The organism is Rothia sp. 18CD1-1 (assembly GCF_055285355.1).
Map to the genome: position 1 here is coordinate 236,856 of NZ_JBUZLI010000003.1, position 230,686 is coordinate 467,541.

The 230,686-nt window shown below is 58.9% G+C and carries 206 protein-coding genes, 5 tRNA genes and 1 riboswitch (2 of these 212 only partly in view); of the genes, 52 read left to right on the plus strand and 159 right to left on the minus strand.

The genetic code is table 11. The annotated features are described in order from the left end of the window. The 4 genes from ACS1BR_RS03190 to ACS1BR_RS03205 form a co-directional block, all read right to left on the minus strand. Window positions 1-3,235, minus strand: partial view of a DEAD/DEAH box helicase gene (locus ACS1BR_RS03190; protein ID WP_463560033.1) — the 5' portion only. 620 nt of this gene lie to the left of the window's left edge; 3,235 of the gene's 3,855 nt are visible here — the first part of the coding sequence; the start codon lies at window positions 3,233-3,235; its stop codon lies off the left edge, out of view. Between the two features lie 87 nt (window positions 3,236-3,322). Next, entirely contained in the window at window positions 3,323-3,775 is a 453-nt protein-coding gene (locus ACS1BR_RS03195) for a hypothetical protein (RefSeq protein ID WP_463560034.1), read from the minus strand. Beyond that, complete coding sequence (locus tag ACS1BR_RS03200; protein WP_463560035.1) at window positions 3,776-4,537, minus strand: MurR/RpiR family transcriptional regulator; 762 nt, start codon at window positions 4,535-4,537, stop codon at window positions 3,776-3,778. A gap of 94 nt (window positions 4,538-4,631) precedes the next feature. Beyond that, on the minus strand, window positions 4,632-6,548 hold the full coding sequence (locus ACS1BR_RS03205) for an alpha-glucoside-specific PTS transporter subunit IIBC (protein WP_463560036.1): 1,917 nt from the start codon (window positions 6,546-6,548) through the stop codon (window positions 4,632-4,634). 298 nt (window positions 6,549-6,846) lie between these two features. On the opposite strand from ACS1BR_RS03205, the gene ACS1BR_RS03210 reads away from it, so the two are divergent. From ACS1BR_RS03210 to ACS1BR_RS03225, 4 genes are all read left to right on the plus strand, one after another. Further along, window positions 6,847-7,695 (plus strand): endonuclease/exonuclease/phosphatase family protein, encoded by an 849-nt coding sequence (locus ACS1BR_RS03210; protein ID WP_463560037.1) that lies wholly within the window; start codon window positions 6,847-6,849, stop codon window positions 7,693-7,695. 10 nt (window positions 7,696-7,705) lie between these two features. Next, window positions 7,706-9,445 carry an alpha-glucosidase gene (locus tag ACS1BR_RS03215; protein ID WP_463560038.1) on the plus strand — a complete coding sequence of 580 codons (1,740 nt, stop codon included), beginning with the start codon at window positions 7,706-7,708 and terminating at the stop codon, window positions 9,443-9,445. A gap of 55 nt (window positions 9,446-9,500) precedes the next feature. Beyond that, entirely contained in the window at window positions 9,501-11,222 is a 1,722-nt protein-coding gene (locus tag ACS1BR_RS03220; protein WP_463560039.1) for a glycoside hydrolase family 13 protein, read from the plus strand. Window positions 11,223-11,303: 81 nt separating this feature from the next. Further along, entirely contained in the window at window positions 11,304-11,720 is a 417-nt protein-coding gene (locus ACS1BR_RS03225; protein WP_463560040.1) for a VOC family protein, read from the plus strand. A gap of 77 nt (window positions 11,721-11,797) precedes the next feature. On the opposite strand, the gene guaA is transcribed toward ACS1BR_RS03225, so the two are convergent. From guaA to groES, 9 genes are all read right to left on the minus strand, one after another. After that, window positions 11,798-13,390, minus strand: coding sequence for a glutamine-hydrolyzing GMP synthase (gene guaA, locus ACS1BR_RS03230; protein WP_463560041.1), 1,593 nt, complete (start codon window positions 13,388-13,390; stop codon window positions 11,798-11,800). Window positions 13,391-13,505: 115 nt separating this feature from the next. Beyond that, window positions 13,506-14,102: a DUF3817 domain-containing protein gene (locus ACS1BR_RS03235; protein ID WP_463560042.1), complete on the minus strand. Its 597-nt coding sequence runs from the start codon at window positions 14,100-14,102 to the stop codon at window positions 13,506-13,508. Between the two features lie 6 nt (window positions 14,103-14,108). Continuing rightward, complete coding sequence (locus ACS1BR_RS03240; RefSeq protein ID WP_463560043.1) at window positions 14,109-15,062, minus strand: SURF1 family protein; 954 nt, start codon at window positions 15,060-15,062, stop codon at window positions 14,109-14,111. 75 nt (window positions 15,063-15,137) lie between these two features. Beyond that, a complete protein-coding gene (locus ACS1BR_RS03245; protein WP_463560044.1) occupies window positions 15,138-16,265 on the minus strand; it encodes a GuaB3 family IMP dehydrogenase-related protein in 1,128 nt (375 codons plus the stop codon). A 50-nt stretch (window positions 16,266-16,315) separates the two neighbouring features. Then, the gene (guaB, locus tag ACS1BR_RS03250; RefSeq protein WP_463560045.1) at window positions 16,316-17,833 is read right to left on the minus strand and encodes an IMP dehydrogenase; all 1,518 of its coding nucleotides are present in this window, start codon (window positions 17,831-17,833) and stop codon (window positions 16,316-16,318) included. 177 nt (window positions 17,834-18,010) lie between these two features. After that, window positions 18,011-20,140: an acyltransferase family protein gene (locus tag ACS1BR_RS03255; protein ID WP_463560046.1), complete on the minus strand. Its 2,130-nt coding sequence runs from the start codon at window positions 20,138-20,140 to the stop codon at window positions 18,011-18,013. Continuing rightward, the gene (locus tag ACS1BR_RS03260) at window positions 20,137-22,359 is read right to left on the minus strand and encodes an acyltransferase family protein (protein ID WP_463560047.1); all 2,223 of its coding nucleotides are present in this window, start codon (window positions 22,357-22,359) and stop codon (window positions 20,137-20,139) included. Before ACS1BR_RS03260 ends, ACS1BR_RS03255 begins: the two co-directional genes overlap by 4 nt. Window positions 22,360-22,621: 262 nt before the next feature. After that, the gene (groL, locus tag ACS1BR_RS03265) at window positions 22,622-24,211 is read right to left on the minus strand and encodes a chaperonin GroEL (RefSeq protein WP_463560048.1); all 1,590 of its coding nucleotides are present in this window, start codon (window positions 24,209-24,211) and stop codon (window positions 22,622-22,624) included. 39 nt (window positions 24,212-24,250) lie between these two features. Then, a complete protein-coding gene (groES, locus tag ACS1BR_RS03270; RefSeq protein ID WP_463560049.1) occupies window positions 24,251-24,541 on the minus strand; it encodes a co-chaperone GroES in 291 nt (96 codons plus the stop codon). Window positions 24,542-24,744: 203 nt separating this feature from the next. Here groES and ACS1BR_RS03275 point away from each other — a divergent pair, with 203 nt between their 5' ends. Both ACS1BR_RS03275 and ACS1BR_RS03280 read left to right on the plus strand, forming a co-directional pair. Continuing rightward, the gene (locus ACS1BR_RS03275) at window positions 24,745-26,100 is read left to right on the plus strand and encodes a class I SAM-dependent methyltransferase (RefSeq protein WP_463560050.1); all 1,356 of its coding nucleotides are present in this window, start codon (window positions 24,745-24,747) and stop codon (window positions 26,098-26,100) included. Further along, window positions 26,097-27,263: a glutamate--cysteine ligase gene (locus ACS1BR_RS03280; protein WP_463560051.1), complete on the plus strand. Its 1,167-nt coding sequence runs from the start codon at window positions 26,097-26,099 to the stop codon at window positions 27,261-27,263. The genes ACS1BR_RS03275 and ACS1BR_RS03280 overlap by 4 nt, the downstream gene beginning before the upstream one ends. Here ACS1BR_RS03280 and ACS1BR_RS03285 read toward each other — a convergent pair. The 6 genes from ACS1BR_RS03285 to alr form a co-directional block, all read right to left on the minus strand. Further along, window positions 27,260-28,291, minus strand: coding sequence for a glycosyltransferase family protein (locus ACS1BR_RS03285; RefSeq protein WP_463560052.1), 1,032 nt, complete (start codon window positions 28,289-28,291; stop codon window positions 27,260-27,262). The two genes, ACS1BR_RS03280 and ACS1BR_RS03285, sit on opposite strands and share 4 nt — an antisense overlap. A gap of 102 nt (window positions 28,292-28,393) precedes the next feature. After that, window positions 28,394-29,476: a tRNA (adenosine(37)-N6)-threonylcarbamoyltransferase complex transferase subunit TsaD gene (gene tsaD, locus ACS1BR_RS03290; protein ID WP_463560053.1), complete on the minus strand. Its 1,083-nt coding sequence runs from the start codon at window positions 29,474-29,476 to the stop codon at window positions 28,394-28,396. Further along, a complete protein-coding gene (gene rimI, locus ACS1BR_RS03295) occupies window positions 29,473-29,964 on the minus strand; it encodes a ribosomal protein S18-alanine N-acetyltransferase (RefSeq protein WP_463560054.1) in 492 nt (163 codons plus the stop codon). The genes tsaD and rimI overlap by 4 nt, the downstream gene beginning before the upstream one ends. Further along, on the minus strand, window positions 29,954-30,646 hold the full coding sequence (gene tsaB, locus ACS1BR_RS03300) for a tRNA (adenosine(37)-N6)-threonylcarbamoyltransferase complex dimerization subunit type 1 TsaB (protein WP_463560055.1): 693 nt from the start codon (window positions 30,644-30,646) through the stop codon (window positions 29,954-29,956). Before tsaB ends, rimI begins: the two co-directional genes overlap by 11 nt. Before the next feature lie 21 nt (window positions 30,647-30,667). After that, window positions 30,668-31,234, minus strand: coding sequence for a tRNA (adenosine(37)-N6)-threonylcarbamoyltransferase complex ATPase subunit type 1 TsaE (gene tsaE, locus ACS1BR_RS03305; RefSeq protein WP_463560056.1), 567 nt, complete (start codon window positions 31,232-31,234; stop codon window positions 30,668-30,670). Next, window positions 31,231-32,454, minus strand: coding sequence for an alanine racemase (alr, locus tag ACS1BR_RS03310; RefSeq protein WP_463560057.1), 1,224 nt, complete (start codon window positions 32,452-32,454; stop codon window positions 31,231-31,233). Before alr ends, tsaE begins: the two co-directional genes overlap by 4 nt. Before the next feature lie 138 nt (window positions 32,455-32,592). Here alr and ACS1BR_RS03315 point away from each other — a divergent pair, with 138 nt between their 5' ends. The 3 genes from ACS1BR_RS03315 to ACS1BR_RS03325 all read left to right on the plus strand — a co-directional run bounded on the left by ACS1BR_RS03315 (window position 32,593) and on the right by ACS1BR_RS03325 (window position 36,301). Beyond that, complete coding sequence (locus ACS1BR_RS03315; protein WP_463560058.1) at window positions 32,593-33,813, plus strand: glycosyltransferase; 1,221 nt, start codon at window positions 32,593-32,595, stop codon at window positions 33,811-33,813. 49 nt (window positions 33,814-33,862) lie between these two features. Then, window positions 33,863-34,624, plus strand: a complete 762-nt coding sequence (locus ACS1BR_RS03320; RefSeq protein WP_463560320.1) for a phosphatase — start codon at window positions 33,863-33,865, stop codon at window positions 34,622-34,624. A 201-nt stretch (window positions 34,625-34,825) separates the two neighbouring features. Beyond that, window positions 34,826-36,301: a sugar transferase gene (locus tag ACS1BR_RS03325; protein WP_463560059.1), complete on the plus strand. Its 1,476-nt coding sequence runs from the start codon at window positions 34,826-34,828 to the stop codon at window positions 36,299-36,301. On the opposite strand, the gene ACS1BR_RS03330 is transcribed toward ACS1BR_RS03325, so the two are convergent. The 3 genes from ACS1BR_RS03330 to glmS form a co-directional block, all read right to left on the minus strand. Beyond that, window positions 36,298-37,893, minus strand: coding sequence for a bifunctional ADP-dependent NAD(P)H-hydrate dehydratase/NAD(P)H-hydrate epimerase (locus tag ACS1BR_RS03330; RefSeq protein WP_463560060.1), 1,596 nt, complete (start codon window positions 37,891-37,893; stop codon window positions 36,298-36,300). The genes ACS1BR_RS03325 and ACS1BR_RS03330 overlap by 4 nt on opposite strands. Beyond that, window positions 37,877-38,284 carry a holo-ACP synthase gene (locus tag ACS1BR_RS03335; RefSeq protein WP_463560061.1) on the minus strand — a complete coding sequence of 136 codons (408 nt, stop codon included), beginning with the start codon at window positions 38,282-38,284 and terminating at the stop codon, window positions 37,877-37,879. The genes ACS1BR_RS03330 and ACS1BR_RS03335 overlap by 17 nt, the downstream gene beginning before the upstream one ends. A gap of 120 nt (window positions 38,285-38,404) precedes the next feature. Beyond that, window positions 38,405-40,288 (minus strand): glutamine--fructose-6-phosphate transaminase (isomerizing), encoded by a 1,884-nt coding sequence (gene glmS / locus ACS1BR_RS03340; protein WP_463560062.1) that lies wholly within the window; start codon window positions 40,286-40,288, stop codon window positions 38,405-38,407. Window positions 40,289-40,435: 147 nt separating this feature from the next. Between glmS and coaA the strand changes: the two genes are divergently transcribed. Together coaA and mscL are read left to right on the plus strand one after the other, a co-directional pair. Then, window positions 40,436-41,389 (plus strand): type I pantothenate kinase, encoded by a 954-nt coding sequence (coaA, locus tag ACS1BR_RS03345; RefSeq protein WP_463560063.1) that lies wholly within the window; start codon window positions 40,436-40,438, stop codon window positions 41,387-41,389. Between the two features lie 202 nt (window positions 41,390-41,591). Then, the gene (gene mscL / locus ACS1BR_RS03350; RefSeq protein ID WP_463560064.1) at window positions 41,592-41,972 is read left to right on the plus strand and encodes a large conductance mechanosensitive channel protein MscL; all 381 of its coding nucleotides are present in this window, start codon (window positions 41,592-41,594) and stop codon (window positions 41,970-41,972) included. Between the two features lie 109 nt (window positions 41,973-42,081). On the opposite strand, the gene glmM is transcribed toward mscL, so the two are convergent. From glmM to ACS1BR_RS03495, 29 genes are all read right to left on the minus strand, one after another. Continuing rightward, on the minus strand, window positions 42,082-43,440 hold the full coding sequence (gene glmM / locus ACS1BR_RS03355; protein WP_463560065.1) for a phosphoglucosamine mutase: 1,359 nt from the start codon (window positions 43,438-43,440) through the stop codon (window positions 42,082-42,084). 25 nt (window positions 43,441-43,465) lie between these two features. Then, on the minus strand, window positions 43,466-44,524 hold the full coding sequence (ppk2, locus tag ACS1BR_RS03360; protein ID WP_463560066.1) for a polyphosphate kinase 2: 1,059 nt from the start codon (window positions 44,522-44,524) through the stop codon (window positions 43,466-43,468). Window positions 44,525-44,709: 185 nt separating this feature from the next. Continuing rightward, window positions 44,710-45,207 (minus strand): 30S ribosomal protein S9, encoded by a 498-nt coding sequence (rpsI, locus tag ACS1BR_RS03365; RefSeq protein ID WP_463560067.1) that lies wholly within the window; start codon window positions 45,205-45,207, stop codon window positions 44,710-44,712. A gap of 32 nt (window positions 45,208-45,239) precedes the next feature. Next, window positions 45,240-45,683, minus strand: coding sequence for a 50S ribosomal protein L13 (rplM, locus tag ACS1BR_RS03370; protein ID WP_463560068.1), 444 nt, complete (start codon window positions 45,681-45,683; stop codon window positions 45,240-45,242). A 281-nt stretch (window positions 45,684-45,964) separates the two neighbouring features. After that, window positions 45,965-46,882: a tRNA pseudouridine(38-40) synthase TruA gene (gene truA / locus ACS1BR_RS03375; RefSeq protein ID WP_463560069.1), complete on the minus strand. Its 918-nt coding sequence runs from the start codon at window positions 46,880-46,882 to the stop codon at window positions 45,965-45,967. A gap of 155 nt (window positions 46,883-47,037) precedes the next feature. Continuing rightward, window positions 47,038-47,700 (minus strand): 50S ribosomal protein L17, sunset domain variant, encoded by a 663-nt coding sequence (gene rplQ / locus ACS1BR_RS03380; RefSeq protein WP_463560070.1) that lies wholly within the window; start codon window positions 47,698-47,700, stop codon window positions 47,038-47,040. Window positions 47,701-47,804: 104 nt separating this feature from the next. Beyond that, a complete protein-coding gene (locus ACS1BR_RS03385; protein ID WP_463560071.1) occupies window positions 47,805-48,800 on the minus strand; it encodes a DNA-directed RNA polymerase subunit alpha in 996 nt (331 codons plus the stop codon). Window positions 48,801-48,941: 141 nt separating this feature from the next. Beyond that, window positions 48,942-49,346 (minus strand): 30S ribosomal protein S11, encoded by a 405-nt coding sequence (rpsK, locus tag ACS1BR_RS03390; protein WP_463560072.1) that lies wholly within the window; start codon window positions 49,344-49,346, stop codon window positions 48,942-48,944. A 72-nt stretch (window positions 49,347-49,418) separates the two neighbouring features. Beyond that, the gene (gene rpsM, locus ACS1BR_RS03395) at window positions 49,419-49,787 is read right to left on the minus strand and encodes a 30S ribosomal protein S13 (RefSeq protein ID WP_463560073.1); all 369 of its coding nucleotides are present in this window, start codon (window positions 49,785-49,787) and stop codon (window positions 49,419-49,421) included. A gap of 185 nt (window positions 49,788-49,972) precedes the next feature. Further along, window positions 49,973-50,086: a 50S ribosomal protein L36 gene (gene rpmJ / locus ACS1BR_RS03400; RefSeq protein ID WP_463560074.1), complete on the minus strand. Its 114-nt coding sequence runs from the start codon at window positions 50,084-50,086 to the stop codon at window positions 49,973-49,975. Window positions 50,087-50,223: 137 nt separating this feature from the next. Continuing rightward, window positions 50,224-50,445, minus strand: a complete 222-nt coding sequence (infA, locus tag ACS1BR_RS03405; protein ID WP_188359063.1) for a translation initiation factor IF-1 — start codon at window positions 50,443-50,445, stop codon at window positions 50,224-50,226. A 460-nt stretch (window positions 50,446-50,905) separates the two neighbouring features. After that, complete coding sequence (gene rlmN, locus ACS1BR_RS03410) at window positions 50,906-52,072, minus strand: dual-specificity RNA methyltransferase RlmN (protein ID WP_463560075.1); 1,167 nt, start codon at window positions 52,070-52,072, stop codon at window positions 50,906-50,908. 44 nt (window positions 52,073-52,116) lie between these two features. Then, on the minus strand, window positions 52,117-52,959 hold the full coding sequence (gene map / locus ACS1BR_RS03415) for a type I methionyl aminopeptidase (RefSeq protein WP_463560076.1): 843 nt from the start codon (window positions 52,957-52,959) through the stop codon (window positions 52,117-52,119). Window positions 52,960-53,053: 94 nt separating this feature from the next. After that, window positions 53,054-53,617: an adenylate kinase gene (locus ACS1BR_RS03420; RefSeq protein WP_463560077.1), complete on the minus strand. Its 564-nt coding sequence runs from the start codon at window positions 53,615-53,617 to the stop codon at window positions 53,054-53,056. After that, window positions 53,614-54,924, minus strand: a complete 1,311-nt coding sequence (gene secY / locus ACS1BR_RS03425; RefSeq protein ID WP_463560078.1) for a preprotein translocase subunit SecY — start codon at window positions 54,922-54,924, stop codon at window positions 53,614-53,616. Before secY ends, ACS1BR_RS03420 begins: the two co-directional genes overlap by 4 nt. A 233-nt stretch (window positions 54,925-55,157) precedes the next feature. Beyond that, entirely contained in the window at window positions 55,158-55,613 is a 456-nt protein-coding gene (rplO, locus tag ACS1BR_RS03430) for a 50S ribosomal protein L15 (RefSeq protein WP_463560079.1), read from the minus strand. A 2-nt stretch (window positions 55,614-55,615) separates the two neighbouring features. Next, window positions 55,616-55,825 carry a 50S ribosomal protein L30 gene (rpmD, locus tag ACS1BR_RS03435; RefSeq protein ID WP_463560080.1) on the minus strand — a complete coding sequence of 70 codons (210 nt, stop codon included), beginning with the start codon at window positions 55,823-55,825 and terminating at the stop codon, window positions 55,616-55,618. Continuing rightward, a complete protein-coding gene (gene rpsE, locus ACS1BR_RS03440) occupies window positions 55,825-56,511 on the minus strand; it encodes a 30S ribosomal protein S5 (RefSeq protein WP_463560081.1) in 687 nt (228 codons plus the stop codon). The genes rpmD and rpsE overlap by 1 nt, the downstream gene beginning before the upstream one ends. Further along, entirely contained in the window at window positions 56,511-56,870 is a 360-nt protein-coding gene (gene rplR, locus ACS1BR_RS03445; RefSeq protein WP_463560082.1) for a 50S ribosomal protein L18, read from the minus strand. The genes rpsE and rplR overlap by 1 nt, the downstream gene beginning before the upstream one ends. 2 nt (window positions 56,871-56,872) lie before the next feature. Beyond that, the gene (gene rplF / locus ACS1BR_RS03450; protein ID WP_463560083.1) at window positions 56,873-57,409 is read right to left on the minus strand and encodes a 50S ribosomal protein L6; all 537 of its coding nucleotides are present in this window, start codon (window positions 57,407-57,409) and stop codon (window positions 56,873-56,875) included. Window positions 57,410-57,434: 25 nt separating this feature from the next. Then, on the minus strand, window positions 57,435-57,833 hold the full coding sequence (gene rpsH, locus ACS1BR_RS03455; protein WP_463560084.1) for a 30S ribosomal protein S8: 399 nt from the start codon (window positions 57,831-57,833) through the stop codon (window positions 57,435-57,437). A gap of 73 nt (window positions 57,834-57,906) precedes the next feature. Beyond that, window positions 57,907-58,467 (minus strand): 50S ribosomal protein L5, encoded by a 561-nt coding sequence (gene rplE, locus ACS1BR_RS03460; protein ID WP_463560085.1) that lies wholly within the window; start codon window positions 58,465-58,467, stop codon window positions 57,907-57,909. Then, the gene (rplX, locus tag ACS1BR_RS03465; RefSeq protein ID WP_463560086.1) at window positions 58,467-58,805 is read right to left on the minus strand and encodes a 50S ribosomal protein L24; all 339 of its coding nucleotides are present in this window, start codon (window positions 58,803-58,805) and stop codon (window positions 58,467-58,469) included. The genes rplE and rplX overlap by 1 nt, the downstream gene beginning before the upstream one ends. A 3-nt stretch (window positions 58,806-58,808) precedes the next feature. After that, window positions 58,809-59,180, minus strand: coding sequence for a 50S ribosomal protein L14 (gene rplN / locus ACS1BR_RS03470; protein ID WP_463560087.1), 372 nt, complete (start codon window positions 59,178-59,180; stop codon window positions 58,809-58,811). A gap of 257 nt (window positions 59,181-59,437) precedes the next feature. Then, window positions 59,438-66,547 carry an amino acid adenylation domain-containing protein gene (locus ACS1BR_RS03475; RefSeq protein ID WP_463560088.1) on the minus strand — a complete coding sequence of 2,370 codons (7,110 nt, stop codon included), beginning with the start codon at window positions 66,545-66,547 and terminating at the stop codon, window positions 59,438-59,440. Window positions 66,548-66,663: 116 nt separating this feature from the next. Next, window positions 66,664-67,686 carry a Fe2+-enterobactin ABC transporter substrate-binding protein gene (fepB, locus tag ACS1BR_RS03480; RefSeq protein ID WP_463560089.1) on the minus strand — a complete coding sequence of 341 codons (1,023 nt, stop codon included), beginning with the start codon at window positions 67,684-67,686 and terminating at the stop codon, window positions 66,664-66,666. A 38-nt stretch (window positions 67,687-67,724) separates the two neighbouring features. Next, window positions 67,725-68,531: an ABC transporter ATP-binding protein gene (locus ACS1BR_RS03485; RefSeq protein ID WP_463560090.1), complete on the minus strand. Its 807-nt coding sequence runs from the start codon at window positions 68,529-68,531 to the stop codon at window positions 67,725-67,727. After that, complete coding sequence (locus ACS1BR_RS03490) at window positions 68,528-69,589, minus strand: FecCD family ABC transporter permease (protein ID WP_463560091.1); 1,062 nt, start codon at window positions 69,587-69,589, stop codon at window positions 68,528-68,530. The genes ACS1BR_RS03485 and ACS1BR_RS03490 overlap by 4 nt, the downstream gene beginning before the upstream one ends. Next, on the minus strand, window positions 69,586-70,614 hold the full coding sequence (locus ACS1BR_RS03495; protein ID WP_463560092.1) for a FecCD family ABC transporter permease: 1,029 nt from the start codon (window positions 70,612-70,614) through the stop codon (window positions 69,586-69,588). The genes ACS1BR_RS03490 and ACS1BR_RS03495 overlap by 4 nt, the downstream gene beginning before the upstream one ends. 135 nt (window positions 70,615-70,749) lie before the next feature. Here ACS1BR_RS03495 and ACS1BR_RS03500 point away from each other — a divergent pair, with 135 nt between their 5' ends. Then, the gene (locus tag ACS1BR_RS03500) at window positions 70,750-71,982 is read left to right on the plus strand and encodes an alpha/beta hydrolase (protein WP_463560093.1); all 1,233 of its coding nucleotides are present in this window, start codon (window positions 70,750-70,752) and stop codon (window positions 71,980-71,982) included. Here ACS1BR_RS03500 and ACS1BR_RS03505 read toward each other — a convergent pair. The 13 genes from ACS1BR_RS03505 to rpsJ form a co-directional block, all read right to left on the minus strand. Next, window positions 71,979-72,221, minus strand: coding sequence for a phosphopantetheine-binding protein (locus ACS1BR_RS03505; RefSeq protein ID WP_463560094.1), 243 nt, complete (start codon window positions 72,219-72,221; stop codon window positions 71,979-71,981). The two genes, ACS1BR_RS03500 and ACS1BR_RS03505, sit on opposite strands and share 4 nt — an antisense overlap. Further along, on the minus strand, window positions 72,214-73,926 hold the full coding sequence (locus ACS1BR_RS03510; RefSeq protein WP_463560095.1) for a (2,3-dihydroxybenzoyl)adenylate synthase: 1,713 nt from the start codon (window positions 73,924-73,926) through the stop codon (window positions 72,214-72,216). The genes ACS1BR_RS03505 and ACS1BR_RS03510 overlap by 8 nt, the downstream gene beginning before the upstream one ends. A gap of 245 nt (window positions 73,927-74,171) precedes the next feature. Then, entirely contained in the window at window positions 74,172-74,444 is a 273-nt protein-coding gene (gene rpsQ / locus ACS1BR_RS03515) for a 30S ribosomal protein S17 (RefSeq protein WP_463560096.1), read from the minus strand. Further along, window positions 74,441-74,683, minus strand: coding sequence for a 50S ribosomal protein L29 (rpmC, locus tag ACS1BR_RS03520; RefSeq protein ID WP_463560097.1), 243 nt, complete (start codon window positions 74,681-74,683; stop codon window positions 74,441-74,443). Before rpmC ends, rpsQ begins: the two co-directional genes overlap by 4 nt. A 5-nt stretch (window positions 74,684-74,688) precedes the next feature. Next, entirely contained in the window at window positions 74,689-75,105 is a 417-nt protein-coding gene (gene rplP / locus ACS1BR_RS03525) for a 50S ribosomal protein L16 (RefSeq protein ID WP_463560098.1), read from the minus strand. Continuing rightward, window positions 75,106-75,906, minus strand: coding sequence for a 30S ribosomal protein S3 (rpsC, locus tag ACS1BR_RS03530; RefSeq protein ID WP_463560099.1), 801 nt, complete (start codon window positions 75,904-75,906; stop codon window positions 75,106-75,108). Further along, window positions 75,907-76,272, minus strand: a complete 366-nt coding sequence (gene rplV / locus ACS1BR_RS03535; RefSeq protein WP_463560100.1) for a 50S ribosomal protein L22 — start codon at window positions 76,270-76,272, stop codon at window positions 75,907-75,909. It lies immediately after the preceding gene. A 66-nt stretch (window positions 76,273-76,338) separates the two neighbouring features. Further along, window positions 76,339-76,620: a 30S ribosomal protein S19 gene (gene rpsS / locus ACS1BR_RS03540; RefSeq protein WP_463560101.1), complete on the minus strand. Its 282-nt coding sequence runs from the start codon at window positions 76,618-76,620 to the stop codon at window positions 76,339-76,341. 12 nt (window positions 76,621-76,632) lie between these two features. Continuing rightward, window positions 76,633-77,472, minus strand: a complete 840-nt coding sequence (rplB, locus tag ACS1BR_RS03545) for a 50S ribosomal protein L2 (RefSeq protein ID WP_463560102.1) — start codon at window positions 77,470-77,472, stop codon at window positions 76,633-76,635. 38 nt (window positions 77,473-77,510) lie between these two features. Further along, window positions 77,511-77,816, minus strand: coding sequence for a 50S ribosomal protein L23 (gene rplW, locus ACS1BR_RS03550; protein WP_463560103.1), 306 nt, complete (start codon window positions 77,814-77,816; stop codon window positions 77,511-77,513). Further along, window positions 77,813-78,439, minus strand: coding sequence for a 50S ribosomal protein L4 (gene rplD, locus ACS1BR_RS03555; RefSeq protein WP_463560104.1), 627 nt, complete (start codon window positions 78,437-78,439; stop codon window positions 77,813-77,815). Before rplD ends, rplW begins: the two co-directional genes overlap by 4 nt. Before the next feature lie 6 nt (window positions 78,440-78,445). After that, window positions 78,446-79,102, minus strand: a complete 657-nt coding sequence (rplC, locus tag ACS1BR_RS03560) for a 50S ribosomal protein L3 (protein WP_463560105.1) — start codon at window positions 79,100-79,102, stop codon at window positions 78,446-78,448. 14 nt (window positions 79,103-79,116) lie between these two features. Further along, entirely contained in the window at window positions 79,117-79,425 is a 309-nt protein-coding gene (rpsJ, locus tag ACS1BR_RS03565; RefSeq protein WP_068169589.1) for a 30S ribosomal protein S10, read from the minus strand. 578 nt (window positions 79,426-80,003) lie between these two features. Here rpsJ and ACS1BR_RS03570 point away from each other — a divergent pair. Further along, a complete protein-coding gene (locus ACS1BR_RS03570; RefSeq protein WP_463560106.1) occupies window positions 80,004-83,273 on the plus strand; it encodes a hypothetical protein in 3,270 nt (1,089 codons plus the stop codon). A 267-nt stretch (window positions 83,274-83,540) separates the two neighbouring features. Here ACS1BR_RS03570 and tuf read toward each other — a convergent pair whose 3' ends face one another. The 26 genes from tuf to modA all read right to left on the minus strand — a co-directional run bounded on the left by tuf (window position 83,541) and on the right by modA (window position 122,207). Continuing rightward, window positions 83,541-84,731: an elongation factor Tu gene (tuf, locus tag ACS1BR_RS03575; RefSeq protein ID WP_463560107.1), complete on the minus strand. Its 1,191-nt coding sequence runs from the start codon at window positions 84,729-84,731 to the stop codon at window positions 83,541-83,543. Window positions 84,732-84,915: 184 nt separating this feature from the next. Further along, a complete protein-coding gene (gene fusA / locus ACS1BR_RS03580; RefSeq protein ID WP_463560108.1) occupies window positions 84,916-87,030 on the minus strand; it encodes an elongation factor G in 2,115 nt (704 codons plus the stop codon). Between the two features lie 73 nt (window positions 87,031-87,103). Continuing rightward, entirely contained in the window at window positions 87,104-87,574 is a 471-nt protein-coding gene (rpsG, locus tag ACS1BR_RS03585; protein ID WP_463560109.1) for a 30S ribosomal protein S7, read from the minus strand. Next, entirely contained in the window at window positions 87,574-87,948 is a 375-nt protein-coding gene (rpsL, locus tag ACS1BR_RS03590) for a 30S ribosomal protein S12 (RefSeq protein ID WP_005504939.1), read from the minus strand. Before rpsL ends, rpsG begins: the two co-directional genes overlap by 1 nt. Before the next feature lie 497 nt (window positions 87,949-88,445). After that, entirely contained in the window at window positions 88,446-92,345 is a 3,900-nt protein-coding gene (locus ACS1BR_RS03595; RefSeq protein ID WP_463560110.1) for a DNA-directed RNA polymerase subunit beta', read from the minus strand. A gap of 61 nt (window positions 92,346-92,406) precedes the next feature. After that, window positions 92,407-95,919, minus strand: coding sequence for a DNA-directed RNA polymerase subunit beta (gene rpoB / locus ACS1BR_RS03600; RefSeq protein WP_463560322.1), 3,513 nt, complete (start codon window positions 95,917-95,919; stop codon window positions 92,407-92,409). A 401-nt stretch (window positions 95,920-96,320) separates the two neighbouring features. Next, window positions 96,321-97,127 (minus strand): hypothetical protein, encoded by an 807-nt coding sequence (locus ACS1BR_RS03605; protein ID WP_463560111.1) that lies wholly within the window; start codon window positions 97,125-97,127, stop codon window positions 96,321-96,323. Next, complete coding sequence (locus ACS1BR_RS03610; protein ID WP_463560112.1) at window positions 97,124-97,996, minus strand: ABC transporter ATP-binding protein; 873 nt, start codon at window positions 97,994-97,996, stop codon at window positions 97,124-97,126. Before ACS1BR_RS03610 ends, ACS1BR_RS03605 begins: the two co-directional genes overlap by 4 nt. 78 nt (window positions 97,997-98,074) lie before the next feature. Beyond that, window positions 98,075-99,550 (minus strand): L-serine ammonia-lyase, encoded by a 1,476-nt coding sequence (locus ACS1BR_RS03615; protein ID WP_463560113.1) that lies wholly within the window; start codon window positions 99,548-99,550, stop codon window positions 98,075-98,077. Between the two features lie 109 nt (window positions 99,551-99,659). Continuing rightward, window positions 99,660-100,778, minus strand: coding sequence for a glycine cleavage system aminomethyltransferase GcvT (gcvT, locus tag ACS1BR_RS03620; RefSeq protein WP_463560114.1), 1,119 nt, complete (start codon window positions 100,776-100,778; stop codon window positions 99,660-99,662). A 17-nt stretch (window positions 100,779-100,795) separates the two neighbouring features. Next, the gene (gcvP, locus tag ACS1BR_RS03625; protein WP_463560115.1) at window positions 100,796-103,639 is read right to left on the minus strand and encodes an aminomethyl-transferring glycine dehydrogenase; all 2,844 of its coding nucleotides are present in this window, start codon (window positions 103,637-103,639) and stop codon (window positions 100,796-100,798) included. A 161-nt stretch (window positions 103,640-103,800) separates the two neighbouring features. Next, window positions 103,801-103,908: riboswitch (glycine riboswitch) on the minus strand. A gap of 95 nt (window positions 103,909-104,003) precedes the next feature. After that, complete coding sequence (locus tag ACS1BR_RS03630) at window positions 104,004-105,212, minus strand: MFS transporter (RefSeq protein WP_463560116.1); 1,209 nt, start codon at window positions 105,210-105,212, stop codon at window positions 104,004-104,006. 39 nt (window positions 105,213-105,251) lie between these two features. Beyond that, entirely contained in the window at window positions 105,252-106,022 is a 771-nt protein-coding gene (narI, locus tag ACS1BR_RS03635; protein WP_463560117.1) for a respiratory nitrate reductase subunit gamma, read from the minus strand. Further along, on the minus strand, window positions 106,019-106,762 hold the full coding sequence (gene narJ / locus ACS1BR_RS03640) for a nitrate reductase molybdenum cofactor assembly chaperone (protein ID WP_463560118.1): 744 nt from the start codon (window positions 106,760-106,762) through the stop codon (window positions 106,019-106,021). Before narJ ends, narI begins: the two co-directional genes overlap by 4 nt. Beyond that, on the minus strand, window positions 106,762-108,399 hold the full coding sequence (gene narH, locus ACS1BR_RS03645; protein ID WP_463560119.1) for a nitrate reductase subunit beta: 1,638 nt from the start codon (window positions 108,397-108,399) through the stop codon (window positions 106,762-106,764). The genes narJ and narH overlap by 1 nt, the downstream gene beginning before the upstream one ends. Then, entirely contained in the window at window positions 108,399-112,154 is a 3,756-nt protein-coding gene (locus ACS1BR_RS03650; RefSeq protein WP_463560120.1) for a nitrate reductase subunit alpha, read from the minus strand. The genes narH and ACS1BR_RS03650 overlap by 1 nt, the downstream gene beginning before the upstream one ends. A gap of 84 nt (window positions 112,155-112,238) precedes the next feature. After that, the gene (locus ACS1BR_RS03655; RefSeq protein ID WP_463560121.1) at window positions 112,239-113,441 is read right to left on the minus strand and encodes a ThiF family adenylyltransferase; all 1,203 of its coding nucleotides are present in this window, start codon (window positions 113,439-113,441) and stop codon (window positions 112,239-112,241) included. Between the two features lie 43 nt (window positions 113,442-113,484). Further along, a complete protein-coding gene (locus ACS1BR_RS03660) occupies window positions 113,485-115,491 on the minus strand; it encodes an ABC transporter ATP-binding protein/permease (protein WP_463560122.1) in 2,007 nt (668 codons plus the stop codon). After that, window positions 115,488-116,600: an efflux RND transporter periplasmic adaptor subunit gene (locus ACS1BR_RS03665; protein WP_463560123.1), complete on the minus strand. Its 1,113-nt coding sequence runs from the start codon at window positions 116,598-116,600 to the stop codon at window positions 115,488-115,490. The genes ACS1BR_RS03660 and ACS1BR_RS03665 overlap by 4 nt, the downstream gene beginning before the upstream one ends. Continuing rightward, complete coding sequence (locus tag ACS1BR_RS03670) at window positions 116,569-117,414, minus strand: hypothetical protein (RefSeq protein WP_463560124.1); 846 nt, start codon at window positions 117,412-117,414, stop codon at window positions 116,569-116,571. The genes ACS1BR_RS03665 and ACS1BR_RS03670 overlap by 32 nt, the downstream gene beginning before the upstream one ends. A gap of 273 nt (window positions 117,415-117,687) precedes the next feature. After that, a complete protein-coding gene (locus tag ACS1BR_RS03675) occupies window positions 117,688-118,158 on the minus strand; it encodes a molybdenum cofactor biosynthesis protein MoaE (RefSeq protein ID WP_463560125.1) in 471 nt (156 codons plus the stop codon). Then, complete coding sequence (locus tag ACS1BR_RS03680) at window positions 118,148-118,654, minus strand: MogA/MoaB family molybdenum cofactor biosynthesis protein (protein ID WP_463560126.1); 507 nt, start codon at window positions 118,652-118,654, stop codon at window positions 118,148-118,150. Before ACS1BR_RS03680 ends, ACS1BR_RS03675 begins: the two co-directional genes overlap by 11 nt. 52 nt (window positions 118,655-118,706) lie before the next feature. Further along, entirely contained in the window at window positions 118,707-119,195 is a 489-nt protein-coding gene (gene moaC / locus ACS1BR_RS03685; RefSeq protein WP_463560127.1) for a cyclic pyranopterin monophosphate synthase MoaC, read from the minus strand. Between the two features lie 31 nt (window positions 119,196-119,226). Continuing rightward, on the minus strand, window positions 119,227-120,546 hold the full coding sequence (locus ACS1BR_RS03690) for a molybdopterin molybdotransferase MoeA (RefSeq protein WP_463560128.1): 1,320 nt from the start codon (window positions 120,544-120,546) through the stop codon (window positions 119,227-119,229). Further along, window positions 120,543-121,376 carry an ABC transporter permease gene (locus ACS1BR_RS03695; protein WP_463560129.1) on the minus strand — a complete coding sequence of 278 codons (834 nt, stop codon included), beginning with the start codon at window positions 121,374-121,376 and terminating at the stop codon, window positions 120,543-120,545. Before ACS1BR_RS03695 ends, ACS1BR_RS03690 begins: the two co-directional genes overlap by 4 nt. A gap of 24 nt (window positions 121,377-121,400) precedes the next feature. Beyond that, entirely contained in the window at window positions 121,401-122,207 is an 807-nt protein-coding gene (modA, locus tag ACS1BR_RS03700; protein WP_463560130.1) for a molybdate ABC transporter substrate-binding protein, read from the minus strand. A gap of 109 nt (window positions 122,208-122,316) precedes the next feature. Between modA and moaA the strand changes: the two genes are divergently transcribed. The 5 genes from moaA (at window position 122,317) to ACS1BR_RS03725 (ending at window position 126,694) form a co-directional block, all read left to right on the plus strand. Continuing rightward, window positions 122,317-123,453, plus strand: coding sequence for a GTP 3',8-cyclase MoaA (gene moaA / locus ACS1BR_RS03705; RefSeq protein ID WP_463560131.1), 1,137 nt, complete (start codon window positions 122,317-122,319; stop codon window positions 123,451-123,453). A 6-nt stretch (window positions 123,454-123,459) separates the two neighbouring features. After that, complete coding sequence (locus ACS1BR_RS03710; RefSeq protein WP_463560132.1) at window positions 123,460-123,735, plus strand: MoaD/ThiS family protein; 276 nt, start codon at window positions 123,460-123,462, stop codon at window positions 123,733-123,735. Between the two features lie 3 nt (window positions 123,736-123,738). Then, entirely contained in the window at window positions 123,739-124,320 is a 582-nt protein-coding gene (gene mobA / locus ACS1BR_RS03715) for a molybdenum cofactor guanylyltransferase (protein WP_463560133.1), read from the plus strand. A gap of 80 nt (window positions 124,321-124,400) precedes the next feature. Further along, window positions 124,401-125,606, plus strand: a complete 1,206-nt coding sequence (locus ACS1BR_RS03720) for a molybdopterin molybdotransferase MoeA (RefSeq protein ID WP_463560134.1) — start codon at window positions 124,401-124,403, stop codon at window positions 125,604-125,606. Between the two features lie 89 nt (window positions 125,607-125,695). Then, entirely contained in the window at window positions 125,696-126,694 is a 999-nt protein-coding gene (locus tag ACS1BR_RS03725; RefSeq protein ID WP_463560135.1) for a LacI family DNA-binding transcriptional regulator, read from the plus strand. Window positions 126,695-126,779: 85 nt separating this feature from the next. Here ACS1BR_RS03725 and ACS1BR_RS03730 read toward each other — a convergent pair whose 3' ends face one another. From ACS1BR_RS03730 to ACS1BR_RS03780, 11 genes are all read right to left on the minus strand, one after another. Next, complete coding sequence (locus ACS1BR_RS03730; protein WP_463560136.1) at window positions 126,780-128,801, minus strand: glucose PTS transporter subunit IIA; 2,022 nt, start codon at window positions 128,799-128,801, stop codon at window positions 126,780-126,782. 133 nt (window positions 128,802-128,934) lie between these two features. Further along, the gene (locus ACS1BR_RS03735) at window positions 128,935-130,485 is read right to left on the minus strand and encodes a glycoside hydrolase family 32 protein (RefSeq protein ID WP_463560137.1); all 1,551 of its coding nucleotides are present in this window, start codon (window positions 130,483-130,485) and stop codon (window positions 128,935-128,937) included. Window positions 130,486-130,536: 51 nt separating this feature from the next. Beyond that, a complete protein-coding gene (locus tag ACS1BR_RS03740) occupies window positions 130,537-132,042 on the minus strand; it encodes a glycoside hydrolase family 32 protein (protein ID WP_463560138.1) in 1,506 nt (501 codons plus the stop codon). A 144-nt stretch (window positions 132,043-132,186) separates the two neighbouring features. Then, window positions 132,187-132,564 carry a 50S ribosomal protein L7/L12 gene (gene rplL, locus ACS1BR_RS03745; protein WP_463560139.1) on the minus strand — a complete coding sequence of 126 codons (378 nt, stop codon included), beginning with the start codon at window positions 132,562-132,564 and terminating at the stop codon, window positions 132,187-132,189. A 103-nt stretch (window positions 132,565-132,667) separates the two neighbouring features. Then, window positions 132,668-133,186: a 50S ribosomal protein L10 gene (gene rplJ, locus ACS1BR_RS03750; protein WP_463560140.1), complete on the minus strand. Its 519-nt coding sequence runs from the start codon at window positions 133,184-133,186 to the stop codon at window positions 132,668-132,670. A gap of 413 nt (window positions 133,187-133,599) precedes the next feature. Continuing rightward, window positions 133,600-134,622 (minus strand): ABC transporter ATP-binding protein, encoded by a 1,023-nt coding sequence (locus ACS1BR_RS03755; RefSeq protein ID WP_463560141.1) that lies wholly within the window; start codon window positions 134,620-134,622, stop codon window positions 133,600-133,602. Between the two features lie 114 nt (window positions 134,623-134,736). Next, window positions 134,737-135,432 carry a 50S ribosomal protein L1 gene (gene rplA / locus ACS1BR_RS03760; protein WP_463560142.1) on the minus strand — a complete coding sequence of 232 codons (696 nt, stop codon included), beginning with the start codon at window positions 135,430-135,432 and terminating at the stop codon, window positions 134,737-134,739. 123 nt (window positions 135,433-135,555) lie between these two features. Continuing rightward, the gene (gene rplK / locus ACS1BR_RS03765; RefSeq protein ID WP_463560143.1) at window positions 135,556-135,987 is read right to left on the minus strand and encodes a 50S ribosomal protein L11; all 432 of its coding nucleotides are present in this window, start codon (window positions 135,985-135,987) and stop codon (window positions 135,556-135,558) included. A gap of 327 nt (window positions 135,988-136,314) precedes the next feature. Beyond that, entirely contained in the window at window positions 136,315-137,073 is a 759-nt protein-coding gene (gene nusG, locus ACS1BR_RS03770; protein WP_463560144.1) for a transcription termination/antitermination protein NusG, read from the minus strand. A gap of 81 nt (window positions 137,074-137,154) precedes the next feature. Beyond that, window positions 137,155-137,430, minus strand: coding sequence for a preprotein translocase subunit SecE (gene secE, locus ACS1BR_RS03775; protein ID WP_463560145.1), 276 nt, complete (start codon window positions 137,428-137,430; stop codon window positions 137,155-137,157). Between the two features lie 83 nt (window positions 137,431-137,513). After that, window positions 137,514-137,586, minus strand: a tRNA-Trp gene (locus ACS1BR_RS03780). 270 nt (window positions 137,587-137,856) lie between these two features. On the opposite strand from ACS1BR_RS03780, the gene ACS1BR_RS03785 reads away from it, so the two are divergent. The 3 genes from ACS1BR_RS03785 to ACS1BR_RS03795 all read left to right on the plus strand — a co-directional run bounded on the left by ACS1BR_RS03785 (window position 137,857) and on the right by ACS1BR_RS03795 (window position 141,030). Next, window positions 137,857-139,062 carry a pyridoxal phosphate-dependent aminotransferase gene (locus ACS1BR_RS03785; protein WP_463560146.1) on the plus strand — a complete coding sequence of 402 codons (1,206 nt, stop codon included), beginning with the start codon at window positions 137,857-137,859 and terminating at the stop codon, window positions 139,060-139,062. 269 nt (window positions 139,063-139,331) lie between these two features. Beyond that, a complete protein-coding gene (locus tag ACS1BR_RS03790) occupies window positions 139,332-140,363 on the plus strand; it encodes a 6-phosphofructokinase (protein ID WP_463560147.1) in 1,032 nt (343 codons plus the stop codon). A 106-nt stretch (window positions 140,364-140,469) separates the two neighbouring features. Beyond that, on the plus strand, window positions 140,470-141,030 hold the full coding sequence (locus tag ACS1BR_RS03795) for a hypothetical protein (protein ID WP_463560148.1): 561 nt from the start codon (window positions 140,470-140,472) through the stop codon (window positions 141,028-141,030). Window positions 141,031-141,086: 56 nt separating this feature from the next. On the opposite strand, the gene ygfZ is transcribed toward ACS1BR_RS03795, so the two are convergent. The 3 genes from ygfZ to ACS1BR_RS03810 all read right to left on the minus strand — a co-directional run bounded on the left by ygfZ (window position 141,087) and on the right by ACS1BR_RS03810 (window position 143,921). Beyond that, window positions 141,087-142,226, minus strand: a complete 1,140-nt coding sequence (gene ygfZ, locus ACS1BR_RS03800; RefSeq protein ID WP_463560149.1) for a CAF17-like 4Fe-4S cluster assembly/insertion protein YgfZ — start codon at window positions 142,224-142,226, stop codon at window positions 141,087-141,089. A gap of 3 nt (window positions 142,227-142,229) precedes the next feature. After that, a complete protein-coding gene (locus ACS1BR_RS03805) occupies window positions 142,230-142,925 on the minus strand; it encodes a nitrobindin family protein (RefSeq protein ID WP_463560150.1) in 696 nt (231 codons plus the stop codon). A gap of 249 nt (window positions 142,926-143,174) precedes the next feature. Beyond that, a complete protein-coding gene (locus ACS1BR_RS03810; RefSeq protein WP_463560151.1) occupies window positions 143,175-143,921 on the minus strand; it encodes a hypothetical protein in 747 nt (248 codons plus the stop codon). 198 nt (window positions 143,922-144,119) lie between these two features. Between ACS1BR_RS03810 and ACS1BR_RS03815 the strand changes: the two genes are divergently transcribed. The 8 genes from ACS1BR_RS03815 to ACS1BR_RS03850 all read left to right on the plus strand — a co-directional run bounded on the left by ACS1BR_RS03815 (window position 144,120) and on the right by ACS1BR_RS03850 (window position 152,393). Then, window positions 144,120-144,791 carry a winged helix-turn-helix transcriptional regulator gene (locus ACS1BR_RS03815; RefSeq protein ID WP_463560152.1) on the plus strand — a complete coding sequence of 224 codons (672 nt, stop codon included), beginning with the start codon at window positions 144,120-144,122 and terminating at the stop codon, window positions 144,789-144,791. 115 nt (window positions 144,792-144,906) lie between these two features. Beyond that, window positions 144,907-145,935: a mycothiol synthase gene (mshD, locus tag ACS1BR_RS03820; protein WP_463560153.1), complete on the plus strand. Its 1,029-nt coding sequence runs from the start codon at window positions 144,907-144,909 to the stop codon at window positions 145,933-145,935. 31 nt (window positions 145,936-145,966) lie between these two features. Next, window positions 145,967-148,195, plus strand: coding sequence for an RNA degradosome polyphosphate kinase (locus tag ACS1BR_RS03825; protein ID WP_463560154.1), 2,229 nt, complete (start codon window positions 145,967-145,969; stop codon window positions 148,193-148,195). 94 nt (window positions 148,196-148,289) lie between these two features. Next, entirely contained in the window at window positions 148,290-149,285 is a 996-nt protein-coding gene (locus ACS1BR_RS03830) for an NUDIX hydrolase (RefSeq protein ID WP_463560155.1), read from the plus strand. 89 nt (window positions 149,286-149,374) lie between these two features. After that, complete coding sequence (locus ACS1BR_RS03835; RefSeq protein ID WP_463560156.1) at window positions 149,375-150,202, plus strand: thymidylate synthase; 828 nt, start codon at window positions 149,375-149,377, stop codon at window positions 150,200-150,202. A gap of 8 nt (window positions 150,203-150,210) precedes the next feature. Continuing rightward, entirely contained in the window at window positions 150,211-150,792 is a 582-nt protein-coding gene (locus ACS1BR_RS03840; protein WP_463560157.1) for a dihydrofolate reductase, read from the plus strand. An 18-nt stretch (window positions 150,793-150,810) separates the two neighbouring features. After that, a complete protein-coding gene (gene asd, locus ACS1BR_RS03845; RefSeq protein ID WP_463560158.1) occupies window positions 150,811-151,944 on the plus strand; it encodes an aspartate-semialdehyde dehydrogenase in 1,134 nt (377 codons plus the stop codon). Between the two features lie 20 nt (window positions 151,945-151,964). Next, complete coding sequence (locus ACS1BR_RS03850; RefSeq protein WP_463560159.1) at window positions 151,965-152,393, plus strand: GntR family transcriptional regulator; 429 nt, start codon at window positions 151,965-151,967, stop codon at window positions 152,391-152,393. On the opposite strand, the gene ACS1BR_RS03855 is transcribed toward ACS1BR_RS03850, so the two are convergent. The 9 genes from ACS1BR_RS03855 to ACS1BR_RS03895 form a co-directional block, all read right to left on the minus strand. Next, window positions 152,390-152,797 carry a TIGR02611 family protein gene (locus ACS1BR_RS03855; protein WP_463560160.1) on the minus strand — a complete coding sequence of 136 codons (408 nt, stop codon included), beginning with the start codon at window positions 152,795-152,797 and terminating at the stop codon, window positions 152,390-152,392. The genes ACS1BR_RS03850 and ACS1BR_RS03855 overlap by 4 nt on opposite strands. An 8-nt stretch (window positions 152,798-152,805) precedes the next feature. Further along, window positions 152,806-153,897: a UDP-N-acetylmuramate dehydrogenase gene (locus ACS1BR_RS03860; protein WP_463560161.1), complete on the minus strand. Its 1,092-nt coding sequence runs from the start codon at window positions 153,895-153,897 to the stop codon at window positions 152,806-152,808. Window positions 153,898-153,916: 19 nt separating this feature from the next. Continuing rightward, complete coding sequence (locus tag ACS1BR_RS03865) at window positions 153,917-154,384, minus strand: MaoC family dehydratase (RefSeq protein ID WP_463560162.1); 468 nt, start codon at window positions 154,382-154,384, stop codon at window positions 153,917-153,919. A 4-nt stretch (window positions 154,385-154,388) separates the two neighbouring features. Then, window positions 154,389-154,847, minus strand: a complete 459-nt coding sequence (locus tag ACS1BR_RS03870) for an FAS1-like dehydratase domain-containing protein (RefSeq protein ID WP_463560163.1) — start codon at window positions 154,845-154,847, stop codon at window positions 154,389-154,391. A gap of 77 nt (window positions 154,848-154,924) precedes the next feature. Beyond that, window positions 154,925-154,996: transfer RNA gene (locus ACS1BR_RS03875), tRNA-Thr, on the minus strand. Between the two features lies 1 nt (window position 154,997). Next, window positions 154,998-155,071, minus strand: a tRNA-Met gene (locus ACS1BR_RS03880). A 28-nt stretch (window positions 155,072-155,099) separates the two neighbouring features. Beyond that, a tRNA-Thr gene (locus ACS1BR_RS03885) sits at window positions 155,100-155,171 on the minus strand. 107 nt (window positions 155,172-155,278) lie between these two features. Beyond that, window positions 155,279-157,177 carry a DEAD/DEAH box helicase gene (locus ACS1BR_RS03890; protein WP_463560164.1) on the minus strand — a complete coding sequence of 633 codons (1,899 nt, stop codon included), beginning with the start codon at window positions 157,175-157,177 and terminating at the stop codon, window positions 155,279-155,281. Between the two features lie 357 nt (window positions 157,178-157,534). Then, window positions 157,535-159,124 (minus strand): DUF2079 domain-containing protein, encoded by a 1,590-nt coding sequence (locus tag ACS1BR_RS03895; RefSeq protein WP_463560165.1) that lies wholly within the window; start codon window positions 159,122-159,124, stop codon window positions 157,535-157,537. Window positions 159,125-159,233: 109 nt separating this feature from the next. Between ACS1BR_RS03895 and ACS1BR_RS03900 the strand changes: the two genes are divergently transcribed. Then, window positions 159,234-160,226: a DNA-3-methyladenine glycosylase family protein gene (locus ACS1BR_RS03900; RefSeq protein WP_463560166.1), complete on the plus strand. Its 993-nt coding sequence runs from the start codon at window positions 159,234-159,236 to the stop codon at window positions 160,224-160,226. Between the two features lie 53 nt (window positions 160,227-160,279). Here the strand turns inward: ACS1BR_RS03900 and trxA are convergent, their stop codons facing one another. The 3 genes from trxA to ACS1BR_RS03915 form a co-directional block, all read right to left on the minus strand. Next, window positions 160,280-160,663 (minus strand): thioredoxin, encoded by a 384-nt coding sequence (gene trxA / locus ACS1BR_RS03905; protein ID WP_463560167.1) that lies wholly within the window; start codon window positions 160,661-160,663, stop codon window positions 160,280-160,282. A gap of 141 nt (window positions 160,664-160,804) precedes the next feature. Further along, window positions 160,805-160,886 (minus strand) — tRNA-Tyr (locus ACS1BR_RS03910). Between the two features lie 131 nt (window positions 160,887-161,017). Next, window positions 161,018-161,263 carry a hypothetical protein gene (locus ACS1BR_RS03915; protein WP_463560168.1) on the minus strand — a complete coding sequence of 82 codons (246 nt, stop codon included), beginning with the start codon at window positions 161,261-161,263 and terminating at the stop codon, window positions 161,018-161,020. Window positions 161,264-161,487: 224 nt separating this feature from the next. Here ACS1BR_RS03915 and ACS1BR_RS03920 point away from each other — a divergent pair, with 224 nt between their 5' ends. Further along, window positions 161,488-161,979 (plus strand): YajQ family cyclic di-GMP-binding protein, encoded by a 492-nt coding sequence (locus ACS1BR_RS03920; RefSeq protein WP_463560169.1) that lies wholly within the window; start codon window positions 161,488-161,490, stop codon window positions 161,977-161,979. Window positions 161,980-162,030: 51 nt separating this feature from the next. On the opposite strand, the gene htpX is transcribed toward ACS1BR_RS03920, so the two are convergent. The 14 genes from htpX to ACS1BR_RS03990 all read right to left on the minus strand — a co-directional run bounded on the left by htpX (window position 162,031) and on the right by ACS1BR_RS03990 (window position 176,541). Continuing rightward, complete coding sequence (gene htpX / locus ACS1BR_RS03925) at window positions 162,031-162,918, minus strand: zinc metalloprotease HtpX (RefSeq protein ID WP_463560170.1); 888 nt, start codon at window positions 162,916-162,918, stop codon at window positions 162,031-162,033. Window positions 162,919-163,805: 887 nt separating this feature from the next. Beyond that, window positions 163,806-164,624, minus strand: a complete 819-nt coding sequence (locus tag ACS1BR_RS03930; RefSeq protein ID WP_463560171.1) for a 7-carboxy-7-deazaguanine synthase QueE — start codon at window positions 164,622-164,624, stop codon at window positions 163,806-163,808. Then, window positions 164,570-164,977, minus strand: coding sequence for a 6-carboxytetrahydropterin synthase (locus ACS1BR_RS03935; protein WP_463560172.1), 408 nt, complete (start codon window positions 164,975-164,977; stop codon window positions 164,570-164,572). The genes ACS1BR_RS03930 and ACS1BR_RS03935 overlap by 55 nt, the downstream gene beginning before the upstream one ends. A 2-nt stretch (window positions 164,978-164,979) precedes the next feature. After that, window positions 164,980-165,657 (minus strand): 7-cyano-7-deazaguanine synthase QueC, encoded by a 678-nt coding sequence (gene queC, locus ACS1BR_RS03940; RefSeq protein WP_463560174.1) that lies wholly within the window; start codon window positions 165,655-165,657, stop codon window positions 164,980-164,982. A gap of 54 nt (window positions 165,658-165,711) precedes the next feature. Next, window positions 165,712-166,926: an MFS transporter gene (locus ACS1BR_RS03945; protein WP_463560175.1), complete on the minus strand. Its 1,215-nt coding sequence runs from the start codon at window positions 166,924-166,926 to the stop codon at window positions 165,712-165,714. Then, entirely contained in the window at window positions 166,923-167,804 is an 882-nt protein-coding gene (locus tag ACS1BR_RS03950; RefSeq protein ID WP_463560176.1) for a bis-aminopropyl spermidine synthase family protein, read from the minus strand. The genes ACS1BR_RS03945 and ACS1BR_RS03950 overlap by 4 nt, the downstream gene beginning before the upstream one ends. Continuing rightward, window positions 167,801-168,985: a M16 family metallopeptidase gene (locus ACS1BR_RS03955; RefSeq protein WP_463560178.1), complete on the minus strand. Its 1,185-nt coding sequence runs from the start codon at window positions 168,983-168,985 to the stop codon at window positions 167,801-167,803. Before ACS1BR_RS03955 ends, ACS1BR_RS03950 begins: the two co-directional genes overlap by 4 nt. A gap of 26 nt (window positions 168,986-169,011) precedes the next feature. After that, window positions 169,012-169,611 (minus strand): PIG-L deacetylase family protein, encoded by a 600-nt coding sequence (locus tag ACS1BR_RS03960; protein WP_463560179.1) that lies wholly within the window; start codon window positions 169,609-169,611, stop codon window positions 169,012-169,014. After that, on the minus strand, window positions 169,608-170,399 hold the full coding sequence (locus ACS1BR_RS03965) for a class I SAM-dependent DNA methyltransferase (RefSeq protein WP_463560180.1): 792 nt from the start codon (window positions 170,397-170,399) through the stop codon (window positions 169,608-169,610). Before ACS1BR_RS03965 ends, ACS1BR_RS03960 begins: the two co-directional genes overlap by 4 nt. Further along, window positions 170,399-171,193, minus strand: coding sequence for a glycosyltransferase family 2 protein (locus ACS1BR_RS03970; RefSeq protein ID WP_463560182.1), 795 nt, complete (start codon window positions 171,191-171,193; stop codon window positions 170,399-170,401). The genes ACS1BR_RS03965 and ACS1BR_RS03970 overlap by 1 nt, the downstream gene beginning before the upstream one ends. A 7-nt stretch (window positions 171,194-171,200) precedes the next feature. Further along, window positions 171,201-172,277: an adenosylmethionine decarboxylase gene (gene speD, locus ACS1BR_RS03975; protein WP_463560184.1), complete on the minus strand. Its 1,077-nt coding sequence runs from the start codon at window positions 172,275-172,277 to the stop codon at window positions 171,201-171,203. Continuing rightward, complete coding sequence (locus ACS1BR_RS03980) at window positions 172,264-173,895, minus strand: carbamoyltransferase C-terminal domain-containing protein (RefSeq protein WP_463560186.1); 1,632 nt, start codon at window positions 173,893-173,895, stop codon at window positions 172,264-172,266. Before ACS1BR_RS03980 ends, speD begins: the two co-directional genes overlap by 14 nt. Before the next feature lie 74 nt (window positions 173,896-173,969). Then, entirely contained in the window at window positions 173,970-174,095 is a 126-nt protein-coding gene (locus tag ACS1BR_RS03985; RefSeq protein ID WP_463560189.1) for a hypothetical protein, read from the minus strand. 535 nt (window positions 174,096-174,630) lie between these two features. Continuing rightward, window positions 174,631-176,541 carry an RNA polymerase sigma factor gene (locus ACS1BR_RS03990; RefSeq protein ID WP_463560192.1) on the minus strand — a complete coding sequence of 637 codons (1,911 nt, stop codon included), beginning with the start codon at window positions 176,539-176,541 and terminating at the stop codon, window positions 174,631-174,633. 778 nt (window positions 176,542-177,319) lie between these two features. Between ACS1BR_RS03990 and ACS1BR_RS03995 the strand changes: the two genes are divergently transcribed. Both ACS1BR_RS03995 and ACS1BR_RS04000 read left to right on the plus strand, forming a co-directional pair. Beyond that, window positions 177,320-177,835 carry a Fur family transcriptional regulator gene (locus ACS1BR_RS03995; RefSeq protein WP_463560194.1) on the plus strand — a complete coding sequence of 172 codons (516 nt, stop codon included), beginning with the start codon at window positions 177,320-177,322 and terminating at the stop codon, window positions 177,833-177,835. A 79-nt stretch (window positions 177,836-177,914) separates the two neighbouring features. Beyond that, the gene (locus ACS1BR_RS04000; protein ID WP_463560196.1) at window positions 177,915-179,402 is read left to right on the plus strand and encodes a catalase; all 1,488 of its coding nucleotides are present in this window, start codon (window positions 177,915-177,917) and stop codon (window positions 179,400-179,402) included. On the opposite strand, the gene ACS1BR_RS04005 is transcribed toward ACS1BR_RS04000, so the two are convergent. Beyond that, window positions 179,399-180,718: an SseB family protein gene (locus ACS1BR_RS04005; protein ID WP_463560198.1), complete on the minus strand. Its 1,320-nt coding sequence runs from the start codon at window positions 180,716-180,718 to the stop codon at window positions 179,399-179,401. The two genes, ACS1BR_RS04000 and ACS1BR_RS04005, sit on opposite strands and share 4 nt — an antisense overlap. A gap of 207 nt (window positions 180,719-180,925) precedes the next feature. On the opposite strand from ACS1BR_RS04005, the gene ACS1BR_RS04010 reads away from it, so the two are divergent. Next, window positions 180,926-182,161 carry a DUF6882 domain-containing protein gene (locus tag ACS1BR_RS04010; RefSeq protein WP_463560200.1) on the plus strand — a complete coding sequence of 412 codons (1,236 nt, stop codon included), beginning with the start codon at window positions 180,926-180,928 and terminating at the stop codon, window positions 182,159-182,161. Between the two features lie 89 nt (window positions 182,162-182,250). Next, entirely contained in the window at window positions 182,251-183,225 is a 975-nt protein-coding gene (gene rarD / locus ACS1BR_RS04015; RefSeq protein ID WP_463560202.1) for an EamA family transporter RarD, read from the plus strand. Between the two features lie 6 nt (window positions 183,226-183,231). On the opposite strand, the gene ACS1BR_RS04020 is transcribed toward rarD, so the two are convergent. The 4 genes from ACS1BR_RS04020 to ACS1BR_RS04035 form a co-directional block, all read right to left on the minus strand. Then, window positions 183,232-183,378 (minus strand): methionine/alanine import family NSS transporter small subunit, encoded by a 147-nt coding sequence (locus tag ACS1BR_RS04020; RefSeq protein ID WP_463560203.1) that lies wholly within the window; start codon window positions 183,376-183,378, stop codon window positions 183,232-183,234. Between the two features lie 2 nt (window positions 183,379-183,380). Beyond that, complete coding sequence (locus tag ACS1BR_RS04025) at window positions 183,381-184,991, minus strand: sodium-dependent transporter (RefSeq protein ID WP_463560205.1); 1,611 nt, start codon at window positions 184,989-184,991, stop codon at window positions 183,381-183,383. Between the two features lie 157 nt (window positions 184,992-185,148). Then, window positions 185,149-186,210, minus strand: coding sequence for a polyprenyl synthetase family protein (locus tag ACS1BR_RS04030; protein WP_463560324.1), 1,062 nt, complete (start codon window positions 186,208-186,210; stop codon window positions 185,149-185,151). Window positions 186,211-186,249: 39 nt separating this feature from the next. Then, window positions 186,250-186,963 (minus strand): demethylmenaquinone methyltransferase, encoded by a 714-nt coding sequence (locus ACS1BR_RS04035; protein WP_463560207.1) that lies wholly within the window; start codon window positions 186,961-186,963, stop codon window positions 186,250-186,252. Between the two features lie 173 nt (window positions 186,964-187,136). Here ACS1BR_RS04035 and ACS1BR_RS04040 point away from each other — a divergent pair, with 173 nt between their 5' ends. The 3 genes from ACS1BR_RS04040 to ACS1BR_RS04050 are packed head-to-tail and all read left to right on the plus strand — an operon-like array spanning window position 187,137 to window position 189,586. Further along, on the plus strand, window positions 187,137-187,955 hold the full coding sequence (locus ACS1BR_RS04040; protein WP_463560209.1) for an ABC transporter substrate-binding protein: 819 nt from the start codon (window positions 187,137-187,139) through the stop codon (window positions 187,953-187,955). A 32-nt stretch (window positions 187,956-187,987) separates the two neighbouring features. Then, the gene (locus tag ACS1BR_RS04045) at window positions 187,988-188,782 is read left to right on the plus strand and encodes an amino acid ABC transporter permease (protein WP_463560211.1); all 795 of its coding nucleotides are present in this window, start codon (window positions 187,988-187,990) and stop codon (window positions 188,780-188,782) included. A gap of 27 nt (window positions 188,783-188,809) precedes the next feature. Next, complete coding sequence (locus ACS1BR_RS04050; RefSeq protein ID WP_463560214.1) at window positions 188,810-189,586, plus strand: amino acid ABC transporter ATP-binding protein; 777 nt, start codon at window positions 188,810-188,812, stop codon at window positions 189,584-189,586. 94 nt (window positions 189,587-189,680) lie between these two features. Here ACS1BR_RS04050 and ACS1BR_RS04055 read toward each other — a convergent pair whose 3' ends face one another. The 4 genes from ACS1BR_RS04055 to ACS1BR_RS04070 form a co-directional block, all read right to left on the minus strand. Beyond that, a complete protein-coding gene (locus ACS1BR_RS04055; protein ID WP_463560216.1) occupies window positions 189,681-190,058 on the minus strand; it encodes a cupin domain-containing protein in 378 nt (125 codons plus the stop codon). Between the two features lie 90 nt (window positions 190,059-190,148). Then, on the minus strand, window positions 190,149-191,828 hold the full coding sequence (menD, locus tag ACS1BR_RS04060) for a 2-succinyl-5-enolpyruvyl-6-hydroxy-3-cyclohexene-1-carboxylic-acid synthase (protein ID WP_463560218.1): 1,680 nt from the start codon (window positions 191,826-191,828) through the stop codon (window positions 190,149-190,151). A gap of 145 nt (window positions 191,829-191,973) precedes the next feature. Further along, window positions 191,974-192,138 (minus strand): hypothetical protein, encoded by a 165-nt coding sequence (locus ACS1BR_RS04065; RefSeq protein ID WP_463560222.1) that lies wholly within the window; start codon window positions 192,136-192,138, stop codon window positions 191,974-191,976. Between the two features lie 147 nt (window positions 192,139-192,285). Further along, on the minus strand, window positions 192,286-193,320 hold the full coding sequence (locus ACS1BR_RS04070; RefSeq protein WP_463560224.1) for an o-succinylbenzoate synthase: 1,035 nt from the start codon (window positions 193,318-193,320) through the stop codon (window positions 192,286-192,288). A 173-nt stretch (window positions 193,321-193,493) separates the two neighbouring features. Between ACS1BR_RS04070 and ACS1BR_RS04075 the strand changes: the two genes are divergently transcribed. Continuing rightward, window positions 193,494-194,744 carry a phosphatase PAP2 family protein gene (locus ACS1BR_RS04075; protein ID WP_463560227.1) on the plus strand — a complete coding sequence of 417 codons (1,251 nt, stop codon included), beginning with the start codon at window positions 193,494-193,496 and terminating at the stop codon, window positions 194,742-194,744. A 6-nt stretch (window positions 194,745-194,750) separates the two neighbouring features. On the opposite strand, the gene ACS1BR_RS04080 is transcribed toward ACS1BR_RS04075, so the two are convergent. After that, window positions 194,751-195,662 carry an MBL fold metallo-hydrolase gene (locus ACS1BR_RS04080; protein ID WP_463560229.1) on the minus strand — a complete coding sequence of 304 codons (912 nt, stop codon included), beginning with the start codon at window positions 195,660-195,662 and terminating at the stop codon, window positions 194,751-194,753. Window positions 195,663-195,792: 130 nt separating this feature from the next. Between ACS1BR_RS04080 and gluQRS the strand changes: the two genes are divergently transcribed. The 8 genes from gluQRS (at window position 195,793) to ACS1BR_RS04120 (ending at window position 205,709) form a co-directional block, all read left to right on the plus strand. Beyond that, window positions 195,793-196,764, plus strand: coding sequence for a tRNA glutamyl-Q(34) synthetase GluQRS (gene gluQRS, locus ACS1BR_RS04085; protein WP_463560231.1), 972 nt, complete (start codon window positions 195,793-195,795; stop codon window positions 196,762-196,764). 158 nt (window positions 196,765-196,922) lie between these two features. Continuing rightward, window positions 196,923-198,422, plus strand: a complete 1,500-nt coding sequence (gene putP, locus ACS1BR_RS04090; protein WP_463560326.1) for a sodium/proline symporter PutP — start codon at window positions 196,923-196,925, stop codon at window positions 198,420-198,422. A 10-nt stretch (window positions 198,423-198,432) separates the two neighbouring features. Next, window positions 198,433-199,386, plus strand: a complete 954-nt coding sequence (locus ACS1BR_RS04095) for a 1,4-dihydroxy-2-naphthoyl-CoA synthase (protein ID WP_463560233.1) — start codon at window positions 198,433-198,435, stop codon at window positions 199,384-199,386. A 195-nt stretch (window positions 199,387-199,581) separates the two neighbouring features. Beyond that, window positions 199,582-201,072 (plus strand): MFS transporter, encoded by a 1,491-nt coding sequence (locus ACS1BR_RS04100; protein ID WP_463560236.1) that lies wholly within the window; start codon window positions 199,582-199,584, stop codon window positions 201,070-201,072. A gap of 289 nt (window positions 201,073-201,361) precedes the next feature. Then, complete coding sequence (deoD, locus tag ACS1BR_RS04105; RefSeq protein WP_463560238.1) at window positions 201,362-202,087, plus strand: purine-nucleoside phosphorylase; 726 nt, start codon at window positions 201,362-201,364, stop codon at window positions 202,085-202,087. A gap of 3 nt (window positions 202,088-202,090) precedes the next feature. Further along, window positions 202,091-203,434 carry an MFS transporter gene (locus ACS1BR_RS04110; protein WP_463560240.1) on the plus strand — a complete coding sequence of 448 codons (1,344 nt, stop codon included), beginning with the start codon at window positions 202,091-202,093 and terminating at the stop codon, window positions 203,432-203,434. 123 nt (window positions 203,435-203,557) lie between these two features. Then, on the plus strand, window positions 203,558-204,787 hold the full coding sequence (locus ACS1BR_RS04115; protein ID WP_463560242.1) for an AMP-binding protein: 1,230 nt from the start codon (window positions 203,558-203,560) through the stop codon (window positions 204,785-204,787). 46 nt (window positions 204,788-204,833) lie between these two features. After that, the gene (locus ACS1BR_RS04120; protein WP_463560245.1) at window positions 204,834-205,709 is read left to right on the plus strand and encodes a 1,4-dihydroxy-2-naphthoate polyprenyltransferase; all 876 of its coding nucleotides are present in this window, start codon (window positions 204,834-204,836) and stop codon (window positions 205,707-205,709) included. Window positions 205,710-205,723: 14 nt separating this feature from the next. On the opposite strand, the gene ACS1BR_RS04125 is transcribed toward ACS1BR_RS04120, so the two are convergent. Beyond that, entirely contained in the window at window positions 205,724-206,011 is a 288-nt protein-coding gene (locus ACS1BR_RS04125) for a DUF4229 domain-containing protein (protein WP_463560248.1), read from the minus strand. 113 nt (window positions 206,012-206,124) lie between these two features. Between ACS1BR_RS04125 and ACS1BR_RS04130 the strand changes: the two genes are divergently transcribed. Further along, window positions 206,125-206,559: a PLD nuclease N-terminal domain-containing protein gene (locus ACS1BR_RS04130; RefSeq protein ID WP_463560250.1), complete on the plus strand. Its 435-nt coding sequence runs from the start codon at window positions 206,125-206,127 to the stop codon at window positions 206,557-206,559. Here ACS1BR_RS04130 and ccsB read toward each other — a convergent pair. From ccsB to ACS1BR_RS04180, 10 genes are all read right to left on the minus strand, one after another. Further along, window positions 206,556-207,653, minus strand: a complete 1,098-nt coding sequence (gene ccsB, locus ACS1BR_RS04135) for a c-type cytochrome biogenesis protein CcsB (RefSeq protein ID WP_463560252.1) — start codon at window positions 207,651-207,653, stop codon at window positions 206,556-206,558. The genes ACS1BR_RS04130 and ccsB overlap by 4 nt on opposite strands. Further along, window positions 207,643-209,274, minus strand: coding sequence for a cytochrome c biogenesis protein ResB (resB, locus tag ACS1BR_RS04140; protein WP_463560254.1), 1,632 nt, complete (start codon window positions 209,272-209,274; stop codon window positions 207,643-207,645). The genes ccsB and resB overlap by 11 nt, the downstream gene beginning before the upstream one ends. Window positions 209,275-209,284: 10 nt before the next feature. Then, window positions 209,285-210,031, minus strand: a complete 747-nt coding sequence (locus ACS1BR_RS04145; protein WP_463560255.1) for a cytochrome c biogenesis CcdA family protein — start codon at window positions 210,029-210,031, stop codon at window positions 209,285-209,287. Then, window positions 210,024-210,647, minus strand: a complete 624-nt coding sequence (locus tag ACS1BR_RS04150) for a TlpA family protein disulfide reductase (RefSeq protein ID WP_463560257.1) — start codon at window positions 210,645-210,647, stop codon at window positions 210,024-210,026. Before ACS1BR_RS04150 ends, ACS1BR_RS04145 begins: the two co-directional genes overlap by 8 nt. A 48-nt stretch (window positions 210,648-210,695) precedes the next feature. Next, window positions 210,696-211,379, minus strand: a complete 684-nt coding sequence (locus ACS1BR_RS04155) for a histidine phosphatase family protein (protein ID WP_463560259.1) — start codon at window positions 211,377-211,379, stop codon at window positions 210,696-210,698. A 113-nt stretch (window positions 211,380-211,492) separates the two neighbouring features. Next, window positions 211,493-211,762 carry a glutaredoxin family protein gene (locus tag ACS1BR_RS04160; protein ID WP_463560261.1) on the minus strand — a complete coding sequence of 90 codons (270 nt, stop codon included), beginning with the start codon at window positions 211,760-211,762 and terminating at the stop codon, window positions 211,493-211,495. Between the two features lie 83 nt (window positions 211,763-211,845). Next, window positions 211,846-211,944, minus strand: a complete 99-nt coding sequence (locus ACS1BR_RS04165) for a 30S ribosomal protein bS22 (protein ID WP_005504750.1) — start codon at window positions 211,942-211,944, stop codon at window positions 211,846-211,848. Window positions 211,945-212,174: 230 nt separating this feature from the next. Then, the gene (locus tag ACS1BR_RS04170) at window positions 212,175-213,926 is read right to left on the minus strand and encodes a FadR/GntR family transcriptional regulator (protein ID WP_463560272.1); all 1,752 of its coding nucleotides are present in this window, start codon (window positions 213,924-213,926) and stop codon (window positions 212,175-212,177) included. 52 nt (window positions 213,927-213,978) lie between these two features. Then, on the minus strand, window positions 213,979-214,416 hold the full coding sequence (locus tag ACS1BR_RS04175) for an ArsR/SmtB family transcription factor (RefSeq protein ID WP_463560274.1): 438 nt from the start codon (window positions 214,414-214,416) through the stop codon (window positions 213,979-213,981). A gap of 136 nt (window positions 214,417-214,552) precedes the next feature. Further along, a complete protein-coding gene (locus ACS1BR_RS04180) occupies window positions 214,553-215,704 on the minus strand; it encodes an acetoin utilization protein AcuC (protein WP_463560328.1) in 1,152 nt (383 codons plus the stop codon). 201 nt (window positions 215,705-215,905) lie between these two features. Between ACS1BR_RS04180 and ACS1BR_RS04185 the strand changes: the two genes are divergently transcribed. After that, window positions 215,906-217,324, plus strand: a complete 1,419-nt coding sequence (locus ACS1BR_RS04185) for a TrkH family potassium uptake protein (RefSeq protein ID WP_463560276.1) — start codon at window positions 215,906-215,908, stop codon at window positions 217,322-217,324. A gap of 28 nt (window positions 217,325-217,352) precedes the next feature. Continuing rightward, window positions 217,353-217,988 carry a potassium channel family protein gene (locus ACS1BR_RS04190; RefSeq protein ID WP_463560330.1) on the plus strand — a complete coding sequence of 212 codons (636 nt, stop codon included), beginning with the start codon at window positions 217,353-217,355 and terminating at the stop codon, window positions 217,986-217,988. A 317-nt stretch (window positions 217,989-218,305) separates the two neighbouring features. On the opposite strand, the gene proC is transcribed toward ACS1BR_RS04190, so the two are convergent. The 5 genes from proC to ACS1BR_RS04215 all read right to left on the minus strand — a co-directional run bounded on the left by proC (window position 218,306) and on the right by ACS1BR_RS04215 (window position 225,248). Further along, a complete protein-coding gene (proC, locus tag ACS1BR_RS04195; RefSeq protein WP_463560278.1) occupies window positions 218,306-219,154 on the minus strand; it encodes a pyrroline-5-carboxylate reductase in 849 nt (282 codons plus the stop codon). Between the two features lie 68 nt (window positions 219,155-219,222). Then, window positions 219,223-220,026 (minus strand): sugar phosphate isomerase/epimerase family protein, encoded by an 804-nt coding sequence (locus ACS1BR_RS04200; protein ID WP_463560280.1) that lies wholly within the window; start codon window positions 220,024-220,026, stop codon window positions 219,223-219,225. A 113-nt stretch (window positions 220,027-220,139) separates the two neighbouring features. After that, complete coding sequence (topA, locus tag ACS1BR_RS04205; protein WP_463560282.1) at window positions 220,140-222,932, minus strand: type I DNA topoisomerase; 2,793 nt, start codon at window positions 222,930-222,932, stop codon at window positions 220,140-220,142. A gap of 212 nt (window positions 222,933-223,144) precedes the next feature. Beyond that, the gene (locus ACS1BR_RS04210; RefSeq protein WP_463560285.1) at window positions 223,145-223,564 is read right to left on the minus strand and encodes a pyridoxamine 5'-phosphate oxidase family protein; all 420 of its coding nucleotides are present in this window, start codon (window positions 223,562-223,564) and stop codon (window positions 223,145-223,147) included. Between the two features lie 10 nt (window positions 223,565-223,574). Further along, window positions 223,575-225,248: a DUF7059 domain-containing protein gene (locus ACS1BR_RS04215; RefSeq protein ID WP_463560332.1), complete on the minus strand. Its 1,674-nt coding sequence runs from the start codon at window positions 225,246-225,248 to the stop codon at window positions 223,575-223,577. 220 nt (window positions 225,249-225,468) lie between these two features. Here ACS1BR_RS04215 and ACS1BR_RS04220 point away from each other — a divergent pair, with 220 nt between their 5' ends. Then, window positions 225,469-226,347: a DUF3800 domain-containing protein gene (locus ACS1BR_RS04220; protein WP_463560287.1), complete on the plus strand. Its 879-nt coding sequence runs from the start codon at window positions 225,469-225,471 to the stop codon at window positions 226,345-226,347. Between the two features lie 105 nt (window positions 226,348-226,452). Here the strand turns inward: ACS1BR_RS04220 and ACS1BR_RS04225 are convergent, their stop codons facing one another. The 3 genes from ACS1BR_RS04225 to trhO all read right to left on the minus strand — a co-directional run bounded on the left by ACS1BR_RS04225 (window position 226,453) and on the right by trhO (window position 229,083). After that, window positions 226,453-227,463 carry an LLM class flavin-dependent oxidoreductase gene (locus ACS1BR_RS04225; RefSeq protein ID WP_463560289.1) on the minus strand — a complete coding sequence of 337 codons (1,011 nt, stop codon included), beginning with the start codon at window positions 227,461-227,463 and terminating at the stop codon, window positions 226,453-226,455. Between the two features lie 222 nt (window positions 227,464-227,685). After that, window positions 227,686-228,168, minus strand: a complete 483-nt coding sequence (locus tag ACS1BR_RS04230; RefSeq protein ID WP_463560292.1) for a GyrI-like domain-containing protein — start codon at window positions 228,166-228,168, stop codon at window positions 227,686-227,688. A 36-nt stretch (window positions 228,169-228,204) separates the two neighbouring features. Then, a complete protein-coding gene (trhO, locus tag ACS1BR_RS04235; RefSeq protein WP_463560294.1) occupies window positions 228,205-229,083 on the minus strand; it encodes an oxygen-dependent tRNA uridine(34) hydroxylase TrhO in 879 nt (292 codons plus the stop codon). 141 nt (window positions 229,084-229,224) lie between these two features. Here trhO and ACS1BR_RS04240 point away from each other — a divergent pair, with 141 nt between their 5' ends. Continuing rightward, window positions 229,225-230,686, plus strand: the 5' portion of a protein-coding gene (locus ACS1BR_RS04240) for a DEAD/DEAH box helicase (RefSeq protein WP_463560334.1). 896 nt of this gene lie beyond the right edge of the window; 1,462 of the gene's 2,358 nt are visible here — the first part of the coding sequence; its start codon is at window positions 229,225-229,227; its stop codon lies off the right edge, out of view.

Sequence of the window (230,686 nt, forward strand, 5' to 3'; positions counted from 1 at the left end):
TACTCTTCCCGGCTCCCAACGAAAAAATCACCGTATCGCGTTCCAGCCCACCGGCACGTGAAAGATCAACCACCGTGAACGGTTCTGGTCGGTCAGATCTAAAGAAATCCGCTAGCTGGCGGTACTGCGGCAGCAGCGCACCGATCTCATCGGCAATACGACGCGCATGCCGCTGGCTCGCCGTCACCACCGCCAGGGACTGATGAGGATTCTTATAGGCGTGTTCGAGAACCCTCTGGGCAACCCGGGTAACCTCAACACCGGGTGAATCGAGGTTGGCGTTATCGCTGACCCTGCCGACGGTATCAACGTACTCCACAATAAAGGAGGGGATATCTGCGGCGATCTCCTCAGCCCAGGGGTGGTGCCTGAGCTGCTGACGGTAGAAATTCTTATTGAGGTAGCTCAAAATGACCGGGTCTATCGCGCGATCGATGATCCGGGAGAGAAAGCGGGTTGGCAGAATCTTGGCCAGGGCACTGTGGGTGCTCTCGATACGCTGAACCGTTTCCTGCGGGGCCGCCGTGGCAAGAGCCGATACCGCAAAGGGGGCGGGAAACCCGCTATGGGGATCACCCAGTGCCACCACCTGGTCCGCCCTGGTGATGGCGGGTAGGTTAGCGGCCAGCGGGGTTGACTCCGAGTCCAGCAGGATCACGGTATCAAAGCGGGTTGAGGGGGCCAGGTGGCGGGTCAGGGCAAAGGGGCTGGATACCCACAGGGGGTAGAGGGTGGTTGCCATGCGCGGAGCCCGGTCAAGAAGCTGGTCACAGCGGAAACTATGGCCGCGCAACTGACTTTTGAGATAGGCCGCTTCCTCAGGGTACTGCTCTATACGGCGTCGCCACGTATCCGCCACCGAGGCCATCAACCGCGCCGGCGCAGAGTCCATGTGAGCGCTATCGAGCCTGCGGAAACGGGCTTCGCAGTTCCTGAGGGTATCGCCATCGAGAAGATCAACCTCATCAGATTCAAGCATCATCTCAAGAACACTCTGCCACCAGGCAAGCTCAAGCTCCGCCCCAACCTCTTCTGCGGATACACGGCGGGAAAGCATGTCGGCCATAAATTCGCCAAGACCTAGCCGGCGCATATCTTCTTCGATCCGGTCACGCTCGGGGAGGGTCTCAAGCTGGCGCCTATCATCACGCAGGGCGTACAGGCGCTGAAGCACCTGCCTGAAATCAGCCCCCATAAAGTCGTTGCCATCTGCGCTATCTTCGAGCACCAGGGCCAGGCCGTCGCACTCCTGAATCAGATCGTGAAGCTGCCCGCTGAGAAAGTCAAGGTTCTCGGGAATGTGGGGCCGGTGGGACCGGTAGGACCAGTCCAGCCACTCATCACGCTCTGCCTGAACCACCAGCAGATTTTGGTGGAGATCACCCAGGTGCACACCGGGCAGAATATACTCTTTAGCGGCCTTGCGCAGGCGCGAACGCCGAATACTGCTCATCTCCACCCCGTGCTCGCGCCGCCAACTGCCGCTGGCCGTTGCCGCAATCAGGTCATCCACCGGACGGTCATATATCCCCTCCCTGAACTTGGTGAGGGTGCCGCGCATTCTCTCCAGAAGGTTGAGCTGAGCCCTCCAGTCAGTGAGGTTGCGCCCCAAACGCATACCCAGCTGCTCGGCTACCGTCTGCAGGGACGCATGCATCTGCTCAAAACGGTCGATCAGCGAGACCACCAACCGATATGCGGCCTCAGCCTCTTCACCGTTCACGAGCCTGGCGCCGCGCCAGGGCGAAAATTCGGTGGCCGGGGAGAAAGCCCCCAACTGCGCCAGCTGTCTAAGCTGGGCCGCCACCCGGACACGGTCGGTCAGAGAATCTGCCACCGACGGGGAAAGCCGCACCTCCGTTGCCGGTGCCGGGTTTCCGGCAGTGAGCGCGGCAAGGTTCTCTAATGCATCATAGATTGAGCACCCCCAGCGGGACTCGGCGTGCTTTAGCGACGACGTGTGAGCGGCAAGCTGCCTTCTCACCTCCACCAACTCGCGGTAGACAGGGCGCAGGTTGGGTTCACCCGCGCCCTCATTGCGCACAATGGCCCCGATAAACTTCTCCCGCATCTCTTCCGCTGAGTGATCCTCCAGGAGGGAAAAAGTTATCCCGGTAAGCTGCTTGTCGGCGAGCAACCGGTTAAAGTCCGCCAGGGTGGAGCTCTTCTCCCCCACCACCAGCACCGACTTCCCCCGGTTGATCAGCGAGGAGGCGATGTTGGTGGCGGTACGTAGCGGACAGGTACCGCTCGCTGCGGTGACCACCAGCGAATGGCCAGCTTCAGCCAGGTCGATCACCTCCTGCGCCGCCGAGTCTGCATCAAAGATGAGCACCTCGTCCTCCGGTGCCCGCTCGTCCACGGGCACGGCGCTGTTTTCGACGTGAGCATCGGGAAATACCGGTTCATTCTCCGGGTCTGCCATGCGGGCAAGACGGCGCACCAGTGGAGTATACGATTCTTCCGGTAGGCTGGCGGGGCTCTCTTTAAGGTCGGCAAAGGTGGATATAAAATATTTTGCCTCCACCACCATGCCGGGTATCTTCCCCGCGGTCACCCGCAGACGGTCAATCACCGGTTCGGGGTCAAGTTTTGCCATGGACCGGGTCAGCGATGCCACATCCAGGCTGCCGAGATCTATATCGAATTCCCGGTGAATCTGACGCACCATGGCCGGGTTCAGCTTGGCATCGCCCACCAACCGAACCTCATAGTCTTTACCTCCGGGGTGGGGCAGGATAGTCACCGGAGCCAAAAGGATGGGGGCGATAAACCGTTTCTCGGCGGCACTCCCGGCAGCCGGTTGTCGGACATCGCGAGAAAGCCAGGAGGCGGTACCGGCCGCGAAATACCCGGCGCTGAGCCCGTGCTGGTTCTCCAGCTCCACAATTTTGTTACGCAGCGCACGGGCCGCCCTCATACCAGCCTCATTTTTTGCGCGGTCGTTGAGGATCGTTGACAGGCGGGTTTTACGGCCCATGAGCAGCTGAGCAAGACCGGAGGGGTTTGAGTCGGTGATATCGATATGAACATAATCGATCGGGTTGAAGTCCAGGAGCGCGTCCGGGCCGGTATAGTAGTCCATCTGCCGGTTCCACAGTTCCAGCCCGCGCTGGATTACCCGGGACGAATCCCCCGCATACTCTGCCGTGGGTAGTTCTGACCCAGCGTCACCGGTGTCCTCAGGCTGCACGGGCACATACCGGGGGGTCTGAGCCCCGTCAATATCGTTCACAAGATGCTCTTTCACGGTAGACGATTGATATGATTCAATGGCGGCCGACTTCACAGTCCATCATACGAAAACCCCGCGCAACTCACTCTAGAACACAAGATTAATCACGATCAGCACCTCAAACAGTGTGAGTACACCGATCAGCACCATGGCCCCGACCACCGGCACCCTGCCCGCCGGGGCAAAAGGTTCCCGGGGCGCAAGCCAGAGTGAGCGTGCCAAAAAATAGGAGAGCAGGGCACCGACAATATTAGCCACCAGTAGCTGCTGCACCGTAGAGTAGACGGCAAATATTTTCTCGCTGTACTCGTTTTCGGTGTGAACCCGCCTCAGGGTCGGGGCAAGGATCAGCGTCATGCAGGCATTGAGAAAACCTATAGCGACCGTTCCGTTATTCAGCAGCTGACGAAACTCTAAACCGCTGTACTGGACAGTGAGAAAGGCGTAGGCAAAAAACAGTACCGGGATGATGAGCCAGTACCCGAAAAGGAATTTTCGCAGTTTACCGGAGTCACCTAAAAATACTAGAAGAGCGTTCACTTATACGGCCTCATTTTCCAGGAAATCTATGTACTTGCGCACCAGGTAGTCGAGTAGCACATTCAATGCCACGAAAGAATGGTAGGGGTTCTTTTGCCCCGGCAGTCGGGTGGGGGTCGACTCGTAGTAAAGGGCATCTTCAGCGGTAGCTGCCATAAAATTTATGCCCGTAGCGGTGATGGCTATCATAGGAACCCTGCGCAGTGCCAGAACTTTAACGGTCTCAATCACCGAGCTGGTGTTACCTGAGAGCGACACCACAATCACCAGGTCATCGGGGCTCATCACCGACGAGGACCCCGCAAATTCGCTACGCGCCGGGATCACGTGGACAAATTTTCCGCAGGCCAACAGCGATTTAGCGAACTCCTGAACCGCGTTGCGCTGCGCGTAACCCGTACCAAAACAGTAGACGGTGCGGGCCCCGTGTATTTTGCGCAGGATAGCCGTTAGGTCTGTGCGGCTAAGACTCTCCAGTGTTTTACGAATATCTTCAACCCCCGACTGCACAAAATCCGGGTTGACGGGTTCGCGTTCGGCCAGAGAGGTCTTAACAAAATATTTGAGCTCGGCAAACCCGGTGAATCCCAGTTTTTTGGTGAGGCGGATAATACTCGATGTTGAGGTGAAGCTCCTGTGGGCCAGAGAACTAATCGTTGACTCAGCAACAAAATCTTCATGCTCCAGCATGAAAGCCAGAATTTCCCTTTCGGTTTCACTAAACCGGTGCTGATTCGCGTTAACGAGTGACTGTAAATCCACCAGGGCTCCCGACAAAGACTCTTGAGTACTGTACCGATACTACAGTGTCTTTGAACGGGAGCCCGGATGGTGACGATTGCGCCGGTGTGTTCACCTACCTGTTCTGAACCATTGCCTCAAAACGGTCGCGCACCTGGGGCACGTCCATACCCACAATCACCTGTAGCGCCTTGCCTTTCTTGACCAGGCCCAGGGCCCCGGCCGACTTGAAGTCGGACTCCGCCGCTACCAGCTCGGGATCATTGACCGAGACCCGCAGGCGGGTGGCGCAGTTGTTCACGTCGGTAATATTCCCGGCTCCCCCGAGCAGGGACAGGAAGTCTGTCGCCCGCTGGGTGTAGGGGTCATCGGGGCTGGGTTCTTGTTGCCGAGCAGCATCCTGGTTGAACTCGTTCGCATTGACCATCGCCTCAAAACGGTCGCGCACCTGGGGCACGTCCATACCCACAATCACCTGTAGCGCCTTGCCTTTCTTGACCAGGCCCAGCCCGCCGGCCGACTTGAAGTCGTCCTCGTTAGCCACCAGTTCAGGGTCGCTGACCGAGACCCGCAGGCGGGTGGCGCAGTTGTTCACATCGGTAATATTCTCAGGCCCGCCCAAAAGCGAGAGGAATGCCTCCGCCCGCTGGGTGTAGGGGTCGGTTGCCGTGGCGGTTGCGGCCGCTGCCGGCTGACCCCCCTTCAGGGTGCCCTGCTTCTTTGCTTCCCGATACTCTGCCTTGCTGTAGAGCTTGGTCTCCCCACCGTCATCTTCGCGGCCAGGAGTCTTGAAATTAAACCTCAGAATCAGCCAGCGGAAAACCACAAAATAGATTCCGGTAAAGCAGAGGCCGATCAGGATCTGAATCAGGTAGGTGTTGTGGTGGTTGCCCCAGAGCGGGATCCAGTTCTGGAAAAGGAAGTCGATAAGACCCCCGCCCATGTTACCTCGCAGCCCGAAGAAGTACATGGTTGCGGCCATGGTTGCGGCCAGCGCAGCGTGTACGGCAAACAGCGGCGGTGCCAGGAAGAGGAAGGTGAACTCCAGCGGCTCAGTGATACCGATCAGAATAGCCGTGAGACAGACCGGGATGAGCAGAGACAGGGTTTCTTTCTTCTTCTCCGGACGGGCGGTGGTGTAGAAGGCCGCGGCGATACCGATCGGCGCAAAAACCTTGGAGTTACCGTGCAGAGCGAAACCGCCACCGGGGAAGAGCTCGGACAGCGGCTGAGTGGATTCGGCCATACGGGGCAGGCTCGCAACCCAGTCTTTGGTAATGCCGTTGGGGGTGACCGCGGGACCAAAGACAAAGGGGGTATAGATAAAGTGGTGCAGGCCGGTGGGAATCAGAATCCGCTCTAAGAAGGTGTAAACCCACACGCCGAGCACACCGGAGGCGGTGAAGAATCCCTGCATCCCGGAGATACCCATCTGGGCATAGGGCCAGAGCCAGCTGAAGAGCAGCGCAACCGGCATCATGAGGAAGAAGCAGAGCCCGTATACAAACTGGGTCCCCTGAAAGATACCGAGGAAGTCGGGCAGCTTCTTCTCAAAGTAACGGTTGTGGACCCACACCACGATTGCCGAGATGATGATTGCGCCAAAGATACCGGTGTCCAGGGTTTTGATACCGGCAATCATCTTGAGACCGGTACCGGCAGCCGATTCGGAGATGTCCTGTGAGAAATCAACGTTGAAGGCCGAACCCCAAATTTCAAGGATTTTACCCACAAAGTAGAGGAAGGTCAGATAAACCATACCGGCTTCAAGAACTGCACGGGCCTGGGCTTTCTTAGCCAGGGCGATGGGCAAGCCCAACACAAAGAGCAGCTCCATCTGGTTAAAAACGGTCCATGCGCCCGCCTCCCACACTGCCCAGAAGTTTGACCAGCCGGTGCCTTCGGCAGCTATATCACCCAGAAGCTCCTGGTTTTGGGCGATCACCGCAATACCCACGGCTAAACCCGCGAAAGCAAAGATGAGGACGGGGGCGAGCATCGCCGAACCGAACCTCTGGATCTTCTCCATCATGGGAAAAATCCTTTCACCTAAAATATCGAATGTGAGTGTTCACGTAACTCACATAATAGGCTCTATTTCGCCGAAAACACAGGAGGGAGGGGAATATGCCGGTTTCTGGTAAGAGTTTCGCCGCAACGGTAATGCGTATCAGGTCTTGGCAAAGTTTCCGCACCCCGAGGGTAGGCGCGAACCGTTGGGGAGCATCGGAGAATTTATAGGATTGGGATCAGTGGCAGGGTTGTGCCCCAGCCGCTGTCATAGTTACCGCATCCTACGACTAGCTTCAGATGTATAGAAAGAACGTTTCTTGAAATTTCTCACGCTCAACACACACAGCTGGCTTGAGGCACACCAGCTACACAAAATAAAAATTCTGGCTGATTTTATAGTGAGCGAGGGTGTCGATGTGGTTGCCCTCCAGGAGGTCAACCAGAACATCGATTCCGCCCAGATCACCCCTTCGGATTCCTTTCTACCCGCGGGCAGCCCGCCGCTACGGGAAACAAATTTTGGGGTTTTACTGGTCAACATGCTGGAGACTGCCGGCGCCGGCTACCGGTGGAGTTGGTTGGCCTCCCACAAGGGGTGGGGGATCTACGACGAGGGCGTGGGGATCCTGACCAGGCTACCTATCCGGCAGGTTCAGGCACTGGAAACCAGCCGGGACATCTACACCTACAACGACGTTTTTCGCCGCTGCGCCCTAGCCGCAGAACTTGAGTACCGGCCCGGCAAAACCCTCTGGTGCGCCAGCACCCATATGAACTGGTGGCTGATGGAGGGTAGCTACCTGTTTGAGCACGACTTCGATTCGCTCGATAGGCAGATTCGGGCCTTGGCCGGTCCGGCACCCGTTTTTCTCCTGGGCGATTTTAACAACGATGCGGCCGTGAACGGTGAGGGCTACAGCCAGGTTCTGCGACTGGGCTGGCACGACTCTTTTGTGGCCGCCCACCGCAAAGAGGGCGAACACACGGTACACAAGAGTATCTCAGGCTGGAAAAATGTTACCGAGAAAATGCGTCTGGACTATGTGCTGACCTCTGTCCCCCTTAATTTTTTGTCGTACCGGGTGGTTTTTCCCGATAACAGCGAGCAGGCTATCTCTGACCACTCGGGTGTGCTCGTCGAATGTGACCCTTCCCTACTACCCTAGGAGACTCACCGTGTCCGTATCAGAGATTCAGGCTTTTCAGAAGCCGGTGGTTTACCAGATTTATCCGCGTTCTTTTCAGGATTCTAACGGGGACGGTATCGGCGATCTGCCCGGTATCATCTCGCGGCTCGACTATCTTCAGGCGCTGGGGGTTGATTTTATTTGGCTCAGCCCCATCTACGTTTCGCCCAACGACGATAACGGCTACGACATTAGCGACTACCGTGCCATTAGCCCCGACTACGGCACCCTGGAGGATTTTGACCGGCTTCTAGCCGCGGCTCAGGAGCGCGGCATCAAGGTCATGATGGATCTGGTGGTCAACCACACCTCCGACGAGCACAGCTGGTTCGCCCAGTCTCAGACCTCACGCGATAACCCCTACCGCGACTACTACATATGGAAGGATCCGGCCGGTTTCGATGATGACGGCACTCCCTTACCGCCCAACAACTGGGTGTCGGCTTTTTCCGCGTCGGCCTGGCAGTGGCACGAGCAGACCGGCCAGTTTTATCTGCACATGTTCTCGCCCAAGCAGCCAGACCTCAACTGGGAGAACCCCGCAGTGCGCCGCGAGGTCTATGACATTATGCGGTTCTGGCTGGACCGCGGTGTTGCCGGTTTCCGTATGGACGTGATCAACCTTATTTCTAAAGATGGCTCCTACGCCGATGATCCGGCCGTGGCTGCCGGCTCCCGCGAGCCCTCCCTGGCCATGGTGGCAAACGGCCCCCGCGTCCACGAGTTTTTACGGGAGATGAACCGTGAGGTGCTTGCCCACTACGATGTGCTGACCGTGGGTGAGACCCCCTGCGTGAGCACCGGTGACGCGCTGCTTTACGCGGGGTTTGACCGCGGTGAGCTACAGATGATTTTCCAGTTTGAGCACATGGACGTTGATGCCAGCACCGAAGGTCTGGGCAAGTGGAGTGATACTCCCTTTAAGCTGACCGATCTTAAACGGGTGCTGACCACCTGGCAGCAAAACCTGGATTCGCGGGCCTGGAACTCTCTGTACTGGAATAACCACGACCAGCCGCGAGCGGTCTCACGGTTTGGAAATGATAGCCCAGCCTGGCGCAAGCTCTCGGCCAAGATGCTGGGGGTGGCCCTTCACTTTATGCAGGGAACCCCCTACATCTACCAGGGTGAAGAGCTGGGCATGACCAACGTTTACTTTGACACGGTGGATCAGTATAACGACCTTGAGATTCACGACGTATGGGCAAAATACGTCGAGACGGGCCGGGTAGAGCCGCAGAAAATGCTCAGCTATATTTCTGCTTCGGGTCGGGACAATGCCCGCACACCCATGCAGTGGTCCGCCGAGGAGAACGCGGGATTCACCACGGGCACCCCCTGGCTGGCGGTGAATCCGCGATACCGCGAAATCAATGCCGAACAAGCTCTTGCCGATGAGGATTCGGTGTTCTATTTCTACCGGGAGCTTCTGCGCCTGCGCCGGGAGAACCCGGTGATGGTGAGCGGTCGTTTTGAGCCCATCGAGGCCGGTGACCCGGAGGCGGTATTTTCTTACCTGCGGCGAGGGGTCGGTGCCGAGTCCGGGCAGAACCTCACGGTGCTGTGTAATTTTAGTACTACCGCCCAGATCCTTGACCCGGTGGCACTCTCAGCCGCCGGAAGCGGACATCGACAGCTACTGATCTCAAACTACCCCGACGACGAGGGCGATATTCTGCGCCCCTACGAGGCCAAGGTTTACAGGGTGGAAACGGCCACCGGGGCCTGACCCTTTTTCGCGCAAAGACAGACAGCGGCCAGTATTTTTTGGAAAGGAAACAAACATGATGGCTTCACATGCCGGCAAACGGTGGTGGAAGGAGAGCGTGGTTTATCAGGTGTGGCCACGCTCTTTCCAGGATTCTAACGGGGACGGTATCGGGGATATACCGGGACTCATCTCCCGTCTGCCCTATCTCGAACAATTGGGTATCGATGTCATCTGGCTCTCACCCGTCTACGCTTCACCCAACGATGACATGGGCTATGACATCAGCGACTACCGCGCTATTATGCGGGAATTTGGTACCATGGACGATTTTGATCGCCTGCTTGAAGCCGCCCACAGCCGGGGTATTAAGATTCTGATGGACCTGGTGGTCAACCACACCTCCGACGAGCACGACTGGTTTGTCCGGTCCCGGACCTCACGCGATAACCCCTACCGGGATTTTTATATCTGGCGGGATTCTTCGGGGACAGATAGCGAGGGTAACCCGCTGCCGCCCAACAACTGGGGCTCCGAATTTGGTGGCCCGGCCTGGGAGTACGATGCGGGAACCGACCAGTGGTACCTGCACTCTTTCTCCCGCAAGCAGCCCGATCTCAACTGGGAAAACCCTCAGGTGCGACAGGCTGTCGCCGATCTGGTGACCTGGTGGTTGGACAAGGGGATTGACGGTTTCAGGCTCGATGCGATCAACATTATTTCCAAGCCTCAGGGGCTACCCGATGACCCCTCCGTCGACCCCGACAAGCACAGTTCGTCGCTGCCCTTCATCATTAAAAACGGTACCCGGGTGCACGAGTGGATGCACGAGCTCAACCGTGTTGCTTTCAGCAAATACGACTGCATGACCGTGGGTGAGATGAGCGCGACCGGGCCCGAAGAGGCGGTCAAGTTCGCCGGTTTTGAGACAGACGAGCTCAACATGATTTTCCATTTTGAGCACATGGGTGTCGATTCCGATGAAAGTACCGGTATGGGCAAGTGGTCTTTCAAGAGGTACCGGCTCACCGATCTGAAGAGGATTCTTAACACCTGGCAGACCGAACTGGCCGGAAAGGCATGGGGGTCCCTCTACTGGAATAACCATGACCAGCCGCGGCTCATCTCCCGCTTTGGAGACGATTCCGAGCGGTACCGCGAGCTGTCGGGCAAGATGCTCGCCACCACCCTGCACTGTATGCAGGGAACCCCCTACATCTACCAGGGTGAAGAGCTGGGCATGACCAATGTTAAGTTTGACTCTATCGACGACTACCGGGATCTCGACTCCATTAATTTTTACGAGGATATGGTGGTCAAACGCGGGGTGCTCACCCCCGAGGCGGGTATGGAACTGGTCCATCAGGTGGGCCGTGACAACGCGCGTACCCCGCTCCAGTGGGACTCCAGCGACCATGCCGGTTTCTCTACCTCAACCCCCTGGATCGGTGTTAACGCCAACTACCGGCAAATCAATGCGGTTGATGCCCTGAACCGGGAAGACTCCCTCTTCTACCACTATCGGCGACTGATCGACCTCCGCCACGGTGCACTCAAAGACCTCATGGTCTACGCAGATTTTGTGCCGCTCGATCCCGACGATGAGGAAGTCTACGCCTACGAGCGCCACGGCCGGGGAGGCGAGAAGCTGCTGGTGGTCAACAACTTCACCCCCAACGAACTCACCCGATCCTATACCCTGCTCGATCAGGGTGAGCTGGTGCTGTCCAACTACGGCGACGACCAGGGCCAGAAGCTACGCGCCTACGAATCGAAGGTGTACCGTATAAGAAGCTAGCGCGCCCAAGCGGTCCGCCGTTGACGCCGCGAACCGCCGTATCCCGATCAGCTAGCCCGATCCAAGAAAGGTAGCACCACCGTGACTATCCAGTTCAGCCCCTACTTCACTTTCAATGCGACAGCCCGATCAGCCATGGAGTTCTACTCCACGGTCTTTGGTGGAGAACTCACCATGACCACCTTCAAGGAGGCCGACGCCTCGCCCTCCCCCGAGATGGACCAGCTCATTATGCACGCCCAGCTGACCGGCGAACATTTTAACCTCTACGCCTCCGACGGTGCAGCGCTTGCCCCCACGGATGCGGAGGTCAAACCCAATATTGAAGGGGCGATCATGGGTACGGCTGATCAGCTTGACCTGGCCCGCACCTGGTTTGAAAAACTCAAGGTGGGGGCCAGCAAGGTATACGATCTTCAGCAGGCTCCCTGGGGTGCCACCTTCGGATCCCTCACCGACCGGTACGGTATCTGCTGGATGTTTAACTTTGAAGGCTAAAGAGGGATCACCCCTCTAAAAACCGGGGCCGCCCGCTGCATTGTTCGATGCAGCGGGCGGCCCCGTACAGCTGAGGTTTACTCCCACTCGATCGTTCCCGGTGGTTTGGAGGTAACGTCAAGCACCACCCGGTTGATCTCGGGTACCTCGTTGGTTATCCGGTTGGATATTGTTGAGAGCACATCATAGGGGACCCTGGACCAGTCAGCGGTCATGGCGTCCTCAGAGGAGACCGGGCGCAGCACCACCGGATGCCCGTAGGTGCGGCCATCGCCCTGCACCCCCACCGAGCGCACATCGGCAAGAAGCACCACGGGGCACTGCCAAATCGAGTCGTCAAGTCCGGCCGCGGTCAGCTCCGCACGGGCGATAGCGTCCGCTTTCCTCAGCACGTCAAGGCGCTGCCGGGTCACCTCGCCGATCACCCGAATACCCAGACCGGGGCCGGGGAAGGGCTGGCGGGCCACAATCTTTTCGGGGACACCGAGTTCCCGGCCGATGGCGCGCACCTCATCTTTAAAGAGGGTGCGCAGGGGCTCCACCAGCTCAAAAGTCATATCCTCGGGTAGGCCGCCCACATTGTGGTGGGACTTAATATTGGCTGTCCCCTCTCCACCACCGGACTCCACCACGTCGGGGTAGAGGGTCCCCTGCACCAGGAAGCGAATATCGTCACCCGACTCGTTGGCCTCCTCCACCAGCCGCCGCTGAGCCACCTCAAAGGAGCGAATAAACTCGCGGCCGATAGCCTTGCGCTTGGTTTCGGGGTCGCTGACCCCGGCCAGAGCAGAAAGAAAACGCTCCGACTCGTCGATGGTGACCACGCGGATCCCCATGGTCGAAGCGTAGTCCTGCTCCACCTGCTCCCGCTCGCCCTGACGTAGCAGGCCGTGGTCGATAAAGAAGCAGGTCAGCTGGTCACCCACCGCGCGGTGTACCAGGGCCGCGGCCACCGACGAATCCACGCCGCCGGAAAGGGCGCACACCACGCGGTCACCCCCCACTTGCTGACGGATCTTAGCCACCTGCTCCTCAATAATATTGCCGGTTGACCAGTTCTTCTCCAATCCGGCGATATTGAACAGAAAATTCTCCAGAGCCAGCTGCCCATAGTCGCTGTGTTTAACTTCGGGGTGCCACTGCACCCCGCCCAACCTACGCCCCTCATCGACCATGGCGGCAACATCGGCACCGGGCGTGGAGGCCAACACCTCAAAACCTGCCGGGGCAGCCGACACCGAATCACCGTGGGACATCCACACCTTTTGGCTCCTGGGGCTACCGGTGAGAAAAGACAAATTGTCGGCACCGACGGTGGCCGTGGTCGCCCCGTATTCGCGGCGGCCGGTCTGCGCCACCCGGCCACCCAGCGTCTGGGCCATCACCTGAAAACCGTAACAGATCCCAAAAACCGGCACACCGGCCTCAAACAGGTCAATATCTCCCTGAGGGGCGCCCTCGGCATACACCGACGAGGGTCCTCCCGAGAGCACAATCGCCGCGGGGTTTTTAGCCAGAATCCGCTCGGCGGACATAGTATGCGGAACAATCTCGGAATAAACTCCGGCATCGCGCACGCGGCGAGCAATGAGCTGCGCGTACTGTGCACCGTAGTCAACCACCAGCACCGGCCCCTGGCCGGACTCGGTCGATTCTGTGAAAGTGGTCACCTGTCACCTTTGTCTCGATCGGGTTTCCCCACCGGCAGGTGAAGAAAATATCTGCCACCCATTCTAAAACACTTTGAGACCGGCGACGATGCGGGCACACCCGCCCGGGCCACCGCTAGTAGCGTTTGGTTGCCTGCGGGTTGGCTTCCAGTAGGCTCAGGGTCTCGGCGTGGATCTTCTTCTCCACCACGAAAGAGAGGAAGGGCACCACTCCACCCAGCGCCATCACCACCATCTGGGGTAGCGCCCAGCGCATAAGCAGCCAGAGCCTAAAACACGAGAGCAGATACACCACGTAGAACCAGCCGTGCACAATCAGAATCCAGGTGGAGATATTCACCCCACCGGTCAGGTTCCCGGTCTCCCGGTTGAGCCAGCCCAGGGCCACCGTCTCGCCGGTGTGCGCGTCGGTTGCCCCGGCCATCAGATCGTACCCAAAAATATAGCGGGTCACCATCTCGATCACCAGAAGCAACAAAAAAGTACCCGAGATCCAGGCACAGTATTTGTAGAAGGTCAGCGCACCGCGAATCTGCGACTCGGTGCCACCAAATTTTTTCCGCACGGTAAAACCACCGCTGCCACCGCTACGGCCGTGCTCGGCCAGGGTCACCTTTTTACCGTCGGTACGCTCCACCGGACGCACCCGAGGCTGCCCACCGGCCGGCTCTGTCCCCCCGTGTTTACCCTTCGTCGGGTCACTGCTCGACATATACCCTCACTTTCTTGTCCCGGCAGCTGTACCGGTACCGATATCGTCAAAAAAATAGTAGCGGCGGTCCTGAGGATCCCAATAGTAGTAGCGACCGGTTTCGGGATCCAACCAGTACTCCCCCTCGTACTCAAAATACTGGGCCGGATCATCCTCTTTCTCGTAGGAATCCCGCAGCATACGCCACCACAGGTAGAGGGCAAAGGCAGCAAACACCAGCCACTCCAGAGCATAGAAGATATTGAGCCAGTTCACCTGTTCGTCGGTCACCTGTTCCGCCCGCACCGGGAGCAGGCTGGAACTCTGCCCCATGATCTCGGCCCCCTCGGGTAGCCTTCCCTCAGCGGTCAGCTCTACCCTATCTCCGGCCACCTCGGCGTCTGCGGCCACAATAGCCGCGTACAGGGGTGCATCCCACAGGTTGGTCAGCTGGGCTGCGGCAGCAGAACCGATCACGCGGCTGCCGGCACCGTCACCTGCGGCAAGGTCCTTGGAATAGTAGGGGGCATCATTAGCAACCAGCCGCCCCACCACGGTCACCTGCCCCTCCGGCTCCGGCGGCAGGACGGTCTCATTCGTCCAGGCCCGCGCCACCGCCACCGCCACCGGCTGACTCCGGGCGTCAACCGTCACCTCGTCGGCCCCATCGGGAACAAACCGACTCACCACCCAGAAACCGTCACGGCCGTCCTTGAGCTTATCCGCCACCAGGTAGGAGGAGCCGGGTATATAGCGGCCGGTCACCCGCACCATGCTGTCTGCTTCCTCGGTGGTCAGCGGCTCGTGCACAGAGACCAGACCCCGCAGCGGCTGCACCACCTCCTTAGCCGGATCGGCCCGCACCTGGCCCAGCACGGAGGCGTTCAGCTGCCAGCGGCTCAGCGCCACAAACCCGCTCACCAGGGCAAGAACCACCAGAAGAAACGCAACCCACCGGGGCGTGAACGCTAGCTTCAACACGGTTTCTCCCCCACCTCACACATACGCGGCGACCTCCACGACCACAAATTCCGGCGGCCGGGCACACCCGGCCAGCTACCGGCGAAAATCCGAGAGCACAAGCTCGCTACGCTGAAAAGATTTGAGATCGGTGAACCCGCAGGTGGCCATCGATCGGCGGATAGCACCCACAATATTTGAGGTGCCATCAACATGGTGGGAGGGCCCGTAGAGCACCTCCTGCAGGGAACCTACCGTGCCAAGATCGGTGCGGATACCGCGGGGAAAATTCTCCGAATGAGCCTCATTCCCCCAATAGAGACCCCGCCCCGGAGCCTCACTGGCCCGCGCCAGCGGGGCACCCACCATCAGAGCATCGGCACCCAGCGCCAGAGCCTTCACCAGGTCACCCGAGCGCCCCAGCTCACCGTCAGCAATCACCTGCACATAACGCCCCCCGGACTCATCCAGATAACGCGAGCGCGCCTGTGCCACGTCGGCAAGAGCTGTCGCCATCGCCGCCCGTATCCCCAGTCCGCGCCGGTTGGTGGTGGAAGAGCCCCCGCCAAAACCCACCAGTACACCGGCGGCCCCGGTACGCATCAGATGCAGGGCCGGCGTATAGCCGGCGACACCGCCCACGATCACCGGCACGTCAAGCTCGTAGATAAACTTTTTCAAATCCAGCGGCTCCTGCCGCGACGAGACATGCTCGGCAGAGACAGTGGTCCCACGGATCACGAAGAGATCGACACCGGCACCCACCACCGTCTCATAGAACTGCCGGGTGTTCTGCGGGGTGAGGGAGCCCGCGGTGATCACACCCGAGTCACGGATCTCACCGAGTCTGGCCCGAATCAGCTCGGCCCGGATCGGTTGGGAATATATTTCCTGCATCCGACGGGTTGCCGCTACCGGGTCATCAAGGGTGAGGGAGGTGATTTCGTCCAGGTAGGGCTGGGGGTCTTCGTAGCGTGTCCACAGCCCCTCAAGGTTAAGCACGCCCAGCCCCCCCAGCCGGCCCAGGGCAATAGCTGTAGCGGGGCTCATGACCGAGTCCATGGGGGCGGCAATGATCGGGGTCTCAAAGGTGAAAGCATCGATCTGCCAGCTGGTATCGACATCCGCACGATCACGGGTTCGGCGCGAGGGCACCAGGGCCACGTCGTCGAGCGAGTAGGTACGGCGGGCCTTCTTTGACAGGCCAATTTCAATATCGGACACGGTTTTCCTTTCACGGGCTCCGCCCTGCTGTGCGGTGACGCGGGGGCTTTTTAGCGGCGGTAGTTCGGTGCCTCAACGGTCATCATAATATCGTGGGGGTGGGATTCTTTGAGACCTGCCGGGGTGATACGCACAAACCTCCCCTTGTTTTTCAGCTCGTCGACGGTGGACGCCCCCACGTAGAACATGGTCTGGCGTAGCCCACCCTCCAGCTGGTGCAGAACCGAACCCAGCGGACCGCGGTAGGGAACCTGACCCTCGATACCCTCGGGAATGAGCTTGTCTTCACCTTTGACGTCGGCCTGGAAGTAGCGGTCTTTGGAGTAGGACTTGTGGCGGCCGCGGGAGACCATAGCGCCCAGCGAGCCCATCCCCCGGTAGGTTTTAAACTGTTTACCGTCCACAAAAATGAGGTCACCGGGAGATTCTGCCGTACCCGCCAGCATGGACCCCAGCATGACCGTATCGGCACCGGCCACCAGCGCCTTGCCAATCTCACCCGAGTGCTGCATACCGCCGTCGGCAATCACCGGGACCCCCGCCGGGATAGCGGCCTTAGCTGACTCGTTGACCGCGGTAATCTGAGGTACACCGACACCAGCAATGATGCGGGTGGTGCAAATAGAACCGGGGCCAACGCCCACCTTCACGCCGTCAGCACCGGCATCGATAATGGCCTGCGCCCCCCGACGTGTTGCGGCCTGTCCGCCAATGACATCAACCGCGTCCGCGGCGGGGTCCTTCTTGAGGCGGGCAATCATATCGAGCACACCCTGCGAGTGCCCGTTGGCGGTGTCAATGAAGAGCGCGTCAACACCGGCCTCCACCAGGGTCATGGCCCGTTCGTAGCCGTCGCCAAAAAAGCCTACGGCCGCCCCCACGCGCAGCCGCCCCTCGTCGTCTTTGGTGGCGGCGGGGTACTGCTCGGTTTTGATAAAGTCTTTGACGGTGATCAGGCCGGTCAGCTTACCCTGCCGGTCCACCAGCGGCAGCTTCTCAATTTTGTTATCGGCTAGCAGCCTAAAGGCATCGTCCTTGTCCATGCCCTCCCGGCCGGTGATCAGCGGCAGGGGGGTCATAATCTCGCGCACCGTCCGGCGGGAATAATCTACCTCGGGCAGGTAGCGAATATCACGGTTGGTAATCATACCGATCAACACGCCGTCCTCATCGACCACCGGGAGCCCGGATACCCTAAAGTGCCCGCACACCCGGTCCATCTCTTCAATAGTGGCCTCGGGCCCGATAGTCGCCGGGTTAGTGATCATGCCTGACTCCGACCGCTTGACCCTGTCAACGTGGCTGGCCTGATCCTCGATCGAAAGGTTGCGGTGAAGCACACCCATCCCGCCCAGTCGCGCCATCGCAATCGCTAGCTCGGATTCCGTCACGGTGTCCATAGCCGCCGAAATAATGGGGGTGTTGAGCCTGATCCGGCGTGAAAGACGGGTCGAGGTATCGGCATCGGCCGGATTCACATCGGTGTTCCCGGGCAGCAGGAGCACATCGTCGTAGGTGAGGCCGGTAAAGCCAAAAGGGTCATCCAAGAGAGCGGTGGGAGTAGTCATTATCCAAAGAGACCTTTCGATGGGGTGGAGCATAGCCGAGGCGGGGCCGCACGCGGGCAAGTATTTTCAGTATCAATACTAAACCCGAGACAGGGCCGCACGCGTACCCGGAGCCGTTATCTATATCTTGCGTATACCCTCAAAACACCTCAGCTGACACCGGTATTCCCTCCCCAGCTAGCCGGCCACCGGCCGGGTCTCATCCGCCGCCAGAGATTGGCGGGTAACTGAGTCCTCTGCCCTACCTATTGCCTCAAGTACCCGGGGCGCAAAAAAATCATAGGTGGTCTCAACATAGGTCGCCGTAATGTGATCGTAGTCCTGATAAACATACACGTTGCCGATAGCCACCGGGCAGGCATTATCCGGGCACACCACATCGGACATATTCACCGCCCCAAAACCGGGATAGGAACCCTCCATCTGCTGCTGCGGGTCAGCAAAAACATCCTGCCCCGGGGCCATAACGCAGCTGTCGTCATTCCCACCGCGGTCCAGACAGTCCTTGTGCATCACCGCCATCCGCGGGGTATCACGGATACCTATCACGGTTCGGCCCTCAGCGGTCAGCTGCCCCACCCTGTCCTGGATACCGGCCAGCAGACTATCCGGGGAGTCTTCGGCAGAGAGACTCCCGGTCACAAACACCAGATCCGGATCCAGCGTCTGCACTAAATCCTGCATGGAGTCGGCTGCCCGCACACACCGGTCGTAGAACTCGTCTTCCCTCACGTCCTCGCTACCGTAGAAGCATCCCCCCACGGTCATCATCACCAGATCCCAGCCCTGCTGGTAGGCCAGCTGCCGCAGAACGGGAGCCCACATCTGCATATGGCTGTTGCCCACCGCCACCACTCGTCTGCTGGGAGAGTCGTTGGCAACCGTGTGAAAACAGTTGGCTCTCTGCGACTCGTCAAGATCCCAGCCGGGGTTGGTGCTCACGCATGAGGGGCCCCGGTCCGCCCAGTCGTCGCCGGTGGCCCGCACCGGGATAGTGGTGGCCTCCTCACTGCCCCGGTAGACAAACCCGTATTCCAGGGTTTTAGCGCCCTCGTTGTTAAGCCCGCGGTTGAGCATGGCCTGCTCCACCGTGTGGTTGATATCCTTCTTCCAGGCTCCCAGCGGCACCAGCCCGATCACCATACAGCTCATCACCACGCCCAGGGCCGGTAGCGGATTCTGCTGGGGCCATCTCCAGCCGCGCAGGGGTGTCTCAACATAGACGGTAATCATCTTGGCCAGCAGAATCGACAGGGCCAGCAGTACCAGCCCCGCACCAAACCCTGCCTTCTCCTGCTGAACCCAGTGCAGATAGAAAACCAGAATCGGCCAGTGCACCAGGTAGAGGGCATAGGAAATCTCCCCCAGCGCCAGCAGGGGCTTCAACGTCAAGAGTTTTTCTGGCCCGTACCTGGTCCCGGTATCACCGGCGAGGATCACCATGGTAGCGGCCAGCACGGGCCACAGCGCATGGTAGCCGGGGAATTTGCCCTCAACATCGAGCACAAACCCGCACGAGACGATCAGGGCTATCCCCGTCCACCCCATCACCGCCCGTATCGGTGCGGGCAGCTTCAGCTTCGATACCACCAGCGCCGCAATAGTGCCGGCGGCAAACTCCCACAGGCGCGCCCAGGTGTTGAAATAGGCTGTCTGCTGGCTCGCCTCGGTCACCTGAACCGAATACCGCAAAGACACCGTAAAGACCGCACCAAAGAGCACTATCAGCGTGGGCCGGGCCGGCAGCCGCAGCGACTTTACCAGTACCCAGCCCAGCAGAAACAGCAGCGGCCAGATGATATAGATCTGCCCCTGCACGGACAGCGACCAGAAATGCCTCAGTGGCGAGGCGACCGAGCTGTCTTGGGCGTAGTAGTCAACCGCGTGCATGATAGACCACCAGTTCTCCCGGTAGAGCATCACAGACTTGGCCTCATCGATCAGGGTCAGCCAGCGTTCCTGGGGAAGAACAAAAAATATACCCAGCAGGACACCCACCACGGTCAGGGACGCCAGCGGAAGGATCCTGGTAAACACGTGGATCCAGTAGGTCACCACGGTGGTGGGGCCGGCGAAAGCACCCGACTCTATCTTCCGGGCAAAAGAGCCGGACATCAGAAAAGCAGAAATCAGTAGAAAAACATCGACACCGCCGGAAACCCTGCCAAACCAGAAATGGTAGGCGGCCACCAGAAGCACCGCCAGCGCACGCAAGCCCTGAATCTCCGGGCGGAACCTCCGCCGCCCAGCGGTAGATTCCCCGGAGGAGGCTACGATCTCACGATCCCGCACCGCTGCTACACTCATAGCTCCGCGGGTTCCTCGTAAAACTCCTGGGCACCATCCCCGCTACCGCCGTCGGCGGGGGCTGGCTCACCCTCTCCTACTTCGGGCTCTACCGGTAGAACTTCCAACGGCTCCTCCCAGACGTCCCACCCCTGATCATCGAGCTGGGCGGCGGCAGACTCCAGCAGGGTTGCCCCGTAGGCTTTCGACACGTGGTTATCGTCCATATACACGTAGATGTTACCGATAATCGGCAGGCACCGGCCGTCCGGGCAGAGCTGGCCGGTAAAGTCAAGGCCGTAGACCATGGGGTGGGAATCGATCAGCGGCCCGGCCGGGTTATCGGCGGCAAGTTTCTCGTCAACGGGCCGACCGCAGGAGTCGGGGTCACCGACAGCAAGCTGGGCGCAGTCATAGATGTTATAGCCCCAGCGGGGGTTGTCCCGCAGACCGATCACCCGGATACCGGCCTCGGTAAAGACACTGATCTTCTCCTCAACGCCGGGCACAAGAATCTCTTGGTTGGTCTCCGGGTCTGTCTGGGTCACCATGAGAGCCAGGTAGGTGGGATTCTGGGCGAGCACCTCTTCGACGATACCCCGGTTATAATCCTGGCAGGTCTCCGTGGGGTTAGACTCAGCCTCCAGCGGAAAACGGCAGCCACCGGTGTGAAGGTCCATCAGGTTCATGCCCCGTTCCCGTGCAAGACCCCGATACCAGGCAACCGACTGGCCCGCGTGCGACCCGCCGACCACCATCAACAGCGGAGAGTCCGGGCCCGCGTTCATTTCTAGCCCGCAGCTGTCGGCGTACATCTGATCAGCCACCGGAAGAGCGGTGCAGCTCCCCGGCATCAAACCGTCGAACTGCGAGTAGGGGTCGCTGGCGGGGATCGGCGGGTAGGAGTAGCGTTCTCCACCGCCGGTGAGCGAGTAGGCGCCGGGGAAATCGGGGGTCCCCGCACCGGTTTCAGCTAAAATAGCCAGTTGCTCATCGCGGTGCTGCACCCGGTTCTTACTCACCATAAGCGGTACACCCACCAGGATCAGGCAGGAGGCAATCACCACTGCCGGCTTCCACACGAGCCTGGGCTTTACCCGCGTCTTATCCCAGGGGGTAGCGGTTACTTTCTCAGCCGCCGGTTTCACCCTGCGCAGGGGCTGCTCGATAAAGCGGTGAATGGCCCAGGCCAGCACCATGGAGACAAGAATCAGCCCGGTACCGGTCAGAAAATCCGGGTGTTCCTGCCGGCTTCTCGCCGAGTAGATCACGAACACCGGCCAGTGCACCAGGTAGAGGGCATAGGAGATCTCGCCCAGCGCCAGCAGGGGCTTTGACGACAGGACACGGTCAACACCGTAGCGGGAACCTGTTTGGCCCGCTAGAATCACCAGGGCCCCGGAGACCAGCGGCCACAGGGCAAGGTACCCCGGGAAAGCTCTCTCCACCGGCAGCACAAAACCGCACGAGATCAACCCGACCACGCCCAGCCAGCCCATGGCCACCCGCGCACGGTCGGGGACCTTCCACTTGAGGGTGAGGAGGGCCAGCAGTGTACCGGCGGCAAACTCCCACAGCCGGGTACGCGTATCAAAGTAGGCAAAACCCTGGTTGGTGTAGGTCTCAATCACCGAAAAAGTCAGTGACGCCACAAAGATACTTCCAAAAATGAGGGCCGCCGAGGCCAGAAGGTTCAGCCGGAGCCGGCGGGCAAGGTAGGCGACCAGCACAAACAGCAGCGGCCAGAGAATAAAAATCTGCCCCTGCATGGACAGCGACCAAAAATGCTGCAGCGGAGTTTTTCCCGCGGCATCCTGGGCATAGTAGTCAACCGAGTTAAAGGCAAGCCGCCAGTTGAGATAGTAGAAGAGGGTGGCGATACCGTCCTGAATAATACTCAACAGCCGCGACGGCGGCAAAAAGACGAGGGAGGCCACCACGGTCCCCGCGGTCACCGTGGCCGCGGCCGGCAGCAGACGCTGAAAAACGTGCAACCAGTACGTCACCGGGGCAAGCGGCTTACCCTCGTTGATTTTGCGCATACTTGAGAGCGACAGTAGAAAAGCCGAAATGAACAGGAAAACATCGACGCCGCCGGAGACCCTGCCAAACCAAATATGGTAGGTGACCACCAAAAACAGGGCCAGGGCGCGAAGACCCTGGATCTCGGGCCTGAACCCTCGGGTCTCCACAAAAGAATGATCGAGAAGCCTGGGCTTCCGGTGAGTAGTCTGATGCATAAACTATCCTGTGTGTTTTCTCTACGCACGCGGTGCACTGTCACCAGCAGATACACAGGCACCAAGTGCAGAACGTTACCCGATAAACCTGGGAACCCCTCCACCTATCACGGGGTTTCTGCACCTCTGTGAGCAAGCACAACACAGTTTAGCCCACAAATTTCTGCGCCGGTTCCCCAACAGTGCCGACACAAACCGCCCGCCTCCAGCGTCTGCCGGGGCGGGCGGTCCGTTACCGATGGGTAGAGGGTCTCAGATCCCTCTAGTCTTCATCCTCGGTCTCCTCGGGTTTGTCGACCACCAGGGTCTCGGTGGTCAGCACCAGGGCCGCAATTGAGGCTGCGTTTTCCAGCGCAGACCGGGTTACCTTGACCGGGTCGATCACCCCGTCGGCGATAAGATCGCCGTACTGGGCGGTCTTGGCATTGAAGCCCGACCCCGCGGGTAGCTGTGCCACGCGGCCAACCACCACATAGCCGTCCTGACCCGCGTTCTCGGCAATCCAGCGAAGCGGCTGCACCAGGGCACGGCGTACGATCTCAACACCGGTCTGGGCGTCCCCGCCCTCAAGCTCCACGCTATCCAGGGCTGCCAGAGCATGCACCAGGGCGGTACCGCCACCGGCAACAATGCCCTCCTCCAGGGCGGCGCGGGTCGAAGACACCGCGTCCTCAAGACGGTGCTTGCGTTCCTTGGCCTCAACCTCGGTGGCCGCACCCACCCTGATTACGCCGACCCCGCCGGCCAGCTTGGCGAGACGCTCCTTGAGCTTCTCACGATCCCATTCAGAATCAACCTGCTCAATCTCAGCCCGCAACCTGCTGACCCGCTCAGCGACATCTGCCGCCGAACCGCCACCGTCAACAATGGTGGTGTTATTCTTGGTCACGGTCACGCGCCGGGCACTACCCAGCTGGTCAAGGGTCACGCTGTCAAGGCTGATCCCCAGCTCACCGGTAATCACGGTGCCGGCGGTCAAAATAGCCAGATCCTGCATAATCGCCTTACGACGGTCACCAAAACCGGGCGCCTTCAGCGCAACGACGTCCAGGTTGCCGCGCAACTTGTTGACAACGAGCGTGGAGAGGGCCTCACCGTCAACATCTTCGGCGATAATGGTCAGCGGCTTCTTGGCCTGCACAACCTTCTCAAGCAGCGGCATAATCTCGGCCACGGTCGAGATCTTGCCCTGGTAGAGCAGGATTGCGCTGTCAGCAAGCACCGCCTCCGCCCTCTCGCTATCGGTTACAAACGAGGGGGAAAGGTAGCCCTTGTCGAACTGCATACCCTCGGTGATCTCCAACTCGATCTCCGTGGTGGAGCCATCCTCAATGGTAATTACGCCGTCTTGGCCGACCTTGTCAAAGGCCTCGGCCAGTAGCTCGCCCATCTCGGGAGACTGGGCCGAAATCGCCGCCACGTGAGCTACCTCGCCGCCGGCAACCGCGCGGGCGTTCTCCAGCAGTCTGGCCGATACCGCGCGGACGGCGGTCTCAATACCGCGCTTGACCTCCCCCGGTGCCGCACCGGAAGCCACGTTGCGCAAACCCTCGGCAACCAGCGCCTGGGCCAACACCGTGGCGGTGGTGGTCCCGTCGCCGGCAACATCGTTTGTTTTGGTTGCGACTTCCTTAGCCAGCTGGGCGCCAAGGTTCTCAAAAGGATCTTCAAGCTCAACTTCGCGGGCGATGGACACGCCGTCGTTGGTGATGATCGGCGCACCCCACTGCTTGTCAAGAACCACATTGCGGCCGCGCGGGCCCAGGGTTACTTTAACAGCGTCCGCGAGTTTGTCGACACCTGCCTGAAGGTGCTTACGAGCGTCGTCGTTGAATTCAAGCTGTTTTGCCAAGAATTCATCAACTCCTTCTTAGTTGGTGCAAAAATTTACTTAGGAGACGACGGCCAGGACATCCCGGGCCGAGAGAATAAGGTACTCCTGCCCACCAAAGGTTATTTCGGTACCCCCGTATTTGGAGAAGATCACGGTGTCGCCCTCAGCGACATCGACGGGGATGCGCTTGCCCGAATCATCGGTGCGGCCGGGGCCCACGGCGATCACGGTGGCTTCCTGGGGCTTTTCTTTAGCGGTATCGGGGATAATGAGGCCCGAGGCGGTTGCCTGCTCAGCCTCAACAATCTGCACAACAACGCGGTCTTCAAGCGGCTTAATGGATGACATGTTTTCTCCCTTAAGGGTCAGTCTTTTATTCTGTTGACTGCGCCCGGTTAGGGGTTTGACTGTCGTCGCGGTGCCAGCAAACCCCAAAAAAATTAGCACTGCGCGCAGCCAAGTGCTAACACAAAACTTTAGATCTGTGACTTGCGGCTGGTCAAGAGAACATGCGCGTTTCGCGGTGAGCGCACCGGTTATGATGGTCAGCAATGTTTTCTTTTACTGTCCCACCCGATTTTTATCCCGTCCCCGCTCGCGCACTCACCGATCGGCAGCGGGAGGCAATCGACCGTTTTACCCCTTTCTCTGCCGACTCTGCCCTTGCAGCGGTCAGCACACTGCGCGCCGAAGGCTTCAACCCCGCAGATTCTGCCGCCGTACTCGACCAGGCCAAGCTGCGTACCCGTGCCGGGGCAAAATTTGGTGACGCCGCAGAAGACATGCTTTTTACCGAAGCCGGCTACGAGCAGGCTAGCCGCAGCTCAGTAGCCGACCTGCACGCGCGGCGCGTGAAAGAAGCCGGTATAGATGCGGTGGCTGACCTCGGCTGCGGAATCGGTGCCGACTCCCGAGCCTTTGCACAGGCGGGGCTTTCGGTCACGGCGGTGGAACGCGACCGAGACACCGCCTCCATAGCCGCCTATAATCTGCGCAATTTCACCGGGGCACGGGTCTTCTGCGGAGACTTACGGGCCTTCAAAAGCACCGACAGCGACCGGATAGCACTGTGGCTTGACCCCGCCCGGCGCCGGGTACGGGGCGGCACAACCGAGTCGCGCTTTTTCGACCCCGAGTCGTTTTCACCGCCCCTCTCCCACATCCGCAAGCTGGCATCGACCGGCATAGCGCTGGGCGTGAAAATGTCGCCGGGACTACCGCACGAGATGATCCCCGACAACTGTGAGGCACAGTGGGTGTCCCAGAACGGCACCCTGCTTGAGACGGTACTCTGGTTTAACGCGCTGGCGCGGAAAGGGGTGCGCCGAAGCGCCACAGTACTGGAGAAGGGAACCTTCCGGGCCCGCGTGGCCGCCCACCTCACAAGCGAGCGCACCGTATCAGAACCGGCCCCCGTGGGCCAGCTCAAAGAATACATATATGAGCCCGACAGTGCGCTGGTGCGTTCGCACCTGATCCCCGAGCTTGCCACCGACCTGGGTGCCCATCTGCTCGACGAACGCATTGCCTATCTCACCGCCGAGAAACCGATCTTGAGCCCCGCTGCCAGTTGCTTTCGGGTGCTTGAGACCATGCCCCTGAACACCGGGGTTCTCAAAAACTGGGTGCGCACACACCGTATAGGTGCCCTCACCATCAAAAAACGGGGTGTCGATATTGTTCCCGAGCAGCTGCGCAAAACCCTGCTGGCCGGGGCCGGGAGAAAACGCTCCGAGTCAGCTACCCTGATCCTCACCCGGGTAGGAAGCGGGTCCGCCTCGTATCGTCTTGCCCTGCACGTTGAACCGCTCACGGGTCGGGGCGGTACAGGCAGCTCGCACCGGGGCTGTCACAGCCGCGCCGGGGAGCATTGCGGGGCGCAAGCTAATACTATGGGAAAACCATGACCAACATCCAGAGAGCTATTGTGCCTTTTGCAGATTCGGCCCGGTCAACCCTCGGCCTGGAATGGGAGCTTGCCCTGGTGGACAGGGACACCGGGGAACTCACCTCACGGGCCCCGGAGGTTCTTGAGCGGGCCGCACAGCGGACCCCAGGGCTCTTTGACCTCACCGAAGGTGCGCATATCACCGGCGAGTTTCTCGACAACACGGTGGAGCTGGTCAGCGGTGTCTGCGCCACGGTCGCCGAGGCGGTGGCTCAGCTCCAGCGGGCCGCCGACCAGCTGCGGGCCACCACCGATAGCATGGGGATCGACTTCTTCTCTGCCGGCACCCACCCCTTCTCGCACTGGCAAAACCAGCCGGTAGCCGCCAAAGAGCGCTACCGGAAGATGCTTGACCGCACCCGCTACTGGGGCCGGCAAATGGTTATCTACGGTGTGCACGTGCACACCGGCATAGATTCCCGTGCCAAGGCTCTACCGGTGGTAGCCGGCCTCACCAACCTCTACCCCCACCTGCTGGCTCTCTCCGCCTCCTCACCGTTCTGGGAGGGCCACGATACCGGCTATGCCTCCCAGCGGGCCCTGATGTTCCAGCAGCTGCCTACCGCGGGGCTTCCCTTCACCTTTGACACGTGGGAAGAATACGAAGACTATCTACGGGATATGATCACCACCGGGGTGATCGACGATCCCAGCGAAAATCGCTGGGATATTCGCCCGGTGCACCATTTTGGCACGGTTGAAATGCGTGTGTGCGACGGTCTGCCCTCCCTGGGTGATGTCGCCGGAATCGCCGCCCTCACCCAGTGCCTGGTCGAGTCAATCAGCCGCGACCTCGATGCCGGTCAAACGGTTGAGCCGCTCAAACCCTGGCACGCCCGGGAGAATAAGTGGCGGGCCGCCCGCTACGGCTTAGAGGCCACCATTATTTGCGACAACAGCAACAATGAGCTGCCGGTGAGCGAAGATATTGCGCGCCTGGTGGCGGACCTTGAACCCGTTGCCGCAGACCTGGGCTGCCTGGACGAGCTTGCCGGTATCTGGCGTATTCTGCGCGAGGGCGGGAGCTACCGAAAGCAGCGGGAAACCGCTGCCGCCTCCGGCGGTGATCTGCGGGCGGTGGTGCGCTACCTGGTGGAGGAGGCTCAGCGGCCCGCACCCTAGCGGGGTTCGGCCAGCAGGGTCTCCAGCTCAGCCATCACCTGCCGCCACATCGCGGTATAGGTGTATTTCTCTCTCACCGTCTCCGCCGCGGCCCGGCCCAGTTCTGCACGTAGGTGCGGATCTGACACCGCGCTGTCAATCACGCTGCGTAGCTGCCGGTGGTCGTGCACGGCCGGCATGAGCGCCGTACGGTCAGAAAAATATTCTTTCATGGGTTCGGTCCCCGTCACGACCAGGGCCGCCCCCGTTGCCGCCGCCTCAAGGGCAACGGTCTGCCCCGTAGGGTAGGCGAGCTCGTGGGTGGGTATCACCACGGTCTGGGCACGGTGGAGCAGCCTCTTGTACTCCCCGTAGTCCACGGTACCCAGCCGGGTCACCGAATCGGGTACCCGCATACCCTCAATATTCGAGTCTCGGCAGACTAAAAGAAGCTCGGTGTCGATCCCCCGCATAGCGGCAAGCAGGGTGGCATAGTCACGGCCGCGGTCGGACCCCACGGCAAGAAGAGGAATATCTTTCTCGGCCTGGGCAACAAAACTAAATTGTTGAGACGCAAACCCAAAGGGGATAGACCTCACCTGACCGGCGGGAAAACCGTAGCTCTCCAGCTCGGCCACCTGGTTGCGGCTCAGCACAAAGATGCGGTCGACACCCCGGTAGCGGCGCACGGTCCGCTGCCGCTGCTGGCGGCTCATCGACCGCATCTCGTCGGTGAGCCAGCAGGCGATAGTCACCAGCGGTTTTCTGCGGTAGCCGGGCACCCGGCACCGCTTGAGGAGGGCTGGAAACAGTGCCTGATTCTCTAAAAAGGTCAGGATCAGGTCCGACCTGCGGGCAAGCGGCACCGATCGGATCGCTCGATCCAGCGGAAAACCGAGCCGGTGCTCGGCGACATCGCGAAGTTTTCTGTGCAGCCTTCCCGAGGCTACCGGAGCCTCAACCAGGTGAGATTTTTCGGTTTCCAGCAGGTCAACACCGTAGGGGCCATCGTGTGCGCTCCCGCCGCACAGCACCGTAATCTGTATCATGAGCCGGTATCCTCCCGGTGGACAGTGGTTCTTGGCTGCCGATAGTACACGGCTTCCGCAGGGATCAGTCTAGCAGGGCCCTTCTCCCTCGAAAAAGAGATCCTAGCCCAGCGAAACCGCGGTGACCGGCAGAGACGAATCCGCCTCAAAGCCCAACCCCGAGGGGTGGCGTCCCTCGGCCACCAGGCGGGCACCCAGCGCGGCCACCATGGCCCCGTTATCGGTGCACAGCGACAGCGGGGGAACCACCAGCTCAATACCGTGTTCAGCACAGCGCTGCTCGGTGAGCTGGCGCAGGCGGGAGTTCGCCGCCACTCCCCCACCCAGTAGCAGCGTGGTGAAACCGTATTCGGTGGCGGCTAGAACAGCCTTTTTACTCACGATATCGGCCACAGACTCCTGGAACGATGCGGCAATATCGGCAACCGGAACCCGTTCACCGCGTGCCTCAAACCCCTCCACCGTGCGCGCCACCGCGGTTTTCAGACCCGAAAAACTGAAATCGTAGCGGTGCGGACCCGGCTCCTGCGCTGTTCCCATGAATTTTTGGGCCGACATACCGCGAGGAAAACGAAAAGCCGCCGGGTCACCCGCCGAGGCGGCAGCATCGATCGCCGGCCCACCGGGATACCCCAGGTCCAACAGCCGCGCCACCTTGTCGTATGCCTCACCTGCGGCGTCATCGAGGGTAGCACCGAGCAACTCCACATCCGAGACGATATCGCGTACAGCCAGAATCTCGGTGTGACCTCCGGAGACCAGCAGGGCACCCAGACCGGGCATGTTACCGGTCGAGGCTATACCACCCCCACCCAGCAGGCCCACCCCCACGTGAGCCACCAGGTGGTTAACACCGTAGAGGGGTTTTCCGGTGGCAAGAGCCAGCGCCTTAGCGCTCGAGACACCCACCATGAGGGCACCGGCCAGGCCGGGGCCGGCGGTCACGGCAATGGCATCAAGGTCGTCAAGCTTAACCCGCGCCTGCTCCAGTGCCGCGGTGAGAGCCGGCAGCATCGCATCGAGGTGGGCGCGCGAGGCGATCTCGGGAATCACCCCGCCAAAACGAGCGTGCTCGTGCATAGACGAAGACACCGTGTTGGTCAACAGATGGCTACCGCGCACGATTCCGATACCCGTCTCATCGCACGACGATTCGATACCCAGCACCAGAGGTTCTTGGGTCACTCTTTTTCTCCCTGCCCTTTCAGTATTTTTTGCATGACGAGCGCATCTGTACCATCGCGGTAGTAGCGCTCCCTGGTATGAATATGCGTGTAACCGTTGAGTCGGTAAAGGTTCTGTGCCCGCGGGTTATCAGCGCGCACCTCAAGCAGGATACGCGACGCCCCGTCCCCGGCTGCCTGCCGATGGAGCAGGTTCAGAAGGGCCCGTCCCAGCCCCTGCCCCCGGTAGGTGGGGAGCACGGCGATCGTCTGAATATCTGCGGTATCGGCCGCGATCATCAACCCGGCGTAGCCCACAATTTTTCCGCCCCGGACAGCCACCAGGTAGGTGCGGGTGGGGTGGGTGATCTCTGCCAGAAACATATCCGCGCACCAGGCATCAAGGGGGAAAAGCTGCCGCTCAATCTCGTGCACCTGCGGAATATCGTCGGGGGTCATCTTCCGCACCGCGACACCCCGCGGAAGTTTTTCTGCGGGGTTAGCGGACATCGTGCCCCGCTTTCTTACGCGCTGCCGGCACCTTGGCATCGGATTCACGCAGGTAGAGGGGGGCGGTGTCCGTGGAGAGTTTTTCGATACCGATCCGGGCGGCTGCCGCCAGCAGCGAGTCCGCCCGCGGCACCGCGTCTTCAAAGCCATCGACAGCCTGGAGGGTGTCGCCGTAGATTCCCCCGCCCCGTCCAAAAACCGGTAGTGCCGGTAGCCCGGTAGCGGGCCCCACGGCGGGGCCGGAACAGAGCTCATACCCGGTAGCGGTGAGGGAGAACTGTGCCCAGTATATTTCTCTTCTTCGGGCATCGGTGGCCACTATAAAACGCCTGTAGCCGCAACAGAGAGCTCTCTGGGCAGCGTCCTCGGCAATGGCGTAGAGACTCATGAGCCCGTAGACCGGTAGTGCTCGGGCGAACCCCAGGGCGCGAGCTGTGGCGATTCCCGCCCTCAGACCGGTGAACGGTCCGGGACCGGTACCCACCAGCAGGGCTGAAAGCTCTTCCCAGCCAACCTCCGCCTCTGCCAGCAGGCGCTCGGCATAGGGAGCCAGCACCTCGGCGTGGGAGCGGGTATCATCGCTGGAGCGGACGGCAAGAATTTTTGCCGGCCCCGCGGACTGAGACACCCGGCCCAGGGCTACGGATGCGGTAGCGGACGAGTCAATTGCAAGTATCAGCACGCTACCAGTCTAGTGTCTGCGTCAAATGAGGGCAGCAAGCTCTTCTCCAGCCTGCCCCTCCCAGCGCGGCCCGTAGGCCCTGATCGTCAGCTGCCGCGGCTGAGATTCCTCGTCGGTTTCATCGTCCGGGTCACTACCACCCCGGAGGTGGTCACCGTGCGGCGCGGCACTGCCCCCTCTCGATCGGGCCAGCTCAATCTCCAGCCGGGAGTCGCTGAGGTGCTCCGCTTTACCTCGGCCCCACTCGATCACCGTCACCGATCGATCCATGGAGGATTCCAGGTCAATGTCGTCAAGTTCCTCTGCCGAATCCAACCGGTAGGCGTCTACGTGCACCAGGTCTGGCCCACCGGGCCGGGGGCCGTCGGGCAGGTTGGGGTGCACGCGGGATATCACGAAGGTGGGAGAGATAATGCCGGCGCGCACACCCAACCCCTCCCCCAGGCTACGGGTAAAGGTGGTTTTACCGGCACCCAGTTCGCCGGTGAGAATGAGGAGGTCCCCGGCGGCGAGCTGGGCGGCCAGTCCCAGTGCCAGTCTGCGCGTATCGGCGGTATCGCGCAGGGTTGTCCGCAGTGCCCGGGTCATCGGTTCCCTCCCCGGCTGCCGGCACCTGCACCATAGATACGGTCAACCCTCTCCGATATTCCGCTCACTATCTCATAGTTGATGGTGTCCGCGGCTTCTGCCCACTCGGTGACCTCCGGGTCCTCGCCCGCACCAAAAAGCACCGCCGGAGCCCCCAGGTAGCCCAGTGCCGGATCTGCCAACCCGGGTGCTCCCAGGTCTATCACCATCTGGTCCATGGCTATACGCCCCACCTCCCGGTAGGTTTTTGCCTCTGCCCCGGCCGGGTAGACACGCACGGGTCCGCCCGTGGCCGCCCTGGGGATACCGTCGGCGTAGCCTACCGGCACCAGAGCTAGCGTGGTGGGGGCTTCGGTGATGTAGCTGAGGCCGTAGGAGACTCCCTGACCCGCCGACACCTCTTTGACACCGCTAATGAAGGTTTGCAAAGTCATAGCCGGTTTTAGTCCCAGCTGACGGGGACTCACCCCGGGAAAAGGCGAGAGGCCGTAGATTCCCAGCCCCACGCGCACACCGTTGCAGAGGACGGATACCGGATCCTGCGTATCCGCCGCCAGGGTCGCCGCAGTGTTGGCCAGGTGGATCAAATCGGGGGTCAGGCCCACCCGGCGGGCGGCCTCGACAGCGTGAATAAACCTGTCACGCTGCATTTCCGTTTCGCCGCGTTCGGGCTGGTCGGCGACGGCCAGATGGGAGAGTATACCGCGTACCCGCACCAGCCCCCGGCGTTCGAGGTCGCGGGCACGCTCGATGAGCAGGGGCCAGTCAGACTCGGTGCAGCCGTTGCGCCCCAGCCCGGTGTCGATTTTGAGGTGGAGGACCGCCTGTCTGCCCGTCTGTGTGGCTGCGGCGGCAATTCTCTCCAGTTCCCAGCCCGAGACCCCCAGTTCCACCCGGTGGTCGAGGGCTGCGGCAAAGTCGGTATTCACCGTGTGTGCCCAGGCCAGAAGCGGGGCATCTATGCCCGCCCGTCGCAGGGCGAGGGCCTCACGGACATGCGCCAGGCCCAACATGTCGGCACCTGCTGCGCATGCCTGTCGGGCAACCGGCACCGCACCGTGGCCGTAGGCGTTTGCTTTGACCACCGCGATCAGTTTCCGCCGCCCCACCAGCTGGCGGATACGACCAACGTTGTGGCGCACCGCCGAAAGGTCAACCACCGCCATGCGCTCGGGTGCGCCCGGAGCGAGAGAGGGCAGGTAGGAGGGTTGAGCAACCATGCATAAAATCCTTGGAGTCGACAACAGCTTTTTTACCGTTTAGTATCTCACGAGTGGCCGGTCTCTCGCCGCGGTATCCGCCGGGAAGAGATTGCCGGTGCGCGGCACAGGCTCAAAGCTCTTGCTAGAGTAGTCACAGTGAGCGAACGATCTCCCCTTCACCTGCACATTATCTCCATGCACACCTCCCCGCTAGCCCAGCCCGGTAGCGGTGATGCCGGGGGCATGAACGTGTATATTGACCGTTCGCTACGGGCCATGCTAGCCAGATACCGGCATATCTCCTGTGAGATTTTCACGCTCGCTACCGCACCGGCGCCCCGGCTAACCCGCCAGATTTCACGCCGGGCACTGATCCACCGGGTCTATCTACCGCAGGCAGCGGGGGCGAACAAAGAGGAGCTAGCGCGCTTTGTCCCCGATTTTGCCACCGCTCTCGCCGGGCAGGCACACCGGGCGCCGGACCTGATCCATTCCCACTACTGGCTCTCGGGTCTGGCCGCCCTGAATTTTATCGAGACCACCGGTAAAAATATTCCGCTGGTGCACACCATGCACACCACCGCAGCCGTCAAGGATGCTCGCGCGGAGAGCGGTGAACCTCGCGAGCCGGCTACCCGCTACAGCGGTGAACAAAAAATTGTGGACTCAGCCTCAGCCCTAACGGTTAACACCGCCGACGAGGGCAAACAGATGGTAGATTTCTATGCTGCGGATCCGCAACGTATTCGCGTCATCGCCCCGGGCGTAGACACCGGAATTTTTGCCCCCCACCGCCGGCGGGGACCCCAAAACCGGGGTTCTGACCGTCGGGCGCGCATCGTTTTTGCCGGCCGCCCCCAGCCCCTGAAGGGTCCCCATATTCTGGTGGAGGCGCTGGCTCTGCTCGCCGACGAACTCGAGGTGGAACTCGAGATTATTGGCAGGTCTGATAGCGGTTACGAGCACCGGCTGCTGCGCCGGGCCCAAGAGCTCGGTCTGGAGAAGCGGGTGCATCTGCGTGCGCCGCTTCCACCGCGGCAGCTAGCGGATCGTTTTCGCCGCGCCGATATTGTTGCCTGCCCCTCCTCGTCTGAGACCTTTGGTCTGGTCGCCCTAGAAGCCCAGGCATGCGCCACCCCGGTGCTTGCCAGCAGAGCAGACGGCCTGGTGAGCGCCGTGGACGACGGCGTGTCGGGACTACTGGTGCAGTCACGCACCCCTCGGGCCTGGGCCGAAGCGATCGACTATCTGGTGCGGCGCCCGCAGCTGAGGCAGCGGCTAGGGTCACAGGCGCGAAAGCGGGCGCTCACCATGCGATGGTCCGACACCGCCGAGAGGCTGGTGGATCTTTACCAGGAACTCACCGACGGGCCATAGTCCCGCCAGTTTTCTACAAGGAGTAACCGTGAAACTCTCCCCTTTGACGATGACCGATAGCCAATTTATCGACTACCTCAACAGGTCCCGCATCTGCGGGCAGGTTGCAACACCGCGCGAGAACAATCTTGCCCACATGCACGGTTTTATTGCCGGTGACGAGCACCTGGAGTTTGGGGTTAAACTTACCCGGCAGTGGACTTTTGACGACGTCTTTGCGCTTATGGCGCGCCGGGTGGGCACCAGCGCAGACCCCGATTTCCTGGAGGGGCAAGACACCATTAGCGCCGAAAAATGTCTTGAGGAGCTCTACCGCTATGCCCGTCTGCTGGGTGAGGCCGTGGCCGATCGGGCTTCCATCCTTTTTGCCACCGGCCACCCTGCCGGGCTTTTTCCCGTCTACGCTGAACTGGCTTCGCTAGCCCGGGCTGCGGGGGCTCGCCCCGTCGCAATCCGGGAGGGAGACAGTTTTCGCGGCGGCGATATTCGCCAGATCATGGACGTGGTAATGTGGCAGCAGTACGGCAGTCTTCAGCACACCCACTTCCCGGACCCCATGGAACTCACGCTGTCCCAGCTTGAAGACGAGACGGTGACACCGGACCTGGTGGTGGCCGATCACGGGTGGGCGGGTTTTGCCGCCTCCCGCGGGATTGCGACACTGGGTATTGCCGACTGCAATGATCCCGGGCTGTTCGTATCGGCAGAACAGGGGGATATTCTTGTTGCCGTGCCCATGGACGACAACGTCCTCCCCCACCTGTACAAGCCGGTTATAGAGTTTATTGCGACCCATGCCGGTCTCCTCTAGAACTACCCATAATTTGGGGGACAAACCGTTCTGATCCCGCTATTAAAAATATTTTTGAGCAGATCCTCAACCTTTTCCGTGTGCCCTCTGGATATACGTCTGACAATGTATAATAATGGCCTACGAGCAGACCTCGCACCCTAGTTTCGCACCTAGGAGGTTTGCCATCATTTTAGGGGATACATAAGGGGATTACTCTCGATGGAAAATAAAGCTATCATCGAAAGGCGCTGGGCTGAATCACGGAATACTCGGACGTGGCAACCCAAAATTATCGCCGCACTCAATATTGGTGACCTGCTCGCTATTGCTATCACCATCATTATTTCGCACCTCTTGAGCTTCGGTTTTCGGAACACCGAGGTGGTCAGCCGCTACGAGAGAGGGATCAACTATATCGCTACCGGTTTTGTGATTGGGGCGCTCTGGTACATCGTGCTGGGGCTATCTAGCTCCCGCAACATCCGCTACCTGGGCCAGGGGAATGATGAATACCGGCTGGTGATCAAATCAACCTTCTACTTTTTTTGCGCTATCGCTATTTTTTCTTACCTGACCAAGGTGGATTTTGCGCGCACCTATATTCTTTTTGCTTTTCCTCTGGGCCTGCTGCTGCTGGTGATGGAGCGCTGGATGCTCCGGCAGATTCTGGTTCGCTGGCGGCAGCGGGGCAGGGCGCTGACCCGCGTGATGGTGATTTCCGATACCGAATCGGGTGCCCACCTTTACGGCACCCTTCGTGCCGCCCAGCTGTCGGGGCTGAGTCCGGTTGCTTTCTACCTTCCGGGGTTTGCCGCCGGGACCGCGGTGGCAGACCTTGATATTCCGGTGCTGGGGTACAGTACCGACTCGCAGAAAATTGTTGAGGTCTGCCGCGCAAACAATATCCACGCCGTAGCGGTTTCGTCCGGGCACCGGCTCACGCCCAAGCAGTTGCGAAATCTGGGCTGGGATCTTGCTGCCGCCCATATTAAACTAATTCTGGCTCCGGCGATGACCGATATTGCCGGTCCCCGTATCCGTACGCAGCCGCTCAACGGTGTGCCGCTGATTCACGTGTCCACCCCCCGCATGGAGGGTGCTTCGGCCTTCATTAAACGCAGTGTTGACCTGCTGGCCTCGGGGCTGGGGCTTATCCTGCTGTCGCCGCTTTTTCTGCTGGTGGCCGGTATTGTCAAGCTGGATGGCGGCCCGGTTTTCTTTCTGCAGGAGCGGGTGGGTTACCGCGGTTCACCTTTCCACATGGTGAAGTTCAGGTCCATGGTGCCCGATGCCGAGGAGAGGAAGAAAGATCTGCTGGATCAGAACGAGGGTAACGGGATTCTCTTCAAGATGGCCGATGACCCCCGTATCACCCGGATCGGCAGGTTTATTCGGAAGTACTCTATTGATGAGCTTCCCCAGCTGTGGAATGTTTTTATCGGCGACATGTCTCTGGTTGGTCCTCGCCCGCCGCTGGCCACCGAGGTGGCCCAGTATGAGGAAGATGCATACCGGCGGCTGCTGGTGAAACCGGGGATCACCGGACTGTGGCAGGTATCGGGCCGCTCCGATCTCTCCTGGGAGGAGTCGATCCGCCTGGATCTGTACTACGTTGAAAACTGGTCTGTCATCGGCGATATGGTGATTCTTTTCCGGACCGCCCGCGCGGTTTTCGCCAAGGACGGCGCCTACTAGTTCGACCCGGTATCGGCCCGGCCGGCAAGAAAACCGGCCAGTGCTGCCGGTAGCTGGGCCGTTACCAGGCTGGGCGGTACCGGACCCGGCATACCGTTGTTGACCGCGAGCGCGGCCAGCTGGTGGACGCGGGTGGCACACGCTGCGGTGTAGGCAAAGACCTCTGCCCCCAGGGTTTTCGGGGGGCGGGGGTTTTTCTGGGCGCCGATAACCTGAGCCAGGAGGGCACCGAGGATACCTGTGAGGGTGTCGCCGCTGCCTGCGGTAGCCAGCCAGGGTGTTTCTGCGCGTGTGCTCAGCAGGTGTTCTCCCGAGCCGATGAGCGTGGTTGCTCCTTTGAGGAGCACGGTGGCCCCGGTGATTCGGGTGGCCGCTTGCACCCAGGTGAGCGGGTTTTTTTCGATGTCGCTGCGGTTTGGTGGGTTTGTTGTTCTACTGCCGGTGCGCCACAGGGGCGGGTTGAGTTCGGCAATTTTGGTGAAGAACTGGGCCAGTTCGCCAGCGTGCGGGGTCAGGATTTTGTGCGCCCCCAGGATTCTGCCCTCGGCGACGAGGCCCGCGGCAAGAGGTAGTGCCGCTGCGTCGATCACAGCGGCTTCCTCGGCGGTGATGGCGTGCAGGAGGTCGCTCTCTCGGGCTGGGCCGGTGGCCCCCGACCCGGCCGCCCATGCCTGTACGCGGATATTGAGTGGCTGCGGTGAGCAGACCGTTTCCGGTGATGCCAGCTGCACCGTGTCGGTCAGCGGTTTGGGTCCAATGAACCGGACCATGCCGCACCCGCAGTTAACCGCCGCCGCCGTGCTCAGCAGTGCCGCGCCGGGGTAGTCGCTGCTGCCGGTGATGACCCCCAGTACTCCCCTGGTGTATTTGTGGTCGCGGAATCCCGGCCGGGGCAGGATTCTGGCAAGTTCGCTGTCGGTCGGCCGGATGATGGCCGGCCGGTGGTGGTCAAGGTCCTGTTCGATCCCCAGGGGTGCGGTGATAACCGTGCCGCACAGGTGTTCGGCCGGGGAAAGGTGCGGGGTTTTTTCGGCGATAAAGGTCACGGTCGCATCGGCGGGTAAAACGGGGTCAAAAATCTCTGCCGTGCTGCCGTCGATACCGGAGGGGATGTCGCAGGCCAAAACCGCAGGAAACTGCCCGGCTGCCCCCTCTTTGAGGCTGCCCAGCGTGTCCACGGTCTCTTTCGCTGCCCCGCGCAGGGGCCCCCGTGCACCGGTGCCCAGAATGCCGTCAATAATCAGGCTGTGGGTCAGGGGGCTGGGCAGGGCATCGACGGTGTGGCCGCCGGCACCGATGAAGGCCCGCATCGCCGGCTCGTGTACTCTCCGGGAGAGGGTCAGTGCCTCAACCGTGACCCCGTGCTCGGCCAGGTGGGCCCCGGCCAAAAGGGTGTCCGCGCCGTTGTTGCCGGGGCCCACCAGCAGCAGTACCGGCCCACGCCGATCCGCCGCTAGCATCGACCGTGCCTGCCGAAACAGCCGGTAGGCCGCCCGCGCCATGAGGCCGCCATCGTAGTCGGGGGCGGATAGGTAGGGGGCCTCCAGTTCCCGAATTGTCTGCGCCGTGTAGGCCCTACGCATCCCGGTCATCCTGTCTTCCGGTGAGTGAGCGGGCAGGTTCAGCGTCGTCGATGTGCTCGGCGATCACGCTGGCGATAGCGACGGGGGCGTCGTGGCTCATGCTCAGATGCCAGCGGTTGATACCCAGCCCGGCAGCCACCTCCGCCACTGTCCCCCGGCACACAATACGGGGGGCGCCCCCGTCGGTCTTTTCCACCCAGCAGTGCTGCCAGACCATGCCCGCCGGTGCCCGCAGAGCCTTGGCTACGGCTTCTTTAGCGGCGAACCGGGCGGCCAGCGAGCGCACGGGAAGGTTGCGTTCCTGCTCAACGAACAGGCGGTGCACCAGCGCCGGGGTCCGCTCGATGGTGCGGGCAAAACGTTCAATGTTGACCACGTCAATTCCGGTCCCGATAATCATGCCGGCCTTTCATCTCTTATCTTCGGTGCCCAGACTATCAAATACGGGTGCGGGGCGTACCTGTTGGTACACCCCGCACCCGTCAGTGCTCGATTCTGCGTCTATCCTCGCAAAAACGGTCTACTCGACGGTCACAGATTTGGCCAGATTACGCGGCTGATCGACGTCGTAGCCTTTAGCGCCGGCCAGCGCGCAGGCGAAGATCTGCAGGGGCACGGTGGCTAGAAGCGGCTGGAGCAGGGTGGGGCACTGCGGCACGTAGATCACGCTGTCTGCGTAGGGTACTACCGCCTCGTCGCCCTCCTCGGCGATCACAATGGTCACCGCCCCCCGGGCCCTGATCTCCTGGATATTCGAGACCACCTTGGCGTGGAGGGAGTCCCGGCCGCGAGGTGAGGGGACCACCACAAAAACGGGTAGCCCCTCTTCGATCAGCGCGATGGGCCCGTGTTTGAGCTCGCCGGCGGCAAAGCCTTCGGCGTGGATGTAAGCGATCTCCTTGAGCTTGAGCGCGCCCTCCATGGCCACGGGGAAACCCACGTGGCGGCCCAAAAAGAGCACCGATTCCTGATCTGCCATGGATACGCCCAGGGACTTCACCTGTTCTTCACCGTCGATCACCCTCTGGATTTTCTCGGGCATGGCCTCAAGTTCGCTGAGGATCTCGCGTACCTCGTCCCGGAACTTGTTGCCGCGCAGCTGGGCCAGGTAAAGGCCCAGCACATAGGCCGCGGTGATCTGCGCCAGGAAGGCCTTGGTGGAGGCCACAGCAATCTCGGGGCCGGCGTGGGTGTAGAGTACCGCGTCCGACTCCCGCGGAATGGTGGAGCCGTTGGTGTTGCAGATAGCCACCACCTTAGCGCCCTGTTCCCGGGCGTGACGGATAGCCATGAGGGTGTCCATGGTCTCCCCGGACTGCGAGATGGCTACCACCAGGGTTTTTTCGTTAACGATGGGGTCACGGTAGCGGAATTCGTGGGCCAGCTCCACCTCGGTGGGGATCCGGCACCAGTGCTCGATAGCGTAGCGGGCGACCTGACCGGCGTAGGCTGCGGTGCCGCAGGCCACCACAATGATCTTGTCGATGGAGCGCAGCACAGACTCTTCGATTTTGAGCTCGTCCAGGGTCAGGGCACCGTGTTGGTCCATTCTACCCATGAGGGTTTCGCGCACGGCGGCGGGCTGGTCGTGAATTTCCTTGTCCATGAAGGAGTCAAAACCGCCTTTTTCCGCTGCGGCGGCGTCCCATTCGATGGTGTAGGGTTTGCCCTCTGCCGGGTTACCGTCAAAGTCGATAATGGAATAGTCGTTGGCCGTGATGGTTACGATCTGGTCCTGGCCCATCTCGACGGCCTTCTTGGTGTAGTCGATAAAGCCCGAGACATCGGAGCCCAGGAAGTTTTCGTTGTCGCCCAGGCCGATCACCAGCGGCGAGTTCCGCCGGGTGGCTACCACACGGTCGGGGGCGTCGCAGTGGATAGCGAGAATGGTGAAGGCGCCCTCCAGGCGGTTTGAGGCTAGGCGAACGGCTTCGGTGAGGTCTTTGGTGTCCAGCTTGTTATAGATACTGGCGATGAGTGCACCGGCTACCTCGGTGTCGGTTTCCGAGGCGAACTCAACTCCCTCTGCGGCAAGTTCTGCTCGTAGCTCCGCAAAATTCTCAATGATACCGTTGTGCACCACGGCAAGGTTGCCGCCGTCAACGATATGGGGGTGGGCGTTGGTGTCGGTGGGCCCGCCGTGGGTTGCCCAGCGGGTGTGTCCGATACCGGTGGTTGCCTCCGGTACAGGGTGATCTTCGACCTCGGTTTCAAGGTTTTTGAGTTTGCCCGCTTTTTTGCGGTATTCGATCCCCGAGTCTCCCACCAGCGCGACTCCCGCAGAGTCGTAGCCGCGGTATTCGAGGCGACGAAGCCCCTCAATCATCACATCGTATGCGGTGTGATTTATTTTAGTTCCGTCCGGGGCCTGTCCCAGACCTACATGTCCTACAATTCCACACATACGCTCTATACTACCCGACGCCCTCCCTCCTTTCGGGTGTGTTTTCTCCCTCCCCAGCGCAGGCTGCCGGGCCGCGGATAGCGCCGCACTGTTTCTACCCGGATTTCAAATTAGGCGCCTTCTGGGTCTCTGCCTAGAATAAGAGGAATGAGCACCGCTTTGCTATCCAAGTTTTCCCCCTTTGTGGAGCTTGACCGAAACACCTGGTCCCGGCTGGCCTCCACCATAGATGTTCCCCTGAGCGAGTCGGAGATTGCCGCCCTGAGGGGCCTGGGTGAGACGCTGGATATGCGGGAGGTGCGTCAGGTGTATCTGCCGCTTTCACGCCTGCTGAACCTCTATGTTAATGCCACCGGTTCCCTCAACCATATGACCAACGAGTTTTTGGGTACAGCACAGGAGCGGGTACCTTTTATCATCGGTGTGGCCGGCTCTGTTGCCGCCGGCAAGTCAACCACCGCCCGTATCCTTCAGGCCCTGCTGAGCCGCTGGCCCTCCACCCCCAAGGTGCAGCTGGTGACCACGGATGGTTTTCTCTACCCCAATGCCGAGCTGAAACGGCGCGGGCTGATGGATCGCAAGGGTTTTCCCGAATCCTATAACCGGCGGAGGCTGCTCAAGTTTGTCTCCGATATCAAATCCGGGTCCCCGCTGGTCACAGCACCCAAATATTCTCATCTCTCCTACGATATTGTGCCCGGTGAGCAGATTGCGGTGACCACCCCCGACGTGCTTATTCTGGAGGGCCTCAATGTTTTGGCACCGGCAAAGACCGGCGGTGAAAACCGCACGGCCCTGGCGCTGAGCGACTTCTTTGACTTCTCGATCTATGTTGATGCCCGCACCACCGATATTGAGCGCTGGTATATTAATCGGTTTCTCTCGCTGCGCAGCTCGGCTTTTCAAAATCCGCGGTCCTATTTCAACCGTTACGCAGACCTCTCCGACGCGCAGGCGGTAGAGCTTGCCCAATCCATCTGGAAGGGGATTAACGAGCCCAATCTACTCGACAATGTGCGGCCTACCAGGGGTAGGGCAAAACTGATACTCTCGAAGGACTCCGACCACACGATCAATCGCGTTTTACTGCGCAAAAACTAAAACCGGCTCCGGAGCCCGTCCCCCAACCGGCTTTAACCCACGCCGTAGAGTTCCTCTTTTATCCCGTACCCGATTATCGGCAGGCACAAAACCGCCCGTCACGGGCAGGTTATTTCTCTGTGAGAAAACACACTTGCTTTCCCCGTCAATAATTGCACCGCATCTGTTCAAAATCCCCCAACTCATCGCTATGCTTGAGAGCATGCTTAGTGGATTTAAAGATTTTATTACCCGCGGTAACGTGATCGACCTGGCTGTTGGCCTGATTATCGGCACCGCTTTCACCGCCGTTGTCACCGCCCTGGTGGAGTCGGTGTTTATGCCCGCAATCGCGATGATTGTTGGTTCCCCCAATTTCGACTCCTGGCTGGCTTTCGGCGACATTAAAGTCGGCGTATTTATTACCGCCGTCGTCAACTTCCTCATCGTTGCCGCAGCTCTCTACTTCTGCATCGTTATGCCCATCAACAAGTTCAATGAGGCCCGCGCAGCAAAGCTGGAGACCGAAGAGCACACCGAAGAAGACCCCCAGGTGGTTCTGCTCAAAGAAATCCGTGACTCACTGGTCGCAAACAACAAGTAACCTCATCGCATCTCACCCGTAGGGGAGGGCCCATATTCAGTAAGAATATGGGCCCTCCCCTACGATGTTATTACGTTGTGGGCAAACCTAGTGCTCGCCCGAGCGAGCACTAGAGAGCCAGCTCAGCCAAAACCACAGCGGCCAGGGACTCGGCAACCTGATCCGCGGTCTGCTGATCCGCCGCCTCCACCATGACCCGCACCAGGGGCTCGGTACCGGAAGGGCGCAACAGCACCCTACCGCTGGTACCCAGTTCCTCCTCGGCAGCAACAATCGCCGCCTGCACGGTCTCACTGGCGGCAACACCGTCGCGGTTGACCCCGGACACATTGATAAGTTTCTGGGGTGTGGGCTGCATCCGGGAGGCCAGCTCAGACAGCGGAAGACCCGTGCGAGCCACCTCGGCCGCCAGATGCAGGCCGGTCAATACACCGTCACCGGTGGTCGCGTAGTCGCTCATAATCACGTGCCCGGACTGCTCACCACCCAGGTTATAACCCCGAGCGTTCATGGCCTCCAACACGTAGCGGTCCCCCACCCCGGTGCGTTCCAGCCGAATCCCCTGCTCCCGCAGATAAAGCTCCAGCCCCAGCGAACTCATGACCGTGGCCACCAGGGTGTTATCTTTCAGCCGGCCCGCCTCCTTCATGGCTACAGCAAGCACAGACATAATCTTGTCGCCGTCAACAAGGTTGCCCTGCTCGTCCACCGCCATGCATCGGTCCGCGTCGCCGTCGTGGGCAATCCCCAGGTCAGCGCCGTTGCGCACCACCGCTTTCTGAAGCTTCTCCGGGTGGGTTGACCCCACACCGTCGTTAATATTGGTGCCGTCGGGGGAGGCCGCCAGCACCACCACCTCGGCACCCAGGGTGCGGAAAGCATCGGGTGACACACCCGAGGCCGCACCGTTAGCGCAGTCCAGAACCACTTTCAGCCCGTTGAGGCGGCGGTGCTCGGGCATGGTGGACAGCAGGTGGGTGATATAGCGATCTTCACCGTCGGCGAGCGGACGAATCCGGCCCACCCCGCCACCGGTCGGGTAACGGAAGCTAGCGGACCTGAAAAGAGCCTCAATCTCGTCCTCAACAGAATCGTCGAGCTTCTTCCCGCCGCGGGCAAGAAACTTAATACCGTTGTCCTCAGCCGGATTGTGCGAGGCCGAAATCATGACACCGAAATCTGCGTCGGTAGCCGCCACCAGGTAGGCAGCGGCCGGGGTAGGCACCATACCGGCATCCCACACATCCACGCCGGAGGCCGCGAAACCGGCCATCATTGCCGAACCAATAAACTCACCGCTAACACGCGAATCGTGTGCAATGACCGCCCTGGGGCGACTACCCTTTTCTACCGTATTGAACCCCAGAACGATAGATGCGGCCTGAGCAAGTTCAAGCGCCATGCTCGGAGTAATCAACTCATTGGCCAGCCCGCGCACACCGTCGGTTCCGAATAATCTCTTAGACATCACTGGCTATTCTACGCCCTAGAGACTACTCATCGCCGTCTTTGAGCACCGGGAAACCCTCCGGGTTCTCCGGGGAATCATCGTCAAAGACGTCCGAACCCGAGCCCACAATTTTCGGATCGACCGTCCCCACCACGTCGCGATCCTTATTGGGGTAGTCGAACTGGGACAGAACATAGCGCATAGCCTCAAGCCGGGCCCGTTTCTTATCGTTCGACTTCACCACCGTCCAGGGGGCATCACCGGTATCGGTATAGAAGAACATAGCCTCCTTGGCTTCGGTGTAGTCGTCCCATTTATCCAAAGAAGCCAGGTCGGTAGGTGAAAGCTTCCACTGACGTACCGGGTCGGTACGGCGGGAATCGAAACGGGCCAGCTGCTCGGCACGGGTCACCGAGAACCAGAATTTAATAAGCCGGATCCCCGAATTCACCAGCATCCGCTCAAGGTCGGGGGTCTCCCGCATAAACTCGTAGTACTGCTGGGAGGTGCAGTAGCCCATCACCCTCTCCACCCCGGCACGGTTGTACCAGGAGCGGTCCATCATCACAATCTCTCCACCGGCGGGCAGATGCTTGATATAGCGCTGGAAATACCACTGGGTCTGCTCCACCTCGGTGGGTTTCTCCAGGGCAACCACCCGCGACCCGCGGGGGTTAAGGTGTTCGGTAAACCGCTTGATAGCCCCGCCCTTGCCGGCCGCATCGCGGCCCTCAAAAATAATCAGGATCTTCTGCCCGGTCTCCTTGACCCACAGCTGAAGCTTCAAGAGCTCAATCTGAAGGGCCCGCTTTTCGCGCTCGTATGCCTTACGCCCCAGCTTCTCACTGTAGGGATAGCCCTTCTTCCAGGCATCAGATCGTGTCTTGGTACCGCTAATTTTCTTCTGCAAAGATGAAATCTCATCGAGTTCAGCCGCATAATCTTCAACCACCGAGATCCGGCGGGTCTCCTTCTTAAGGGCGGATTTAACGGCCCGAGAGTGGTCACCGGTAGGCGCTGTGTGGGTTTCTGCCGCGCTCGCGGTATCGTTCTTGTCCACCGAGGCATCGTTGTCGGCGGTGGTTTTACGTGAAGCTACCATAGCTTACCTTTCGTCGATACGAAAACAACTCTGTGCCTTCTCCCCCATTCTAGGAAAAATAGCTTTATTGACATAGTGTTACTATCACGGCAACCTTATGTCCCCGCCCTCAGGCCGGGAAAACAGGCATTAAAAAGGCAGAGCCCCCGCGGGGGCTCTGCCGATTGCAACTCTCTGCGGGTTTTTTAACGCTTGGAGAACTGCGAAGCCTTACGCGCCTTCTTCAGACCCGCTTTCTTGCGCTCGGTCACGCGAGCATCACGGGTGAGGAAGCCTGCCTTCTTGAGGGCCGGCCGGTTATTCTCAATATCAATTTCATTGAGAGCACGCGAGATACCCAATCTTAGAGCACCCGCCTGACCCGAGGGGCCACCGCCGGCAATCCGCGCGATCACATCGTAAGCGCCCTCAAGACCAAGAATCTTAAAAGGTTCACCGACTTCCTGCTGGTGCAGCTTATTGGGGAAGTAGCTCTCCAGGGTACGGCCGTTGATTACCCACCGGCCACTGCCGGGAATAACACGCACCCGGGCGATAGCTTCTTTACGGCGGCCAACTGCCTGCCCGGCAACGGTGAGAGCCGGCCGCGCAGACCCCACCTCTTCGACCACGGGTGCCGACGATTCAGAAGTGTAGCTGGTCAGCTCTTCTTCTACTACAATCTGCTCTTCGTTCTGAGCCACGATTTCTCCTAGTGTTCTTTCGTTGGCCCGAATTACTGGGCGACCTGGGTAAATTCGAAGGTCTTGGGCTGCTGGGCAGCGTGCGGGTGCTCGGCACCGGCATAAACCTTGAGGTTCTTCAGCTGCTGAGCCGCAAGCTTGTTCTTGGGCAGCATACCCTTGACAGCTTTTTCAACCGCGCGAACCGGGTTAGTTTCAAGCAGCTCAGCATAGTTAACCGACTTGAGGCCACCGGGGTAACCGGAGTGCCGGTAGGCACGCTTCTGCTCTAGTTTTGCACCGGTCAGTGCAACTTTTTCAGCGTTAATAATGATGACCGAATCACCCGTGTCAATATGGGGTGCAAAAGTGGGCTTGTGCTTTCCGCGCAGCAGCGTTGCGGTCTGGCTGGCAAGACGGCCCAGAACGACGTCAGTGGCATCAATAACGTGCCACTGGCGCTCTATTTCACCGGGCTTGGGAGTATAAGTGCGCAAAATTTCGCCTTTGTCTCGTATCTACATGCGGCGCTAGTTGGGTATCACGCCTCTTTCAACGTGCGATGAGCAGGGCCTGGGTGAGGACCAAGCGCAACTGCCCCGTTCGAATTCCCCGGGCAACTCAAACACCCTAGCTCTGCAACTGAGCGGTGTTTGGGCGCACATCAATCAGGGTGGAACACGCACAACATATGGAACTATACAGGACATACGGGTTTTAATCCAGGCAAAGCAGCCCCGTATCACCCGTCATACCCCGCACATCGAGGAAGTGTAATTTATTTCTCACCCAGACGGCGGACGGCGCGGGCCCGGTTGGCCTGTGCCCCGTAGAGTTCGGGTGCGGGGTAGGTGATCTTTTGTAGGGCGAGGCCCCTGGCCGGGGCCAGTCTCACCTGTGAGTCACGCACCGGTTCCTCGATTCTGCCGCGCAACCACTGCCGACTCTTGCTCCCCCGACCCACCATCACCAGCGAGGCAATGAGGGTGCGCACCATATTGTGGCAGAATGCATCGGCTTGAATTTCTGCCTCAATGATCCCCGTCTCGCCGCGCCTGAACTCCAGCCGGCGCAGGTCTCGAATGGTGGTGGCACCCTCTCGAGGTTTGCAGAAGGAAAGAAAGTCGTGAAGCCCCGACACATCCAGTGCGGCGGCATTCATGAGGTCAAGGTCGAGTTTTTCATCTACCTGCCAGGCCAGCAGACGCAGCAGCGGGTTTGAGCCACTGGCCAGGAAATCGTCTTCGATCAGGTAGCGGTAGCTTCTCTCCAGGGCCGAAAAGCGCGCGTCGAAATCATCGGGTACCTCCCGGGCCGCATGAACGGTCACAGCCTTGTGCAAGAGACCTTTTAGCCGGGTCGGCAGCCCCAGGTCTTCCTCTGCACCGGCCAGACAACGGCTTAGTGCCCCCCGCAGTTTTCTGGGCAGCGCCTCTTCCGGGCTCTTCCGCGAATGCCCGGGTAGTGCAAGCCACCTCTGCCGCGGCACATCAATATGAACCACCTGGTGCAGGGCGTGCACACCGGCATCGGTACGCCCGGCCACCGTGGTGGCAATCGGCTGCCGAAAAAGCATCTGTAGGGCCTGCTCAAACACACCCTGTACCGTCACCAGTCCGGGCTGTTTTGCCCAGCCGGCAAAAGCAAACCCGTCGTAGGCAAAATCAATCCGTATCCGCTGGGTCCGCTCACCCATGCACAGTCCTTTCCGCACAAAACCTCCGTTCGGACCGGACAAAATTCCGTCCGCCCCGACTTCTGCCCACAACCTTACGGTGCATAAAAAGGGTCTGCCGCCCACAGTAACTGTGGGCGGCAGACCCGAGACTTCTTCACGTTCAGGGACAGACCTTAGTCAGAGACCCGCTGGGCGGCGTCACCACCGGCGGGCGTGTAACCAGCCGCCTTAGCCGACTCTGCCGAGTCAAACCAGATCTCCGCCTTGGTCGAGGAGTACCAGCGTGAACCGGGCACGTGGTATTTCATCGAATCAGAATTACCTTTGACCTCAAAACCCTCGGGTGCCTCGCCCGATTCTAGGGGGGCGTGCGAGCCGGCGGGTGCAGCCTCACCCTGAGTTTCGGCCACCGCTGCCTCCTCGGGTGCGCTCTGCTCGGTAACCCTGGTTGCTTCTTCAATCACCTCGGCGGTAGCAACCGGTTCCATCACCAGCTCGATCACGGCCATGGGGGCGTTATCCCCGCGGCGGTTACCGATCTTGGTAATACGGGTGTAGCCACCGGGACGCTCAGCCATAGCCGGGGCGATCACGGTGAACAGTTCGTGCACCACAGACTTATCGGTCAGTGACCGCAGCACACGGCGGCGGGCCGCAAGATCACCCTTTTTTGCAAAGGTGATCATGCGCTCAGCTACCGGGCGCATACGCTTAGCCTTGGTCACGGTTGTTGTAATGCGTTTGTGCTCAAACAGCTGCTGAGACAGGGCGTTGAGCATGTGACGCTCGTGGGTGGGGCTACCTCCAAGACGGGGGCCCTTAGTGGGAGTAGGCATAGTTATTTCTCCATGAATATACGGTCCCCCGCCCTCTGTCGGGGTCGGCAGGAACCTAAAGTTTTGACGTTTGCTAGAGCTGCGCAGCCGCAGGTTGCAGCGGGTTAGATATCGCCGTAGTCTTCGTCGTCACGCAGTCGGCTTGCAGCAAGCTCGAACCCGGGAGGTGAGTCTTTGAGCGCCAGACCCAGCTCGGTAATCTTCGCTTTAACCTCATCAATTGACTTCGCACCAAAGTTACGGATGTCCATCAGGTCCGCTTCACTGCGGGAAACGAGTTCACCCACGGTGTGGATGCCCTCCCGCTTGAGGCAGTTGTAGGAGCGAACCGACATTTCCAGATCTTCAATAGGAAGAGCCAGATCTGCGGCCATCGACTCGTCCGCGGGTGAGGGACCAACCTCGATACCCTCTGCCGAGGTGTTGAGCTCGCGTGCCAGGCCGAAGAGCTCAACCAGGGTGCTACCGGCGGATGCTACCGCATCGCGCGGGGCGATAGTCTCCTTGGTTTCAACGTCCACGGTCAGGGAGTCAAAGTCGGTGCGCTGTTCAACACGGGTTGCGCTCACGCGGAAGGTGACTTTGAGAACCGGAGAGTAGATGGAGTCAACCGGTATCCGACCTATCTCGCCGTCACCGGTTTTATTCTGAGCTGCTGAAACGTAGCCGCGGCCGCGTTCTATGGTCAGCTCCGCGTCAAAGTGGGCCCGCGAATTCAGGGTTGCAATATGCAAATCGGGGTTGTGGATTTCCACACCGGCAGGGACCTCTATGTCGCCGGCGGTCAGTTCGCCTTCGCCCTGCTTGCGCAGGTAGGCGACCACCGGCTCGTCGTTCTCCGAGGAGACGGCAAGGTTCTTGATGTTCAAGATAATTTCGGTGACGTCTTCGGTAACGCCCTCAACGGTGCTGAACTCGTGAAGCACACCGTCGATGCGGATACTTGTGACAGCCGCACCGGGGATCGAGGAGAGCAGGGTACGACGAAGCGAGTTACCCAGGGTGTAGCCGAACCCCGGTTCGAGGGGTTCGATGGTGAAGCGCGAACGGTTCTCCGTCACGATCTCTTCACTCAGAGTGGGACGCTGTGCAATGAGCACGATGTTTCCTTTCAGTGAGTTCCGCTATATGAGCTCACAGGTTGGGGAAAACAAAACAAAAGGAAGCAGACGAAAGCGGTCTGTTCAATGATGACCCGCAGCTGCGGGTCATCGCCCGGTCTGTGACCGGGAGGCTGGCAACTATACGCGGCGGCGCTTGGGCGGGCGGCAGCCGTTGTGGGCAACGGGGGTGACGTCCTGGATTGAGCCTACTTCGAGACCTGTTGCCTGAAGCGAACGGATTGCGGTTTCACGGCCGGAGCCGGGTCCCTTCACAAAGACATCCACCTTACGAACCCCGTGTTCCTGGGCGCGTTTAGCGGCGGTTTCTGCTGCCATCTGCGCGGCGTAGGGGGTTGACTTGCGTGAGCCTTTGAAGCCCATTTCGCCAGCCGATGACCAGGAGATAACAGCACCGGTGGGGTCGGTGATCGACACAATGGTGTTGTTGAAGGTTGACTTGATGTGTGCCTGACCGGCAACAATATTTTTGCTTACCTTGCGGCGGTTGGTTTTGCGTGCCGCTGCGCGTGTTTTGGGAGGCATTATTGATTCTCCTACGAAGGTTGGGTGAAAGCGTTGCTGTGGCTAAGGTTGCCACGCCTGTTCAACGCGCTATTACTTCTTCTTGCCGGCGACGGTGCGCTTGGGCCCCTTGCGGGTGCGGGCATTGGTTTTGGTGCGCTGACCGTGGACGGGCAGGCCGCGGCGGTGGCGCAGGCCCTGGTAGCTACCGATTTCTACCTTGCGGCGGATATCAGCTGCAACCTCACGGCGGAGGTCGCCTTCAACCTTGTAGTTACCTTCGATGAAGTCACGAAGCGCCACAAGCTGGGAATCTTCGAGGTCCTTCACCCTGGTGTCCGGGTTGACACCGGTAGCCTGAAGAGCTTCTTGTGCGCGGGTTTTCCCGACACCGTAGATGTATGTGAGAGCTACTTCCACGCGCTTTTCGCGGGGAAGATCTACTCCAGCCAGACGTGCCATACGGGCTGTTCTCCTTATGAGTTTCAGAGGTCTGAGGCATCACTGCCCGGGCTTGATGAGCCCGGTCCCCGGCCTCTGTGTCCGAGGGTATCCCTCTCCTCGTGCTGCGGTTTTGCTGCACGGGCGGGAGCGGTGCCTATTTTTTCTTGTCGCTCCGTGGAGCGGTTCAGCGTGTGCCCGGCTGGTTAGCCCTGGCGCTGCTTGTGGCGCGGGTTTTCGCAGATCACCATGACCTTGCCTTGGCGGCGGATCACTTTGCATTTATCGCAGATCGGCTTAACGCTCGGCTTGACCTTCATCGCATTCCTTTGCGTTGATTGCAACTATTTGCATTGATATGAGCTGGATAGGGGTTCTTCGTGGTGTGGAAGAGCACGCTATCCCTGTACGCGACCGGTAAACGCCGCACCGTATGCGGCGTTTGCTCAGCGTATTTTTATTTGTAGCGGTAGACGATACGACCCCGTGACAGGTCGTAGGGCGACAGCTCCACCACTACCCGGTCTTCTGGAAGAATCCGAATGTAATGCTGGCGCATTTTACCCGAAATATGCGCAAGAACCTTGTGGCCGTTGTCTAGTTCGACCCGGAACATTGCGTTGGGTAGAGCTTCTTCCACAGATCCTTCGACCTCAATGACGCCGTCTTTCTTGGCCATATCCTCCGCTAACGTCGGTGCCCGGTATTTCTAGCGGGCAGTGCATCTCTGATTGGCTGCTCCTCTGCCGCCCTCAGTTCTGTGGGTGGCGGGGACTGCCTGGTACCGCGGTGGGCACGGCAGAAACAACCAAGAAACTAGTGTACGTTATACGCTAAAAAAAGTTAAGAGGGTATAGGTCACACGGTGGTGATGGGTCGAGAAAACCGATGGAGCGCACTTTTCCGAGCGAGCGAGGAAACAAAAAGTGCGCGGAATGGAGCCTGCGGGGCCTAGGTTTCTTTCGCTGCCAGTTGGCCGCAGATGGAGCGCACTTTTCCGAGCGAGCGAGGAAACAAAAAGTGCGCGGAATGGAGCCTGCGAGGCCTAGGTTTCTTTCGCTGCCAGTTGGCCGCAGATGGAGCGCACTTTTCCGAGCGAGCGAGGAAACAAAAAGTGCGCGGAATGGAGCCTGCGAGGCCTAAGTTTCTTTCGCTGCCAGTTGGCCGCAGGCTCCATCGATGTCTGAGCCTCTGGTGTCGCGGATGGTGGTGGGGATGCCGTGGGCGCGTAGGCGTTCGACAAAGTTTTGTTCTACTCCTTTGCGTGAGGCTGTCCATCGTGAGCCGGGGGTGGGGTTGAGGGGGATGGGGTTGACGTGGGCCCAGCCGCGGCTGGCCAGTTTTTTGCCGAGGAGGTCTGCCCGCCACCCCTGGTCGTTTATGTCTCGGATGAGGGCGTATTCGATGGAGACGCGTCGGCCGGTGGTGCGGTAGTAGTCGTAGGCCGCGTCGAGGGTTTCGTCTACTTTCCAGTGGGTGTTGATGGGGATGAGTTCGTCGCGTAGTTCATCGTCGGGGGCGTGGAGGGATAGGGCCAGGGTGATGGGGAGTTTTTCCATTTCAAATTTGCGGATACCGGGTACGAGGCCGACTGTTGACATGGTGATTCCGCGGGCTGAGATTCCCAGGCCGTCGGGGGCGGGGTCGATGAGCCGGTGTACCGCTTCTATGGTGCGCTTGTAGTTGGCCAGGGCCTCTCCCATGCCCATAAATACGATGTTTGAGACTCTCAGTGGCCGGGTGTTTTCGGGGCCGCTGTCCGCTCGCTCAAGGTTGTTCATCTGTTTCAGGTAGCGGGCTCCGGCAACTACCTGTTCCACGATTTCGGCTGCTGAGAGATTGCGGGTGAGCCCTGCCTGTCCCGTGGCGCAGAAGGGGCAGTTCATGCCGCATCCTGCCTGGGAGGAAATGCACATGGTGACCCGCTTGCTGTAGCGCATGATGACGGATTCGATGAGGGCGCCGTCGGTGAGCCGGTGCACCACTTTGAGGGTGTCCCCGCCGTCGGCTTTGAGGGTGCGCACCGGGGTGAGTAGCTGTGGTAGGGCGGCCGCGACCATGGCGTCTCGGTCGCTGGCGGGCAGGTCTGTCATCTCCTGGGGCCGGGTGACCAGCCGTTCAAAATAGTGTGTGGAGAGCTGGGCGGCACGAAAAGGCTTGTACCCCAGGTCCTCCAGAAATTTTCTTCTGCCGGTCATGTCAAAGTCGGCTAGGTGCCGGGGCGGCTGCGAACGGGCCGGTGCTTTAAGCGCAATTTTGCCCGGCTGTGGGCGTAGAGCCGATATGTTGACCGGGGTTGTGGTCATGGGTTGTCCTCAATACTGCGGTTGTCGGTGGCGGAGTCACTGTGTTAGGAGGGGATGGGTTTTACCGTCACCCCGAGCTGTGCCAGCTCGGCGGCCCCACCGTCTTCGGCGGTGAGCACCCAGATACCCTCGGAGTGGAAGGCCACCGAGTGTTCCCACTGGCAGGCGTCCGAGCCGTCGCTGGTTTTGACCGTCCAGCCGTCGTCAAGCACATAGGTATCGGTGGATCCGGCCACGAGCATGGGTTCTATAGCCAGCGCCATCCCTTTCCTGATCTTGGGGCCGCGGTCGCGGGTGGCATAGTTGGGCACGTCCGGTGCCATGTGCATTGCGGTGCCGATACCGTGGCCCACGTAGTCTTCAATGATCCCGTATTTCTCACCGCTCTCGGACCGCACAAAACGCTCGATGGCTGCCCCGATCTCGCCGACCCTCTCCGCCCTGGCAGCTGCCGCGATACCGTGCCAGAGCGCTGCTCGTGTTATCTCTGACAGTTCGGTGCGCGACTCGCCGACACTGCCCACCAGCACGGTTCTGGCGGAATCGCCGTTCCAGGTTTTTCCCGATACCGGATCCGTCACGGTGGCTCCGCCGTCGATGGAGATCATATCCCCCGTCTCCAGCCTGCGGGACCCGGGGATACCGTGGACCACCTCGTCGTTGACCGATGTGCAGATCATCGCCGGGTAGCCGTAGTAGCCCAAGAAATTTGAGCCCGCTCCCTCAGCCTCAATCACCCGGCGAAAAGCCGAATCAAGCTGGCCGGTAGTGGCCCCCTCACGGGCAGCGGCAACCGCCGTGTCAAGGGCGCGGGAGGTCACGAGTCCGGCTCGGGCCATCCAGCCCAGCTGGGCATCAGTCTTATACTCGATGCGTCTCACGAGCATCCCTTCCTCTCGTCCTTACAAGGGTTACCGCCCGCTGTGAGGTCGGCCCGGTGGTACCCGCGGCGGGTACCACCGGGCTGGCTTACCCTGCGGTCTAGGAGATAGCCGCCAGGAGGCGGGCGGTGACCTCGTCGATACTTCCCAGCCCGTTGACCTCTTTAACCAGCCCGCGCTCACGATAAATATCAAGCAGAGGCTCGGTTTCCTCATCGTAGACCCGTAAACGGTGGCGGATCACCTCTTCGGTATCATCGGTACGACCCTGCTCAGCTGCCCTGCCCAAAAGCCGCTGCACCAGCTCGTCCTGCTCTGCAACCAGAAGCAGTACCGCATCAACCCGCTGGCCCATATCGGAGACAATAGAATCAAGTTCGTGCACCTGGGCGATATTGCGAGGAAAACCGTCCAGAAGGAAACCGCCGGCGGCGTCATTCTCAGCCAGACGGGCACGCACCATTTTATTGGTCACCGCGTCCGGCACCAGGTTACCCGAGTCAATATAGCTCTTTGCTTCTCGACCCAGCTCTGTCTGCTCACGTATATTTGTACGAAAAATATCCCCCGTCGAAATAGCCGGGATCGACAGGTGCTCGGCAATCCTCACAGCCTGTGTGCCTTTGCCCGCACCGGGAGGGCCAATGATCAGTAAACGGTTCATCGCAGCAGTCCTTCATAGTTGCGTTGTTGAAGCTGGGCATCAATCTGCTTGACGGTATCGAGACCGACACCGACCACAATCAGAAGTGAGGCCCCGCCGAACGGGAAATCTTGGTTTGCGTTAAAAAGCACCAGGGCGACCAGCGGAATCATCGCGATAACCGCCAGGTAGAGGGAGCCCGGTAGGGTAATCCGGTTGAGCACGTAGGTGAGGTACTCCTGGGTGGGTCGTCCGGCACGGATACCGGGAATAAAACCGCCATATTTCTTCATGTTGCCGGCCACCTCTTCGGTATTGAAGGTAACCGAAACATAGAAATAGGCGAACCCCAAAATAAGCAAGAAATACAGGACCATATACACCGGATGGTCACCGCGCACCAGGTAGTTGTTAATCCAGTTCACCCACTCCGGCGGGGCAGTGCCATCGCTGGGAGTGTTAAAGTTGGCGATCAGGGCCGGGACCATGAGCATCGACGAGGCAAAAATAAGCGGAATCACGCCCGCCATGTTGACCTTAAGCGGTATATAGGTCGAGGTACCGCCGATAGTTCTACGCCCGATCATTCGCTTAGCGTACTGCACCGGTATCCGCCGCTGTGACTGTTCAACAAAGACCACAGCGATAATCACCAGTAGGCCAACCCCGCACACGGCAGCAAAAATACCCCAGCCCTGAGAGCTGGCAATACTACCCATCGAGGTGGGAAACTGTGCGGCAATCGAGGTGAAAATCAGCAGGGACATGCCATTGCCCACACCTTTTTCGGTGATCTGCTCACCCAGCCACATAATCACACCGGTACCGGCGGTCAGCGCCAGAATAATCAGCAGAATATGGGGCAGACTCTCATCGGGGATGATGGGGAGCGGACAGTTACCCAATAGCGCACCGGAACGTGCCATCGTCACAATGGTTGTCGCGTTCAGCAGGGCCAGGGCGATCGTGAGATAGCGGGTGTACTGGGTCAGCTTTGTCTGCCCCTGAGCCCCCTCCTCGTGAAGCTCCTGAAAACGCGGGATAACCACGCGAAGCAGCTGTACAATAATGGACGCGGTGATATAGGGCATCACGCCCAGAGCAAAGATGGATAGCTGAAGCAGCGCACCACCGCTGAAAAGGTTCACCAGATCGTAGATACCGCCGGTGGTACCACCGCGGGCAAGACACTGCTGAACGTTGCCGAAAGACACGCCGGGTGCGGGAATGAAAACACCCATACGGTAAATCACGATAATGCCAACGGTGAACAGCAGCTTACGCCGCAAATCGGGGGTCTTAAACGCCCGTCCGAACGCGCTCAGCACATGTCCTCCTGAAAAAAATTTTGGGTTACGCACACGCCAACCAGCATATAGCCCGGTTTCAGTATGCGGCGGTGCGGTGTACACATTCTTAGATAGTCTAGCGTGTTCGGCTTTGCCGAGTCATACCCACCGGCACCCGGTGGCCTGTGAGTTACCACCACATCTATAGACGAATTAGCCCCCGCGCCTGTACAACGCGAGGGCTATTCGAGCTAGTCGTCTCTTAAGATCGGTTAGCGAACGGTCACAGAACCGCCGGCCGCCTCGATCTTCTCGACCGCAGATTTCGATGCCTTATCAACACTCACATTGAGTTTGACACCGATCTCGCCGTCACCAAGGACCTTCACCGGCTGGTTCTTGCGCACAGCACCTTTAGCTACCAGGGACTCAACGGTGACCTCGCCCCCCTCTGGGAAGAGCTCGGCAAGACGGTTGAGGTTAACAACCTGATACTCGGTGCGGAAGGGATTGTTGAAACCGCGCAGCTTGGGAAGGCGCATGTGCAGCGGAAGCTGGCCACCTTCAAAGCCGGGCCGCACCTGGTAACGGGCCTTAGTGCCCTTGGTGCCGCGGCCGGCGGTTTTACCCTTGGAGCCTTCACCGCGACCCACGCGGGTCTTTGCCTTGTGGGCACCCGGTGCCGGGCGCAAATCGTGAATTTTGATAGCGTCTTTATTATCTGCCATCTCTACTTGACCTCCTCAACCCGCACCAGGTGGGCAACGGTGTTGACCATGCCGCAGGTGACGGGATCAGCAGTGCGGGTCACCGTGTTACCCGGGCGCTTAAGCCCCAGGGAACGGAGGGTGTCTCGCATATTCTGCTTCTGACCGACGTAAGACCTGATCTGGGTAATCTCAAGTTTTGCGTCGCTGGGCTGAATCCGCTTACCGGTCATTATGCACCTGCCTTATCAGACTTGGGATTGAGCAAGAAGCCCGGAATAACCTCGTCTTTGGGTAGACCTCGGCGGGCCGCAACTGCCACCGGTTCTTCAAGCTGCCGCAGAGCCGCAACGGTTGCGTGCACAATGTTGATCTGGTTCGAGGATCCCAGAGACTTGGAGAGCACGTCGTGAATACCCGCCGCCTCAAGCACCGCGCGCACGGGGCCACCGGCGATCACACCGGTACCGGCGGTTGCGGGGCGGAGCATGACCACACCGGCTGCCGCCTCACCCTGCACACGGTGGGGAATGGTGCGTTCTTCAACGCGGGGCACACGGAAGAAGTTCTTTTTGGCTTCTTCAACGCCCTTGGCAATGGCCGCGGGAACTTCCTTAGCCTTGCCGTAGCCCACGCCGACCGTCCCCTGACCGTCGCCAACAACGACAAGCGCGGTGAAGCTGAAGCGACGACCACCCTTGACGACCTTGGATACACGGTTGATGGTTACAACGCGCTCGATGTACTTGTCTTTCTCCTCATCGCGGCGGCTGTTACGACGCTCACCACGACCGCCGCGACGCTCACCACGGTTACCGCGGCGCTCTTCACGGGTGGAGGAGTTCTCGGTGGTTTCAACTGCTTCTGCGGTTGCTTCGGTCACCTGAGTTTCCTTTTCATTTACTGCCTGCTCGCTCATTAGAGTTCCAGACCTCCTTCGCGTGCACCGTCTGCAACTGCAGCCACACGACCGTGGTATTTGTTACCTCCGCGGTCGAACACCACAGCTTCGACTCCTGCCGCTTTGGCGCGTTCTGCCACGAGTTCACCGACTCGCCTAGCCTTGGCGGTTTTATCGAGCTCGCTGCCGCGCAGGTCTGCTTCCATGGTCGACGCGTATGCGAGGGTGTGGCCCTTCACATCGTCGATGACCTGAACGAACATGTGCCTGTTGGAACGGGTAACGCTCAAACGGGGACGCTCGGCTGTACCCGAGATGTATTTGCGCACGCGCACATGGCGACGCGCACGTGCAGCTGCCTTTGACCTTATAGCCATGTTTACTTACCAGCCTTTCCGACCTTGCGGCGGATCTGCTCGCCTTCGTAGCGAACACCCTTGCCCTTGTAGGGGTCGGGTTTACGGAGACCGCGAATGTTAGCGGCAACCTGACCAACCTGCTGTTTGCTGATACCCGAGACGGCAACCTTGTTGGCTCCTTCAACGGTGAAAGTGATCCCCTCGGGAGCCTTCACCGACACCGGGTGGGAGTAGCCCAGCGCAAACTCAAGGTCTGCGCCTTTAGCCATCACACGGTAACCGGTTCCCACGATCTCAAGCTTCTTGGAGTAGCCCTCGGTGACACCGACAATCATGTTGTTGATGAGGGTGCGTGAGAGACCGTGCAGGGCACGAGACTCGCGCTCATCGTTCGGGCGGGAGACGGTAATAACACCGTCGGTGAGGGCAACGGTAATGGGGGCTGCGATCTCGCACGACAGTTCACCCTTGGGGCCCTTAACGGAAACCAGGTTGCCATCGACTTTTACCTCAACGCCGGCAGGAACCGAGATGGGGAGACGTCCAATACGTGACATTTACTCTTCCTTTCTCTTCTACCGACTACCAGATGTAGGCGACGACTTCGCCGCCCACACCCTTCTTCGCGGCCTGCCTGTCAGTGAGCAAACCTGAAGAGGTTGAGAGGATTGCGATACCGAGCCCACCGTGTACCTGGGGCAGGTTGGTGGATTTTGCGTATACACGCAGACCCGGCTTGGAAATACGGCGAACACCCACGATGGAGCGTTCACGCTGGGGGCCGAACTTGAGCGCCAGGGTGAGGGTTTTACCCACCTTGGCATCGTCAACTTCGTAGCCAGCAATATAGCCTTCAGCTTTCAGAATCTCAGCGATACGACCCTTGAGCTTGGAAAAAGGCATAGATACGGTGTCGTGATGTGCCGAGTTTGCGTTGCGCAAGCGGGTCAGCATATCTGCGACAGGATCTGTCATAGTCATTTTGGGCTTCTGCCCTTCCTCGTTGTGGTTTCCCCACTGCTGTTATCAGCGGGAGGGACCTACAGCGTAGTCGTTACTTGGTCTTGAAAGGGAAGCCAAGCGCCCTGAGCAGTGCGCGGCCTTCGTCGTCGGTCTTTGCGGTGGTCACAACGGTGATGTCCATGCCGCGGACACGGTCGATGGTGTCCTGATCGATTTCGTGGAACATGGACTGCTCGGTGAGACCGAAAGTGTAGTTACCGTTGCCGTCAAACTGGCGGTCTGAGAGCCCGCGGAAGTCGCGGATTCGGGGCAGAGCCAGGGTGATGAGGCGGTCGAGGAACTCCCACATACGGTCCCCGCGCAGGGTGACGTGAGCACCGATCGGCTGGCCTTCGCGCAGCTTGAACTGGGCGATGGATTTCTTCGCCCGGGTCACAATGGGCTTCTGGCCGGTGATGGTGGTCAGGTCGCGGATTGCCCCGTCCATGATTTTGGCGTCGCGTGCCGCTTCACCGACACCCATGTTGACAACAACCTTAACAATCTTGGGAGCCTGCATCACGTTGGAGTAGTTGAACTCCTCCTGCAACGCCGGGGTGACCACGTCTTTGAACTTGGTTTTGAACCGGGGGGTGATCTTGGTTTCGGTCATTAGATGTCCTTCCCCGAGCTCTTGGCGTAGCGCACACGGACGGTGCGGGTTTTGCCATTGCGCTCTTGAGTTTCGAGGCGGAAACCAACGCGGGTCGGCTTCTTGGTGTCGGGGTCAACGATTGCCACATTCGAGATGTGAATCGGCGCCTCAACCTTTTCAATGCCGCCGGCTGCACCGGTCATCGGGTTTGCCTTCTTATGCTTGGTGACAATCTTGACACCCTCGACGATGACGCGCTCCTTTTTGGGGAAGACACGCAGAACCTTACCCTGCTTGCCCTTGTCAGCGCCGGAGATCACCTGTACCAGGTCACCGGATTTGATCTTGTTAGCCATAGGTTAGAGCACCTCCGGGGCGAGCGAGATAATCTTCATGAACCTTTTATCGCGAAGCTCGCGGCCGACGGGCCCAAAGATACGGGTGCCGCGGGGGTCACCGTCGGTATTTTTGATAATGACCGCCGAATTCTCATCGAACCTAATATAGGAGCCGTCTGCGCGACGGGTCTTTTTCTTGGTGCGGACGACGACCGCCTTGACGACGTCGCCCTTCTTAACAGTACCGCCGGGGATCGCGTCCTTGACGGTTGCGACGATGATGTCGCCAATGCCTGCGTAACGACGGGAAGAGCCACCGAGAACACGGATGGTCAGGATTTCCTTCGCACCGGTGTTGTCAGCGACCTTCAGTCGTGACTCCTGCTGAATCATATTTCTCCTGTCGTCTCGCCGGTTCCGACCGCACGGTATCTTGTGGGCCAGCCTTGCGGAACATTTTTACGGGATTGTGACGCACCGGCCCCCTGCGCTTGGTAGGCGGTGGGCGGAGACGTCCGAGATCTAGTCATGCCAGGAACATTTGACCCGCATCGGCTGCGGGCTATTGCCCACTGCGGTAGCGGCATTATGCTGTGGCACGAAAAATCCGTTGGTGGTGCGGGTATAGATAACCGCACAGAGTATATATGCTACCACATCCGATCCACGATGTGCGGGCCGATAACGGACATGGGTCCGGCCTGCGTCATTTCGCGGTGGGTGCAGTCGATCCCGACCGTGTGAATTTTGCCGGTGAGATAGGGGGCCCACTCGGCAGGGTCGTGGTCTCGGCCGACCCCGGCCCGGGTGGCGCTGAAAAACAGCATATCGCGGTGCAGGGTCGGGTGGGCGTACTCGCGCAGGATCTTTGCCGTGTTCAGGTAGGTCTGCAAGAGGGCGTCAATGGTCTGTGAGGGGAGGCCGGCCATCGGTGAGGCGTGCTCCGTGAGTGCCTTGACCAGTGCCTCCGCACTGAAGTCGCCCTTCACCGCAGAGTCTTCGAGACCGGCCATGGCCAGAACGGATGACACCGCATCTTCAAAGGGTGGTTGCTCACTCTGTGCCGCAGCCTCCGACGGGTAGGCGTCTAGCAGGGCTACCAGGCCCACCTCGTGCCCCTCCTCTTCAGCGATTGCAGCCAGCACCTGAGCCACCATGCCACCCAGGGACCACCCCATGATGTGGAGGGGGCCGCCGGGATGCACGCGAAGGATCTGGCTCAAATAATCTCTGGCCATCACCTCCAAAGAGGCAGGCTGTTGCCGGGGGTCGCGCACACCGCGGGCCTGCACACCCCACACCGCTATATCCGCCGGGACGTACTTGGTGATCGAGGAGTAGCACCAGGACAGTCCACCGGCCGGATGGATACAGTAGAGGGCCCCGCGCGCCGGACCCGGCGTCTGTTGAAGGGGTAGCAGGGTCTGTAGGTCGGCCTGCCCGTGCTGCGACGTCTGCACAACGGTGGCAAGCTGCTCAATGGTGGGGGCTCCCATGAGCGTGCCCACCCGCAGACTCAGCCCGGTCTCCCGCTCAATACGTGCCACCAGCTCAACCGCCAGCATCGAGTGGCCTCCCAGGTCGAAGAAGGAATCCTGGGCAGAGCAGCTCTCAATCCCCAAGACCGCGGTGAAACACGAGTGCAGCTGACGCTCCAGCTCACCGCTGGGTGCCCGGCCGTCGCTGTGCTTGGTCGCGGGCTGGGGCAGCGCAAATACATCGAGTTTCCCGTTAACCGTCAGCGGAAAAGCCTCCACCGCCATCACGTGCGAGGGCACCATATAGGGCGGTAGTACCGCTGCCAGTTGCCGGCGCATCTGCACGGGGTCAACCTGCATCGCGTTCTCACTCACCGTATAGAGCACCAGACGCCGGTCCCTGTCGCTGTCTCCGCTGAGGCAGGCGTAAGAATCGCGGACACCCTCCAGGGCCATTGCCGCAGCCTCAATCTCGCCCAGCTCTATGCGGAACCCGCGAAGCTGCACCTGCCGATCTGCACGTCCCCTAAAATCCAGCACGTTCCCCCTGCGAACGGCAAGATCCCCGGACCTGTACATGCGCATCTTCTCAACCGGGCAGGGCACATCCACCGCGGAGTGCGCGGCCTGCCGCGCAAAGGGGTCGGGAACAAAGCGCTGCTCGCTCAGATCGGGCTGACCAAAATATTCGCGGGCCAAACCGGCACCGCCCATATAGATTTCTCCGGTCACACCGTCGGGGACAGGATGTCCGCCACGGTCCACCAGGTAGACGGCCAAGTCCGGGATGGGTTCCCCCACCGGGGAGAGTCCGCTGCTGTCCTCGGTCACCTGCTGGTAGGTCACGTGCACGGTTGTCTCGGTAATACCGTACATGTTGATCACCCGGCACCGGTCTGATCGGTGGCGGCGCTGCCAGCGGTGCACCACCGAAAGGTCCATCGCTTCACCACCCAAAACAACGCAGCGCAACGCATAATCGCGCGGCCCACCGGTTTCATCGGCGATCACCAGCTGCCCAAAAGCCGAGGGTGTCTGGTTGAGCACCGTGATCCTCTCGGCAACCAGCAGGTCCGCAAAATCCTGGGGGCTGCGGCTGATACTGTGCGGTACGATCACCAGCTCGGCACCGGTCAGCAGTGCCCCGTAGATCTCCCAGACCGCAAAATCAAAGGCAAACGAGTGGAACATGGTCCAGCGGTCCTGTGAAGAGAACCTAAACCAGTGATCCGTAGAGGCAAAAAGGCGCACCACATTACGCTGAGGCACCACAACGCCCTTGGGCCGGCCCGTCGATCCCGAGGTGAAGATGATGTAGGCGTCGGTATCGGCATCGATAGCGGGAATCGGCGGGGTGTCCTCCCCCATCTCTAGCGAGTCGATATCCACCGCAGGCACGGTTGGTGCCCCTTCCCGTAACCGGCCAAGGGTCTCCCCGTCGCGGTGCAGGATAGCGCTCACTTTGGCGTCCTCCACAATAGTGGTCAGCCGGGTCAGCGGATACTGCGGATCCAGGGGCACGGACGTCGCCCCCGCCCGCAGGGCACCCACGCACGCGATCACCTGATACGCTGACCGTGGAACCAGCAGGCCAACCCGGTGTCCGACACCGATCCCCATCCTCAGCAGCCGGTCCCGAATTATCCGGGATTCCCGTTCAAGCTGCGCAAAGGTCCAGGTTGCGCGGCTGCCGTCGTCGAGAATATCCACCAGGGCAATATTGTCGGCGTGCTCGGTCAGACTTTGCTCCACCAGCTCTGTGAGGCTGCGCCCCGTATCATAGCGCTGATCTGACGCCCGTTCTGCTGACTTCTGGGAGGCCCTGAAGGTGAGCATCCGCCGGGCCTCGCGGTGGGCAACCTGCACCGCTTCCCGGTCTAGGGGGAAGTCCCACAGGCCGGCAGCGGGATCCTCCGCCATGCTGCGGGCCAACCCCAGGATCCACCGGGAAAGATTGCCGGCCGTGTCAAGATCAAACATGTCCGTTGCGAACTCCAAACGCAGCGCGATACGGGAGTCTCCCTGTTCGTCCTCGACATCGGAGAACTCAAAGGTGAGATCAAATTTTGACGACATGGTGCCCACGGTACGGGGGTGCACGCTCTCGCCACCCGGCAGTCTCAGGGTCAGCTCGCCGGTGTTCTGGTGTACCAGCAACACCTGGAAGAGCGGGTGGTGGGCGGCAGACCGGACAGGGTTCAGCTCGGTGACCAGAAGGTCAAAGGGAACGTGGGAGTACTGAAGTGTCTCGATGGTGCTGCGCCGTACCCGATCGAGAAGCTGCTCAAAAGTGGGATTATCCGATGTGTCCGTGCGCGTTACCACCGTGTTTGCGGCAAAGGTCACGCCGGCTTCTTCGGCGGCGGTGGACCTCGACGAGGTGATGGTGCCCAGGGGAATATCGTCGCCGGCACCGCAGCGGGTCAGCAGGGCAGACACCAGCACCTGCATCAGCATAAACTCTGTGCACCGGTAGCGGCGGCACAGCTTTTTCAGCGCGGCGCTGAGCTCGGCGGGGAAGAGGGTGCGCACCTCCGCGCCGCGGCGGTCACGGGTGTGCGGGCGCGGGCGGTCACTGGGCAGGTCAAGGGTGGCCGGCAGATCGCGCAGCCGGTCAACCCACCAGCGCAGGTCCTCGCTGCTTGCCGGCTGCGGCTGAGGAATCGTCGCGGGCCGGGCACGGTCGAGACTGCGGCCCTCGGCTCGGGCGGCCAGCGCCTCCGACAGGGTGTGGAGGAAAGCCGAAAGCGCCCAGCCGTCCGCGGCAATATGGTGAATGATCAGGGCAACCTTACACCTGTGTCCGTTACCGGCAACACAAACTTTCAGCGGTAGTTCGCTACCGATATCTATGGTCAGCGGCAGGGTCTGCACAAAGTCGATATCCGACTCCAGGAACGGGTACTCTTCCAGCGATACCAGATCGTCAAGAGCCTTTCTCGGTAGCTGCTGCCGCCTTAGCTGCCCGTCCTCCCCGCCGCGGTAGAGGGAAGATAGCGCCGGATGGCAGGCCACGGCATCCCTCAGGGCCGGCTCAAATTCTGCCGGAACGGTGGCGGAGGGCAGGTCAAACACCACCGGAATGGTGTAGAGCGGGGACGGGCCCTCACTCTGCTCGATAAACCAGAGTCTGCGCTGGGCGTCGGTCAGACTACCGTCATCGAGGTCACCGGCACCCCGTGCGGACTGTGCCGGCCCGGCCACGCCCGCACAGTACTGTGCCAGGGTGCCCACGGTAGCGTCGGCGAAAATATCTGCCAGTGTAACTCGCTGATCCCCCAGCTCCCGGAGGCGGCCGAGAACCCGCGTGGCCGTCAGCGAATGTCCGCCGATCAAGAAAAGGTCCGTATCGCTGGTCATCTCCTCTGCCGGGTAGCCTGTCACCTCCTCAAAGACGGTGGCAACACCGCGTTCGCTAGCGTTCAAATCTGCCCAGGGGCGGCCCGTCTCCCCCGCCGTATAGGCCGGTGCGGGTAGCCGGCGACGGTCGACCTTACCGCGGTCGGTCAGCGGTAGCTTCTCCAGCGCCACATAGGCTGTCGGCACAAAAGAAGCGGGTAGCTTGTGCAGGAGAAGCTGGCGAAGACCGGATATATCCTCCCCCACCTCTGGGCCCACCAGGTAGGCGGCCAGGTAGTCCCCGTGGCCGTCGTTGCGAAGCATCACGTAGCTCTGCCGGATACCGGGTAGGTGCCCGAGAGCCTCTTCCACCTCTGCCGTCTCGATACGCACACCGTTGAGAGAAATCTGGTGGTCGGTACGGCCCAGAAAATCTATCCTGCCCCGCCGGGTCTTCACCACCAGGTCACCGGTCCGGTAGATTCTGCCCCAGGGTGTTCCCTCGCTAAAAGCCTCGGCGGTGACACCGGGTTGGTTCAGGTAACCTCTGGCTACCGAGGCCCCGCCCAGGCAGAGCTCACCGGCGATGTGGGCGGGGCATTCTTGTCCCCAGGCCGAGGTGATGACGGTGAACTGGTGGGGGTAGCTGCCGCCGATGGTCACCGACTCGTGGTCGGCGATCACGGCATAGGTTGCGTCCACGGTGTTCTCGGTGGGGCCGTAGGAGTTCACCGCGTAGATGTTTGTCTGCCGGTGCAGCAGATCCCACAGCGGGGGCGGGCAGCTGTCACCACCGATAATGATGCCGGACACCGCGTCAGCATCGGCCAGGTCATAGCCTGCCCGCAGCAGTTCCTGCAGGATCACCGGTGAAATATCGAGCAGGTCAATGCGATGCTCGGTCAGGTAGTCGCGGTGGGCGGCGGGGTCTTTGAGCACGCTGTCAGCGGGGATATAGAGACTCTGTCCCAGCATAAAAAAGGTGAGCGGGCTCAGCGCAGAATCGAAAGCAAAGGAGTGTTCGTGGATGCAGCGCAGCGGCCCCTGTCGGCGGGCTGACTGCCGGACGCGGGGCAGGTGCACGTCCCTCACCGTTCTCAGGTAGTTGGCGAGGTTGCGGTACTCGACAACAACCCCCTTGGGTCGGCCCGTCGTGCCCGAGGTGTAGAGGATATAGGCGGGATCCGTCGCCTGCACAGCAACCGGGGCCTGCCGGTGCGGCCGTTCCGTCTCCCGGAGAACCTCAGCGGTGTCAAGGGCCAGTATCGGAGCGTCAATTTCCCCCAGCGCATCGGCCAGACCCGGGGCCGTATCGGTGACCGTGAGTACAGCGTCTACCGCGGCATCGTCGGCGATGGTGCGCAGGCGTTCGGCGGGCCAGGTGAGGTCGGCGGGAATAAAGGTGATACCGCTGAGGATACTCGCCACCGGTGCGAGCGCAGCCCAGCTACACCGGGGTAGCGCCAGTAGTACCCTTCCCCCGGCCGGCACCTGCCGGTCAAGGAGGGCGCGGAGGCCGTCGATACGGTCGCGGACCCGGCGGCCGGTCAGCGTGCCGTCGGGGGCGCTAAGTACCGTCTCGTCTTCTGCCCAGCGGCCCGGAATGTCGTCGAAGATCGAGGGGTCTCCCCGGGTCCAAGCCGGTACCTCGGTGGGTTGGGAGGTCAGGGTGAGACTGTGGAGAGCTGTCTGCGTCTCTTTCTTCTCGAGTAGCTGCCGGTAGAGGTGTGCCCACAGCCGGGCACAGGCTTGGGCGGTGTCATCGTCCATGCTTCCCTCGGGAACCAGCAGAGTCACCTCGTGCTCGCGGTGTCCGATGGCCCGGACATCAACCGTCATGAGGTCTGCGGGTCCGTCCCAGACCGGTTCGGCGAAACCGCTGGCTGACCCGAAAGTTAGCTTCTGCGCGAAGGGTACGATATTGAGGGCTATCTCCACCGGGTGCCGGTCTCCGGTGAGTGCGCGGTCTCTGCGAATATTCTCGTGCCGGTACATCTGGTGGGAGCTCATGGCTGACCATTGTTCCGAGATGCGATGCAGGGCAGCTTCCACCGTCTCGTGCGGCTGTAGCGTTACCGGTAGCGGGAGCTCGTTCTGGCTGGTGCAGACCGCCTCAAGGAGGGCGCGAGTGGGTCGGCCCATCATGTGAACCCCCAGCACCGCCTCATCTTTACGGTTGAGTACGGCGGCTAACAGTCCCGTGGCCAGGGCCAGATGGGCCGGCGAGAGTCGGTGGGTAAAGCGGCCGGCACTCCAGCGCCGGTTGACCCGATTTTCTCTTGCCGGGGCGAGGGGGATAATCTCCTCGGTGGGAAGCTGGTTCGCCCAGTATTCCCGCGATTCTGCGGTGGTGCCGGCGGCAAGATCACGGTGTGCTTGCAGCAGCCGTTCACGGTTGTGAGCCGAGCGGGCCCTATCCTCTTCCAGCCAAAGATGAGGGTCTTGGGCCCCCGCCCGCTCCATGTCCGTGTAGGTTTCAGCGAGGTCCCTGCCGATGAGCGCAAACCCAAAGCCGTCAGCGGCCAGGTGGTGCACCCGCATAAACCAGCAGAATTCTTCTTCTGCCAGGCGGTAGAGGACGGCATGGGAGACTACTGACCGGTAGAGGTCGATGGGCTGAGACAGCGCCTCGGTGATTTCCCGTTCCAGGGCCGCAGCCGGGTCGGATTCACCGGAAAGGTCGCGGAAACGAGCGGGTACCGAGGACTGCGGTGAGTGTCGGATCTGGGGCAGGTCTTCGCCCGGAATATCCCGCAGTGTCATGGTCAGCGCCGGCTGCCGGGAGAGCACGCGGTGAGCCGCCGCAAGCCAGGTATCGGTATTGATTCTACCGGTGATAGAAATTTTTTCGGCGACCCCGTAGATACTGGCATCGGCCAAACTCTGCTGGGAAAACCAGATCCCCTGCTGGGCTTCGGTCATAGATAAAACTAGAGGCTCCATGCGTTTTCCTCCCTGATCGGCCGGTGGCCGTCGGTGGTTGGTTGTTCGTGATCTTAAAAATGAGGCGGAGCCTACTGCCGCTGACGATAGGCTCCGCTCAAAATATCTAGCGTGAGTTACTGCGCGAAAGACTGCTCAATCGAATCGAGCATGATCATTGCCGAGTAGTAGTCCAGGCGGAAGGTCTCCCCGGGGGTGTAGTAGACCTTGCCGTTTTCTACTGCCGGTGCGGTGTTGAAGGCGGGATCGGTCTCGATCTGCTCCTTGGCGGCTTGGTCTGCCGAAACCGCAATCCAGTTATCGCCGGTCAAACCTTTTTGAACATTTTCCAGGGAAAGATTGACGATATCCTGCCGGTCAGCACCCATGGAGGTGTCCCCCTTGACCGAGTCGGGGATCTCTGCCATGGTGAACCCCAGGCCGGTGAGGATCTGCACCTGCGGAGCCTCGGAGGTTAGGGCCGCAGCACCCGAGCCGTCACCAAAGACGATGAAGGCCGAGGTGCTACCTTCGGGCACGGTGATGTTGTTTTTGACCTCGTTCAGACGCCGATCGTAGTCGGCGATAACGTTCTTGGCGGCGTCCTCATAGCCGGTCGCCTCGGCTATCTTGGTGGTGACGTCCTGCCAGGAGGCGCCGCTGTAGTCGATGACGAGTACCGGGGCCAGCTTGCGCAGCTGGTCAACACTGTCCATAACCGAGTCGCCGCTGTTCTTGGAGACAACGATCAGGTCGGGATTGTATTCGGCAACTTTTTCAAGGTTCGGTGAACTGTTTTCGTAGAGTTTTTCAACGCCGGCGCTCTGTGCCGCCTCGCTCCACTGGGAGAAGAAGCCCTGGTCATCGCTGAGACCGTCCACACCGGGTACGGTTGCCGCGGTGGCGAGAACCGGTGCCCCCACGGCCAGCAGGCTACCGGTCAGAGTGGTGGAGGTTGAGACGATCCTTTCGGGTTTGGCGTCCAGGGTGAGTTCGCCGTCGTCGGTTTGGATGGTGCGCGGCCAGCTGCCCTCTGAGCTGCTGGAGTCAGAAGAGTTCTCCTGCTGGCTGGCGGTGGAGCAGCCGGCTGCAAAGAGCCCGAGGAAGGCCACCAGAACCAGCGCCAGAACTGTGCGCAGTCGGAATGAGCGTGTTCTCATGGATAGGATCTTTCTATGAGTGGGTGAATTGGTGTGGTTCACATCTGTGGATTCGGTGAATCTGCGAGCTGTCCGGGCACCACCATCGGGGTGCCCGACACGGGGTCTTTGATGACGTGTGTGTGCACATCAAAGACGGTGCGTATGTTCTCTTCGGTCACCACCTCCTGCGGTATCCCCTGCACGATCACCTGCCCTTTTTTGAGGGCGATGAGGTGTGTGGCGTAGCGGGCCGCCTGGTTGAGATCGTGGAGGACCGTGACGACGGTTCGATTCTCTTGCCGGTGAAGTTTTTGGCAGAGTTCGAGGACTTCAATCTGGTGTTTGAGGTCCAGGAAGGTGGTCGGTTCGTCCAGCAGGATGGTTTCGGTGTCCTGGGCTAGGACCATGGCGATCCATACGCGCTGGCGTTGCCCGCCGGAGAGCTCGTCGACCGACCGGTGGGCAAGGTCTACGACGTTGGTGAGCTCCATTGCGCGGTGGACGGTGTCGGCATCTTTCACGCTCCACTGGCGAAACAGGCTCTGGTGGGGGGTGCGGCCTTTCGCCACCAGGTCCCTCACCAGCATTTTTTCGGGGGCAATAGCATTTTGCGGTAGCAGCCCCACGGTGCGGGCAACCTCTTTGGTGTTGAGTCGGCCTATGTTCTTCCCGTTAAGTTGAATATCGCCTTTTAAGGGGGGCAGGATACGGGCCAGGGATTTGAGAAGGGTTGATTTGCCGCAGGCGTTAGGGCCGACGATGACGGTGAACTCGCCCGCCGGTATGTCGAGGCTGAGATCCCGACAAATAACGGTGCTGTCATAGCCCAGGTCGGCGTGGTGTAGTGCAAAGCGTGCGTTCACAGTTTCTTTCTCGTTTCTGCCGTGAGGAGGCCGAGGAAGTAGAGACCACCGAGGGCTGAGGTGATGATACCCACGGGTAAAGAGTCGAAGAGGGCCTGGCTCAGCACATCCGATCCGAGGAGGAGCAGGGCGCCGGTGAGGCCGGAGGCGATCAGGGGTGCGGTAAAGCTGCGGCACAGGCTGCGCGCAATATGGGGGGCCAGCAGGGCAATGAAGGAGATGGGGCCGGCGACCACCGTGGAGAGGGCGACCAGAGCCACACCAATAATCACCAGGGAGGACTGGACAGCTTGCAGGGGCAAACCAAAGGTGATGCTCAGCTCGTTGCCCAGTGAAAGTGTCTCCAGGGTTTTGCTCAAGAGCATGGCCAGCGCACAGACCACCGCGATTCCGCCGATACAGACCGCGGCAACTTCCCAGCCAACATTGGCCAGGGTCCCGGTGATCGCCTTGAGAGCGCCGTAGGCGACATCCGAGTCTGCCCGCACGATCAGCCAGCGGTTAAAGGAACCCAGCATGGAGCTGACCGCGATACCGCCCAGGATTAGACGCAGGCCACCAAAGCCGCCTTTGAAGGACAGCGCGTACACAACGGCCCCGGAGAGCAGACCTCCGATGAGCGCAAAAACGGTGACGGACGCCAGGGAGCTGCCCACCAGGATCACCGCGCAGAGGATGCCGGTTTGGGCCCCCATGGTAAAGCCGATGAGATCGGGGCTTCCCAGGGGGTTTCGGGTGAGCGTCTGAAAGATAGAGCCGGATATGCCCAGGGCAATCCCCACGGCGAGGGCAGCGGCAACCCGGGGCAGGCGCCACTGCACGAGGATGAGGCGCTGCCCGTTTGTCCCCTGTCCGCTGAGCACCTGGAGTACGGTGTCGTGGCCCATGGAACTGCCGCCTACGCCAAGGGCCCATATGCCGAGAGCAACACTGGCCAGTAGCAGGACACCGCTCACCAGCACCACACGACGGTTGGCCAGAATGCTCAGGGGGCCAACCCGCAAACACGTGTCCTGCGGTAGTGCCCCGGTGACGGCAGCTGCACGGGTTATTTTCATGAGCGTGTCCCCCGCATCCTGTAGACCAGCAGCAGGAGGACGGGCGAGCCAACAAAAGCGGTCAGCAGTCCCACCTGCATCTCGGCGGGGCGCACCAGTAGTCGTCCCACAATATCTGCGCTCAGAACCAGAACCGGGCCCATCACCGCGCAGGCGGCAATGATCCAGCCCCGGTGTGCACCGACCAGGGTGCTGGCAAAGTAGGGAACCATCAGGCCCACAAAACCAATGGGGCCGGCTGCTGCGGTGGCTACCGCGCACAGCAGGGTGAGGGCGATGAGCGCGAGCGCTCGGACCACCGCGACTCGGGTGCCCAGGGCGGTTGCCGCGTCATCACCCAGAGCGAGGGCGGAGATGCCGGGGGTGATGGCGATGATGAGGAGCAGGGCCGCCGCAGCCGGTACGGCCAGGGCCGCCACGGAAATGTCGGTGCGGGTGAGCGCACCGACATCCCAGAATCTGAAGGTGTTGAAGGCGGTGGGGTTGATCATGAGCAGGGCGCTGGTTGCTCCGCCAGCTGCCATGGAGAAGGCGACACCGGCCAGGACCAGGCGTACGGGTGAGCCCCCCTGGGGGCCGGCGCGTCCGATCAGGTAGACAACCACCGAGGCGAGGCAGGCTCCCAGGAGGGCTAAAAAGAACTGGGCTGCGGTGCTGTGTGCCGAGAGCAGTGCCGCGCCGGCAGCGATAGCCAGGGAGGCCCCGGCGTTGACTCCCAGCAGGCCCGGGTCGGCGAGGGGGTTGCGCGTGACCGCCTGCATGACCGCTCCCGCTACGGCCAGGCATAGGCCCACCAGGATCCCTATCAGGGTGCGGGTGACGCGCAGGCCGTTGACAATGTAGCTGTCGTTGGATTCGTCGGGGTGTTGGAGGTAGTGAAATACATCGTGGGCCGGTATGGGGGAACTTCCGATGAGGAGGGATCCCACCACGCACAGGCCCAACAGGAGGGCGCAGATCAGCAGGATCAGGACTCGGCTGACTCGGATAGAGCCCGCGGCGCGAGTCTGTGTGTGCTGTGCCATTGGAGAACCCTCAACATGTAGTCACGGAAGATCTGACCTCATTTTTATTATGCTGACCTTATTTATAACATAGTTGTGTCTTAATTTGAATTTATGTATCCCTCAAAATTAACGATTGGGGAAGAGAATCCCACCATGGATCGACTCTCAGAAACAGAGATCGACTGGCTCGGTACCGTCGGTAGCGGGGTGTTCACCCCCACCGTACCGCCGCGCGATGACCGAGCCGCGGTCACCGCACGCCTGCGCGCACTCGTCGATACTCACCCATCCCCCGGCCCCCTTCAGGGAGTGTTCTTCGAGGACACCGACGATCCCTCCACGCTGGCCCTCACCCTGGTCTACCCCGCCCCGACCGGCGACGAACGCCTGGTGTTCGTGCTCGATACCGTCACGCACATGCACAAGCACAACCTGGATCCCCTCCTACTCGATCGGATAACCATCGGCACCCGGGTTTTTCACGCCGGCACCTTCTATATCCCCGCCTCACTGATCAGCACGGCCGGGATTATCCGCACCACCGCCCGCCATCTTGATTCGATCACCGAAAGGAGCCAGTGGCGGCAGTTTTTTGCCCGGGTTCTCCCTCTGCACCCTCTGGGGGCTCAGAGCCCGCAGGCCGCCACCGCCTCCGTCATCGACGGTGCCCGGCGCAGTATTCACCCGCTGCCACCGCCGGAGCCCGAGACCCGGGGAACTTTTGCCTCGGTACCCGCCCGAAAGGTCAACGGGGCCGTCAACCTTGCTCTCTACGGCGCCCGGAACCCGGACTATCTTCTACTGGTGGCCGATGGCGACAGGTACCGCGACAGCGGCCTGATCCACGGTATAGACAGGCTCAACGCCCGGGGCTTCTCCGCAGCCGCCCTACTGTTCTGGCCGGATCAGCCCGAAGAGCGCAGTATGCTACTCGGTGGCGGGGAGGTGTTAGCCCCCTTTCTGGAGAACACCGTCCTGCCCTGGGTCGGGCAGCATCTAGCGCTCCCGGACGCCCGGCACCGTATTATTGCCGGAGGCTCCCTGGGCGGGCTAGCAGCGGCCGAGCTGTGCGGCTACTTCCCGCAGATTGCCCGCTGCGCCACGGTGCAGTCCGCCTCCTGGTGGTGGAACGATCTAGACCCGCAGACACCCGAGGGTGTTCGACTCATCCGCTGGAAAAACCGGCGGCCCCCCGCCGGTATCCAACTCTTTGTGGAGGTGGGCAGCTACGAGGGCTACCTGCTGTCCTGGAACAGGGCCTTCCGCGATGTCCTCCGAGAACAGGGCACCCCCCACACCTACCGGGAATACTCCGGCGGACACGATTACGCCTGCTGGAGCCGGGGCCTGATCGATTCGCTGGCTTTTTTCTCCGCTACCCGCTAAAGCCCGTCGGACGGGGTCTCGGCTGATCTCAGCAGCATACCCACCGTGGGATCGGCAATAAAGTCGGGAAATTCCACCGTTATGCCCATATCAGCGAGGTCGTCCAGCAGCGCGAACACACCCATCGAGTCAAGCCCCAGCTGTACAAGGTCCTGGGTGGGGTCGGCAAAGGCCCCCTCCAGCGCATCGGGGTCCCCGATATACCGAGCCAGCACCGTTCTCAGTTTTTCCCTAAGCATGATTCTCCTTGTCTGTCAGCACAATATCGAGGAGGGCAGCTCGCACATCTCGACGCGAGACTTTGCCGACATTGGTCAGCGGCAGCTGCTCCATAACCCGCACATTTTCGGGGATTTTGAAGGGGCTGATCGAGTGCCGTTCAAAATGTTTGCGCACGGTATCCCGGGCGTTGTCCCCCAGGCTTCTGCCCCTCTGCGGCACCACAACCAGGCAGATGCGCTCCCCCACCTTGGAATCCGGTAGGCCCAGGGCAACAGCGTCGAAAATATCGGGGTGTGTGAGCGCCACGTCTTCAATTTCGTCAACCGCGATCTTCTCGCCGTTTCGGTTGATCTGGTCTTTTGCCCGGCCCGTTACCTCGAGGTTCCCGCTCGGGTGTATTTTCACGATGTCACCGGTGATGTAAAAGCCGTCGGGGGTGAAGCTCTTGGCGTTGATGGCCGGCTCATCGTAGTAGCCTCGAATGGTGTAGGGGCCCCGGGTGAGCAGGTGGCCGCTGTGCCCCGGCTCTACCGGCCGGTCACGATCATCGAGGATCAGCAGCTCGTCCAGCGGGCTTATCGGCCGCCCCTGGGTCTGTATCCGCTGCTGCTGTGAGTCTTCTGCCCTCGTGTAGTTGACCAGGCCCTCGGCCATACCGAACACCTGCTGTAGTTCTCCGCCCAGCACGGGGGTCACCTGTTCCGCTACGGATCGGGCCAGTTTTGCCCCGCCGATCTGAATACGTTTGAGGGAGGACAGGTCCGGGTTGCGTCTTTGGGCCGAGGAGATCCATGCCTGGGCAAGCGGGGGCACCAGCTGCACGATCTGAACCCTCTCCCGCTCCACCAGCTTGAATGCAGTCTGCGGGCTCGGGTCGGCGGCGAAGACTGTGGCGGCCCCCACGTGGAGGGACCCCAGAATACCGGCTGAGCTCATGGTGAAGTTATGGGCGGCCGGTAGGACCACCAGCAGGGTACTTTCGGCGTCCAGACCACAGATTTCGGCCGAGGCCCTCACCGAGTACAGGTAGTCTGCGTGGGTGCGGGGAATAAGTTTGGATACCCCGGTGGTTCCGCCCGACAGCTGGAGGAAAGCCACCTGCTCGCTCTTGCGCACCCGATCCGTGTTATAGACCTCAGGGAGCGGCTCCGGTGCCGGGAAGGCTTTCCGCCGCGGTGAACGATTGCTGACGTCGATAGCAATGAGCCGGTCACCGCTTGCGGCCTCAACAGCCGCGGCTGTCTTGCGGTGCACCGCTTCCATGTCAGCTCCGTCTTGGAGGGCTGAGTACACGTGCGCCACCGCGCCCGATTTCAGGGCGAAATGCTTCAGGTCTGCCGCCCGGTGCGCCGGCAGGCAGAAGACGGGAAGCGCACCCGCCCAGAATGTTCCCAGAAGGTAGGCCATATATTCGGCGATATTGGGTAGCTGAAGCAGCACCCTGTCTCCGGGGCGCACCCCCTCAGCCCGCAAACGAGCCGCAGCGCGCCTACCCGCCTCCTCCATATCCCGGTAGGTCCAGCGCACCTCACACACCTGCCCTTCTTCGGTCCCCTCGGCGTGGGACAGGGCAACCACCGCAAGACTGTGAGCGTGGTCCCGGCAACTCTGCTCCAAAAATTCCGGGATAGTTTGATCCACCCACAGGCCCTCCTGACGGTAGCGGACAGCGCACTCTTCGGGGATCAGCGGGGTCGGTTTCAGCTGTGCTTGAGGTCTCACGGTTTCTCCTCCGATGGGACGGACATGCCAGTACAGGCGGTGTCTCCCTCGGCGGAGAAACCGGGCACATCCCCTCCCATAAAATTTACGAGACTGTATCAACAAAGCCTAACCTTACCTTGAGATGAGGGTAGCCAACAAGCTGTGTTGGATACGTTTCCCCGTCCACAACAACAAAAAGAGCCCCGGCCCTTGACAAGGGCCGGGGCTCTGCTGCGGTTTAAGCCGGAAAAAATGTTGTCAGCCTATTTGGCTTTCTCGATAATCTCCACCACACGCCACCGCTTGGTAGCGGAAACCGGGCGGGTCTCCGACAGCAGAACAAGGTCGCCAACACCCGCGGTGTTCTGCTCATCGTGGGCCTTGATCTTGCTGGAACGACGCATCACCTTGCCGTAGAGGGCGTGCTTGACGCGGTCCTCCACCTCAACGACAACGGTCTTATCCATCTTGTCAGACACCACGTAGCCGCGGCGGGTCTTGCGGTAGCCGCGCTCTTCGGTCTTTACTTCACTCACTTGGCTTCACCTTCGATTTCGGGACGAATACCGAGTTCACGCTCACGCAACACGGTATAAATACGTGCAATATCGCGCTTGACGGAACGGATACGACCGGGATTTTCAAGCTGGCCGGTGGCTGCCTGGAAACGGAGGTTGAACAGCTCCTCCTTCGATTTACGCAGCTCCTCTGCCAGAGCCTCATCGGTTAGCTCAACGAGCTTGTCGATGCTCAGATCCTTTGATCCAACTGCCATGTCGCTTACTCACCACCTTCACGGCGCACAATGCGTGCCTTCATCGGGAGCTTGTGGATCGCAAGACGCAAAGCCTCACGAGCCACCTCTTCGGATACACCGGAAATCTCGAACATCACTCGACCCGGCTTGACGTTTGCCACCCACCATTCGGGCGAACCCTTACCGGAACCCATACGGGTTTCAGCGGGCTTCTTGGTCAGCGGGCGGTCGGGATAAATATTGATCCAGACCTTACCGCCGCGCTTAATGTGGCGGGTCATTGCAATACGGGCAGCTTCAATCTGACGGTTGGTCACATAGGCCGGTGTCAGAGCCTGAATACCCCACTCACCAAAGGATACGGTGGTACCGCCTTTAGCGAGACCGCTGCGCTTGGGGTGGTGCTGTTTACGATACTTTACTCGACGGGGAATAAGCATTTATGCCTCACCGTTTTCTGCAGTCGTGGCTTCAGCGTTCACCGAAGCGTTGTCGTTGCGACGTTCGCGACGGGGACCGCGGCCACCACGGCGCCGCTCGCCGTCACGGGGTCCGCGCCCACGGCGGTTACCCGATGCGGCCTGCTGGGCAGCAAGTTCCCTGTCGGTGAGGTCGCCCTTGTAGATCCACACTTTCACACCGATACGGCCGAAAGTTGTTTTTGCTTCAAAGAAACCGTAGTCGATATTCGCCCGCAGGGTGTGCAGGGGCACACGGCCTTCGCGGTAGAACTCGGAGCGTGACATTTCGGCCCCGCCCAGGCGGCCGGAGCACTGGATACGGATACCCTTGGCACCGGCACGCTGTGCCGACTGGATCGCCTTCTTCATGGCGCGGCGGAAAGCGACACGGGAAACAAGCTGTTCCGCAATGCCCTGCGCCACCAGCTGTGCCGAGAGGTCAGGCTGAGCAACCTCAAGGATGTTCAGCTGAATCTGCTTGCCCGTTAGCTTCTCGAGCTCACCGCGGATACGATCAGCCTCTGCACCGCGGCGGCCAATCACAATACCCGGGCGTGCGGTGTGGATATCCACCCGGACGCGATCACGGGTACGCTCGATCTCTACCTTGGCGATACCTGCCCGCTCCATCCCCTTGGAGAGGAGCTCACGAATCTTGACGTCCTCACGAACGAAGTCTGCGTAGCGTTCGCCGTCTTTGTTGGAGTCCGCGAACCACTTAGATACGTGCCCGGTGGTGATGCCAAGTCGGAAACCGTTGGGGTTAATCTTCTGACCCATTTAGCGGTCCTCCTCCTTTTCTGGGGTAGCGACTACCACGGTGATGTGGCAGGTGCGCTTGTTGATACGGTATGCCCGGCCCTGCGCACGAGGCTGAAAACGCTTCATGGTGGGGCCTTCATCTACGTATGCTTCGCTAATAACAAGCTCTTCTTCCCGGAAAGCAACACCTTCGGTGCCGGCCTTCTGGCGAGCGTTTGCAATAGCCGATGCAACAATTTTGTATACCGGTTCCGAAGCACCCTGGGGGGCGAACTTCAGAATCGCCAGAGCCTCTTCCGCCTGCTTACCACGGATCAGGTTGACGACTCGGCGTGCCTTCATAGGCGTGACGCGGATGTAGCGCGCTGATGCCTTAGCTTCCATTGCCTATCTTTCTTTCGTCTTATGCCGAAAGGAAAACGTTTCTAGTCACCGGAGAATCTCCGATCACTAGCGACGCTTACCCTTCCGGTCGTCCTTCACGTGGCCACGGAATGTGCGGGTCGGTGCAAACTCGCCGAGCTTGTGGCCGACCATGGACTCGGTGATGAACACGGGTACGTGCTTGCGTCCGTCGTGCACTGCGATGGTGTGCCCGAGCATGTCGGGAACAATCATCGAGCGGCGGGACCAAGTTTTGATAACGTTCTTGGTGCCCTTCTCGTTCTGAGCTGCAACCTTCAGGTAAAGGTGCTGGTCAACGAAAGGGCCTTTCTTCAAACTACGAGGCATGTTTTAGGCTCCTTAGCGCTTCTTCTTGCCAGTACGACGGCGACGAACGATGAGCTTGTCGCTTTCCTTGTTGGGACGGCGGGTGCGGCCCTCGGGCTTACCCTTGGGGTTGACCGGGTGACGGCCACCGGAGGTTTTGCCTTCACCACCACCGTGAGGGTGGTCAACCGGGTTCATGACCACACCGCGCACGGTCGGGCGGATACCCTTCCAGCGGTTACGGCCGGCTTTACCCCAGTTGATGTTGGACTGCTCTGCGTTACCCACCGAGCCAACGGTTGCCCGGCAACGGGCGTCCACGTTGCGGATTTCGCCGGAGGGCAGACGCAGCTGGGCGTACTTGCCTTCCTTGGCGACCAGCTGGATGGAGGCACCGGCAGAGCGACCCATTTTAGCGCCGCCACCGGGGCGGAGCTCTACAGCGTGAATCACGGTACCCACGGGGATATTGCGCAGCGGCAGGTTATTACCGGGCTTAATATCTGCCGAGGGGCCGGACTCTACGGTGTCGCCCTGGCTGAGTCTGCTGGGGGCGATAATGTAGCGCTTGGTGCCGTCAACATAGTGGAGCAGGGCGATGCGGGCGGTACGGTTGGGGTCGTACTCGATGTGCGCAACGCGGGCGTTTACGCCGTCTTTGTCGTGGCGACGGAAGTCGATCAGACGGTACTGGCGTTTGTGCCCGCCACCCTTGTGGCGGGTGGTGATACGACCGCTGTTGTTGCGGCCGCCCTTCTTGGGAAGCGGACGCACCAGGGACTTTTCCGGGGTTGAGCGGGTGATTTCGGAGAAATCAGAAACGCTCGAACCGCGGCGGCCCGGGGTTGTCGGCTTGTATTTACGAATACCCATTTAGTATTTCTTTCCTTCGCTAAAGTGGTCTCCGCGGGCTAGGCCTGCGGACCGCCGAAGAGGTCGATGGTTCCTTCTTGGAGGGTCACAGTCGCGCGCTTGGTGTCCTTACGAGAACCCCAGCCGGTGCGGGTGCGCTTACGCTTGCCAGCACGGTTAGCGGTGTTAACAGAAGCAACCTTGACACCGAAAATAGATTCGATGGCATATTTGATTTCTAATTTGTTTGAGCGGGGGTCAACAATGAAGGTGTACTTGCCCTCATCGAGTTGGCCGTAGCTCTTCTCCGACACGACGGGAGCGATAATCACGTCGCGGGGGTCTTTATGGGTAGAGACGCTCATGAGTTAGCGGCCTCCTTCTTAGCCTGTGATGCAACTGCAACAAACACGTCGTAGGCGTCCTTGGTGAAGATAACGTCGTCAGATACCAGCACGTCATAGGTGTTGAGCTGGTCCACGTAGAGGACGTGCACTTTCTCCAGGTTGCGCGCCGAGAGCGCGGTGAGATCTTCTTTACGCTCGATCACCAGCAGCACATTTTTACGGTCGGTAATGCTTGCAAGAGAAGCCTTCATTGCCTTGGTCGACGGCTTGGGGCCCTCAACCAGGTTCTCTACCACGTGCACGCGATCGTGGCGGGCACGGTCGGAGAGAGCACCGCGTAGGGCAGCTGCAATCATTTTCTTGGGGGTGCGCTGTGCGTAGTTTCGGGGGGTCGGGCCGTGGACAACGCCGCCGCCGGTCATGTGCGGGGCACGGACCGAACCCTGACGTGCGCGGCCGGTACCCTTCTGCTTGAAGGGTTTGCGACCGGAACCGGAAACTTCGCCGCGGTTTTTGGTCTTGTGGGTACCCTGACGTGCCGCAGCCAGCTGGGCTACAACTACCTGGTGAAGCAGGGGCACTGATGCCTTTGCGTCAAACAGGTCGGCAGGCAGGTCTACCTTGACGGTCTTGACAGCCATGGTTGATTAGGCTCCCTTCACAGCGGTGCGAACCAAAACAACGCCGCCTTTGGGACCGGGGATTGCACCCTTGATCAGCAGGACATTGTTTTCGGTATCTACACCCTGGATAGTCAGGTTCAAAGTGGTGTGGCGTGCTGCGCCCATACGGCCAGCCATGCGCGTCCCCTTGAACACGCGTGCGGGGTAGGATGCGCCGCCAATCGATCCAGGTTTGCGGTGGTTTTTGTGGGCACCGTGCGATGCACCAACACCCGCAAAGCCGTGGCGCTTCATAACGCCGGCAAAACCTTTACCCTTGGTTTTGCCCACGACGTCAACTTTCTGGCCCTCCTCAAAGAGCTCTACCGAAAGTTCCTGTCCGGGAGCGTAGTCAGCGGCGTCCGATGTGCGAATTTCAACGAGATGACGGCGGGGGGTTACACCGGCCTTTTCGAAGTGGCCAGCCAGAGGCTTGGTCACCTTACGCGCCTCGATAGCGCCGAAACCAATCTGGATAGCCCGGTAGCCGTCAGTTTCCTGGTTGCGCACCTGGGTGACAACATTGGAGTCGGCTTTGACCACGGTGACCGGAATGAACTTGCCGTTGGCATCCCAGACCTGGGTCATGCCGAGTTTGGTGCCCAGAAGGCCCTTCACCTGGCGCTCGAATTTGTTACTCATTTAGATGCGATCCTCTACAGCTTGATTTCGATGTTCACGTCTGCCGGGAGGTCAAGACGCATGAGGGCATCAACAGCCTTGGGGGTCGGATCAACGACGTCGATCAGACGCTTGTGCGTGCGCATTTCAAAGTGCTCGCGGCTGTCCTTGTACTTGTGAGGCGAACGAATAACGCAGTAAACGTTCTTTTCGGTCGGCAGCGGCACCGGGCCCACCACCGTCGCGCCTGCACGCGTAACCGTCTCAACAATTTTCCGAGCTGAAGAATCAATAACCTCGTGGTCGTATGATTTCAGACGGATGCGGATTTTCTGTCCCGCCATCTGTCGGACTCTCTTTCTTGTCTACTTCCCTGTAATGGGGCCTGAGCCCCTTTGTCTGGCGCTTGAGGTAAAGAGGTGGATTGGCCTCCCGATCAAGATGCGGGAGAGCTAGAGCACCGCCTTCGCGCCGCCTGCAACGGGCTGAATCCGACCTGATATGCCGGGTTCCTCACCCCGTTCAAGCACCGACCCCCGAACTCGGGCGTGTCGCATAAAAACCGCGCACTTATCCCTTGGCCTGCCGGAACCGGGTCATATTTGGGCTTATTATCGTCGCATTTTATTGCGTTTATTGCTTCTACGGTCCCACCGACCGAGCGTCTCGGCTATGGGACAGCGAGAAATAAGCACTTGAACAACGTTTCTATTCTTACAGACAGCAGAAACAAGGGCAAGCCAGCAGATAAAAAGTGCCTCTTTTCACAGAAATATGGGGGATATTTGTCATCATAAGAGCCCATACCTGCGCTCTCAAGCCCGGCGCACCGGCATTTGCAGTCGCCTGTGCACTACTCTTTGGGGATAACTCAACATTGCACGGTTATAGGTTATAGACATACAGAAAAGGTGGCCGTCACATGACCCAGCCCCCAGAGAATACACCCCTACCCGAGGAAAACCACGCGGCTCCCCCGCCGGGGGAAAACCGCAGGCCCCTGTTTCCAACGGTGAACCCCAGACGATTTGAAAACTTTATGCTCAACATCGTCCTCTACGTTGGTTCCCTTCTGCTGGTCAGTGCGGCAGCCCTCTTTATCACCGAGGTAGCACCGGTTGCCCTGCGGATCGGCCTGCTGGCTCTGGGTGCGGTTGTTTTCTATACAACCGGTCTTGTTCTCTACCTCAGGGTTGGTAGGCTGCGTATCGCCTCGTACTCTTTCACCGCAACCGGTATCGCCCTGATCCCCCTGGTAGGTATCGCAACCTATATCCTGCTCTGGCACAACGGGGTTGCCCTCTGGTTTATCACCTCCCTGGTGGGAACCCTAGCGGTTGCTTTTGCCTCCCGCTTTATGCAGTCACGGGTCATGGCCTACCTTTTTATCTCTTTCCTTGTGTCAGATACTCTCTCGGCGAGCAAGGTCTTCGATTTTGCTTTCATCTGGTATTTCGTGGTGCTGCTGGTTTTGGCCACCGCTCTGAAAATCTTTCTCACCTACCTTTCACCGCGGCTACCTCGCTCCTATGAGCGGGGACTCCTCGATGCCTCCTACATCTTTGTCCCCGCAATCACGTGCGCAACCTTTGCCCTCTACAACCACTTCGAATACTGGGAGCTAGCCCTCATCTTTGCGCTTGAAACCGGCTACGCTATCTTCTTTTTTCTGCAGGAGAAAGATCTTCTCTTCTACATTCAGGCACGAATCTACCCTGTGGTTACCGCAACAACAGTGGCTCTCTGGGGTGCAGAAAACGGGTCCCTCTCCCCCTACACCCCTTGGGCTGTAGCGCTTCTCGCCCTGCTTCTGAGCTGGGCCGTTATCTATACCTGGTCCCGGACCGGGGGCAACCAGCCGGTGCGTCTCTCGGTGGCATACTCGCGCAAACACCCCGTCCTCAACCTGGATATCGACCTCTATATCACCCTCTGGGTCAGTTCCGCCCTGCTGGTACTTACCGAGCTGATCCATACCCGGTACCTGAGCGACCTTGGCCTGCCAACGGTGCAGCGGGGATCCCTCCGCCTCTTCTGGCTTTCACCCATCTGGTCCGCCCCCGGCCACCTTGATCTGGCCCCCTGGGTTCTTCCCGTGTGCGTCATCGTCGCCACCGGTTTTCTCAAGCCGCGACTCACAAGGCAGCTCTTTCTCCCGCTGGCACTCGTCACCGGTCTCGTACCGACCCTCATCATTCACATCAACGGTGGCAGCCTTATTCTGCTCTCCCTGGCGCTGATTCTCCTCGTCACCGAGAAAACCAATCCTCAGGCGGTCGTCTACCGGGTGCTGGGCACAATCGTTCTAGCTGCCGCCCTGATTCTGGGAATCTACAGCATCTATACCGACTTGAGTTTCCCCAGGCTCTTGCTCATCGTGGCCTTCGTGCTGAGCGGCGCCTCCATCTATCTGGCCCTGCGCCACCGCGAAAATCCCGCACAGGGGGAACCATCCTACAGCGCTATTCTCTCTATACCGCTCATCGCCGGTATCTTCGCCCTCTTCAGCGCCTTCAATCACACGTCCGCATTCGGCCAAGACCTAGCCCATCTTTCCGCCTCCACGGCATTCTTCGTGGTGCTCTACGTCCTCACCACGGCCATGATCAGCCTGGCTCTCCAGGTACTCGGCGAGGTGTCCTACAGTACCGGTCGCGATAACCCCGGGGCAGCGGTGGCTCTCTTGGGGACCGCTCTGTTTCTTTTCTCCGTCGCGTTTGCCCCCGGTTTTGCCGCGTCGGTGCGCATTATCGAACCCATAGCCCTCATCGCCACCCTCATCGCCGGAGCCTTCCTCTTCAGGGCTCTGCCTCTCCAGGTGACCGCAATATACGCCCGGATCCTTCTGGGCTGGATCACTGTCCTCCTGGTACTCGACAACTATAGGGGGTCCAGCTCACTGGTCCTGCTCATCTTCTTCCTGGCCATCTCGCTGAGCTCTTTCTTCCTCTACCGGTACTCCTCGTTCAAAAGAGCGGAACTGGTGATCGGTACGGTCAGCCTGTGGCTCTCCCTTCCCACCCTGCTCTATGTCCTCGAAGATCACGGCGACGGCTGGTCGGATATCGGCTACTGGCTCCTTGCCCTTGCGGTGGCCGCTGTCTGGACTCTCAGCAAACGCAAGGCGGTACTCCCCGTCCTCGGCGCGATACTCTTCGCCGCCCTCTTCCGCATTCTGGTACAGATAGTCATCGACAGGGACTACCCCCGGGGTCTCACTGCGTGGAATTCTCCCCCGGTGCTTCTGCTCTTTGGCACCCTGGCTATTGCGGCTATCGCCCTGGTCACCGCCATGTTGATGCCAGATTTTGAGTCCCGGTCGTCCGGTGAAAAACCCTCCCGGTCAGCCGAGCCGGCCCCGGCCACAAACTCCGCGGCGGGGCTCCCCGGCCGCCTGGATCCTCGGCGGAACAGACTGCTCAGCATAACAGTCCTTATCCCGGTCTCAATCACCGTTGGTATCACCCAGCATTATTCCCGGTCCTCTCTACCGGCAGCACTGGGCATATTTCTACTCTTCATTCTATGGGGAATGATTTCCCGCCCCCACGTCCGGGTAGGCGTATGGGTCGCCGGCTTGGGGATCGCCCTCATCAGGGCCTACGGTATGTATAACTATGACGGTGAAGCCACGGTGTTCATCATCTTCCTGGAGAGCATATCCGTTCTCTTCATGGCGGTCAGCGCCGCCCAAATCTACCGCCACCAGAAACTCCACGTGCCCTATGACCAGATACACAGCTGGATAGCCTGGGGCATACTGGCACTCACCACGGCCATTCAGCGCGCTGAAGTAGCCGATCACCCGGCATCTTTCTCACCGCAGCTACTGCTTATACTCCTCAGCATAGGGGTGCTTTTCCTCGCTTTTTTCCAGCGGACAAAGGTACTCGGTGTTTTCTCGGCAGCCCTGATTACCTACCACATCATACGGATCTTCTCCGGGGCTAATCCGCTCACCCTTCTTATCCTGGGCGCCGCCCTCATCGGCTTTGTTATCTTCCGGCTGCTCACCCGCGCCGGTGACCCCGACGAGGACTCACAGCCCAGCTTCTTCGTGAGACACGACGATAACAACGATCCACCGGCAGAGACCGCGCAGCAGTCTGCCCCCGTCCAGCAGAGCGTCAGCCCCTGGGATCCACCGCAGAACCAAGAAACCCTGCCCTGGAAAGACCCGGATAAAAAATAACACCCGCACACAAGGCGGGGGGCTTCCGGAATATTCCGGAAGCCCCCCGCGGCATGAGTTGGTCGCTACGGATAATAGAGGTCATGCACGCCTTGGAGGGTCACAAAAACCAGAAACTCTGCCGGAATAGACCCGCTGAGGGCATAGACTATATTTCCTTTCAAACCGATAATAAAACCTCAACACGGAAAAGGCGCCCTATCCGCGGATAGAGCGCCTTTCTGGCTAACTAGTCGAGGCCTAAGCCCCACTAGACAATCAAGAACCTTACTTGAGGATCTTGGTCACGCGGCCGGAACCAACGGTACGGCCACCCTCACGGATAGCGAAGCCAAGCCCCTCTTCCATAGCGATAGGCTGGATGAGCTCAACAGTCATCTCAGTGTTATCGCCGGGCATAACCATCTCGGTACCCTCGGGGAGAGTAATAACACCGGTCACGTCAGTGGTACGGAAGTAGAACTGAGGACGGTAGTTGGAGTAGAAGGGGTTGTGGCGGCCACCCTCATCCTTGGACAGAATGTAGACGTTTGCCTCAAAGTCGGTGTGCGGGGTAATCGAGCCCGGCTCCACAACAACCTGGCCGCGCTCAACGTCGTCACGCTTGAGACCGCGAAGCAGCAGGCCACAGTTCTCGCCAGCCCACGCCTCGTCGAGCTGCTTATGGAACATCTCGATACCGGTAACGGTGGTCTTCTGCAGGGGACGGATACCAACGATCTCAACCTCAGAGTTGATCTTGAGGGTACCGCGCTCGGCGCGACCGGTCACCACGGTGCCGCGGCCGGTAATGGTGAAAACGTCCTCGATGGGCATCAGGAAGGGCTTGTCGGTTTCACGAACCGGGTCCGGAATGTAGGTGTCAACAGCCTCCATGAGCTCCTCGATCTTGGCAACCCACTCAGCGTCGCCTTCGAGAGCCTTCAGAGCGGAGACGCGGATAACCGGTGCCTCATCGCCATCGAACTCCTGGGAAGACAGCAGTTCACGAACTTCCATCTCCACCAGGTCCAGAAGCTCTTCGTCCTCAACCATATCGGACTTGTTGAGAGCAACCAGCAGGGTGGGCACACCCACCTGGCGGGCAAGCAGCACGTGCTCGCGGGTCTGGGCCATGGGGCCGTCGGTTGCGGCAACCACCAGGATTGCGCCGTCCATCTGGGCGGCACCGGTGATCATGTTTTTCACGTAGTCAGCGTGACCGGGGGCGTCCACGTGTGCGTAGTGACGCTTCTCGGTCTGGTACTCGATGTGAGCAATGTTAATGGTAATACCGCGCTGGCGCTCCTCGGGAGCGGAGTCAATCATACCGAAATCGCGCTGCTCGTTCAGGTCGGGGTACTTGTCTGCAAGTACCTTGGAGATTGCAGCGGTCAGGGTAGTCTTACCGTGGTCAACGTGACCGATGGTACCAACGTTTACGTGAGGCTTGGAGCGCTCAAACTTAGCCTTAGCCAAGGGTGTTCCTCCTAGAACGATTTTGAAAATATGCACTCGGGGTTTCGCACCGGCGCAACCCGTTAGAAAACGGTCTAGCGTCTACCTTAGCGGATTAGGCCGGTGAGATGAAACCACCTGCATCTTTCACATGGTTATTTTTCTTGAAATAGGGTGCGGCCCGTACGGGCCGCGCTGTGCGGGCTTATTCGCCGCGGCTCTTCTGAACAATCTCGTCGGCAACTGTCTTGGGAACCTCAGCGTAGCTGTCAAAGGTCATCGAGTACACCGCCCGGCCCTGGGTCTTGGACCGCAGGTCACCGATGTAGCCGAACATTTCAGACAGCGGAACCAGGGCGTGAACAATCTTGACACCGGCTGCGTCCTCCATCGACTGGATATGTCCGCGACGCGAGTTGAGGTCACCGATAACATCGCCCATGTACTCCTCGGGGGTGCGCACCTCAACGGCCATCACCGGCTCCAGCAGAACCGGGTTAGCCCGTTTTGCACCCTCACGGAAGACCATGGATCCGGCGATCTTGAAGGCCATCTCAGAGGAGTCAACATCGTGGTAGGCACCGTCAACCAGGGTTGCCTTGACACCGACAACGGGGTAACCGGCAAGAATACCCAGCTGCATGGCGTCCTGGATACCCGCATCAACGGAGGGGATGTATTCGCGGGGAACACGGCCACCGGTGATAGCGTTATCGAACTCGTAGAGCTCCTCGGCATCCAGCGGAATCGGCTCGAAGCTGACCTGCACCTTTGCAAACTGACCGGAGCCACCGGTCTGCTTCTTGTGGGTGTAGTCGACCTTCTCCACCGGCTTCTTGATGGTTTCACGGTAGGCAACCTGGGGCTTACCCACGTTTGCCTCAACCTTGAATTCGCGCTTCATGCGGTCAACAATAATATCCAGGTGAAGCTCGCCCATACCGCCGATCTCGGTCTGGCCGGTTTCCTCATTGAGGGAGACCGTGAAGGTGGGATCCTCGGCGGAGAGCTTCTGAATAGCCGTTGACATTTTCTCCTGGTCACCCTTGGTCTTGGGCTCAATCGCCACAAAGATCACGGGTGCGGGGAAGGTCATGGACTCCAGCACAATCGGGTGTGCCGAATCACTGAGGCTGTCGCCGGTTGTGGTGTCTTTAAGACCGATAGCCGCATAGATGTGGCCGGCCTGGATCTCCTCCACCGGGTTCTCCTTATTGGAGTGCATCTGGAAGAGTTTGCCGATACGCTCTCTCTTGCCCTTGGTCGAGTTGAGCACCTGCTCACCCTGCTTGGCTTTACCGGAGTACACGCGAATGTAGGTGAGCTGGCCGTAGAAGGGGTGTGCTGCCACCTTGAAGGCCAGTGCCGCAAAGGGCTCCTCCGATGACGGCTTGCGGGTAAGCTCTGCCGATTCGTCCTTGGGGTCGTGCCCAATCATGGGGGGGACATCCAGGGGCGAGGGAAGGTAGTCGATCACGGCGTCGAGCATGGGCTGTACGCCGCGGTTTTTGAAAGCCGACCCGCAGAGCACGGGGTAAGCCTCACTGTTGATGGTCATCTGGCGAATACCGGCCTTGAGCTCATCGAGGGACAGCTCACCCTCTTCAAGGTACTTTTCCATGAGCTCTTCGGAGGACTCGGCAACGCTCTCCATCAGTTCGGCACGGTACTGTTCCGCCCGTTCTTTGAGGTCGTCGGGAATCTCCCGGGTTTCGTAGGATGCCCCCATGGTCACGTCGCCCTTGGCATCGCCGGGCCAAACGTATGCCTGCATGGTGAGCAGGTCTACGACTCCCATAAAATCGGACTCGGCACCGATGGGCAGCTGCAAAACCAGCGGCTTCGCACCCAGGCGCTTGATAATGGTGTCGACGGTGAAGTAGAAGTCTGCACCCAGCTTATCCATTTTGTTGACAAAGCAGATACGGGGTACCTCGTATTTGTCAGCCTGGCGCCACACGGTTTCAGACTGGGGCTCCACGCCCTCCTTGCCGTCGAAAACAGCGACCGCACCGTCAAGGACGCGCAGCGAGCGCTCAACCTCAACGGTAAAGTCGACATGGCCGGGTGTGTCGATGATGTTGATCTGGTTGTTCTTCCAAAAACAGGTGGTAGCCGCGGAGGTAATAGTGATACCGCGTTCCTGCTCCTGGGCCATCCAGTCCATGGTTGATGCACCGTCGTGGGTCTCACCGATTTTGTGGTTAATACCGGTGTAGAACAGAATACGTTCGGTGGTGGTGGTTTTACCGGCGTCAATGTGCGCCATAATACCGATATTGCGGACCTGTTTCAGGTCGGTAAGCACGTCTTGTGCCACTTATTTCTCCCTTGTGAGATACTCCGAAAGCCTGCCGGAAGAGGAAGCCCTCTCGCGACAGGCAAGCGGAGAATTACCAGCGGTAATGTGCGAAAGCCTTATTGGATTCTGCCATCTTGTGTGTGTCTTCACGGCGCTTGACCGCGGCACCGAGACCGTTGGAGGCATCGAGGATCTCGTTCATGAGACGCTCGGTCATGGTCTTTTCGCGGCGGAGCTTTGCGAAACCGACAAGCCAGCGCAGCGCCAGGGCGGTTGCGCGGCCCGAGCGTACTTCCACGGGAACCTGGTAAGTTGCCCCGCCGACGCGGCGTGAGCGGACCTCCAGAGATGGCTTGACATTGTCCATTGCCTTTTTGAGGGTTGCCACGGGCTCCGAGCCGGTCTTCTGGGCCACCCCTTCCAGTGCACCGTAGACAATGCGCTCGGCGGTAGATTTTTTACCGTCCTTGAGAACTTTATTGATGAGCTGGGTAACCAGCGCGGAACCGTATACGGGATCGTTAACGAGAGGACGCTTGGGAGCGGGACCTTTACGAGGCATTACTTCTTCTCCTTCTTAGCGCCGTAGCGGGAGCGGGCCTGGCCTCGCCCCTTAACACCCTGAGTATCCAGGGCGCCACGAACAATCTTGTAACGAACACCGGGGAGGTCTTTGACACGGCCACCGCGCACGAGCACGATGGAGTGTTCCTGCAGGTTGTGGCCTTCGCCGGGAATGTATGCGGTTACCTCAACGCCGCCGTTGAGCTTAACACGGGCTACTTTACGCAGTGCCGAGTTCGGCTTTTTGGGTGTGGTGGTGTACACGCGGGTGCACACACCGCGTTTCATGGGGTTGCCCTTCAGCGCGGGCGCCTTGGTCTTGACGACCTTAGGAGTACGGCCCTTGCGGACCAACTGTTGAATTGTTGGCACATTATCTCCTGATAATCGGGCCGATTTTTTCACGGCCCTACAATCTTCTGGCTTCAGCTGCGGCGGACGCAGTTGAGTTTTCTTGGTGAAGCGAACATAGGGTCTCATCGTGGCGATGAGTATTTCTGAGCAAAACTTCTGGGCACACATAAAAATGGCATTTAGGTGCCAGGTCACACCTGACCAGCACCAGAGGACTGTATCCATACTGCCATTGATTCGAACCCGTTTAGCTCGGCTCCGTCAACGCCGGCCTTCACAGGGGTGAGTATGCCTGCCGGGCAGTGGAGCGTAAAAGCTAAGTACTTCGTATAGAAGTCTAGCGCTTGTGAGACCGTTAATCTACCCGAGATGGCACATATTTCACCGACACGGGCATAGGACGTAGAGATCTTTACCACCTCCAGACGGGAATAGGTGGGGGCCACCCACCAGGATGGCCCCCACCTATTTTTCATTGCCCAGAAACTTCCGGCGGTTTCCGACCGAGCTAGCGACTACTTCCCGAAATCATAGTCATCGAGAGGAATCGCCTGAAACTCAGCCGAGATAGACCCCTCGTTTTCAGCCGCATAGCTGAAATCGTTGAATCCACCGGCAGATGCCTGGAAGATCTGCTCACGCGCCTCGTCGGTGGGCTCAACCTCAATATCGTTGTAGCGGGCTAGACCGGTACCGGCGGGGATGAGCTTACCGATAATAACGTTCTCCTTGAGACCGACCAGCGGGTCCTCCTTCCGCTCCATAGCCGCCTGGGTCAGCACCCGGGTGGTCTCCTGGAAGGAAGCGGCCGACAGCCAGGACTCAGTGGCCAGCGACGCCTTGGTAATACCCATCATCTCGGGACGGCCCGCAGCCGGGCGCTTACCCTCGGCCAGCGCCTTGCGGTTAGCGTTACGGAACAGGGTGTTCTCCACCAGTTCACCGGGCAAAAGATCGGTGTCACCGGAATCAATCACGGTCACCCGCCTCAACATCTGCCGCACAATAACCTCAACGTGCTTGTCGTGGATACCCACACCCTGGGAACGGTACACTTCCTGCACCTCGTCAACCAGGTGCTTCTGAGCCTCACGGGGCCCGCGGATACGCAGCACCTCCTTGGGGTCAACCGCACCGGCCACCAGCTGGTCGCCCACCTCCACATGGTCGCCCTCGGCAACGTTGAGACGGGCCCGGCGCAGCACCGGGTAGGTCACCGGCTCATCACCGTTATCGGGGGTGATCACAATCTTGAAGGACTTGTCGGTATCCTCAAAACTGACCCTACCCGCAACCTCAGAGATCGGGGCCACACCCTTGGGGGTGCGGGCCTCGAACAGCTCCTGAATACGGGGCAGACCCTGAGTAATGTCATCAGCCGAAGCCACACCGCCGGTGTGGAAGGTACGCATGGTCAGCTGTGTACCGGGCTCACCGATAGACTGGGCGGCAATAATACCGACAGCCTCACCAATATCAACCAGGTTACCCGAGGCCATCGACCGGCCGTAGCACTGGGCGCACACGCCCACCGCCGACTCGCAGGTCAACACCGAACGCACCCTGACCTGTCGGATACCGGCCTTGAAAAGCTTATCGATCACGATGTCGGAGACATCGTCACCGGCTTTGGCCAGCACGGTGCCGTCCTCGGCCGTCACATCGACAGACAGGGCACGACCGTGAATAGAGCTCTCCACGTTTTCGTGCAGGGAGACCGCACCGGTCTCTTCGTTGACCTCCACCAGCGGAAGGTTGAGGCCGCGGCGGGTACCGCAGTCTTCCTCACGCACAATCACGTCCTGAGAAACGTCAACCAGGCGGCGGGTCAGGTAACCGGAGTTTGCGGTACGCAGCGCGGTATCAGCCAGACCCTTACGCGCACCGTGGGTAGCGATAAAGTACTCGAGCACGGTCAAGCCCTCACGGTAGGACGACTTGATCGGGCGCGGCATAATCTCACCCTTGGGGTTGGCCACAAGGCCGCGGATCCCGGCAATCTGGCGAACCTGCATCCAGTTACCGCGCGCCCCCGAGGTCACCATACGGTTGATCGTGGTGTTCAGGTGAGACAGATTATCTTTCATGGCATCGGCAACCTCATCGGTTGCTTTCGTCCAGATATCGATCAGCTCGGTACGGCGCTCATTATCGTCAATCAGACCCATATCGAACTGGCTCTGAATATCGGATGCCTGCTTCTCGTAGCTCTCCATGATGGCGGGCTTGGTCGGCGGGGCAGCGATATCGGAGACCGCCACGGTCACCCCGGAGCGGGACGCATAGTAGAAGCCCGTATCTTTCAGGTTATCCAGCGACCTGGCCACCACGTGCATGGGGTATTTCTCCGCCAAATCGTTGATCAGCGAGCCCAAGCTCTTCTTGTCCGCGATCTCGCCGTACCAGGGGTAGTCTTCCGGGAGTGCCTCGTTGAAAATTACCTGGCCCACCGTGCACTCGAACAGGATCGGCTCCCCCTCGGTGTAGCCCTCCGGGTAGTCAAAATCCTCGGGTAGCACCAGCTCGTCGGGGGCAAAGAGAATCTTCACCTTTGAGTAAAGCTCAATCTCGTGCAGGTCAAGCGCCATCAGCGCCTCGGCCAGAGAGGAGAAGGTGCGGCCCTCGCCGGGAGCATCGTCACGCGGGGTGGTCAGGTGAAAGAGACCGATAATCATGTCCTGGTCAGGAACAGCAACCGGGCGCCCGTCTGAGGGCTTGAGGATGTTGTTCGAGGAGAGCATGAGAATACGCGCCTCAGCCTGTGCCTCGGGTGAGAGCGGCAGGTGCACGGCCATCTGGTCGCCGTCAAAGTCGGCGTTGAAGGCCGAGCAGACCAGCGGGTGCAGCTGAATAGCCTTACCCTCAACCAGCTGGGGTTCAAAAGCCTGGATACCCAGCCGGTGCAGGGTGGGGGCGCGGTTGAGCAGCACGGGGTGCTCGGTGATGATCTCCTCAAGAACATCCCACACCTGGGGGCGGGAACGCTCCACCATACGCTTAGCCGACTTGATATTCTGGGCGTGGTTGAGATCAACCAGACGTTTCATCACAAAGGGCTTAAAAAGTTCCAGCGCCATCTGCTTGGGTAGGCCGCACTGGTGCATTTGCAGCTGCGGGCCACCCACAATCACCGAACGCCCCGAGTAGTCAACGCGCTTACCCAGCAGGTTCTGGCGGAAACGACCCTGCTTACCCTTGAGCATGTCTGACAGGGACTTCAGCGGGCGGTTACCGGGGCCGGTGACCGGGCGGCCTCGGCGGCCATTATCGAAGAGCGAGTCCACCGCTTCCTGGAGCATCCGCTTCTCGTTATTGACGATGATCTCGGGGGCACCGAGGTCAAGCAGACGCTTAAGACGATTGTTACGGTTGATCACCCTGCGGTAGAGGTCGTTGAGGTCGGAGGTGGCAAAACGCCCACCGTCGAGCTGCACCATGGGGCGCAGCTCCGGCGGAATCACCGGCACGGCCTCAAGCACCATACCCAGAGGAGAGTTGCTGGTGGTCAGGAAGGAGTTGACAACCTTCAGCCTCTTCAGGGCACGGGTCTTCCGCTGCCCCTTACCGGTCTGAATAATCTCGCGCAGCGACTCGGCCTCGGCCTCCATATCAAAGTTCTCCAGGCGCTTCTTAATCGCATCGGCACCCATAGAACCCTCAAAATATACACCGTAGCGGTCAACCATGGCGCGGTAGAGGGCCTCGTCCCCCTCAAGGTCGGCAACCTTGAGGTTCTTAAACCGGTCCCACACCTTCTCGTTGAACTCTAGCTCCTGCGTAATATTCTTCCGCACGCTAGCCATCTGCCGCTCCGCTGCCTCGCGCAGCTTGCGCTTCTCGGCAGCCTTACCGCCCTCAGCCTCAATACGGGCCAGTTCCTCTTCGGTTTCGCGGGCAATCAGGTTGATATCGGCATCGAGCTGATCCTCCAGTGCCTTACGGTCACGCTGGTAGGCTGCCTCCAGGTTAGGAAGGTCATCGTGACGAGCTTCCTCGTCAACAGCGGTAATCATGTAGGCGGCAAAATAGATGATCTTCTCAAGATCCTTGGGCGCCAGGTCAAGGAGGTAGCCCAGGCGGGAGGGCACACCCTTGAAGTACCATATGTGGGTCACCGGGGCGGCCAGCTCAATATGGCCCATACGCTCCCGGCGCACCTTGGCACGGGTCACCTCAACGCCGCAGCGCTCACAGATAATACCCTTGAAACGTACGCGCTTGTACTTGCCGCAGTAGCATTCCCAATCCCGGGTGGGGCCAAAGATACGCTCGTCAAAGAGCCCCTCCTTCTCCGGCTTCAGGGTGCGATAGTTAATGGTTTCGGGTTTCTTGACCTCGCCGTAAGACCAGTTGCGGATATCCTCGGCGGTAGCCAGGCCAATACGCATCAAACCGAGTGAAGATTCGTTGGACATTTGGTCCTTATCTCTTTTCAGTAGTTGTAAAGACTAATTCGTTGGTGATAGTGGTGAAGTCTTAGACCTCTTCAACAGAGCTGGGCTCTGCGTGTGAGAGGTCGATTCCCAAATCGTCGGCTGCACGGAAACCTTCGTCATCGGCATCGCGCATCTCGATGGCCTTGCCCTCCGTTGAGAGAACCTCAACGTTAAGGCACAGCGACTGCATCTCTTTGATAAGCACCTTGAAAGACTCAGGAACACCCGGCTCGGGGATGTTATCGCCCTTCACGATCGCCTCGTAGACCTTGACACGCCCGTGGACATCGTCAGACTTGACGGTCAGGATCTCCTGCAGTGTGTAAGCGGCACCGTATGCCTCCAGGGCCCACACCTCCATCTCACCGAAACGCTGGCCACCAAACTGTGCCTTACCGCCCAGCGGCTGCTGGGTGATCATGGAGTAGGGGCCGGTGGAACGGGCGTGGATCTTATCGTCCACCAGGTGGTGCAGCTTCAGAATGTACTGGTAGCCCACAGAGACCGGCTCGGGGAAAGGCTCACCGGAGCGGCCGTCCAGCAGACGCGCCTTACCCGACCGGTTGATGAGACGGTCACCGTCACGGTTGGGGTTGGAGTGGTCCAGCAGATCAAAGAGCTCATCTTCACCGGCACCGTCGAACACCGGGGTTGCCACCCGGGTGGGGCCGGTCTCCTTGGGGAAGTTGGGCAGCTTGTCCAGCCAAGCCGGGTTGCCCTCAATCTTCCAGCCCTGCTTGGCAAGCCAGCCGGTATGAACCTCAAGCACCTGACCAATGTTCATACGGCCGGGAACACCCAGCGGGTTCAGGATCACGTCAACGGGGGTGCCGTCTTCCATGAAGGGCATGTCCTCAACGGGCAGGATCTTGGTGATCACGCCCTTGTTACCGTGGCGGCCGGCCAGTTTATCGCCGACGGTGATCTTACGCTTCTGTGCCACATAGACACGCACCAGCTGGTTAACACCGCTGGGCAGATCTTCCTCATCGGTATCGCGGTCAAAGATACGGACACCGATCACGGTGCCGGACTCGCCGTGGGGCACCTTGAGGGAAGTGTCACGAACCTCGCGGGACTTCTCACCGAAGATCGCCCGAAGCAGACGCTCCTCCGGGGTCAGCTCGGTCTCTCCCTTGGGCGTAACCTTACCCACCAGAATGTCGCCGGACTCAACCTCGGCACCGATGTGAATGATACCGCGCTCGTCGAGAGCCGACAGCACCTCGTCAGATACGTTGGGGATGTCGCGGGTGATCTCCTCGGCGCCCAGCTTGGTATCGCGGGCATCGATCTCGTGCTCCTCAATGTGGATAGAGGTGAGCACATCGTCAGAGATCATGCGCTGGGAAAGAATAATGCCGTCTTCAAAGTTGAAGCCCTCCCAGGACATGTAGGCCACCAGCAGGTTCTTACCCAGGGCCAGCTCTCCCCGATCGGTTGAGGGCCCATCGGCAATCAGCCCCTGGGCCTCTACGCGGTCCCCCACCCGCACAACCACGCGGTGGTTGTAGCAGTTACCGGGGTTGGAGCGCTGGAACTTGAGGATCGGGTAGGAGGAAGTGGTGCCGTCGTCGTTGCGCACGATCACCAGATCGGCCGACACCTCGGAGACCACACCCGCCTTCTTGGCAAGCACGGAGTCACCGGAATCGATCGCCGCATACCGTTCCATGCCGGTACCCACCACCGGCGCCTCAGACATGAGCAGCGGCACAGCCTGACGCTGCATGTTAGCGCCCATGAGCGCGCGGTTGGCATCGTCGTGTTCCAGGTAGGGGATCAGCGCGGTTGCCACGGACACCATCTGGCGGGGTGAGACGTCCATAAATTCTACGTCGAGCGGGTCAACCAGCTCGGCCTCGCCCGAGCCGTCGCCGGCACGGCAGAGCACCGACTCCTCAGCAAAACGCATCTGATCGGTCAGCGGGGCGTTAGCCTGCGCGATCACCGCACCCTTTTCGTCATCGGCGGTCAGGTAGACAACCGTGTCGGTAACCTTGCCGTTCTCCACCTTCCGGTAGGGGGTCTCGATAAAGCCGAAGGGGTTGATGCGGGCGTAGGTTGCCAGCGAACCGATCAAACCAATGTTAGGACCCTCAGGGGTCTCAATGGGGCACATACGACCGTAGTGGGAGGGGTGCACGTCGCGCACCTCCATGCCCGCGCGGTCGCGCGAAAGACCGCCGGGGCCCAGGGCAGACAGGCGGCGCTTGTGGGTCAGGCCCGCCAGCGGGTTATTCTGATCCATAAACTGCGATAGCTGCGAGGTCCCAAAAAACTCTTTGATCGAGGCGACAACGGGCCGGATATTGATCAGGGTCTGAGGGGTAATCGCCTCAACGTCCTGGGTGGTCATCCGCTCACGCACCACCCGCTCCATGCGGGAGAGGCCGGTGCGGATCTGGTTTTCAATCAGCTCGCCCACCGCGCGAATGCGGCGGTTCCCAAAATGATCGATGTCGTCGGTGTCAACCCTAAGCTCAATCTCCCGGCCATCGCGCACACCCTTAACCGTGCTACCTCCGGCGTGCAGGGTCACCAGGTAGCGGATCATGGCCGCGATGTCGTCCTGGGAGAGGACCATAGCCGAGGGGTCGTCAAGGGGCATGTCGGTGCCCAGCTTGCGGTTGATCTTGTAGCGGCCCACCTTAGCCAGGTCGTAGCGTTTGGGGGTGAAGTACATGTTGTCGAGCAGGTTCTGGGCCGCGTCGATCGTGGGGGGCTCGCCGGGGCGCAGTTTGCGGTAGATATCGAGCAGGGCCTCGTCACGGGTCTGCACGGTATCTTTGTCCAGGGTCGCGCGGATAGAGTCGAATTCGCCGAATTCTTCGAGAATCTTTGCTTCGGTCCAGCCCAGCGCCTTCAGCAGCACGGTCACCGACTGCTTGCGCTTGCGGTCCAGGCGCACACCCACCTGGTCGCGCTTATCGATTTCAAGCTCAAACCAGGCCCCGCGTGAGGGGATAATGCGCGCCGAATAGATGTCCTTATCAGAGGTACGATCCGGGGCTTTTTCAAAATAGGCGCCGGGAGAACGCACCAGCTGGGAAACCACGACACGCTCGGTACCGTTGATCACAAAGGTACCCGACTCTGTCATCAGCGGGAAGTCGCCCATGAACACGGTCTGCTGCTTGATCTCGCCGGTGTTATTGTTCATGAATTCTGCCTTCACGTACAGCGGGGCAGCATAGGTCGCATCGCGGTCCTTGCACTCTTCCACACTGTATTTGGGGTCGGCAAATTCTGGTTCGGAGAAGGACAGGGACATCGCGCCCTGAAAATCTTCGATCGGTGAGATTTCTTCAAAGATTTCGGCTAGACCGGAGACGGTCTGCACCGAGGTGTCCCCCGTTTCCTGTGCGCGGGCCACTCGTTCGGCCCAGCGCTCGTTGCCCACCAGGCGGTCAAAGCTGTTGGTTTGGAGGGCCAGAAGATCGGGGACCTTTAGCGGCTCAGAAATTTTCGCGAATGAAATACGGCTGGCTGAACCGTCGGGGTTCACGGGGCCGTTAGCGGCTTCGTTGTTAGAGGTGCTCGAGGCGACCAAGTTGGATCCTTCCACAGACCTTTTTATTCCTACCCGCCACCCCGCCACAGCGAGAAAAGACGAGTTCAAGTTCTAGGACCCCGGCGCGCAAAACACCGTATACGGCAGAGTGGTCGGTTGCTGGGGTAGAAGACGAACTGTTTTTTCTGGCTCTGTATCACCCATGCCCACCGCTATATGAAGGCACTCAGGTTAGGGATAGCGCAAATATTCATAGTACGCCAAACACAACAGGATGTCTATACCCTCTCCCAAGATCTTTTGCAAGCTCCTGCGTGCAAAGCTACCGCAGCCATTACCGCGGTGTATTCCCGGACCGGATGAGAGCGCACTGAGCCGGTATATCCCGCATGCTCAGCCGCTCTCACAAGGGGCGCACCGATCTGGGCCGGACAATCCCCCTAAAGGTTGAGGTCTTTTCGACGGAAGCGCAGCACAGAGAATACCGCGACCAGGGCTGCCACCGCCATGAGTATCACCACGGTGAGCGCAAGAGCACCCGGATCATCGCGGAACCCCTCCACGTCGTAGAGGCTAAAGACGGTGGCGTACCGTAGCCATGTCACATCGGGGGCAAGTCCTCGAGCAATGTGAATGAAATACTCAATGACCACCAGCGAAGAGGTCCAGGCTAGGGCTGTGGTGCCGGACTTGGTCATCATCCGTATCAGAAAGCAGGTAGTACCCAGTAGCGCAAAAATCGACAGGAGCAGGAGATTGAGCACAAGGATACCCTCCCAGTCGACGTCTCCATCGGCGAACATGAGGTGACCTATGGCGGCAAAGAGCACCGAGCTGACGGTTACGATGACGAGGGCCCCCACGAAGATCAGCATCTGGGTCACCAGGTAGGAGACACGCGAGGTGCGCCCGCTGAGAAAGTAGCCGAGTGAGGTGGAGTCAATCGGTATAGAGGCCAGGCGGTAGGCGAGCAGGACCACGAAGGCCATGAGAAACATGATGTGCAGGGAGTTGTAGTAGTTGGCGCTGAGGAAGCCGAAATATTCGGTCTGGTCCGAGACAACTCCTAGTGCGTCGCGGAGCTCGGGCGGAAGGGCACCGACCATGCCGGTGAACGCTGCATTTGTTGACAGCGATGGAAAAAGCCACGCCAGGGAGAGAATCATGCAGCCGATCAGGGCCACAAAGATCGAGACGAGTGAGAGGTTTGTTTTTGTGCCGTACTTGAGTACCGGGGTGCTAATCATTTGGTTTGTCCTCCGTATGCATTCCAGAAATATTCGCGAAGCTCGACCCGTCGGGTCTCAATCTTTTTCACCCCTGCACGCGAAAGCTCCCCCAGCAAGGGGGCTATATTATCACCGAGCGGGAAATCGAGTTCTTGAGCGCTCACGGCGGTGGCGTGTGCATCAAAGATGCTCGGATCCACGGGATAGTCAAATTGTGCGCGAAGTGTCCGATCCAGTTGGGCTTCTAGGCTGGGCATAGACTGCGAAGCCACGAGACGGCCCTCGCGGATAATCGTAATAGAGTCTGCTACGGCCTCCACTTCCTCGAAGATGTGGGAGGACAGCAGTATCGTTTTGCCGTTCTTTTTTTCCTCTTCGAGCAGGGATATCAGGGTGTCCTGCATCAGCGGGTCTAGGCCGCTGCTCGGTTCGTCCAGGATCAGCACTGCGGGGTCGCCCATGAAAGCCGCGACCAGTGCCAGTTTCTGTTTTGTACCTTTCGACATGGCCTTGATGGGTGTCGTCATATCTAGCTGGAAGCGTCGCACGAGATCGGTCCGTAACGAGTGAACGGTATCCCGGCGGACTTCACCGAGCAGGTCGAGGAATGTTCCGGCCGAAATTCCGGAGGGAAACGCTATTTCACCGGGGATAAAACCTAGCGACCGTTTGGCGTCGATAGGTTCGCTCCAGCAGTCAAAATTATTGATGGTGGCTCGTCCCTCGTCCGGCCGAATAAAACCGAGTAGGTGACGAATTGTTGTCGACTTACCGGCACCGTTGGGGCCGATAAATCCCATGACCTCACCCTGTCCGACACTCAAGTCGAGATCAAATACTCCCTTGGTGGAATTGAACTTCTTAGTGAGTCCTTCAACCTCAATCATTATTTTCCTTATCTGTTGTCCATTTCGCCCCATTCCAGGTCGATGACGCGTGCAACTTCACGTACGTGGTGCGTGCCCCTAACACTCCACCACGTTAACCGCCAAACCGCCCATGGAGGTTTCCTTGTAGCGGTGGCTCATGTCGGCACCGGTCTGCCGCATGGTCTCTATCACCTGGTCAAGCGATACCCGGTGTTCGCCGTCGCCGCGCAGCGCCATCTTAGCGGCGTTAATAGCCTTAGCGGCGGCCATGGCGTTGCGCTCAATGCAGGGGATCTGTACCAGCCCACCCACCGGGTCGCAGGTCAGCCCCAGATTGTGCTCCATCGCAATTTCAGCCGCGTTTTCCACCTGCTCGTTTGAACCTCCCATCACCTGGGCCAGGCCGGCCGCGGCCATTGAGGCTGCCGTGCCCACCTCTCCTTGACAGCCGACTTCCGCCCCGGAGATCGAGGCACGTTTCTTGTAGAGGGCACCCACGGCCGCGGCCGCAAGGAAGAAATCAATAACTGTTTGCTCCCGCCTTACCTGCCCGCAGTGGCGGATTCCCGGCAGATAGTTCATAGCGTAGTGCAGCACCGCGGGAATAATACCCGAGGCCCCGTTGGTGGGTGCGGTAACAATTCTGCCGCCAAAAGCGTTTTCTTCGTTGACAGCCAGAGCAATAAGGTTGACCCAGTCCATCCAAAATTCCTGAGATTTATTGGGGTCTTCGCGCAGAAGACTGCGGTGCCACTCGCCGGCACGGCAGCGCACCTTGAGCGGGCCCGGTAAATACCCCACCCGCGACAGCGAGGAACCTATACACTCCTTCATGACCGCGCGAATAGCCAGAATCCCCTCCCGCACCTGCTGCTCGCTGCGGGCCGATAGCTCGTTGCTCATTTTCAGCTCGGCAATACTCAGCCCGGCATCATTCGCCATGGTCAGCAGCTCCTCACCAGACCCAAAAGGATAGGGGGCCTCACCCAGTCCGCCTGACTCTGCACCGTCTTCATTTTCTTCGACCACAAAACCGCCGCCAATAGAAAAATAGGTGCGGCAGAGGAGTTGCTCGTCCCCCTCCCAGGCAAAAAACCTCATACCGTTGGTGTGCCGCTCCAGCACGGTGAGCGGGCGCAAGCTGATATCTTCCTCCCGGTAACACACGGTGGGGCCGCTGACGAACCCGCCCGGCTCCGTTTCCGAGTTCACGGTGCGGGACCGGTAGCCGGCCAGGGGCAGGGTACCGTCCACAGAGTTACGGGCTATCAGCTGCTCGGCCTCGGCAATATTGATAGTCTCAGGTACACAGCCGGCCAGCCCCTTCAATGCCGCGGTCATGGTGCCGTGCCCTCGGCCCGTGGCAGCCAGTGATCCAAAAAGGTCAAGGTGCACGCGGGTCACCCGCCCCAGCAGATCGCTGTCGATCAGCTCGGTCACAAAACGGTTAGCCGCGCGCATCGGCCCCACCGTGTGTGAGGACGAGGGGCCCACCCCGATAGAGAAGAGTTCAAAAATTGAGATGTCATAGTCGAGGGCTTCAGCCCGACTCTGTCCGGTACCGATATCCATAGTTTTCTCCGTGTGCTCGCTGCGGCTGTCTTCTGTCTGGCCCTTATAAAAATGGCCCGAACACCGCCGCACGGGTATATGTTCGGGCCATTGACGCAAATTATGGGCTCTACCTATCGCGCCGGTAGAAAGGCAGATCTACAATCATAAAGGGTGCCACCCTACCGCGGATATCCACATTCACGCTCTCCCCCACGGTAGCGTGCTCGGTGGCGAGCAGAGCCATAGCGATGGGGTAGCCCAGGGTGGGCGAGGGAATACCCGAGGTAATCTCACCGATCTTTGCACCGGCTTCATCCACCAGCGCGGAGCCCGCCCGGCCCGGACGCTTACCCAGGGCTCTGAGACCCACCAGGGTGCGGGCAGGGGCCTGCCCGGCACGCCGGGCCAGGGCTTCTCTACCCACAAAGTCGGCGGCCTTCTTGGTCAGGGCAATATCAACCAGCCTCCCCATACCGGACTCAAACGGACTGATGTCAAGACCCAGCTCCTGCCCGTAGAGGGGCATGCCCGCCTCCAACCGCAGGGAATCACGAGCAGCCAAACCTGCCGGGATCGCCCCGTGTTTGGCACCGCGCGCAGCAGCTAAGGCCCAGAGCTTTTCAGCATCCTCATTGGCAACATAAATTTCGAAACCGTCCTCACCGGTGTACCCGGTGCGGGCCAGCAAAGCCTCAATATCACCGAAGCGAATCGGGGCGGCAGCGTAGTAGCCCATGGAGGTAATGGCCTCGGGGTCGGAGGGTTCCATGTCGAGCAAGATAGCTTCTGAGGCCGGGCCCTGTACCGCAACCAGAGAAGTTGCGGCGGTCTCATCGGTCAGGTTAACATCAAATCCCCCGGTCCGGGCGCCCATGGCTTCATAGTCGGCAGCCACGTTGGCGGCGTTGGGGATCACCAAAAACTCCTCCTCACCCAGCCGATAAGTAATGAGGTCGTCGATCACACCGCCATCTTCGGACAGCAGCAGAGAATACTTGGCTTTGCCCACCCTGAGGATAGACATGTTGGACAGCAGAGCATAGTCCAGGAACGCACCGGCGTCGGGGCCGGTGACCCGGAATTCCCCCATGTGGGAGAGGTCGAACAGGCCGGCGGCAGAGCGCACGGCCCGATGCTCCTCAACATCGTTGGTGTATTTGAGGGGCATATCCCAGCCGCCAAAATCGGTGAAGGCGGCGCCCAGCTCGGCGTGGACCCGGTAGAGAGCAGTTTTCTGGGGTGACATAGGGTTACCTTTCTGGCCTAGGCGCTGTGAATTTCAATATCGAAAGCCTCCATGGGAGGGCACTCGCAGACAAAATTACGGTCCCCGCCCACCCCGTCGATCCGGCCCACGGGGGTGAAGTACTTGTTCAGCCGCAGTTCATGGACGGGGTAGGCTGCCTGGGAGCGCGGATAAGGTCGGCTCCACTCGTCGGCGGAAACAACCTCGGCGGTATGCGGGGCATTGCGCAGCACGGATTCCTCCGCGCTGACCTTACCGTCGATAACCTCCTGAATCTCTGCATAGATATGGGTCATGGCCTCGATAAAACGGTCCAGCTCGGCCAAAGACTCGCTCTCGGTGGGCTCAACCATGAGAGTACCGGGCACGGGGAAAGCCAGGGTGGGGGCATGGAAGCCGTAGTCCATAAGGCGTTTGCAGACATCCTCGGCGGTAATCCCGGATGCGGCGGTCAGCTCGCGCAGGTCAAGAATACACTCGTGGGCAACCAAACCGGTCTCCCCGGCGTAGAGTACCGGGTAGAGAGATCCCAGCTTCTTGGCAATATAGTTGGCCGAGAGGATAGCGACCTCAGAAGAGGACCGCAAACCTTCTGCACCGGTCATGGCGATATACATCCAGGAGATGGGCAGCACCCCGGCTGACCCGAACATGGCCTGGGAAATGGGTAGGGGTGCATCCGCCAGTTGACCCGCCGAATCCGCCTCAAAACCGTTACCCGGCAGGTACTTTTCAAGGTGGGCACCCACCGCGACGGGGCCAACACCGGGGCCACCACCACCGTGGGGAATAGCGAAAGTCTTGTGCAGATTCAGATGGGAAACATCCCCACCGAAGTTGCCCGGTTGGGCCGAACCCATCTGGGCGTTCAGGTTGGCGCCGTCAACGTACACCTGTCCCCCGGCCTCATGAACCAGCTGGCAGACCTCAACAACCTGTTCCTCAAAGACACCGTGGGTGGAAGGGTAGGTAATCATAATGCCGGCAATGGTGTCCCCGTATTTCTCAATCTTGGCCTTGAGGTCCTCAACATTGATCGATCCGTCTGGGGCAGTAGCAACACCGGCCACAGAAAGCCCGGCCAGTGCCGCCGAGGCCGCATTGGTGCCGTGAGCACTCAGGGGTATGAGCATCACCGTGCGCTGGGACTGGCCCTGTTCCCGGTGGTAGGCGCGAATAGCGCGCAGGCCCGTATATTCGCCGGAAGCCCCCGAGTTGGGTTGCAACGATATTGCGTCGTATCCGGTAATTTTCACCAACCAGTCTGACAGCTCATTGATCAGTGCCAGCCAGCCAGCTGCCTGGTCCCGCGGAACCAGGGGGTGGATACCGGCAAATTCTGGCCAGGAGATCGGCTCCATCTCAGCGGCCGCATTGAGCTTCATGGTGCACGAGCCCAGCGGGATCATGGTGCGGTCCAGAGCCAGATCCCTATCTGAGAGGGAGCGCAGATAGCGCATCATGGCGGTCTCAGAACGGTGAATATGAAAGACCGGATGCTGCATATAGCTATCGGTGCGAAGCAGAGCCTCGGGCAGCCCGTACACATCGGTCTCCCCCAGTGTGCCTCCCAGGGCGGCGACCAGGGCCCCCAGCACCTCATCGGTGTGGGACTCACCCACGGAGATAGAGATACGGTCGGCGGAGAGACGGCGAATATTCACGCCGGCTTCCAGGGCCCGAGCAACCAGCTCATCGGCTCTGCCGGGGGCCTCAAAAACAACGGTGTCGAAGAAGGTCTCGTGGACAAGGTTGAGGCCCGCCTCGGTGAGAGCGGACGCAACCCTAGCAGCATTGTTGTGCAGGCGGTTTGCTATAGCCCGCAAACCCTCCCGGCCGTGGTAGACAGCGTAGGCGCCGGCAACAATGGCCAGCAGGGCTTGAGCCGTACAGATATTGCTGGTGGCCTTCTCACGGCGAATATGCTGCTCACGGGTCTGCAGGGCCAGCCGGTAAGCGGGTCTGCCGGAGGCATCGGTGGAGACACCCACCAGACGGCCCGGCAGGTTTCGTTCCATCCCCTGAGCAACAGCCATAAAGGCCGCGTGAGGGCCACCGTACCAGAACGGCAGGCCAAAACGCTGGGAGGAACCAACAACAACATCGGCACCCTGGTGGCCGGGTGCGGTCAGCAGGGTCTGAGCTAGCAGATCGGCGATAACGGTCACCAGGGCACCGCGCTCTTTAGCTTCCCTCATGAGCGGCTCGATATCGCGCACCTCACCGTCGTGGCCGGGGTTGGAGAGAATCACACCGTAGAGGTCGCCCTCGGGCAGACCGTCCTCAAAGTCGGTGACAACAAAGGGGATCCCCAGGGCTTCAGCGCGGCCGCGCACCACCGCCAGGGTCTGCGGTAGGGCGCGGGCATCAATGGCAAAGAAGCCGTTTTTGATCCTGCGGTTGGCCCGGTACATCATGACAGCGGCTTCGGCTACGGCGGTCGCCTCGTCGAGGAGGGAAGCGTTGGCGATGGGCAACCCGGTCAGCTCCATCACGGTGTTTTGAAAATTCAGCAGCGCTTCAAGGCGGCCCTGAGAAATCTCGGGCTGGTAGGGGGTGTAGGAGGTATACCAGCCGGGGTTCTCCAGAATATTACGGCGTAGTACCGGCGGGGTCACGGTGTCATAGTAGCCGGCACCGATCATCTGGGCCAGCACCGTATTTTGGGCCGCGTATCCCGCTAGTTTTTTCTGCGCTGCCTCTTCGGAGAGCGGCGCAGGAAGGTTAAGATCACCGTCCATGCGGATGGTGGCGGGGACAACCTCGTCGATCAGGGCACCCAGGCTACTGTAGCCCAGTGTCGAAAGCATAATCTCTTGGTCGGTAGGGCCGGGGCCAAGGTGGCGGTCGATGAATGACATGGTAAAACTCCTGGTCAAATCAGCCCGAGCGCTCGGGTGTGAGCCTCCCCGCTCTGTTGGTGACCTGAGAGTTTTAGCCCCGGCCCGGTACGGTGTGAGATGGTGCACCGGGATCGGAGTTTGCCCCTTCGGTGGAGTGCATAGACCCCTCTTCAGAGTGCCTACACTGTACGGTACTTTTGCCTGAGAGTTTCACGGAGAGGGTTTGCTCCTTCGGCGCCGTGTTCGGGGCCGCAAGCCCCGAACACGGTCTCTCCCGTACAGCCTAAGCGGCTATTTAGTAACACTATAAAGTTTGCCACATCACATATGGCCGGCGCTACTTTACGCGCTGGGGGTGGACAACCCGTACCAGCCGCCAATTTTAGGGCCTACCCCCGTTTTTGATCACCAGTGAGATACCCAGGGCTACGAGGGCCGTAATCATCAGCGCAATCTGCGCCCAGAAATAGTGGCCATTCGCACCATAGACTGCACCCATGACCAGCGGTGGGAAATATCCTCCCAGACCGCCGGCAGCAGAAACCAGACCGCCCACGGTACCGGTTGATTCAGGTCGGGCAGCCCGGCCCACCCAGCCAAAGACCGTACCTGTACCGAATCCGATGAACACCGCCATCACGATGAAAAGGGTGTAGTAAAATGCCGGCGACGTAAACTGCTGAGCAATCAGAAGGGATAGCACAGCAATAGCGGCAAACATGAGCAGAGTCACAGAACGGGGGCCCAGTTTGTCAGCGGCAATACCACCGAAGGGGCGGGCAATCACCGCACAGGCGGCAAACATGGCGGCAAAGGTACCCGCGGCAACACCGTCAAAATCATAGACATTGCCCATGTAAGTGGGTAGATAGTTGGAGAAAGCCACAAAGGCACCAAACACCACACCGTAGATAAAGCACAGCTGCCAGGTAGAAATATCTTTCATGGCCTGTAGAATCTTGGGCACGATCGGCTCCGGGGTCTTGCCCTTAGTCACCGGCGAATCCTTAAGGAAGAACCACACCACTGCGGCGTAAGCCAGAGCGATACAGGCAACAATCACGTGAGTCTGGAAATATCCAAAAGCCTCTACCAGGCGCGGGTTGAAGAAGGCAGCCACCGCGGTGCCAATCATACCCATACCAAAAATACCCGTGGCCAATCCCTTACGGTGGGGTTCATACCAGGCAGCCGAAAAAGGAATACCTATGGCAAAGACGGCACCACCAATACCCAGAAAAAATGCCGCAACAAGCAAAAGACCGTAGTTACCGGTCTGGCCAACCAGCCCAGTCACAAGCACCATACTTCCCGTAAATAGAAGCATGATCGTGAACATAATCCGCCCGCCAAAACGATCGGTGAGGGCACCGACCGGAATACGAGCAAGCGAACCCACAATTACCGGCATAGCAATCAGCACCGAAAGCTGCCCCGGAGACAGGTCAAACGCTCCCTTGTAGTAAGACTTGGCGAGCGGGCCGATCATGGTCCACCCCCAAAAACCGATCGTGGAGGCCAGGGTGGCCATAATAACGTAGACAAGCTGCCCCTTAAGCTTGGGGTCGCGCTCAGCTGTATTTACACTCATGTTTTCTCAATCTGATAGCTAATAATGTGCGATAGAAGTTTACTGTCTACTCACCGGCCTGCGCTCCGAGCTGCTGTCGGGGCTGCCCACAGGGGCCCAGCCGCGGCGCCGTCCGGGTGCCTCGCCACCGCGTGACCGGTAGACAATATAGGGTCGGAACAGGTAGTGGAAAGGTGCGGTAAAAGCGTGCACCAGGCGGGTGAAGGGCCAGAGGGCAAAGAGAGCAAAGGCAAAGAGGATGTGAATCTTAAACTCAATCGGCACATCGTGCATGAGCTCCACCCGAGGCTGGAAAATAAAGAGGGACCTAAACCAGGGCGAAATATCCTCCCGATAATTGTGGCCGTGGTGCCCCTGGAAGGCGCTGATCACCGTCACCGCCATACCGCAGACAATCACCGCCATCAGGAAGATGTACATGATCTTATCGTTCCAGGTGGTTGCCGCAAAGACCGACTTATTTGTGCGGCGACGGAAAACCATCACGATTAAACCCAGCAAGGTGGCAATACCAAAGGGAATACCCATCACCAGGGCACCACCAATATGGTACATATCTTCGGTAACACCAACCGCCTCGGTCCAGGACTGCGGAATCATAAGACCCACCACGTGGCCGGCAAAAACACCCAGCAGACCGTAGTGGAAGACCGGTGAGGCAATCTTGAGAATTTTTGACTCATACAGTTGCGACGACCTGGTGGTCCAACCGAACTGATCATAGCGATAGCGCCAAATGGTTCCACCAACCAGAATGACCACCACCACGTAAGGTAGCACACCCCACAGGAAAATATCGAGCAAACTCACGGGGTACTCCTCTCGGAATTGTGTAGAAGGGGTAGAAGTCTGGGATCTGAGCTACTCAGACCAACCTGTTCACTCGGCGGCCCAAAACCGGCGAGCCTTTGGATTTCTTGAACGTCTTCGGCTGACTCGCCGGGCAGGGTGTCGCAGATACACTGCACCAGCCCGTAGAAGGCAAGGCCATCGTCGCGCAGAGCGAGCCGCAGCATCTCCAGGGAGGGCCGGTATGCCTGTAGGGCTGCCCGCCCGGCCTTCCGGTCAACCAGGGCGGCGAACTCAAGCACCAGGGGAAGGTGGTCGGGCAGCTCCCCTTTGAGGTCGGTGAGCATACCCGAGTCACGGTACATCCTCTTGAAACGGGCTAGCGCCTCACCCCTGCGCCGGGTGTCTCCCTCGGTCCAGTAGGAGAGGTGGAGGGCGTGCCTGCGGGACAGGTCGTACTCCTGCACATACTCACCGGCCACCACCGACAGGGGCGCTGATTCATACCAGCGCTGCACCGCCCGAACCGCCTCAAGAAAATCCGGGTTGTCAATCTGACCAGCCAGGTCAAGCAGTTCGGGGAAGGACTCGTAGACCTGCGTGTCCGGGTAGCGCATCAGAACCGATGAAACCTGATAGATCACCGAGTCAGCCTCTTCACCGGCGCCCCAGTCAAAATCAAAGGGGTCACCGCCAGCCCGATCCTCACCGCCGGGGCTAGCCGCCGGCTTGGCCAGCAGTTTTGAAAAGAAACCAGCCACTAGCGCACCCTGTCCGTACCCGACGTGTTAGGAAAGAGAGCATCGGGGCGGGTCTTGCCGTCCCACATAAAGATATTCACTTTACCGTCTTCACGCGCCGTATTGGCGTAGGAACCGGCGGCCACGGGGACCGGGCGCTCACCGGTGCCGGAGAAGGCATCGTCGTAAAGCATACCGGGTCCGCCCTCGGTATCGAGCGAGCAGCCGATCTCCTCAAGGTTATGGGCCTCTTCCATATGAGCCGTGGGAATCACGTAGCGCTCATCGTACTTAGAAATTGCCATAAGCCGGTACATCTCGTAGATCTCTTCACCGGTCATACCCACAGACTTGGCGATCTCCTCGCTGCCCACCCCACCCAGGGTGATATCTCGCATGTAGGCGCGCATAGCGGCGAGCTTCTTGAGCACATCCACCACGATCCCGGTGTCACCGGCCGTGAAAAGCTCCGCCAGGTACTCCACCGGAATACGCAGAGAATCTATAGCACCAAAGAGATTATCTTTCGACTCGGCATCGTGGCCCTGTTCCTTGAGCAGGTCGATAATGGGCGACAGCGGGGGAACATACCAGACCATGGGCATGGTGCGGTATTCGGGGTGCAGGGGCAGAGCGATCTTCCACTCTTTCGCCAGCTTATAAACGGGCGACTTCTGCGCGGCCTCAATCCAGGACTGGGCGATGCCGTCCCTCTTGGCAGCCCTGATCACCTCGGGGTCAAAGGGGTCAAGCATAATATCAAGCTGAGCCTGATACAGCTCTTTCTCATCGGCAACCGAGGCAGCCTCACTGACACGGTCGGCATCGTAGAGGAAAATCCCGATATAGCGCATACGCCCCACACACGTCTCGGCGCAGACAGTCGGAATACCGTGCTCAACCCTCGGGTAACAGAAAGTACATTTCTCGGCTTTACCGGACTTGTGGTTGAAGTAAATCTTCTTGTAGGGGCAACCGGTAATGCACTGGCGCCAACCGCGGCAGCGGTCCTGGTCAACCAGCACAATGCCGTCTTCGGACCGCTTGTAGATAGCACCCGACGGGCAGGAGGCCATACAGGAGGGGTTCAGGCAGTGCTCGCAGATTCGCGGCAGGTAGAACATGAAGGTTTTCTCAAACTCAAATTTGATTTTCTCTTCCGATTCCTGGCGGATCTTCTGCACAATCGGATCTTGGTCACCTGTCACATAGGTGCCGCCAAGGTCGTCGTCCCAGTTAGCGGACCAGTCGATGGCTGTATCTTCACCGGTGATGAGCGACTTGGGCTTTGCCACCGGAAAATCGTCGCCCAGCGGGGCATTGACCAGGTTCTGGTAGTCATAGGTCCAGGGCTCGTAGTAGTCACTCAGCTGCGGCTGCACCGGGGAAGCAAAAATAGTAAAGAGCTTCTTAAAGCGGTTACCCGCTTTAAGCTCCAGACGGCCGCGCCGGTTGAGCGTCCACCCGCCCTTCCACTGTTCCTGGTCTTCGTAGCGGCGGGGATACCCCAGACCGGGGCGGGTTTCAACGTTGTTGAACCACACGTACTCGGTGCCGGCCCTGTTAGTCCATGCCTGTTTACAGGTTACCGAACAGGTGTGGCAGCCCAGGCACTTATCCAGCGCCATAATCATAGAAACTTGAGCCATAACTCGCATTAGTAAGAAACCTCCTGCTTGCGACGGCGGATAACCGAGACAATATCGCGCTGGTTACCGGTGGGACCTAGATAGTTGAAGGCGTAAGCCAGGTGGGCATAGCCACCGATGAGGTGGGTGGGCTTCACCAGGATTCGCGTCACCGAGTTGTGAATACCGCCGCGTCTGCCGGTTGCCTCGGTCTTGGGTATATCGACCAGACGTTCCTGAGCATGGTGAACATACACCACGCCCTCGGGCATACGGTGGGACACCACCGCGCGGCCCACAAAAACGCCGTTGTTGTTAATGCACTCGATCCAATCGTTGTCTTTGACACCGATCTTTGCCGCATCTGCCGGTGACATCCAGGCGTGGGAGCCACCGCGAGACAGGGACAGCATGTAGAGGTTGTCATGGTAGGAGGAGTGGATTGCCCACTTGTTGTGCGGGGTCATGTAGCGCACCGAAATGGTGACCTCGTCGTGCTGCTCCCCCAGTTTGGGGGCACCGAACAGCTGGTTCATATCCAGCGGTGGCCGGTAGACGGGCAGCTGTTCACCCATTTCGGACATCCAGTCGTGATCCAGGAAGAAGTGCATACGACCGGTGAGAGTGTGGAAGGGTTTGAGCTGCTCGGTGTTGAGTGTAAAGGGGGCGTAGCGGCGACCGCCGGTCTCCGACCCCGACCACTCGTGGGAGGTAAAGACCGGGCAGGGCCGATCCTGGGTGTCGCGGAAGTTAATGCGCTTCTCCTCGTTGCCCTCGGCAAGATGCAAGAACTTTTTGCCCACCCGTTTCTCCAGCTGACGGAAACCTTTCACCGCCACCGGGCCGTTAGAAGTGCCCGAGAGCGCCAGGATGGTCTCGCACAGCTTCCAGTCGGTGTCGAGAGCGGGAAGGCCCTCGCCCTTGCCGGAGTTCATAACACCGTTTTCTTTGGCCAGCATAGCCAGCTCATCATTGACATCAACGGTCACCGCTTTCACGGTGGTGCCCAGCGTCGAAAGGAGGGGGCCCACCGAGGTGTACATGTCGTAGAGAGCCGGGTAGTCGCGCTCCACCAGGGCAAAAACCGGCATGTTTTTGCCGGGCACGCCCTTTTCTCCGGTGTTCTTCCAGTCCGGGGCGGAGCCACCGGGCTGGGCAATCTGGCCGGGAGTATCGTGCTGAAGCGGCACCGAGACCAGGTCTTTTCGAGCGGGCAGGTGCTTAGCGGCCAGCCGCGAGAAAATCCAGGCCAGTTCTTTGAAGGTCTGGTGGTCGGTCTTGGTTTCCCAGGGCGGGTCAATAGCCGGGGTAAAAGCGTGGATATAGGGGTGCATATCCGTTGAAGATATATCGTATTTCTCGTACCAGGTGGCTGCGGGAAACACGACATCCGACGACAGGGTGGAGGAGGTCATCCGAAAATCCGCGGTCACCAGGAGGTCCAGCTTCCCCTGCGGTGCGTTGTCATACCACTTCACCTCTTTGGGTTTTGAGGCGGTGGCGTCCTCACCCATCACATTGTTGTGGGTTCCCAAAAGATGCTTGAGGAAATACTCTTCGCCCTTGGCCGACGAACCCAGCAGGTTGTTGCGCCAGAGCATGAGCGTGCGGGGCCAGTTCACCGGGTTGTCGATGTCTTCGACCGCGAACTGGGTTTTACCGCTGTTAATTTTTTGCGCCACGTAGTCTGCCGGTGAGGAGGCCGTACCAGCGGCCACCGCGGCTTCGGCTTCCTCCGCCAGCAGGGTGGGGTTTTCGCTAAACTGCGGGTACATGGGCATCCACCCCATACGGGTGGTGCGAGCCACGATATCCGCGGTATGTACGTCTTTCAACTCGCCCTTGGCCAGCGGTGACTGGAGGTAGTCGGTCGAATAGCCGTCCTGACGCCACTGGTCGGTGTGCATGTACCAGAAGGAGGTTCCCGCCTGGGTGCGCGGGGGCCTATTCCAGTCCAGGGCGTTGGCCATGTGCGACCAGCCGGTGATGGGACGGGCTTTCTCCTGACCCACATAGTGTGCCCAGCCGCCGCCGTTACGGCCCTCGCAACCGCACATGTGAAGGAGTGCGAGAATGGAACGGTAGGTGGCATCGCCGTGGTACCACTGGCAGATACCGGCGCCCATAATAATCATGGTGCGCCCGCCCGAGTCGATAGAGTTCTTAGCGAACTCGCGGGCTACGCGGATAACGGCCTCGGCGGGAACGGAGGTAATCTCTTCCTGCCAGGCGGGGGTGTACTGCACCTGCTGGTCCTCAAAATCGCGGGCAAAGCGGCCGGGAAGGTTGAGCTGGGGGCGGTCGACACCGTACTGGGCCAGCATCAGGTCAAAGACTGTGCACACCTCCATACCCTCAACCGTCACGGTGGGAACACCGCGAGTCACAACCTGACCGGAACCGTTAGGGGTATCGAAGGCCGGCATCTTTATTTCGGAAACCCCGGTGGCACCTCCGGGAATATCCGCCACCGACAGGGCGGGTTTAACACCCTCAAGGTCAAGGTTCCACTTGCCCATGTCCTGCTCGTTATAGCGGTGCCCCATCTGTCCGTTGGGAATAACCACCTCGCCGTTGCGGCGGTCAAGCAGAGCGGATTTAAAGCCGGGGTCGGCCAGATCGGCGCCCTGCTTTAGGTCAGCGGCTTTGACAAATTTGTGGGGTACCTTGTCACCGTTGGGGCGGGTTTCCAGCCGCACCAGGAAGGGGAAGTCGGTGAAGGTGGTGGTGTAGTCTTCAAAGTATTCCACCCGCCGGTCCACAAAATTCTCTTTGAGGATCACGTGCCCCATGGCCATGGCCAGCGCGGCGTCAGTTCCGGGCTGTGCCGGCAGCCACTCATCGGCAAACTTGGTGTTATCTGCGTAATCCGGTGAAACCGAGACAACCTTGGTGCCGCGGTAGCGAACCTCTGCCACCCAGTGGGCATCGGGGGTGCGGGTGACCGGAATGTTAGAACCCCACATCACCAGATAGGTGGCATCCCACCAGTCACCGGATTCGCGCACATCGGTTTGGTCTCCGTAAACCTGGGGAGAGGCAACCGGCAGGTCGGCGTACCAGTCGTAGAAGGAGGTCATCACGCCTCCCAAAAGCTCAATATAGCGGGACCCCGAAGCATGCGACATCATAGACTTGGCGGGGATCGGTGAGAAACCGATATTGCGGTCCGGACCGTACTCGCTAATGGTGTGGATCTGCGCGGAGGCCACTATTTCCAGGGCCTCCGTCCAGGTAGCGCGCACCAGACCGCCCTTACCGCGGGCACGCACGTAGCTATCGCGTTTGGCCGGGTCGCTCACAATAGACTTCCAGGCCAGCACCGGGTCTCCCCCGTGGATAGCTTTTGCCTCGCGGAACATATCAAGCAGCGGACCGCGCACATAGGGGTATTTCACCCTGGTGGGAGAATAGGTATACCAGGAGAAAGCCGCGCCACGGGGGCAACCGCGCGGTTCGTACTCGGGGCGGTCGGGCCCAACCGTGGGATAGTCGGTCGCCTGTGCCTCCCAGGTGATAACGCCGTCTTTGACGTAGACCTGCCAGGAACAGGAGCCGGTGCAGTTCACGCCGTGGGTAGAGCGTACCACCTTGTCATGGCTCCAACGGTCACGATAGAAGACGTCTCCGCGGCGGCCACCCTGGCGAAAGACTGCACGGCCATCGTCTGTTTCGTCCCAGCGTGAGAAGAACTTTCCGAATTTGATGAGCTGGTCAGTGAAGGGGCCGTCTGGGCCTTCGCTTTCGGAGCCGCCCATCCCCCGTGTTTGTGATGTCTGAGTCATGTACAAAATCTTACCGATTATTCGGCATAAAAAATACCAAATAAAAATATGCGCTAATTATTTTTAATCTCGGGAAGACATAATTTAATCCAGAGTTTCCCCTAGCCAGCCAGATATTCCGTCGGTGACCCGGTAAATAGTTCCCCACCCGGTCTCCCGTAAAATTTGCGCGGCCCGCGCCGCCCTCGGCCCACCCGAACAGTAAATCACTAAGGTTTTATTATTGCGACGGGAGATACTGTCAATCACACCCTTAAGGTCGTCGGAACTTTTCTGGCTCTCCAGTGTGCTCAGAGGGATATTGACCGCCCCGGGGATTGCCAGTGCGGCGAACTCTGCAGGCTCTCGAATATCGACAAGCAAGGCCCGGTTCCCAAGCTCCAACCGCTGAAAATCAGCAAAAGTACACTCGATAACATCGCCACCGGCACCGGTAGCCGGCAAAGCGGTCTCCCGGCTACGGGCACCACCGGAAAAATCAGCCTGCGGTGCATCAGACTCCATCGCATCTCCCCCGGGCTCGGAACTCCCCGCGGGTTCAGTGACCGGGTTGGCCGCCCGCAACGGTACGTACTCCCAGCGTCCCTCAAGTGCCGAGTAGCAGGCAAGCTCACCCATCAAAGGCCGCCCCATACCGGCCACCACCTTCACCGCCTCCATCGCCATCGAGGTTCCCACCACTCCGGCCATAGCACCGATAACCCCGGCGGTGGCACAGGTGGGCACACTGCCCTCAGCAGGCTGATACGGATAGAGGTCTTCATAGACCGGTCCCCCCCTCCCGGCCCAAAAAACACTCATTTGCGCATCAAAGCCCAATATTGCGCCCCAAATATGGGGTATGCCCGCCCGTGCACAGGCGGCCGAGACCAGGTAGCGGGTGGCAAAGTTGTCGCTACCGTCAATAACCGCCGTGACTCCCGCAAACAAACGGTCAACATTATCTTCACACAGACGTTCCCGCACGCTGGTGATGGTCACGGTGGGGTTGAGCGAGCGCACGGCCGCAGCGGCCGTTTCAGCCTTAGAATTGCCCAGGGCCGCATAGGTGTGAATAATCTGCCGGTGGAGGTTTGAGACTTCCACCGAGTCGTCGTCAACCACCGTAATGTGCCCGATTCCAGCACCCGCCAGGTAGAGCAGGGCCGGTGCCCCCAGCCCCCCGGCACCCACCACCAGCAGGTGCGAATTCTTTAGTTTTTGCTGCCCCCGGATCCCCAGCTCGGGCAGGAGCATCTGCCGCCCGTAGAGCTTATATTCGAGGGGGCTAAAGGTTTTGTCTGCCACAGATTTTCTGCTTTCATCCGGTTGCAAAGGTCCACCAACAATCCTAGTCGCGTAGGGCAAGTGCGGGGCTTTTTCTGCTGGCTATCCAGGCCGGGTAGGAGGCTGAAATGAGACCTGTAGCCAGCCCCGCGATAGGGGTAAGCAGAACAAGATGGGAGCCGATAGCTACCTGCCAGCCCTGTGCCTGGGCCAGGAAGATTGTGGTGAGGCTACCGGCAAAAACGCCCAGGGATCCTCCCATCAGCCCCAGCAGCGCCCCTTCAGCAAGAAAAAGCCGAGCAATCCCCTTTTTCCCGGTACCTATGGCCCGGCGGAGGGCTATCTCCGGTGTTCTTGCCTGCACCGAGAGGTACATGGCTGTTCCGGCAGAGAGTACAGCGAGAACGAACAGTACAGTGGAAAGGGCGGTAAGAAAGAGGCTGAGGTCCGAGGAGACTTCTGCTCTCAGCTCTGCGATACTGGCCGGTGTCTCAAGGTGGACTGCGGCCGGGGCCTGGGGCGAGAGAGCCATCGGTATTGCTCCGGACACGGCGGCCGAGTAGCCGGGTTGAACCCGCGTATAAAAATTCACCTCGTACTCACCCGCCGACTGCAGTATTCGGGGTGGAACCAAGACAAAGGGAAAGAATTGAGTTTCAAGTTCGCTGCTGTCGATCAGGCCGGCAACGGGGACCCGTTGCCGGCCTATCCAGACACTTGTGCCGGCCGGCAGCTGTGCATCATCGTGCGGTAGAAGGCCCAGGGTCTGGGCGGCTGAGCGGGAGATGAGGGCTGAGTCGGCGGGTAGGGCGGTGTCTGCTGTAGCGAGCTGCGCGGACATTGCGTCGACCAGGCTGCGCGTGCTTTCGGGTGTTAGCGTGGCCGAGACGGTGTCAAGATGCTGATTGTTTGTGCTGATGAGACCGATAGCCTGCTCCGGTTCACTGTCCCGGGGGCCGAATCTGCTGATATTTATATCGGCGGGTGAGACGCTGGCTAGCCAGCTAGATTCTTGAACATAGTTGAGCTGTTTGAGGTTTTCTGCCAGGGTGTGCGCGTTGGGTCCATTGGGGTGGAGGAGGTCGTTGTAGCCCGTTAGGCTGCTTCTAATAACGGTGTTTTCGATATCGAGGAGTCTTTGGTTAACCTGCTGGCTGGCCGATAGACTCACATTGGTTGCCAGTACCAGCCCGCCCGTACCCAGTGCAAAGCAGAGAGCTAAAAGTAGGGTGCGCAGGGGTCGCAGGGTCAGGGTGAGCAGCGTTTCGCCCAGGTCATCGAGGAATCGGGTTGATTTTTTACTGCGGCTAACTTTATGTTTCGCCCCGATTTTCTCCTCCCGGGCCACGGTGCGGGGTGGGATAGCCGGTGCGGTTTTTTCCCGCCGCGGAGTCTTTCTTGTCTCCTCGCTTATTTTCCCGTTATCGACGGTGATGATTCGGGTTGCTATGGCCGCAACATCGGGATCGTGGGTTACCACAAGGATGGTGTGCCCCAGCCGGTGGAGGTCTTGGAATATTTCCATGACTCGGGCGCTGTTGGCCGAGTCAAGGTTTCCGGTGGGTTCATCCGCCAGGATAATGGCCGGTTCGGTGACCGTTGCCCGCGCTATTGCACAGCGTTGCCGTTCTCCGCCGGAGAGAAGTTTTGTGGGTGTAGTGAACCTGTGTTCGAGGCCCAGTTCTTGGAGTCTTTGTCGGGCCCGCCCCATTCTCTCTTTTCTGGGGACCCCCTGTATTCGTAGGCCGGTGAGGGTGTTGTTGAGGGTGCTCTGGTCCAGGAGCATGTGTGAGGATTGAAAAATGAATCCTAGATCCTCACGGCGCAGGCGGTCTTTTTCCGCCTGTGAAATATTTTCTGTTTCCTTCCCGAGGAGCCGGTATGAGCCTGACGACGGTGTTTCGAGCAGCCCTATGATGTTGAGGAGGGTTGATTTACCGGAGCCCGATTTTCCCCAGAGAGCAACCAGTTCTCCGCGAAATATTTTGAGGTTTATATCATCGAGTACTTTTTCACCCGGTGAGAATTCTTTGCCGATACCGGACAGCTCAATCATAGGTTGCGCGGTCATTGCAGGAGCACCTTTGTTCCTGATTCTATGGAAGCGTCGATGGCGGTGTAGCCGTCTGCGCTGTGTAATACCGTGACGTCCACCCTTTGGCCTGCCTCCGGGTCTTCTGTCCCGTTGTCGGCAAGCACATAGGTACCCCGTGAGTCTTCTTTGATGGCGCTGCTGGGCACCGCCAGTGTTTTCTCCTGGCTCTCGCCACTGGTCAGGGAGACGAACTGGTCTGCTACCAGCTGCGAGGTGTCCTCGACTCTCATACGAACGGTGTAGCCGGCTCCGGTTTTTTCTGTTCCGGGCACGAGGTCGCCAATTTCGCTCACCCGTGCAGAGGTTTTTCCTTTGCTGGTGATGGCTGTGAATTCCCGGTCGATTTCTACCGAGTCGATGGCTGCTACCGGCACGTGTGCATCAATGTAGGGGGGTGATTTTTCAAGCCGGACCATGGGCTTTTCATCGGATACCTGTTCGCCTATCTGAGCTGTCTGCAGAATTTTTGTTCCCCCCGAGGGGAGGGGAACAAAGTTTTCGGGGCTGATGGTCTCTATTCCTTCTTCCGGTATATCGAGCCTTTCGCTGCGGTAGAGGGCTGTGACGGCGGCCAGGGTGGTCTCTGTGACCAGGCCGTCGGTGTTGGTGGGGTAGCCTATTTTTGCCAGGGCCTGTTGAAAGTAGGTAACGTCTTGGCCTCTATCTCCCCGGTGAAGTTCGCGGTAGAGGGGCAGGGGTGGGTCGAGGACGAAAATGGGCTGTCCCCCTACCAGGCCCAGCAGGTCGCCACTGGCTAGGTTCTGCCCCACCGTTACTCCCAGTGAAAGCACCATGGGGCTTCCGCTTGTTTGCGTGACCAGGTTGGTGATTTCTGCGGATTTTGCGGTTCCGGTCAAGTTTATTCCCCTGTTGACCACCCTGTTTTCTGCCCGACCCCAGACGGGTACTGTGGCCGATGCCTGTTCTTGGGGGTCGGTACCTGTTACCGGGTAACGGGTACCCAGCAGAAATGCTCCCGCTAAAGAACCGATGGCCAGGAGCGCAAAGAGAGCGACGATGAGCGGCTTTCCGCCGGGGGAATGACGGCCTTTTTTATTGGTTGTGGGCGATATATTGTTCTGCATTTTTAAGGTGCTCCGCCATGGTTTCTTTTTCTTGGTTAAGAGCCACCCTGTTTTCTTCGATCAGGGGCCCCTGGTAGGCGGCTTCAAGGTCTGCTAGTTTTTGTGCCATTCCGGTATCTTGGGAGCATTGTGCCTCGATGGTGGCCACCCTGATAGATTCTTTGTGCACGGCAGGGTCACTTAGATTTTGGTCGGCAATTTTTACCGCTTCTTGGGAACCCCATGCACCATCTTCTTTTTCAGGAGTTAACCCTTTATCGCTGAGACACTGCCACCAGGTTTGGCGGGCTTCCGCCCACCGGGGATCTTGACTAGCCCTGTTCTTTGCTTGGGCTTCCAGAGATCCCGCCAGCGAGGAAAATTCGTCTACCGGAGCAAATGTTTCTAGTGTTTCTTGGTTTTCCGTGTAGCATTTTTCAATATATTCTTCTGGAATATTATTAATTTCCTTTAGATTCTGGTTTTGTTTCAGCGTCTCATGAGAGGTTCCAAAACCGTATTTTTGCGTATAGTCGGTGTTCCACATACCGTACTCCCGCGAACCATCCAGCAGCTCACTAGCTTCATATTGGGGATAGGAGTACCCTTCAGACTTCAGACACCGATCCATAACGATCGCGTGCGCCTGATTATAGGTATTGATATTCTTCTCACCCGCTAGATACTCGGTGAGGGGCTTGATAATGAGATTGTTTTGGTAGTCGAAGGTTGCGGTGTAAGAATCATCCCTCTTTAAATCTTGCTGGGCAGATGAACAGGCGCTTAAAACAATACCTACGGCAACTGTACTACACATCAAAAATGTACGTTTCATAAGTCTACCAACACTTTATATAATCAAAAAAAGACACTAACTCCTCTTATTACTTATTACGACCCGGTGGGCGGTAGATCTACCGCCCACCGGATTATATAAATATTATCTCAACGAAAGGAACAGATATAACATCTACAAGAAGTTGAGATCTATATCTCATCATCGAGATACTATGAGTATGCACTTAATATATATGTCTGTCAAGCTCTTGGAAGAAAATTTTCTGCTAGATAGTGGTAAACAACTAGCAACCGTCACTGCCAGATAATCCTAGGTGTCAAGCCCCACCCACTCCACCGTTCCGTCTGCCATTTCCTGTTCCTTCCAGATGGGCACCTCAGCCTTAATACGGTCAGCAGCTAACTGACATGCCTCAAAAGCCTGCCCCCGGTGGGCCGCCGCTGCTATCACGGTCAGGGCGGACTCCCCTATAGCTATAGCGCCAACCCGGTGCACCGCCCACAGGCGTACCCCGGCTACCTCGGCAGCCACTGACTCAACAGTCTTACGCATATATTCCCCCGCCTGCGGGTGGGCTGTATATGACAGAGAAGCAACAGCCTGTCCGTGGTCATGATTACGAACCACCCCGTCAAAGACCACCAGCGCCCCCATCTGCTCGGTCATCACCCGTCCCCGGGCCTCAGCAAATAGGGGCTCCAGAGCCCGGTCGGTCACCGCCGTATAAAGCACAATCGATTCGGAGGGCTCTAGCCCGTTACTGTACCGGTCAGTGGTCATGATAATCCTCAAGCTGTCGAATAATATGGGTGAGCACCGAATCAAGCACCGCGCAGCCGTCTCGTACACCACCGCGCGAACCCGGCAGAGTCATCACAAAACTGCGCCCGATCACCCCGGCAACCCCCCTACTGAGAACTGCCGCGGGTGTCGATTCTAGTCCCTTAGCCCAAAAAGCGTGCATCAGCCCCGGTATCTCTTTCTCAAGATAGGGTCGCACAGCCTCCACCGTCTGATCATCACTATTGAGCCCGGTGCCCCCGCTCGTCAGAATCATGGTGGGCAGCTCCCGTCTGCCGCCCAGAAGCTCCCTCATAAATTCCCCCACCTGCCGGTCTTCTATCACCGTGGCGTCGGGGGTTTTAAACCCCCGGCCGCGCAACCAATCCACGGCAATCGGGCCCGAACGGTCCTCATAGATCCCCCGTGCAGCACGGGTTGATACCACCACGACCAGGCCGCTGGCTCGCTTCTTGAGAGTCTCGCCCTCGCTCATTTCCCTCGTCCTCTCCCTCAAAAAATTCCCGTGCACGGCAGTCACCGAAAACTCACCGGCTCACACTTGCAACCCAGTCCCCGGATTTTCCACCCGTCTTTTCGAGCACCCGAACACCGGTAATCACCGCGCCCTTATCCAGGGCCTTAATCATGTCAAAAACGGTGAGGGCAGCCGCCGACACCGCGGTAAGCGCCTCCATCTCGACCCCGGTTACTCCGCGAGTCTTCACCGCAGCAAGAATCCTCACCCCGTTGTCCAGGCGTTCAAAATCCACCGTGATCTTCCCCAACGGTAGCGGGTGGCACAGCGGTATAAGCTCAGAGGTTTTCTTGGCCCCCATAATCCCCGCAATACGCGCTGCCGGCAGGGCATCGCCCTTGGGCAGATCCGCATCAAAAATCTTTTCAATCACACCGGGCCGAGTAACCACGGTGGCCTCGGCCACCGCGGTACGGGTCGTAGCCTTCTTTTCGGTCACGTCCACCATGTGCGCAGAACCGTCACCGCGCAGGTGGGTGAGTTCATTTTCCTCTGCCATATCGAGGCCCCCTAACTGTACATTGGGTATTTTATAGCCGATACCAGCGTAGAGTATCACCGGGCGCATAGCCGGTATCGGCCTCTATCTCAACCAGCGCATTTGCGCCGCTGGCCCGCTGCAGCAAATGTGAGCCCGTGCGGCAATCCGGGTAAAGGCTGACCTCTACCCCGCCCCTGAGATTGTAGGTAATCTGCGCCTTTGCCCTGCGAAACTGGGTTTTATGGGGCAGGCCGTGAATTTCGTTCTCCCCCGCTAAAAGCCCGTAACGAGGCGGGGTATCCTGCCCCCGATAGCGGGCTAGAACCGGTGCCAACAGCAGCGTATAAGAAATCAGGGTGCTCACCGGATTTCCGGGAAAAGCTAGCCAGCCAAGCCGGCTCTGCGTGTCCCCTACCGTGGACCTGAGCCCAATAAGCCCCTGGGGTCCACCCGGCTGCTGGGCGACATGGCCAAACCAGCTCTCCTCCACGGCCAAAGGCCCTCCCGAGCTCGCCCGCAAAAGTCCCACCGCATTTTTGACCACCTCATACTTGCCGTGGCTAATACCGCCGCTTGAGACAAGAAGCTGCGGCTGGAACTCCCGCACGGCAGCCCCGAGATCTTTCACCAGTTGCCGGGGATTATCGGTGAGCTGCAGACGGGCAGTTCGCGCCCCGTCCTCGGCGAGCAGAGCCTCAAGCATGGGCCCGTTGGCGTCGCGGATCTGACCGGTGCGCGGCTGCCCGCCATCAACCACCTCGTCGCCCCCGGTCAGCACAAGCACCCGCGGTAGCGAAAGCACATCCACCCGGCCTATTCCCTGCCCAGCCAGCACCCCCAGGTGGGCCGGAGTCAGTACGGTTTCCGCAGACAATATTTTTTCACCGGCCACGGTATCTTCACCCACCGACCGAACATAGGCGCCAACGGGAGAAACCGGTAAACGCACCCGGCTACCGGCGGCAGCAAAGCCACTCTCCTTCCGACCCAGGATCTCTGCGGCTTCCTCCGGTACCACGCAGTGGTAGCCGGCCGGAAGGGCTGCCCCGGTCATAATCGGATACGCGGTATCGTCGCTCACCGGCACCCCGGTGGGATCGGTACCGGCGGGTAGATCCTGCCCCACGGTAAACACCCGGTTTTCCCTGCCGGCGGCGGTCGACGTGAGGGCGTAGCCGTCCATCTGAGCATTGGCGAAAGCGGGTGAATTCTCTACCGCCAGAATATCCGAAGCGGTCACCCGCCCCAGTACCTCAGCCAGGTCTAGGGTCTCAACCTGTCCGGTGAGCAGGGGCGCGATCCGCTCGGCCACCATCTGCCGGTAGGTTTCCGGCGCGAGAGCCCGCACCTGAGGTTTGCCGTGTCTCACGGAATACTCCTTAGCCTCCGTAATGTCCAGATAAATACCGCTATACCCAGAATAATGAGGTAGAGGCTTATCAGTTGAAGGGCTGACCCCAGCGCTTCTGCCATGTAGTTTGAGCTGAGCATCAGTTCAATATTGAGCGGTATCGTGCGGGTTCTATCAGCTATGTTACCGGCAAAGGTTACGGTGGCCCCGTACTCGCCGAGGGCCCGGGCAAAGGAGAGAAGGAAACCCGTTGCTATGCCGGGAGCGGCGATAGGCAGCAGTACTTTACCGGTAATTTCTAGGGGGTTCGCCCCCTCAACCAGGGCTATCTCTTCATATTCCTCGGGGATAGCTCGCAGTGTGGTGACGGTGGTGGCCACAAAGAAAGGCAGGCCCACAAAAGTCTGGGTAATAACCACAGCAAGCGGTGTGAAGGGTATGGAGACACCCAGATCATAGAGCCAGGCCCCGAGCACCCCTTTTCTGCCCCAGAAAAAGGTGAGGGCTAAACCGGAAACCACAGGGGAAAGGATCACCGGAGTGTAGAGGAGAGCGTAGAGGGCAAGGCCAAGCCGCCGAAGCCGGGTGCGCTCCAGAACTTTCACCAAAACCAGTGAGAGCGGTAGGCCGATAACTCCGCACACGAGGGTGGAGATCAGCGCGGTCACCACCGAGAGTTTTCCCGCAGACAGGGCAGCCTCATCGCTCACGAGCTCGACAGCCCTGCCCCAGGGTATACTCACCCCCAGCCCGAGCAACGGACCCATAATCATGAGCAGTCCCAGCAGGGCCGGGAACACACAGAAGACCGGGACCGTGCGGAAAGCCGAGGGGTTTTTTGCGGTCATAGCATATCGTGAATCGTAGAGCCTCTACTCCGCTGAACCAAAACCGTAGTCGGCAAGGATTTTCTGCGCCTGCTCGCCGTTCAACCATTCGGCGAAAGAACTAGCCGCACTGTTTTCGGCACCGGTCTTGGTCAGCGCCATGGGGTAGCGATTCTTCTCGAGATCATCGAGGGGTATCTCGGTAATATTCTGCTCTTTTTTGATGGTTGCGGCATCGGTGGTGTAGATAAAACCGGCATCAACGGTACCGGTTGCCACCTTGGTGGAGACCTCCGAAACATTCTGCTCTTCGGTGGCATTGCCCAGGGTGACACCCTTATTATCTAGCTCCCGGTGGGCGAGGTTTCCGCAGGGGACTTCAACGGCACAGATCGCGGTGGTGACGTCGGCCGAGGAAAGATCCTCAACCGACCGCACGTTGGCGGGGTTATCGGCGGCGGTGGCCAGCACCAGCGCGTTGGTGGCAATAACCGTAGGGTTGACATCGCTGAGATCGGCAACGGACCCCACCGCGGTGTCCATCGTCTTGGTGTCAGCGGTAATCAGCAGATCGGGGCTGGCCCCCTGCTCCATCTGCTGCACCAGTTTGGAGGACCCCGCATAGTTGAAGGTAATATCCACTCCGGGGTTGGCTTCCTCGTAAGCCTTTTCCAGGTCGGCCCCGGCGGCGTTGAGCGAGGCGGCGGCAAAAACTTCCACGCTACCGCCGCTGTTTGAGGAAGTTGACGAGTCAGCCGACTCCGACGAGCTACCGCCGCAGGCTGCCAGGGTCAGCCCCGAAATCATGGCGAGAGAAACACCGGCTGTCTTGGTGAATTTAGACGCAGACATAGATAATCTCCTTGGACGCTGAGGAAAATTATGGTGTAGTGGCCTATCCGAATTTCAGATACCCTAAATATAACAATAAACATGCAAATTTTATCGAAAGATTAGATTGATGGCATATACCAGCAGCGGCTCACCCGGCACCCTCATTGCCGGACCCCACCTTCGGGTGGTCACCACCGGTGTAGCTATGCCCGAGAATCCGCGACTTTCGGGCCCCCTCGTCGACCGCTGGGGACGGACCGCCACCGATTTGCGCATATCCCTCACCGATCGATGCAATCTCCGCTGCCGGTACTGTATGCCGGCTGAAGGACTCGACTGGCTACCCACCGACCGGGTACTTTCTGCCGACGAAATTATTCGGCTCGCCCTCATCGGTGTTGAGTCTCTGGGGATCAAGGAGATTCGCTTTACCGGCGGCGAACCGCTTTTGCGCCGGGAGCTACCCGAGATTTTGGCATCGGTCCATGCAGCCCACCCGCAGATTCCTCTCTCCATCACCACCAACGGTATGGGTCTTGAAAAGAAAGCGGACCGCCTGGTTGAGGCCGGGCTCAGCCGTATTAATGTTTCGCTCGACTCCATCTGCCCCGAAACTTTTGCCCAGCTCACCCGCAGGAACCGTCTCAAAGACGTACTCAGCGGTATCGACTACGCCGCCTCAGCGGGACTGAACCCCATCAAAATCAATGCCGTGCTCATGCCCGGTATCAACGACACCCAGGCACCGGACCTCCTCGAATGGGCGCTGGCTGCCGGCTACCAGCTTCGTTTTATTGAGCAGATGCCGCTCGACGCTGACCGCCGCTGGACCCAGGAGGGGACCATCACCGCCGCCCGGATTCGTGAAATTCTCTCGGAGCGGTTTAGACTCTCCCGGCCCCCCGGACCGCGCGGCTCCTCCCCGGCAGATCTGTGGGATGTTTTTCCGGCCGACAACCAGCGGCCCGACAACCGGCAGCCGCTGGGACAGGTGGGTATTATTGCCTCGGTGACCGAGCCCTTCTGTAGCACCTGCACCCGCACCCGTCTGACCGCCGACGGCAAGGTACGCAGCTGCCTCTTCTCCCAAACCGAAACGGACCTCATGCAGCTGCTACGCTCGGGGGCCAGCGATGCGGATATAGCCACCCGCTGGCGCGACGCTATGTGGGCCAAACCCGCCGCCCACGGTCAAGACAGCGGAGGGTTCTCACCCACCGATTTTGCCGTATCAAGCCGATCCATGAGCGCCATTGGGGGCTAAGCTTCAATGAATATCCACTACTTTGCCGCAGCACGGGCAGCCTCTGCCACCGCCAGCGAAGAAATTAGCCTGGGCAGCATCGGTTCAGCCCAGCCACCCACGCTCGCCAGCCTCCGCGAACACCTGGGAAAAAGGCACACCGGCTCCACCCCCTCGGGCATGAGTATGGCGCAGGTTCTTGCCCAGTGCTCCTTTCTCATCAACGGCGTATCCGCCCAAGACAGCAGCCGGCTGGCGGAAGGTGACCGGGTCGATGTGCTACCGCCCTTTGCCGGAGGATAAACGGTGACGACGGTGGACTACAACGCGATTGTTTTAGCCGGCGGGCGCTCCTCCCGTCTGGGCGGCACCCCCAAGGCGGGGCTTTCTAACGGCTCTCACACGCTGCTGGCCCGCACCCTGACTGCGGTGGAGGGCAGCCGGTACACCGTCGTGGTGGGTCCACCGCACCTTCCACTGCCGAAAGGGGTTCTACTCACCCGCGAACACCCGCCCTTTGCGGGGCCGGCGGCGGCCATTGCTGCCGGATTGGCGGCCCTGGCCAAGAAACGGGCTGACTGGACCGCGGTGTTCGCCGTCGATATGCCCGGCACAGCTATTGCCCTGGACCACCTGCTGAAAGCGGCCGCGAGCGCTCCCGAACACATCGAGGGTTTTGCCGGTGAAACCGGGGGGATATTCCAGCCTCTTGCCGGCATATACCGTACAGGGGCGCTGTCCACGGCTTTCTCCGGGCAGACCGCTCACACTTCCGTGCGCGGGCACCTGTCCCGGCTGAGGATTTCGCGGCTGCCCCTACCGCCGGGGACAACCGACGATATTGATACCTGGGAGGACGCGCGGGTCCTGGGTTTTACCGAGGTGTAATGACGGGGCGAGGAGCGGGTTCAGCGCAGCGGCTGAAGAGTTTTCACTATCGACTATCTGGCAGACATAAGGATTCTAACGTGCGACATGTTCAGTGGGCTACCGCGGTTGAGAGAATATACCGGCAGGGGCGTGAGCTGGCGGTTGAGCAAGAGCTCTCCCTGGAGCAGGCTTTCGGGGCGGTATTGGCCGAAGATGTTTTTACCCCTATTCCGTTGCCGCACTATGATTCTTCGGCTATGGACGGCTACGCCTGTGCCGGGCGCCCGCCCTGGCGACTTATCGAGCTCGGGGAGGCGGGCCCCCGCGAGAATCTGCACCGGCGGGCACCCGCGCTCACCGATGGGTATGCTGCTCCTATTCTTACCGGTGGTCTTCTCCCCGCGGGTGCTGAGGCAGTGCTGAGGCTCGAACAGGCCGAGCTGACCGAGCGGGAGGGTAAGGTTTTTCTCTCTCCCACCGGCCCGGTTCCGGCGCCGGGGACAGATATTCGCCGTACCGGTGAGGAGATACCGGCGGGGACAAGGGTGGCTGAGAGCGGGACGCTACTTTCTGCCCGTCTGGTCGCTTTCCTGTCGGTGTGCGGGATCGACACTGTCCGGGTCTACCGGCGGCTCAGCGTGTCTATCGCCTATACCGGCAACGAGGTGGTTAGCCGCGGTATACCCGGCCCCGGTGAGGTGCGTGACGCCTATTCGGTACAGTTTCCCGATCTTATCCGCAGGTTTGGTGCAGATCCGGTCTCTACCGCTCATCTCCACGACAATCTCGATGAGTTCCGTGCCTGGTTTGAGGGCGCTGAACAGCAGAATTCTCGGGTGCTCTTATTGACCGGCGGCTCCTCAACCTCCGAGGTGGATCTGCTGCGCAGGGTGCTTGCCGACTATCGGGCTCGGTACCTGTTTGAGGCGGTGGCGGTTCGTCCCGGTCACCCCTGTCTGGCGGCGTTACTCCCGGATTCCCGGTTGGTTTTGGGGCTACCGGGTAACCCGCTGGCTGCCCATACCAGCCTCTATTCCTATGTTCCCGCACTGGTTGCCGGCTCACGCGCCCGGCCCCTACCCGTCAATCCCACCGCCGTTGTCAGCCAGACGTTACCGGCTTTTGGCAAGCCCGATGAGCGGCTGGTCCCCGCTCTCGTCGGCGAGGGGAAAGCACAGCCGCTGACCGATAGGTCACGCTCGCATATGCTTTCGTCCTTTGCCCGGGCAAACGCCCTGCTGTTGGTTCCTCCTCGGGGAGCGCAGGTCGGTGAAAGTCTTGGCTACCTGCCGCTTGATACCTAGGCAAAAAATAATTCTGTCCTCGCCGCCGCAGCGCCTATAATGAAACCTTGAAAATCCCGGAACAGGAAACCGGTGTACAAGGAGAGAATGTGGCCAAGCCCAAGCTAGAAGATGTGGCGGAGGTAGCCGGGGTATCGCCCACTACAGTATCCAGGGTGCTCAACAACCGCGGCTATATCTCCCAGGCTACCCGGGAGAAGGTTCACGCCGCCATGGGTAAAATCAACTACCGGCCCAACGCCATTGCCCGCTCACTGCAGGGGCAGAGAACCCACCTGATCGGGCTGGTTTTTCCCACCGTAGCCAACCCCTTCTACGGCGAACTCGCCCACCGTATCGAGTCCAAATTGGCCGATGCCAGCTACAGGGTCATTCTCTGCAATAGCGAAGACCACCCAGAAATTGAGGCCCGCTACCTCGACATGCTTCTGGGCAACCAGGTGGACGGTGTGGTAACGGGCGCCCATTCCGATGTGGTGGCTAACGCCCCAAACCTGGGGGCACCGCTGGTCACCATTGACCGGGTACAGACCGGCAACTACCCCAATATTTCTTGCGACAATTTTTACGGTGCCCGCCTGGCGACGAGCACGCTCATCGAGCGGGGAGCACGCGAGATCGTGCACCTCACCTCCACCCTGTCGGAGGAGAACCTGCGGCAGCGGGGGTTTTACGCGGCGATGGCAGAAGCGGGGGCTAGACCCCGCATCGTTGAGCTCGGTTTCACGGCCACCGACGATGAGCATCGCCGGCTCATCAACACCTACCTTGACCGGCACCCGGAGGTGGACGCTGTTTTCGCCTCCAACGATATCTACGCCAGCATGGCGCTGGAGTGGGCGCACCGACGGGGAAAAAAGGTACCCGAAGATTTTATGGTGATCGGATTTGATGGGACCCCGGCAGTCCGCGCCCTCCTCCCCGAGCTTGCCACCGTAGTGCAGCCGATCGAGCAGATGGCCGCCCGCACCGTTGAGCGACTGCTGGCGGCCATCAACGGGGACATCGACAACGATCCCGCCGGTTCCCGGCAGGCTGATATTCTTCCGGTGCGGCTCCACCTGGGTGGCACCGTGCGTGAACGGTAGGCAACCAGCGGATACACACAGTACGGCCTCTCACCGATGTGAGAGGCCGTACTACTGTAATGAGGCGCTACCGGAAGAAGACCGGCTAGGCTTCGACGGGGGCGGTAGCGGTGTCCGTTTCCCGGGCCTCAACGGCGATCAGAGAATCACCGCGGGCCACGGTTGAACCGCTGGCGAGTCCGGCAGCAAAACCGGTCTGAGCCACGGTCTTCTTTGCGTTGGTGATCACCAGCGGCGTGGTCAGCGGGTAGCCGGCTTTGGCAATCGCCTGCATATCGAACTCCACCAGCACGTCGCCGCGTTTGACCTGCTGCCCCTTGGTGACCCGAGGGGTAAAGTGCTTGCCGTCGAGCTCTACGGTGTCAAAACCGATGTGCATGAGCAGTTCGAGGCCGGATTCGGCCCGCATCCCCACGGCGTGGCCGGTGGGAAAGGCCACGGTGATCTTGCCGTCTGCCGGGGCCACCAGCACCCCGGTACTGGGCTCAATAGCCGCACCGGGCCCCAGGGCACCGGTAGCAAAGGTCTGGTCGCTGACCTCTGAGAGGGCCAGCACCCTACCGTCCAGGTGCGCGGTGAGCCCAAAACCCTCGGTACCGGTAACAGCGGGGGTCTCAGCTGCCTCAGCCTTACTTGCCTCAACGGCGGCGTCAATCTCTTCAGCCTTGGCGGCCTCACGGCGCCCCCAGGTGTAAGCCACCACGAAGGCCACCACCGTGGCTGCGATCAGGGCAATCCAGAAACCACCCCAGCCGGCTCCCTCCTGAGTCGATATGGAGAGGAAACCCAGCACACCTGCCGAGCCCAGCGCCACCGCTTTAACCCCGAAGATAGCAACCAGCAGACCACCCACAGCGCCGCCGACTGCGGCCGAGTAGAAGGGCCAGCGCAGGCGCAGGTTGACACCAAAGATAGCGGGCTCGGTGATCCCCAGGAAGGCCGAGGGGAAGGAGCCACCGGCGACCCCCCTCATCTTCTGGTCTTTGGAGGTGAGGAAGACGGCCAGGGCAGCTGCACCCTGGGCGACGTTTGCCATCGAGGCGATCGCAAAGATAAAGGAACCGCCGCTGGCCCAGAGCATACTCTCGATGGGAGGGAACGACTGGTGCAAGCCGGTAATCACAATAGCGGAGTAGAGGGCACCAAAGACGAGCCCACCCAGCGGGCCGGCCACCGTATAGAGCCAGTTAATACCCTCACCCAGCAAGGTACCGGCGTTAAAGAGCAGCGGCCCAGCAAAGGCGAAGGTGATAAAACCGGTGATCAGCAGGGTCAGCGTGGGGGTGAGAATAAAATCGGCCACACCTTTGAGAATCCGGTGAAAGCCCTTCTCGATCAGGGTGAGCAGATAGGAGATCACCAGGATAGGAAGCACGGTCCCCTGGTAGCCGATCTGCGGTACCTGGTAGCCGAAGAGATCCCAGTACTGCATGGTGGTCACGGTACCGTCGCCGTTGTCGACGGGGCCTTCCAGCAGAGCGGCTACCTGGTAGCCGTTCGCAAGGGAGGGGCTGAGCATGGCCAGGCCCATGGTGAGACCCAGGTAGGGGTTACCGCCGTAGACCTTAGTTGCCGAGTAGCCAACGATCGCCGGCAGGAAAGCAAAGGGGGCCGCCGAGAGCAGGTTAACAATGGAGGCCACCCCCTCCCACTGCGGGTACATGGCGATAAGAGACGGGGCATCGGGGCCACCGAAAAGCCCCTCGGCGGTGAGCACATTGTTCAGCGCCATGAGCATACCGCCGCCCACCAGAACCGGCACTAGCGGCACAAAAATGTCCGAGACAATTTTGAGGAAACGGGACAGCAGGTTGCCTTTACCGGCTGCCACCGATTTCAGTTCGTCCTTCGATACCTCGGGCATACCGGCCGCCGCCATGTGTTTGTACACCTCGTTGACGTCCCCGGGGCCCACAATAATCTGAAACTGGCCGGCGTTTTCGAAGGTCCCCTTGAGGTCTTCGTTGGCGTCGAGTCCTGCCTGGTTGATTGCGCTTTCGTCTTTGAGCACGAGACGAAGACGGGTTGCACAGTGTGCCCCTGCCTGAATGTTGGTGACACCACCAACATTCTTCAGCACGTCTTGTGCCACGGATTTATGGTCCATGTCATCTCCTTGAACGGGTGTGTTACCGGGCTGGCTTCTGCGGAGCACCGGTGTGAGTCAGGTGATTGTGACCCCGATATGCTAATCGTTTGACACATATTATCACAGATCACCGGGCAAACTGTCAGCTGAATTACCGGCCAGCCTCCTCGCACCGACGCTTACCGGCGGTATCCTCCACCTCTAGACTGGCGGCTTTCAGCTGTCCCACCCTGTCTGCGGCAGGGCGACCATCCACCGTTTCAAAGGACACAGATTCCAGCCGACCGTGCAGGTAGATCCTGGCGGTAAAAGACTCCGCTCCCCCATCGAAAAACACCTCGATCGCCGAACCGTCAAAAAGAATCTCAAAACTGTGGGTATCAGCCGCCGGCACGGAGCGACGTCGCAGCGCACCCCCGACGGTATAGCGACTACCGTAACGGTCCATGATCATCAGGTCCCGGTCAACGGTGAGCACCAGGGCAGAGCCCCGCTCATCGCGCATCACAATGTTAATCGGCTGACCAGATACCTCAAGACTGCCGGACATTCTCAGGGTCCGTTTGCCAGCTAGCCCCCGAACCGCACCCTGCTGATCAAGCTCGACGGGCTCAAGAGCCAGCGTGCTGTCAAGCTGCTCCACCGGCCGTTGATATATTTTGCCATCGGTCAACCGCAGCTCACGCGGGTAGGTGAGCATGTGAATCCAGTGATAGGTCCAGGACGGCTGGTCGTCTTCATCGGCGTTACCCAGCCAGGCCATGAGCACCGCGCGGTCACCGGCAGTATCGATGTTGCTGACCACCTGCGGGGCATAGAACTCAAAACCCGAATCAAATTCGGTGAAAGGAGTCCGCACCTCAAAGCGGTTTCCAACGAGCTTACCCACCGTATAACCGCACTGGTAAATGTTATTGAAGTGTTCACCGTCAGCATCGAGACCCTGGGGGCAGAACATCAGCACATCCAGCATCTCCCCGGTGGCGGTGTCTCGAAGAGGGAAGAGGATAGGGCACTCAAACATATACCCAAATTGTGTAAGCGAGGGGTCAGAAAACTCGATCTCGGAACCAAAAGTCCAGGTGCGGCGATCATCAGACGTGTAATAGACCACCGCCCCGGTCAGATCCTGCCGCTGAGCCCCGATGATCGCCCACCATCGGCCCTGCCGCCAGAAAACATGGGGGTCCCTAAAATGGGCGGTATAGCCCTCTGCCGGCCCACTTATCAGCGGATTCTGCGGAAAAACCCTAAAAGTCTCGCCGTTGTCGGTCGAGGTGAAAAGGCACTGGTAGGGTGTTCTCTCCCCCGCCTCATCCTTCACGTTGCCGGTATAGAAAAACTCCAAAGTGCCGTCGGGAGCAACGATCCCCGACCCCGAATAGCAGCCATTTTTGTCGTACCACTTCACCGGGGCGATAGCGGTTTTATCGTCTTTCCAGTGGGTGAGATCGGTACTGGTTGCGTGCCTCCAGAAAACAGCCCGAATAGGGTGGACCGGCGAATACTGGTAGAAAGCATGGTAGACGCCGTCTTTGTAGACCAGCCCGTTGGGGTCGTTGAGCCGACCCACCGGCGGGGCCAGATGCAGGGCCGGATAGTCCGGGTCCGAATGCGCAAGCCTGGAAAAGTTCTCAAACGACTTGTGAGCTTCACGCAGTAGTTCTTCGGCAGTGTACTGCGACGGAATATAGTCCACCATTATTGCTATAGCCCTCTAAAATATATGTGTTGTTCTCGGTAAGAGTGAGTGTTACTCGGCCAGGGACGCTGCGGCTAGCCGTATAAGCCGCTGCGGTGCGGGGCGGCCATCGGCAAGAACACGCACCCTGCGAGCCCTACCGTGAAAATAGGAGCGGCCACTGACCGTCAGCTCTCCCCCGTCAACAAAAGCCTCCAACGCCGACGCGTCAACCAGCAGGTCAAATCTTCTGCGCGCTTTGGGTTCTTGACCGGTACGGCGGCGCTCTGGACCCCAAACCGTATACTTGGTGCCGGCCCGGTTAGCCCGTATCTGCTGTACGGAGAACTCCAGCACAAAGGCGGTGTCACCGGCCTCATCGCCGATAACCAGCTGCACCGGCCCCCGGCTCACGTCAACCTCTCCGGTAACACGAAAAACTCGGCTATCTCTGACCGGCAATACCTCCCCCTCGGGGGAAAGCTCGGTGGCGGCCGGCGGTAGTACGGCATCCAGGCCCTCAACAGGCTGCTGCCAAACTTTTCCACCACTCAGATAGATCCAGCGGGGAAGCGTGAGCATATGCAACCAATGTCTGTCCCAGGAGGGCATCTCGTCCTGATCCGAAATACCAAACCAGGCAGAGATCAGTACCCGGTCGCCGTCGTTGCTGTTATGAAAAAACTGGGGAGCATAGAACTCGAAACCCGCATCAAACTCGGTAAAGGGGGTTTCCACCTCAAAGTGCAGGCCCTTCAACTGGCCCACAATATACCCCGCCTGATACTTGTTGTTATAAAGCTCCCCCTGTGCCTCCATACCCTGGGGACAAAAAATCATCAGATCCTTCATCTGCCCGCTCTGCCGATCACGCATACGGAGCACCTGCGGGCACTCCAGCATGTATCCGTAGGAGTTGATGGCAGGGTCAGAGAAGTCAATCTCACCCTCAAATTCCCACTCCCTGCGGTTAGCCGAAGAGTAGAGCGCCACCGCACCGGTGCGATCCTTCCGCTGGGCACCCAGCATGGCGTAGTAGCGGCCCTGCCTCTCATAGACATAGGGGTCACGGAAGTGCGCGGTGTAGCCGTCAGGAGTACCGCTCACCAAAGGGTTTTCCTCAAAACGTTGAAAAGTCTGACAGTTATCGGCCGAGGTCACCAGACACTGGTAGGTCTCCCGGCTGCCGTCGGGGTTCTTGACATTGCCCGTATAGAAGAACTCTAGGGTGCCATCATCGGCGATAAAGCTGGAACCCGAATAGCAGCCGTTGCGGTTGTACCAGTAGATGGGTTCAATGGCGTTACGCTCTTCCTCCCAGTGCAGCAGGTCACGGGACTGAGCGTGCCGCCAGAAGATGTCGCGGGCAGGGTGCGTGGGTGCGTACTGGTAAAAGGCATGGTAGACGCCGTCTTTATAGACCAGCCCGTTGGGGTCGTTGAGCCGACCCACCGGCGGGGCCAGATGCAGGGCCGGATAGTCCGGATCTGCGGTAACGCTTTTATGGTAGGCCCGGTAGGCGGCCTCTGCTCCGTCGAGAACCTCTTGGGCTCGCGGACTTTTGGTGTGGTCAGGCATATCCTCATTGTCCCTTATGTCAAACGATTGCCAGATTCAAGGGTAGTCGAGAACAGCGACTCACACAAACCATCCCACAAACCAGCGGGTGACACTGAAAAACAGTGCCACCCGCTGGTACAAAGACTTTCGTAAGAACCGAAACTACTTGAGGGTAACGGTTGCGCCTGCGCCCTCGAGCTGCTCTTTAGCCTTCTCGGCATCTTCCTTCGATGCACCTTCAAGCACAGCCTTGGGAGCACCGTCAACCAGGTCTTTAGCCTCTTTGAGGCCCAGGGAGGTCAGAGCGCGAACTTCCTTAATAACGGCAATCTTCTTATCGCCTGCCGACTCAAGGATAACATCGAATTCGTCCTTTTCTTCGGCTGCGGCGGCTTCGCCACCGGCAGCACCAGCAACCGCAACCGGTGCTGCTGCGGTAACGTCGAATTCTTCCTCAAATGCCTTTACGAATTCAGAAACCTCAACGAGTGAGAGTTCCTTGAAAGCGTCAATGAGTTCTTCAATGGAGAGCTTAGCCATGTTTTGGCTCCTTACTTTTCAGGTGTAGGACTCGCCTACCTATAAAACTGGGGGTATGACCCGCTACAGCGGGCATGTCGTGGGCGGTGTCAGCCCGGCGGTTTTACTCTGCCGCCTCGTCTGCACCGGTGGTGCCACCCGTCTCTTCGAGCTTGATGCGCAGAGCGTCGACAGTGCGGGCGATCTTTGCCAGAGCACCCTTGGCCCCGCCGGCGACTTTGGCCAGCAGAACCTCGCGGGATTCAAGGCTTGCAAAGCGGTTAACGCCGGCCTCATCGAGGGCTTCACCCTCGTAGAAACCGCTCTTGATCACGAGCTGGGGGTTATCCTTGGCGAAGTCACGCAGGGTTTTAGCGGCGTCAATAAAATCACCGTTAACGAACGCGATTGCGCTCGGCCCCGCAAGCTGGCCCTCAAAGGCATCGATGCCAGCTTCTCTAGCCGCAATACCGGCCAGAGTATTCTTCACCACGGCATATTCGGTCTCCGCGCCCAGTGCACGGCGCAGCTCTTTGAGCTTTGCCACGGTGAGACCACGATACTCGGTGAGAACGACTGCGTTTGAGCCCTGAAAAAGTTCTTTCAGCTCGGAAACAGCAGCGATCTTTTCCTGTGTCGCCATGGTATTCCTTCCGATTCTTGGTCGCCGGCAGATTCTCCCCTGCTTTCCTCAGGTAGGCCGCTTCCCACGCAAACACGCGTGGGGGTGGGAAAGCGCGGGCGCGCCTCCTGCTACCTGAAAGAGAGCAATAAAAAAACCTCGACGCGCAGGCGACGAGGTGGACGGGCTATAGCAAAACTTACCGATGCTGATAACTGTCTTAGCTTCATTACCTACGCGGGTGGTTCTTTTGAAGAACTCTTATCACTTTACTGTGCTGCCTACGACACGGTGCAGAGCACTACGGTGGACAGAAAGAAAAGTAAGACCGGCGGTCTTTGGTGCTTCTATTCAAGCACAGGTGTAGATCACCGGGCAAGTGGCGGTGCCCCGGTGCGGGCACAATCACTTAAAACCCCGTACTCACGCTCGATCTAGCTCTCCCGGCCGAACAGGTGGAACCCTTCCCCCGGCGGTAGCAAAAAGATTCGGGAACCTGCGGCTGGCACCGGCAGCCCGGCCAGCACCACCCGCAGACCGGTGCCGGCGGCAAGACCCAGTTTATCCCCCCTACAGGGCACGCGGGCAGCATGGAGTGTCTGCACGCTCAGGCTGGACCCCACGGTCCGGGTACTGACAGTTTCCACACGCACCGGCAGCGCCGCCCCGCTCTCCGGGCCCACCATGCGCCATCCAAAAGCGCTCACCCCGGCAGACACGGTTTCCTCCCCCCGCAGACCCGATACCGTGTTGTAGCCAGGAGAGAGCAGGCGGGCAACGGTCGGTGATACGGGTGCGTGCAGCAGCTGCTGCGGGCCACCCACCTGCGCTATCTGCCCCCCGTCAAGTACCGCCACCCTCTGGCCCAGCTGCAGCGCCTCGTCCTGGTGGTGAGTGATAAAGAGGGCGGTGAACCCAAGTTCGCGGTGGAGGGCCTCAATATCGGATCGGATCGAGGAGCTCAAGCCCTCATCGACGCTGGAGAGCGGCTCGTCAAAAAGCACCAGGGAGGAGCGACGCACCAGTGCACGGGCGAGCCCCACCCGCTGCACCTGCCCGCCGGAGAGCTGCGCGGGTCTCCTGCGCTCTAAACCCTGTAGCGCTAAGATCTCCAGAAGCTTGCGGTAGTGGTTCGTGTCAAAAGAACCGCGGTGTCTTTTGAGCCGCGTACCAAAAACAATATTGTCCCGCACAGTCAGATGGGGGTACAGCACCGGTTTCTGAAAAACATAGCTCACCTGTCCGCGGGAAAGCGGTTCACCCTCATAGGTGATGCTGCCGCTATCGGCCGTCTCTAGCCCGGCAATAATACGCAGCAGGGTGGTTTTACCGCTGCCCGAAGAGCCCAGGAGCGCGAGTAGCTCGCCCCTCCCCACGGCAAGGTCCAGGCCGCGCAACACCGGCTGCCCATCAAAACTTTTGGTTACCTTATCAATACGCAAAGCCGGGCTGGTCATATCCTCCAGTCTAAAAAAAGAGGCTCGCATAAGCGAACCACGGTGAACCTACCGCGTATAAAAAAGCAGGCTCCCCCACCGCGGTTGCGATCAGAGAGCCTGCCAGCATCACACCTAGGCGACCACGTCGGCCGGATCCACGGGGATACCGGGGCCGAAAGTGGTGGTCACGGTGACCTTAGAAATGTAGCGACCTTTCGCCGACGAGGGCTTGAGCCGGTTAATCTCTTCAACAGCCGCCTCAAAGTTCTGCCGCAGCTGCTCCGCGGTAAAAGAAGCCTTGCCGATAATAAAGTGCAGGTTTGCGTTGCGATCAACACGGAAGTCAATCTTACCGCCCTTAATATCGGATACGGCCTTGGCCACGTCCATGGTCACGGTACCGGTTTTGGGGTTGGGCATCAGGTTCCGGGGGCCCAGAATCTTACCCAGTCGGCCGACCTTGCCCATCATGTCCGGGGTGGCAACCGCCGCGTCAAAGTCGGTCCAGCCACCGGCAATCCTGGCAATGAGGTCGTCGGAGCCAACAAAATCAGCACCCGCTTCTTCAGCAGCCACCGCCTTATCACCGGCGGCAATAACCACCACGCGGGCAGTCTTACCGGTGCCGTGGGGAAGGTTGACGGTCCCGCGCACCATCTGGTCTGCCTTGCGAGGGTCAACCGAAAGCCGCAGAGCAACCTCAACGGTTGAATCGGCCCTGGTGGAAGAGGTTTCTTTTGCCAGTTCAATGGCCTCTGCGGGGGTGTAGAGCCTGTCCTCTTCAATCTTGGCTACAGCTGCCTGATACGCCTTGCTGCGCTTTGCCATCTGCTTATCTCCTTATGCAGTTGTGGTCTTCAATGAGCCGCGCCGGACTCTGCCACTGCTCGTTAGAGCTCCATAAATTTTTTACTGTCACCCAAGCACATACTTGGTTTAATCTAGCGTCAGCTAGCTTTTAACCTCGATACCCATTGAGCGTGCGGTCCCAACGATAATCTTGGTCGCCCCCTCCAGGTCGTTTGCATTGAGGTCGGGAAGTTTGGTTTCGGCGATCTCGCGGGCCTGAGCCTCGGTAATCGACCCCACCTTATTGGTGTGAGGAACGCCGGATCCCTTATCAACACCTGCGGCCTTCTTGATCAGGCCCGACGCCGGGGGGGTCTTGGTGATAAAGGTAAAAGAGCGATCTTCGTAGACAGTGATCTCCACCGGTACGATATTTCCGCGCATGGATTCGGTGGCCGCGTTGTAGGCCTTGCAGAATTCCATAATGTTAACACCGTGCTGGCCCAGTGCGGGACCCACCGGAGGAGCCGGGTTTGCGGCACCTGCCTGAATTTGCAGCTTAATGAGGCCTGCGACCTTCTTTTTGGGAGCCAATGTAGCGTCCTTTTCTTAGCTGAATTGAACCGCCGCACAGGAGCGTACGACGGCAGGTGGTGGCCGTGGCGCGACCACCGGGCATGTGTACCCCAAGCGTGGGAGTGCACATACAGCTTTACTATCCTAGTACGGTCGTGACTTTAAAGCTATTGGCCTGGGGCCCTCCATACCTGGGGACTTGCTCACAGATCGGTCAACTATCGTGTTTGTCTGACCGATACACCAGGATTCGAAAACCGGCAAACAGCAGAAGCACTTCCGCTCCTAGCAGCGAGGGGGCTCTCAGCCCGCGAATTGCGGGGGCTGAGGGGTCTCTTCCAGCGGTTACATCTTGGTGACCTGTGAAAAGTTCAGGGTCACGGGGGTTTCGCGTTCAAAGACAGAAATAAGAACAACCAGCGATGACGATTCGGGTTTAATCTCCGATATGGTGGCGGGCATACCCTCAAAGGGTCCTTCCTTGACGGTGACCGCCTCACCCACCTCAAAGCCTGTCTCCACCTGGGGCTCCACCTTCTCGGCCGCACCCGCCTCTGCCTGTTCAGCCTCAAAGACCGGGGCCAGCATATCAACCACCTCGTCGATACGAAGCGGAACCGGGTTATAGGCATCCTGCCCCACAAACCCGGTTACTCCCGGTGTATGGCGGACCACGCCCCAGGTTTCATCGGTTAGATTCATACGCACCAGCACATAGCCGGGAATACGAACGCGGCGCACCAGCTTTTTGCTGGTGTTCTTGATTTCCACGACCTCTTCCATGGGGACCTGAACCTCAAAGATGTCATCGTCTGCGTTCAGGGTCTGGGTGCGGGACTCCAGGTTGGTTTTCACGCGGTTCTCGTAGCCGGCGTAGGTATGAATCACAAACCACTCGCCCTCCTGGCGGCGCAGTTTTGATTTCAGCTCTTCCACCGGGTCAACGGCGGCTGCCGGGGCGTGCGCCTCTTGAGCGTCGGCCTCCGGTGCTTCTGCGGACTCTGTCTGCTCCTCGGCGGCCCGCTCATTTTCTACCGCAGCGTCCTCGGTGACACCCTGCCGGGAAGTGTCAGCGACCTCTTCTCTATCGTGCTGCTCAGACATGTTTTCCTACTTTCTGTACCTGTGCGCTACCTCGGTTATTGAATAGGTAACCCAAAAATCCCTGGCCTACGGTTTCTCAGTCTACGAGTTGTTAAGGGGACCGCTGCCGAAAACCCAGAAGGCACCCTGGCCAAACACCCAGTCAAGACCGAAAATCATGAGCATCATGAAAACCACGAAGCACAGGACAACAACTACATAATTGAAGAGTTCACGGCCGGTCGGTGTGGTAACTTTTTTAAGCTCGGCAAAAACTTCCCGGATAAATTGAAAAATTCGCCCAAAGAAGCCGCGACGCTTTTTCTTCTCACCACCGGCCTTGGATACGGCGGTTCCGTGAGCGGCAGTTTTAGCCATGTCGGCCCGCCCCTTTCGTCAGTTCTTTTCAGCAAGGCAGGCAATTGCTTGCCTGCCTTTAGTGAATTGTATGGGAGCTTTTGCAGGGTGGACAGGACTCGAACCTGCAACCTGCGGTTTTGGAGACCGCTGCTCTACCAATTGAGCCACCACCCTTTAACCAGCGCTAAGACCTGGTCTACACCGGTTTATAGGCCGGCCGTTCACGTTTTTTAGGCGTGAACCAGTATCATTCCTATTGAGAACAACACTGACTAACTCTAGGGGATTTGATGCTCTTTGGCAATTTATACCGCCCAAGGTTACAGATATCACCCCGCCACAAGGAGTCGTGTCTGCCCCGCGTGCCGCGACACCGTCGCTTTCTTCCCCGATAACCGCCTACGATAGGTAGCAGATATAACCCTTATTGAGGAAGTGATCTCCATGCCTTCAGCACGCATCTCCCCGCGCATTGCGGCCATCTCCCCTTCCGCCACTCTAGCGGTAGATTCTAAAGCCAAGGCACTCAGGGCCGAAGGCCGGCCCATTATCGGTTTCGGTGCCGGAGAACCGGATTTTCCCACCCCGCAGTACATTGTTGACGCCGCCGCCCGGGCCCTCACCGACCCCAAGAATTTTCGTTACAGCCCCACCCCCGGACTCCCCCAGCTCAGGCAGGCTATCGCCCAAAAAACCCTGCGCGACTCCGGGGTGAACATCGACCCCTCCCAGGTACTGGTCACCAACGGGGGCAAGCAAGCTGTCTACGAGGCCTTTGCCACCGTCATCGGTAGCGGCGACGACGTGCTACTGCCCGCCCCCTACTGGACCACCTACCCCGAGGCTATCCGTCTGGCCGGCGGACGCCCCCTCGAAGTATTTGCCGGCTCCGACAGCGACTACAAGGTAACCCCGCAGATGCTCGACGATGCCTACACTCCGCAGACCAAGGCGCTGGTCTTTGTGTCCCCCTCCAACCCCACCGGCGCGGTCTACACCCCCGAGGAGACCCGGGCTATCGGTGAATGGGCACTGGAGAAGGGCGTGTTTGTGCTCTCCGATGAAATCTATGAGCACCTCACCTATGACGGCGTGCCCTTCACCTCCATCGTCAAAGCCGTCCCAGAGCTCGCCGACTACGCGGTGGTTCTCAACGGTGTTGCTAAAACCTACGCAATGACGGGCTGGCGGGTAGGCTGGCTCTACGGCCCCGAGGACATTGTGAAGGCGGCAACCAACCTGCATTCGCACCTTAGCTCAAACGTCAACAACGTGGCGCAGGAAGCAGCACTCGCCGCGGTTTCCGGGCCCCTGGACGCCGCCAAAGAAATGCACCGCGCTTTTGACCGCCGCCGCCGGGCCATTGTTGAGGGCCTCAACGCTATCGAGGGTGTTCTCTGCCCGGTGCCCCGGGGCGCTTTCTACGCCTACCCCGATGTGCGCGGCCTTCTGGGCAAGACTATCGACGGCAGCAGCCCTCGCACGTCGGCAGAGCTTGCCGATCTGATCCTTGATAAAGCCGAGGTTGCCGTAGTACCCGGTGAGGCATTTGGCCCTTCCGGCTACCTGCGTCTTTCCTATGCGCTGGGCGACGACGATCTCACCGAGGGGCTTTCCCGGATTCAGGAGCTTCTGGCGCGGGCGGCATAGGAGGACTGCGCGGCCAACCCTGCCCCGTATTCGGGTAGACATGCACCTAATACTGTGACCAATACAGGGTGCAAAAAGCGTATCCCAAACACTCCCACATCTACCAACACAAGACCATATTTATTAGAATGGGAAATCAGAGAAACTCCCCGCAACACCGCGCTTTTTCGCAGCCGCCGCTAGGCCAACCGCACAAAAGCACAAAAGCTGGGGGGCACAACATACACCTACCGATGAGCCCAACTCACCGGACCTAAGGAGATTCACCCATGAAGATCGGTCTACTCACCTCCGGCGGGGACTGCCCCGGACTCAACGCGGTCATACGAGGCGCTGTCCTCAACGGTGTCAAAACGTACGGACACGAATTCGTCGGTTTCCGCGACGGCTGGCGCGGTGTCGTCGAGGGCGACTACATGGACCTGCCCCGCACCAGAGTGCGCGGTCTAGCCCGCCAGGGCGGCACCATCTTAGGCACCTCCCGCACCAATCCCTTCGACGGCCCCAAGGGCGGCCCCGAAAATATTGAAATCATGATGGAGCGCAACGGTATCGACGCCATTGCCGCTATCGGCGGCGAAGGCACCCTGGCCGGCGCCAAGCGTCTCGCCGACGCCGGCCTACCGGTGGTGGGGGTCCCCAAGACCATCGACAACGACCTCAAGGCAACCGATTACACCTTTGGTTTCGACACCGCCGTGGCTATCGCGACCGACGCACTGGACCGGCTACGCACCACCGGCGAGTCCCACCACCGCGCCATGGTCGCCGAGGTCATGGGCCGCCACGTCGGGTGGATCGCCCTGCACTCGGGCATGTCGGGTGGCGCCCACGCCATTCTCATCCCCGAGGTCAAGGTCCCCATGGAAGAGGTGGCTAGCTGGGTTAAAGAGGTGCACGAGCGCGGCCGCTCACCGCTGGTTGTGGTAGCCGAGGGCTTTATCCCCGAGGGCTTTGACCAGGTGATGCACGACAAGGGCCTGGAGAAAGATGGCCGTCCGCGTCTGGGCGGTATCGGTGACTATGTCACCCGCGAAATTGAGCGGCTGACCGGTATCGAAACCCGCAACACCATTCTGGGACACATTCAGCGCGGTGGGGCGCCCACCGGTTTTGACCGCGTGCTGGCCACCCGCCTGGGTATGGCCGTTGTCGATATGATCAGCGACAAAGAATGGGGCAAGATGGTGGCGCTACAGGGCACCGATATTAACCGTGTCGATCTCTCGGACGCTCTCGACGGCCTCAAGGAAGTCCCCCAGTCCCGCTGGGAGGAGGCCAAGGTTCTTTTCGGGCGGTAAGCCCACGGAGCACGGATAGTGCTAGCGCGGCGGAGACCTTTTCCGGTCTCCGCCGCGCTCTGTATGATATAGAGTCTCTTTAAAAGTATTTTTGGAGGGTGCACTCTTGCTGAGAAAAATACTTCGCATCACACTATGGGTTCTAGCTTTGATGCTGGTGATACTGGGCGCATACCATATCATCCTTTATTGGTTGCCCATCACAGAAGAACAATGGCATCTTGCCGGAGAGATATCACGTAATACCAACGCTCTTGCTGTCCTAGCGGCTAGCACCGCAGCCTACATCGCATGGGGTACTAATCGAGCCAGAGCTACTGAGGCAAAACGCGCAGACTTCAAAGATCGTATTCACTGGGCCGCCCAAAATTTCACGGCAGAGCCGACCTTAACCTCCATTGCTGCAGGAAAGATCATCGACCAGTTCGCAAAAGATACCAAGCTTGATGCAAATGACCTCGCCATAGCCAAAGAGCTATCAGAGCAGAAAAAGGAGCTTGAGAGCTTCCGTAAGAAACATGAGGCTTCAAGCAAGGCTAGACAGGAGCAAGAACAAGCAATCATTGACAGCCTAGATACCCGCATTGCTGAGTATGAGAATTACCAGAGAATGAACGCCTTCCGACAGTTCTTCTATCGTCTTTTCAAGAACCCATCCTGGTTATAGCTGAAGGTGAGGTTCTCGCACCCGTTGGGTGCGAGAACCTCACCTTACTTCCGGTACTACCGGCCCCGCAGGAATCCGCTTTTATCGTGCCGGCCCACAGCCTGTCCCGCATCGGGTGGAACAATAACGGTTTGCGAGGCCGCATACCTCGGCGCCGCCTCCCCGTCTGCTCCGGCGGCATCATCGACCAGGTGCAGACGGGCAGCCGGGTCAACCCCCCTTTTAATAACCGCCAACCCGATCGGCCCCGCCTCCCAGTGCTGGGCAACCGAGGTCAGTCTGCCCACCCTCTTATCTCCGGCGTAGACGGTGGAACCGGCCGCGGGAATGGTGTGCTCAGACCCGTCGAGGTCAAGAAAAACAAGCCGGCGCGGCGGGCGGCCCAGGTTGTGTACCCGCGCCACAGTCTCCTGTCCCTTATAGCAGCCCTTGTTCAGGTGCACAGCGGTGCGCATAAAATCAAGCTCGTGGGGAATAGACCGCTCGTCAACCTCGGTGGCGAACCTGGGCCGCCATGCCTCAATACGTAGGGCGTCCACAGCCCAGCTACCCGCCAGACTCACCTGCCGGGCCAGCGGTAGCAGCTGGTCGCGCTCAACCAGGCTCACCCAGCGGTGAAAATTCTCCCCGGGGTGCCCGCCCCCGGCCGTATCGGCGTAGGAGACAGCACCGGGGGCAGACCGATTCCAGGGGTCCCTCCACGCCGGGGCCGACCGCAGTGCTTCGGGAGCCTTCTGCGCCCGGTGCGGGTCAGCAAACGAACACAGGGCAGCAAAATCTGCCGACGCGTCAGCCACCTCAACGCGCAGCATAAACTTCATACTGTTCAAATACTCTGTGAGCGGCTGCGCCTGCCCGCGCTCAACGATCAGCCACACCTTCTCCCCGTCTTCAAACACGAAGGGGGCGTAGTCGATTCGCCCCTGGGGAGAGAGCAAGAGCAGCTCGCGGGAATCCCCGGCCACCATATCATCGACTACCTGCGACGACAGCGTGGTAAGCCAGGAAAGCCTGTCTGGGCCCGCAATAGTCACCAGCTCCAGGTGCGAGTAGTCCACCACCACGTGCTTGTCGTCCCCCATGACCAGACGACGCTGCTCCCTGAGAGGCTCACCGTAGTGGGCGGCGACACCGGTATCGGGCCCGGTTGCCTCAAACACCCCGTAGTTCTCAAGAATAGGGCTGCGGTAGGTCATCGCCTATTTCTCTTCTTCTACCGCGGTGGGGGTATCCCCCGTATCCGCTGCCCCGGCCGCGGTATCAAAGAGGTGACCGCCCAGGTCAAACCCTTCCATAGACCCGGTCTTCCGCAGCTCGGCAGAGGCGTGCTTGTGCAGCTTACCTTCCGAATCCGCGATCTCCCAGTCCCACATGAGATTACCGTTCACCAGGCCCAGCAGTCGCACCGAGCCCGCGTATTCTTTCGAGATATCATCGCGCATCAGGTTGGCTGTCTGCATACGAATCACCGGGCCCTTCACCATGCCCGAGTAGTTCTCGCTTATTCCGCCGGGGTGGCTGATTGTGGCCACGATGTTGAAGCCGTCGTCGGCGTTGCGAAGTTTCTCGACGGATTCGGCGTCGGGGTGCACCGGCACCACGTCGGCGGCAACCAGCCCCGGCCCCACGTCCCCGTCAACCTGCTGCCGGTCAATCTGCCAGAACCCGGTCTCCAGTGTGAGCGGACGGAGCTTGTTTCCCCCGTCATCGAGGAGGAAAGATTCGGCACGGTATTCTACGAAGGGCAAGCCGTCCTGGCTAAAAGTGATGATCTGGCCGAAGGGGGTTCCCTCATGGTCCTCATACCAGAGGGACCCGGTGCCCTCCCACCGGCCCAATAGCCAGGCGAAAGGAACGAGTTCGGGAGACAGGTTACTTGGAATTTCAATAGGCATAGTCCCAAGTCTAGTGGGGATAAAAACCCGGTGAAAGCCTTTCTTCCCCCGGCTGATTCTCCGGCGGAACAACCGCAAACACGGGTGCCCGCCCGCAGCGACATCGCCGCGGGCGGGCACCCAACCCACTACGGTTATTTTTGGCCTTTAAAGAGTCCTCTCAGCACGACCGCCATCCCCGCAAAAATGCAAACACCGGCCAGGCCAAGAAGGCACAGAAAGAAAATTTCAAGCGCTACTAACATGTGATTAGCCTAGCACGGGGCCAAGAAAAACCGCGATCACATACCCAATAACACCCATAAAGGCCACCGGTGTAACGCCCAGGGTGATAGCGCCGCGGCGCGGGCCCTCCCGCGGCCCCGACGAGATAAGCCTAATACCCAAAACGCCAAGGCCCAGGGCGATCGCTACCCCGATACTGAGGATAAGAAAGGTGTCGCGAGACTGCATATAGATATCGGCCATGCCCACCCAGCCTGACACCGAAACCGCCGCGAGTACACCCGAAACACACGAGATAACAGACTCCAGCCTGCCCGTGGCTCCCTCGCCACGCACCAGCTCCACAATAAAACTGGCAACGATTCCCACCGCCGCAACCGCCGGCAGCAAACCCAGCTGCTCCACACCCGTGTCTACAAAGGCGAGAAAAACTGACACCAGCCCCGAAAGCAAAATAATGATCGAGTGCGAGTAGATACGATTCTGCCGCCGAAGCTCCGCCACCCCGGTTGCTGCGGGCCAGCCGCTGGCGATCAGAGCTACCACCACCGCAGCGGCCACCGCACTCAGGGACGGGTGCAGCAGGGAAGCAAGAACCAAAACCACCAGGGCCATACCCGCAGAAAAAGCAACCAGCCTGTACCGGGAGGACGGGGTGGAACCGATAGCGCCTATGCGCCCCCGGTAGACAATCCGATCTTTTCGCTCACGCAACTGCGGCACAAACGTGCGGTGCCGTACCGTATGCGGGTCGATATGCTGCTTACTCAACCTTGCCTTCTACTTTTACTTTCGCCGATCATGCAACCACCGTAGCACTGTAGCGGAATCTTCGGCCGATCTGACTCGCTCAACCCGCCCTCCAATAAGACACAGGTATTATCCGATCCGGAACCTCTATTTATATGTTTATATGATGGTCTCTATAGGTATCTCGCATTTCACGGGCTGAGGAGGAGTCAGGCTTTCATGGTCAATATTGCTTTACTCACCGACTCCGACGCCCAGCTCGACCGTATCCTGCCGGCGCTTGACCTCCTAGACCACCGGGTACGCCGGCTGCCCCTGGCCACAGCGCCCACGGCCCTGGCTTCCGAGCGTATTGATACGGTGCTGATTGATGCCACCGAAACCCCGGTGGATGCGCGCAACACGGCACAGATGATCAAAAATACGGGAATCTCCACCCCCCTGATCATGGTGCTGACAGAGGGCGGAATGGCGGCCGTTTCGTCAAACTGGAAAGTGGACGATGTTATTCTGGACTCTGCCGGGCCCGCCGAAGTAGAAGCGCGGCTGAGGCTGGCCAGTGTCCATACCGTCGAGTCGGACGATGACGGGACCATCATTCGATGCGGCGCAGTGGTGATCGATGAGGCATCCTACACGGCACGGCTCGACGGCACCCCGCTTAATCTGACCTATAAGGAGTTTGAGCTCCTCAAATTTCTGGCGCAGTATTCGGGGCGGGTTTTCACCCGTGCCCAGCTGCTTGCCGAGGTGTGGGGCTACGACTACTACGGGGGCACCCGCACCGTTGATGTGCATGTGCGACGGCTGCGGTCAAAGCTGGGTACTGAGCATGAGCAGCTTATCTCTACCGTGCGTAATGTGGGGTACAGTTTTAGCGTTTCTCCCTAGTCCGGCATGAACGGTCTTCTTGTCCGCTGACAACATACTTTGGTACCGCCTAGCCCACCGGTTGAGGGCTACGGGTAAAGTTGTAGGGTAAACCCTGTTTGTGCGAGAGGAAACCGTGTCAGAATCGCTTCACGTCATGAGCCCGCTGTCCGACGAGAATCTAGAGCTGTTCGAAGACTTTGCAGCCGAGGTGGCGGCAAACGACGGCGCCCACGCTTTCTCCGAGCAGACCCTGGTCGAGGTGCGTAAAGCAGCTGGAAAGGCTGGGGGGCCCCGGGCAGATTATGATAGCCCCCACAAGGATTCACTGCCCGCCACCGTCTGGATCTCGGCGGGAGCGCAGCCGGCCGCGGTAGCGGTGCTACTCCCCGCCCGGTCCGATCAGCCCGGCCTGGTTGAGGGCGCGGTACTCCCCCGCTATCGGGGCCGCGGGCTGGGGTCCCGCCTGGTCGGCGCCCTGGAAGATTTTGCGGTGCAGCGGGCACCCGGTACCTACCACCTGTGGCAGCACCAGATTCTGGGCGGGGGCGGGCAACAGCAGCGGTTGGCGATGGCTGCCCTCACCGAGAGAGCCGGGTTTGCCCCGGTGCGTGAGCTTCACAAGCTCACGCTTCCTTTGACAGTGCGAAGCCGGGCAGACATTGCCCGCTCAGCGGCAGAGACCCCCCTTCCTGCGGGTATAGAGGTCTCCACCTTTATACCCGGCACCGACGACTCCGCCTGGCTGGGCCTCAACGCCGCAGCTTTTAGCAGCCACCCCGAGCAGGGTTCCCTCACCCAAGAGGACCTGGACCAGCGAATAGCCGCCGACTGGTTTGACCCCCGGGGCTTCTTCCTGGCCCGAGAAGGGGGGAAACTCGCCGGTTTTCACTGGACCAAAATCCCGGCCGGTCAATCAGACGAAGGCGAGGTCTACGCCGTGGGTATCGCTCCCGAGCAGCAGGGGCGTGGGCTGGGCAGAGCGCTCACACTCACCGGTATGGACTACCTGGCACAAACAACCGTGCGGGGGCAGAAACTTCGAAGAATTGTTCTCTACGTTGACGCGGAAAATACCGCCGCCCTACGGCTCTACCGGTCTCTGGGGTTCGAGCCCGAGACCATAGACATCATGTACACCGGGACCCTTGAACCAACACCATAAAATACTGAACAGCGGCAGATAAGGATAGTAAATGAGCACTGAAACCGTGACCACCGAGGGCGAGACCCCGCACCGTATCGGTGGCGACATTAACAAGATTGATCGCGCCGAAACCCAGGGAGACCGTATCGAGGCGGTGGAGAAGGTCAAACTCCCCCACCTGGAAGGCGACTTTGGTGTTGAGCGCTTCCTTGACCGCGAGACCAGCTGGCTCGATTTCAACACCCGGGTGCTAGAGCTGGCCGAAGACCCCAGCCTCTACCTGCTTGAAAGACTAAATTTTCTGTCCATTGTCGGGTCCAACCTCGACGAGTTCTTTATGGTGCGTGTGGCGGGTCTGCGGCGGCGTATTGCCACCGGAATCGCCGTGCCCTCAGCGGCCGGGCTCACCCCCGATGAGCAGATGGAAGAAATTGCCGACTCTGCCCACCGACTCATGGAGCGCCAACACAACTGCTTCCACCGCGAGATCGTGCCCGCACTGGAGAAAGAAAAGATCCGTATCGTTCAGTGGAACGATATTGAGGCCCAGGGACAGGAGAAACTCACCCACTATTTCCGGAACGAGCTCTTTCCCATCCTCACCCCGCTGGCAGTTGACCCCGCCCACCCCTTCCCCTATATCTCCGGGCTCTCCCTCAACCTTGCCGTGGTGGTGCGTAACCCGCAGTCGGGTAAAGAACTGTTTGCCCGTCTAAAGGTGCCCGACCAGATTGATCGCATGATCTCGGTCGACGGCCCACGCGCCGTTAACTCCCCTTCCCGCCAGGCCCGTTTTATCACCCTCGAAGACGTGATTGCCCAACACCTCGATATGCTCTTTCCCGGCATGGAGGTGGTAGAACACCACGCTTTCAGGGTGACCCGCAACGAGGATCTAGAGGTGGAAGAAGACGACGCCGAAAACCTGCTACAGGCTCTGGAAAAGGAGCTGCTGCGCCGCCGCTTTGGCCCCCCGGTGCGTCTTGAGGTTGAGGATACGATCAACCCCAACGTGCTTGACCTGCTGGTCTCCGAGCTGCGTATCGACGAGTCTGAGGTCTACAAGCTGCCCGCTCCCCTGGACCTGCGCGGCATGAGTGCGATTGTGAAAGCCAACCGGCCCGCACTGCACTATCCCAAGCACATCGCCCACACTTCCCGCTGGCTGAACGAAAACGAGACCGCCAAGGCCGCCAACGTTTTTGCCGCCACCCGGTCTCACGATGTTCTTCTGCACCACCCCTACGACTCTTTTGCCACCTCCGTGCAAGCCTTTTTGGAGCAGGCTGCCTCCGACCCGAACGTGATGGCCATTAAGCAGACCCTCTACCGCACCTCGGGGGACTCGCCGATTGTCGATGCGCTGATTGAGGCGGCCGAGGCCGGCAAACAGGTGCTAGCGCTGGTGGAGATCAAGGCGCGCTTTGACGAGGAGGCCAATATTAGGTGGGCGCGCAAGCTTGAGCGCGCCGGTGTGCACGTGGTGTACGGCATTGTGGGCTTGAAAACCCACTGTAAGCTTTCCCTGGTGGTGCGTAAAGAGGGTGAGACCTTACGCCGCTACTGCCATATCGGTACCGGTAACTACCACCCCTCCACCGCGCGTTTCTACGAGGACCTGGGGCTGCTGACCTGCGATGAGCAGATCACCGAGGATGTCTCGCGCCTGTTCAACCAGCTTTCCGGCTACGCGCCCAAAACCACCTACAGGTCTCTGCTGGTGGCCCCCCGTTCCATCCGGTCCGGCCTGATCGACCACATCAACCGCGAGATTGAGCACAAGCTAGCGGGGCACACGGCCCGGGTGCAGATCAAGTGTAACTCAATGGTGGATGAGGCCATTATTGATTCCCTCTACCGGGCTTCTCAGGCCGGGGTTGAGGTTAACGTGGTCGTGCGCGGTATCTGCGCTCTACGCCCCGGCCTGGCGGGGCTTTCCGAAAATATTAGGGTTCGGTCAATTCTGGGCAGATTTTTGGAGCACTCTCGCGTGTTTACCTTTGAAAATGCCGGTGACCCCAAGATTTTTATTGGTTCGGCGGATATGATGCACCGTAACCTTGACCGCCGGGTGGAGGCGCTCACCCTCATCACGTCCGAGTCCAATAAGAGGTACCTGCTCGACATGTTCAAGAACTATATGTCTGACGATACGTCGAGCTGGCATCTGGGAGCTGACGGCGCCTGGGTGCGCCACAGTCTTGATGCTCAGGGGGAGCCCCTGGTTGATGTGCAGTCCTACTATCTTGCGAGCCGGGAGCGGCGAAAAACGAAATAGGAGCGAGTAGGTAAAAGGGGTCTTCTCCCCTAGAATATCTGTGAGGGTTTCTCCCCTCGCAGATATATTTTTGCTAGCACACAGAGGTTCTACCATGCCTAAAACTCCGGTATATATTGCGAACCACCGCGACGGAGATTTTTCTGTGACGCGTACTGCAAGCACCGGTCCCGACGTGACGGCTGCCGGCTGCCTGGTCTGGCGCTTTAGGCACGATCGGCTCGAGGTGCTCATGATCCACCGCCCCAAGTACGATGACTGGTCCTGGCCCAAGGGTAAACAGGATGAGGGCGAAACCATTCCCGAAACCGCTGTCCGCGAGGTGCGCGAGGAGGTTAACCTGAAGGTCACTCTGGGTGTTCCGCTTGCTGTCACCTCCTACCGGGTTAAACAGGGCAGTAAGGATGTCTACTACTGGGCGGCCCAGCTGCCGGCGGGGACTACCGCCCGTGCCGACCGCGGGGAGGTGGACCGGCTCGACTGGGTGAGTGTCAAAGAGGCGCGTAAGCTGCTGACCAACCGCTCGGATGTGCAGCCGCTGGACCGTTTAGAGAAACTGTGGCGGGACGGCGACCTGGCCACCCGCGCCGTGGTGGTGGTTCGCCACGCTAAGGCCAAGCCGCGTTCTAACTGGAGTGCCGCCGAGGGCGAACGCCCCCTGGCGGCAAGCGGTAAGCGGCAGGCTTTAGCCGTGTGCCGCCTGCTCATCGCGTGGGGGCCTCAGAAGGTGTATTCCTCTCCCTGGGTGCGGTGTATGCAAACGGTTGCCCACTACAACAAGGAGACGGGTACACCTATCAAAAAGAAGTCTGCGGTGACCGAGGCCGCACACAAGCAGCACCCCAAGAAAGCAGCCAAGGTGGTGAAATCACTCTTTGATAAAGACTCTTCTGTTCTGCTGTGCACCCACCGGCCGGTGCTCCCCACGGTGCTCGATGTCTTCTCCGATTACACCAACAAGTACCTGACGAGCAGGCTGCCCCGGCGTGATCCCTATCTAGCTCCCGGCGAGATGCTGGTTGTGCAGCTCTCCCGAAAACACCGCAACCGGGTGATCTCCCTGGAGCAGGTGCGACCTTTTGACGATTAGGTGTGCGCGGTTTCCGAGGTTACCCGAAAGACCACGATGGTGATCTTTACCTCTCGTCAAGCGTGGTTGTACCGGCTAAAATAGGTGGAATGACTCCGGCTATACCCACCCCCTACGAGGACCTGCTGGGCCGCATTCTTAAAGACGGTGACGATAAGCCCGACCGCACCGGTACCGGCACCCGCTCCCTGTTTGGCCAGCAGATGTCTTTTGACTTACGAGAATCCTTTCCGCTGATTACCACTAAGCGCGTGCATTTTAGGTCGGTGGTGCTTGAGCTTCTCTGGTTTTTACGCGGAGAGTCAAACGTGCGCTGGCTCCAGGAACGCGGGGTCTCGATCTGGGATGAGTGGGCTGACTCTGACGGTGAGCTGGGCCCGGTGTACGGCGTACAGTGGCGCTCATGGCCTGCCGGAGACGGCCAAACTATTGATCAGATTACCGGAGTGATCGAGTCTCTTAAGCTCGATCCCGATTCGAGGCGTCACCTTGTCACCGCGTGGAACCCGGCCGAGATTGACCGGATGGCGCTGCCCCCCTGCCACGCCCTTTTTCAATTCTATGCGGGCCCCCCGCGGGCCGACGGTGTTCGCGAGCTGTCCTGTCAGCTCTACCAGCGCAGCGCGGACATGTTTTTGGGGGTTCCCTTCAATATTGCTTCCTACGCTTTGCTCACCCGGCTGATAGCTCAAGAAGTGGGAATGGTTCCGGGAAAATTTGTGTGGACCGGCGGCGACTGCCATATCTATTCCAACCATTTTGATCAGGTGTCTCAGCAGCTTTCCCGCACCCCCTACCCCTACCCCACGCTGGTGATTAAACGGAAGAAACCCAGCCTGGCTGACTACGAGTTTGACGACTTTGAGCTGGTCGACTACCGGCACCACCCAACCATTAAAGCCCCGATCGCGGTCTAGGGGTTCCGGTGAGTAAACCGCTGTTGGGCGCTATCTGGGCGCAGTCACTGAACGGGGTGATCGGCAGGGCCGGGACCATGCCCTGGTACGTCCCCGAGGATCTCGCCCATTTTAAGCGGAAAACCCTGGGATCGGTGGTGGTGATGGGCAGGGGCACCTGGGATTCTTTTCCACCCGCCTACCGGCCTCTACCGGGGCGGGAGAATCTGGTGCTTTCCCGCAGGATCCAGCTTCCCACCTCCGCCCACCGGGCGCTGTGGTTTCCCAGTTTTGAGCAGGCGGTGGAGGCGGCCTCCACGCTGTCCACGACCATCTGGCTTATTGGTGGCTCTTCCCTCTTTGATCAGGTACTGCCGCGAACCGATATCGCCGGGGTCACCGGTAATGCGGTAACCCTGGTTGAGCGCACCGTCCTAGACGTTACGGTAGAGGGGGACTCCCCGGCACCCGTTCTGGGGCCCGACTGGTCCCTGGAGACAGCCGGCGACTATACCGCAAGCAGCAGGGGCTGGGTGATACCCGCAGCCGATCAGACCGAGAAACAGCCCCTACGGTACAGGTTCGAACGCTGGCGGCGGCCACCGCTTTAATTAGCTAAACTGAGTTTTATGACTTTTACCAGCGGTGACTCAGTAGGTTTTGTGGGCTGGCGCGGCATGGTGGGCTCGGTGCTCATGCAGCGCATGGTAGAAGAAGGCGACTTTGCCGACATTAGTCCCGTTTTTTACTCGACCTCCAACGCCGGCGGTGCGGGCCCGGTTGTCAATGGGGAACAGGGCACCCTGCACGATGCCTACAGCATCGAGGACCTGGCCACAAACCCGGTCATCGTGTCAACCCAGGGGGGCAGCTACACGAGTGCGGTCCATTCTAGGCTTCGGCGCAGTGGCTGGACAGGCATCTGGATCGATGCCGCCTCAACACTGCGCATGAACGATGACGCGGTCATCGTTCTCGACCCCGTCAACCGTCAGGTAATCGATCGGGGACTACAGGGCGGTGCCAAAGATTTTGTCGGCGGCAACTGCACGGTCTCCTGCCTACTCATGGGCCTGGGCGGCCTGTGGAAGCGGGGACTGGTGGAATGGGCGACCTCGATGACCTACCAGGCCGCCTCCGGCGGGGGTGCCCGCCACATGCGCGAGGTGCTCAAGGGCTTCCGCGACATATCGGCGGCTGTTACCGACGAACTCGCCGACCCCGCGTCGGCGATCCTCGATATTGACCGCACGGTGCTGGAGCGGCAGCGTGGCGGTGAACTGGATACCGAGCAGTTCGGGGTACCGTTGGCGGGTTCACTCATACCCTGGATAGATACAGATTTGGGGAACGGCCAGTCCAGAGAGGAGTGGAAAGCGGAGGCAGAGTCAAACAAGATTCTGGGGCTCACCGGCGGCGACCGTGTGCCGCTTGACGGCCTCTGCGTGCGTATCGCCACCATGCGCTCGCATTCGCAGGCGCTCACCCTCAAACTGACCGAAGACCTCTCGGTCCAAGAGATTGAAGACATTATTGATAGCGACAACCCCTGGTCAACGGTGGTGCCCAACGAGCGCGAGGCCACAGTGGAGCAGCTTACCCCCGTGGCGGTGTCGGGCAGCCTACAGATCCCGGTGGGCCGTATCCGTAAACTGTCGATGGGGCCGCAGTATATCAGCGCCTTCACCGTGGGAGACCAGCTCCTGTGGGGTGCCGCTGAGCCTGTACGTCGGATGCTCAAAATAGCTACCGGCACCCTCTAGCACCATCGTTGGGAGTGACTATGCCTGAGCACACCACAAATTCATCTGAAGATAATCGCCGCGATAGCCCGGGGGCGGGGATGAGTGCGCTAAGTTTGAGCGTGGATAAAGATTCCGATGTCCCACCCTACTCGCAGCTCCGACGAGCGATCATCACCCTGCGGGCCGAGGGTAAGCTGGTGGCCGGTGACAGGCTTCCACCCATGCGCACCCTGGCACAGGAGCTGGGGCTTGCGGTGAACACCGTTGCTAAAGCCTATAAGGAACTGGAGGCAGCCGGGGCTATTGAAACCCACGGCCGCGCCGGCAGTTTTATCACCGCAATCGATACCACCGCACAGAAAAAGCACGAGCTCACCAGCCGCTACATCCTTTCCATGCGCAGGCTCGGGGTTGAAGATACCGAGATCCTGGCTATCTGCCGGCACGAGCTGGGGCTCGATCCCTAGTCTCCGGTGTCGGTGTGTGAGCCTGTTCCTGTACGGTGATAGTGCTCACCGCTGGGACAGTGGTGGGGTTTATTCTTTGTAGCCCGCGCCCGCCGTTTCTCCCGGCCCGCCTCGATAGACCGCCAGATGCCCAGCACCTTTGCTTTGGCCCAGACGTTAAGCCGGTGTGCCCAGTGAAATTCGGTGCCCCACAGGCCCATGCCGATAAAGATAAAAAGCCACCCGGGCCCCGGGGTCACCAGCATGATCATTCCGGCCACAATACAGATAAAACCCAGCACGGTGACCGTGAACCTGTAGAGCACAAGTAACAGCGTATGCCGGGACATCAACCGGCGAAACCGCTGCATTGCCCGGTGCAGACGGCTGCTCTCTGCATCGGCAATTTCTCGGTCAATCCTCACTGATTTTCCTAAAGTGACTCACCCACGATCACCGGTTCGGGAACCAGCTCTATGCCGAAAGCCTCCAATACCCCGCTACGCACGGTACGCGCTATGGCCAGCATGTCGAGGCAGCTTGCCCCTCCCCTATTGGTAACCGCCAGGGTGTGCTTGGTCGATAGCGAGGCGCGGCCGCCGGCAATGTGGCGGGAGTCTCCGGCGAGCCCGAATCCTTTATCAAAGCCCGCCTGCTGAATCAGCCATGCAGCGCTGAGCTTGGTTTTTCCCGCGATCGGTTCACCCGCTGAGTCCAGGGCGGGAAAATGCGGGGCGGTGGGGGGGAGGGCACGGGCACGCTCTGTATCGACGACCGGATTGGTGAAGAAGGAGCCGGTGGAGTAGGTATCGCGGTCCCGGGGGTCAAGCACCATACCTTTGGCGGCGCGCAGTCTCAGCACGGTCTCACGCAGCTGCTGCGAGTCTGCCCGCTGCCCCACCTCAAGGTTGAGCCGGTGCGCCAGTTCTGCGTAGCGAATGGGGGCTGAGAGGCTGCCGCGGGTGAACTGAAAGTCTACGGTCAGCACTACGTAGCGCGGGGAACCGTTCACCATCGATCTTTTGAGAACCGAATCGCGGTAGCCGAACGCTAGGTCTGCCAGCGCAAAGGTTTTAAGCTGCGCCGTGTGCCTATCCCAGGTGCGCACGCTGGCAATGGTTTGGGAGACCTCGGCCCCGTAAGCGCCCACATTTTGTACCGGGGTGGCCCCCACGACACCGGGGATGCCCGAAAGGGCCTCCAGGCCCTGCCACTGCCGGTCAACGGTGTGCTTGACAAAATCATCCCAGTTATGCCCGGCCTGCACCCGCACGTTGATGCCGCCGCACACGGGAATGTCCCGCCTCTCTATCCCCCGGCTGGCTATGTGCACCACCGTGCCGTCAAAGCCCCCATCGGAGACCAGGAGGTTGGATCCCCCGCCGACGATAAGCAGTTTCTCGCCTTTGCGGTCTGCGGCACAGACCGCCTCAATGATAGCGTCTTCGTCGCGAGCTTGTACATAGTGTCTGGCTGCCCCACCGACCGCGGCCGTGGTGAGTTCGCTCAAGAGTTGTTCAGTCACTGTATAAGTTTAGCTATCTTTAGTGGCGGAGTTTGACCAGTGCCTGCGCCTTAACCAGCACTTTTTGTTCTGCGCCCTCGGTATCCCGGGCGCTCACGGTGAGATCGATGCGTGCTGTGTGATTTTCGGTGTCAAGGGCCCCAATCTTGCCCACCACTTTCACCGTGTTTCCGCCGGTCGCCGGGTGAGAGTCCCCTTCGGCATCGGGGACAGGGACCGGTTTGGTGAAACGGGTCTGATAGTCGAGGATAGCGCCGGGGTCCCCTACCCAGTGAGTAACCAGCTGTACCGCCGCCCCCATGGTGAACATGCCGTGGGCGATCACCCCGGGTAGTCCAACTGCGGTGGCAAAACGCTGGTTCCAGTGAATGGGGTTGTAGTCGCCCGAGGCTGCGGCGTAGGCAATCAGGTCTGCTCGGCTGACCGGGACTTCCATCTCCCCTATCTGCTGCCCTTTTTCAAGGTTTTCATATATCGGCTGGGTCATGGTCCTAGTCCTCTCCCCGCACCAGCAGTGACGATAGGCAGGTTGTCACGGGTTCACCGTCAACGGTTGTAATTTCTTCGCGGGTGGTGATCATGGCCCCGCTGCCAACAGTGCGCAGGTGGTCGATGTGCACCTCGGTGACGAGCTCGTCGCCGGCCTGAATGGGCCGGTGGTGGGTAAAGCGCTGGTCGGCGTGCACCACTCGAGAAAAATCTATCCCCGACTCGGGATCTTCAATAAGCTTGGCGTCTGCCCGCTGGGCCAGAATAATGGCGAAAGTTGGTGGGGCCACGAGGTCGGTATAGCCGGCGGCACGGGCGGCCTCGGTATCGTGGTGCAGCGGGTGGTCCGCCTTAACAGCTCGGGCAAATTCACGAATCTTTTCGCGCCCCACCTGGTATGTTTCGCCGGTCCGGTAAACGCGGCCCACAATGGTGGGGTTAACGGTTTGTATTTCAGCCATAGAGAGAAGTCTATTATGATCTCACGGAACCGGTAAACTCGGCCCACCAGGGCAAGAATAAGAAGCCAATAAAAACGAGCCCCGACCGGGAATCGATCCCGGGACCTCCATCTTACCAAGATGGCGCTCTACCACTGAGCTATCGGGGCGTAGCGGTGGACGGGCTCGATCCGTCGACCTCACGATTATGAGTCGTGCGCTCTAACCAGCTGAGCTACACCGCCATGTATGAGACCTAAGGGCCCATACAAGAGCCCCGACCGGGAATCGATCCCGGGACCTCCATCTTACCAAGATGGCGCTCTACCACTGAGCTATCGGGGCAACAGAGAATACTCTACAGTAGCCTCTGCACGGGGCGCAAATCAAAAAGCGGGAGGTTTCCCATGGTCTGCACCACCCAAAAATGGGTTCACCGGGAGGGCAAAACCCTAGTATCGAGAACCCTCTCGACGGCCCTTTTTGAAGCCGTCATTCTTCCTGAAACCGCCCCGGCGGTCATCACGGTCAAAACGCCGGTGACCTCCGCGGCTACCACCAAACTGACGGCCGCTCTTCCTGGGCCCCCTATCGCGCGTAATATCGAGAAGCTGACCGTTGAGCTCGGTATCTTCAAGCCGGTCAAAGAAATCACGCGGTAGGTCTTCGGGCAAGCCCACAATAGTGAAATGTTTGCGAATATCAATTGACCCCACCTGGGACCCCTTAATGCCGCCCTCATTGCTGAGAGCGCCCACGATCATCCCGGGGGTTACACGGTTGACGTGGCCCACCTGCAGCTTGTAGTCCACCATGCCTTCTTCACGATGCCGTTTCTTATTGCCGCCGCGGTCGCCTCGGCCCCCGCGATCGTCGTCAAAACGGTCCCGCTTACCGCGCCTGTTCATCTCGGGGATCTCCTCGGCAAAGAAGGGGCGGCCCTCCTGAGCAATCACGGCAATAGCCGCCGCAATTTCCAGCGGGTCAACGTCGTGTTCGTTCTCGTAGGCGGTAATAATTTCGCGAAATACCGAGAGGTCTTCCGTTTCGATGGTGTCGGTAATCTGCTGGGCAAAACGCGACTTGCGGTTCTCGTTTACGTCGTCAACCGAGGGCATGTGCATAAGCTCCACCTTCTGGTGGGTTGCTTTCTCAATCTGCCGCAGCATGTATTTTTCACGGGGAGTCATAAACAGGATAGCCTCACCGGCGCGGCCGGCGCGGCCGGTACGGCCGATACGGTGCACATATGATTCGGTGTCGTGCGGAATATCAAAATTGACCACCAGCGAGATCCTCTCAACATCGAGGCCCCGGGCCGCAACGTCGGTGGCCACCAGAATATCGATCCGCCCCTCGCGCAGGGAATCCACGGTGCGTTCGCGCTGCTGCTGGGGAATATCGCCGTTGATGGCGGCCGCCTGATAGCCGCGCGCCTTGAGCTTGTCGGCAACCTCCTCCGTCTCTTTTTTGGTGCGCACAAAAACAATCACACCGTCGTAGTCGCCCACCTCCAGCACGCGGGTCATTGCCTCAAGCTTGTGCGCGTGCATTACCTGCATGTAGCGCTGGCGAATTTTTGCCGCGGTGGTGCTCTTAGCTTTGACCCGAATCTCGGCGGGGTCATTGAGGTACTGGTCTGCAATCTTGCGGATCGACGCGGGCATGGTCGCCGAAAACAGCGCCACCTGTTTGGCGTCGGGGGTCTGGGTAAAAATCTCCTCTACCGCTTCCTGAAAGCCCATGCGCAGCATCTCGTCGGCCTCATCAAGCACCAGGTATTGCAGGTGGGAGAGATCCAGCGAACCCTTGTTCAGGTGGTCGATCACGCGGCCGGGGGTGCCCACAACCACCTGGGCACCGCGGCGGAGCCCCTGGAGCTGGGGCCCATAGGGTGATCCGCCGTAGATCGGCAGCACGGTGAAATCTTCAAGGTGGGTTGCGTAGGAGCCAAAGGCTTCTGCCACCTGCAAGGCCAGCTCGCGGGTGGGGGCCAGAACCAATACCTGGGTTTGTCTGCTGGGCCCGTTAATGTCTGCAAGTTCTGCCATGCGGGACAGGGCGGGCAGGGCAAAGGCCGCTGTTTTTCCGGTACCGGTCTGCGCCAGACCCATCACGTCTTGGCCGTTGAGCAGAAGCGGTATGGTCTGCTCCTGGATGGGTGAAGGGGTCTCATAGCCGACCTCTTCAAGAGCGGCCAGCACCCGCGCGTCGAGGTTGAGATCGGTAAATCTAACGGTGTCTGCGTCTGCGGTCTGATTACTCTGTTGCTCGGTCGTCTCCTCGGCCTCCGGGTCGGCGGCTTGAACGAACTCGGGGTCTGCACTGGTGGCAGGGGTATTCTCAGTCAATATGTCCTCGTCATATGGGATCGGCAGCGTCGCTTATGTGTTGCGCCGCTGTACCGGTGCCCCCATCAATATGCTTGCCTATCGTGACACACGATGGTTTTTACCCGATCCACGGGGAGGCGGTCCTCTCCGGGGTACGGGTCCCCAGCCTGTGGCGGTGCCTTGTGCGGGTTGATAGCAAGCGGTCTCTCACAACCGTTTTTTCAGCGTGCATGTGAAGCAGGCTGATTGCGCTGTGTTTTCAGTCGGTTGGCGCATAGCTTCGGTATTCGGGGAATCCGGTGTTTACTCACTCCACCTTACAGTACCTTGGCGGTCAATGGCGCAGGCGGTGATAGAGGGTACAGCAGGATGCACCTACATGCGCCGCACCACGTATATTGTTCCGATGCGTTCCGCCAGGGTATAGCTGTACCCAAAGCGTTCTTCGGCATAGGCCACCGGGTCCCGCGGCGGGTTGCCGTTCCAGCTGCTTCCCGCCAGGTCTAGTACCAGGTAGTCGGGGGCCGGCTCCCCCTCGTGTCCTATCCAGTAGACGGTATGCTGGGGCACCAGGTAGGTCAGCACCGAAAGGTCGGCGGCAACCGTGCTTCCGGCAGGAATAGTTTCCACCACCCGCTGTTTACTCTGGTCTGCTGTCGACAGTGTACCGGTGGCAAATGTTTTCTGAGTGAGCGAGGCCAGTGGCTGGTTAGGTAGCATTCCCAGGGCAATAATGAGGCAGAGAACCGGCAGCAGGTAGCGGGCATTTTTGCGGTAGTCAGCCACAAGTCCGCGGGCCGTTACGGTGGTGGCAGCGTATCTGTTGCGGGCAAGGTAGTCCAGCAGACCCATAAAGACGACGGGCATGAGCACCAGCGAGTAGTGCCAGGTTGACTGCCAGTAGCCCTCGTTGCCCGAGAGAAATCGCCAGGCCAGGGTGGGCAGGGCTACCAGGGCGATAGGTGATGAGACCCAGATAAAAACTCCCGCCAGCAAGAGCAGCCAGATGCTGATGGATTTTTCCCAGGGGAAGAACATCTGGCCAAACGTTTGCAGGGGGTCCGCCAGCGCCCCCACCGGATCCACCCTATCTGCATAGTCGAAGACTCCCCGGGCGTTAAAGAGGGGGACGATCACCCGCATGGCCAGAGCAGACCACACGACGCCCCACACCATCAGCAGGGTACTCTCAGCCACCGCACCGGTACCCGCCCACGAGCGAATGAGTCTGCGCCAACGCTGCCCCCGGCGGACTTCCTGCCCCGGGTGAGGAAAGAGGATATCGGCGGCTGTCTTCAGCCAACCCGAACGGATCAGTGCCACCAGCCCAATCATGGCTGCTGTTACCCCTAGATCCTCTTTGACAAAGACCAGCGGTAGCGCCCACCAGCAGGCTCGTGCCAGCAGGGTGGGGCGGTTCTCGGGATCACGGGAAAGAACAATATAGCCCAGGGATATCACCAGAAAGGGTAGGGCAAAGGCAACCTCGTGGAACTGGGCCGCCACCGCGCTCTGAATCCCGTAGCTCAGCCCGTAGGCGGCGGCCAGAATAACACCCCAGAGCGCACCCACAATTTTTTGGGCGCACCGGCAGAGTATATAGACCGAGAGGGCCACCAGGCCGTTTTGCAGGTAGAGCAGGGTGTCGGGACTGGGAAAGAGCCGGTAGAGGGGGCCCAGCAGGATGAGAATGGGGTGAAAGTGGTCCCCCCACAGGTTGTAGCCGGCCCCCTTGATCTCAACAATCGGTGGAAAGTGAAGCTGTGAGTATTCCTGAGCCAGCTGGGCGAAGATGCCCAGATCCCAGGAAGGGGTAATGAAGTGCCTGTACTGAAAATAGGAGTAGGCGCTGTAGAGAGCAAAGATCAGGAGGGAAATCGCTGCTGCACCGGTACGGGCAGTCAAGAAGTACCCGGTTCTATAGCGTCCGTCTGCTGCCGTTTCTGTGGCTGCTCTTTCTGCCATACCTTGTTTCTGCCTCTGGTATTTTTTGGGGGATAATTCTCTAAACAGGCTACAAGTTTTGTGGCCCGCCCGAGAGCAGAACCCTGGGGTTAGGTGCGAAAATAGTGGGGTGTATTCAACCACAGTAACCATCACCCCGCCTTTCCCCATCAGCCTGGACAGCCTTGCCGCCTCATGGATGCGCGGGCATCAGGACCCTCTGGTCGCCCGGGGCCGGGGCAGTAGGTCACTGTGGACCAGTGCCCGCCTATCGGGGATACACCTGGCGATTCGGCTGGAGCAGGAGAACAGGTCCGCTCCCTCAGAGAGGCTGCTGGCTCCGATCCATGCCACCCTGTGGGTGCAGAAATCCTCCGGGGCCTCTGCCGCCCTGGAGCAGCTTGCCCACCAGATTCCCCTCTGGGTAGGTGTCGCCGACGACTGGTCAGACTTTATGGCCTCTCCCGCCTGGCACAAGCTGCCCACTCAGCTGCGTCGTATCCGACGAGAGCACCCGGGTCTGCGGCTGGGAGCCACCCATCAGCTGTTCTGGCACGGGGTGTCTTCTATCAGTGAGCAGAGGGTCACGGGGATTGAGGCTATGGGTGGGCTGCGGGCTCTTCTGCGAAAAACCGCCGACCCCCTACCTCACACCGGCGCCAGTGATCAGCCGGAAGGCATGGTCTTCTTTCCCGACCCAGAGCGGCTACTATCTCTGCCCTCCTGGTTCTGGCACCGGGCAGGCTACGATGCCGCTCGCGCGGGCACCGTGCTGGGGTTTGCGAGGAGGATCGGCAGTCTTGAGCGGCTTGAGAGAACAGCTACCGTCGCAGATTTAGCCGGGGCCCTGGCAACAATTCCCGGCGTGGGGCCCTGGACCGTTGCCGAGATTGTGCAACGGACCCACGGCCACCCCGATGCGGTGTCCGTGGGAGACTATCACCTGGCTCGTTGGGTAGGGTGGGCATTTGAGCGTGAACCCGCCGACGATGCCCGTATGCTGGAGCTGCTGGCTCCCTTTGCAGGCAACCGCAACCGGGTGGTTGCCCTTATTAAGGCGGGCAGGATACAGCCGCCCAGGAGGGGCGCCCGACTTGCACCGGAAGATTTTCGACACATGTGAAGGGGGCGGTTCGCCTCCGCGAATCGCCCCCTTCAGAATTGTTCACGATGCCCTTAGGCTTCTGCGGATTTTTCTTTGGCTTCGGCCTCGGCAACCTGCTGACGTACTTCGTCCATATCCAGGTCTCGAACAGCCTGAATCACCTGGTCAAACTGTTGGCTGTTGAGGGCGCCGGGCTGGGAGAATACCAAAATACCTTCGCGGAAGGCCATGAGGGTGGGAATGGAGGAGATGCCCGCCGCGGCAGCAAGCTGCTGCTGGTCTTCGGTATCCACCTTGCCAAAGGTGATATCGCTGTGGTTTTCTGAGGCGGCCTCGTATACCGGTGAGAATTGTTTGCAGGGCCCGCACCAGTCTGCCCAGAAGTCGAGAAAGAGCATCTCGCTGTTCTGCACGGTCTCTGTGAGGTTTTCCTGCGTAATTTCTACTGTAGCCATAGTGAACACACTACCTTTCTTCGGCATGACTGCCAACCTGGTTTCGCTCGTGGTATAGGCGCCTTCTGGGCGCGCTGCGAGTTTCGGAAGCCATAACAAAAGCCCCGGCCTGGTTTATTCCAGACCGGGGCTTGGGGTGAGTGGCAGATGAGGGATTCGAACCCCCGTAGGCAGTGCCAGCTGATTTACAGTCAGCCCCCTTTGGCCGCTCGGGTAATCTGCCGTAACCATGCTCGATGGTGTCAAGCTCGCAGATGCGAACGTGATAACACTACCGAAGTTTCACTCGAAATGAAAACCTGAACGGGCCTTTGTGATAAAAGGAACTTTTGTACTCCGCGGTCTCCGATGTTTCTAAGCCGCCTGCCTCTGCTGTGCACTCCACTGCTCGGTGAGCAGGTGCAGCTCAAAATTTTCCAGGTAGGCCACCCCCTGCTCGACGGTACACATGCCGCTGCTGATCTCCCGCATAATATTCTCGAGAACACCGGCAAATCTCTCGCGCAACTCCGGTGATTCGAGGTTCGCTCCCGGGAAGGTGAGGGAAGTCAGTTCTTCTTGCAGGTCGGCCTCGGTTTTTACCTGAGCTTTTTTGTTCATGCTTTTATTCTTTACCGCCAAGGTGAAGGGAGGCTGATGATTAGGTCACATATTCATAACGATTTTGGGGGAACTTGCCCAGAGCGAAACGGGGCGCAAAAACCCTGGAGCGGGTCCGCGATGGCTCTCCCACCCTGTACCGTTGGTAAAGCACACCGCGCCAGCCCGGTCTCTGGTTGGCGCCCAACAAACCGGCCCCTACCTTGAAATTTTTCGGAGGAAACATGGCAAGTGACTCATCATTCGATATCGTGTCAAAGGTCGATAAGCAGGAGGTCTCCAACGCCCTTAACCAGGCATCAAAAGAGGTTTCGCAGCGCTACGATTTTCGCGGGACTGGTGCAGATATTGACTTTTCGGCAGACAAGATCCTCATCAGAGCCAACTCCCAGGAGCGAGCCCTCGCCGTACTCGATGTTTTCCAGTCAAAGCTGGTCAAACGCGGTATCTCGCTGAAATCTCTCGACTCCGGCGAGCCCTACCCTTCGGGTAAGGAATACCGAATTGAGGCATCCATCAGGGAGGGAATTGCCCAGGATTCGGCCAAGAAAATTTCCAAGCTGATCCGCGATAACGGTCCTAAAGGGGTCCGGGCTACCATCCAGGGCGACGAGCTGCGGGTCTCCTCAAAGTCCCGTGACGACCTTCAAGAGGTCATCGCCCTGCTCAAAAACGCAGACCTTGAGGTTGACCTTCAATTCGTCAACTACCGCTAAAAAGTAAGGGGGGCGCGGGATCTAGATCCCGCGCCCCCTTCTCCTCCGCACCTACAGTTTCCCCATGTGCCGAGCCTGGTTTTCAAGGCGGGCAATGCGGTCCTCCATAGGAGGGTGGGTGGACATCAATTTTTTGAAGTCACGGCCGCGGAAAGGGTTGGCAATCATCATCGAGGCGGTCGACACCACCCGCTGATCATCTGCTGCTAGCGGTGCCGCGCTGATACCGTTGTGCAGCTTGTGCAGGGCTGATGCCAGAGCCAGCGGATCTTCGGTCAGTTTGGCCCCGTCTTCGTCGGCATCGTATTCGCGTGTTCGGCTAATAGCCATCTGAATGACGGACGAGGCCAGCGGTGCAAGCAAAGCCAAAAGCAGGGTGCCGAGGACATTACCGCCGTTGTTCTCGCGGTTGCCCCCCAAGAGGCCGGCAAAGGTAAGGTACTGGGCCACCGAGGTAATCACCGCCGCTATCGCGGAGGCGATAGACCCGGTCAGGATGTCGCGGTTGTACACGTGCATGAGCTCGTGGCCCAGCACCCCGCGCATTTCACGCTCGTTGAGCAGTTGCAGGATTCCCTCGGTGCAGCAGACCGCGGCGTTATCGGGGTTGCGCCCGGTGGCGAAGGCGTTGGGGGTCATGGTGGGTGCCACATAGAGTTTTGGCATGGGCTGGCCGGCCTTTTGCGAGAGTTCTTCAACGATGGCGTAGAGGCCGGGAACCTGTTCCCTGGTCACCGGGTAGGCGTTCATGGAGCGAATAGCCAGTTTGTCCGAGTTCCAGTAGGTGTACGCCACCGTTGCCACGCTTATCAGGGCAAAGATCCAGATAAAGACGCTGCTGCGGGTCATGGCGGAGACCGCCGCACCGATGAGCAGCAGAAAACCAACCATGCTGCCCATGAGCAGGGCTGTTTTGAGTCCGTTGTTGTGTCCGTGCATGTATCACTACCTCGTCGGCTAGGGATTTTCGTATCAGTATGCAGGATAGCCGGGTTTTCTGGGTGTAGACCAGAAGTTTTGCTGATAACGCAAATCTAAATTGGCCACCATACGACTCATCTTCATATCACTCCAAGGAGTACCCATACCCACCAAAAATGATTAGAATCACCACAACATCCGGGAATAACACCGCTACTGTCCACCAGTCTAATAGGAATAGACACCACTGTGTTAGTAACACGTTTAGGCATAATTTGTAGGAGTTTTGCAGGTTTATGCTCGCTACTGGCCTCTCACCCTAAACGTCCACAGGATAAAAAAGAATTTGAGACACCTTTGCCCTCAATAATATTTTATTTGAATTGAAATCCAAATAAAATTGTGGAATTGCCAAACCTCAACAAAGCCAATTAAATCATCCCCGTAAGAATTTTGAAAGGAATTCGATAGATTTATTAGTATCAATCTCCAAATCCTCGGCAGTATGGGAAGATAATTTTTAGAAAATCAAATTTTTTAGTAAGTATTCATCATGAACTACACCGGGAATTAGCTCTGAGCATAGTCACCTCTGTTAATGTTAATAAATAAAATTCAACATACTTCATAGTTTGCATTTATATCAACTTTAGTCCTGGGGTACTCACTGTGTAGATTTTTAAAATTTAATAATCTAATTAAACGATTATATAATTAAAAGAAAATAGCTTTGTATAACCATGGGATATCATTCAAATATCATATTTGATCACAAGATCCGCTACTTATGGATAATTCTGCAATCCAGCAGATCAGACAGACTACTGATCTTATATTTGAGCTATCTGATTCATGTATTCATATCTACTGGAAATTTTACGAAAGATTTAGTCTAGCCGTAGAGATCAGTGCCCGCGTTCTTCGCCCCATGCGAGTACATGAAGCCTATGTGAGACATTGACACCATGATTAATTGCCCATTCGCACACCGAACACCATTTCTTTTCGAGGGTATCCTTATCTGCACCCTCCGGCATCACCCACACAAAATCTCGGTTCCAACAGTGTTCATTAGCTATCTGAACTGCAGCAACGACATCTGACTCTGATTCGACTACTACTTTGAGATATGACGGTCTTCGCTCATTAACTGTTCGCCATCCCGGGTCTAGCTCCGGGGAGACACGTCCCCGCTGAGCCTTCGCATGAGGAAGCTTTGGGGAGACGACAAAGGCATCGGCTAAATCCACAAGTTCCGCAACAGGCATAATGGTTCCGTTAGTTTCGAAGTGGACAGATTGTCCCTTCTTTACCAGTCCCTTAACGACTTCAAGAAAAGGACGACGTCGCTGATGCAACAGAGGCTCGCCCCCTGTAATCACACAGATAGGGCTTTTAGGAATGAGCTCCAATATTTCATGGGCAGACCGCATAGTGATCTCCTCTCGTAGATTGTGACGATCCCCATCCCATGTATAGGATGAATCACACCACCAGCATCCGAGGTTACATCCACCTAACCGTAAGAAAGAGCATATCCGCCCTGCAAATGGTCCTTCTCCCTGAATCGTGGGGCCGAATATCTCACTGATTGGTAGCATCTCCTCCCTCGCTGAAGGGAGAGGCTTCAGTCTTTGTTTCGATGAAGTTTGATTTATAGGCATATTTGTTACCCTAATCTCTCCATAATAGGGTGATCCAAAACTTGTGAAGCTGTAGCCCATGTTTTAGGCGTCTCAGATACAGAAACTTTAATTTCATGAATATTACTATATCCTTTTTCATAAATATTTTCGGCTACAATTGAGACCATCCAGATTGCCAAATTTTCAGCTGTAGGGTTATTTTTCATAATTTCATTGAGATGACGATGGTCTAAATTTTGATCAAGCCAATTCTTAAAAAAATTTAGTTCCCCATAGTCAATAATAAAACCTGGAACAACCACCGAACCCACAATGCTAAGACGTACCCGGTAATTGTGTCCATGAAGTCGTGAACATTGGTGGTTCTCCGAGAGACCTTCTAACTGATGTGAGGCAGAAAAATCGAAATCCTTACTAATTTCTGTGAACATAATCATTTCTTTCCGTAAATAGTGGGATCGACAACACCAGCTTGGCAGAAAGCATTCATCCTTTCACGACATGTACCACAGATGCCGCAATGTGCCTCGCCTCCTTCATAACATGACCAAGTAAGTTCAAAGGGTGCTCCATGATATATACCTTTAGCAACAATCTCAGATTTATCCATATGAACAAAAGGAGCTCGAATCGTGATATTTCCTCCCGTGCCTAGTTCTGCAGTTTTTGCTGCGGATGCTATGAAATCTGGACGACAGTCCGGATATATTTCATGATCTCCTGAATGGACAGCAGTCCACACCTCATTAATTTTCCATCTGTCTGCCACTCCGACTGCCGCCATTAACATGGTTGCGTTCCGATTAGGAACCACAGTAATTGCCATAGAATCAATATTGTATGATTCATGAGGTACCGCTATAGAAGTATTAGTCAAGGCTGATCCTATCAGTAAATTACCCCAGCTTCGAAGATCTAATACTGTGAGCGGTATATTGTAAAATTCTGCTACTTGACGAGCCGAATCGATCTCCCGATTATGCCGTTGCCCGTAGTCTACTGAAATAGCTAACCTAAGATCAGCTTCTTCGTTCGCAATTGCCATCGCAACTGTTGAATCTAAACCACCACTTAGAAGAACTGCCACTTTCTTTATTTTATTCTCGATCATTAAATACAATCTTTCTTTTTATGAAACTTTTGATCACCAAATGTTTTGAGGGAATTATTCACCACTTTCACCGATTTCGAGATACCGATTAGAAATTGGAATCCATATAATTGTTATAAGAGTCAGAATGATTGTAATCACCCCAACGGTAATGCTCGGGCTGATCTGGGCTCCTCGACCAATGAGAGGATTTAGAGCTATACCCACTATACTACCAACCGTATTGGCAACGTTAAGTACAGTGGCACGACGATGCATAGGGATAATTTTATTCGCCATAGCTCTTGTTATGGGACCACGAGCGTACATCCCGAGAACGACAAGGATAAATCCAGTAACAACAGCTATAGGGTGTGGAATGACCATCAAAGCGAAACCACCAACCCCGTATCCCATGGCAAAGAATAAGCTATTTCTCCGGCCGAAACGCTTAACCACTGAATCAGAAAAATGGTTATAGAGGGCCGCTATTAGTTGTGCTCCACCACCGATAAATCCCCATAAAGCCACCGGCACTTCTGCAGACTGAAATAACGGCTGGTTAAGAGTGAAAACAGCATTAAAAATAACGAAAACTGTACTGGAGGCAACTGCTGTGTACAACAAAATTGGATTTGTAAAGAGTAATCCTGCTCCATGTTTCAAGCTGGACCAATTAGTCTCCGTTTTCTCCTCACCTGAGTTCATTGGAATCTTTTGACTAGGAAGAAAAATGGTCACGATGGCGGCTATCAATGCACAGCTAGCACTAGTAGTCGCTGGCAATGAAATATTATAAGTTGCCATAATACCGCCCGCAACAGAACCAAGAACACCTGCACCTAACTCCAGCGAACTTAAATGACCCCATACACCAACTGAGATTTTATCTGCGGACTCACCAAGGGAGTCATAAATGTATGCATCCTGCACACCAGTCAGCATGGCAATTCCGAATCCATTGAGCGAAAATGATACAGCGAATATACTAAAAGAATTACCTATAGCGAATAACGATTCTGCAACTGCGTTAAGAACAAATCCAGCAAAGATGACCCAGCGACGATCCATTTTATCCGCTATAAGACCAGAGGGGATCTCTGATATAAGGATGCTAACTAACAGAATACTTTCGAGAAAGAAAATATCTTCCAAAGACAGTCCGCGAGATGTAAGGAATAAGGCGCTAACGGGAATATAGAAGGAAAGACCAGTAGCGATAGTAGCGATAGCAAGGAGTAGGAGAGATTGCTTTTTCCATACATAGGATGCAGCGGAATGACTATTCAACGGAAAACCTCAATATCCATATAGGGAAGAGGTAGATCAGAAGGAATAGAATTCCTTTCAAATACCCAAAGGTCTGTCTCAACGAGTCCTCCACTAATATGAGGATAAGTTTTCAATCGTGGGTAGTGATTACATGGTACTAGGCCATGTCGAAGGCACTCAGTAATGATTTGACTCCAGCGACGTCCAATTCGCCAAGGATTAATCGATAAATACATACGAGCACCATCCTCCTTAGAGAGGCATTCATCCGCCCTTTCTAACCATTTACTAAGAGCAACAGAACCATCTGCCGGATCAAGGTATACAGCATCATATTGCTCAGAATTATTAATAGGATTGCGAATATCATGAAATCGAAATTCTAAATCAGATTGTTTACTAATAATTTCATCTATTCGATTATCAATATCATACACCACAGTCGGATAAAATTCACTGGCCACAGAACAACTAATTAAATCGTCATCACCCAGCAAAGCCAAATCAGCACCATATGGGAAATCTTGACGTAAAATGTGAGCGACTCGGGCACGGCTTGGAATATCACAAACAATTTGTCCTAAGCTTAAATCTGCTTCGATAGGGCTGGGAGTAACCCTGGGTGGCTCAATTGAACATGGCAGAGGCATAGGGAGTTCCTCAACAGACTCCAACACTAATCGTACCTTATGATGCAGAAGTGGCAAACCGCCTGAATACATACGTTCTCTCAATAGGAAATCCGCCACCAAACGGGTGAACTGAATAAAAGATGGTTTGTACCAGACAGACCATGTATAACAGCGAATTGCTGCGTGTTCTCCCTCGCCCCATTCCCCATGTTCAAGTTCTAAAAATTGTTGGTATGCATGATCAAGTGCTTCCCAGTGTCTCATTTTCCACACACCCCTTCCAGTATAGTCACTTGAGGTCCTTGAATTCGCGTGTAGAGTTTTTTAATACTTTCCAGATTTACGTGAGTAATCATTGGGGTACCAATCATAGACACAGAAGTTAAAGGTTTAGTTCTATCTAACATTGTCCGGCCAAGCCAGTTAACTCGCATACGTGTTGATTCCATTCCAATAGCCAGCGACCCTTTAAGAGCCTGGCAAGTGCGTCGGAGCAATAGAGGATTACGGAGAGCTCCAAACCAAGCAGATTCTACGGTTTTGATGATTCTTTGGACGGTCTCATCAATCGCACTAGACCCGCAAGAAACATATGCAGAAAGTACCGCACAATCTGAGAATACGGAGCGGTACGTATAGCATGAATACTCCCCCTCTTTACCCGCAAACGCTGCTTGGAGTACTCCAGTTGCGGTACCACCCAGAATCCGACTAACTACTGACAAAATGAAATCATCCTCTGGGCGACGATTGAGAAGAACCCATGAAACAAGTACATGACTACGAGTAGAAAATATTTTCTCGTAGATATCTCCTAACATAAGGTTACGGACGGGGCCTCCGTTATGGTCCCTCACATATCTTTCTGGTTGAGTTAGAGTAATAAACTCCTCAAAAACTTTCTGAGCCACAGCGGGATCAACCCCGCCGGACACAATCGGAACAATTGGTGACTCGAGCTGTCGACCATGTTCCATTGCGATATCTGAAGCGGTTAGATCCGTAATATCCTGCGATTTGCCCATCGGCGGATAACCAAGCGGATGCATATCTAGGATCCCAGAGAGAGCCACCTCATGGATATAGCGACTATGGTCGGCTTGGGCGTCCGCAATCTCATCCAGGACAACTGAGCGTTCAGCTTCTAGATGTGTCAACCCCAGATCTGGATTCAAGTATTGGTCTCTAAGAAGGAACCATCCATCTACAAAATTATTCCGAGGAAGTGTGGCTGCGTACACCGTGAACTCAGGAGTTGTAAGCGCCTCAGCACGTCCCCCAAGAGAATCACATAATTCCGCTAAATTACCTTCAGCCATATAGGTGGTTGTAATTAAGTGCTCTAAAAGATGTGATGCACCTCGAGCAGTTCCACTTTCATCTCTGCTGCCTGATACAATCCATATTGCAACTGTGACAGAATCTAAGCCCTCCACTGAATCCACTATCCCTCTGTTCTTGAAAAATTCATTCATATATTTACCAAGGAAAAAGCTTCAACGAAATATCCACGGCCAGTCATTACACCGCGGAATCGATTCAACGCCTCCGAGCTGGCAATATAGTTACGTTCCCGTACTTGCGTGACAAAATAACCAACCGCCTTGCTTTTTTTCGGCATCACGTCCGTAATGTCTTCGAATAGGGACGGACGTAGAATCGGAGTCCACACTTCGTAACCAAGAATTTGACAAAAATAGCCTGACCGGAGCATGGCACTTATAACGATATGTGCGACTACCGCGTGATCTGGATCCTGCTCACCAGGGTCCGGTATAAAAATCATATCCGGATGAAACTGGTCAAGCCATTGGACTACGGCATCAACAGATGTACCACTCACCGTGAGCGGGTGCGAACGAACCATAGCCCAGTCACTGTCCGACACTCCAAGTGTAGACCATGCTAATTCAGCCTCCTTGCGACGCACGCGATGCATATCATCAGTTGCATCTCGTGTAAGAACTCCTATAAATATTTCCGCACCTAATTCTGCGTATTTCGAGATCATACCTCCGCAACCAATTGTTTCATCATCAGCATGAGCGGCAACAACAAGTCTACGTTTCATCCATCATTCCTTTCGGCAACAATAATTAAATTACTTGATTGACGAGTCACTGGTCCCCATTGAAAATCACCGAAAAAAACTCCTTGTAAACCTGAAATCTCTAGAAGAAATTGCCACTCAGACCGATTTGTATATCGAGTTATATACTCAACGGTAACAGGGGAACGAGATTTCTTAAAATAAAAATTACAAGTACTACGAAGCAACTGGCGGAAATGGTCATAGCCGAATCGAATTTCTGATGATTGAATGCCTAATTCGCAAAAAAGTTTTTCATCGATTTTTCCCTGATAGTTACCATGCACATTCTCTGTGGCAAAAGGTGGAAGAGAAATATCCATAATCAAACGTCCCGTTGAAGCGAGGAGACTCCTCACGCGTTTCATGGCTATTATCTGATCCCGCGTAGTAAGGAGATACTCGAACGCTCCACCGGCGATTACAATCACCTCAAATTGTCCCCTGACATCAGACAGCTCCGGCAATCGATCTACGTGTATTTTTCCCGCTAGTCCTGCTTGTTCTAACCGACGATGTGCGATATCTACGCTTTTTGCCGAGGGATCCACTCCCTCACATCTGTGTCCGTCTGACACAAGAAACTGCAGGAGGCGTCCTGTCCCACAACCAACGTAAAGTAATTTCCGTGGTACAGTACCGCATGCTTCTCGATAAAAATCTACAAACCCTACAGGGTCAGGAATAAGAGCATCATAAATTTCTGCTAATTGATCATATGCATTAACTGAATCAACATTGTTCAGATCAAACGGCTGACTTGTATGCATTATAAATCACTTTCCAAGGCGACTGAAAATTGGTAACCTATAATAAAAATTAAATTGAAAATATAATCATATATAATTAGAAGAAGGGTATCACGTCGTATATCTCTCCATGGGAAGGAGAGTACCGATTTCCAGGATATATCCTTATAGCCATCAAGACCCAAGCGGTATCCTTCTCTGTGTCCTTGTCCGTAACGATAAGCGGATATAAAATCTCTAAGCGGCGACATAGCATCATGAACCACGACACCATCTCGAATTATACGAACAGTAGAATCCGAAGATTTAACTCGCATAGTCAAATCAAAATCTTCAGTCCAGGTTAGTCTTGAGTCGAATAAATAACCTCCAATCTTAGGCAAAACCCTTTTATCCACCAGAAGAGGTACTTTGAATAGCATTTCGGGATTATTAGTATGACGAACTCGAGAACGGGAGACAATTCGCTGAAGTCGAGTATGATAACGAAATATTGTAATACCACGAACGAAATCTGCGGTACCGACAGCATCTGCAAAGGCAGAAAGCGTACCGGGATAGAAGACGCAATCACTATCCACAAATAACACAGCGTCTGTCGTTGCCTCTTGCAGTCCGGCTTCACAAGCAGCAGGACCACTAGGAAAAGGAAGAGTCAAGCTAACACAATCAGCAGACTTGACGATTTCACGTACTTCATTCGTAGGGTCATTCATGATCACGAAAGGATGTGCACGAATATCATCAAATGATTTTAAACACCGACCTATCCTCACATCATCCTTCACAGGGATAACAACCGTAATTTCTCCCATAATTTACCTACTCCTTCCTATCGACGATCCTCTCAAGGGCGATAAGTCTTCTCGAGAGCTCTCTTAATGACCGCATAGTGAACAGAGGTGCATCGATGTCCTTCTCATCCTTGCTCTCTTTTAACGCAATTCTATATGTATCCGCTCGAGGTACCTGAAATCCCGGGATACCATACTCTTTTGCTGTACTAGAGACGGCCTCATGGTATCCATGAGCGACAGGATGCCCCAACAATACGACAGCTTTATAATGATCCTTATGCGCAGTTAAATATTCATGTATTCGTTCCGCAGTTAGATCATGAAATAGTACACGGGGGTCTTCCCCTACCGATGATTTCCCTCCGGAAACATCCATATAATCGTAGCTACAGAAAAATTCATTCATCTGATATTCATACGGAACAAGTCCAACATTCGAAATGATAACGCGATGGACCCTTTTATGCTGATCAATAATACTTCTTAAACGCGCAATATACTCAGAAAAATCATAAGGTTTTGCCCAAGAGCATGGATGTAGTAAAAGAATATCCTTACCCGTGGGAGGTTTATATTCATCAGATGAAAAGAATCGTGCCCAACTGAGTCCTTCAGGCTCTAACATATATTCACGACCAATACCACGTCTGAAAGTAGGACAGGCAAAATGCCCATAAGGGGGCGCCATGAGAACATACTCTGGGAAACCCGGATAGGTAGAGACCGCCGGGGTATTAGTGACAGAACGCTCCGTTACAGTGAAGCTAGACGATACCGCACCCAAAGCTCTTGTTATTTGAGGTACAATGCTCACTGGGTCTGCTCTCCCACATGTAAAGATATCTACCGTGGCTATGCGGAGTTCTGCTTCTGGCCAAGTGTGAAGCGCACAGTGAGATTCAGCCAAGATAGCTACTACAGATACTCCATGCGGTTCAAATACATGACACGTCTCCGAACGAATTTCTACACCGAGAGCTGAACAAGCATCCCGAACAATTTTTGATAGAGCGTAAGGTGAATTTAATATATTTTGGTTGCAACCTTCCAGAATGATTCGAGCTTCTCTACCCAGAACATTGATTTTATTATCTGTATCCATCAGTTTTTTCTCCTCGCAATTCAATCAGCCACCCATCACCAGCTAGCGCATGCAACCCCATACTTCGAGCACTTTGTATTCCATCGACCATAGAGTAGACCATAGGCTCACCAGCTGAGTTAAATGAAGTACATACAACAGCGTGAGGTCCACTTTTCAACTCACCTAGCGTCGTAATAACTTTCAGATATGAATCCTGTTTTTGTTTTACGACTTGGGGCCTAGCAGTACCATCCACATGAGTAACTCCCTCAAGTCCAGTAACATTTTCTTTCACTACAGCTGCTTGCAACATGAAATCATTAGGTACCCCTGCAAAAGAACGACTAAACTCAGGAAAGCTTACTGACGGAGCTAAGGGACGCCAAGTCTCTCGCCTCTTCATAATATTTACGATATCGCGAATACGCGTGGATGACGGATCTGCTATAATAGATCTTGCTCCAAGAGCCCTAGGACCAATCTCCGCCCGGCCATCAATCCAACCAATTACATATCCTTCAGCAAGCCTCTCTGCTACATCAGCAGGACTGACCTCGGATATATTAATTCCATCGTTATACCCAATCTGTATGGCTTCAGCATGACCGACAAAACGTCCCATAAATGCAGAATCAACATACTGGATTACCTCCGTCCTCGCAGAAAGGGCTATAGCTGCACCAAGAGCAACTCCAGAATCATTAGCACAAGGTGGAATGACAAGCTCCTGCCCCTTTTTTTGGAGGGTTAATGCGAGTTTCCCATTACTGGCGCAATTTAAAGCAGTGCCACCAGCTAAAACAATAATCTGCGAATGCAGCATATTTACTAATTCTGAAATCCGTTCTTCTAAAGCTGTCTGAACTACAGAGGCCATATACGCACGACGGATAAACGTACTACTAGCAGAATCTCTAATATTCGCTAGTTTCTGTTTCCATTTATACAACGTTGCCGTATACACATCAGTTGTTACTGGCTTCCTGAGTACAGTCGTCTCTTGAGCGATACATTGTTTTATTTGAGTCACGCATGAACGAGAAAGCATTTCTTGATCCACATATGAGGAAATTCCCATTAGTTTTCCTTCCTCACCCCAACGAAATCCCGCAAGCCCAGTAGCGGCTTCATACATAACACCCGCTGAAGACTCGATGGAGAAAACTGTTTCTTGTATAAGGTCTTTTCCATCGTAGCGAAATATAGCTCCTGAAGAGTCCTCGCCTGATCCATCAAGGATAAGAAGTTGGCAATTAGCCCTCCGATCTGGATCGATAAAAATAAGTCCTGACCACGCATGCGCTTCATGGTGCTGAATAAACTCAACAGCAACATTAGATCTAACTGATATACCGTTAGATCTAAGATTCTCAACAATACACTCCCGTTCTTTATGAACAGATCTCTTAAGTAGATCCGGACGCCAAGGGTAAGCAATTGCATCTACTTCTTCAGCTTGGATACCTCCCAAGGAAAGCACTTCTTTGGTAGCGTTTATTGGAGTGAATCCTGGCGCTCTTTTACAGCGCGTTAATCGTTCCTCCTCCACGGCTGAAATTACAGATCCGTCGATTACGAGAGCGGCAGATGCATCATGATCTGCGTTTAAATACCCATTGAGTCCTAGAACGATCATACTTCCCCTTTACTTGAGGTGGTATAGGTGGGTTACTCAAAGAGTAACCCACCTATCTGATCTAGTAATTCATACTACATTTTAGCGTTCATTGCTCCGCCGAAGAAGAGTGACTCCGTGTCGTCCACAATCTTGACATCAGACCATGTAAAATCCGACTCGAAGTTACCCATATCCTGAGTCTTGTCATCAGCTGCCATAATGTATCCCTTCTGGACCTATGCTATCGACCTCAAATAGAAGCCGGGTAGGGATTCCACCTCTCCCTACCGATACCAATGTAACATGCAACACGTCAGATTCCAAGGATATGAGATAATTTTCATGATATAAGCCATCAAAGGCGTTGCCACCAAACTAGGTATCTCTGCTACTACTCTCATGCCGCGGAGCGGTCATGCTATGCCATCCGAGGTACCAGCGACGAGCATCGAACCCAACAAGAAAACAGACAACTCAAATAAGAAAAGCTGGACTTGCACCAAGACAATGAAATACTAAAAACCGCAACATGCCATAGCCTGAACATGTCTCCCATGACGTTGAAGCAGACAGACCCTCTTTGAAATAACGCCACATGCCGTTACTAACTTCCGGAAAACTATTCATCTCCACTGGATAGAGCTTTATTACAAGGGCAACCCTTCTGTCAGCAGGATCCTAACTGCTAACAGGACTTAAAATAGCTGCTTAAAACTCACCCGGCATTACGCAAAAACTCAACAAAATAACTAGTTAGACGCAGCTTATACCGGTAATGGACTGCCAGCCGAAGTAGGCAGCCAGTGTGTAGTTGGTGTACTGGCTATTCAGGATCTGCTGCGGCAGATAGGTGTAACCGGTGTTTTCTTGGCCGGTGGCATCAACATAGTTGACAACGCAGAGCCGGTTGGTGGTCAGAGAGCTATCGCCCACCGCGCTCCAGGGGATTTCGCTGTACCACTGGAGGTATTCGGCGCTCCCGTACCAGCCGGGAACAACACCGCTATCATCCGTCGGTTCGGTGGGTGTAGGTGTGGGCGTGGGGTCGGTAGCAGTATCTGACCCGGTATTCCCACCGGGGGTCTCCGCGGGCGTGGTGGGGCTGGCGGTGCCGGTGTTGCCCCCGTCGCCGGGCTCGGTGGTGGGGGTAGAACCTGAAGTTCCGGGAGTGGGTCCGGCACTCGAGGATGCCCCCGGGTCAGGGGCAGCAGTAGCTACAGCACCGGACGTATCGCCGGAGTCTGCCTGCCCCGTGTCACCGGCGGAAGAGGGAAGCCCTGCACCGGCAGCAGACTCACCGCCGGTTATCCCCGAGGAAGCACCGACACCGGGAGTGGTCAGCACAGACCCAAAACCCTGAGTTACACCGCCGCCGGCACCCGTCAGGCTCTCGGCCATGCTGGTTTCAGCCCCCGCCGTCGCGCCCAGCGCTACACCGCTTGAGCTGGCGGGCAGCTGATCTGAACCCTTACCGCCTCCGTGTGATGACCTGCTTGAGGCGTTCTGGGCCTCGCGCTCCGAGGCTCGGGCGGTATCGCTGAACTCGGCACCCAGCGGAGTCGGCTGCGAACCGGTATTCCCGCCCCCGGGGCCCAGTCCGCCGGGGGCAGACATGGAATCCCCACTACCCATCGACTCGGCAGCAATAGTGCCCTGCCCCGAGCCCATCAGCATAGCGCCACTGGCCACAGCAATTGAGGCTGCTGTGACCGCCGCGGCCCCGGCTGCAAGCTGGGCCCCGCTCCCCCAGGTTTTAGGAGACAGCACCGAAAAAGATGCGGCAGCCGCAGAAGACGACGAAGCACCGGCACCGCTCAAAGCGGCTGCACCCGCACCTGTACCCGCCCCGGCAGCACCGATAGCAGCTGTCGAGAAAACCGCGGCCCCATCGGTTGTCCACAGAGACAGGCCGGACAGCACGGGAAAAACCCAGCTGCGCATAGACTTGTTGATACCCACCAGGTAGAGATACTCGGCGGTACAGTGCGGGCAGTCACCCATGTGGCTGCGCAGAGCATCGGAGCGTTTCTGGCTCAGAGAGCCGCGCACATAGGAGCTGATATAGGTTGAGAAACGGTTGCACTCGGGTGTGGTCGGCGAGTTCTGGTGGGCGCGCAGGTAGCCCTCTTTGAGACTTTCCCTAGCCCGAATAGCCAGCGCCGACACGGCATTGGGGGAAAGATTGAGAGCGGCGGCCACCTCACGGGGTTTTTTAGCCTCTATCTCTGTCATCCAGAGCACGGTCTGCCAGCGCTCAGGTAGCGACGTGAAAGCGGAAATCACCTCGTCAGATTCGTGCAGCTTCATCACGGTCTCATCAAGAGTCCCCATAGATTCCAGGTGATCCTGCTCACTGGGTACCTCATGCGAGGCAAGCATCCCGTATTCACCGGCCAGGTGAGCAATAGTGGTTGCCAGGTAACCGCCCATGTACGAGTGCGGGCCCTTACCGTTTTTCAGGGCCTGCAGAATACGGGCAAAAGCCTCAGAGACAATATCGTCGACCCGCGCAGCATCACTGGTGTGCCGGTAAGCTATGGCTCGAGCCCTACCGTAGTAGCGTTCGTAGAGTTCGCCAAATGATTTAATGTCGCCCCCGCGAACCGACAACAGTAGAGCTTCGTCAGTTCGCTCAGAACCTGTAAGCGTGTGCGGCGTTTGCATGACTAAAAAATCCCCGGTGAGCTGGTAAAAAAACTTCTTACCTATAGTTTGTGTGGTCTAGCGTAGGTCGCAGCATATAAGTTCAAACAGGCAACCTATCATCTAACAATATACATCATTTTCGCGGTGTGTAACCCGTCTGTGGCAGGAGGTATCGCCGCGGGCTCAATGGGAGGCCTTACCCATCAAGCCAACGGCCGATCATCCTATGAACCCACCAGTCCCCTCTGGCGGGGCTTCACCACCCAAGGTGAAGCGTTTGCCCCGAGCCATCTTCCCCATACGGTGAACCTGCGAATGAACACCGCTTGACAGCTCGCACAAGAAGCAATCCCTAATTTTGCTTCCGTGTCCCCCTATTTATTTCTTTACCGTTTCGAGGTTCCCCAACCTCAAAACTCTCTAGCTTTACAACGCTTAGCGGAGAATCTCCATTCCCCTCACCCGCTGTTGACCCACCGGTGCGATCAGGAGCATTCCTGGGTGGTGGCAGCTGGTTCCCACGTATCAAGCAACGGTTTTTTACGCCGTCACCCATTAAGAGTTACTCACGGGTAAATTATGACGGAAAAACTGAAAATTTTTTAAAAAACTTTTGTTATCAAGTTTTGCCATCCTCTGACTAGGGGTTTTATCCGCACATGGTTCATGTTTTGCCAACCGGGATGGGTAGGGGGTGGCGCGGACGGTGACCTAAACCCCAGCCGGTCCGCTTGTTATTCTGAGTAAATCAAAATAATCTGGAGGGGTAAGCAACAGCAACCCAGAAAGCCCACCAATGCTCCCAGCACAACGACTCACCCCCGACATGCTCAGAGACTCCTGGTCCACCACACTTCGCGACAGAGGACGCAGAATCACCAAGCAAAGACTGGCCGTGCTCGAGGCTGTCCAAAACCACCCGCACTCAACCGCAGAAGAAATAGTGACCGCGGTCCGCACCGAGCTACCGACCATCACCGTCCAGTCGGTCTACGTTATCCTCACCGACCTCGTAGACATCGGTATGCTCCGACGTTTTGAGCCTCCCGCAACACCGGCGCTCTACGAGACCAGGACCGGCGACAACCACCACCACGCCTTTTGTATCCGCTGCGGAAAAGTTGAAGACGTCGACTGCTCAGTGGGAGAAGCTCCCTGCCTCACCCCCAACAACTTTCACGGCATGGCCCTGCTCTCAGCAGAGGTGCTCTACCGGGGGATCTGTTCCAGCTGCCAAACCGCTGAAGAGGCACAGCTCGCCGCAGACCAGCAGCAAACCGCCCGCGACAAAGGCCTCATCCCTCAGACCTAACAAGTTTCCGGGCAATGCCCGGTTCAGTGCACTGCCGACGGCAATGCATATCACCACAGAACAGATAGGAAGAAACAGAATGGTTGCTCACCAACCCCGACAGACCGGAAGCTTTACCACCACCAGCACCGGAACCCCGGTGGCCTCCGATGACCACTCACTGAGCGTGGGCGCAGACGGACCCATCGTGCTCCACGACGGTTACGCGGTAGAAAAACTCGCGCAGTTCAACCGCGAGCGCGTACCCGAGCGAGTGGTTCACGCCAAAGGTACCGGTGCCTACGGTGTCTTTGAGACCACCGAAGATGTCTCCATGTATACCCGGGCGGCGCTCTTTCAGCCCGGTGTTAAGACCGATATGCTGGCCCGTTTTTCAACCGTTGCCGGCGAGCAGGGGTTTGCCGATACCGTGCGTGACCCCCGCGGCTTTGCCCTCAAGTTCTACACCACCGAGGGTAACTACGACATGGTGGGAAACAACACCCCCATTTTCTTTATTCGCGATGCCATCAAGTTTCCCGATTTTATTCACACCCAGAAGAGGAACCCGCAAACCGGGTTGCACGATGACACCATGCAGTGGGATTTTTGGAGTAAGCGCACCGAATCCGCCCACCAGGTGACCTGGCTCATGGGAGATCGGGGGCTGCCCAAGACCCTGCGGCATATGGACGGTTTCAGCTCCCACACCTACCAGTGGATCAACGCCGACGGTGAGCGGTTCTGGGTCCAGTACCATTTCAAGACCAACCAGGGCAACGAGTTTCTCACCAGCGAGGAGGCTCAGAGGATCGCCGGTGAAGACCCCGACCACCACCGCCGGGACCTGTTTGACGCTATTGAGCGCGGTGACTACCCCTCGTGGACCCTCTACGTGCAGGTGATGCCCTACGAGGATGCCAAGACCTACCGTTTCAACCCCTTTGATATCACCAAGGTGTGGCCGCACTCCGACTATCCGCTGATCAAGGTGGGCACCATGACTCTGAACGAGAATCCCAATAACTTTTTTGCAGAGGTCGAGCAGGCGGCTTTTTCGCCCTCGAACTTTGTACCCGGTATCGCGGCTTCTCCCGATAAGATGCTCATGGGTCGTATCTTCTCCTACCCCGATGCGCACCGTTACCGTGTGGGCACCAATTTCACCCAGCTACCGGTCAACAGTGCCAAGAACGCACCGGTCAACAACTACAGTATTGACGGGTCTATGCGCTATGACTTCAACTCGCCGCAGACCCCCACCTACGCCCCCAACGGCTTCGGTGGCCCCCACGCCGACGCCGAGCGTGCCGGTGAGGGCTCCTGGGAGTCAGATGGCGCCCTGGTTCGCGCGGCACAAACCCTGCACTCCGAAGACGACGATTTCGGGCAGGCACGCGCCCTCTACGCCGAGGTGATGGACGACGCCGAGCGCTCCCGCCTGGTGGCTAATATCGCCGGTAGCGTGAGCAGCGTATCTGACGAGCGGGTACGCGAGGCAGCCTTTGGCTACTGGGCTTCCGTCCACGAGGAGCTGGGCGCCCGGGTTCGCGAGGCAGTCAACGAGGCTCTGGCGCAGCAGGCCTAGGATACCGCCGAGTCCACGATCTCCACGAGTTCGCGGATCTGGTCTATCGGCAGGGTTGCCGACGGGTTGGTCGCGTTGATCCTGAGACTGGTTGCCCCCAGCTGTACGGCAAATTTGAGGACGTCCAGCGCGGGGGCACTGCGCACCTGTAGCTGGGGGTCGACGCTGGCCACCTCCACGGCGGAGGTGAAGGCCAGCATGGTCTCGGGCTCCTCCCCCGTGGTGGAGGGGACAAAAATTGGTGAATCTGTGCCTACCCGCACGCCCATGAGGAGGAAAGAACCCGGTGACACCAGGGTGGCCAGAAGCTGCTCCATGTTTCCTTCCATGAGGGCACGTTTGGCGCCATCGTTGAAGGGTGTGGAGATCACCCAACCGATCTGGGGCTTTTCAATGAAGGTTTCGTGCTCTGTCCCCGGGTCGACAACAACCAGGTCAAGGGTCTCGTCTTGTAAAAAGTCAGTATAGATCTTGGTTGAGCTGTCGCGCATGATCGTCGGCTCTCCACCGGCTTCTGAGGACTGCTGCCGGCGGTACCCGGCGATCAGGTGCTCGGAGCTGGAGTAGACGCACAGGGCGCGCATCGAGTTAGCCAACCGTAGCACCCTGGAGCGGATAACGGGCTCAGCCCCGGGCTGGTGCGCCTCGGAGGAAAAATCGGAGTCGGATATATCGAGCAGGAGGTCGCCGCCCAGGGAGGCCCGTAGAACGTTGATGACACCGGCATCGGTGCGCTGGCCGGGCACGATGTCTTGCAGGGCGCTCACCAGATAGGGGTTGGGAACCTCAGGACCGTCGCTGCGATCGGCAGCTGAGGAGCCGCGTCTACCCTGCAACCGTACCCGGGCCCATTCGGGCATCTGGTCGTCATCGCGGGGAAAAAGTTCCAGGTGTTCGCGCAGCTCACGGCTGGTGAGTCTCCCCTCCCCGTCCCAGTTTTCTGGTTCGGCCTGCCGGTGGTAGGCCGCACCGATCTGATAGTCGGGGTGAGGCCAGTCTTTAGCCGCTATCACCACCGTGGCACTAAACCAGGTTCCCCGGTGTTCGTCATAGGCGGCGTGCTGCAGCTTCTCGATGTCCGGAAGTACCCGCGAATCCGAGCGCAGCGGACCCACGCTACCCACATAGTCCTCGTCGCCGCGGTTTTCGGTGATACGAACAAATACGGTGCCCGTGAGCGGTTTAATATCGAGGACAAGTTCGTTCCAGCCGGGCTCAGCTTTTACCGTGCCAAGAAGCCAGCTGCCGATAGAGTTGAGGGCTTCTTGCAGTTTGGCGGGTCTTTCCGCCGGTGTAAAACGAGGAGTCTGGGTCATCTCAACTTTCCTGGAAAAGGGTGGGCTTACATACCGTGCCCAGGGCATATGTTTGCGGGCGGCAGCACGGTGGGGCGACCGCCTCTATTAAAATAGCATTCTTCCCGGTAAGGAAACTCCTCCGGGCCACCCCACATGCGCCCACGATATTCTTTTTTGGGCCAAATAAACACGCCTTGCCGCGTAATCGTTGCTAGCCTTAACAGCATGACTACATCCCTGCAGGATCTGATCGACGAATCAATCTTTATCTCCACCGAATACCAGGCCCGCCTCGCCGAGATAAGCGGCGGCTCCGACTGGTCTATAGACTTCTCAGCACCGTCTTTCACCCTTCAGTCCGATAGCTCCGTGCAGCTAACCCCCTACCTTTTGGGGAGCGAATCTGAGAACCGCGGCTCCTGGATTTGGTCCTGGCAAGAGCTCGGCCACTTTCCTCACTCCGTGGTATCGGCGGCTATCCAGACCCGGGAGGCCGGTGCCCGGCAAGAAATTCCCGAACTGACCTCCGATGAGCTGGAACTCTCAGATGGCCTGGCCCGCCGCCTCACCCTGGCCGCCAAGGCGCTGACCGGTATCTACGCCCACTACCCCGTATCCGCCGGTGCCGGCGTGCGCGCATGGATTCTGGTGAGCGGGCAGGCCCTGACCCTGGAGGCACCCACCGTGAACCGCATGGGCAGGGTCATGGCCGAGTCGCTCAAGAACAACACCATTGTTAATCAGCAGAAAGCGGTGGACAGCTATGCACGCCTGCGCGGTGCCCACATCGCCTGGGATACCGAGGCCACCGCCATTATCACCGCCTCCGACGGTGCCCTCCGGCTCTGGTTTGACGGGGGTGTGATATCGGGTATTGAGGCGGCTGAGCCCCAGGCCGACGCCCGGGAACTTGCCCGCTGCGCCGAAGAGGCTGCCGCCTTACAGGCCCGGCTGGCCGACGAGCGCCTGGAGATGGAGCGGGTTGCCACCAACGAGTCAGCCGCCCAGGTTGCTACCCGAGAAGAAGCACACGCCGCGGAGGTTCGACAGCGGGCACGGGCAGAGGCTGCCGCGGCCGAGACAGAACATGTAGCAGCCGATACAGTACCGGCCGAGGAGACCGCGGGAGTGGTGACCACCGACAGGGTCTACCCCGATACCGACCGGCCCTACGATCAGGATCCCAACGAGTTTGCCGAACCGGGTAGGGTCACCACCGCCACCATTGCTGAGGATGCGATTCTCTCCGACCCCGAACCGGCCCCCGCCGTTTCCGATTCTGCGGCTCAGCAGACCGCCCCGGAATCCTCCGACAGCGACCGTGACTCCCAACAGCAGCGTCCGGCAGCCTTCAGGGGAAGCTCTTCGCCCGACCCGGACGAGGAGGCACAGCGGGCAGAGAACAAAGAGACCAAAGAGAAAGAAAAGAAGGGTTTCTTCTCCCGTTTCTTCGGGCTCTAGTCTTCCCACAATTCCCCCACCCGGTCGACCGGGTGGGGGAATTTTTTATGATAATTTCAGCGAACGAGACGCAAGAAAGGATTCCGTGCATGGAGCGTTTTACAGCCGGTGCCCGGCTATCGCGGTTATTCTCGAGAGGCTACCCCTCGATCCTGGCCACCCACCTCATCTGGGGTTTGCTCCCGCTCTATTTTGCTGTAACCCCACCGGCAAGCGCCTTTGAGGTGGTTGCGGTGCGGGTGCTGTTCTCGCTCATTTTTTGTGCTCTCCTCACCGTAGTACTGGGTGGTGGGCTCACCCGGCTCAAAGGAACACTATGGCAGAGGTCGCTCTTATTTCCTCTGATTGTGGCGTCTCTTCTGGTGGGTGCTAACTGGACGATCTACGTGCTAGCGGTGACCAGCGGAAATACGCTCGAAGCATCGCTCGGATACTTTATCAACCCTCTGGTGTCGGTTTTTCTGGGCGTAATTTTTCTGGGCGAAAGGCTGAGGCCGGTGCAGTGGCTGGCGGTGGTACTCGCCGGGGCCGCGGTGGTCTCCATGAGCGTTCTCTACGGTCGCATACCGTGGATCGGTTTGGGGTTGGCGGCATCTTTCGGTTTTTACGGCCTGGTCAAATCAAAGGTGGGTGGAAGGATATCTCCGCTGCACTCCTTTACCCTGGAGTCTCTCTTCCTCGCACCGATAGCCGCAGCCGCTCTCATAGCGCTAGCGCGGGCAGGGACACTTACCCTGTTCTCCCACGGCGCCGGCCACTTTGGGGTGCTTGCAGCATCGGGGGTCATCACTGCCCTGCCACTGCTGCTCTTTGCCCACGCGGTATCGCGCCTGCCGCTGAGCGTGGTGGGAATGATACAGTACATCAGCCCCACCCTACAGTTTCTGATTGCGCTCTATGTCTTTCATGAGCCGCTGAGCCCCGAAAGGCTCTTGGGCTTTATCGTAATCTGGTGTGCCTGCTTACTCTTTGGTCTCGACTCGGTACGGGCCGCACGGGCGCGGGACGGGGCCTCACCCGCCGACAAACCTACCAAGACCGCAGGCCCCGGCCAAAAGCCCTGACCCGTCTCAATCAACCGGCGGGTTTGCGGCTTCCAGACCCCCGACATCCTCCGGCTCTTCGGGATGGCGGGCGAGGTTGACGATGGCCAGCACCAGCCCTCCCCAGATAGTCACGATCGAGACGATGAGCATCATGATTGCTTCGCTAGTCACAGCTATACCTCCTCTACTCCTGCACCGGTGGCACCGTGCCTTGACCGGGAAGGGTCAACGTGGTTGTGAAGAACTTTTCCGGCCGCTACCGGCGGTGCCGGCGGTTTATGTGCCGCCCGAGATGTGCGCGACCAGGGTAGGAAAGAAACCACCACGGCCAGAACAAGCAAGAACACCACCATGCCCCAGCCAAAAATATTGATGAGAGACGACGGGTAGCCCTCATAGGGTTCGTTGAGCAGGTTCACAAAGGTGGAGATCAGGCTGTATCCCAGAATAATCGGGGTCACCAGGGCCAGCAGAAACATCCAGATAGGGCCCACCCTAATGGAGCTGTAGCGGTTGAGGTGGTCTCGCAGCACCGGCAGAGCACGCACCAGGTAGGAGAGCGTAAAGATCGAGACCAGGCCGGCCAGCAAAATACCGAACTGGTTTACAAAGTTATCGAGGATATCCAGCACGTAGAGCCCGGACTCGGTGGGCATCAAAAGGATCGATAGCGCCGCTAGGGGAACCCCCACAAACAGGGTTGCCTGCACCCTGGCCATATCGAACTTATCCTGGATACCGGCAACGATCACCTCCACCACAGAAATCATGGAGGTGAACCCCGCAAACAGGAGCGAGCCAAAAAAGAGCAGGCCGATCAGGGCGCCCGCCGGTGCCTGCGAAATGATGGTGGGGAAGGCGATAAAGGCCAGGCCAATACCGGAGGTTGCGACCTCGGAGACCTGCGAGCCGCTGGCCTGGGCCATAAAGCCCAGGGCGGCGAACACGCCGATACCGGCGAGTAGCTCAAAACCGGAATTGGCAAAACCCACCACGGCACCGGAGCCGGTGAGATCCGTCTTGGTCTTGAGATAGGACGAGTAGGTGACCATAATGCCAAAGCCGATTGAGAGCGAGAAGAAAATTTGCCCGTAGGCGGCAACCCACACCTGTGGCTGGGTGAGGGCGGACCAGTCGGGGGTAAACAGGGCGTTCAGGCCCTGCACAGCGCCGTCGAGGGTCAGGGAGTACACCACCAAAGCCACAAACATCACGATGAGCAGGGGGATAAAAATCACGTTGGCCGCACCAACCCCCCTTTGTACGCCCAGGGACATCACCACCAGTAGAACAGCCCAGATCAAGGCGATAGGGATCAGCACGCCGGGGACAAAAGTCGTAGACAGTCCCGGGTCCCCGGCCCGGAGGAAGCCGGTCGTGAAGAAAGCCGCCGGGTCATCGCCCCAGGCACGGTCGAAAGAAAAAATCATGTAGCGCAGCGCCCAGGCGAGAATAGCCGCGTAGTAGATGGCGATCACCGCGTTGATGCCCATGTGCCACCAGCCAATAAACTCGGTCTTGCGGTTGAGCCTGCGGAAGGACAGCGGCGAGGAAGCGCGGCCGCGGTGGCCCACAGCATAGTCAAAGAAGAGGAAAGGAAGCCCGGCAGTCAACAGCGCCACCAGGTAGGGGATCATGAAAGCACCACCACCGTTATCGTAGGTGACATAGGGAAAACGCCAAATATTACCCAGACCCACAGCGGAGCCAATCGCGGCGAAAATAAAAACTTTACGGCTAGAGAAGCTCTCGCGCTTCTTGGGTGCCTGAGCACTGGCTGCCATGGGTTACCTCGGTTATGCTACTCAAAATACAAATGCGGGTGAGACAGCAGCCGCCCGCGGGAAGCCGCTCTAACGTGAGAAATCTACCCGCCCACACCACAAAACGGATAATTTCGCCGGATTTTCTCGCATACTGATACGCGAGAGTGCCGGCGTGCTAGCTTTGGCGGTGTACCACCGCGTGCGCGAAAGACCGCAGAGCCTCTTTAACGGTGGAATCGGGGAGGGGGTCAATGGCCTCGATTGCGTCGTCGGCCCACCGGTAGGCAATCTGCCAGGAACGTTCGGTCACCGGGTGAGCAGAAAGCTCGGCAACAGCCTGTGCCAGCGCCTCATCATCGGTGAGATCGCCCCGCACCAGGTGTAGCACCCGCTGCGCCTCGGTATCTCCGGCGGCAGCCTCCTGCTCCAGAAGGATGGTGGGTAGGGTGGGCACACCCTCGCGCAGATCGGTACCGGGGGTTTTACCCGAGCGCGCACCCTCTGCCGTCACATCAATCACGTCATCGGCGAGCTGGAAAGCAACCCCCACCAGCTCACCGTAGCGGGCGAGCATCTGAACGGTCGCCTCGGGGGCACCGGTCAGAATGGTGCCGTAGGAGCCGGCGGCGGCAATCAGCGATCCGGTTTTACCCTGCACCACCTTGAGGTAGTGGGAGAGAATATCCTCCCCGGGCTCGGGGCCGGTGGTCTCAAAAAGCTGTCCCAGCACCAGCCGCTCAAAGGTCTGTGCCTGAACCGCCATGGGCCGCTGCCCCAGCTCGGTTACCATGAGCGAGGCCCGCGAAAAAATAAGGTCACCGGTTAGGATCGCCACCGAGTTACCCCAAATATTCTGGGCGGTATCGACACCGCGACGCTTGGGGGCATCGTCCATCACGTCATCGTGGTAGAGAGTGGCCAGGTGGGTGAGTTCAACCACCACGGCGGCGTCGAGCACGTCGTCGTTGATTTCGCCGCCGGCCGCTGCCGCCAGCAGGGTGAGCAGGGGGCGCACCCGTTTGCCGCCGGCGTCGAGTAGGTGCCGGGAGGCGACATCGGCGATACGTGAGGTCTGTGCCACCGCGCGGGCCAGCCGCTTCTCAATCTCGGCCAGGGATTCAAGAATCTGCGGGCCAAGCTTGTTATCACGGGCGATGATTTCAAACCCCTGGGGCAGATCAAAATCAAGGTCGGCAAAAAGCTCAGACACGGAGTTTGCCGACGACGAAGGCTGCATATTGGTCACGATTCTTTATTCTCTATCTGTTCGTGCGATCTAGTGTGAGGCCAGACCGCGGCCCGGTTTAAAGCCGCGGTGGATAGCCACGATTCCGCCGCTGAGGTTGCGGTATTTGACCCCGCGCCACCCGGCCTCTTCAAAGGTGCGTGCCAGCGAGTCCTGGTTGGGCCAGTCAATAATAGATTCTGCCAGATAAACGTATGATTCTGGGTTAGATGAGATGGCTCGCGCCACCGGAGGGATAACCCGCATAATGTAGTTTTTGTACACGGTGCGGAAGGGGGCGAAGGTGGGGTGCGAGAATTCCAGCACGACTATCCGCCCGCCGGGTTTGGTGACCCGCAGCAGTTCGCGCAGGGCGCGGGGGTAGTCGGCGACATTGCGCAGCCCGTAGGACATGGTGACCGCGTCAAATTCTTCATCGGCAAAGGGGAGGTTGGTGACGTCTGCCTGCACGAAGGTGATGTCTGGCCGCCGCTGTCGGCCCACCGCCAGCATTCCCTCGGAGAGGTCGGCGGCGATCACGTCGGCCCCGATATTGGCAAAGGGCTCGGCGGAGGCGCCGGTTCCGGTGGCAATATCGAGGATTCGCTGGCCAGCTACAGCGTCTACGGCTTCCACGGTTTTTGTGCGCCAGCGGATGTGCTGGCCGCCGGAGAGTATTCCGTTCATGAGGTCGTAGCGTTGTGCTACGCGATCAAACATTGAGGCGATGTCTGCGGTGTCTTTGTGGAGGTCTGCACGGTTCACCCTGTCATTGTGTCATGTTTGCCGCCAAACATCACACCGCGGGTTGCAGTCGGCAACGAGGGTGTTGAGAGCTATGCTCCCCGGACACGCGTAATGTAATTTTTTACATATGTATGTATAATTTTTCACTACCCCGTCTACACGACCGCAACATTACCCGGAAGGAACCCTACATGCACCTACCACCGCGCGCAGGGAAACCCCTGGCCTTGGCCGCGATCTCTGCCCTGGCACTCACCGGCTGCGAATCCACCGCGGGAACCAACCCCGACGGTTCCATCAACCTGGTCCACGACGGCCAACTGACCGTCTGCACCAACCCGCCTTACAAGCCCTTCGAGTTTGAACAGGACGGAGAAATAGTGGGCTTCGATGCCGACATCGCCCGGGCCATCGCCAGCGATATGGGTGTCGAACTCAATATGGCCTCCACCGGCTTTGAGGGTATAGACTCCGCGGCCTCACTGATCACCGGCCAGTGCGACATCTCCTTTGCCGGGATCACCGTCACCGACGAACGTAAAACCAAGATGAGCTTTACCGAACCCTACCTGGACGACAATCTGGCGCTGCTGGTACCTCAGGGGTCAGAAATCTCCTCGGTCAATCATATCTCGGGCAAACGTGTGGGGGCCCAGCAGGCCACCTCGGGTGAAGACTACGCCGCCGAATACGGTGCCGACGTGGTGCAGTATGAGGATTCTGCGCTCATGATCCAGGCATTACAAACCGGCCAGGTTGATGCGGTGGTCGCCAACATCTCGATTCTCTCGGCCGCCCTGACCGATAATTCCTCCCTCGACATTGTTGAGGAGATCCACACCGGTGAGCAGATTGCCGGCACGGTGTCCACCTCCAACCCGGCGATGCTGGAGCAGGCCAACCGGGTGATCACCCGTCTCAAGGACAGCGGACAGCTTGCAGAGCTCCAGCAAAAATGGCTGGGCCTTGAGGACAGCCCGAACAGCTCTGCCACCGCACACCATTCTTAAATCTCAAGACACTCTCACGATTGGAAACTCTGATGGCACTGACCCTTCGCCAAAAACAGCAGTATGGTAGGTGGGCACAGTACGCTGTGCTCGTTATCCTTGCCCTGGTTCTTATTCTTGGTGCCGACTGGGGCACGCTGGTACGGCAGGTTTTTAACCCCGAGATTATTGCCGACCAGTTTCCCCAGGTCATCACCGTAGCGCTCAAAAACACCGTTATCTATACCTGCCTGGGCTTTGCCCTGGGTCTTTCGCTGGGCGTGCTCCTCTCGCTCATGAAAATTTCTCAGATCGCCCCCTACCGCTGGATCTCCACCCTCTATATTGAGCTTTTTCGCGGCCTACCCGCGCTGCTGGTTTTCCTGGCTTTCGGCTACGGCATACCGTTGGCTTTTCAGGTACGTTTTAACAGCTACGCCACGGTCACCCTGGCTTTAGGTATGGTCTCAGCGGCCTACATCGCCGAGGTGCTGCGCGCGGGCCTGGAGGCGGTTCCGCGGGGCCAGTACGAGGCCGCACGCACCCTGGGCATGAGTCACACCCGCGCCATGGTGACCATCATCATCCCGCAGGCGCTGAGGATTGTTCTGCCCCCGCTCACCAACGAGGTTATTCTGCTCACCAAGGACTCCTCCCTGGTCTACCTGCTGGGTATGACGGTCAGCCAGTACGAGCTGGCCAAATTTGGCCGTGAAGGCCTCTCGGCGGCAGGCGCGGGCCTGACCCCCCTGGTGGTTGCCGGTGTCTGCTACCTGATTATCACGATTCCTCTGGGCCTGCTCGCCCGCTATTTTGAGAAGAAAACCAAGGCCCGCTCACTCAAGTAGCCGTATAAAAATTTTGAAGGAGTTTTAATGACAGCCACAACCGCGGCCGCACATGCGTCGGTCCAGATCACCAACCTGCACAAGTCCTACGGAAAAGTGGAGGTGCTCAAGGGTATTGACATGCGGGTCGAGCCCGGCGAAGTAGTCTGCCTCATCGGCCCCTCCGGGTCCGGTAAATCCACCCTGCTCCGCTGCGTCAACCTGCTAGAGCAGCCCAACAGCGGCAGTATCCGTCTCGCCGGTTTTGAGGTGACCGACCCCGACGTGGATGTCAACGCCATGCGCCAAACCGTGGGCATGGTCTTTCAGCAGTTTAATCTCTTCCCCCACCTAACCGTGCTTGAAAACTGCACGGTTGCCCAGATCAAGGTGCTCAAACGCACCCGGGACTCCGCCCAGAAGACAGCGCGCAAGCACCTTGAACGGGTGGGTCTTGCGGATAAAGCTGACCGCTACCCCGATCAGCTCTCTGGCGGCCAGCAACAGCGGGTAGCCATCGCCCGCGCCCTCTCCATGGACCCGCAGCTCATGCTTTTTGACGAACCCACCAGCGCGCTTGACCCCGAGACCGTGGGCGATGTTCTTGCCATCATGCGGGAGCTAGCCGACGAGGGAATGACCATGATCGTGGTGACCCACGAGATGGCTTTTGCCCGCGACGTTGCCGACCGGGTGGTTTTTATGGACGGCGGTGTGGTGGTTGAAGAGGGTAGCGCCGACAGTGTTATCGGTGACCCTCGGCAGCAGCGCACCCAGAATTTTCTCTCCCGGGTACTCAATCCCACCCAGGTGCATCTGGACTAGCGGAAACCTGCCGCCCGAGGGCCACCCTGCGGTACGCGGTGATTACTGGGCTTTACCCGCCCATCGTGCCCTGCGGCAGGACGGGCGGAATGTCCTAGTGCTGCTGGGCCTCAATATTGATAGCCGGTTCCGGGTGCGACTCCCCGGTCAGCATGGTCACCATGACGGTGCTGGGTTCCAGGGCCGTTAGCTCGTGCAGCAGATGAGCCGTAAGGTGGATGGGTTTGCCCGGTACCAGGGTGATCGTGTCCCCCTTCACCGCAAAACTCACCTTTCCCTTAAGGACCTGCACCACGATGGGGTGTACGCTGTGGTGTTCGCTCCACACCTGGCCGGTATTAAACTCGAGGAGTACCAGGTTGGCGCCGTCCGCTTCAAGAATTTTTTTGGCCTGCGGTTTGGTCTCAAAGGGCTCTAACTCTCGGTAGAGCACCCCGAACTCGATGACATTCCCCCGATGTGTACCCGGCATAACCCGTCCTCCCCGAATAAATAATTGGCATTAAATATACTAATTTAGAGAAGTGAGAACTGTCCACACCCGCACAACCCCGACAGCGTCTTAGAACACCTCGTGCACCCGCACCCGAATCCCCCGCCCCTCACCAAAGGCTGCCGCCAGCCTACCGAGGTCGGCCCCGTGCGGCGTGGTGAAATAGCGGTTGACCGTCTCAGCAAACCCCGGTTGCTGCCCCAAACGCCCGTGCTCCAGCGTGGCAAATATTCCGCCACCGCGATCGTCGAGCACCTCAACCTCAAGGCTGGGCAGCAGCTCCAGCGGACCAATATTGAGCGCCATCATATCGTGCAAAAAAGTCAGGTCCCCCACAAGCAGGCGTACCGGCTCCGCACCGGCGCCCCCGCGTCGTGCGGCGGCTAAAGATATTCCGCTGGCAGTTGCCAGGGTACCGTCTATTCCGGCAAGACCGCGGGAAGCATACACCCGGGGACTACGCTCCCCCACCGGGGCAATAAAATCGAGATCGCGAATAAGGTTAGACGATCCGCACACCAGAATCTCGTCTCGGTCAAGGGCTTTCTCCCAGCAGTCGAGAGCAAGCGACATACCCGCCGCACGCCCCTCATTTCGGCCCCGTGCCCGATAGCCATTCACCATATCCATCCCCCGCCCCCAGGCACGGGCCCCCGCGGCCTGCCAGCGCCCCAGCCAGTCATCGGTACCCACACCGGCAAAGCGCGCAAGTCCCGCTATTGAGGTAAACACCGTCTCCCCGCGGCGGCCCATCTCAAACCAGGCGGGAGGCTCCCCGCAATAGAGTGCAGACTCAACCCGCGGGTCCTGGAGCAGAGCAGAGACCTGCCTTGACAGCGTGGGGTGGCCAAAAAGAACAACCCTCTCAATTTCGCCGGCAATCTCACCCGCCAGCACCTGCCGGTAGCCGGGAATAGCATGATCGGAAAAACGGGCACCCGAGGAAGGCTCGGCCAAAAGCGGCAGACGGTGTTTGTGGGCAAACCGCTGGGCGATCTCCCCGGCACCATCACCGGCCACCACCACCGTTTTCTTCTCCTCCAGTCTCGCACCGTCAAGCTCCAGCCAGGTGAGCAGGTCCGTATCAAAACTGCGCTCGGTCTCAATGCCGGGGACCTCCCGCAGGGCCTGCGCCCACCGCGCCAGTAAAGGAGCAGAATCCTCTGCCGGGTACAGGGGCGTATCAAACCCCATATTGATATGCACCGGACCTATCGGCTGATCCGAGTAGAGGTTCCAGTTCTGCGCATCCCGGCCCGCCAGAGCCGCCAACACCCGCGAAAATTCTTCTTCTTCCCCCTCCCCGCCTTCGCCGGGATAGTTTTCAAGCTCCACCTGCGCACGCACAAAATGGGAGAATATCCCCAGCTGCCGGGTGGTCTGGTTAACACCGCTGCCGTGTAGACGGCGGGGACGATCCGCACTGAGAACAACCAGGGGTACACCCGTATGGTATGCCTCCATCACGGCGGGAAGCAGCTGCCCCACCGCGGTTCCGCTCGTCACCACAATGCCCACCGGGGTGCGGCTGCGCTTAGCCAAACCCAGGGCGGTAAAACCCGCCACCCGCTCGTCAATTCTTACGTGGCTCGTTACCACCTGCGCGCTGTCCAGGGCCGCAACCGCGTATGCCAGCGGGGCGCTTCGAGAACCGGGGGCTACCACCACCTGCCGCATTCCGGCCCGCACCAGAGAGTCGAGCACAGATATAGCGGTGTACATGGATGGGGGAAAGGGCTCGGTAGTCACCCGTCTATCTTATATGTCCATTTCGCCCGCACCTACCGAACAAGGGGGATTGTTCGGTAGGGGAAAGGTGCGGGCTCCATGTTGTCAACCAGTGCGAAAGACACAGCCTAGCTTTATCAATCTGGCTCAACAGGGATCCCGGGAACTACTTGGAGTTTCCCGCCGATCTGCCGGTTACCCGACTGTAATCGTAGTAAAGATCCCATCGTTCCGTTTCGCTCAAAGTGGGGGTAAGAAGAATTTTGCGGAGGTTTTTGACAACTCCCGCTGTCTTCTTATTCTTTGAGGCGAGGGGATTTAAAAGGAACATGTTGCCTCTTTTGCTACCGGAGTAATTGTGGTTCACTAGCTAACCCTACGGGGTTTGTGGGCCGTTTGGCTAGGATATGCGTAATATTTCTTAATATTCCTGAAATTTTGGGGTAAATTTTGTCCCCATTTTGGTGGAAAAATTTTTTTAAGAGACCGCAGACTCCAGCTGCCGGTAGCACATCTCAATACGGTGCAGCCACCACCTGCGTCTCTCTTCTCCCGCAGCCAGCGCCGCCAGATGCCGCTCCGATGGCTCAACAGTCCCGGGGGCAAGCAGCCCGTTACGGGCAAGCAGCGAATCCTCGACGGTGTCTTTCTCCAGGAGCGCGACCGTGCCCAGACCGCACCCGTAGGGCAGATCAGATACGGAAGCAGCCAGAGCCAAGCCCGCACTTACCCCCACCGAGCTCTCCAGAGCCGAAGACACCACAGCGGGCAGCCCCGCCCTCCTCACAATCTCCAGGGCACGCCGCACCCCACCCAGGGGAGCAACTTTCACCACCAGCACATCGGCCGCACCCAGGGCCGCGACCCGCAGCGGATCGTCGGCCTTGCGCACCGACTCGTCGGCGGCAAGGGGCACCTCCACCCCCCGCGCACTCAGGTCTTCGCGCAACCGCGCCATCTGCTCGATTCCGGCAACCGGCTGCTCAGCATAGAGCAGGTCAAACTCCGCCAACCGCTCAATAGCCTGTAAAGCCTGCCCGATAGACCAGCCACCGTTCGCGTCAATCTTGATACCCGCCGCAGGAACAGCTGAACGAACGGCGGCCACCCTCTCAAGATCGTCGGTGAGACTCTGCCCCGCCTCAGCCACCTTGATCTTCACCTCACCGATGGCACCGTCATAGTGACCCAGCACCGACTCCACCTGCCCCGCGGCCACCGCCGGGACCGTAGCATTGACGGCCACCCTGTCCCGCACCGGGGCCGGAAACCCCAGCCAGGCCGCTTCAAGCGCGGCAGCCAGCCACACCGCGGCCTCCCGCGCACCGTATTCAAGAAAAGGAGCGAACTCACCCCAGCCTGCGGGCCCCTTCACCAGAGCAGATTCACGAAAGGTTACCCCCCGAAATTTCACACGCATAGGAATACGCACAATCCGGGTAGCCGCACGAATATCGGCAAGATCGGGTAGGGGACGCCCACCAAAAAACGGGGGAAGATCAGCTGAAGTCATATCTCTAACCTACAGTCCTACCCGCAGCGAATACACCCGCAGAAACCGTACCACCTAGACGATCTCTACCCTTCTCACAGGAAACCCCCAAGACCGACTGGCACAATGATCTGGTACCTAACCGTTTTACGCTATGGTTTGCGGCCCCAGGAAAGGCAGTTCTCAACGGTTCTATGACTAGGCGAACAGGTGAACAGCCACAGTTTGACGACGATACCCAGCAGACAGAGGTTCTCTCCGCATCGTCAGCGCGGGCTAGACACGGCACAACAGTAGATAGTCCGGAAGGGGGCTCAACCCAGCCCACCCGGATCATCACGCAGCATTTTTATACCGCAGACGATCAGGCAACCAGGGTGCTCGGCACCGCCGGCTACGGCAGCTACGACCCCCAGCCCACCGAGGTCATCCCCGGTACAAACACCACCGCACAGAGCGCATCGGCTCCAACCCGGCCGCTGCCCCGTCGGCAATATCGAGGCCAACCCGCTACCCCCGAGCCGGGTAGCCCCTACGGGGGCGAGCACACCCGCAACCTGCGACTGGCCACCATGCGCCGCACCCGGCCCACCACCTGGGCCATGATCCAGCATTTTATGGCCCTGACAGCAACTGTCACCCTGCTCATATTTCTGCTCTGGTTTTTCCTGCTCACCCCCCTGGGGCAACAGCTGGACGAAAACTCGTTCACCGAATTTTCCTACCAGTTCATCAACCTCCAGAGCCAAACCAGCAACCTTCTCAACCTGATACCTGCCGCCGCCGGCGTACTGGCCGCCATCGGCTTTCTCTTTATCCTGCTCTGGAAACACCGCATCGTGCCCGCCATCATCGGTATCACGGTAGCGGTAGCCGCCAACGCCAGCACCCAGTTACTCAAAAACTATCTCATCACCAAACCCGACTACGGTATCCAAGAAGCCCTGCTGAACTCCGCGCCCTCGGGGCACACCACCTTTGCAGCCTCAGCCGCAGCCGCCCTCTTCCTGGCTTCCCCCAAAAAACTGCGCCCCTCGGTCGCCCTGCTGGGGTCCCTCTTCACCCTGGCTGCGGGTTTCTCCACCATCATCAACGGTTGGCACCGCCCGGTGGACGTTGTTTCCGCGGTTGCGGTCACCCAGATCTGGACCATCATGGGGCTCGGCCTACTGCGCTTCATGCGCTCCGAAGAACTCGATATGAGCAACACCCGAAACTCGGGACTGATCCTGGTACCGCTTCTCACTATCGCGGGCTTCTTCCTGGGATTCTGCTCGCTAGCCCTCTACGCCGTTACCATCTACGACCCCATTTCGGGCGGTGCGCTCATGGCCGCCGCCTGCATGATTTTCGCGGTAACGGCTTTTGCCACCTCAACACAGATAGCCCTGCTACGGCCGCAGAACAAAATCCGCTCAGCCTACACCAAGGTCTGGACCTACTAGTAGCAGCTAGCCTCTACCGATAGTGATCGGGCCGGTGAGCCCCGTCGGTTCGTTTTCAAATCGCACATGGGAGATACCGCTACCCGCCTGCTCCTGCTCCTCAAGCCAGCTGAGGCGGTCCAGCAGAATACGGGTAGCCCCGCCCGTGTAGGGCAGCTTATACATGGAGGCGGTAGTCGGTGCGGTAGCGTCCTTCAGCGATGAGGTGCGGATACTCTCGATAGCCCGCTGCATCGTCTCCCCCATTCGAACAATAAAGGAGCGGTCCACGGGGACACCGTGCCCGGGCACAAAAACCCGGTACCTGTCAAGACCCGCCACATCGTGGAGGGTGGAAACCCACAGCTCGGGGTACGAATCATCAAAAGCGGGGTCACTGCCCTGCTCCACAATATCGCCGGTGAAGAGAACATCGTCAACCCCCACCAACACGTCGGAATCGGTGTGTGCCAACCCCAGGTAGAAAAGGGTCACCGCCCGCTGCCCCAGCTCTACCCTGGTGAAGGAGGCCCGCGTGCCGTCGCCGGGTAGCAGCCTGTTGGGCACCACAAGAGCGGTATTAGGGCCCTGGGCGTGGGCCATCTCGGGTTCAAGTACCTCAAGGTAGGCGCGCTGCCGATCTCCGTACTTCTCGATAGCCCGCGCCGCCCGCGGGTGCGCCCAAAAATCAGTGCTGCCGTCTGCCTCAAAAACAGCGTTACCCATAAAGCGGTCAAAATGGGCGTGGGTGCTCACCACCGTCAGGGGTAACTCCGTGATACGCCGAACCGCCCGCAAAATTTCAGCACCCTGCCGGGGGCCTGCCCCCGTGTCAACCACCATAGCTTTCTCTGCCCCAACGATGAGCCCGGAGTTGAGGCGATAATTATCCGTGCTCACCAGATAGACACCGTCTGAGATTTCGTTTGTACGTGCCATGCTGTTAAAAGTACTCGACGTTATCCCCGGCTGCCCGCATATGCGGGCGGCCGGCGGAGGTGTTGCGGTATTTTCACAGGCGGGTATACCCCGCCTTCGCACCGATATAGGTAGCGGATACCATAGAACAATGGATACTTCAGCCGCCTGCGCCCGCACCGTTTCGGTCTCCGCCCCGGTCGTGGGCCGCTACGCGCCCTCACCGTCGGGGGACCTGCACCTGGGGAACCTCCGTACCGCCGTGCTCGCCTGGCTGCTGGCCCGCTCTGCTGCCGGCCGCTTCCATCTGCGCGTCGAGGACCTGGACCGGGTGCAAGAGGGGGCTGCCGCACAGCAGATAGCCGACCTGGCCGCGATAGGTATCGACTGGGACTCCGGGGTTCTCTACCAGTCTCAGCGCACGGATTCCTACCGGCAGGCCCTCACCGAGTTGACAGCGGCCGGGCTCACCTACGAATGCTTCTGCACCCGACGTGAAATACAGGCGGCTGCCAGCGCACCCCACACCGCACCGGGAGCCTACCCGGGCACCTGCCGCCACCTCACCGAGCACCAGCGACAGCTACAACGCGCCCGCCGCCGGGGGGCTATCCGGTTAAAGACGCAGGTGCCCAACTATACGGTGATCGACGAATTCTATGGGAGCTACACCGGCGCCGTCGATGACTTTGTGCTGGTGCGCCGTGACGGCGTCTATGCCTACAACCTCGCCGCGGTGGTCGATGACCATTTTCAGGGGGTTACGCAGGTGACTCGCGGATACGACCTGCTCTCTTCGGCTCCCCGGCAAGCCTACCTGGCCAATCTGCTGGGGTTTGAGGCGCCCCGCTACGCGCACGTGCCGCTGGCTCTAAACACCGAGGGTAAACGGCTTGCTAAACGCGACGGTGCCGTAACACTGCGGCAGCTACGGGCGGCAGGGTTGACCGTGGCTGAGGTGGTAGGCATGATCTCGGCGTCGATCCCCCTGGCCCCGGTCAGCGACCGTCACGGTACCCATCTCCCCGAGGACGCCGCCCAGATGCTTGAGGTTTTTTCGCCGGCTACGGTGAGCAGGGAACCCTGGATAGTGAGCGATCCGCTTGCTGCGGGGAACAGCTAAATTTCACCGGCCCCGCGGGGCGGTTGCACGGTGTCTGCACCGGTGGCCAAAAATTCTGAAAATTCTTCCGACACCGGCCCCTACTCCCCCAGACTTAACGTCATATCGCTATTATTATCCCGATCACAAGTTTTATTTCGATGGAGGTTCCAGGAGCCATGATTCCCAACGGCTACCAGGTAGCGGCCCTGTCAATATATTTCATTGCCATGATCGCCATAGGTATCTGGGCGAAGAATAAAAACCAGAATCTTGACGATTACGTGCTGGGTGGGCGGCGGCTCTCACCCACCACGGCGGCGCTGTCAGCCGGCGCATCCGACATGTCGGGCTGGCTGCTGATGGGCTTGCCCGGTGCCCTCTACATGACCGGCCTCGCCGAGGCGTGGATGGCTATAGGTCTAACCGCCGGAGCCTGGGTCAACTGGAAGCTGGTTGCCCCCCGCTTGCGGATCTACACCGAGCTGTCCAAGAACTCGGTGACTGTCCCGGTCTTCTTCCACAATCGGATGCGGGATAAGACCAAGCTCCTGCGCATCCTGACCTCTCTGATTACCCTGATCTTTTTCACCTTCTACGCGTCCTCGGGTATGGTAGCCGGCGGCAAGTTTTTTCAATCGGCCTTCAATCTTGAGTTTCATACCGGTATGCTGCTGGTTGCCGGAGTGACCGTGCTGTACACGCTCTTTGGCGGGTTTCTGGGAGCCTCCTACACGGACCTGGTGCAGGGTCTACTCATGCTTGCCGCCCTGCTGGTTTTACCGGCGGTGGCCATGCTGTATACGGGCGGTCCCGCCGAGACCTACACCACCATTGTTGAGATGAATCCGCAGGCCATGTCCCTCTTCGCCGGGACCAGCCTGGTGGGTATCATCTCCACCGCGGCCTGGGGGTTGGGGTATTTTGGACAGCCGCACATCATCACCCGCTTTATGGCGCTGCGTTCGGCAAAAGATGCCGCTACCGGCCGCCGGATCGGTATTAGCTGGATGGTACTGACCGTGGTGGGGGCCTGCTCGGCGGGTTTGATCGGTGTCGCCTATTTCGCCAGGCACCCTGAGGCGCAGCTGACCGACACGGATGCCGCGGAGTCGGTTTTCCTTGATCTCTCGCAGGAGCTGCTGCACCCGTTTCTCTCCGGTTTTATCCTGGCGGCGGTGCTGGCGGCGATTATGTCCACCCTGTCCTCTCAGCTGGTGGTTTGCTCCTCTGCCCTCGCCGAGGACCTCTATGGGGTGTTTACCAATAAAAGACTCAACGACTGGCACGGTCTCTGGCTGGGGCGTGCGGGGGTGCTCGTGGTATCGCTGATCGCGGCGGTACTGGCCTGGAACCCCGATAGCTCTATCCTCGGACTAGTCTCTTTTGCCTGGGCCGGTTTTGGTGCGGCTTTCGGCCCGCTTGTTTTGCTTTCGCTGTTCTGGCGCAAGCTCACCAACTGGGGCGCAATATGCGGGCTGGTGGCCGCCACGGCCACCGTCTTTGTGTGGGGCAATAACGCCGAGCTCTCCGCAGCAATGTACGAGATTGTGCCCGGTTTTGCGGTCAACCTGCTGGTGACCGTGCTTGTTTCTTTGGCCACCTACCGTCCCAACCCCGATATCGAGGCGGAGTTCGACGCTGTGCGGCGGGAGGTTCGGGCACTCAAGAGCGAGTAGAATCGGGTCTATGACTGACGCTCTTCCCCACAAGGTATCCGATATTTTTGACCCCCAACGGTGGCGGCTGGTTGAGGGCTTCGAGGATTTCCGCGATATTACCTACCACCGGCAGGTTCAGCGTGATTCCGGCGGCAGGGTGGTGCGTGACCTGCCCGCGGTGCGCATTGCTTTTGACAGGCCGCGGGTGCGCAATGCTTTTAGGCCGGGCACCGTTGACGAGCTTTACCGGGCACTTGATCACGCCCGTATGACTTCGAGTGTGGGTACGGTACTGCTCACCGGTAACGGCCCCTCCCCCAAAGACGGTGGCTGGGCTTTCTGCTCGGGCGGTGACCAGCGTATTCGCGGCCGCGACGGCTACCACTATGCTGCCGGTGAGACCGCCGAAACTATTGACCCCGCACGCGCCGGTCGTCTGCATATTCTTGAGGTGCAGCGGCTTATCCGGACCATGCCCAAGGTGGTGGTCGCTCTGGTGTCGGGTTGGGCTGCCGGTGGCGGGCATTCGCTTCATGTGGTGGCCGATCTCACACTCGCTTCTGCCGAGTATGGCAGGTTCAAGCAAACCGATGCCACCGTGGGTTCTTTTGATGCCGGCTATGGTTCGGCTCTACTGGCCCGGCAGGTGGGGCAGAAGTTTGCCCGCGAAATTTTCTTTATGGCCCGGGAGTACGATGCTCAGCGCATGTATGAGATGGGGGCTGTGAACGAGGTGGTACCCCACGCCGAGCTTGAAACACGGGGGCTGGAGTATGCCGCCCACATTGCCAGGCAGTCGCCGCAGGCTATCCGTATGCTCAAGTTCGCCTTCAACCTACCCGACGACGGCATGGTGGGCCAGCAGGTTTTTGCCGGTGAGGCGACACGTATGGCCTACATGACCGATGAAGCGGTGGAGGGCAGGGACGCTTTCTTGCAGAAGCGCGAACCCAATTGGGAGAACTACCCCCACTATTTCTAGGGGCTCGTTCGGGGAGGACCCTTCAGGCCCTCATCCGAACCCCCAAATACGGTGGGCCGGTACCCCGCCTGTTAAGGCTTGTTAAGGTTCCCGCCTCAATGTATGTTAGTTTCATGAACACTGAAACTGAGCACGGTTCTCTGCCCGGCAAGGCCCCTTACGCCCCCTGTCGGCAACGGGGTAGCGGTCGCTGAGATGAGTTCGAGTTCACCCGCGGAAGCCTCGGCCGCGTCCCGTACCGCAGATCGAATGGGGGTCCCCGCTGCGGCTATCTCCGGTCTCGGAGAGCTGGTCGACTTCATTCTGCCGCTGTGGGCCGCCGCCGCGCTCGGGCTCTCACCGTCTCTGATCGGCGCGATACTGGCCGTGGAATTGGCAACCGCCGTCGCCGCCCGGCCCATAGCCGGCCGATGGGCCGACAGAGCCGATCGGCGCCTGCTGACCTCGGCGGGTGCCGGGATCTTCGCTACAGGCCTCCTCGCCCTCTCTGTCGCCGGATCGGCCCCGCTCGTATTCCTTGCTTCCGCACTTCTAGGGCTAGGGTCGGCTTTCTTCTGGGTGCCCCTACGGGCCAGCGTCGCCGAATCTTCAGACCCCCAGCAGGCGTTCTCCAGGCTCACCTCGGCAGAGGGAACCGGAATCTGGACGATCTACATCATCGCTCTAAGCGCGCTACCCTTCATCGACTTCCGCGGCGTCTTCGCCTTCGCTGCCGCAGCCGCGCTCGGTGCCGCCGTGTACACAACACTCGGCAGAACCCAGAATCCATCACCCTCAAGAATCCCCGCAGACCGCAAGAATCAAGCGCCCGTCGACGCAAACCAGAGACGACTCCTGGCCTTCGTCGTCCTTCTCGCTCTCGTTGAGTCCGCCGCATCAATCTATCTCCTACTGCGCCTCCAACAGCAGTTCGGGCTGGAGCTGATGGAAATCGTCTGGTTCTACCTCCCCGGCCTGATCGTGTACTCCGTCGTGCCGCAGTGGGGGACATCCCTGGCGCGGGTCTGGGGTCTCAGAACGCACGTCCTGATCTGCCTCGGACTCTCCGCGGCAGGGATCTCTCTGGTTACCCTAGCTCCCGAATCCTGGATGCTCGCGCTCGGCTGGGCACTGCTATGCTGCTCCTGGGGGTGGCTGGACCCCCTGCAACAGAGCACAGCTATCCGCGTCATCCCCGGCGGATTCGGGCGAGCCCTGGGACGCTACGAAGCGGCCACCCTCATCGGCGGGGCTATCGGGGCTCTCGCAGGAGGGCTCACCCTACAGCTTCAGTCTCCCCTGGGGGTATGCCTGGCCGCGGTCATCGTCGTGCTCGCCATGGTCCCGCTGACCGCCTCCCTCTATACGACCTCACCGAGCAGACAGCCCGTCGCCACGAGCCCGGTTCGCAAAAGCCGCGACCCGCGTCAGGAATGGCACAAGGCCCTGGAGCACCTTCTCGTCTACGCCGTGGTGCAGGCGGTACTCGCCATGTCCGACCGCTCCTGGGTTACCACCGCGGTGAGGACCGGCAACCCCCTGAGTGGAATCACGGAGCAAGAGTTCTCAGTGCATACAGCCCTGTATATCGGGGTCCTCATCTGGGGCGGCGTCGTGATCCTAGACCTCGCCATCTCCGGCACCCTGTTCAGGCGCGCTGTCAAACGCGGCAGGAAATCTTCAAACCGGGAACCGACTCGCGACTAACGGAAGACACCATGAGAACTGCCTCTCTTCAGGACCCCCTCGAGCAGTAGGGAGGACCCCTTCAGTTCCTAGGTTTCGTCCGATTTCCTGGGTTATTTCCTAGGAAATCGGACGAAACCTAGGAAGTCGATGCCTGGGGGCGTCACCCGGGTCCACGGTAACGCGCGACGGTGGCACCTGCCGGGACTACAAACCGGATAGAAACATTTGATAAATGCAAGATTGACAAATGTTCCCCCGGGGTATTAACTAAGATGGTGAGAAGCGATTCAACCAAAGGAGTTTCACCATGGCTTCCACCACCGCCAACACCCCGCACATCAACCCCAAAGGCGCACCCATCGCGCAGACCGTCCTGCTCCCCGGCGACCCCCTGCGCGCACAGTTCATCGCGGACACCTTCCTCGAAGACACCGTGCAGTTCAACCACGTACGCAACATGCTCGGCTTCACCGGCACCTACCGCGGCCGGGAAGTATCGGTGATGGGCACCGGCATGGGTATGCCCTCCATCGGAATCTACTCCTGGGAACTCATCAACGTCTTCGGCTGTACCAACCTCATCCGGGTCGGCTCCATCGGTGCCCTCCAAGAAGATATTGACCTGCACAGCATCATCGTGGCCTCGGCGGCCTCCACCGACTCAAACTACATGAGCCAGTACAACCTCCCCGGAACCTGGGCCCCCACCGCATCCTGGAAGCTCCTCAAAGCCCTCATAGACCGGGCAGATCAACAGGGCACCACAATTCACGTGGGCAACGTGCTCAGCTCCGACATCTTCTACAACACAGACCCCACCGTCAACGAGCGCTGGGCAAAAATGGGGGTCCTCGGAGTCGAAATGGAATCCGCCGCCCTCTACGCCAACGCGGCAGCCGCAGGTGTTAACGCGCTGGGCCTCTTCACCGTCTCGGACAACATCCCCAACGGCACCGCGCTCTCCGCCGACGAACGCCAGACCGCCTTCGGCGAAATGATCGAACTCGCCCTCCCCCTCGCTGGAGAACAATAACCCATGAACACCAAAAAATCGCTCAACCCCAAAGCGGCAGTGCCCATACTGCTCTTTGTTTTCGTCTTTGCCCTGGTCATCGATAACGGGTTCAAGACCATGACCGGGCCTATCGCCAAGGGCCTGGAGATCTCGGACACCACGGCCAGCCTTCAGGCATCACTGGCCGGGGTGATCATCGGTATCGGTGCGGTGGTGTACGCGGCTCTGGCCGACTCCATCTCCATCCGCAAACTTATGCTCACCGGTATTGTGTTGGTGGTTATCGGATCCGCCATCGGATACGTTTTCTCAGGGTCCTGGCCGCTGGTGCTCACCGGACGACTAATCCAGACCACCGGTTTGGCCGCCGCCGAGACCCTCTATGTCATCTACGTGACCAAGCACCTGAGCGAAAAAGACCAGAAAACCTACCTGGGTTTCTCTACCGCGGCCTTCCAGGCGGGTCTGCTGATCGGTGCGCTCACCTCGGGCTTTGTGTCAACCCATATCAGCTGGACGGCCATGTTCCTGATCCCGCTGATCCTGCTGCTCACTGTCCCGGCAATTATCGTTATGGTGCCCGAAGACGAAGCGGTAGAGGGGCACCTGGATGTTCTCGGGCTTTTCCTGGTGGCGGTATTTGCTACCAGCCTCACCCTCTACATGCAGAATTTCACCTGGTTCTGGCTGATTCCCGCTTTCCTGAGCCTGCTGGGCTTTATCTACCACGTAAAGCACAGTAAAAACCCGGTGGTACGCCCCGAATTCTTCACTAACGGCCGCTACGTGTGGGCCCTGGTGCTGGTGTTCATGGTGTACTCCACCCAGCTGGGCTACATCTATCTGATTCCTTACGCCTCCGGCGAGCTGTACGGTCTCCAGACAGATCAGGCTAGTCTCCTGCTGATTCCCGGCTATGCTTGCGCTATCCTCGTAGGGGTCTTCTCCGGCAAAATTGGCCGGTATATGTCCAGCCGCACCACCATCTACACCGCGATGGCCATGATTGTATTCTCCCTGGTTGTGACCGCTCTGCTGATCGACCTGCACTTTGCGGTGCTGGCGATCTGCACCATCACTTTTGCCTCGGGTTTTGCCCTGCTGTATGCGCCCCTGGTCAATACGGCGCTTTCACGTATTACCGCCGCGAAATCGGGTATTGCTATCGGCTTCTACAATCTCACCATCAATATCGCTATTCCGCTGGGTATCGCCTACACCGCTAAGATCCTGGAGAGCGAGGGCTACAGTACTGCCCTCTGGGTTCTGGCAGCTGTCGCCGCAGCCGGCACCGGTATTTATTTCCTCGCCGACCAAAAGATGACCCGCGACGAGGCTCAGGGGACCGCACCGGTTTCTAGCTAGGTACCGTGTGTAGCCGCCCGGCCCGGTGGCGGGGCTCATTGTTCTGACTGACGGTGGGCCTCTGTCACCGGGTCAATCATGATCCGCCCCAACTATATCTTTGACGGGCGTAGACTAAACATCATGGATTTTTCATCGCTGAGACCCCTCCGCCGGGGTGGCAACCTGCGGGTGACCGACCGCACTCTCACAGTGGGGCGGGGCGACACTCCCACCGTGCAGAGACTTTTGACCGGTTTTGAAAAATCCTTTGCGGCACCGGAGGACAGCTATACTGACTCTATCGCCCTGGTGGTCGCCACCTCGGGCTCCACCGGGGCCCCCAAGCAGACTGCTCTCGCCACCTCCGCGCTGGTGGCCTCAGCACGGGCGACCGAGAGCTTCACCTCCACCCATAACGCCCAGTGGCTGCTTGCCCTCCCCACCCGCTATATTGCCGGTGCCCAGGTGCTAGCCCGATCGGTACTGGCCGGAACCACGCCCGCTATCACCCGGTCGGTCACCGGTGGCTCCTCGTTCGATGCCGCCGACTTCCTGCGCACCAGCGAACAGCTCACCGCCCGCCACCGCATGGTTTCACTGGTCCCCGCCCAGCTTGCTACCCTGCTTGAGGCCGCCGCAACCCTGCCCGAGATTCTGCCCGCCCTCCGCTCATTTCACGGCGTGCTCCTGGGCGGGGCACCGGCAAACAGCAGCCTGCTGGAGCGGGCCCGACAAGAAAAGATAACCCTGTTTCACACCTACGGGTCCGCAGAAACCGCCGGCGGCTGCGTCTATAACGGGCTGTCCCTGCCCGGTGTGCGAGTGCACTGCGAACCCGGCACCCCCAGCGGGCCCGGCTCCGGCGGGAGGATATGGCTCAGCGGGCCCCAGCTCGCCAGCGGCTACCTCACATCACCGGAGAAAACGGCCGAACATTTTTTTACCGACGGTGAGGGCAACCTCTGGTACCGCACCGACGACCTGGGTTTTCGGTCAGATGGTCGGCTCACCGTCACCGGCAGGGCAGACGACCTCATGATCTCCGGCGGCCATAAAATATCGCCGGCGGCCATCGCAGCCCGTCTCGAAGAACACCCCGGTGTGCGCGAGGCTTTCGTGTGCGGGCTCCCCCATTCCCGCTGGGGTAGCACGGTGGCAGCGGCCATCAACATGGCGGCCGGGGTCTCCCCCGCAGCACTGGCCCGGCAGCTAGCACCTCTCATCAACGGTATGGAAACTGCCCAGCGGCCCAGAACCGTTCTCTACCTCAGGGATTTCCCCCTGCTAGACACGGGGAAGCCCGACCGGCAGAAGCTTAAAGAACTTCTCAGCTCACAGGCCGGTATCGACGGAGAATCTGCCGGCCTGTGAGAAAATAGAACCTGTTTTTGGCGGCTCACCCATAAGGAAGTACCCCGTGGCAACACCTGCTCAGTGGATTGAAGGGGCCCGTCTGCGCACCCTTCCCCTGGCTATCGCACCGGTCATCGCCGGGTCTGCCGCCGCCCACGAATACGGGGATTTTCGTCCCTTCCGCGCTGTCCTCGCCTTCGCGGTTGCCTTCTTCCTCCAGGTGGGGGTCAACTATGCCAATGACTACTCCGACGGTATTAAAGGCACCGACGAGGTGCGGGTGGGCCCGGTGCGCCTGGTCGGCTCGGGGCTGGCTCAGCCATCACGGGTTAAAGCTGCGGCCTTTATCTGTTTTGGGTTGGCCATGCTCGCCGGACTCTGGCTGGTAGCGCTAGCGGGTCAGTGGTGGTTTCTGGCTATCGGCGCCTCCGCCGTGTTTGCCGCCTGGGGCTACACCGGTGGCAAACACCCTTACGGCTACCTGGGGTTGGGTGACCTCTTTGTTTTTCTCTATTTTGGTCTGGTGGCTACCCTGGGGACCCTCTTCACCCAGACGGCGCGGCTAACCCTGACCGGCTGGGTATTCGGTATCGCTATGGGGCTCTTCTCCTGTGCCCTGCTCATGGCGAACAACGTGCGAGATATCCCCACCGACCGGCAGGTGGGCAAGCTGACCCTTGCGGTGCGTCTGGGGGACCGTCGCGCCCGAATCACCTATGCCCTCGAGATGGTTCTGGGGCTGGGGGTCACGGTGCTGCTTCTCCCCCAGAATCCCCGGTACCTGCTGGTGTTTGTGCTGCTGGGACCGGTCATCCGCTCGTGCCTGGTGGTGCTCTCCGGTGCAAGCGGCCCCCGGCTCATCCCCGTGCTCAGGCAGGCCGGGCTCATCGCCCTCGCCTACAGCCTGCTGGTGGCTACCGCTGTCTATCTGGCCGGCTAGCCCCTCAGCCAGCCCTAGAATTCTTCACCGCTGCGCCGTTTGAGGTCATCGACGTAGCTGTCCTCCACACTGCGGTTTTCCTCTTCGGCCTCGTTGGTGGGCCGTCGACGGCGGCGCAGCCAACCCTGCACATCGGCGCCGGCGGCCACGTGCAGCCGCGGAAAAGCCAGGTAGGAGACCGCGAAAGCGATCAAAACCGCAAAGATACCCGAGAAAATAATTCCCACATCGAGGTACAGGCAAACGAGAAAGGCAAGGACCATGATCCCCAGCCGCAGTAGAGAATACTTGAGAAAGTTCACCCCATCAGTGTAGCGAATAGCGGTGCCGCCCAAGACAACTGCCGGGTTTCGCCCAGAACAAGATACAACAAAAACCCCTGCACCGCACCGGCCTTTCATGAAAAAATAGGGTCATGATCCGAGCAATGATGATTATTGGAACCGTGGCTTTCCTGGTGGGTGTAGTGGTGTACGCCCTCATCGACTGTCTGCGTACGGAGCAGGAACAGGTTCGGGTACTGCCCAAACCCCTGTGGGCAATCATTGTTGTCCTCTTTCCCGTGGTCGGGGCCCTGCTCTGGCTGGTCTTCGGAAAACACAGGGTGCCTTCCAGTTTTGGACCGGTCAACTTCACAGAAACCCCGGCTGCCCCCGACGACGACGAAGACTACCTGCGCTTTCTCGATGCCAAGTCGCGCAGAGAAGCCGATTCGCGGCGTCGTGACCGTGAACGGGAAGCCGAACTCGACCGCAAACTCGATGAAGAGCTCAAAAAGATTCGAGAACGCGACCAGCACCGGGACACGGATAAGCCCGGTCGGGATGAGAGCGGGGACCCCGAAGATTAGAGGCCCGAATAGCTGTGCAGGCCCGAGAAGAAAATATTGACCACGGTGAAGTTGAAGATAATACACAGGTAGCCGACGATAGAGAGCCAGGCTGAGCGGGGCCCCGACCAGCCGCGGGTGGCGCGGGCGTGCAGGTAGGCGGCATAGACCACCCAGATGACAAAGGTCCAGACCTCTTTGGTGTCCCAGCCCCAGTAGCGGCCCCAGGCTTTTTCCGCCCAGATGGCGCCGGCAGCCAGGGTGAAGGTCCACATGACAAAGCCCACCGCGTTGAGACGGAAGGCAAAATTTTCTAGTGCCTGCGACGAGGGTACCAACCGCATAAAGTTCAACCTGGATGTCCGGTTGACCAGAATATCTTTTTCACGCCCGGTTTGGATCAGTTGCAGAATGGCCATAGCAAAGGTGATGGTAAAGATGCCCGAGGCCAGCACGGCAATGGAAACGTGAATAACCAGCCAGTAGGACTGGAGCGCGGGCTTGAGATGGCCCACCGGGGTGGGAAAACCGATGGTGGCGGCACACATCATGATGACGGCCAACCCCGACACCAGGGTGCCCACAAAACGCACATCGCGGAAGATCAGGGTGATGAGGTAGACGGCAGTCACCACCAGGGCCCCGGTGGTGCAGAATTCGTACATGTTGCCCCAGGGCACCCGGTGTGCGGCCATACCGCGAGTAACCACACCGGCACCGTGAATCACCGCACCTATGGCCAGCACCGTCACCCCCACGCGGGCGGCAGGCCGAGGCTCACGGTCGCTCCCCCACCGCATCGACGGGTCGGCCACGTGTTCGGCCAGTTTGGTTTCCGCCGCCTTTCTGTAGCCCATGCCCCGGGCACCGGTGCCCTGCTCGGTACCGGTGACCCTTGCCGCGGTATAGGCCGAAACCGAATCCTGATCCGGATCTCCGCCGGCTACGGCAGCCGCGGCAGTCAGTTGCCGCCGCCCTGCTTCCTGTTCCATGCGGCGCACGGCGCGCGAGTGCGAAACCATATCCCAGGTGAAAGCAACAAAAGCCACCGTGTAGGTGATCGCGGCAAGATACATGAAAAGCTCGCTCCACTGGGCGAGGGTGTCACTTATCATTTTGGTCCCCTGATCTCTTGGCACCGGACTCTTGATCCGCTTCGCTAAATTCTAGCCCCCACCGGTCAGCAAATATATCGGTGAGTTTATCGGCTTCATCACGTAAACGGGGGTCTTCCCCACGGGCCAGCAGGCCATATTCGACCTGTAGCCCCTGCGGCAGCTGGCTCGCGCGCACCCATACACGGCGGCGCGGGATAAAGAGCGAACCGATCAGCCCCACAAAAGCAAAAATAAATGACCACAGCACGGTTGTTTTACCCGGATCATACTGGACGTCTATCCCCACATATCGCTTGTAGCCCTCAAAAGTGACGGTGCCGCGGTTATCCGGCAGATCGACACTGTTGTTTTCGGGGGTGAGCACGATACCGTTGCCGGCGGCCATGGTGTTGAGAGGTGTCAGTGCCGAGGTGTTCAGCACGTACACGTTGTGCGGGGTGCCGTCATTGATACCCAGATCACCGTAGTAGGACTGGAGAATCAGGGCGGGGTTGAGCGGGGCAGAGTCGATAGAGACCGGCGCACCGCTGCTGGAGTAGTCGCTGGTGGGCAGAAACATGCCCACAAAGCCCAGTTGATCCGGCCGGGAATCGGGTACTTTGAGCACCACCGATGAGGTGTACTTGTTGTCCACGGTCAGCGCCACCACCGGCCCCTCGTAGGCGGTTCTGCCGTCGGCATCGGTCACCCGGATGACGGGGGCGTAGCCGTTCCCGGAAAGATAGAGGTTGGTTGTCCCCAGGCCCACCGGTTCGTTAACTTTGAGGGTCTGGTGGCTTTGCCGACCATCGGTGTCGGTGATAGCCAGCTCGGCGGTGTAGTCGAGGTCGTCGCCGTAGGTCACCGAGCCTTCTTGGCGGTCGTAGACCACGTCGAAGGATTCCAGGGTGACCGTGTAGGGGTCAAGCCAGTCGGGGTTGTAGTTGGTGCCCGGTGTGAAAGAGTCGTAGCTGATGAGCGAATTGACAAAGGTGTCTCCCTCAACCAAAATTTTCTGCCCCTTGTATCCAAAGAGGGAGCCCACGGCAACACCGACCAGCACACCAATCATGGCCAGGTGAAAGACAATATTCCCCACCTCGCGGGTGTAGCCGCGTTCTGCTCCCACCGACGGGGCACCGTCGTGGTTCCGTACCTGCACCCGGTATCCGCGCCGTGCGAGGATCTCTGCGGTATCCTCGACCGCCTGCTGGGCGCTGAGCTGGCCCGCCTCGCTGGGGATGGTCAGGACACGATGTACCGGTAACCGCCCAAAATTGTGGGGGGTGCGCGCCGGCGGCCGTCGCAGTGCCTGCCAGTGCTGGCGAGCTCGAGGAATAACGCAGCCGATCAGCGAGATAAAGAGCAGAATATATATGGCGGCGAACCAGACCGAATCAAAGACGTCGAAGAGTTGAAGGTGATCGGCGATAGGCCCCCAGGTGGGGTGGGTGTTAATGTAGTCGGTCACCTTGACGGGGTCTTGGATACGCTGGGGGAAGAGCGAACCCGGCACCGCTGCTACCGCCAGGAGCAGCAGGAGGAAGAGGGCGGTGTTCATTTTGGTGAGCTGGGTCCAGGCCCACCGCAGCATGCCGGTGAACCCCAGCGCCGGACTGTTTTTCACGGTGTGTCCCATGGTGTCTTTCTCAGATCGGTAGTTCGTAGGTGGGCAGGTTTGCCTGGGTCCACGCGATGAGCGCTGTCCAGGCACCGGTGGCGATGAGAGCCCCGATCACTATGAGCACGGAACCTCCCAGCCGCTGAAGTAGGAGGCGGTGCTTTCTTGCCCAGTTGAAGGTTGATACCCCGCGGGCAAGACCGAGAGCGACCAGGAGAAAAGGCACCCCCAGTCCCAGGCAGTAGACACCGGTGAGCAGAATAGCCTTACCGGTCTGCGAGCCATCGAGGTAGATCAGGCTCTGTACCGCGGCAAAGGTGGGTCCGATACAGGGGGCCCAGCCCAGCCCGAAAGTGACCCCCAAGATGGGCGCCCCCCACAGCCCAGCCGGGGGTTTCTTTCCTACGGTGCGGTTTCTCTGAAACCAGGAAAAATTACCCATAAAGACCAGGCCCATGAGGATGACCAACAGCCCCAGCAGTATCTGCACCCAGCCCTGACCCCGCAGCCAGGGTGCGGCCCCCAGCCGGGCGAGCACCACGCTCACCAGCACAAAGATGAGGGAGAAACCCAGAATAAACAGCAGGATCCCCAGCAGGGTACGGCGCGTGCGGTGCTCCTGTTCTGCCCCCGAGAGCCCCGCGACGTAGCCCAGGTAGCCCGGCACCAGGGGCAACACGCAGGGGGAAGCAAAGGATATTAGGCCGGCCAGCGCCGCCAGTGGGATAGCTAGCCAGAGGGAGCCGTCGGTGATGATGTGGCCCAAGCTAAGCACCGGAACTCTGCTCGGTGAGAAGGGTGTTCACGATGGATTCATCGATCTGCCCCAGAATGCGGGCAGCCACCCGGCCGGCGCTGTCGAGAATCAGGGTGGTAGGCACCGCCTGGGCCGGCACGTACTTGGACAGGCTGTAAAGAACCTCTCCCGAGGTGTCGTTGAAGCTGGGGTAGCCCACTCCAAAGTTATTCTCAAAAGCCTCCGCTGTCCCCCGCGTATCGCGCACGTTGGCACCGTAGAAAGCCACCGTCTGCCCGTATTTTTGGTGGAGGGCCACCAGGTGTGCTGCCTCGGCGCGGCAGGGGGCGCAGCCGGCGTACCAAAAGTTCAGCAGTACCGGCTTGCCGCGCAGGGATTCTGCGCTGACCGCGGTCCCGTCGTAGAGGGTGCCGGTGAACTCAACCGGTTCGCCCCGCTGGTCCTCGGCATATTCGGTCACCGAGCCGTCGCCGGCGATATAGCCCTTGGAGTCGCCGGCATCGGCCTGATCGGACAGTGAATCGTCGGAAGATGAACAGGCGCTCAATCCCAGGATTGCGGCGACAGAGGCCAGCGATAGCACCTGCTTGCGAGAAAGCTCGTGGTGCGATGGGGATTTTCGAAACTCGGGCATTCGTATCTCTCAAAAGGGTTGAAGGAGGGTGTGGCAGAGGCTGCACGGCTATGTTCCGGGGAGCTGGATCACTCCCGTGTACAGGTCAGCGGCGGGTTCACAATAGGAGGTACCGGGGCGGGAGGCGGCAAAAATATCGGAGAATTCAAAGGTGGTCAGTGACGCCAGGTTGCACTGCCGGCTGCGGGGGTCATGCGGTAGAGGGCGGCCCTCGGCGCTACGGCGGGCCATCCAGATAGGTAGCTGGTGCGAGACAAGCACCGCTTCGGCACCGCTACCGGCTATCTCGTAGGCTTTTTTCCCCGCATCACGAATGGCCTCGGCCATGCGTGCCGCCTGCGCGGCGTAGGGCTCACCCCAGGACGGGCGCAGGGGGTTATAGAGTTTAAGCCAGTGGCGGGGGTTGCCCAACAGTTCCTGCCGGCTAACGTGCAAACCCTCAAAATAGTTGGCCGCCTCGATAAGTCGCGGGTCGGGGTGCGCTTCAAGGCCCAGCAGCTCGGTGATCGGCTCTGCCGATTCCCTGGTACGGGTCAGCGGTGAGCAGGCCAGATACACGATATGCGCCCCGTCATCTGCCCGGCTTTTCAGTGCCTGGGCTGAGAGCCTCACCATCTGCCGGCCGGCGGGGGTGAGATGGTAGTGAGGCAGTCTGCCGTAGACGATCCGGTGCGGATTATCGACCTCACCGTGCCGCATCACGTGTACTTTTACCTGTGCAGATGAACTCATTGTTCTAGTTTCTCAAATCAAGATGTAGATTCCCAATCATCGGACCGGAGAGGGTGCAGGGTAACCCCTGGGAGCGGTGCCACCTCACTGAGTAGCGGAGGCGACTGATGAGCCTAGCGGTGTCTGGCGATTTCAGCACTCAGTGTCTTACGCAGTCTTCGCCGGCTAATCTGCCAAAAATCTGTGGGCACACCGTTGACACAAACCACCGGCACCTCGGTGTCATGGCGCTGACGCAGCTGCGGGTTGTCATCGATGTTGATGTCGGTGTAGCTAAGCCCCAGCTCCGCTGTCACCTGCCCCACCACCTGCCGGGCCTGATCGCAGAGGTGGCAGCCTTCCCTGGTGAGCAGCCAGACCTGCGGAAGCTTTTCTTCTACCATAGGTAATGATTCTACCCGCAAAAAGAGATGGGCCCCGCACCCGTGCATTTCGGTGCGAAGCCCATTTTCTCGTCAAGAAGAAGCTACTTCTTGTTACGACGCTGGTGGCGGGTCTTGCGAAGCAGCTTGCGGTGCTTCTTCTTTGACATGCGCTTGCGGCGCTTTTTGATAACTGAACCCATAGGATTCACCTCACTCACAGATCTGCTGCCCGACCGTAGCCCGCCCGAAAGCGGGCACGTTAGCTGTGTCGGGCACACGATTTATACCGGTATAAAACGCTTTGAAAAAACCAAAAAGGCACAGCAGTGCCCGGCGGCTATAAAAACGCTCTGGAATATAGCCTACAAGCAGGTGGTCGCTTTTATGTCATTGTGGGCGGGAATGAGAGTTTTTTCTCGTTTCGCCCCCCCTATTTTTCTTCTGTCCCCCGGTTGCTGTCCGATGCCGGGGGAACCCCGTAAGATTCCGCCCCGGTCAGCGCTTCAAGACGCTGGATTCTTGCCGCCTCAAGACGGTCCACCTCACCGGGGTCCAACCGCCCGGTTACCTCCGGCACCTGCTCGGTCGCCGGTCCCGGAGTAGCGGTGTTGGGTGCCGCTGCCGCCGGCCGGGTGAGACCCAGCCAGCGGCCCAGCCTACCGCCGCGGTACTGAACGGTGTCTTCCCGGCTCCCGGCCGGTACCTGGGTTCGGGTCTGTTCTGTGCGGCCGGCACCTGCCGGCACCTCCTGCGGCTCTACCTCTACCGGTTCTGCACGGTTCTTGTGTCGGCCCTCCCCGGTAGCCGGTATCGACACCGCGGGTACTGTCCCGGTAGATTCGGCGGGTGACGGCCTACCCGTGCGGATAATCGGTTTAATCACGGTGGCGTGCACCGGCGAAGATACCGTGCCCCGCCGCCGGGACTTACCCCGCGATGTCTGCGGGGCCCGCACCACGTGTCCGGCCCGGCGGGCAAGCTCGGCAGCGGGTGTGCTGTCTTCCCGTTTTTCCCGCTGCCGAGCTAGCGGTGTAAATTCCGGTACCGTTTCCCCGGGCACCGCCTCCCTGTCCCGTGCCGGCCCGTCCTCTTCAGCGGGGCCCGCGCCGTCCTCAGGCCGGTCACCGCTTCCCGGCCCCGGTGCGGTGTACGGGGCAGGATCAGAGCTGCTGTCTTCGTGACTGTTGGAGAATCCTGGTTGCTCACTCCGGGCATACGGGGTGTCGTCCGCCCGATGATCCGGGTCTAATTCATCGAGATGTGAAGGTTCGGCCCCGAGCGGAGGGTCGGACTCCGCGGTTTGGTGCCCCGCAGGCACTTCCGTCTGCTGTGCTCCCCGGGCCGCGGTGCTGGCTGAAATATTTTCGAGGGCGGCAATCAGCGCGGGGGAAGCGGCCTCGTTCCATTTATCGGGCACAAGGTCCTCGGTATCAATATCAACCGGTTCCATTGCCGCCACCGTCCCCGGCATCTCGTTGGCCACCCCGGTCGCCTCGTCCAGGTCAATACCGGCCTCAATATATTGCTGCTCAATACTGGCCACCACCAGCTGTTTGGCCAGCTGACCGTCGCCGGAATCCACCGCATCAATGATCGCCTGATGCTCGGCACGTAGACGGGTAGCGGTAGAACTCCACAGCGGAACCTTCCCCATGAGCGAAAACAGATACTCATTCATGGAATCACCCAGGGAAGCCATCAGCCCGGTCAGCAGGTGATTACCCGCCAACTTGGTGAGCGCGATGTGAAACTGCACCTCCAGCCGGTGAAACTCGGCCGGCAGTACACCGTGCTCACTCATACGGGCCGCGAGGTCCCGCAGCTCAAACATGGCCGGGCTCTCGGGGTCTGCGTGTTCCAGCGCCCAGGACTCAATCATAATCCGGGTCTGAATCATATCCCTCACCGGGTAACGGGCCTGGGCCATATGCAGCCGCAGGGCCGGGGCGGCAGCGGCGGCCGGCGAACTGACCAGACGCGGAATAATGGTTTTCCTCCTACCCTCGTACAGGCGCAACACGCCCATATTTTCCAGGCGTTTGAGGGCTTCCCTGGTACTGCTGTGGCTCGATCGTATGGTGGTGGCTATCCGCCGGTCATCGGGCAGGTCCTCGCCCAGGGAAATATTTCCCTCAAAGATTTCGGTTTCAAGCCACTGAAGGATTTTACGGTCTACTGACATGAGAAAATCTATCCGGTCTTTCGGTTGTACGCCTTGTCAACATGGGCGAGGTCTAGTGGGAGCGACGACGCCCCCAGCGGGTGAGCGTTGCAAAAATGCCGCGGCTGTCGTGCCGGGCCGGTTCCTGAGGGGCCGTGGGCAGGCCCGGCAGGGTTTCCAGGTCTGAGCGCTCCGGGTGGTTCTGCTCGACCTCGGTGGTTTCGACGCGGCCGGTGCGCCCCTCAGCCCCGGTACCGGCCACCAAATTTTCAATCCAGTCGCCCACCTCGGTGAGCGGCTGCGGGGTCAGCGAGTAGAAGCGTTTTTGCCCGATCGCCTCGGTGTCTACCAGACCCATCTGGCGCAAAACCTTAAGGTGTTTAGAAACGGTGGGCTGACTCACGCCCAACTCGTCAACCAGTTCGCCCACCGCCCGCCTACCGCGGGAGAGGGTCACCAGAATACTGCGGCGGGTAGGATCGGCAATCACCGCAAAAACATCATCAACCATGTACCCATAATTGCATATATAACTAATAGAGTATAAGAGATGCTTCACATTTCAGGCAGATTTTTTGGGTACACAACCCCGGCCCCATATCCACTCTAACTAGAGCTTATGCTTCACACCATATATGCCCGGCACATTAGTCATACCAGGGGCTAAGTCCCCAGTGCGGAAAAATTTCTTTGCGGGTGGCCAGCACCGTTCTATCGACCGCATCGGCCGGATCATAGCCCTCCGCCCAGGGGAGCCACCGAATATCCGCGCCGTCACCCATCGTATCCGGCACCGGCGCACCGTAGGTTTCGCGCACAAAAGTCCGCCAGCTGTCCGGGATGGGAGCCCCGGCAGACAGAGGGCTACCCGCGGCAACGGCGATCAGATGGGACCAGCTGCGCGGCACCGCGTCATACAGTGAATAACCACCGCCGCCGGTGGCAAGCCACCTCCCCCGGCAGAGTTCACCGGCAAGAGACGAAATACGGGCGGCAACCTCCCGCAAAGCCTCGATGCTGATCTTCATGTGCGACATCTCGTCGCTGATATGCGAGTCGCACCCGTGCTGACTCACGATCACCTCGGGGCCAAACTGACGCACAACCGCAGGTACCACCGCCTCAAAGGCCCGCAACCAGGCGGAGTCTCCGGTACCCGCGGGCAGGGCGACGTTAACCGCGGTCCCGCTAGCCGGCCCCGGCGGCCCGGATTCGCTACTAAATCCGGTACCGGGAAAAAGGCTCATACCGCTCTCGTGCACAGAGACGGTGAGCACGTTGGGGTTGTCCCAAAAGATGCTCTGAGTGCCGTCCCCGTGGTGGGCATCAATGTCGATGTAGGCGACCCGTGATACCCCGTGGTCGAGCAGGTACTGGATCGCCACAGCGCAGTCGTTATATACACAAAATCCGCTGGCTCTCTGGCGCGCCGCATGATGCATACCGCCACCAAAATTCACCGCGTGCCGCACCTTCCCCTCAAGAATAAGCTGGGCCGCCCGAAGGCTAGCTCCGGCAAGACGCGCGCTTGCCTCGTGAACCCCCCGATATCCGGGAGTGTCATCGGTGCCCAGCCCCGAACCCGGCATACTCAGGGAGGGGTCGTGGCTGATTGCTTTAACCTTGCGAATATATTGCCTGTCGTGGGCGAGCATAAGCTGGCTGTCACCGGCGATCTCTGCCGGCTCAACGCGCACCTGGGGCAGGTCAAACAGCCCCAGTTCCCGGGCCAGTTGCGCGGTAGCATCAAGTCTGCTCGGGTGCATGGGATGATAGTCACCAAAACAGTAATCGGCCATGCCCGGGTGCCAGAGCACCGCCGTCGGTATTGGCGAACAGGTATCGCAAAAACTCACGGACACCACCCCCATTGGTAATTTCTGTCACAGCCCATCATAGACACACCCGTTCCCAAATCGGTACACCGGCACCGTTAGCCCCGCAAGGACTAAGCTGTATAGGGCAGTGACGGTGAACGGTGACCCTCGAGGAGGTGGACGATGGCAAAAGCAGGTGCAACAGGCAGCTATCAAGAACAGCGGGACACCGGAACCCCGATGCTAGCGCTGACAGGTCTTCGAGATTTTCTCAGCAGAACCGTTATTTCCTCCCCGTCCCGCGCCGCTATCCTGGCCTTTACCACGGTGATAGCCTTCTTCTCCCTGGTGCTGTGGCTGCCCATCTCCTCGGCAGACGGGCACGCTATCGACTACCACCACGCACTTTTTACCGCCACCTCAGCGGTCACGGTCACCGGCCTCACCACCGTCACCACCGCCGTGCAGTGGTCTTTTTTTGGGCAGCTCATGATTCTTATCGCCTTCCAGATTGGCGGCCTGGGAACACTCACCATGACCTCCCTGCTGGCGATGGCTGTGGGAAGAAAACTGGGTCTGCGGTCCAAACTGGTGGCGCAGGAGGCCATGAACATTGGCAAGCTGGGTGATCTTGGCTCGGTTCTTCGCACCGTCGCGGTCACCTCAATATCCATTGAGGCCACCATTGCCCTGATCCTGATCCCGCGTTTTCTTCTGCTGGGAGAGTCCCTGGGCAAAAGTATCTGGCACGGTATCTTTTACTCGGTCTCCGCGTTCAATAATGCCGGATTCACCGCCCACCCCGACGGCATTGTGCCCTACCGGGGTGACCTTTGGATTCTGCTTCCCCTCTGCCTGGGCGTGTTTATTGGCTCCCTGGGTTTTCCCGTAATTTTAGTGCTCCAGCAGACCCCTTTGCAGTTCAGTCGCTGGAATCTGACCACCAAGCTCACCATGATCGGCACCGTGGTCCTGTTAGTGATCGGCACGGTGCTGTGGGCCGTGTTCGAGTGGTCTAACACTCGGACCATAGGCGGTCTTAGCCCGCTGAGTAAAATATTTGACGCTTTCTTTGCCTCAACCATGACCCGCTCGGGTGGGTTTAGCCTGGTTGAGATGGGCGAGGCATCCCCCATCACCCTGCTCATCACCAATGTGCTCATGTTTATTGGGGGCGGCTCCGCTTCCACCGCGGGCGGTATCAAAATCACCACGGTCACCGTAGTTTTTCTCGCGGTGGTGGCCGAAGCTCGCGGTGATCAGTTTGTGATGGCTTTCAACCGCACCATTCCCGACTCGGTGCTGCGCATTGCCATCTCGGTGATTATGATGAGCGCTATCATCGTGTTTATTGGTACCGCCGCCATTGTTTTTTTGAGTGGAGAGAGCCTGGATCTGGTGCTTTTTGAGTCGATCTCCGCCTACGCCACCTGCGGACTCACCGTGGGGCTGGCAGCCACCCTGCCACCCTCCTGCATTTATATTCTTGCCGTACTGATGTTTGTGGGGCGTATCGGAATCATTACCGTGGCAACCGGTTTAGCGCTGCGCTCCCGCCGCCGTTTGTACAAGTACCCCGAAGAAAGGCCCATCATTGGCTGACCGCTCGCAAGAACACAATGCTCCCGTGATGATTATCGGGCTGGGCCGCTTTGGTTCCTCGACCGCCGCCCAGCTACGCCGGCAACATAAGGAGGTGCTGGCGGTAGAAAAAGACCCCGTCCTGGTACAAAAGTGGTCCGGCCTACTCACGCACGTGGTGGAGGCCGACGCCACCGATATTGATGCTCTGCGTCAGCTCGGTGCAGCCGATTTCACCTCCGCGGTGGTGGGGGTGGGCACCTCGGTTGAGGCGTCGGTCCTTATTACCGCAAACCTTGTTGACCTGGGTATAGGGCGGATCTGGGCTAAGGCTCTCACCCCGGCCCACGGCAAAATTCTGTCGCGGATCGGTGCCCACAACGTGGTCTTCCCCGAGGCGGACGCCGGGCGGCGGGCGGCCCACCTGGTCTCGGGTCGACTTCTTGACTACATTGAGTTTGACGATGATTTTGCGATCGTCAAAATGTATCCGCCCAAGGAAACCCACGGCTTTACCCTCGCGGAATCTGATGTACGCGGCAAATACGGGGTCTCGATTGTGGGGGTTAAACCGCCGGGTGAAGAATTTACCTACGCCACCCCCAGCACCCGGGTGTCGTCGCGCGATCTGCTCATTGTGTCGGGGCAGGTGGACCTCATCGAGCGTTTCGCGGCGCGCCCATGAGACAAAACCTTCCAAAAATGAAGAAATTTTTCGTGAAACCCGTATTTAAGTTGTGTATTCGCTCAATTTCTGTTTAGACTAGAGTTACCTCTAAAGGTGCGAGTGATTACTGAACGGATTGCGAACCCGTTCAAACGGTTTGATGATTTCGACATTCTAGCCTGGTTTCCCCTAAGCCAGGCGTTGACTTCATTTGACTGAAGTGGTTTGACCCCTATATCGAACCACTAAGAAAGGCTCCGACTGATTCCCTACAGTCGGAGCCTTTTATATTGGGGGGCTGGGGCTAGCTACCGATACCACCCACGGCCGGTGCTCTAGCCGCTGTAGTCGCGGCTCATTTCCTCTGCCCTATCGGCACCGGCTTTCATCGCCCGGTAGGTGAGATCGCCCAGCCCACCCCGCTGGTATGCCTGTATCGCTTTCTCGGTGGTCCCGCCGGGGCTGGTTACCGCCTGCCGCAGCTGCTGCGGATCGGGGCTGTCCTCCAGTAGAGCGCCGGCACCGGCCACGGTGTGTGCGGACAGCAGGGTGGCTGTCCGGCGGTCCAGTCCTAACCGCACCCCGGCGTCGGCCATGGTCTCTGCCAGCAAAAAAGCATAGGCCGGGCCGGACCCGGAAAGGGCGGTCACCGCGTCCATCTGCCCCTCCTCGACCGTTACCACCGTGCCCGCCGCACCCAAAACCTCTTCCGCCAAACGCACCTGTTCCCGGCTCACCGTCTGACCCACGGCTATCGCCATCACTCCTCTACCCAGACGCGCGGGAGTGTTGGGCATACAGCGAATCACCGGCTGCTCCTCCCCCAGGGCCTCCTGAAGGGCGGCAAGTTGTACACCGGCGGCAACCGAGATCACCGGGGTACGGGGTCCCAGTGACCCGGAAATTTCGCGGGCGAGATCAACAATAGCGTGGGGTTTCACTCCCAGAACCACCAGGTCGGCTCCGGTCACCGCCCTCCGGTTCGCCTCCGGATCGTTCTCGGCACTAAAAACCTGTATTCGGCCGCCCCTATCCCCTATCCGGTCGGGCAGCTGCTCGGCACTGGCTGCGCTGTGCACGCTGGCGCGAATATTCTCCGCAGCCAACCCGCCGGCCAGCAGGCCCGCCGCAATCGAACCGTTCATCGAACCGGCACCCACAAAAGTTATGACCGTATCTTTCACTCTTAAACTCCCCTGATCGGTAGGCTCCGTCAAAACCTAGCTTTTCGAAAAAATTTTACGCCCCGCTGCTAGCCGGGTATCCGCCGCAAATGCCGGTGGGCAAACTGAAGGGTTTCATAGAGCATCTCATCACGCTCGCTCACCTTCTTGCCCCTGGTCGAAATTTCCGCGCACACCACACCGTCAAACCCCGTATCGGCGAGGTACTCCAGTGTCTCTGCCACCGGCTGCCGCCCGTAGCCGGGCACGAGATGCTCATCCATCACCCGGTCCCCCTGACCGTCAGTCAGGTGCACATGCCCCAGTCTGCCGCCAATCCTCTGCACGTACTCCAGCGAGTCGACACCCGCCGCTGCCGCATGGGAAAAATCCCAGGTTATCCAGTCGTAGTCAAAGAGGGTCGGATCCCAGTGCGGAGCATACATCTCAATGCTCCTCCCCGCGGCCTCCCAGGGGTACATATTCTCCACGGCAATCTTCACTTCCTCCCGCAGGGAAATCTCGCGGACCCCGGACACAAAATTCTTTGCGTAGGTCTTCTGCCAGCGGAAAGGCGGGTGCGCCACTATCACCGACGCCCCCACCGCCTTGGTCATCTTTGCCGCCATTTGCAGTTTGTTCCAGGCCCTACCCCACACCTGCTGGGTCAGTAGCAGGGTGGGTGCGTGAATAGCTGAAATGGGTATCTGGTATTTCTGCACCAAATCGAGCACATCGTGGGGTTCCTGGGAAAGAGCATCGCCGGTGATCATCACCTCAACACTGTCATACCCAAGGTCAACGGCGGTCGCAAATGTGGCGGGTAAACCCGGTGGAAAGAGACAGGACGACGACAGCGCCACTTCGACTGGCTTCTTGGGTGTCTGGCTCATCGGCTCAACTCCTGTGTTTCCCGGATGCGTTGTGTACCTTTATACAGTGTAAGCGCCCGGGCTCCTGAGAACCTGGGCGCTCTCCCTGCCGGGCCGGCCGGTATCTGGGTGGCCTACTTCGTGGCCGCCGTTTTCCGGGTTGCGGTCTTCTGCGCCGTACCCTTTGCCGACGTGGTCTTCTTTGCCGCGGTTTTTCTGCCCCCGCGCTTAGCCGGGCCCTTGGCGCGTTTTTCTGCCAAAAGCTCCACGGCCCGCTCGTGGGTAACCGACTCCACCGTCTCCGAGCGCGGCACGGTGACATTGGTGACGCCGTCGGTGATATAGGGGCCGAACCGGCCATCTTTGATCACGATCTTCTTCTCAGAGGCAGGGTCAGTACCCAGTTCAGCCAGGGGCGGTTTGGCGGCGGCACGGCCGCGCTGCTTGGGCTGGGCATAGATTTCTTTAGCCTGCTCTAGAGTGATGGTGAAGATCTCCTCCTCAGAGCCGATAGAACGTGAATCGGTCCCCTTCTTCAGATAGGGGCCAAAACGGCCGTTCTGTACGGTGATCTGTGTCCCCTCACTATCGGTACCCAACACCCGCGGCAGACTCATGAGTTTAAGTGCATCGTCAAGGGTTACCGTTGCCACGTCCATAGACTTGAACAGGGAGGCGGTGCGGGGCTTCTCGGGCTTGGGCTTCTTCTTGGGCTTGGGCCGGCCATTCTTGTAATACTCGGTGGGCTGGGCTTCCATCCACGCCTGGATTTCTTCCTCGCTCATCTCGGGAATAATCTCGGTGACGTAGGGGCCAAAGCGGCCGTCCCGCACCACGATAGTGCGCCCGGTCTGCGGGTCCTGCCCCAGCTCACGGCCATCCTGTTTGCCCTGCTCAATCAGTTCCGCCGCCCTCTGCGCGGTCAACTCGTCGGGGGCGAGATCAGCGGGTAGGTTGGCGCGCACCGGGTCTTTCACCTCGCCCGTTTCGGTGTCCACCTCACCGGCAGTCTCCAGGTAGGGGCCGAATTTGCCCACCCGCACATTGATGCCGTCAGCGATAGCAATCGAGTTGATGGCTCGGGCATCAATATCACCCAGGTTGTCAACAATGGGTTTAAGCCCCTGCTTCTGGCCGTCACCAAAATAGAACTCGCCCAACCAGTGGGCGCGCTGCTGCTCACCGCGAGAAATCCGGTCAAGGTCCTCTTCCATCTCGGCAGTGAACTCATAGTCAACGTACCTGTCAAAATGTTCCTCAAGCAGGCGAACCACCGAGAAAGCGGTCCAGGATGGCACCAGGGAACCCGACCGGTTGTTAACATAGCCGCGGTCCATAATGGTTGAGATGGTTGCCGCATAGGTGGAGGGCCGCCCGATCCCCAGCTCGTCGAGAGTTTTCACCAGGGAGGCTTCGGTGTACCGCGGCGGCGGGGTGGTGTCGTGGCCCTGCACCTCAATCTCCGAGGCATCCAACCTGTCCTTCTCGGCCAGCTGGGGCAGCCGCCGGTCATCGCGGTCGTTCCCGCGCGGTTCGTCGGTGCCCTCCTCGTACGCGGCAAGGAAACCGCGGAAAGTGATCACGGTACCCGAGGCACTAAACTCGGCGTCACGACCGTTCTGTGTGGTTGCCCCCAGCTTCACCGACGCGGTTGACCCCTTGGCGTCTGCCATCTGCGAGGCCACGGTACGTTTCCAAATCAGCTCGTAGAGCCGGAACTCGTCGGTGCTCAGCGCGGACTTAACCGCGGCCGGGGTGCGGAAAGAGTCACCGGCGGGCCGGATCGCCTCGTGAGCTTCCTGCGCGTTCTTGGATTTTGAGGCATATCTGCGCGGTGAGGCCGGTACAAATTCTTGGCCGTAGAGTTCCTGAGCCTGGCTGCGGGCAGCAGCGGTCGCCTGCTCAGACAGCGCCACCGAGTCGGTACGCATATAGGTGATATAGCCGTTCTCGTAGAGACGCTGGGCAACCTGCATGGTGGAGCGGGACGAGAACCTCAGCTTGCGGGCAGCCTCTTGCTGCAGAGTCGAGGTGGTGAACGGTGCCGCGGGCCTGCGGGTGTAGGGTTTGGTCTCCACCGAACGCACGGTGAACTCGGCCTTCTGGAGCCCCTCGGCCAGGCTGGTTGCCGCCTGCTCGTCGAGATGCGCCACTTTACCGGCGGCAGCCGGCTTAAGCTCCCCGCTGTCGTTAAAGTCTCTACCGCTGGCCACCCGCGCGCCGTCTACCGCGCTGAGTTTGGCGGTCAAAGATTCACCGGAAACGGTGGTAAAAACACCGGTGAGATCCCAGTAGTTAGCCGAGCGGAAGCCCATGCGCTCACGCTCACGCTCCACCACCAGGCGGGTAGCCACCGACTGCACCCTACCCGCAGAGAGGCCGCGGGAAACCTTGCGCCAGAGCACCGGTGAAATCTCATAGCCGTAGAGGCGGTCAAGGATACGGCGGGTCTCCTGGGCGTCCACAAGATCCTGGTCAATATCGCGCAGCTCACCGAAGGCACGCTCAACCGCCTCCCTGGTGATCTCGGGGAAGGTCAGACGGTAGACCGGAACCTTGGGTTTGAGCACCTGAAGCAGGTGCCAAGCGATGGCTTCACCCTCGCGGTCACCGTCGGTTGCCAGGTAGAGGGCATCCGACTCTTTGAGTTTGCGTTTGAGCTCGGCAACCTTCTTCTTCTTATCGGGGTTGACCATATAGTAGGGTTCAAAGTCATGATCAAGGTCAACAGCAAATTTGCCCATCGAGGACTTCTTGAGCTCATCGGGAAGTTCGGAGGGCTGCGGAAGATCCCGAATATGCCCCATCGACGATTCAACCTCGTAGGCATCGCCCAGGTAGCCGCTGATCGTTTTCACCTTGGACGGCGACTCCACAATCAGCAGCGATTTACCGTGTTCCGCGGTGGTTTTTGCCTTAGCTGGCACTTTGCTCCTTGTATCTTGACAACGGGTACTCTAGCTACTGTCACTTTAACGCATACGAGTAGCTTGTCCCGGTGAACCTTCACTCTGGATCAGGGTGTGACATTCTTGGTGCCCCCTCTGAGTAAAGATACCAGGTGAAGACGCTAAAGCCATCCAGCGGCACTATCGGCAGACCACCGGACACCCCTCCATAAGCTACTGCCCGCACACCGTCAGCTACCGTTACCCAGTCTCAGTTCAGAACCTGAGACCCGCTCGGGTTCCACCACCACCCAGTGCATAGCCTCGGGGCTTGCCACGCGCACCTCATCTAACACCTCGGGGTCGATGTCAAGTTCGTCGGGGTACCAGTAGGCCGTACCGTAGACCGTCACCTGCCGCACCCCGTTACTGCGCGCCTCGTCGATCTCAAAGGCGACCTTTTTGGTCACCACGATGGAGCTAAAGGTGTCTTCGGGTTTGGTTTGGAAATATATTTTGCCGTCAAACACCGTGTAGCGTACCGAAAAAATATCGATCCGGTTGCCCAGGCTCAGAGCCAGCCGCCCAATACTGTGTGCCCGCAGCAACCGATGGCAGGTCTCTTCATCAAGCTCAATCAGCGGATTCCCGTTCTGGGGGGTAGTAGCCATGTGTGACAGTCTAATGCTCCTGGACAATACACAGGAAACCCTGCTCAATAAGCAGACGAATATGACCGAGTAGATCTCGTCTCTGGTGCTCTGCCTCCTCCGCCTCCCAGCCCAGCAGGGCCTCGAGGGCACCCATGATTTGGCCCGCGGTCAGCTCACCGTCGCAGGCGGACACAAAACCGGCGGTGGCGGTTGTTTCCACCAGGCTGCGGTGCAGACCCACTCCCCGTCGAAGCACAATGACCCCGGGGTGTTCGGCTGCGGGGTGGGAGTGCCGCTCCTCCGTGACGTCGTCGGCCACCAGCAGGTGGGAATCCTCCAGTTCCCCGTCGGTGATGCGACTCAGGGTGTCGTGGGTGGCGACTTCCTCGGTGATAAAAGCTGCGATAGGTTGCTGGATCGGGTGGGTGATCTCCTCAAAGCGTCGGAGCATCGGCCGGATACTATCTGCCGGGCGGCGCAGCCACACCATACCAAAACCGATAGATCCCACGCCGCGGCTCTCAAAATCTCTGAGGTAGTCGGTGTATGCTGCCTCAAAAAGTTTGGGGTTGCGGTGTTCGCTGGAGTCACGCAGCCAGGTTTCAGCATACTGTTCGGGCGAGAGTACCTCACGCTGGATAAACCATGCTTCGCTCTCATCACCCACCCAGGTGCGAGGTCGCTGTGACCAGTCGGGCCCGGCCTGACCACCGGGTGGGGCCGACGGAATCTCCCAGTTGGCCAGCATCTGCGCTCTCCCTCCGGCCACCAGCACGGAGGGTAGCTGCCGCACCAGGGTAGACACAATGGTGTCGCCAACCAGACCTCCGTCACGGTAGGTGTAGCGGCTCTGCCCCGTCTCATCGCTGGAGCGCGGGCTGATCACAAAGGGCGGGTTAGAAACCACCAGATCAAACTTTTCACCGGTAACCGGTTCCAGTAAAGACCCCCGCCGCAGACTCACCCGGCCCTCCGGGTTCTCGGGGTCAATACCCAGCGTCCCGGCGTTGAGCAGAAGATTGAAACGGGTAAAGGCGAGAGCCCGTAGTGATACGTCGGTGGCGGTCACATGCCGGGCGTGGGTGAGCAAGTAGAAGGTTTGGATACCGCACCCGATACCCACGTCGAGAGCCCTGCCTACAGGCTCGCGCTCGGTGAACCGGGCTAGACTCAGCGAAGCCCTGCCGATACCGAGCACGTGATCTGTGCGCAGCGGGCCGGGGCGCTGGTGGGCTCCGGGGTCTGAGGCGACCCACACCTCGACGGTATCGCTAACCCTGTGCGGGCGCAGGTCCACCGAGGCGCGGAAAACCGGCGTCCCACCGCCCTTCCCGTGCGCAGGCTCCGCAGGGGATTCCAGCAATCCCAGCGCTTTCAGTAGCTGGCTAGCCCCCGCCCCCAGGGCTGCATCAATCCTGTCCGCAGAAAGTGTTTGGCCGAGCATAAACAGTGCCACGGTGTCGGCGAGCTTACCGGTGTCTCCTCTCCCGTCGGCATTCGCTACCTTCACCCTCCGCCGGGCCGGGGCCAGCTGATCGCGCTCCAGGGCGGCAAAGGCCCCGGGCCCCAGCAGGTCTTCTACGCTCCGACACGAGTAATCGATATCGCTCAGCCTGCGGGCACAGTCCGCCAGCGCCGGCAGATCCCAGCTGTGAGGTGTTCCGGCCAGGTGCGAGAAATCAGGGTAGTCACTATAGATCACGGTCAATATTCTGGCACAGATGCGGACGTTATCCCGCCGAGACCCGATATCTGCCTAGAGGTCCATCGGGTTCATCAGTCTGCACGAAAAATTTTCTTGTTTAAAAACTTCTCAAACACTAGTCGAAGTGCTAATCTTTGTGTAGGACGCGCGAAAGTGCTCCACTTCCGAGGCCCGTGCTCAGACACGGGCTTTCGTGTTTTCAGAGGAGGTTGAAGGCTTGTACGTCGGCTACTTCGACGAGTTCGGCCATAACGGTCTTTATCAATCACGTCATGATAGTTCGTACAAGACCCATCCCGTCTTCGGTCTCGGTGGGCTCATCATTCCAGCTAATTCTATACGTGAACTCTCGGGTAGATTCCGGTTCATTAAGGAACGCGGACTGAAACAAGAGATTGAGGCTAAGGTTATTCCTTACGGAAAGAAAATAGAGCAGTGGGAAAAGAAGGGTTCTGCGCTTCTCACTACCCGCAATATTAGCTCCTACCGTGAGACTAGAAATATGTTATTCCGCATCCTCACTGCACTAGAAAATTTTGGAGCAAAAATAGTATTTTATGGACAGGAGAAACCTCGTGGAGGCCCCGATGTTGTGAAGGAAAGCAATGCGGATCGTTACGGTCATGCTATGAAACAGCTGATCCAAAGAGTCCAGTGGGACCTCCCTGATAACGAAAATTTTATGCTGATCCTTGATAAACAGGGGGATAGAGAACGACTAGAAATTTTTGCAGAAACCGCAGCATTCATGTTTTCCAACGAAAATGCTAACAGGCTTCTCGAGCCCCCAATGGAGGTCGAAAGCCACCTCTACCAGACCGTACAATGCGCAGATTGGATTTGCGCTTTACTGGGTAGGATTGCCGCATATAAGTTCGACCCTGATTTTTCAGAGTTCGCGTGGGCACCCAAATATTTCGGTAGTAGACTAGCCTCCATCACAACAAATTCCAGTAAAATTCGAAGTCTTGCTTCATCAGATTCTTTAGATGTCTACAAACAACATCTTAGCAGCCAGAAAACATGTTACGATTCAACCAAAATTCCAGCTTCGCAAGAATCTTTGAACCAGCTTCGTCAAAAATATTCCAATTAATTCTGTACAGCTTAATTTTTTATATAAAAATGAAACAGTTAATTATCTGCCTATCGCGGGGTGGAAGCGACTGTCCCACTTCCACCCCGCTAAGACCGAAAACCCCTACTCACCCAGGGCGGGGACGATGTCCTTCATGATGGCTTCAAGCTGCCGCAGGTTAAAGTCAACGCCGAGCTGGTTGGGGATGGTCACCAAGACGGTATCGGCTGCGGCCACCGCGGCGTCTTCTGCCAGTTCTCGGGCGATCTGCTCGGGTTCCCCGATATAGGATCGGCCGAATCGGGAAAAGGCGTTGTCGATATAGCCCAGCTGATCCTGGGATTCGGCCCTGGCCCTCATGCCAAAGTAGCGCTGGGACTCTTGGTCGATGATAGGAATGATGGAGCGTGACACCGAGACTCGCGGCTGCCAGTCGTGCCCGGCCTTTTTCCACTCGTCCCGGTAGAGGGAGATTTGTTCAGCCTGAAGCTGGTCAAAGGGCACGCCGGTGTCTTCCAATAGCAGGGTTGATGACATGAGGTTCAGCCCCTGTTGGGCTGTCCACAGTGAGGTCTCCCGCGATGCTGAACCCCACCATATCCGCCGCCTGAGCCCCGGAGACTGCGGCTGGATCGGGTCGAGCTGCCGGGGGTTGTCGGCATTTTGGGCTATGCCTTTACCCTCGATAGCTTCCAGAAAGAGGCGGGTGTGCTTGCGTGCCATATCCGCTTCAGTTTCCTCGTCGGTGGGTAGGTAGCCAAAGTGCGCAAAACCTTTGTAGACGGTTTCCGGGGAGCCCCGAGATATACCCAGCTGTAGCCTCTCGCCCGCGGCAAGAAGGTCGGTCATGGCGGCGTTTTCTGCCATGTAGAGGGGGTTTTCGTAGCGCATGTCGATCACGCCGGTGCCCAGCTCAAGTTTTGTGGTGCGGGCTCCGATAGCTGCCAGCAGAGGGAAGGGTGATGCCTGCTGCTGGGCGTAGTGGTGCACCCTGAAGAAGGCGCCGTCTACGCCGAGTTCCTCGGCACCGACCGCCAGGTCTACCGCCTGGTGGAGCATGTCCGAGGCTGTTCGGGTGCGGGAACCGGCCACATCGGCCCAGTGGCCAAATGAGAGGAAACCTATTTTTTTCATTTTATTTTTCTCCTTGTCGGGGTCTCTTTCATGACAAAAATTACTTTACATGTAAAGTAATTTTTTGGCAATGTTTCCTCCGAACACAGGTCTGTCCAACTCTAGTGAGCGCCCAAAGACCGCCTCAGGGTCCCCATTTCCACCCACACGCCCACCGACACCGGTCATAGCGAGGGAAGGTAAGTTTTTCTCTGAATATTTCCGTAGAAATTTATGCCTTGGCTACGGCCGGGCCGGTGTCCCCGACACCGCGGACCAGCAGTACATCCGATAGTTATCATCCTTCGGATCTCCGGGGCCGTACACCTCCAGGTTCACCCCGGTGGGCGCAAGCCCCTTCCCGGGAATAAACACCGACTGAAGGTAGTCAAAACCCGGCCTGATCGCCCCCGGTACAGCGCCCCTCACCATAACGGTGGCGTAGAGGGAGGCCGGCACCACGGTGCCGGTAAGCCCCAGGGCGGCAACAGCGCCCACCTCCCGCACCATAAAACCGGCGGTGTAGATAAAACCGGTATCGGATTCATCCGGCATCATCAGCCCCACCGCCTGCAGCTTCTCCACCGCCCGCGCCTGCTCATCCCCCAGCCCCGAGTAAAGCTCCCGCCACAGGGCAGAGAAATCATCTGACCCATCGGCGCTCACACTCAGGCCGGCCACAAGAAACCCGCCGTATTCGATCAGCGCGGTCTCAGGCCCGGGCACAGCCTGTCCGTCCCGCAACACCCCACTCACAGCGGCCTAGCGACCGGCAGGTTCACGGTCGCTATGCACCTGCTCGGTGCATGCCTCACAGAGCAAGACCAAATCCCGCCGACCTTCCCTGTCCATATTCACAAAAGTATTCGAGGGTGCGTCGCAGCGCTCGCACCGCCCAATGGTCACGGTATCCGGTGAAAACTCCAGGTGCATACGCCGGTCAAAGATATACATGGAGCCCTCCCACAACCCCGAATCGCCGAACGCCTCACCGTACCGCACAATACCGCCGTCAATCTGATAAACCTCTTGGAAACCGCGGTTTTTCATCAGGGCAGAAAGAATCTCGCAGCGGATACCGCCCGTGCAGTAGGTGACCACCGGCCGGTCTTTAAGCCGATCGTATTTCCCAGACTCGATCTCCGCAATAAAATCGTGGGTGGTGCGCACATCGGGCACCACGGCGTTTTTGAACCTGCCGATTTTAGCCTCAAAGGCGTTGCGTCCGTCAAAGAAAACCACCTCGTCGCCGCGCTCCTCAACCAGCCGGTTCACCTCTTCGGGTTTCAGGTGCACGCCGCCTCCCACCACGCCGTTTTCGTCAATCTGCAACTCATCGGGGGCACCGAAGGCGACGATCTCGTCGCGGGCCTTGACCGACAGCCGGGGGAAGTCAGCCGCACCACCGTCTGACCATTTGAGTTCGAGCTTGGCAAAGCCCGGGTACTGGCGGGTTGTTTTACCGTACTGTTTAAGGGCGTTGATTTCACCGCCCAGGGTGCCGTTGATACCGTGTCGGGAGATAATGATACGGCCGGTGAGGCCGAGTTTTTCGCACAGTGCCCGCTGCCAAAGCATAACCGCCTGCGGGTCAGCCACCGGGGCAAAGCAGTAATAGAGAATAATTCGTTCTTGAGCCACACCACCATTCTAGTGGAGAAGCCCAGAGGTGGCCGCCCGGGAGCGCTGGCAGCTTACCCGGCGGTGGTGCACAATGGGAGGGTGCCCCACAAACTTTCCGCAGATCCCCCTCCGCCCGCGGGGTCCCCGGCTGCCGCACTCATCGCGCACCTGGGATACGGGCAAAATCCCGAGCAGATACGACACGTGCGCTCTATCCCGGCCAGGAAAGCCCAAACCGCCCCCTGGCCGCAGTGGGTATCCCCCGAGGTACGCCAAGCCTTCGAGCGCGTAGGAGTGCACCGGCCTTATCTTCACCAGATCGAGGCCGCCGAGATTGCTCGTGCCTCAGAGATGGCCGGCGGTGACAGGCACCCCATTGTGGCTACGGGAACAGCCACCGGAAAATCGTTGGCCTACCTGCTACCCGCGCTCTCTTCGATCCACCGCGGCGAGCTTGACCCCGGTACCGGCCTGCACGATCGTCGCTCCACCGTGCTCTACCTCTCCCCCACCAAGGCACTGGCAGCAGACCAGCATGCGGCGGTGCGGGCGCTGGGGCTGGCAACCGTGAGAGCAGAGACCTACGACGGCGACACCCCGGCATCCGAGCGCCGATGGATCCGCCGCCACGCCAACCTGGTGCTGTGTAATCCGGACATGCTGCACTTTGGGATGCTGCCCCATCACGAGCAGTGGGCATCTTTTTTCCGGCGGCTCAGGTATGTGATCCTTGATGAGAGCCACAGCTACCGCGGGGTTTTTGGGGCTCATGTCGCGGTATTGATCCGTCGGCTGCGTAGAATCTGCGGTCGCTACGGTTCGCGTCCCGTGTTCTTGGGGGCTTCGGCGACCGCGGCGGATCCCGAGGTTTCTTTTGCGAGGCTGCTCGGTGTTGCCCCGGAGCGGGTGAGTGCGATTACCGCCGATACCGCTCCGCACGGGGCCACCCATATTATTCTGTGGGAGCCGGAGTTTCGTGAATCGGTGACCGATAAGCTGGCCGCCCCGGCGGGGTCCCTTTCCCCCGCTGAGAGTCGGGCCCCGCAGCGTAAATCCGTGATAGAGCAGGGCGCCCAGATGCTGGCTCACCTGGTGGCTGAGCGCACCCGAACCATTGCCTTCATTAAATCGCGGCGCGGTGCTGAGGCCATTGCCCAAACCACCCGACGCTATCTCGATGAGATGGAGGTGGGTCTTGCGCACCGGGTGCAGTCTTACAGGTCAGGTTACCTACCCGAGGAGCGGCGGGAGCTTGAAAATCAACTACGCTCGGGGGAGATACTGGGGATTGCCTCAACCTCCGCCCTGGAGCTGGGTATAGATGTATCCGGCCTGGATGCCGTGCTGGTGGCGGGGTGGCCGGGAAGCCGGGCCTCGTTTTTTCAGCAGGTGGGGCGGGCCGGACGCGCGGGGCAGGATTCTTTGGCGGTGCTCGTAGCCAGTGCTGACCCGCTGGACACCTATCTGGTGCATCACCCCGACGATATTTTTAGGGTGGTTGAGGCCACTGTCTTTGATCCGTCTAACCCCTATGTGCTGTCTCCGCATCTGTGCGCCGCTGCCGCCGAGCTGCCTCTACGGGCTGAGGAGCTTGCCCTCTTTGGGGAGGACAGTGTGCAGC

Excerpts from the sequence above, each read along its gene's own strand:
- ACS1BR_RS03205 (WP_463560036.1), bottom strand. The coding sequence starts at position 6,548 with ATGATGGAGAAGATCCAGAGGTTCGGTTCGGCGATGCTCGCCCCCGTC.
- ACS1BR_RS03220 (WP_463560039.1), top strand. The coding sequence starts at position 9,501 with ATGATGGCTTCACATGCCGGCAAACGGTGGTGGAAGGAGAGCGTGGTT.
- ACS1BR_RS03235 (WP_463560042.1), bottom strand. The coding sequence starts at position 14,102 with ATGTCGAGCAGTGACCCGACGAAGGGTAAACACGGGGGGACAGAGCCG.
- guaB (WP_463560045.1), bottom strand. The coding sequence starts at position 17,833 with ATGACTACTCCCACCGCTCTCTTGGATGACCCTTTTGGCTTTACCGGC.
- ACS1BR_RS03255 (WP_463560046.1), bottom strand. The coding sequence starts at position 20,140 with ATGAGTGTAGCAGCGGTGCGGGATCGTGAGATCGTAGCCTCCTCCGGG.
- ACS1BR_RS03260 (WP_463560047.1), bottom strand. The coding sequence starts at position 22,359 with ATGCATCAGACTACTCACCGGAAGCCCAGGCTTCTCGATCATTCTTTT.
- groES (WP_463560049.1), bottom strand. The coding sequence starts at position 24,541 with ATGTCATCCATTAAGCCGCTTGAAGACCGCGTTGTTGTGCAGATTGTT.
- ACS1BR_RS03275 (WP_463560050.1), top strand. The coding sequence starts at position 24,745 with ATGTTTTCTTTTACTGTCCCACCCGATTTTTATCCCGTCCCCGCTCGC.
- ACS1BR_RS03280 (WP_463560051.1), top strand. The coding sequence starts at position 26,097 with ATGACCAACATCCAGAGAGCTATTGTGCCTTTTGCAGATTCGGCCCGG.
- ACS1BR_RS03285 (WP_463560052.1), bottom strand. The coding sequence starts at position 28,291 with ATGATACAGATTACGGTGCTGTGCGGCGGGAGCGCACACGATGGCCCC.
- rimI (WP_463560054.1), bottom strand. The coding sequence starts at position 29,964 with ATGTCCGCTAACCCCGCAGAAAAACTTCCGCGGGGTGTCGCGGTGCGG.
- tsaE (WP_463560056.1), bottom strand. The coding sequence starts at position 31,234 with ATGACCCGGGCACTGCGGACAACCCTGCGCGATACCGCCGATACGCGC.
- alr (WP_463560057.1), bottom strand. The coding sequence starts at position 32,454 with ATGGTTGCTCAACCCTCCTACCTGCCCTCTCTCGCTCCGGGCGCACCC.
- ACS1BR_RS03320 (WP_463560320.1), top strand. The coding sequence starts at position 33,863 with ATGACCGATAGCCAATTTATCGACTACCTCAACAGGTCCCGCATCTGC.
- ACS1BR_RS03325 (WP_463560059.1), top strand. The coding sequence starts at position 34,826 with ATGGAAAATAAAGCTATCATCGAAAGGCGCTGGGCTGAATCACGGAAT.
- ACS1BR_RS03330 (WP_463560060.1), bottom strand. The coding sequence starts at position 37,893 with ATGACCGGGATGCGTAGGGCCTACACGGCGCAGACAATTCGGGAACTG.
- ACS1BR_RS03335 (WP_463560061.1), bottom strand. The coding sequence starts at position 38,284 with ATGATTATCGGGACCGGAATTGACGTGGTCAACATTGAACGTTTTGCC.
- glmS (WP_463560062.1), bottom strand. The coding sequence starts at position 40,288 with ATGTGTGGAATTGTAGGACATGTAGGTCTGGGACAGGCCCCGGACGGA.
- coaA (WP_463560063.1), top strand. The coding sequence starts at position 40,436 with ATGAGCACCGCTTTGCTATCCAAGTTTTCCCCCTTTGTGGAGCTTGAC.
- mscL (WP_463560064.1), top strand. The coding sequence starts at position 41,592 with ATGCTTAGTGGATTTAAAGATTTTATTACCCGCGGTAACGTGATCGAC.
- glmM (WP_463560065.1), bottom strand. The coding sequence starts at position 43,440 with ATGTCTAAGAGATTATTCGGAACCGACGGTGTGCGCGGGCTGGCCAAT.
- ppk2 (WP_463560066.1), bottom strand. The coding sequence starts at position 44,524 with ATGGTAGCTTCACGTAAAACCACCGCCGACAACGATGCCTCGGTGGAC.
- truA (WP_463560069.1), bottom strand. The coding sequence starts at position 46,882 with ATGGGTGAGCGGACCCAGCGGATACGGATTGATTTTGCCTACGACGGG.
- rplQ (WP_463560070.1), bottom strand. The coding sequence starts at position 47,700 with ATGCCTACTCCCACTAAGGGCCCCCGTCTTGGAGGTAGCCCCACCCAC.
- rpsK (WP_463560072.1), bottom strand. The coding sequence starts at position 49,346 with ATGCCTCCCAAAACACGCGCAGCGGCACGCAAAACCAACCGCCGCAAG.
- rpsM (WP_463560073.1), bottom strand. The coding sequence starts at position 49,787 with ATGGCACGTCTGGCTGGAGTAGATCTTCCCCGCGAAAAGCGCGTGGAA.
- rpmJ (WP_463560074.1), bottom strand. The coding sequence starts at position 50,086 with ATGAAGGTCAAGCCGAGCGTTAAGCCGATCTGCGATAAATGCAAAGTG.
- infA (WP_188359063.1), bottom strand. The coding sequence starts at position 50,445 with ATGGCCAAGAAAGACGGCGTCATTGAGGTCGAAGGATCTGTGGAAGAA.
- rlmN (WP_463560075.1), bottom strand. The coding sequence starts at position 52,072 with ATGACCACAACCCCGGTCAACATATCGGCTCTACGCCCACAGCCGGGC.
- map (WP_463560076.1), bottom strand. The coding sequence starts at position 52,959 with ATGCTCGTGAGACGCATCGAGTATAAGACTGATGCCCAGCTGGGCTGG.
- ACS1BR_RS03420 (WP_463560077.1), bottom strand. The coding sequence starts at position 53,617 with ATGAACCGTTTACTGATCATTGGCCCTCCCGGTGCGGGCAAAGGCACA.
- rplO (WP_463560079.1), bottom strand. The coding sequence starts at position 55,613 with ATGGCAGATAATAAAGACGCTATCAAAATTCACGATTTGCGCCCGGCA.
- rpmD (WP_463560080.1), bottom strand. The coding sequence starts at position 55,825 with ATGACCGGTAAGCGGATTCAGCCCAGCGACGCAAAACTTGAGATTACC.
- rpsE (WP_463560081.1), bottom strand. The coding sequence starts at position 56,511 with ATGAGCGAGCAGGCAGTAAATGAAAAGGAAACTCAGGTGACCGAAGCA.
- rplR (WP_463560082.1), bottom strand. The coding sequence starts at position 56,870 with ATGGCTATAAGGTCAAAGGCAGCTGCACGTGCGCGTCGCCATGTGCGC.
- rplF (WP_463560083.1), bottom strand. The coding sequence starts at position 57,409 with ATGTCACGTATTGGACGTCTCCCCATCTCGGTTCCTGCCGGCGTTGAG.
- rpsH (WP_463560084.1), bottom strand. The coding sequence starts at position 57,833 with ATGACTATGACAGATCCTGTCGCAGATATGCTGACCCGCTTGCGCAAC.
- rplE (WP_463560085.1), bottom strand. The coding sequence starts at position 58,467 with ATGACCGAAACCAAGATCACCCCCCGGTTCAAAACCAAGTTCAAAGAC.
- rplX (WP_463560086.1), bottom strand. The coding sequence starts at position 58,805 with ATGGCTAACAAGATCAAATCCGGTGACCTGGTACAGGTGATCTCCGGC.
- rplN (WP_463560087.1), bottom strand. The coding sequence starts at position 59,180 with ATGATTCAGCAGGAGTCACGACTGAAGGTCGCTGACAACACCGGTGCG.
- ACS1BR_RS03475 (WP_463560088.1), bottom strand. The coding sequence starts at position 66,547 with ATGGAGCCTCTAGTTTTATCTATGACCGAAGCCCAGCAGGGGATCTGG.
- fepB (WP_463560089.1), bottom strand. The coding sequence starts at position 67,686 with ATGAGAACACGCTCATTCCGACTGCGCACAGTTCTGGCGCTGGTTCTG.
- ACS1BR_RS03490 (WP_463560091.1), bottom strand. The coding sequence starts at position 69,589 with ATGAAAATAACCCGTGCAGCTGCCGTCACCGGGGCACTACCGCAGGAC.
- ACS1BR_RS03495 (WP_463560092.1), bottom strand. The coding sequence starts at position 70,614 with ATGGCACAGCACACACAGACTCGCGCCGCGGGCTCTATCCGAGTCAGC.
- ACS1BR_RS03500 (WP_463560093.1), top strand. The coding sequence starts at position 70,750 with ATGGATCGACTCTCAGAAACAGAGATCGACTGGCTCGGTACCGTCGGT.
- ACS1BR_RS03505 (WP_463560094.1), bottom strand. The coding sequence starts at position 72,221 with ATGCTTAGGGAAAAACTGAGAACGGTGCTGGCTCGGTATATCGGGGAC.
- rpmC (WP_463560097.1), bottom strand. The coding sequence starts at position 74,683 with ATGGCAGTTGGATCAAAGGATCTGAGCATCGACAAGCTCGTTGAGCTA.
- rplP (WP_463560098.1), bottom strand. The coding sequence starts at position 75,105 with ATGCTTATTCCCCGTCGAGTAAAGTATCGTAAACAGCACCACCCCAAG.
- rpsC (WP_463560099.1), bottom strand. The coding sequence starts at position 75,906 with ATGGGTCAGAAGATTAACCCCAACGGTTTCCGACTTGGCATCACCACC.
- rplV (WP_463560100.1), bottom strand. The coding sequence starts at position 76,272 with ATGGAAGCTAAGGCATCAGCGCGCTACATCCGCGTCACGCCTATGAAG.
- rpsS (WP_463560101.1), bottom strand. The coding sequence starts at position 76,620 with ATGCCTCGTAGTTTGAAGAAAGGCCCTTTCGTTGACCAGCACCTTTAC.
- rplB (WP_463560102.1), bottom strand. The coding sequence starts at position 77,472 with ATGGGTATTCGTAAATACAAGCCGACAACCCCGGGCCGCCGCGGTTCG.
- rplW (WP_463560103.1), bottom strand. The coding sequence starts at position 77,816 with ATGAGCGTCTCTACCCATAAAGACCCCCGCGACGTGATTATCGCTCCC.
- rplD (WP_463560104.1), bottom strand. The coding sequence starts at position 78,439 with ATGGCTGTCAAGACCGTCAAGGTAGACCTGCCTGCCGACCTGTTTGAC.
- rplC (WP_463560105.1), bottom strand. The coding sequence starts at position 79,102 with ATGAGTAACAAATTCGAGCGCCAGGTGAAGGGCCTTCTGGGCACCAAA.
- rpsJ (WP_068169589.1), bottom strand. The coding sequence starts at position 79,425 with ATGGCGGGACAGAAAATCCGCATCCGTCTGAAATCATACGACCACGAG.
- ACS1BR_RS03570 (WP_463560106.1), top strand. The coding sequence starts at position 80,004 with ATGACCCAGCCCCCAGAGAATACACCCCTACCCGAGGAAAACCACGCG.
- rpsG (WP_463560109.1), bottom strand. The coding sequence starts at position 87,574 with ATGCCTCGTAAAGGTCCCGCTCCCAAGCGTCCTCTCGTTAACGATCCC.
- ACS1BR_RS03595 (WP_463560110.1), bottom strand. The coding sequence starts at position 92,345 with ATGTCCAACGAATCTTCACTCGGTTTGATGCGTATTGGCCTGGCTACC.
- ACS1BR_RS03605 (WP_463560111.1), bottom strand. The coding sequence starts at position 97,127 with ATGATTAGCACCCCGGTACTCAAGTACGGCACAAAAACAAACCTCTCA.
- ACS1BR_RS03610 (WP_463560112.1), bottom strand. The coding sequence starts at position 97,996 with ATGATTGAGGTTGAAGGACTCACTAAGAAGTTCAATTCCACCAAGGGA.
- ACS1BR_RS03615 (WP_463560113.1), bottom strand. The coding sequence starts at position 99,550 with ATGGATATCGGTACCGGACAGAGTCGGGCTGAAGCCCTCGACTATGAC.
- gcvT (WP_463560114.1), bottom strand. The coding sequence starts at position 100,778 with ATGTCACCCCAGAAAACTGCTCTCTACCGGGTCCACGCCGAGCTGGGC.
- gcvP (WP_463560115.1), bottom strand. The coding sequence starts at position 103,639 with ATGTCATTCATCGACCGCCACCTTGGCCCCGGCCCTACCGACCAAGAG.
- ACS1BR_RS03630 (WP_463560116.1), bottom strand. The coding sequence starts at position 105,212 with ATGAGTGTAAATACAGCTGAGCGCGACCCCAAGCTTAAGGGGCAGCTT.
- narH (WP_463560119.1), bottom strand. The coding sequence starts at position 108,399 with ATGCGAGTTATGGCTCAAGTTTCTATGATTATGGCGCTGGATAAGTGC.
- ACS1BR_RS03650 (WP_463560120.1), bottom strand. The coding sequence starts at position 112,154 with ATGACTCAGACATCACAAACACGGGGGATGGGCGGCTCCGAAAGCGAA.
- ACS1BR_RS03660 (WP_463560122.1), bottom strand. The coding sequence starts at position 115,491 with ATGACCGCGCAACCTATGATTGAGCTGTCCGGTATCGGCAAAGAATTC.
- ACS1BR_RS03665 (WP_463560123.1), bottom strand. The coding sequence starts at position 116,600 with ATGCAGAACAATATATCGCCCACAACCAATAAAAAAGGCCGTCATTCC.
- ACS1BR_RS03670 (WP_463560124.1), bottom strand. The coding sequence starts at position 117,414 with ATGAAACGTACATTTTTGATGTGTAGTACAGTTGCCGTAGGTATTGTT.
- ACS1BR_RS03675 (WP_463560125.1), bottom strand. The coding sequence starts at position 118,158 with ATGACCACTGACCGGTACAGTAACGGGCTAGAGCCCTCCGAATCGATT.
- ACS1BR_RS03680 (WP_463560126.1), bottom strand. The coding sequence starts at position 118,654 with ATGAGCGAGGGCGAGACTCTCAAGAAGCGAGCCAGCGGCCTGGTCGTG.
- moaC (WP_463560127.1), bottom strand. The coding sequence starts at position 119,195 with ATGGCAGAGGAAAATGAACTCACCCACCTGCGCGGTGACGGTTCTGCG.
- ACS1BR_RS03695 (WP_463560129.1), bottom strand. The coding sequence starts at position 121,376 with ATGACCGCAAAAAACCCCTCGGCTTTCCGCACGGTCCCGGTCTTCTGT.
- modA (WP_463560130.1), bottom strand. The coding sequence starts at position 122,207 with ATGTCTGCGTCTAAATTCACCAAGACAGCCGGTGTTTCTCTCGCCATG.
- moaA (WP_463560131.1), top strand. The coding sequence starts at position 122,317 with ATGGCATATACCAGCAGCGGCTCACCCGGCACCCTCATTGCCGGACCC.
- ACS1BR_RS03710 (WP_463560132.1), top strand. The coding sequence starts at position 123,460 with ATGAATATCCACTACTTTGCCGCAGCACGGGCAGCCTCTGCCACCGCC.
- ACS1BR_RS03730 (WP_463560136.1), bottom strand. The coding sequence starts at position 128,801 with ATGGACCATAAATCCGTGGCACAAGACGTGCTGAAGAATGTTGGTGGT.
- ACS1BR_RS03735 (WP_463560137.1), bottom strand. The coding sequence starts at position 130,485 with ATGGTGGACTATATTCCGTCGCAGTACACTGCCGAAGAACTACTGCGT.
- ACS1BR_RS03740 (WP_463560138.1), bottom strand. The coding sequence starts at position 132,042 with ATGCCTGACCACACCAAAAGTCCGCGAGCCCAAGAGGTTCTCGACGGA.
- rplL (WP_463560139.1), bottom strand. The coding sequence starts at position 132,564 with ATGGCTAAGCTCTCCATTGAAGAACTCATTGACGCTTTCAAGGAACTC.
- rplJ (WP_463560140.1), bottom strand. The coding sequence starts at position 133,186 with ATGGCGACACAGGAAAAGATCGCTGCTGTTTCCGAGCTGAAAGAACTT.
- ACS1BR_RS03755 (WP_463560141.1), bottom strand. The coding sequence starts at position 134,622 with ATGACCAGCCCGGCTTTGCGTATTGATAAGGTAACCAAAAGTTTTGAT.
- rplA (WP_463560142.1), bottom strand. The coding sequence starts at position 135,432 with ATGGCAAAGCGCAGCAAGGCGTATCAGGCAGCTGTAGCCAAGATTGAA.
- nusG (WP_463560144.1), bottom strand. The coding sequence starts at position 137,073 with ATGTCTGAGCAGCACGATAGAGAAGAGGTCGCTGACACTTCCCGGCAG.
- secE (WP_463560145.1), bottom strand. The coding sequence starts at position 137,430 with ATGGCTAAAACTGCCGCTCACGGAACCGCCGTATCCAAGGCCGGTGGT.
- ACS1BR_RS03785 (WP_463560146.1), top strand. The coding sequence starts at position 137,857 with ATGCCTTCAGCACGCATCTCCCCGCGCATTGCGGCCATCTCCCCTTCC.
- ACS1BR_RS03790 (WP_463560147.1), top strand. The coding sequence starts at position 139,332 with ATGAAGATCGGTCTACTCACCTCCGGCGGGGACTGCCCCGGACTCAAC.
- ygfZ (WP_463560149.1), bottom strand. The coding sequence starts at position 142,226 with ATGACCTACCGCAGCCCTATTCTTGAGAACTACGGGGTGTTTGAGGCA.
- ACS1BR_RS03805 (WP_463560150.1), bottom strand. The coding sequence starts at position 142,925 with ATGCCTATTGAAATTCCAAGTAACCTGTCTCCCGAACTCGTTCCTTTC.
- ACS1BR_RS03815 (WP_463560152.1), top strand. The coding sequence starts at position 144,120 with ATGGTCAATATTGCTTTACTCACCGACTCCGACGCCCAGCTCGACCGT.
- ACS1BR_RS03825 (WP_463560154.1), top strand. The coding sequence starts at position 145,967 with ATGAGCACTGAAACCGTGACCACCGAGGGCGAGACCCCGCACCGTATC.
- ACS1BR_RS03830 (WP_463560155.1), top strand. The coding sequence starts at position 148,290 with ATGCCTAAAACTCCGGTATATATTGCGAACCACCGCGACGGAGATTTT.
- ACS1BR_RS03835 (WP_463560156.1), top strand. The coding sequence starts at position 149,375 with ATGACTCCGGCTATACCCACCCCCTACGAGGACCTGCTGGGCCGCATT.
- asd (WP_463560158.1), top strand. The coding sequence starts at position 150,811 with ATGACTTTTACCAGCGGTGACTCAGTAGGTTTTGTGGGCTGGCGCGGC.
- ACS1BR_RS03850 (WP_463560159.1), top strand. The coding sequence starts at position 151,965 with ATGCCTGAGCACACCACAAATTCATCTGAAGATAATCGCCGCGATAGC.
- ACS1BR_RS03865 (WP_463560162.1), bottom strand. The coding sequence starts at position 154,384 with ATGACCCAGCCGATATATGAAAACCTTGAAAAAGGGCAGCAGATAGGG.
- ACS1BR_RS03870 (WP_463560163.1), bottom strand. The coding sequence starts at position 154,847 with ATGGCTGAAATACAAACCGTTAACCCCACCATTGTGGGCCGCGTTTAC.
- ACS1BR_RS03895 (WP_463560165.1), bottom strand. The coding sequence starts at position 159,124 with ATGGCAGAAAGAGCAGCCACAGAAACGGCAGCAGACGGACGCTATAGA.
- trxA (WP_463560167.1), bottom strand. The coding sequence starts at position 160,663 with ATGGCTACAGTAGAAATTACGCAGGAAAACCTCACAGAGACCGTGCAG.
- ACS1BR_RS03915 (WP_463560168.1), bottom strand. The coding sequence starts at position 161,263 with ATGAACAAAAAAGCTCAGGTAAAAACCGAGGCCGACCTGCAAGAAGAA.
- ACS1BR_RS03920 (WP_463560169.1), top strand. The coding sequence starts at position 161,488 with ATGGCAAGTGACTCATCATTCGATATCGTGTCAAAGGTCGATAAGCAG.
- htpX (WP_463560170.1), bottom strand. The coding sequence starts at position 162,918 with ATGCACGGACACAACAACGGACTCAAAACAGCCCTGCTCATGGGCAGC.
- ACS1BR_RS03930 (WP_463560171.1), bottom strand. The coding sequence starts at position 164,624 with ATGGGCTACAGCTTCACAAGTTTTGGATCACCCTATTATGGAGAGATT.
- ACS1BR_RS03935 (WP_463560172.1), bottom strand. The coding sequence starts at position 164,977 with ATGTTCACAGAAATTAGTAAGGATTTCGATTTTTCTGCCTCACATCAG.
- queC (WP_463560174.1), bottom strand. The coding sequence starts at position 165,657 with ATGATCGAGAATAAAATAAAGAAAGTGGCAGTTCTTCTAAGTGGTGGT.
- ACS1BR_RS03950 (WP_463560176.1), bottom strand. The coding sequence starts at position 167,804 with ATGAGACACTGGGAAGCACTTGATCATGCATACCAACAATTTTTAGAA.
- ACS1BR_RS03960 (WP_463560179.1), bottom strand. The coding sequence starts at position 169,611 with ATGAAACGTAGACTTGTTGTTGCCGCTCATGCTGATGATGAAACAATT.
- ACS1BR_RS03965 (WP_463560180.1), bottom strand. The coding sequence starts at position 170,399 with ATGCATACAAGTCAGCCGTTTGATCTGAACAATGTTGATTCAGTTAAT.
- ACS1BR_RS03970 (WP_463560182.1), bottom strand. The coding sequence starts at position 171,193 with ATGGGAGAAATTACGGTTGTTATCCCTGTGAAGGATGATGTGAGGATA.
- speD (WP_463560184.1), bottom strand. The coding sequence starts at position 172,277 with ATGGATACAGATAATAAAATCAATGTTCTGGGTAGAGAAGCTCGAATC.
- ACS1BR_RS03980 (WP_463560186.1), bottom strand. The coding sequence starts at position 173,895 with ATGATCGTTCTAGGACTCAATGGGTATTTAAACGCAGATCATGATGCA.
- ACS1BR_RS03985 (WP_463560189.1), bottom strand. The coding sequence starts at position 174,095 with ATGGCAGCTGATGACAAGACTCAGGATATGGGTAACTTCGAGTCGGAT.
- ACS1BR_RS03990 (WP_463560192.1), bottom strand. The coding sequence starts at position 176,541 with ATGCAAACGCCGCACACGCTTACAGGTTCTGAGCGAACTGACGAAGCT.
- ACS1BR_RS03995 (WP_463560194.1), top strand. The coding sequence starts at position 177,320 with ATGCTCCCAGCACAACGACTCACCCCCGACATGCTCAGAGACTCCTGG.
- ACS1BR_RS04000 (WP_463560196.1), top strand. The coding sequence starts at position 177,915 with ATGGTTGCTCACCAACCCCGACAGACCGGAAGCTTTACCACCACCAGC.
- ACS1BR_RS04005 (WP_463560198.1), bottom strand. The coding sequence starts at position 180,718 with ATGACCCAGACTCCTCGTTTTACACCGGCGGAAAGACCCGCCAAACTG.
- ACS1BR_RS04010 (WP_463560200.1), top strand. The coding sequence starts at position 180,926 with ATGACTACATCCCTGCAGGATCTGATCGACGAATCAATCTTTATCTCC.
- rarD (WP_463560202.1), top strand. The coding sequence starts at position 182,251 with ATGGAGCGTTTTACAGCCGGTGCCCGGCTATCGCGGTTATTCTCGAGA.
- ACS1BR_RS04025 (WP_463560205.1), bottom strand. The coding sequence starts at position 184,991 with ATGGCAGCCAGTGCTCAGGCACCCAAGAAGCGCGAGAGCTTCTCTAGC.
- ACS1BR_RS04030 (WP_463560324.1), bottom strand. The coding sequence starts at position 186,210 with ATGCAGCCTTCGTCGTCGGCAAACTCCGTGTCTGAGCTTTTTGCCGAC.
- ACS1BR_RS04040 (WP_463560209.1), top strand. The coding sequence starts at position 187,137 with ATGCACCTACCACCGCGCGCAGGGAAACCCCTGGCCTTGGCCGCGATC.
- ACS1BR_RS04045 (WP_463560211.1), top strand. The coding sequence starts at position 187,988 with ATGGCACTGACCCTTCGCCAAAAACAGCAGTATGGTAGGTGGGCACAG.
- ACS1BR_RS04050 (WP_463560214.1), top strand. The coding sequence starts at position 188,810 with ATGACAGCCACAACCGCGGCCGCACATGCGTCGGTCCAGATCACCAAC.
- ACS1BR_RS04055 (WP_463560216.1), bottom strand. The coding sequence starts at position 190,058 with ATGCCGGGTACACATCGGGGGAATGTCATCGAGTTCGGGGTGCTCTAC.
- ACS1BR_RS04065 (WP_463560222.1), bottom strand. The coding sequence starts at position 192,138 with ATGTTCCTTTTAAATCCCCTCGCCTCAAAGAATAAGAAGACAGCGGGA.
- ACS1BR_RS04070 (WP_463560224.1), bottom strand. The coding sequence starts at position 193,320 with ATGACTTCAGCTGATCTTCCCCCGTTTTTTGGTGGGCGTCCCCTACCC.
- ACS1BR_RS04075 (WP_463560227.1), top strand. The coding sequence starts at position 193,494 with ATGACTAGGCGAACAGGTGAACAGCCACAGTTTGACGACGATACCCAG.
- ACS1BR_RS04080 (WP_463560229.1), bottom strand. The coding sequence starts at position 195,662 with ATGGCACGTACAAACGAAATCTCAGACGGTGTCTATCTGGTGAGCACG.
- gluQRS (WP_463560231.1), top strand. The coding sequence starts at position 195,793 with ATGGATACTTCAGCCGCCTGCGCCCGCACCGTTTCGGTCTCCGCCCCG.
- putP (WP_463560326.1), top strand. The coding sequence starts at position 196,923 with ATGATTCCCAACGGCTACCAGGTAGCGGCCCTGTCAATATATTTCATT.
- ACS1BR_RS04095 (WP_463560233.1), top strand. The coding sequence starts at position 198,433 with ATGACTGACGCTCTTCCCCACAAGGTATCCGATATTTTTGACCCCCAA.
- ACS1BR_RS04100 (WP_463560236.1), top strand. The coding sequence starts at position 199,582 with ATGAGTTCGAGTTCACCCGCGGAAGCCTCGGCCGCGTCCCGTACCGCA.
- deoD (WP_463560238.1), top strand. The coding sequence starts at position 201,362 with ATGGCTTCCACCACCGCCAACACCCCGCACATCAACCCCAAAGGCGCA.
- ACS1BR_RS04110 (WP_463560240.1), top strand. The coding sequence starts at position 202,091 with ATGAACACCAAAAAATCGCTCAACCCCAAAGCGGCAGTGCCCATACTG.
- ACS1BR_RS04115 (WP_463560242.1), top strand. The coding sequence starts at position 203,558 with ATGGATTTTTCATCGCTGAGACCCCTCCGCCGGGGTGGCAACCTGCGG.
- ACS1BR_RS04130 (WP_463560250.1), top strand. The coding sequence starts at position 206,125 with ATGATCCGAGCAATGATGATTATTGGAACCGTGGCTTTCCTGGTGGGT.
- ccsB (WP_463560252.1), bottom strand. The coding sequence starts at position 207,653 with ATGATAAGTGACACCCTCGCCCAGTGGAGCGAGCTTTTCATGTATCTT.
- resB (WP_463560254.1), bottom strand. The coding sequence starts at position 209,274 with ATGGGACACACCGTGAAAAACAGTCCGGCGCTGGGGTTCACCGGCATG.
- ACS1BR_RS04150 (WP_463560257.1), bottom strand. The coding sequence starts at position 210,647 with ATGCCCGAGTTTCGAAAATCCCCATCGCACCACGAGCTTTCTCGCAAG.
- ACS1BR_RS04155 (WP_463560259.1), bottom strand. The coding sequence starts at position 211,379 with ATGAGTTCATCTGCACAGGTAAAAGTACACGTGATGCGGCACGGTGAG.
- ACS1BR_RS04160 (WP_463560261.1), bottom strand. The coding sequence starts at position 211,762 with ATGGTAGAAGAAAAGCTTCCGCAGGTCTGGCTGCTCACCAGGGAAGGC.
- ACS1BR_RS04165 (WP_005504750.1), bottom strand. The coding sequence starts at position 211,944 with ATGGGTTCAGTTATCAAAAAGCGCCGCAAGCGCATGTCAAAGAAGAAG.
- ACS1BR_RS04170 (WP_463560272.1), bottom strand. The coding sequence starts at position 213,926 with ATGTCAGTAGACCGTAAAATCCTTCAGTGGCTTGAAACCGAAATCTTT.
- ACS1BR_RS04175 (WP_463560274.1), bottom strand. The coding sequence starts at position 214,416 with ATGGTTGATGATGTTTTTGCGGTGATTGCCGATCCTACCCGCCGCAGT.
- ACS1BR_RS04180 (WP_463560328.1), bottom strand. The coding sequence starts at position 215,704 with ATGGCCGATTACTGTTTTGGTGACTATCATCCCATGCACCCGAGCAGA.
- ACS1BR_RS04185 (WP_463560276.1), top strand. The coding sequence starts at position 215,906 with ATGGCAAAAGCAGGTGCAACAGGCAGCTATCAAGAACAGCGGGACACC.
- ACS1BR_RS04190 (WP_463560330.1), top strand. The coding sequence starts at position 217,353 with ATGATTATCGGGCTGGGCCGCTTTGGTTCCTCGACCGCCGCCCAGCTA.
- ACS1BR_RS04200 (WP_463560280.1), bottom strand. The coding sequence starts at position 220,026 with ATGAGCCAGACACCCAAGAAGCCAGTCGAAGTGGCGCTGTCGTCGTCC.
- ACS1BR_RS04210 (WP_463560285.1), bottom strand. The coding sequence starts at position 223,564 with ATGGCTACTACCCCCCAGAACGGGAATCCGCTGATTGAGCTTGATGAA.
- ACS1BR_RS04225 (WP_463560289.1), bottom strand. The coding sequence starts at position 227,463 with ATGAAAAAAATAGGTTTCCTCTCATTTGGCCACTGGGCCGATGTGGCC.